General features: G+C 72.0%; 215 protein-coding genes and 5 tRNA genes. 57 read left to right on the top strand and 163 right to left on the bottom strand.

Annotated features, from left to right (window positions below; translation table 11 throughout):
* Positions 1-118: 118 nt before the first annotated feature.
* Together ACIQIB_RS01035 and ACIQIB_RS01040 are read right to left on the bottom strand one after the other, a co-directional pair.
* Positions 119-823, bottom strand: coding sequence for a sigma-70 family RNA polymerase sigma factor (locus ACIQIB_RS01035; RefSeq protein ID WP_363605541.1), 705 nt, complete (start codon positions 821-823; stop codon positions 119-121).
* A gap of 338 nt (positions 824-1,161) precedes the next feature.
* Positions 1,162-1,773 (bottom strand): response regulator transcription factor, encoded by a 612-nt coding sequence (locus ACIQIB_RS01040; RefSeq protein WP_014136228.1) that lies wholly within the window; start codon positions 1,771-1,773, stop codon positions 1,162-1,164.
* A gap of 559 nt (positions 1,774-2,332) precedes the next feature.
* Here ACIQIB_RS01040 and ACIQIB_RS01045 point away from each other — a divergent pair.
* The gene (locus ACIQIB_RS01045) at positions 2,333-2,659 is read left to right on the top strand and encodes a WhiB family transcriptional regulator (RefSeq protein WP_363605540.1); all 327 of its coding nucleotides are present in this window, start codon (positions 2,333-2,335) and stop codon (positions 2,657-2,659) included.
* A gap of 77 nt (positions 2,660-2,736) precedes the next feature.
* On the opposite strand, the gene ACIQIB_RS01050 is transcribed toward ACIQIB_RS01045, so the two are convergent.
* The 3 genes from ACIQIB_RS01050 to groES form a co-directional block, all read right to left on the bottom strand.
* Positions 2,737-3,744, bottom strand: coding sequence for a LysR family transcriptional regulator (locus tag ACIQIB_RS01050; RefSeq protein ID WP_400756151.1), 1,008 nt, complete (start codon positions 3,742-3,744; stop codon positions 2,737-2,739).
* Positions 3,745-3,885: 141 nt separating this feature from the next.
* Positions 3,886-5,517 (bottom strand): chaperonin GroEL, encoded by a 1,632-nt coding sequence (gene groL, locus ACIQIB_RS01055; protein WP_363605537.1) that lies wholly within the window; start codon positions 5,515-5,517, stop codon positions 3,886-3,888.
* Between the two features lie 134 nt (positions 5,518-5,651).
* Entirely contained in the window at positions 5,652-5,957 is a 306-nt protein-coding gene (groES, locus tag ACIQIB_RS01060) for a co-chaperone GroES (protein ID WP_014136232.1), read from the bottom strand.
* A 279-nt stretch (positions 5,958-6,236) separates the two neighbouring features.
* On the opposite strand from groES, the gene ACIQIB_RS01065 reads away from it, so the two are divergent.
* The gene (locus tag ACIQIB_RS01065) at positions 6,237-7,439 is read left to right on the top strand and encodes a methyltransferase domain-containing protein (RefSeq protein ID WP_400756153.1); all 1,203 of its coding nucleotides are present in this window, start codon (positions 6,237-6,239) and stop codon (positions 7,437-7,439) included.
* On the opposite strand, the gene ACIQIB_RS01070 is transcribed toward ACIQIB_RS01065, so the two are convergent.
* The 5 genes from ACIQIB_RS01070 to tsaB all read right to left on the bottom strand — a co-directional run bounded on the left by ACIQIB_RS01070 (position 7,421) and on the right by tsaB (position 10,935).
* A complete protein-coding gene (locus tag ACIQIB_RS01070) occupies positions 7,421-8,335 on the bottom strand; it encodes a polysaccharide deacetylase family protein (RefSeq protein WP_400756154.1) in 915 nt (304 codons plus the stop codon). The two genes, ACIQIB_RS01065 and ACIQIB_RS01070, sit on opposite strands and share 19 nt — an antisense overlap.
* A 75-nt stretch (positions 8,336-8,410) precedes the next feature.
* Positions 8,411-8,677: a hypothetical protein gene (locus tag ACIQIB_RS01075; protein WP_400653061.1), complete on the bottom strand. Its 267-nt coding sequence runs from the start codon at positions 8,675-8,677 to the stop codon at positions 8,411-8,413.
* The gene (gene tsaD / locus ACIQIB_RS01080; RefSeq protein ID WP_363605533.1) at positions 8,674-9,777 is read right to left on the bottom strand and encodes a tRNA (adenosine(37)-N6)-threonylcarbamoyltransferase complex transferase subunit TsaD; all 1,104 of its coding nucleotides are present in this window, start codon (positions 9,775-9,777) and stop codon (positions 8,674-8,676) included. The genes ACIQIB_RS01075 and tsaD overlap by 4 nt, the downstream gene beginning before the upstream one ends.
* Entirely contained in the window at positions 9,770-10,255 is a 486-nt protein-coding gene (gene rimI / locus ACIQIB_RS01085) for a ribosomal protein S18-alanine N-acetyltransferase (RefSeq protein WP_363605795.1), read from the bottom strand. The genes tsaD and rimI overlap by 8 nt, the downstream gene beginning before the upstream one ends.
* A gap of 23 nt (positions 10,256-10,278) precedes the next feature.
* Positions 10,279-10,935, bottom strand: a complete 657-nt coding sequence (gene tsaB / locus ACIQIB_RS01090; RefSeq protein WP_400756155.1) for a tRNA (adenosine(37)-N6)-threonylcarbamoyltransferase complex dimerization subunit type 1 TsaB — start codon at positions 10,933-10,935, stop codon at positions 10,279-10,281.
* 172 nt (positions 10,936-11,107) lie between these two features.
* Between tsaB and ACIQIB_RS01095 the strand changes: the two genes are divergently transcribed.
* A complete protein-coding gene (locus ACIQIB_RS01095; protein ID WP_400756307.1) occupies positions 11,108-11,680 on the top strand; it encodes a hypothetical protein in 573 nt (190 codons plus the stop codon).
* A 10-nt stretch (positions 11,681-11,690) separates the two neighbouring features.
* Here the strand turns inward: ACIQIB_RS01095 and ACIQIB_RS01100 are convergent, their stop codons facing one another.
* The 6 genes from ACIQIB_RS01100 to glmS form a co-directional block, all read right to left on the bottom strand.
* On the bottom strand, positions 11,691-11,894 hold the full coding sequence (locus tag ACIQIB_RS01100; protein ID WP_363605531.1) for a hypothetical protein: 204 nt from the start codon (positions 11,892-11,894) through the stop codon (positions 11,691-11,693).
* A gap of 112 nt (positions 11,895-12,006) precedes the next feature.
* A complete protein-coding gene (tsaE, locus tag ACIQIB_RS01105; RefSeq protein WP_363605529.1) occupies positions 12,007-12,504 on the bottom strand; it encodes a tRNA (adenosine(37)-N6)-threonylcarbamoyltransferase complex ATPase subunit type 1 TsaE in 498 nt (165 codons plus the stop codon).
* A gap of 142 nt (positions 12,505-12,646) precedes the next feature.
* Positions 12,647-13,879 carry an alpha/beta hydrolase gene (locus ACIQIB_RS01110; protein WP_363605528.1) on the bottom strand — a complete coding sequence of 411 codons (1,233 nt, stop codon included), beginning with the start codon at positions 13,877-13,879 and terminating at the stop codon, positions 12,647-12,649.
* Positions 13,876-15,072 (bottom strand): alanine racemase, encoded by a 1,197-nt coding sequence (gene alr, locus ACIQIB_RS01115; protein WP_400659887.1) that lies wholly within the window; start codon positions 15,070-15,072, stop codon positions 13,876-13,878. Before alr ends, ACIQIB_RS01110 begins: the two co-directional genes overlap by 4 nt.
* Before the next feature lie 119 nt (positions 15,073-15,191).
* Positions 15,192-16,700 (bottom strand): NAD(P)H-hydrate dehydratase, encoded by a 1,509-nt coding sequence (locus ACIQIB_RS01120; RefSeq protein ID WP_400756157.1) that lies wholly within the window; start codon positions 16,698-16,700, stop codon positions 15,192-15,194.
* Positions 16,701-16,876: 176 nt separating this feature from the next.
* Positions 16,877-18,733, bottom strand: a complete 1,857-nt coding sequence (glmS, locus tag ACIQIB_RS01125; RefSeq protein WP_363605523.1) for a glutamine--fructose-6-phosphate transaminase (isomerizing) — start codon at positions 18,731-18,733, stop codon at positions 16,877-16,879.
* A gap of 99 nt (positions 18,734-18,832) precedes the next feature.
* On the opposite strand from glmS, the gene coaA reads away from it, so the two are divergent.
* Positions 18,833-19,828 carry a type I pantothenate kinase gene (coaA, locus tag ACIQIB_RS01130; protein ID WP_363605522.1) on the top strand — a complete coding sequence of 332 codons (996 nt, stop codon included), beginning with the start codon at positions 18,833-18,835 and terminating at the stop codon, positions 19,826-19,828.
* 72 nt (positions 19,829-19,900) lie between these two features.
* Here coaA and glmM read toward each other — a convergent pair whose 3' ends face one another.
* The 41 genes from glmM to rfbB form a co-directional block, all read right to left on the bottom strand.
* Positions 19,901-21,265, bottom strand: coding sequence for a phosphoglucosamine mutase (gene glmM, locus ACIQIB_RS01135; RefSeq protein WP_400659894.1), 1,365 nt, complete (start codon positions 21,263-21,265; stop codon positions 19,901-19,903).
* 165 nt (positions 21,266-21,430) lie between these two features.
* Entirely contained in the window at positions 21,431-21,934 is a 504-nt protein-coding gene (gene rpsI, locus ACIQIB_RS01140; RefSeq protein WP_093861727.1) for a 30S ribosomal protein S9, read from the bottom strand.
* A 46-nt stretch (positions 21,935-21,980) separates the two neighbouring features.
* A complete protein-coding gene (gene rplM / locus ACIQIB_RS01145) occupies positions 21,981-22,424 on the bottom strand; it encodes a 50S ribosomal protein L13 (RefSeq protein ID WP_363605520.1) in 444 nt (147 codons plus the stop codon).
* A gap of 211 nt (positions 22,425-22,635) precedes the next feature.
* A complete protein-coding gene (locus ACIQIB_RS01150) occupies positions 22,636-24,294 on the bottom strand; it encodes an ATP-binding cassette domain-containing protein (protein ID WP_363605519.1) in 1,659 nt (552 codons plus the stop codon).
* Between the two features lie 40 nt (positions 24,295-24,334).
* Positions 24,335-25,246: a tRNA pseudouridine(38-40) synthase TruA gene (gene truA, locus ACIQIB_RS01155; protein ID WP_400659898.1), complete on the bottom strand. Its 912-nt coding sequence runs from the start codon at positions 25,244-25,246 to the stop codon at positions 24,335-24,337.
* A 77-nt stretch (positions 25,247-25,323) separates the two neighbouring features.
* Entirely contained in the window at positions 25,324-25,812 is a 489-nt protein-coding gene (gene rplQ / locus ACIQIB_RS01160) for a 50S ribosomal protein L17 (RefSeq protein WP_363605516.1), read from the bottom strand.
* Between the two features lie 124 nt (positions 25,813-25,936).
* Entirely contained in the window at positions 25,937-26,959 is a 1,023-nt protein-coding gene (locus ACIQIB_RS01165; RefSeq protein ID WP_030055844.1) for a DNA-directed RNA polymerase subunit alpha, read from the bottom strand.
* A 131-nt stretch (positions 26,960-27,090) separates the two neighbouring features.
* Positions 27,091-27,498 (bottom strand): 30S ribosomal protein S11, encoded by a 408-nt coding sequence (gene rpsK / locus ACIQIB_RS01170; RefSeq protein ID WP_030232513.1) that lies wholly within the window; start codon positions 27,496-27,498, stop codon positions 27,091-27,093.
* Positions 27,499-27,570: 72 nt separating this feature from the next.
* Entirely contained in the window at positions 27,571-27,951 is a 381-nt protein-coding gene (gene rpsM, locus ACIQIB_RS01175; RefSeq protein ID WP_030232510.1) for a 30S ribosomal protein S13, read from the bottom strand.
* A gap of 176 nt (positions 27,952-28,127) precedes the next feature.
* Positions 28,128-28,241: a 50S ribosomal protein L36 gene (rpmJ, locus tag ACIQIB_RS01180; protein ID WP_003956441.1), complete on the bottom strand. Its 114-nt coding sequence runs from the start codon at positions 28,239-28,241 to the stop codon at positions 28,128-28,130.
* Positions 28,242-28,274: 33 nt separating this feature from the next.
* Positions 28,275-28,496: a translation initiation factor IF-1 gene (gene infA / locus ACIQIB_RS01185; protein WP_014047798.1), complete on the bottom strand. Its 222-nt coding sequence runs from the start codon at positions 28,494-28,496 to the stop codon at positions 28,275-28,277.
* Between the two features lie 179 nt (positions 28,497-28,675).
* Positions 28,676-29,101 carry a large conductance mechanosensitive channel protein MscL gene (mscL, locus tag ACIQIB_RS01190; RefSeq protein ID WP_363605514.1) on the bottom strand — a complete coding sequence of 142 codons (426 nt, stop codon included), beginning with the start codon at positions 29,099-29,101 and terminating at the stop codon, positions 28,676-28,678.
* A 117-nt stretch (positions 29,102-29,218) separates the two neighbouring features.
* Positions 29,219-30,058: a type I methionyl aminopeptidase gene (gene map, locus ACIQIB_RS01195; RefSeq protein WP_363605513.1), complete on the bottom strand. Its 840-nt coding sequence runs from the start codon at positions 30,056-30,058 to the stop codon at positions 29,219-29,221.
* 148 nt (positions 30,059-30,206) lie between these two features.
* Positions 30,207-30,860 (bottom strand): adenylate kinase, encoded by a 654-nt coding sequence (locus ACIQIB_RS01200; protein WP_363605511.1) that lies wholly within the window; start codon positions 30,858-30,860, stop codon positions 30,207-30,209.
* Positions 30,860-32,170 carry a preprotein translocase subunit SecY gene (secY, locus tag ACIQIB_RS01205; protein WP_400756159.1) on the bottom strand — a complete coding sequence of 437 codons (1,311 nt, stop codon included), beginning with the start codon at positions 32,168-32,170 and terminating at the stop codon, positions 30,860-30,862. The genes ACIQIB_RS01200 and secY overlap by 1 nt, the downstream gene beginning before the upstream one ends.
* Before the next feature lie 318 nt (positions 32,171-32,488).
* Positions 32,489-32,941, bottom strand: coding sequence for a 50S ribosomal protein L15 (gene rplO / locus ACIQIB_RS01210; protein WP_400659908.1), 453 nt, complete (start codon positions 32,939-32,941; stop codon positions 32,489-32,491).
* A 2-nt stretch (positions 32,942-32,943) separates the two neighbouring features.
* Positions 32,944-33,126: a 50S ribosomal protein L30 gene (gene rpmD / locus ACIQIB_RS01215; RefSeq protein WP_030251557.1), complete on the bottom strand. Its 183-nt coding sequence runs from the start codon at positions 33,124-33,126 to the stop codon at positions 32,944-32,946.
* Positions 33,126-33,749 (bottom strand): 30S ribosomal protein S5, encoded by a 624-nt coding sequence (rpsE, locus tag ACIQIB_RS01220; RefSeq protein ID WP_030055834.1) that lies wholly within the window; start codon positions 33,747-33,749, stop codon positions 33,126-33,128. Before rpsE ends, rpmD begins: the two co-directional genes overlap by 1 nt.
* Positions 33,750-33,797: 48 nt before the next feature.
* Complete coding sequence (gene rplR, locus ACIQIB_RS01225; protein WP_209414075.1) at positions 33,798-34,181, bottom strand: 50S ribosomal protein L18; 384 nt, start codon at positions 34,179-34,181, stop codon at positions 33,798-33,800.
* Positions 34,182-34,184: 3 nt separating this feature from the next.
* Complete coding sequence (gene rplF / locus ACIQIB_RS01230; protein WP_363605506.1) at positions 34,185-34,724, bottom strand: 50S ribosomal protein L6; 540 nt, start codon at positions 34,722-34,724, stop codon at positions 34,185-34,187.
* A 22-nt stretch (positions 34,725-34,746) separates the two neighbouring features.
* Positions 34,747-35,154 (bottom strand): 30S ribosomal protein S8, encoded by a 408-nt coding sequence (rpsH, locus tag ACIQIB_RS01235; RefSeq protein WP_350503566.1) that lies wholly within the window; start codon positions 35,152-35,154, stop codon positions 34,747-34,749.
* Positions 35,155-35,423: 269 nt separating this feature from the next.
* Complete coding sequence (locus ACIQIB_RS01240) at positions 35,424-35,609, bottom strand: type Z 30S ribosomal protein S14 (protein ID WP_030393303.1); 186 nt, start codon at positions 35,607-35,609, stop codon at positions 35,424-35,426.
* Between the two features lie 4 nt (positions 35,610-35,613).
* A complete protein-coding gene (rplE, locus tag ACIQIB_RS01245) occupies positions 35,614-36,183 on the bottom strand; it encodes a 50S ribosomal protein L5 (protein WP_238862989.1) in 570 nt (189 codons plus the stop codon).
* Positions 36,183-36,494, bottom strand: coding sequence for a 50S ribosomal protein L24 (gene rplX / locus ACIQIB_RS01250; RefSeq protein WP_030055828.1), 312 nt, complete (start codon positions 36,492-36,494; stop codon positions 36,183-36,185). The genes rplE and rplX overlap by 1 nt, the downstream gene beginning before the upstream one ends.
* 15 nt (positions 36,495-36,509) lie before the next feature.
* The gene (gene rplN / locus ACIQIB_RS01255) at positions 36,510-36,881 is read right to left on the bottom strand and encodes a 50S ribosomal protein L14 (protein ID WP_030393301.1); all 372 of its coding nucleotides are present in this window, start codon (positions 36,879-36,881) and stop codon (positions 36,510-36,512) included.
* A 102-nt stretch (positions 36,882-36,983) separates the two neighbouring features.
* On the bottom strand, positions 36,984-37,256 hold the full coding sequence (gene rpsQ / locus ACIQIB_RS01260; protein WP_030055826.1) for a 30S ribosomal protein S17: 273 nt from the start codon (positions 37,254-37,256) through the stop codon (positions 36,984-36,986).
* Entirely contained in the window at positions 37,256-37,480 is a 225-nt protein-coding gene (rpmC, locus tag ACIQIB_RS01265; protein WP_063348970.1) for a 50S ribosomal protein L29, read from the bottom strand. Before rpmC ends, rpsQ begins: the two co-directional genes overlap by 1 nt.
* Entirely contained in the window at positions 37,480-37,899 is a 420-nt protein-coding gene (gene rplP, locus ACIQIB_RS01270) for a 50S ribosomal protein L16 (protein ID WP_030055824.1), read from the bottom strand. The genes rpmC and rplP overlap by 1 nt, the downstream gene beginning before the upstream one ends.
* A 5-nt stretch (positions 37,900-37,904) precedes the next feature.
* A complete protein-coding gene (gene rpsC, locus ACIQIB_RS01275; RefSeq protein WP_188306763.1) occupies positions 37,905-38,729 on the bottom strand; it encodes a 30S ribosomal protein S3 in 825 nt (274 codons plus the stop codon).
* Positions 38,729-39,076, bottom strand: a complete 348-nt coding sequence (gene rplV, locus ACIQIB_RS01280; protein ID WP_030055822.1) for a 50S ribosomal protein L22 — start codon at positions 39,074-39,076, stop codon at positions 38,729-38,731. The genes rpsC and rplV overlap by 1 nt, the downstream gene beginning before the upstream one ends.
* 50 nt (positions 39,077-39,126) lie before the next feature.
* Positions 39,127-39,408, bottom strand: coding sequence for a 30S ribosomal protein S19 (rpsS, locus tag ACIQIB_RS01285; RefSeq protein ID WP_030055821.1), 282 nt, complete (start codon positions 39,406-39,408; stop codon positions 39,127-39,129).
* An 11-nt stretch (positions 39,409-39,419) separates the two neighbouring features.
* Positions 39,420-40,256 (bottom strand): 50S ribosomal protein L2, encoded by an 837-nt coding sequence (rplB, locus tag ACIQIB_RS01290; protein WP_329885382.1) that lies wholly within the window; start codon positions 40,254-40,256, stop codon positions 39,420-39,422.
* Between the two features lie 45 nt (positions 40,257-40,301).
* Positions 40,302-40,619 (bottom strand): 50S ribosomal protein L23, encoded by a 318-nt coding sequence (gene rplW, locus ACIQIB_RS01295; RefSeq protein ID WP_030280768.1) that lies wholly within the window; start codon positions 40,617-40,619, stop codon positions 40,302-40,304.
* Positions 40,619-41,296: a 50S ribosomal protein L4 gene (gene rplD, locus ACIQIB_RS01300; protein ID WP_363605504.1), complete on the bottom strand. Its 678-nt coding sequence runs from the start codon at positions 41,294-41,296 to the stop codon at positions 40,619-40,621. Before rplD ends, rplW begins: the two co-directional genes overlap by 1 nt.
* Positions 41,297-41,300: 4 nt before the next feature.
* Positions 41,301-41,948, bottom strand: a complete 648-nt coding sequence (rplC, locus tag ACIQIB_RS01305) for a 50S ribosomal protein L3 (protein ID WP_360184161.1) — start codon at positions 41,946-41,948, stop codon at positions 41,301-41,303.
* Positions 41,949-41,962: 14 nt separating this feature from the next.
* A complete protein-coding gene (gene rpsJ / locus ACIQIB_RS01310; protein ID WP_012785157.1) occupies positions 41,963-42,271 on the bottom strand; it encodes a 30S ribosomal protein S10 in 309 nt (102 codons plus the stop codon).
* Between the two features lie 495 nt (positions 42,272-42,766).
* Positions 42,767-44,575 (bottom strand): hypothetical protein, encoded by a 1,809-nt coding sequence (locus tag ACIQIB_RS01315; protein WP_400756160.1) that lies wholly within the window; start codon positions 44,573-44,575, stop codon positions 42,767-42,769.
* A 212-nt stretch (positions 44,576-44,787) separates the two neighbouring features.
* Positions 44,788-45,564: a glycosyltransferase family 2 protein gene (locus tag ACIQIB_RS01320; RefSeq protein WP_400756162.1), complete on the bottom strand. Its 777-nt coding sequence runs from the start codon at positions 45,562-45,564 to the stop codon at positions 44,788-44,790.
* Positions 45,561-45,962 carry a DUF2304 family protein gene (locus ACIQIB_RS01325; RefSeq protein WP_400654542.1) on the bottom strand — a complete coding sequence of 134 codons (402 nt, stop codon included), beginning with the start codon at positions 45,960-45,962 and terminating at the stop codon, positions 45,561-45,563. Before ACIQIB_RS01325 ends, ACIQIB_RS01320 begins: the two co-directional genes overlap by 4 nt.
* Positions 45,963-46,072: 110 nt before the next feature.
* A complete protein-coding gene (locus tag ACIQIB_RS01330) occupies positions 46,073-47,389 on the bottom strand; it encodes a hypothetical protein (RefSeq protein WP_400654540.1) in 1,317 nt (438 codons plus the stop codon).
* Entirely contained in the window at positions 47,386-48,360 is a 975-nt protein-coding gene (rfbB, locus tag ACIQIB_RS01335) for a dTDP-glucose 4,6-dehydratase (protein WP_363605812.1), read from the bottom strand. The genes ACIQIB_RS01330 and rfbB overlap by 4 nt, the downstream gene beginning before the upstream one ends.
* An 82-nt stretch (positions 48,361-48,442) precedes the next feature.
* Here rfbB and rfbA point away from each other — a divergent pair, with 82 nt between their 5' ends.
* The 5 genes from rfbA (at position 48,443) to ACIQIB_RS01360 (ending at position 53,329) form a co-directional block, all read left to right on the top strand.
* Positions 48,443-49,318 carry a glucose-1-phosphate thymidylyltransferase RfbA gene (gene rfbA, locus ACIQIB_RS01340; protein WP_400654537.1) on the top strand — a complete coding sequence of 292 codons (876 nt, stop codon included), beginning with the start codon at positions 48,443-48,445 and terminating at the stop codon, positions 49,316-49,318.
* Positions 49,315-49,914, top strand: coding sequence for a dTDP-4-dehydrorhamnose 3,5-epimerase family protein (locus tag ACIQIB_RS01345; protein ID WP_400654535.1), 600 nt, complete (start codon positions 49,315-49,317; stop codon positions 49,912-49,914). The genes rfbA and ACIQIB_RS01345 overlap by 4 nt, the downstream gene beginning before the upstream one ends.
* Positions 49,915-50,069: 155 nt before the next feature.
* Positions 50,070-50,972, top strand: a complete 903-nt coding sequence (locus ACIQIB_RS01350) for a glycosyltransferase (protein WP_363605816.1) — start codon at positions 50,070-50,072, stop codon at positions 50,970-50,972.
* 27 nt (positions 50,973-50,999) lie between these two features.
* Positions 51,000-51,956, top strand: a complete 957-nt coding sequence (locus tag ACIQIB_RS01355; RefSeq protein ID WP_400756163.1) for an NAD-dependent epimerase/dehydratase family protein — start codon at positions 51,000-51,002, stop codon at positions 51,954-51,956.
* 98 nt (positions 51,957-52,054) lie between these two features.
* Positions 52,055-53,329: an acyltransferase family protein gene (locus ACIQIB_RS01360; protein WP_400756164.1), complete on the top strand. Its 1,275-nt coding sequence runs from the start codon at positions 52,055-52,057 to the stop codon at positions 53,327-53,329.
* Between the two features lie 107 nt (positions 53,330-53,436).
* Here ACIQIB_RS01360 and ACIQIB_RS01365 read toward each other — a convergent pair whose 3' ends face one another.
* The 8 genes from ACIQIB_RS01365 to ACIQIB_RS01400 form a co-directional block, all read right to left on the bottom strand.
* Positions 53,437-53,901: a GtrA family protein gene (locus ACIQIB_RS01365; protein WP_363605822.1), complete on the bottom strand. Its 465-nt coding sequence runs from the start codon at positions 53,899-53,901 to the stop codon at positions 53,437-53,439.
* Positions 53,902-53,934: 33 nt separating this feature from the next.
* On the bottom strand, positions 53,935-56,337 hold the full coding sequence (locus tag ACIQIB_RS01370) for a hypothetical protein (RefSeq protein WP_400756165.1): 2,403 nt from the start codon (positions 56,335-56,337) through the stop codon (positions 53,935-53,937).
* A 96-nt stretch (positions 56,338-56,433) separates the two neighbouring features.
* A complete protein-coding gene (locus ACIQIB_RS01375) occupies positions 56,434-57,450 on the bottom strand; it encodes a glycosyltransferase family 2 protein (protein ID WP_363605825.1) in 1,017 nt (338 codons plus the stop codon).
* A gap of 292 nt (positions 57,451-57,742) precedes the next feature.
* Positions 57,743-58,936 (bottom strand): elongation factor Tu, encoded by a 1,194-nt coding sequence (gene tuf, locus ACIQIB_RS01380; RefSeq protein WP_363605826.1) that lies wholly within the window; start codon positions 58,934-58,936, stop codon positions 57,743-57,745.
* A gap of 197 nt (positions 58,937-59,133) precedes the next feature.
* Positions 59,134-61,239, bottom strand: coding sequence for an elongation factor G (gene fusA / locus ACIQIB_RS01385; protein ID WP_363605827.1), 2,106 nt, complete (start codon positions 61,237-61,239; stop codon positions 59,134-59,136).
* 39 nt (positions 61,240-61,278) lie between these two features.
* Complete coding sequence (gene rpsG / locus ACIQIB_RS01390) at positions 61,279-61,749, bottom strand: 30S ribosomal protein S7 (protein WP_030055803.1); 471 nt, start codon at positions 61,747-61,749, stop codon at positions 61,279-61,281.
* A gap of 2 nt (positions 61,750-61,751) precedes the next feature.
* Positions 61,752-62,123, bottom strand: a complete 372-nt coding sequence (gene rpsL, locus ACIQIB_RS01395; RefSeq protein ID WP_014144289.1) for a 30S ribosomal protein S12 — start codon at positions 62,121-62,123, stop codon at positions 61,752-61,754.
* Between the two features lie 427 nt (positions 62,124-62,550).
* Positions 62,551-63,147 (bottom strand): DUF1707 and DUF4190 domain-containing protein, encoded by a 597-nt coding sequence (locus ACIQIB_RS01400; protein WP_400756166.1) that lies wholly within the window; start codon positions 63,145-63,147, stop codon positions 62,551-62,553.
* Positions 63,148-63,405: 258 nt separating this feature from the next.
* Here ACIQIB_RS01400 and ACIQIB_RS01405 point away from each other — a divergent pair, with 258 nt between their 5' ends.
* From ACIQIB_RS01405 to ACIQIB_RS01420, 4 genes are all read left to right on the top strand, one after another.
* A complete protein-coding gene (locus ACIQIB_RS01405) occupies positions 63,406-64,212 on the top strand; it encodes an ABC transporter ATP-binding protein (RefSeq protein ID WP_363605830.1) in 807 nt (268 codons plus the stop codon).
* Positions 64,209-65,858 carry a transporter gene (locus ACIQIB_RS01410; protein ID WP_363605831.1) on the top strand — a complete coding sequence of 550 codons (1,650 nt, stop codon included), beginning with the start codon at positions 64,209-64,211 and terminating at the stop codon, positions 65,856-65,858. The genes ACIQIB_RS01405 and ACIQIB_RS01410 overlap by 4 nt, the downstream gene beginning before the upstream one ends.
* A gap of 123 nt (positions 65,859-65,981) precedes the next feature.
* Positions 65,982-67,283 carry a DUF2786 domain-containing protein gene (locus tag ACIQIB_RS01415; protein WP_400756167.1) on the top strand — a complete coding sequence of 434 codons (1,302 nt, stop codon included), beginning with the start codon at positions 65,982-65,984 and terminating at the stop codon, positions 67,281-67,283.
* Between the two features lie 55 nt (positions 67,284-67,338).
* Positions 67,339-68,439 carry an ADP-ribosylglycohydrolase family protein gene (locus tag ACIQIB_RS01420; protein ID WP_363605833.1) on the top strand — a complete coding sequence of 367 codons (1,101 nt, stop codon included), beginning with the start codon at positions 67,339-67,341 and terminating at the stop codon, positions 68,437-68,439.
* Between the two features lie 12 nt (positions 68,440-68,451).
* Here the strand turns inward: ACIQIB_RS01420 and ACIQIB_RS01425 are convergent, their stop codons facing one another.
* From ACIQIB_RS01425 to ACIQIB_RS01440, 4 genes are all read right to left on the bottom strand, one after another.
* Positions 68,452-69,825 carry a serpin family protein gene (locus tag ACIQIB_RS01425; RefSeq protein WP_400756169.1) on the bottom strand — a complete coding sequence of 458 codons (1,374 nt, stop codon included), beginning with the start codon at positions 69,823-69,825 and terminating at the stop codon, positions 68,452-68,454.
* Between the two features lie 104 nt (positions 69,826-69,929).
* On the bottom strand, positions 69,930-71,144 hold the full coding sequence (locus tag ACIQIB_RS01430) for a cytochrome P450 (RefSeq protein WP_400756170.1): 1,215 nt from the start codon (positions 71,142-71,144) through the stop codon (positions 69,930-69,932).
* An 81-nt stretch (positions 71,145-71,225) separates the two neighbouring features.
* Positions 71,226-71,966 carry an SIR2 family NAD-dependent protein deacylase gene (locus tag ACIQIB_RS01435; protein ID WP_400756172.1) on the bottom strand — a complete coding sequence of 247 codons (741 nt, stop codon included), beginning with the start codon at positions 71,964-71,966 and terminating at the stop codon, positions 71,226-71,228.
* 298 nt (positions 71,967-72,264) lie between these two features.
* Positions 72,265-72,338: transfer RNA gene (locus tag ACIQIB_RS01440), tRNA-Met, on the bottom strand.
* Positions 72,339-72,539: 201 nt separating this feature from the next.
* Here ACIQIB_RS01440 and ACIQIB_RS01445 point away from each other — a divergent pair.
* The 6 genes from ACIQIB_RS01445 to ACIQIB_RS01470 all read left to right on the top strand — a co-directional run bounded on the left by ACIQIB_RS01445 (position 72,540) and on the right by ACIQIB_RS01470 (position 79,338).
* Positions 72,540-73,280, top strand: coding sequence for a Crp/Fnr family transcriptional regulator (locus ACIQIB_RS01445; RefSeq protein ID WP_400756174.1), 741 nt, complete (start codon positions 72,540-72,542; stop codon positions 73,278-73,280).
* Positions 73,281-73,391: 111 nt separating this feature from the next.
* Positions 73,392-74,240, top strand: a complete 849-nt coding sequence (locus ACIQIB_RS01450; protein WP_400756175.1) for a hypothetical protein — start codon at positions 73,392-73,394, stop codon at positions 74,238-74,240.
* Positions 74,237-76,537 carry a hypothetical protein gene (locus tag ACIQIB_RS01455; RefSeq protein ID WP_400756177.1) on the top strand — a complete coding sequence of 767 codons (2,301 nt, stop codon included), beginning with the start codon at positions 74,237-74,239 and terminating at the stop codon, positions 76,535-76,537. Before ACIQIB_RS01450 ends, ACIQIB_RS01455 begins: the two co-directional genes overlap by 4 nt.
* Before the next feature lie 28 nt (positions 76,538-76,565).
* Positions 76,566-77,525: a PE-PGRS family protein gene (locus ACIQIB_RS01460; RefSeq protein ID WP_400756178.1), complete on the top strand. Its 960-nt coding sequence runs from the start codon at positions 76,566-76,568 to the stop codon at positions 77,523-77,525.
* A gap of 15 nt (positions 77,526-77,540) precedes the next feature.
* Positions 77,541-78,083 (top strand): Pycsar system effector family protein, encoded by a 543-nt coding sequence (locus ACIQIB_RS01465; RefSeq protein WP_363605844.1) that lies wholly within the window; start codon positions 77,541-77,543, stop codon positions 78,081-78,083.
* An 88-nt stretch (positions 78,084-78,171) separates the two neighbouring features.
* Positions 78,172-79,338 (top strand): M48 family metalloprotease, encoded by a 1,167-nt coding sequence (locus ACIQIB_RS01470; RefSeq protein ID WP_400756179.1) that lies wholly within the window; start codon positions 78,172-78,174, stop codon positions 79,336-79,338.
* A 65-nt stretch (positions 79,339-79,403) separates the two neighbouring features.
* Here the strand turns inward: ACIQIB_RS01470 and ACIQIB_RS01475 are convergent, their stop codons facing one another.
* From ACIQIB_RS01475 to ACIQIB_RS01530, 12 genes are all read right to left on the bottom strand, one after another.
* A complete protein-coding gene (locus ACIQIB_RS01475) occupies positions 79,404-83,297 on the bottom strand; it encodes a DNA-directed RNA polymerase subunit beta' (protein WP_363605846.1) in 3,894 nt (1,297 codons plus the stop codon).
* A gap of 101 nt (positions 83,298-83,398) precedes the next feature.
* Positions 83,399-86,875: a DNA-directed RNA polymerase subunit beta gene (gene rpoB / locus ACIQIB_RS01480; RefSeq protein ID WP_363605848.1), complete on the bottom strand. Its 3,477-nt coding sequence runs from the start codon at positions 86,873-86,875 to the stop codon at positions 83,399-83,401.
* A gap of 731 nt (positions 86,876-87,606) precedes the next feature.
* The gene (gene rplL / locus ACIQIB_RS01485) at positions 87,607-87,987 is read right to left on the bottom strand and encodes a 50S ribosomal protein L7/L12 (RefSeq protein ID WP_363605850.1); all 381 of its coding nucleotides are present in this window, start codon (positions 87,985-87,987) and stop codon (positions 87,607-87,609) included.
* A 114-nt stretch (positions 87,988-88,101) separates the two neighbouring features.
* Positions 88,102-88,665: a 50S ribosomal protein L10 gene (gene rplJ, locus ACIQIB_RS01490; RefSeq protein ID WP_363605851.1), complete on the bottom strand. Its 564-nt coding sequence runs from the start codon at positions 88,663-88,665 to the stop codon at positions 88,102-88,104.
* Between the two features lie 363 nt (positions 88,666-89,028).
* Positions 89,029-89,895: a hypothetical protein gene (locus ACIQIB_RS01495; protein ID WP_400654506.1), complete on the bottom strand. Its 867-nt coding sequence runs from the start codon at positions 89,893-89,895 to the stop codon at positions 89,029-89,031.
* Between the two features lie 52 nt (positions 89,896-89,947).
* Positions 89,948-90,160 carry a hypothetical protein gene (locus tag ACIQIB_RS01500; protein WP_363605855.1) on the bottom strand — a complete coding sequence of 71 codons (213 nt, stop codon included), beginning with the start codon at positions 90,158-90,160 and terminating at the stop codon, positions 89,948-89,950.
* A gap of 107 nt (positions 90,161-90,267) precedes the next feature.
* Positions 90,268-91,062 (bottom strand): hypothetical protein, encoded by a 795-nt coding sequence (locus ACIQIB_RS01505; RefSeq protein WP_363605857.1) that lies wholly within the window; start codon positions 91,060-91,062, stop codon positions 90,268-90,270.
* 197 nt (positions 91,063-91,259) lie between these two features.
* The gene (rplA, locus tag ACIQIB_RS01510) at positions 91,260-91,982 is read right to left on the bottom strand and encodes a 50S ribosomal protein L1 (protein WP_363605858.1); all 723 of its coding nucleotides are present in this window, start codon (positions 91,980-91,982) and stop codon (positions 91,260-91,262) included.
* A 77-nt stretch (positions 91,983-92,059) separates the two neighbouring features.
* Positions 92,060-92,494: a 50S ribosomal protein L11 gene (gene rplK / locus ACIQIB_RS01515; RefSeq protein ID WP_363605859.1), complete on the bottom strand. Its 435-nt coding sequence runs from the start codon at positions 92,492-92,494 to the stop codon at positions 92,060-92,062.
* Between the two features lie 162 nt (positions 92,495-92,656).
* Entirely contained in the window at positions 92,657-93,538 is an 882-nt protein-coding gene (gene nusG, locus ACIQIB_RS01520; RefSeq protein WP_400756182.1) for a transcription termination/antitermination protein NusG, read from the bottom strand.
* A gap of 210 nt (positions 93,539-93,748) precedes the next feature.
* Positions 93,749-94,108: a preprotein translocase subunit SecE gene (gene secE, locus ACIQIB_RS01525; RefSeq protein WP_363605860.1), complete on the bottom strand. Its 360-nt coding sequence runs from the start codon at positions 94,106-94,108 to the stop codon at positions 93,749-93,751.
* 150 nt (positions 94,109-94,258) lie between these two features.
* Positions 94,259-94,331, bottom strand: a tRNA-Trp gene (locus ACIQIB_RS01530).
* A 239-nt stretch (positions 94,332-94,570) separates the two neighbouring features.
* Between ACIQIB_RS01530 and ACIQIB_RS01535 the strand changes: the two genes are divergently transcribed.
* Positions 94,571-95,818 carry a pyridoxal phosphate-dependent aminotransferase gene (locus ACIQIB_RS01535; protein WP_363605861.1) on the top strand — a complete coding sequence of 416 codons (1,248 nt, stop codon included), beginning with the start codon at positions 94,571-94,573 and terminating at the stop codon, positions 95,816-95,818.
* Positions 95,819-95,968: 150 nt separating this feature from the next.
* On the top strand, positions 95,969-97,021 hold the full coding sequence (locus ACIQIB_RS01540; protein WP_363605863.1) for an adenosine deaminase: 1,053 nt from the start codon (positions 95,969-95,971) through the stop codon (positions 97,019-97,021).
* Here ACIQIB_RS01540 and ACIQIB_RS01545 read toward each other — a convergent pair.
* From ACIQIB_RS01545 to ACIQIB_RS01570, 6 genes are all read right to left on the bottom strand, one after another.
* Positions 97,011-98,051, bottom strand: coding sequence for a UDP-N-acetylmuramate dehydrogenase (locus ACIQIB_RS01545; protein ID WP_363605865.1), 1,041 nt, complete (start codon positions 98,049-98,051; stop codon positions 97,011-97,013). The genes ACIQIB_RS01540 and ACIQIB_RS01545 overlap by 11 nt on opposite strands.
* A 54-nt stretch (positions 98,052-98,105) precedes the next feature.
* Entirely contained in the window at positions 98,106-98,528 is a 423-nt protein-coding gene (locus ACIQIB_RS01550; RefSeq protein WP_363605866.1) for a MaoC family dehydratase, read from the bottom strand.
* A gap of 4 nt (positions 98,529-98,532) precedes the next feature.
* A complete protein-coding gene (locus ACIQIB_RS01555; protein WP_363605867.1) occupies positions 98,533-98,991 on the bottom strand; it encodes a MaoC family dehydratase N-terminal domain-containing protein in 459 nt (152 codons plus the stop codon).
* Between the two features lie 154 nt (positions 98,992-99,145).
* Entirely contained in the window at positions 99,146-99,310 is a 165-nt protein-coding gene (rpmG, locus tag ACIQIB_RS01560; RefSeq protein ID WP_006604855.1) for a 50S ribosomal protein L33, read from the bottom strand.
* An 83-nt stretch (positions 99,311-99,393) separates the two neighbouring features.
* Positions 99,394-99,466: transfer RNA gene (locus tag ACIQIB_RS01565), tRNA-Met, on the bottom strand.
* Between the two features lie 43 nt (positions 99,467-99,509).
* Positions 99,510-99,582 (bottom strand) — tRNA-Thr (locus ACIQIB_RS01570).
* Between the two features lie 253 nt (positions 99,583-99,835).
* Here ACIQIB_RS01570 and ACIQIB_RS01575 point away from each other — a divergent pair.
* A complete protein-coding gene (locus ACIQIB_RS01575) occupies positions 99,836-101,107 on the top strand; it encodes a hydrolase (protein ID WP_400756184.1) in 1,272 nt (423 codons plus the stop codon).
* 257 nt (positions 101,108-101,364) lie between these two features.
* On the opposite strand, the gene ACIQIB_RS01580 is transcribed toward ACIQIB_RS01575, so the two are convergent.
* The 8 genes from ACIQIB_RS01580 to ACIQIB_RS01615 form a co-directional block, all read right to left on the bottom strand.
* Positions 101,365-102,039 (bottom strand): response regulator, encoded by a 675-nt coding sequence (locus ACIQIB_RS01580; RefSeq protein WP_363605871.1) that lies wholly within the window; start codon positions 102,037-102,039, stop codon positions 101,365-101,367.
* A gap of 103 nt (positions 102,040-102,142) precedes the next feature.
* The gene (locus ACIQIB_RS01585) at positions 102,143-104,773 is read right to left on the bottom strand and encodes an ATP-binding protein (protein WP_363605873.1); all 2,631 of its coding nucleotides are present in this window, start codon (positions 104,771-104,773) and stop codon (positions 102,143-102,145) included.
* 103 nt (positions 104,774-104,876) lie between these two features.
* Positions 104,877-105,506 (bottom strand): potassium-transporting ATPase subunit KdpC, encoded by a 630-nt coding sequence (gene kdpC / locus ACIQIB_RS01590; RefSeq protein WP_400756186.1) that lies wholly within the window; start codon positions 105,504-105,506, stop codon positions 104,877-104,879.
* A gap of 14 nt (positions 105,507-105,520) precedes the next feature.
* Positions 105,521-107,635: a potassium-transporting ATPase subunit KdpB gene (gene kdpB / locus ACIQIB_RS01595; RefSeq protein ID WP_400756187.1), complete on the bottom strand. Its 2,115-nt coding sequence runs from the start codon at positions 107,633-107,635 to the stop codon at positions 105,521-105,523.
* Complete coding sequence (kdpA, locus tag ACIQIB_RS01600) at positions 107,635-109,296, bottom strand: potassium-transporting ATPase subunit KdpA (RefSeq protein WP_363605878.1); 1,662 nt, start codon at positions 109,294-109,296, stop codon at positions 107,635-107,637. The genes kdpB and kdpA overlap by 1 nt, the downstream gene beginning before the upstream one ends.
* Position 109,297: 1 nt before the next feature.
* On the bottom strand, positions 109,298-109,387 hold the full coding sequence (gene kdpF, locus ACIQIB_RS01605) for a K(+)-transporting ATPase subunit F (RefSeq protein WP_097237446.1): 90 nt from the start codon (positions 109,385-109,387) through the stop codon (positions 109,298-109,300).
* Positions 109,388-109,795: 408 nt separating this feature from the next.
* Positions 109,796-111,790: an APC family permease gene (locus tag ACIQIB_RS01610; RefSeq protein WP_363606049.1), complete on the bottom strand. Its 1,995-nt coding sequence runs from the start codon at positions 111,788-111,790 to the stop codon at positions 109,796-109,798.
* 298 nt (positions 111,791-112,088) lie between these two features.
* Positions 112,089-113,921, bottom strand: coding sequence for an APC family permease (locus ACIQIB_RS01615; RefSeq protein ID WP_400756189.1), 1,833 nt, complete (start codon positions 113,919-113,921; stop codon positions 112,089-112,091).
* A gap of 391 nt (positions 113,922-114,312) precedes the next feature.
* Here ACIQIB_RS01615 and ACIQIB_RS01620 point away from each other — a divergent pair, with 391 nt between their 5' ends.
* Entirely contained in the window at positions 114,313-114,987 is a 675-nt protein-coding gene (locus ACIQIB_RS01620; RefSeq protein WP_400756190.1) for an HAD family hydrolase, read from the top strand.
* 90 nt (positions 114,988-115,077) lie between these two features.
* Here ACIQIB_RS01620 and ACIQIB_RS01625 read toward each other — a convergent pair.
* Positions 115,078-115,159: transfer RNA gene (locus ACIQIB_RS01625), tRNA-Tyr, on the bottom strand.
* A gap of 216 nt (positions 115,160-115,375) precedes the next feature.
* Here ACIQIB_RS01625 and ACIQIB_RS01630 point away from each other — a divergent pair.
* Positions 115,376-115,864, top strand: a complete 489-nt coding sequence (locus ACIQIB_RS01630; RefSeq protein ID WP_363605881.1) for a YajQ family cyclic di-GMP-binding protein — start codon at positions 115,376-115,378, stop codon at positions 115,862-115,864.
* A 62-nt stretch (positions 115,865-115,926) separates the two neighbouring features.
* Here ACIQIB_RS01630 and ACIQIB_RS01635 read toward each other — a convergent pair whose 3' ends face one another.
* Positions 115,927-116,415: a hypothetical protein gene (locus ACIQIB_RS01635; protein ID WP_363605882.1), complete on the bottom strand. Its 489-nt coding sequence runs from the start codon at positions 116,413-116,415 to the stop codon at positions 115,927-115,929.
* A gap of 223 nt (positions 116,416-116,638) precedes the next feature.
* Between ACIQIB_RS01635 and ACIQIB_RS01640 the strand changes: the two genes are divergently transcribed.
* From ACIQIB_RS01640 to mug, 4 genes are all read left to right on the top strand, one after another.
* On the top strand, positions 116,639-117,991 hold the full coding sequence (locus ACIQIB_RS01640; protein WP_400756192.1) for a dipeptidase: 1,353 nt from the start codon (positions 116,639-116,641) through the stop codon (positions 117,989-117,991).
* Positions 117,992-118,169: 178 nt separating this feature from the next.
* Positions 118,170-119,249, top strand: a complete 1,080-nt coding sequence (locus ACIQIB_RS01645; protein WP_400756309.1) for an aminopeptidase P family protein — start codon at positions 118,170-118,172, stop codon at positions 119,247-119,249.
* 102 nt (positions 119,250-119,351) lie between these two features.
* Positions 119,352-120,362 (top strand): phosphatase PAP2 family protein, encoded by a 1,011-nt coding sequence (locus ACIQIB_RS01650; protein ID WP_400756193.1) that lies wholly within the window; start codon positions 119,352-119,354, stop codon positions 120,360-120,362.
* A 159-nt stretch (positions 120,363-120,521) separates the two neighbouring features.
* Positions 120,522-121,064 carry a G/U mismatch-specific DNA glycosylase gene (gene mug, locus ACIQIB_RS01655; protein WP_400756195.1) on the top strand — a complete coding sequence of 181 codons (543 nt, stop codon included), beginning with the start codon at positions 120,522-120,524 and terminating at the stop codon, positions 121,062-121,064.
* Positions 121,065-121,122: 58 nt separating this feature from the next.
* On the opposite strand, the gene ACIQIB_RS01660 is transcribed toward mug, so the two are convergent.
* Both ACIQIB_RS01660 and ACIQIB_RS01665 read right to left on the bottom strand, forming a co-directional pair.
* Positions 121,123-121,812, bottom strand: coding sequence for a response regulator (locus ACIQIB_RS01660; protein ID WP_400756196.1), 690 nt, complete (start codon positions 121,810-121,812; stop codon positions 121,123-121,125).
* The gene (locus ACIQIB_RS01665) at positions 121,791-123,020 is read right to left on the bottom strand and encodes a sensor domain-containing protein (protein ID WP_400654475.1); all 1,230 of its coding nucleotides are present in this window, start codon (positions 123,018-123,020) and stop codon (positions 121,791-121,793) included. Before ACIQIB_RS01665 ends, ACIQIB_RS01660 begins: the two co-directional genes overlap by 22 nt.
* A 277-nt stretch (positions 123,021-123,297) precedes the next feature.
* Between ACIQIB_RS01665 and ACIQIB_RS01670 the strand changes: the two genes are divergently transcribed.
* Positions 123,298-125,208: an FtsX-like permease family protein gene (locus ACIQIB_RS01670; RefSeq protein WP_400756197.1), complete on the top strand. Its 1,911-nt coding sequence runs from the start codon at positions 123,298-123,300 to the stop codon at positions 125,206-125,208.
* 90 nt (positions 125,209-125,298) lie between these two features.
* On the opposite strand, the gene ACIQIB_RS01675 is transcribed toward ACIQIB_RS01670, so the two are convergent.
* Positions 125,299-126,204, bottom strand: a complete 906-nt coding sequence (locus ACIQIB_RS01675) for a LysR family transcriptional regulator (protein WP_400654471.1) — start codon at positions 126,202-126,204, stop codon at positions 125,299-125,301.
* 136 nt (positions 126,205-126,340) lie between these two features.
* On the opposite strand from ACIQIB_RS01675, the gene ACIQIB_RS01680 reads away from it, so the two are divergent.
* Positions 126,341-127,351 (top strand): NADP-dependent oxidoreductase, encoded by a 1,011-nt coding sequence (locus ACIQIB_RS01680; RefSeq protein ID WP_400756199.1) that lies wholly within the window; start codon positions 126,341-126,343, stop codon positions 127,349-127,351.
* Between the two features lie 69 nt (positions 127,352-127,420).
* Here ACIQIB_RS01680 and ACIQIB_RS01685 read toward each other — a convergent pair whose 3' ends face one another.
* On the bottom strand, positions 127,421-128,320 hold the full coding sequence (locus tag ACIQIB_RS01685; RefSeq protein ID WP_400756200.1) for a sigma-70 family RNA polymerase sigma factor: 900 nt from the start codon (positions 128,318-128,320) through the stop codon (positions 127,421-127,423).
* A gap of 76 nt (positions 128,321-128,396) precedes the next feature.
* On the opposite strand from ACIQIB_RS01685, the gene ACIQIB_RS01690 reads away from it, so the two are divergent.
* Positions 128,397-129,095 carry an NAD(P)H-dependent oxidoreductase gene (locus tag ACIQIB_RS01690; RefSeq protein WP_363605899.1) on the top strand — a complete coding sequence of 233 codons (699 nt, stop codon included), beginning with the start codon at positions 128,397-128,399 and terminating at the stop codon, positions 129,093-129,095.
* A 61-nt stretch (positions 129,096-129,156) separates the two neighbouring features.
* Here ACIQIB_RS01690 and ACIQIB_RS01695 read toward each other — a convergent pair whose 3' ends face one another.
* The 12 genes from ACIQIB_RS01695 to ctaD all read right to left on the bottom strand — a co-directional run bounded on the left by ACIQIB_RS01695 (position 129,157) and on the right by ctaD (position 140,923).
* Positions 129,157-130,890 (bottom strand): SpoIIE family protein phosphatase, encoded by a 1,734-nt coding sequence (locus ACIQIB_RS01695; RefSeq protein WP_363605901.1) that lies wholly within the window; start codon positions 130,888-130,890, stop codon positions 129,157-129,159.
* Positions 130,891-130,910: 20 nt separating this feature from the next.
* Positions 130,911-131,120: a hypothetical protein gene (locus ACIQIB_RS01700; RefSeq protein ID WP_400756201.1), complete on the bottom strand. Its 210-nt coding sequence runs from the start codon at positions 131,118-131,120 to the stop codon at positions 130,911-130,913.
* Positions 131,121-131,228: 108 nt separating this feature from the next.
* Complete coding sequence (locus ACIQIB_RS01705) at positions 131,229-131,630, bottom strand: YccF domain-containing protein (protein WP_363605904.1); 402 nt, start codon at positions 131,628-131,630, stop codon at positions 131,229-131,231.
* 134 nt (positions 131,631-131,764) lie between these two features.
* Complete coding sequence (locus tag ACIQIB_RS01710; protein WP_400756202.1) at positions 131,765-132,319, bottom strand: hypothetical protein; 555 nt, start codon at positions 132,317-132,319, stop codon at positions 131,765-131,767.
* Between the two features lie 38 nt (positions 132,320-132,357).
* Positions 132,358-132,831 (bottom strand): hypothetical protein, encoded by a 474-nt coding sequence (locus tag ACIQIB_RS01715; RefSeq protein WP_363605907.1) that lies wholly within the window; start codon positions 132,829-132,831, stop codon positions 132,358-132,360.
* 33 nt (positions 132,832-132,864) lie between these two features.
* The gene (locus tag ACIQIB_RS01720) at positions 132,865-133,653 is read right to left on the bottom strand and encodes a hypothetical protein (protein ID WP_400756203.1); all 789 of its coding nucleotides are present in this window, start codon (positions 133,651-133,653) and stop codon (positions 132,865-132,867) included.
* Positions 133,654-133,722: 69 nt separating this feature from the next.
* Positions 133,723-134,148, bottom strand: coding sequence for a hypothetical protein (locus ACIQIB_RS01725; protein ID WP_400654455.1), 426 nt, complete (start codon positions 134,146-134,148; stop codon positions 133,723-133,725).
* A 41-nt stretch (positions 134,149-134,189) separates the two neighbouring features.
* Positions 134,190-135,746: a hypothetical protein gene (locus ACIQIB_RS01730; protein WP_363605911.1), complete on the bottom strand. Its 1,557-nt coding sequence runs from the start codon at positions 135,744-135,746 to the stop codon at positions 134,190-134,192.
* A gap of 10 nt (positions 135,747-135,756) precedes the next feature.
* Positions 135,757-137,340 carry a pyridoxal phosphate-dependent decarboxylase family protein gene (locus tag ACIQIB_RS01735; RefSeq protein WP_400756204.1) on the bottom strand — a complete coding sequence of 528 codons (1,584 nt, stop codon included), beginning with the start codon at positions 137,338-137,340 and terminating at the stop codon, positions 135,757-135,759.
* 435 nt (positions 137,341-137,775) lie between these two features.
* Positions 137,776-138,726 carry a M56 family metallopeptidase gene (locus tag ACIQIB_RS01740; protein WP_363605913.1) on the bottom strand — a complete coding sequence of 317 codons (951 nt, stop codon included), beginning with the start codon at positions 138,724-138,726 and terminating at the stop codon, positions 137,776-137,778.
* A 3-nt stretch (positions 138,727-138,729) separates the two neighbouring features.
* Positions 138,730-139,155 (bottom strand): BlaI/MecI/CopY family transcriptional regulator, encoded by a 426-nt coding sequence (locus ACIQIB_RS01745; protein ID WP_363605914.1) that lies wholly within the window; start codon positions 139,153-139,155, stop codon positions 138,730-138,732.
* 109 nt (positions 139,156-139,264) lie between these two features.
* Positions 139,265-140,923 carry a cytochrome c oxidase subunit I gene (gene ctaD / locus ACIQIB_RS01750; RefSeq protein ID WP_400756311.1) on the bottom strand — a complete coding sequence of 553 codons (1,659 nt, stop codon included), beginning with the start codon at positions 140,921-140,923 and terminating at the stop codon, positions 139,265-139,267.
* Between the two features lie 275 nt (positions 140,924-141,198).
* On the opposite strand from ctaD, the gene ACIQIB_RS01755 reads away from it, so the two are divergent.
* Entirely contained in the window at positions 141,199-141,669 is a 471-nt protein-coding gene (locus tag ACIQIB_RS01755) for a hypothetical protein (RefSeq protein WP_363605916.1), read from the top strand.
* A gap of 146 nt (positions 141,670-141,815) precedes the next feature.
* Here the strand turns inward: ACIQIB_RS01755 and htpX are convergent, their stop codons facing one another.
* From htpX to ACIQIB_RS01810, 11 genes are all read right to left on the bottom strand, one after another.
* On the bottom strand, positions 141,816-142,679 hold the full coding sequence (gene htpX / locus ACIQIB_RS01760) for a zinc metalloprotease HtpX (RefSeq protein ID WP_363605918.1): 864 nt from the start codon (positions 142,677-142,679) through the stop codon (positions 141,816-141,818).
* A gap of 142 nt (positions 142,680-142,821) precedes the next feature.
* Positions 142,822-144,456 (bottom strand): NADH-quinone oxidoreductase subunit N, encoded by a 1,635-nt coding sequence (locus ACIQIB_RS01765; protein WP_400654446.1) that lies wholly within the window; start codon positions 144,454-144,456, stop codon positions 142,822-142,824.
* A 2-nt stretch (positions 144,457-144,458) separates the two neighbouring features.
* Complete coding sequence (locus ACIQIB_RS01770) at positions 144,459-146,015, bottom strand: NuoM family protein (RefSeq protein ID WP_400756205.1); 1,557 nt, start codon at positions 146,013-146,015, stop codon at positions 144,459-144,461.
* A 56-nt stretch (positions 146,016-146,071) separates the two neighbouring features.
* The gene (locus tag ACIQIB_RS01775; RefSeq protein WP_400756206.1) at positions 146,072-148,108 is read right to left on the bottom strand and encodes an NADH-quinone oxidoreductase subunit L; all 2,037 of its coding nucleotides are present in this window, start codon (positions 148,106-148,108) and stop codon (positions 146,072-146,074) included.
* The gene (gene nuoK / locus ACIQIB_RS01780; protein ID WP_400756207.1) at positions 148,105-148,476 is read right to left on the bottom strand and encodes an NADH-quinone oxidoreductase subunit NuoK; all 372 of its coding nucleotides are present in this window, start codon (positions 148,474-148,476) and stop codon (positions 148,105-148,107) included. The genes ACIQIB_RS01775 and nuoK overlap by 4 nt, the downstream gene beginning before the upstream one ends.
* Positions 148,476-149,183: an NADH-quinone oxidoreductase subunit J gene (locus ACIQIB_RS01785; RefSeq protein ID WP_363605922.1), complete on the bottom strand. Its 708-nt coding sequence runs from the start codon at positions 149,181-149,183 to the stop codon at positions 148,476-148,478. Before ACIQIB_RS01785 ends, nuoK begins: the two co-directional genes overlap by 1 nt.
* Positions 149,180-149,740: a NuoI/complex I 23 kDa subunit family protein gene (locus tag ACIQIB_RS01790; protein ID WP_400756208.1), complete on the bottom strand. Its 561-nt coding sequence runs from the start codon at positions 149,738-149,740 to the stop codon at positions 149,180-149,182. Before ACIQIB_RS01790 ends, ACIQIB_RS01785 begins: the two co-directional genes overlap by 4 nt.
* Entirely contained in the window at positions 149,737-150,690 is a 954-nt protein-coding gene (locus tag ACIQIB_RS01795) for a complex I subunit 1 family protein (protein ID WP_363606055.1), read from the bottom strand. Before ACIQIB_RS01795 ends, ACIQIB_RS01790 begins: the two co-directional genes overlap by 4 nt.
* A 2-nt stretch (positions 150,691-150,692) precedes the next feature.
* Positions 150,693-151,838, bottom strand: coding sequence for an NADH-quinone oxidoreductase subunit C (locus tag ACIQIB_RS01800; RefSeq protein ID WP_400756210.1), 1,146 nt, complete (start codon positions 151,836-151,838; stop codon positions 150,693-150,695).
* Positions 151,835-152,479: an NADH-quinone oxidoreductase subunit B family protein gene (locus ACIQIB_RS01805; protein WP_363605925.1), complete on the bottom strand. Its 645-nt coding sequence runs from the start codon at positions 152,477-152,479 to the stop codon at positions 151,835-151,837. Before ACIQIB_RS01805 ends, ACIQIB_RS01800 begins: the two co-directional genes overlap by 4 nt.
* On the bottom strand, positions 152,470-152,886 hold the full coding sequence (locus ACIQIB_RS01810) for an NADH-quinone oxidoreductase subunit A (RefSeq protein WP_400756212.1): 417 nt from the start codon (positions 152,884-152,886) through the stop codon (positions 152,470-152,472). Before ACIQIB_RS01810 ends, ACIQIB_RS01805 begins: the two co-directional genes overlap by 10 nt.
* A gap of 384 nt (positions 152,887-153,270) precedes the next feature.
* Here ACIQIB_RS01810 and ACIQIB_RS01815 point away from each other — a divergent pair, with 384 nt between their 5' ends.
* Positions 153,271-154,410, top strand: coding sequence for a sensor domain-containing protein (locus tag ACIQIB_RS01815; RefSeq protein ID WP_363606057.1), 1,140 nt, complete (start codon positions 153,271-153,273; stop codon positions 154,408-154,410).
* A gap of 139 nt (positions 154,411-154,549) precedes the next feature.
* Here the strand turns inward: ACIQIB_RS01815 and ACIQIB_RS01820 are convergent, their stop codons facing one another.
* Positions 154,550-155,719: a trypsin-like peptidase domain-containing protein gene (locus ACIQIB_RS01820; RefSeq protein ID WP_363605927.1), complete on the bottom strand. Its 1,170-nt coding sequence runs from the start codon at positions 155,717-155,719 to the stop codon at positions 154,550-154,552.
* A gap of 123 nt (positions 155,720-155,842) precedes the next feature.
* Between ACIQIB_RS01820 and galE the strand changes: the two genes are divergently transcribed.
* On the top strand, positions 155,843-156,829 hold the full coding sequence (galE, locus tag ACIQIB_RS01825; RefSeq protein ID WP_363605928.1) for a UDP-glucose 4-epimerase GalE: 987 nt from the start codon (positions 155,843-155,845) through the stop codon (positions 156,827-156,829).
* A 25-nt stretch (positions 156,830-156,854) separates the two neighbouring features.
* On the opposite strand, the gene ACIQIB_RS01830 is transcribed toward galE, so the two are convergent.
* The gene (locus ACIQIB_RS01830; protein ID WP_400756214.1) at positions 156,855-159,311 is read right to left on the bottom strand and encodes a PQQ-binding-like beta-propeller repeat protein; all 2,457 of its coding nucleotides are present in this window, start codon (positions 159,309-159,311) and stop codon (positions 156,855-156,857) included.
* Positions 159,312-159,758: 447 nt separating this feature from the next.
* Here ACIQIB_RS01830 and ACIQIB_RS01835 point away from each other — a divergent pair, with 447 nt between their 5' ends.
* The gene (locus ACIQIB_RS01835) at positions 159,759-160,406 is read left to right on the top strand and encodes a TetR family transcriptional regulator (protein WP_363605931.1); all 648 of its coding nucleotides are present in this window, start codon (positions 159,759-159,761) and stop codon (positions 160,404-160,406) included.
* A 214-nt stretch (positions 160,407-160,620) separates the two neighbouring features.
* Here the strand turns inward: ACIQIB_RS01835 and ACIQIB_RS01840 are convergent, their stop codons facing one another.
* From ACIQIB_RS01840 to ACIQIB_RS01865, 6 genes are all read right to left on the bottom strand, one after another.
* Entirely contained in the window at positions 160,621-161,565 is a 945-nt protein-coding gene (locus tag ACIQIB_RS01840) for a beta-ketoacyl-ACP synthase III (protein ID WP_363605932.1), read from the bottom strand.
* Between the two features lie 130 nt (positions 161,566-161,695).
* Entirely contained in the window at positions 161,696-162,898 is a 1,203-nt protein-coding gene (locus tag ACIQIB_RS01845) for a L,D-transpeptidase family protein (RefSeq protein WP_400756216.1), read from the bottom strand.
* A gap of 129 nt (positions 162,899-163,027) precedes the next feature.
* On the bottom strand, positions 163,028-164,191 hold the full coding sequence (gene mqnE / locus ACIQIB_RS01850) for an aminofutalosine synthase MqnE (RefSeq protein WP_363605933.1): 1,164 nt from the start codon (positions 164,189-164,191) through the stop codon (positions 163,028-163,030).
* A 51-nt stretch (positions 164,192-164,242) separates the two neighbouring features.
* Complete coding sequence (locus ACIQIB_RS01855) at positions 164,243-165,205, bottom strand: threonine/serine dehydratase (protein ID WP_363605935.1); 963 nt, start codon at positions 165,203-165,205, stop codon at positions 164,243-164,245.
* Positions 165,206-165,210: 5 nt separating this feature from the next.
* A complete protein-coding gene (locus tag ACIQIB_RS01860) occupies positions 165,211-165,672 on the bottom strand; it encodes an Lrp/AsnC family transcriptional regulator (RefSeq protein ID WP_363605937.1) in 462 nt (153 codons plus the stop codon).
* Positions 165,673-165,801: 129 nt separating this feature from the next.
* Positions 165,802-166,461: a UbiX family flavin prenyltransferase gene (locus tag ACIQIB_RS01865; protein ID WP_400756218.1), complete on the bottom strand. Its 660-nt coding sequence runs from the start codon at positions 166,459-166,461 to the stop codon at positions 165,802-165,804.
* 67 nt (positions 166,462-166,528) lie between these two features.
* Between ACIQIB_RS01865 and ACIQIB_RS01870 the strand changes: the two genes are divergently transcribed.
* The 3 genes from ACIQIB_RS01870 (at position 166,529) to ACIQIB_RS01880 (ending at position 168,525) form a co-directional block, all read left to right on the top strand.
* Positions 166,529-167,284, top strand: a complete 756-nt coding sequence (locus ACIQIB_RS01870) for a cyclase family protein (RefSeq protein ID WP_363605941.1) — start codon at positions 166,529-166,531, stop codon at positions 167,282-167,284.
* Positions 167,285-167,352: 68 nt separating this feature from the next.
* Positions 167,353-168,063, top strand: a complete 711-nt coding sequence (locus ACIQIB_RS01875; protein ID WP_363605942.1) for an MOSC domain-containing protein — start codon at positions 167,353-167,355, stop codon at positions 168,061-168,063.
* Positions 168,064-168,282: 219 nt separating this feature from the next.
* A complete protein-coding gene (locus tag ACIQIB_RS01880) occupies positions 168,283-168,525 on the top strand; it encodes a DUF4287 domain-containing protein (RefSeq protein ID WP_363605943.1) in 243 nt (80 codons plus the stop codon).
* Here ACIQIB_RS01880 and mqnP read toward each other — a convergent pair.
* Positions 168,503-169,408: a menaquinone biosynthesis prenyltransferase MqnP gene (gene mqnP, locus ACIQIB_RS01885; protein WP_363605944.1), complete on the bottom strand. Its 906-nt coding sequence runs from the start codon at positions 169,406-169,408 to the stop codon at positions 168,503-168,505. The genes ACIQIB_RS01880 and mqnP overlap by 23 nt on opposite strands.
* Positions 169,405-170,862 (bottom strand): menaquinone biosynthesis decarboxylase, encoded by a 1,458-nt coding sequence (locus ACIQIB_RS01890; protein ID WP_400756219.1) that lies wholly within the window; start codon positions 170,860-170,862, stop codon positions 169,405-169,407. The genes mqnP and ACIQIB_RS01890 overlap by 4 nt, the downstream gene beginning before the upstream one ends.
* Positions 170,863-170,953: 91 nt before the next feature.
* Between ACIQIB_RS01890 and ACIQIB_RS01895 the strand changes: the two genes are divergently transcribed.
* The 4 genes from ACIQIB_RS01895 to ACIQIB_RS01910 all read left to right on the top strand — a co-directional run bounded on the left by ACIQIB_RS01895 (position 170,954) and on the right by ACIQIB_RS01910 (position 174,530).
* Entirely contained in the window at positions 170,954-171,358 is a 405-nt protein-coding gene (locus ACIQIB_RS01895) for a PLD nuclease N-terminal domain-containing protein (protein ID WP_400756220.1), read from the top strand.
* A gap of 438 nt (positions 171,359-171,796) precedes the next feature.
* Positions 171,797-173,398, top strand: coding sequence for an acyl-CoA carboxylase subunit beta (locus ACIQIB_RS01900; protein ID WP_363605948.1), 1,602 nt, complete (start codon positions 171,797-171,799; stop codon positions 173,396-173,398).
* 77 nt (positions 173,399-173,475) lie between these two features.
* A complete protein-coding gene (locus tag ACIQIB_RS01905; RefSeq protein WP_363605950.1) occupies positions 173,476-173,685 on the top strand; it encodes an acyl-CoA carboxylase subunit epsilon in 210 nt (69 codons plus the stop codon).
* Between the two features lie 221 nt (positions 173,686-173,906).
* The gene (locus ACIQIB_RS01910) at positions 173,907-174,530 is read left to right on the top strand and encodes a ScbR family autoregulator-binding transcription factor (protein ID WP_400756222.1); all 624 of its coding nucleotides are present in this window, start codon (positions 173,907-173,909) and stop codon (positions 174,528-174,530) included.
* 84 nt (positions 174,531-174,614) lie between these two features.
* Here ACIQIB_RS01910 and ACIQIB_RS01915 read toward each other — a convergent pair whose 3' ends face one another.
* Positions 174,615-175,238: a ScbR family autoregulator-binding transcription factor gene (locus ACIQIB_RS01915; RefSeq protein WP_400654417.1), complete on the bottom strand. Its 624-nt coding sequence runs from the start codon at positions 175,236-175,238 to the stop codon at positions 174,615-174,617.
* A gap of 350 nt (positions 175,239-175,588) precedes the next feature.
* Here ACIQIB_RS01915 and ACIQIB_RS01920 point away from each other — a divergent pair, with 350 nt between their 5' ends.
* Positions 175,589-176,662 carry a ScbA/BarX family gamma-butyrolactone biosynthesis protein gene (locus tag ACIQIB_RS01920; RefSeq protein ID WP_363605953.1) on the top strand — a complete coding sequence of 358 codons (1,074 nt, stop codon included), beginning with the start codon at positions 175,589-175,591 and terminating at the stop codon, positions 176,660-176,662.
* 20 nt (positions 176,663-176,682) lie between these two features.
* On the opposite strand, the gene ACIQIB_RS01925 is transcribed toward ACIQIB_RS01920, so the two are convergent.
* From ACIQIB_RS01925 to hemL, 7 genes are all read right to left on the bottom strand, one after another.
* The gene (locus tag ACIQIB_RS01925; protein ID WP_363605955.1) at positions 176,683-177,087 is read right to left on the bottom strand and encodes a hypothetical protein; all 405 of its coding nucleotides are present in this window, start codon (positions 177,085-177,087) and stop codon (positions 176,683-176,685) included.
* Between the two features lie 122 nt (positions 177,088-177,209).
* Positions 177,210-178,340, bottom strand: a complete 1,131-nt coding sequence (gene ccsB / locus ACIQIB_RS01930) for a c-type cytochrome biogenesis protein CcsB (RefSeq protein ID WP_363605956.1) — start codon at positions 178,338-178,340, stop codon at positions 177,210-177,212.
* A 3-nt stretch (positions 178,341-178,343) separates the two neighbouring features.
* Positions 178,344-180,128, bottom strand: a complete 1,785-nt coding sequence (locus ACIQIB_RS01935; protein WP_400756223.1) for a cytochrome c biogenesis protein ResB — start codon at positions 180,126-180,128, stop codon at positions 178,344-178,346.
* A gap of 3 nt (positions 180,129-180,131) precedes the next feature.
* A complete protein-coding gene (locus ACIQIB_RS01940; RefSeq protein ID WP_363605959.1) occupies positions 180,132-180,905 on the bottom strand; it encodes a cytochrome c biogenesis protein CcdA in 774 nt (257 codons plus the stop codon).
* The gene (locus ACIQIB_RS01945) at positions 180,902-181,510 is read right to left on the bottom strand and encodes a TlpA disulfide reductase family protein (RefSeq protein WP_363605960.1); all 609 of its coding nucleotides are present in this window, start codon (positions 181,508-181,510) and stop codon (positions 180,902-180,904) included. Before ACIQIB_RS01945 ends, ACIQIB_RS01940 begins: the two co-directional genes overlap by 4 nt.
* A 110-nt stretch (positions 181,511-181,620) precedes the next feature.
* Positions 181,621-182,268, bottom strand: coding sequence for a histidine phosphatase family protein (locus ACIQIB_RS01950; protein WP_363606060.1), 648 nt, complete (start codon positions 182,266-182,268; stop codon positions 181,621-181,623).
* 68 nt (positions 182,269-182,336) lie between these two features.
* Complete coding sequence (gene hemL / locus ACIQIB_RS01955; RefSeq protein ID WP_400756225.1) at positions 182,337-183,665, bottom strand: glutamate-1-semialdehyde 2,1-aminomutase; 1,329 nt, start codon at positions 183,663-183,665, stop codon at positions 182,337-182,339.
* A gap of 290 nt (positions 183,666-183,955) precedes the next feature.
* On the opposite strand from hemL, the gene ACIQIB_RS01960 reads away from it, so the two are divergent.
* Positions 183,956-184,585 (top strand): hypothetical protein, encoded by a 630-nt coding sequence (locus ACIQIB_RS01960; protein ID WP_400756226.1) that lies wholly within the window; start codon positions 183,956-183,958, stop codon positions 184,583-184,585.
* 196 nt (positions 184,586-184,781) lie between these two features.
* Here ACIQIB_RS01960 and ACIQIB_RS01965 read toward each other — a convergent pair whose 3' ends face one another.
* Positions 184,782-185,270, bottom strand: a complete 489-nt coding sequence (locus ACIQIB_RS01965; protein ID WP_400756227.1) for a MarR family winged helix-turn-helix transcriptional regulator — start codon at positions 185,268-185,270, stop codon at positions 184,782-184,784.
* An 88-nt stretch (positions 185,271-185,358) separates the two neighbouring features.
* Positions 185,359-186,636 (bottom strand): hypothetical protein, encoded by a 1,278-nt coding sequence (locus ACIQIB_RS01970; protein ID WP_400756228.1) that lies wholly within the window; start codon positions 186,634-186,636, stop codon positions 185,359-185,361.
* A 170-nt stretch (positions 186,637-186,806) separates the two neighbouring features.
* Between ACIQIB_RS01970 and ACIQIB_RS01975 the strand changes: the two genes are divergently transcribed.
* Entirely contained in the window at positions 186,807-187,397 is a 591-nt protein-coding gene (locus ACIQIB_RS01975; protein WP_400756230.1) for a DUF4291 domain-containing protein, read from the top strand.
* 6 nt (positions 187,398-187,403) lie between these two features.
* Here ACIQIB_RS01975 and ACIQIB_RS01980 read toward each other — a convergent pair whose 3' ends face one another.
* Complete coding sequence (locus tag ACIQIB_RS01980) at positions 187,404-189,089, bottom strand: RICIN domain-containing protein (RefSeq protein ID WP_400756231.1); 1,686 nt, start codon at positions 189,087-189,089, stop codon at positions 187,404-187,406.
* Positions 189,090-189,349: 260 nt separating this feature from the next.
* Positions 189,350-189,589, bottom strand: coding sequence for a chaplin (locus ACIQIB_RS01985; RefSeq protein WP_363605969.1), 240 nt, complete (start codon positions 189,587-189,589; stop codon positions 189,350-189,352).
* 232 nt (positions 189,590-189,821) lie between these two features.
* Between ACIQIB_RS01985 and ACIQIB_RS01990 the strand changes: the two genes are divergently transcribed.
* From ACIQIB_RS01990 to ACIQIB_RS02005, 4 genes are all read left to right on the top strand, one after another.
* The gene (locus ACIQIB_RS01990; RefSeq protein ID WP_400654402.1) at positions 189,822-190,073 is read left to right on the top strand and encodes a chaplin; all 252 of its coding nucleotides are present in this window, start codon (positions 189,822-189,824) and stop codon (positions 190,071-190,073) included.
* A 335-nt stretch (positions 190,074-190,408) separates the two neighbouring features.
* Positions 190,409-190,651 (top strand): chaplin, encoded by a 243-nt coding sequence (locus ACIQIB_RS01995; RefSeq protein WP_363605971.1) that lies wholly within the window; start codon positions 190,409-190,411, stop codon positions 190,649-190,651.
* Positions 190,652-190,762: 111 nt separating this feature from the next.
* Entirely contained in the window at positions 190,763-191,032 is a 270-nt protein-coding gene (locus tag ACIQIB_RS02000) for a chaplin (RefSeq protein ID WP_363605972.1), read from the top strand.
* Positions 191,033-191,151: 119 nt separating this feature from the next.
* Positions 191,152-191,520, top strand: a complete 369-nt coding sequence (locus tag ACIQIB_RS02005) for a hypothetical protein (protein ID WP_400654399.1) — start codon at positions 191,152-191,154, stop codon at positions 191,518-191,520.
* Between the two features lie 105 nt (positions 191,521-191,625).
* Here the strand turns inward: ACIQIB_RS02005 and ACIQIB_RS02010 are convergent, their stop codons facing one another.
* Complete coding sequence (locus tag ACIQIB_RS02010) at positions 191,626-192,282, bottom strand: hypothetical protein (RefSeq protein ID WP_363605975.1); 657 nt, start codon at positions 192,280-192,282, stop codon at positions 191,626-191,628.
* 301 nt (positions 192,283-192,583) lie between these two features.
* On the opposite strand from ACIQIB_RS02010, the gene ACIQIB_RS02015 reads away from it, so the two are divergent.
* From ACIQIB_RS02015 to ACIQIB_RS02025, 3 genes are all read left to right on the top strand, one after another.
* On the top strand, positions 192,584-192,928 hold the full coding sequence (locus tag ACIQIB_RS02015; RefSeq protein ID WP_363605976.1) for a rodlet layer protein: 345 nt from the start codon (positions 192,584-192,586) through the stop codon (positions 192,926-192,928).
* Between the two features lie 75 nt (positions 192,929-193,003).
* The gene (locus tag ACIQIB_RS02020; protein WP_363605977.1) at positions 193,004-193,348 is read left to right on the top strand and encodes a rodlet layer protein; all 345 of its coding nucleotides are present in this window, start codon (positions 193,004-193,006) and stop codon (positions 193,346-193,348) included.
* A 217-nt stretch (positions 193,349-193,565) separates the two neighbouring features.
* The gene (locus ACIQIB_RS02025) at positions 193,566-193,823 is read left to right on the top strand and encodes a hypothetical protein (RefSeq protein ID WP_363605979.1); all 258 of its coding nucleotides are present in this window, start codon (positions 193,566-193,568) and stop codon (positions 193,821-193,823) included.
* A 74-nt stretch (positions 193,824-193,897) separates the two neighbouring features.
* On the opposite strand, the gene hemB is transcribed toward ACIQIB_RS02025, so the two are convergent.
* From hemB to ACIQIB_RS02060, 7 genes are all read right to left on the bottom strand, one after another.
* Positions 193,898-194,878 (bottom strand): porphobilinogen synthase, encoded by a 981-nt coding sequence (gene hemB, locus ACIQIB_RS02030; RefSeq protein ID WP_400756233.1) that lies wholly within the window; start codon positions 194,876-194,878, stop codon positions 193,898-193,900.
* An 82-nt stretch (positions 194,879-194,960) separates the two neighbouring features.
* Positions 194,961-196,628: a uroporphyrinogen-III synthase gene (locus ACIQIB_RS02035; RefSeq protein ID WP_363605982.1), complete on the bottom strand. Its 1,668-nt coding sequence runs from the start codon at positions 196,626-196,628 to the stop codon at positions 194,961-194,963.
* Positions 196,625-197,635: a hydroxymethylbilane synthase gene (hemC, locus tag ACIQIB_RS02040; protein WP_363605983.1), complete on the bottom strand. Its 1,011-nt coding sequence runs from the start codon at positions 197,633-197,635 to the stop codon at positions 196,625-196,627. Before hemC ends, ACIQIB_RS02035 begins: the two co-directional genes overlap by 4 nt.
* Before the next feature lie 41 nt (positions 197,636-197,676).
* Complete coding sequence (locus tag ACIQIB_RS02045) at positions 197,677-199,017, bottom strand: glutamyl-tRNA reductase (RefSeq protein WP_363605985.1); 1,341 nt, start codon at positions 199,015-199,017, stop codon at positions 197,677-197,679.
* A 31-nt stretch (positions 199,018-199,048) separates the two neighbouring features.
* Complete coding sequence (locus tag ACIQIB_RS02050) at positions 199,049-199,936, bottom strand: redox-sensing transcriptional repressor Rex (protein WP_363605987.1); 888 nt, start codon at positions 199,934-199,936, stop codon at positions 199,049-199,051.
* Between the two features lie 101 nt (positions 199,937-200,037).
* Complete coding sequence (locus ACIQIB_RS02055; protein ID WP_363605988.1) at positions 200,038-200,793, bottom strand: 3'-5' exonuclease; 756 nt, start codon at positions 200,791-200,793, stop codon at positions 200,038-200,040.
* Between the two features lie 162 nt (positions 200,794-200,955).
* On the bottom strand, positions 200,956-201,240 hold the full coding sequence (locus ACIQIB_RS02060) for a glutaredoxin family protein (RefSeq protein ID WP_363605990.1): 285 nt from the start codon (positions 201,238-201,240) through the stop codon (positions 200,956-200,958).
* A 130-nt stretch (positions 201,241-201,370) separates the two neighbouring features.
* Here ACIQIB_RS02060 and ACIQIB_RS02065 point away from each other — a divergent pair, with 130 nt between their 5' ends.
* From ACIQIB_RS02065 to ACIQIB_RS02075, 3 genes are all read left to right on the top strand, one after another.
* The gene (locus ACIQIB_RS02065) at positions 201,371-202,444 is read left to right on the top strand and encodes an HAD family hydrolase (protein WP_400756235.1); all 1,074 of its coding nucleotides are present in this window, start codon (positions 201,371-201,373) and stop codon (positions 202,442-202,444) included.
* Between the two features lie 604 nt (positions 202,445-203,048).
* Positions 203,049-203,831, top strand: coding sequence for an ECF subfamily RNA polymerase sigma factor, BldN family (locus ACIQIB_RS02070; protein ID WP_400756312.1), 783 nt, complete (start codon positions 203,049-203,051; stop codon positions 203,829-203,831).
* A gap of 262 nt (positions 203,832-204,093) precedes the next feature.
* Positions 204,094-205,416 (top strand): DUF5667 domain-containing protein, encoded by a 1,323-nt coding sequence (locus tag ACIQIB_RS02075; RefSeq protein ID WP_363605993.1) that lies wholly within the window; start codon positions 204,094-204,096, stop codon positions 205,414-205,416.
* 129 nt (positions 205,417-205,545) lie between these two features.
* Here the strand turns inward: ACIQIB_RS02075 and ACIQIB_RS02080 are convergent, their stop codons facing one another.
* The 8 genes from ACIQIB_RS02080 to proC form a co-directional block, all read right to left on the bottom strand.
* Positions 205,546-206,553 carry a lysophospholipid acyltransferase family protein gene (locus ACIQIB_RS02080; RefSeq protein WP_363605995.1) on the bottom strand — a complete coding sequence of 336 codons (1,008 nt, stop codon included), beginning with the start codon at positions 206,551-206,553 and terminating at the stop codon, positions 205,546-205,548.
* 7 nt (positions 206,554-206,560) lie between these two features.
* Positions 206,561-207,649, bottom strand: coding sequence for an NAD-dependent epimerase/dehydratase family protein (locus tag ACIQIB_RS02085; protein WP_363606062.1), 1,089 nt, complete (start codon positions 207,647-207,649; stop codon positions 206,561-206,563).
* A 149-nt stretch (positions 207,650-207,798) separates the two neighbouring features.
* A complete protein-coding gene (locus ACIQIB_RS02090; RefSeq protein ID WP_003948845.1) occupies positions 207,799-207,897 on the bottom strand; it encodes a 30S ribosomal protein bS22 in 99 nt (32 codons plus the stop codon).
* Positions 207,898-208,086: 189 nt separating this feature from the next.
* On the bottom strand, positions 208,087-208,296 hold the full coding sequence (locus ACIQIB_RS02095) for a helix-turn-helix domain-containing protein (protein ID WP_148644250.1): 210 nt from the start codon (positions 208,294-208,296) through the stop codon (positions 208,087-208,089).
* Between the two features lie 233 nt (positions 208,297-208,529).
* Complete coding sequence (locus ACIQIB_RS02100) at positions 208,530-209,726, bottom strand: acetoin utilization protein AcuC (protein WP_363605997.1); 1,197 nt, start codon at positions 209,724-209,726, stop codon at positions 208,530-208,532.
* 130 nt (positions 209,727-209,856) lie between these two features.
* Positions 209,857-211,044 (bottom strand): MFS transporter, encoded by a 1,188-nt coding sequence (locus ACIQIB_RS02105; protein WP_363605999.1) that lies wholly within the window; start codon positions 211,042-211,044, stop codon positions 209,857-209,859.
* Positions 211,045-211,186: 142 nt separating this feature from the next.
* A complete protein-coding gene (locus ACIQIB_RS02110; RefSeq protein ID WP_400756237.1) occupies positions 211,187-211,837 on the bottom strand; it encodes an HAD family hydrolase in 651 nt (216 codons plus the stop codon).
* A 54-nt stretch (positions 211,838-211,891) separates the two neighbouring features.
* Positions 211,892-212,719, bottom strand: a complete 828-nt coding sequence (proC, locus tag ACIQIB_RS02115) for a pyrroline-5-carboxylate reductase (protein ID WP_363606003.1) — start codon at positions 212,717-212,719, stop codon at positions 211,892-211,894.
* 161 nt (positions 212,720-212,880) lie between these two features.
* Between proC and ACIQIB_RS02120 the strand changes: the two genes are divergently transcribed.
* Together ACIQIB_RS02120 and ACIQIB_RS02125 are read left to right on the top strand one after the other, a co-directional pair.
* Positions 212,881-213,330, top strand: a complete 450-nt coding sequence (locus tag ACIQIB_RS02120) for a hypothetical protein (RefSeq protein WP_363606004.1) — start codon at positions 212,881-212,883, stop codon at positions 213,328-213,330.
* A gap of 113 nt (positions 213,331-213,443) precedes the next feature.
* Positions 213,444-214,796: a hypothetical protein gene (locus ACIQIB_RS02125; protein ID WP_400756239.1), complete on the top strand. Its 1,353-nt coding sequence runs from the start codon at positions 213,444-213,446 to the stop codon at positions 214,794-214,796.
* A 15-nt stretch (positions 214,797-214,811) separates the two neighbouring features.
* On the opposite strand, the gene ACIQIB_RS02130 is transcribed toward ACIQIB_RS02125, so the two are convergent.
* Positions 214,812-215,339, bottom strand: a complete 528-nt coding sequence (locus ACIQIB_RS02130; protein ID WP_400654339.1) for a hypothetical protein — start codon at positions 215,337-215,339, stop codon at positions 214,812-214,814.
* Between the last annotated feature and the right edge of the window lie 120 nt (positions 215,340-215,459).

Below are 215,459 nucleotides of genomic sequence, written 5' to 3' on the forward strand. Positions count from 1 at the left end.
ACGAAACTTTGGCGACCCGCCCAGGCGCCGATACCCCATCGTACTGGCACCGCGAATGTGTCCTCGTGTGCCCTTGACAACACCGGCCGCCCATGAGCCATTCCGCCCCGGGCCAGGATCAGGAGGACTCCTCCGCGAGCGCCCGCAGCCGGCTGAGCGCCCGGTGCTGCGCGACCCGGACGGCGCCGGGCGACATCCCGAGCACCTCGCCGGTCTCCTCCGCCGACAGCCCGGCGGCCACCCGCAACAGCACCAGCTCGCGCTGACGGGCCGGCAGGTTGGAGAGCAGTTCCTTGGCCCAGGCCGCGTCGCTGCTCAGCAGCGCCCGCTCCTCCGGGCCGAGCGCCTCGTCCGGCACCTCGGGCAGGTCGTCCTGCGGGACCACCGTCGAGCCGGGCCCGCGCATCGCGGCCCGCTGCAGATCGGCGATCTTGTGCGCGGCGATGCCGTAGACGAAGGCCTCGAAGGGCCGCCCCTGGTCCCGGTAGCGCGGCAGCGCGCAGAGCACCGCCACGCAGACCTCCTGGGCGACGTCGTCCACATGGTGCCGGGCACCACCCGGCAGCCGGACCAGCCGGCCCCGGCAGTACCGCAGCGCCAGCGGGTGGACATAGGCGAGCAGCGCGTCGATCGCCGGGCCCTCGCCGCGTACGGCGGCCGCGACCAGCTCGCCGACCAGCGGCGAACTCCCGCCGCCGAGCACCGGCGGACGGCCGGGGCCTGCCTCGCCGGGATCCGCGTACGACGCGTCGTGGCCCGCGCCGGAGGGCTCGGCCTCCACCGGGTCCGCCTCGCCGGGAGTACCGGCCACGTCGTCACGCATCGGTCCATGGTGCCTGGTCGAGCGGGAAAACGCGGCACCGCGTCCGGAGTTGTGCACCGGAACGTTATGCGGTGCGGCATCGTACGCCACACCGTCGCGCACCACCGGCCCCTCCTGCACCGTGCCGCCTCCCGCCCCGCCGCCGTCGGTGGTCCTGTCCGTCGCGCTGTCCGCCGAGTGTCCTGCGGCCGTGTGGTTCGCCGCAGTGCCTGTCCGCTGGTCCCCGAGGTGCTCCACTCCTCCATGGTGCAACCTCGGGACCGTAACGTCACACGCCTGTGCGGGGCCTGTCCTGGGAATCGCGAGCAGCGCGCCGCGACCGGCGGGGCCGCCGGTGGTCAGCGGACCAGGCCCCAGCGGAAGCCCAGCGCCACCGCGTGCGCACGGTCCGAGGCGCCGAGCTTCTTGAACAGCCGCCGGGCGTGGGTCTTGACGGTGTCCTCGGAGAGGAAGAGCTCGCGGCCGATCTCGGCATTGCTGCGACCGTGGCTCATACCCTCCAGCACCTGGATCTCACGCGCCGTCAACGTGGGCGCCGCGCCCATGTCGGGGCTGCGCAGCCGGCGCGGGGCGAGCCGCCAGGTCGGGTCGGCGAGGGCCTGGGTGACGGTGGCCCGCAGCTCGGCGCGCGAGGCGTCCTTGTGCAGGTACCCGCGGGCGCCCGCGGCCACCGCGAGGGCGACGCCGTCGAGGTCCTCGGCGACGGTGAGCATGATGATCCGCGCGCCCGGGTCGGCGGACAGCAGCCGGCGGACCGTCTCGACCCCGCCGAGGCCGGGCATCCGGACGTCCATCAGAACGAGATCGGAGCGGTCGGCCACCCAGCGGCGGAGGACCTCCTCCCCGTTCGTCGCGGTGGTGACCCGGTCGACACCGGGTACGGTCGCGACCGCGCGGCGAAGCGCCTCGCGGGCAAGCGGGGAATCGTCGCAAACGAGAACGGAAGTCATGACCGTCGTCCTCCGCAGCTGATCCGCGTCACGTTGAGCCTCCTGGCTGGTACGAATCTCTCCGACACGGCCGGTCGACGACGGACTCCGGGCCGATCGCCGCTACTCCCCGCGATCGTTCCCGACATCCGGCGCCCGCTTGCCGCCTCCGCACTTCCAACGACCGTCACTCGAATGAGTTACGGCTTTCAGAGCCATCTCCACCACTGTACGTGGCCAACCCATTACCGATCAGCCGCATCGCGGTGCACACGCCGCACTTTTGTGCCGCTCGCGCGCGGTCGGCGTACGACCCGCACACGGGTACGGAGTCGCGCGCGCCCGCGGGCCACCCGATTGCCACGTCCGCGCCCGCCGGAGCCCATGCCCTCTTTGCCCTTTTTTATAGCTTTTCTACGGTCATTGACTGTTGTGCCACTCTGTGGGTGACTTGTCCATGGAGTTGCCTTAAGTCATATTTCCAGGTGTCCACACCAGCGCATCGAAGCCTCGCCGCGCCGCACAGCAACACCCCGCTGGGGCCGGCCGGCGGCCGACGAGCCTCTGAAGGGAATGAGCCATGGCAGATTTCTCCCGCCTCCCCGGCCCCAACGCGGACCTCTGGGACTGGCAGCTCTCCGCGGCCTGCCGCGGCGTGGACAGCTCGCTCTTCTTCCACCCCGAGGGCGAGCGCGGGGCCGCGCGCAGTTCGCGCGAGGCCAGCGCCAAGGAGGTCTGCATGCGCTGCCCGGTGCGCACCGAGTGCGCCGCGCACGCGCTGGCGGTCCGCGAGCCGTACGGCGTCTGGGGAGGTCTGACCGAGGACGAGCGCGAGGAGATGATGGGCCGCTCGCGGCACCGTCTGGTAGAGGTACCGCTGGTCGCGCCGACGGGGGTACAGCACTAATCGCAAACCCGCGCCACGCCGTGGAGAAACGTTTCTTCGCGGCGCTTCAGGCCGCTCTGGCGCCGTACGACCCCGGGTCAGCGTCCGCCGGCCGCGCCCGCCAGCCGCTCCAGCATCAGCGCCACGGCCGGCACCTCCGCGAGGTCCGGCAGGGTCAGGGCGACCACCTGCCGCACCGCCGGCGCCCCCGAGGCGGTCCGCACCGGCACCGTGGACACGCCGTCAGGGCGCACCGACTCCAGCGCCAGCCCCGGCAGCACCGCCACCCCGAGCCCGGCCGCCACCAGGCCGACCACCGCCGGGTAGTCGTCGGTCGCGAAGTCGATCCGGGGCTCGAAGCCCGCCCCCGCGCACAGCTCCACCAGATGCCCCCGGCACTGCGGGCAGCCCGCGATCCACTGCTCCGCCGCCAGCTCCGCCAGCTCCACCGGCCCGCCGCCGCGCCCCGCCAGCGGGTGCGCGGCGGGCAGCACGCCGACCATCGGGTCGTCCAGCAGCGGGGTGACCACCAGGTCGGACCAGTCGGTGACGGCGGTGAGCTGCTGCGCCTCCAGGTTCGCCTCCGCCCGCGCCTCGCGCGGCACGCCGTGCGCGGGCGGCGCCGGCAGGGCCGGGGCGGCCCCGGCCGTCTGCGGGTAGCGGAAGGCCAGCGCGATCTCGCACTCCCCGCCGCGCAGCATCGCCAGCGACTCCGGCGGTTCCGCCTCGACCAGCGACACGCGCACCCCCGGATGGCCGTCCCGCAGCCGGGCGACGGCCGGCGGCACCAGGGTGGAGCTCGCGGTCGGGAAGGAGACCAGTCGCACCCGGCCGGCCCGCAGCCCGGCGATCGCCGCGACCTCCTCCTCGGCGGCCGAGAGCCCGGCCAGGATCCCGGTGGCATGCTTGAGCAGCACCCGCCCGGCCTCGCTGAGCTGCATGCCCCGCCCGGACCGGACCACCAGCGGGGTGTCGACGGACTTCTCCAGGGCCTTCATCTGCTGGCTGATGGCAGGCTGCGTACAGCCCAGCTCGCGAGCGGCCGCGGAGAAGGAGCCGGTGCGGGCGACGGCACGCAGAACGCGCAGATGGCGGGCCTCGATCATGACTCAGTTATAAGGCAAACTTTGCTATAAGCAAAATTCATCTGATAGTTGAATCCCGAAGCAGACCGTCGGCCCATACGCCGCAGGCCCGGCCCGCGTCCCCGAGGGGAGCGGACCGGGCCTGCGGTCACTGATCAGACGTCAGTGGGAGTGGCCGTGGCCACCGTGCGAGTGACCGTGACCGGCCTCCTCGTCCTCCTTCTTCTCCACCACGAGGGTCTCGGTGGTGAGCAGCAGGGAGGCGATCGAGGCGGCGTTCTCCAGCGCGGAGCGGGTGACCTTGACCGGGTCGATGACGCCGGCCTTCACCAGGTCGCCGTACTCGCCGGTGGCGGCGTTGTAGCCCTGGCCCGCCTCCAGCTCGGCGACCTTGGAGGTGATGACGTAGCCCTCCAGGCCGGCGTTCTGGGCGATCCAGCGCAGCGGCTCGGCCAGCGCCTTGCGGACGACCGCGACACCGGTCGCCTCGTCGCCCGACAGGCCCAGGCCGTCCTCCAGCACCTTGGCGGCGTGCACCAGGGAGGCGCCACCGCCGGCGACGATGCCCTCCTCGACCGCGGCACGGGTCGCCGAGATGGCGTCCTCCAGGCGGTGCTTGCGCTCCTTCAGCTCCACCTCGGTGGCGGCGCCGACCTTGATGACGCAGACGCCGCCGGCCAGCTTGGCCAGGCGCTCCTGCAGCTTCTCGCGGTCCCAGTCGGAGTCGGTGTTCGCGATCTCGCCCTTGATCTGGGCGACGCGGCCGGCCACGGCCTCGGTGTCACCGGCGCCGTCGACGACGGTGGTCTCGTCCTTGGTGATGGTCACGCGGCGGGCGGTGCCCAGCACGTCCACACCGGCCTGGTCGAGCTTGAGGCCGACCTCCTCGGAGATGACGGTGGCACCGGTCAGGGTGGCCAGGTCGCCGAGGATCGCCTTGCGGCGGTCGCCGAAGCCCGGGGCCTTGACGGCGACCGCGTTGAAGGTGCCGCGGATCTTGTTCACCACGAGGGTCGACAGCGCCTCGCCGTCGACGTCCTCGGCGATGATCAGCAGCGGCTTCGAGGAACCGCCCTGGAGGATCTTCTCCAGCAGCGGCAGCAGCTCCTGGATGGAGGAGATCTTGCCCTGGTTGATCAGGATGTACGGGTCCTCCAGGACCGCCTCCTGCCGCTCCGCGTCGGTGACGAAGTACGGCGACAGGTAGCCCTTGTCGAACTGCATGCCCTCGGTGAAGTCCAGCTCCACGCCGAAGGTGTTCGACTCCTCGACGGTGATGACACCGTCCTTGCCGACCTTGTCGATCGCCTCGGCGATCAGCTCGCCGACCTGGGTGTCCTGCGCGGAGAGGGACGCGACGGCGGCGACGTCGTCCTTGCCCTCGATCTCGCGGGCGATGGAGAGCAGGTGCTCGGAGACGGCGGCGACGGCCTTGTCGATGCCCTTCTTCAGGGCGGCCGGGCCGGCGCCGGCGGCGACGTTGCGCAGACCCTCGTTGACCAGGGCCTGGGCCAGCACGGTGGCGGTGGTGGTGCCGTCACCCGCGACGTCGTTGGTCTTGGTGGCGACCTCCTTGACGAGCTGCGCGCCAAGGTTCTCGTACGGGTCGTCCAGCTCGACCTCACGGGCGATGGTGACACCGTCGTTGGTGATGGTCGGGGCGCCGAACTTCTTGTCGATGACGACGTTGCGGCCCTTGGGGCCGATGGTCACCTTGACGGTGTCGGCCAGCTTGTTCACACCGCGCTCCAGCGAGCGGCGGGCGTCCTCGTCGAACTGCAGGATCTTCGCCATGTTCCCTATTCCCTCGGGGCTGCGGCCGGCCCACCGACCGCTGAAACTACGTGAACCAACAACCACGCCCCGGGCCCCTGTCACTGGGACACGGATCCGGGGCGGGCTGGAACGTCTTGCTTCCCGACGTCGCGTTACTTCTCGATGATGGCGAGAACGTCGCGAGCCGAGAGGACGAGGTACTCCTCGCCCTGGTACTTCACCTCGGTGCCGCCGTACTTCGAGTACAGGACGATGTCGCCGACGGCGACATCGAGCGGCAGACGCTGGCCGTCCTCGAAGCGGCCCGGGCCGACGGCCAGGACGACGCCCTCCTGGGGCTTCTCCTTGGCCGTGTCCGGGATGACCAGGCCGGAGGCCGTGGTGGTCTCGGCGTCGAGCGGCTGGACCACAATGCGGTCCTCGAGCGGCTTGATGGCAACCTTGCTGCTGGTGGTCACGTCCGAGCTCCCCTTCGGAGATTACGGGGTTTTCTAACGGGTAGGGGCGAACCTGCGAGCCTGCCGTCGCGGGGGTCAGACACGCTTCATCGCGTTAGCACTCACCAGGTGGAGAGTGCCAAGGACGACCATAGGGTGCGGTTAGCACTCAGTCAACCAGAGTGCCAACGGCGCGCCCTCGTGTTGCGCGTGGCGCGGTGGGCCCACGGCGCACCGGGGCCTGCGGGCAGGCGGCCGACGACGCGTCGCGCCGGGCCCGGGACCGGGGAGAATGACCGGGTGGAGACCGAGAACCTGCAGCCCCTGCTGACCCCCGAGGGGCAGTCCCTGCTCGCCGAACTGCGTGAGTTCGCGCCCGAGGAGGAGCTGGCCCTGGCCACCCGGCTGCGGCGGGAGCACCCGGCGGAGCTGGTGTCGGCGGCGTTCGGGCAGGCCCGGCTGCGGCAGCGGGCCCGGGCGAAGTTCGGCCCGGACGCCGACCTGATGTACTTCACGCCCAACGGGGTCGAGCAGTCCACCCGGCGCAGCGTCGCCGAGTGGCGGGCGCGGCGCTTCGCCGGGCTGGGCGTGCGCCGGCTGGCCGACCTCTGCTGCGGCATCGGCGGGGACGTCCTGGCGCTGGCCCGGGCCGGGATCGAGGTGCTCGCCGTCGACCGGGACCCGGCGGCCTGTGCCGCCACCGCCGCGAACGCGGCCGCGCTGGGCCTGTCCGACCTGGTGGAGGTGCGCTGCGCGGACGTCGCCGACATCGATGTCACCGGCTACGACGCGGTCTTCACCGACCCGGCCCGCCGGACGTCACGCGGCCGGGTGTTCGACCCGGAGGCGTACGCCCCGCCGCTCTCCTGGGCGATCGAGGCCGGCCGCCGCACCCCGGTCGGCGCGCTGAAGGTCGCGCCGGGCATCCCGCACGAGGCCGTCCCGGCCGACGCCGAGGCCGAGTGGGTCTCCGACCACGGGGACGTCAAGGAGGCGGTGCTCTGGTTCGGCACCGGGGCCGGGCACCCGCACCGCGCCACCCTGCTGCCGCACGGCACCACGCTGACCGGCGGCGACCTGCCCGACCCGCCCGCCGGACCGGTCGGCCGCTACCTGTACGAGCCGGACGGCGCGGTGATCCGCGCCCACCTGGTCGCCGAGGTGGCCGGCCAGGTGGGCGGCCGGCTGATCGACCCGAAGATCGCCTACCTCACCTCGGACCGCCTGGTCGCCACCCCGTACGCGCACGCGTACGAGCTCACCGACGTGCTGCCGTTCCACATCAAGAAGCTGAAGGCGCTGCTGCGCGAACGGGCCGTCGGCACGGTGGTGATCAAGAAGCGCGGGATGGCGATCACCCCCGAGGAGCTGCGCCGGCAGCTGAAGCCGTCCGGGCCGAACAGCGTCACGGTGATCCTCAGCCGCACCGACCGGGGCCCGCTGATGATGCTGGGCCGGCCGGTGACGGCCGGGGCGGCGGCGGATCAGGCCGGGGGCGCCTGAATGTAGTCCTCGAGCCGGGCCACCGCGAAGCCCTGCTCCTGGATGCGGGCCAGCATCTCGCCGAACATCTGCGTCATCGTCTCGCCCTTGAGGTCCTTCGGGCCCCGGAAGTGGGCGAGGACGATGTCGCCGGGCTTCAGCTTCTTGTCCGCCGCCTGGTACTGCATGTCGTGGATCTGCATCGACTCGCGCCAGAGCACGATGGCCCGCGGTCCGCACTGCTGCACCGAGCCGTTCAGCGCCGGGGTGTTGGCGCCGTCCCCGTAGGGTGGGCGGAACAGCAGCGGCGCGGTGCCGTACTGCTGGGTGAGCGCGGACTGGGCGTCGCAGATCTCGGACTTCTGCTTCTCCGGCGGGACCTTGCTCATCTGGGCGTGGTCCACGGTGTGGTTGTGGATGTGGTTGCCGAGCGCCTGGAGCGGCTTGAAGTAGCCGTAGTTGTCCTTGACGATGTCCCGGGTCAGGAACATCGAGACCGGCACCTTGAGGTCGGTCAGCATCTCGACGAACTTCGGGTCCTTCTCGGCGCCGTCGTCGATGGTGATGAAGACGACCTTGTCGGCCGTCTTCACATCGCTGAACACCGGTACGGTGCCGGTCCGTTCGAGTTTGATCGGCTTGTCGGCGGGCGCGGCCGGGGCGGGCGCCAGCGGCTTGAGGTTCCACTTCGCCCAGGCCGCCGGGTCCCCGGCGGCCGGTGGTGCGGCGGGCGTGGTGGCCGCGGCGGCCGCCGGGGTCTGCGCGCCGCCGCCCGAGGGGTGGGCCGCGGTGGACGGTGTGCCGCCGGCCGCCGCCGGCGTACCGCCACCGCTGCTGCCGCACCCGGTGGCGGCGGCCAGCAGCGCCAGCGCCCCCACCGCGTACGTCTTCGTCCTGCTCCGCCCGTACTTCTTCACCGCGCCGCGCTCCCCGGATCCGTCCAGCCGTCTCGCCCTAGAGCACGGTAGCGGCCGGCGCGGCGGTTCCCGTCCTCATGGCTCGACGTGCTCGCTGGTGAAGGACCAGCGGTGCACCGGGCGGCCGAGCAGGCCGGCCGGCGGCTCGGCGAGCGGAACGGGCTCGCCGGTCCACCAGGTGATCAGCAGCACCCGCTCGCCCGGGGCGCTGAACAGCTCGGTGCGGACCAGACCGGCCGCGCCGCGCAGGGCGGGCAGGGCGACGGCGTGCACCCAGGCGGTCAGCTCGGCGGCCCGCCCGTCGGCGGCCCGGGCCTCCCACATCGCGGCGGTGGTGCTCACCGGCCACCGCCGAGGGCCTGGTAGGCCTGGCCGTGGACGTCGCCGTGCCCGGACGCCACCGCCGGTACGTGCGTCTCGGTGACGGGCAGCGAGGAGTCGGCGGAGAGGTCGAAGGCGGACGGCGCGCGGTCCCGCCAGACCATCTCGGCGCCGAGCGCGGCGACCATCGCGCCGTTGTCGGTGCACAGGCCGGGGCGCGGCACCCGCAGCCGGATGCCCGCCTTGTCGCAGCGCTGCTGGGCCATCTCCCGCAGCCGCGAGTTGGCCGCCACCCCGCCGCCGATCATCAGGTGGTCGACGCCGTTGTCCCTGCACGCCTTGACGGCCTTGCGGGTCAGCACGTCGGTGACCGCCTCCTGGAAGGACGCCGCCACGTCGGCGACCGGCACCTCCTCGCCGGCCCGGCGCTTCGCCTCCACCCAGCGGGCGACGGCGGTCTTCAGGCCCGAGAAGGAGAAGTCGTACTCCGGGTCCCTGGGGCCGGTCAGGCCGCGCGGGAAGGCGATCGCCCTGCGGTCCCCCTCGCGGGCGGTGCGGTCCACCACCGGGCCGCCGGGGAAGCCCAGGCCGAGCACCCGGGCGACCTTGTCGAAGGCCTCTCCGGCCGCGTCGTCGATGGTCGCGCCGAGCGGGCGGACGTCGCTGGTGATGTCCTCGCTGAGGAGCAGCGAGGAGTGCCCCCCGGAGACCAGGAGGGCCATCGTGGGCGACGGCAGCCGGCCGTGCTCCAGCTGGTCCACGCAGATGTGCGAGGCGAGGTGGTTGACCCCGTACAGCGGCTTGTCCAGCGCCCAGGCGTAGGCCTTGGCGGCGCTGACGCCGACCAGCAGCGCGCCCGCGAGGCCCGGGCCGGCGGTGACGGCGATCCCGTCCAGGTCGCCCGCCCTGACCCCGGCGGTGTCCAGGGCGCGCTGGATGGTCGGGACCATCGCCTCCAGGTGCGCGCGGCTGGCGATCTCGGGGACGACGCCGCCGAACCGGGCGTGGTCGTTGACGCTGGAGGCGACCGCGTCGGCGAGCAGCGTGGTGCCGCGCACGATGCCGACGCCGGTCTCGTCGCAGGAGGTCTCGATACCGAGGACGAGCGGTTCGTCAGCCATGGCGGGTGTCCTTCACGTCTTTCTGAGGCGCGTCCGTTTGCGGGTCGTCGAGGCGCATCACCAGCGCGTCGACGTTGGCGGGCTGGTAGTAGCCGCGCCGGATGCCGACCGGCTCGAAGCCGAAGCGCTCGTACAGCCGCTGGGCGCGCGGGTTGTCCACCCGCACCTCCAGCAGCAGTTCGGCGCAGCCCCGCCGGGCGGCCTCCTGAATCAGGTCGGTGAGCAGTGCCGCGCCGAGGCCGGCGCCCTGGTGGCGCTCGTCGACGGCGATGGTCTGCACGTCGCCCTCGCCGGCCACCGCCATCAGTCCGGCGTAGCCGACGACGGCGCCGTCGCGGGTGGTGGCGACGGTGTAGTGGCGGGTGCCGCCGGGGTGGGTCTCGGCCAGCTCGGACCAGTACATCCCGGTGGACCAGGCGTCCTCGGGAAAGAGCCGCAGCTCCAGTTCCATCACCGGCGCGATGTCCCACCAGCGCATCCGGCGCAGGGTGGTGTCGCCGTTCACGCCGGGAGCACCGCCTTGTAGCCGGCGGGCACCTGGGCGTCCGGGCGGCGCAGGTAGAGCGGGACGTTGGGGAGCAGCTCGCGCCCGGCGGCCAGCTCGGCGGCGGCGAAGGCGGCGAGCGCGCCGGCCGAGACGTGCTCGGGGCCGTGCGCGCCGGGGAAGGCGTCCGGGTAGAGCAGCGCGCCGGCGCCGACGGCCCGCGGCCGCGGGGTCAGCTCGGCCGGGCGGTCCACGGCGGGCCCCTCGGTCCGGTGGCCCTCGGCGTCGTACGAGGCCCAGTAGACCTCCTTGCGGCGCGCGTCGGTGGCCACCGTGAACGGCTGCCCGGCCAGGCCCTCGGCCCGGGCCTGGTGGGCGATCGCGTCCAGGGTGCAGACGCCGTGCACGGGCAGGCCGAGCGCGTGGCCGAGCGCGGCGGCGGTCACCAGGCCGACCCGCAGGCCGGTGTACGGGCCCGGGCCGACGCCGACCGCGATGCCGGTGAGCCGGTGCTTGTCGACGCCGGCCGCCCGCAGCACCCGGTCGATGGCGGGCAGGAGCAGTTCGCCGTGGCGCCTGGCGTCGACCTGGTCGGTCTCGGCGAGGACGGCCGTGCCGTCGTGGACGGCGGCGGTGACGGCGGGGGTGGCGGTGTCGAACGCGAGCAGCAGCACGGGGTCAAGGTTAGACCGGTCGGCGGCGGTCGGGACGGCCGGACCTGCTCCGCCCGATCGACAGCGCGTTCCGTTTCGGAACACACGTCCGGCACGATGCGGGCTCGCCGGGTGAACCTGGCACGATGGGGCGGACGGTTTTGGACGGCGGTGGGAGCGGCACGTGGCGAAGATGGGTCCTGGAGTGGTGGTCACCGGGCTGACCCTGGGGGCCCTGGCGGTGGTGAGCCTGCTGGCCTTCCAGGCCAACGGTGCGCAGGACCGCGCCGGCGGCGTCCGCCCGAGCGCGAGCACGGCCTCGGTGTCGAACGATCCGGCCGCCCCGGCCACCCCGTCGGCCCCGGCCACCCCGACCGTCCCCACGCTGCCGACGACTTCCGGCAGCGGGCTGCGGGTCGTCTACTCGGCCGGCAGCCACTACGTCTGGCTGGTCGACCCCAAGAAGACCCCCCAGGTGGTGGCCTCCTTCGCGGTCACGCCGGGCTCGGTGGAGCCGACTCCCGGCAGCTACCCCGTCTACAGCAGGACCCCGACCACCACGGGCACGGACGGGCGGCAGATCGAGCACGTGGTGCGCTTCGCCCAGCAGAACGGCGTCGTGTTCGGCTTCAGCGCGGCCGTGGACGGCGCCACGCCGACCACCGACCCGCAGGCCAAGACCGGCGGTATCCGCAGCAGCCGCGAGGACGGCCAGCTGCTCTGGGACTTCGCGCCGCGCGGCACCAAGGTGGTCGTGATCGCCTGAGGCGGCTCGCTCAGGCGGCGCGCGGAGCCTCGGCGGGCACGGCCTCGACCGGCGCCGCCTTCCCGCGCTCGGGCACCGGCGGGGTGGACACCGCCTCCGCGGCCGCGCACGCGGCCAGCAGCGCGCGCATCGGCTCCCCCTGAGCGCGGCGGGCGGACTCTCCGGCTCCGGTGCCGCGCGGCGCGCGCTCCGGGGCGGGGGTGGTGCTCGACATGGCGCCTCCCTAGTTAGGCAGACCTAACCGCAGCACCCATCCCATCACGCCCGGCGCCCCGCCCGCAACACTTTCCCGACAACCTGTCGGGAAGACGCCCCGAAGACACGCCCTAGGCCAGCGCGGCCAGCGCCACCCCGTCCCAGCGCGGGCCGATCCCGGTCAGCACCACCCGGCGCGGGTCCAGGTCGTCCTCGGCCCCGGCGCCGCCGAGGGCGCGCTCGATCCGTACCTCCAGCCGGTCCTCGGACAGCCGCTCGACCTTGCCCTCGCCCCACTCGACCACCACCACCGACTCCGGCAGCGAGACGTCCAGGTCGAGGTCCTCCATCTCGTCCAGGTCCCCGCCGAGGCGGTACGCGTCGACGTGCACCAGTGCCGGACCGCCGACCAGCGACGGGTGCACCCGGGCGATCACGAAGGTGGGCGACGTGACCGCCCCGCGCACCTGGAGCCCCTCCCCCAGCCCTCTGGTCAGCGTGGTCTTCCCCGCCCCCAGTTCGCCGGAGAGCAGCACCAGGTCCCCCGGCCGCAGCAGCGCGGCCAGTTCCCGGCCGAGCCGGCCCATCCGCTCGGGAGTGGGAACGGTGAGAGTCGCGTCCGAGCCCATGCGCGTGAAATGCCCTTCGATCCGTGCGGCGCACCGACCGCCGGCCGCCCCCGCTACGGTGCCACATCCGGGTACCGGCGTGCTCCGGGCGGCGGTCCGTACCGGAGGCGGGGCCCCGGCCCGCCCGGCTCCCGGCGCCGGATCAGAGCAGGTCGCGCACGGACGGCGGCAGCGGCGCGGTGCCGCGGTAGCCGACGGCCCGCCGGAGCAGAGCGGCCAGGCACCGGTCGACGAGCCCGGGGTGTTCCAGCATCACCAGGTGGCCGGCGTCCTCGACCAGGACCAGTTCGGCGCCGGGCAGCTGCTCGGCGATCGCCTCGCTGTGGCCGGGCGGGGTGAGCAGGTCCTTGGTGCCGGCCAGCACCAGCGTGGGGATGTCGCGCAGGGTGGCCAGCGCGGTGGTCTTCTCGTGCGCGCCGAAGACCGGGTAGAACTCGGCGACCACGTCGATCGGGGTGGCGTCCAGCAGCTGTTCGGCGAACCGGACCACGCCCGGGTCGACGTCCTTCCCGCCGAAGGAGAACTTCCGGTAGAGGACGGCGGTGAGGTCCGCGCCCGCCCGCCGGGTCGCCTCCACCAGCCCGACCTGACGGCCGAGCAGCTTCATCACCCCCGGGGCGACCTTCTTGAAGAGCTTGGCGCCGGCCGCGGGCAGGCCGAGGCTGACGGCCTCCCAGTCCCCCGCCAGGGTGCCGACCAGCGCGACCCCGGCGACCCTCCCCCCGCCTTCGGCCGGGGTCACCCCCGTCCGGAACAGCTCCGGGTGCTGGTCGGCCAGCGCCATCACCGTCATGCCGCCCATCGAGTGGCCGACCAGCACCAGCGGCCCGGTCGGCGCGACGGCGTCGAGCACGGCCTTGAGGTCCCCGCCCAGCTCGTCGATGCTGGCGGGCTCGCCGGCCAGGTACGAACGCGAGCGCTCGGATCGGCCATGGCTGCGCTGGTCCCAGAAGACCAGCCGCATGCCCTCGCGCAGCGCGGCCCGCTGGAAGTGCCAGCTGTCCTGGTTGAGGCAGTAGCCGTGGCAGAACACCACGGTCAGCGGCTCCGGCCCGGCCGGCGGAGCATCAGCCCCCGCGGTGTCCTGGGCCGACGGCTCGGGCCAGCCGGTGCCGTCCAGCTCCACGTACAGCTCGGTGCCGTCCGGCGCGGTCACCGTCACCGGACGTCCGCGCAGCGAGCCGTACGGGGCGTTGGCGTCCAGCTCGGCACGGGCCCGGCGGCGGGTCGCCCGGCCGACGGTCAGCCGCTCGATCGCCACCCCGGCGGCGGCGCCGGCCGCGACCACGCCGACCGAGATCCCGATCAGGCCGGCCCGGCTCACCCCGGTCGCCGCCCTGGCCGCGGCCACGACCGGGCCGGCCTCCTCGCTCATGCCGCCGGGCCTTCGGCGACACCGCCGGTGTAGCGGCGCGGCACCCGGGCGCCGAGCCGGGTCACGATCTCGTACGCGATGGTGCCGCAGGCCCGGCCCCAGTCCTCGGCGGTCGGCTCGCCCCGCTCGCCGTTGCCGAACAGCAGCACCTCCTCGCCGATCGCGGGCGTCTCGCCGCCGAGGTCGACGACGAACTGGTCCATCGCCACCCGGCCGGCCACCGTGCGCCACTTGCCCGCGATCTGCACCGGGCCGGTGCCGCTGGCGTGCCGCGGGATGCCGTCGCCGTAGCCGACCGGCACGAGCCCCAGCGTGGTCGGGCCCGGCGTGGTGTAGTGGTGGCCGTAACTGACCCCGTGCCCGCCCGGGACGTGCTTGACCAGCGCCAGCCGGGCCGTCAGCGCCATCACCGGGCGCAGCCCGAAGTCCGCCGGCGAACCGACCTCGGGCACGGGCGACAGCCCGTACATCGCCAGGCCGGTGCGGACCATGTCGTAGTGCGACTGCGGGAGCAGCAGCGTGGCCGGCGAGTTGGCGAGGTGCCGGACCTCGGGGCGCAGCCCGGCGGCCTCGGCGTACGCCAGTGCCTCGCGGTAGGCGTCCAGCTGGATCCGGACGGACGGGTGGCCCGGCTCGTCGGCGGCCGCGAAGTGCGACCAGATGCCGACCACCCTGAGCAGGCCCTCCGCCTCGGCGCGGCGGGCGGCGGCGACCAGCTCGGGCCAGTCGTGCGGCTGGCAGCCGTTGCGGCCCAGGCCGGTGTCGGCCTTCAGGTGCACCCGGGCCGGGACCCCGGTGGCGCGGACGGCGGCCAGCAGCTCGTCGAGCGCCCACCGGCCGCTGACCGAGACGTCCACATCGGCGAGCAGCGCCTCGCGCCAGGGGCCGCCGGGCGTCCAGAGCCAGCACAGGACACGGGCCTGGTCCGGGCCGATACCGGCGGCACGCAGCGCCAGCGCCTCCTGCGGGAGGGCGGTACCGAGCCAGCCGATGCCTGCGGCGACCGCCTCGCGGGCACAGCGGATCGCCCCGTGGCCATAGGCGTCCGCCTTGACCGTGGCCATCACCGCGGCGCTGCCGACGCGCTCGCGCAGCGCGGCGAGGTTGCCGCGCAGGGCGGCCAGATCGATGGTCGCCTCGGCCCGTACGCCGTCGGTGAGAGTGGCCGTGCCGGTCGTTTTCGCAGTTGTCATCAGGGTCAGTCTCCCAGACGTCCCAGGGTCCCCGCCGAACGGCCCGGCGGCGCGGCGGCCCCGGGCCGGTGCTCCGACCGGACCGACCCGGCCGCCCCGCCCTTCCGGACGCCCACGAATCACCACCGGTTCCGCCCCGGCCCGGAGCCCTCGGCGGACTCCCGGACGTCCTGCCAGACGGCCGGCAGGGCGGCGGCCACCTCCAGGGCCGTCACCGGCGCGCCCGGCTCGCCCGCCGCGTGGCGGCCGGCCAGGCCGTGCAGGTACGCGGCCACGGCGGCGGCGTCCAGCACCGGCAGGCCGGCCGCCAGCAGCGAGCCGGCCAGGCCCGCGAGGACGTCGCCGCTGCCGGCCGTGGCCAGCCAGGAGGTCCCGGTCGGGTTGACCCGGGCGGTCCCGCCCGGGTCGGCGACCACCGTGGTGGAGCCCTTCAGCAGCACCGTCGCCCGGTAGGCGGCGGCGAGCCGGCGCGCGGTGGCCAGCCGGGCGCCGGCCAGCTCCGCGGCGCTCGGCGGCGGGGTGCCGTCCACGCCCGCCAGCAGCCGGGCCGCCTCGCCGGTGTGCGGGGTCAGCAGCGTGGGCGCCGTCCGCCCGGCGAGGGCCCGCGGGCCGAGCCGGCCCAGCTCGGTGAGCCCGTCCGCGTCCACCAGCACCGGGACGTCGCTCGCCAGCGCCTCCGCGAGCGCCTGCCGCGCCCCCTCGCCGCCGCCCGGACCGACCACCCAGGCCTGCACCCGCCCGGCCCCGGCCGGGCCGCCGGCGGTGACCAGCGCCTCCGGGAACCGCCGCACCACCTCCTCGGCCGCCGTGCCGACGTACCGCACCGCGCCCGCGCCGCCGCGCAGCGCTCCCGCGACGGCCAGCAGCGCCGCCCCCGGGTAGGTCGCCGACCCGGCGGCCACCCCGACGACGCCCCGGCGGTACTTGTCGCTCTCCGCCTGCGGCAGCGGCAGCAGCTCCGCCACCTCGGTGTGCTGCAGCGCCTCGACCCCCGCCACCGGCAGCTCCAGCCCGATCCCCACCAGGTGCACCACGCCCGCGTACGAGGCCCCCGGGTCGATCAGCAGGCCCGGCTTGTACGTCCCGAAGCAGACCGTGACATCGGCCCGCAGCGCCTCGCCCGCCACCTCGCCGGTGTCGGCGTCCACCCCGCTCGGCAGGTCCACGGCCACCACGAGGCCGGTCCGCGGCGCCCGGGCGTACGGCAGCGCCGGCGGGCGCAGTCCGCCGCGCCCGCCGATGCCGACGATGCCGTCCAGCACCAGGTCCGCGCGCGTGAACCCGGCCAGTCCGGCCTCCTGCTCCGCCACCACCCGTCCGCGTGCGGCCCGCAGCGCCGCCAGCCCGCCCGGGTGGGCGTGCTCCGGCGCGAGCAGCACCGCCGTCACCCGGGCCCCGCGCCGGGCCAGCGCCGCGCCCGCGTACAGGGCGTCACCACCGTTGTCGCCACTGCCCGCCAGCACCACCACCCGGCTGCCGTAGACCCGGCCGCGACGGCGGACCAGCAGCCGCGCGCAGGTGGCGGCGAGGCCGGCGGCGGCCCGCTGCATCAGGGTGCCCCCGGGCAGCCGGGCCATCAGTTCGGCCTCGGCGGCCCGGACCTCTTCGACACGGTGAGCACGGCGCATACGGAATCTCCCAGCGGGTCGGCTGCGGCGAGGACTACCGCCGACGCTACGCCCGCGTCCGGCCCGGGCGACACCTGCCGCGGCCCGCGGTCCGGAGGCTCGCCCCCGGACAGCACGGTGCCCCCGCGGTGGGGCAGAGCCACCGCGGGGGCACCGGACCGGCGAGCGGTTCCCCGCTACTCGACGGTGACCGACTTCGCGAGGTTGCGCGGCTGGTCCACCTCGTGGCCCTTGGCCGTGGCCAGCTCGCAGGCGAAGACCTGCAGCGGCACGGTGGAGACCAGCGGCTGCAGCAGGGTCGGGGTCACCGGGATGCGGATCAGGTGGTCCGCGTACGGGACGACCGCCTCGTCGCCCTCCTCGGCGATCACGATGGTGCGGGCGCCGCGGGCCCGGATCTCCTGGATGTTGGAGACGATCTTGTCGTGCAGGATCGACCGGCCGCGCGGCGACGGCACGACCACCACGACCGGCAGCCCCTCCTCGATCAGCGCGATCGGCCCGTGCTTCAGCTCGCCCGCCGCGAAGCCCTCGGCGTGCATGTACGCCAGCTCCTTCAGCTTGAGCGCGCCCTCCAGGGCCACCGGGAAGCCGACGTGCCGGCCGAGGAACAGCACCGAACGGGCGTCGGCCAGCGAGCGGGCCAGCTCGCGCACCGGCTCCATGGTCTCCAGCACCTGCTCGACCTGCCGGGGCGCGTCACCGAGCTCCTTGATGACGGCGGAGATCTCGTCGCCCCACTTGGTGCCGCGCACCTGGCCGAGGTAGAGCGCGACCAGGTAGCAGGCGACCAGCTGGGTCAGGAACGCCTTGGTGGAGGCGACCGCGACCTCGGGCCCGGCGTGCGTGTACAGCACCGCGTCCGACTCGCGCGGGATGGTGGAGCCGTTGGTGTTGCAGATCGCCAGCACCTTGGCGCCCTGCTCGCGGGCGTGCCGCAGCGCCATCAGGGTGTCCATGGTCTCGCCGGACTGGGAGATCGCGATGACCAGCGTGCCCGGGTCCAGGATCGGGTCCCGGTAGCGGAACTCGGAGGCGACCTCGACCTCGCAGGGGACGCGGGTCCAGTGCTCGATCGCGTACTTGGCGATCATGCCGGCGTGGAAGGCGGTGCCGCAGGCGACGATGACGACCTTGTCGACCGAGCGCAGGTCGGCGTCGGAGATCCGCAGCTCGTCGAGGGTGAGCCGGCCGTCGGTGCCGATCCTGCCGAGGAGGGTGTCGGCGACGGCCTTCGGCTGCTCGGCGATCTCCTTGAGCATGAAGTAGTCGTAGCCGCCCTTCTCGGCGGCCGAGGCGTCCCAGTCGACGTGGTACTCGCGCACGTCGGCCGGGCGGCCGTCGAAGTCGGTCACCGTGACACCGTCCCGGCGCAGCTCGACGACCTGGTCCTGGCCCAGCTCGATCGCCTCGCGGGTGTGCGCGATGAACGCGGCCACGTCCGAGGCGAGGAAGTTCTCGCCCTCGCCGCGCCCGACCACCAGCGGCGAGTTGCGGCGGGCGCCGACCACCACGTCCGGGGCGTCGGCGTGCACGGCCACCAGGGTGAAGGCGCCGTCCAGGCGGCGGCAGACCGTCCGCATGGCCTCGGCCAGGTCGCCGTCGTACACCTCGGCCAGCAGGTGCGCGACGACCTCGGTGTCGGTCTCGGAGCGCAGCGTGTGGCCGCGCTCGGCCAGCTCCGCCCGCAGCTGGGCGAAGTTCTCGATGATGCCGTTGTGGACCACTGCCACCCGGACGGCGTCATCCAGATGGGGGTGGGCGTTGGCGTCCGTCGGGCCGCCGTGGGTGGCCCAGCGGGTGTGGCCGATGCCGGTGGTGCCGCCGGGAAGAGGGGTCTCGGCGAGCGACTTCTCCAGGTTGGCGAGCTTGCCCGCCCGCTTGTCGGTGGCCAGGCTCCACTGCCCGTCGGAGCCCTGTACCTGCACCGCGACACCGGCCGAGTCGTAGCCCCGGTACTCGAGTCGCTGCAGGCCTGCGATTACTACGTCAAGGGCGGGCTGAGAGCCCACGTATCCAACAATTCCGCACATGCGTGCCAGCATAAGGGCGCTCCGGATGCCCTTTTCGCACCGTTCGCCCACAGCGCGTGACCGACACCACAAGCACCGTGAACGCCGCTACGGCCCACAATGGAGCACGTGCTGACCGAACTCTGTACGCGGGGCGCCGCCACGCCCGGCCCTTCGCCGTCCCCCTATGTGGACCTCAGCCGGGCCGAGTGGAGCGCGCTGCGCGAGCGTACGCCGCTGCCGCTGACCGCCGAGGAGGTGGAACGGCTGCGCGGTCTGGGCACCGCCCTCGACCTGGACGAGGTGCGCGACGTCTATCTGCCGCTGTCCCGGCTGCTCAACCTCTACATCCACGCCACGCACGACCTGCGCGGCGCGCTGGGCACGTTCCTGGACACCCCGGACACCGAGCGCACCCGCACCCCGTTCATCATCGGTGTGGCCGGCTCGGTCGCCGTCGGCAAGTCCACCACCGCCCGGCTCCTCCAGGCGCTGCTGGCCCGCTGGCCCGAGCACCCGCGGGTCGAGCTGGTCACCACCGACGGGTTCCTGCTGCCCAACGCGGAGCTGCGCCGGCGCGGTCTGATGGCCCGCAAGGGCTTCCCCGAGTCGTACGACCGCCGGGCGCTGATGCGCTTCGTCGCGGACGTGAAGGCGGGCAAGGAGACGGTCTCCGCCCCGGTCTACTCGCACCTGGTGTACGACATCGTGCCCGACGAGCGGCTCACCGTGGAGCGCCCGGACATCCTGATCGTCGAGGGCCTGAACGTGCTCCAGCCGGCCCTGCCCGGCACCGACGGCCGCACCCGTCTCGCGGTGGCCGACTACTTCGACTTCTCGATCTACGTCGACGCCCGCACCGACGACATCGAGAGCTGGTACCTGGACCGTTTCCGCAAGCTGCGGCAGACCGCCTTCCAGGACCCGAACTCCTACTTCCGCCGCTTCACCGAGGTGCCGGAGGAGGAGGCCATGGAGTACGGCCGCCAGGTCTGGCGCACCATCAACAAGCCCAACCTGCTGGAGAACGTGCTGCCCACCAGGGGCCGGGCCACCCTGATCCTGCAGAAGGGCCAGGACCACAAGGTCCGCCGGGCCCTGCTGCGCAAGCTCTGAGACGGCCGAGGGCCCCCGCCGGAGCGGGGGCCCTCGCCATGTCCTCGGCCCGGGCACGCAGGCCCGGGCACCTCAGCCCAGGTGGGTCAGAACCGCCTCGGCCAGCCGCTCCGCGACGGCCTTGGCCTGCACCTGGTCGGCGGCCTCGACCATCACCCGGACCAGCGGCTCGGTGCCCGACGGACGCAGCAGCACCCGGCCGGTGGCGCCCAGCTCGGCCTCCGCCTCGGCGACGGCCGCGGCCAGCTCGACGCTGGTGTTCACCCGGCTCTTGTCCACGCCCTTGACGTTGATCAGCAGCTGCGGCAGCCGGGTCATCACGGCGGCCAGGTCGGCCAGCGGCTGCTTGGTGGCGGCCAGCCGGGCGCCCAGCATCAGGCCGGTCAGGGTGCCGTCGCCGGTGGTGGCGTGGTCCAGCAGGATGACGTGGCCGGACTGCTCGCCGCCGAGCGCGTAGCCCTTCTCCTTCATCGCCTCCAGCACATAGCGGTCGCCGACCGCCGTCTGCACCAGGTCCACGCCCTCGCGCTCCATCGCCAGCTTGAAGCCCAGGTTGGACATCACGGTGGCGACGGCGGTGTTGCGGCGCAGCGTGCCGGCCTCCTTCATGGCGACGGCCAGGATCGCGATGATCTGGTCGCCGTCCACCTCGTTGCCGTCCGCGTCGGCGGCCAGGCAGCGGTCGGCGTCGCCGTCGAGGGCGATCCCGAGGTCGGCCCGGTACTCCGTCATCGCGGCGCGCAGCTTGGCCAGGTGGGTGGAGCCGACGCCGTCGTTGATGTTGAGGCCGGTGGGCTCCGCCCCCAGGGTGTGGACGACCTCGGCGCCGGCCCGGGCGAAGGCCTCGGGGGCGACGTAGGCCGCCGCGCCGTGCGCGCCGTCGATGACCACCCGGATGCCGTCCAGGCGGTTGGGCAGGACGCCGATCAGGTGGGCGACGTACTTGTCGAAGCCCTCGGTGTACTCGCGGACCCGGCCGACGTCCGCGCCGGTGGGCCGCTTCCACTCCTCGCTGCCCACCGAGTACGTCCGGTAGTGCGCCTCGATGGCGTCCTCGATCCGGTCGTCCAGCTTGTGGCCGCCGCGGGCGAGGAACTTGATGCCGTTGTCCGGCATGGCGTTGTGGCTGGCGGAGAGCATCACGCCGAAGTCCGCGCCGAGCGCACCGGTGAGATAGGCCACCGCCGGGGTGGGCAGGACGCCGACCCGCAGGACGTCGACACCGGCGCTCGCCAGACCGGCGATGACCGCGGACTCCAGGAACTCGCCCGAGGCACGGGGGTCGCGGCCGACCACGGCGACCGGGCGGTGGCCGTCGAAGGCACCCGCCTCACCGAGAACGTGTGCCGCCGCCACCGACAGCCCGAGCGCCAGCTCGGCCGTCAGCCCTTCGTTGGCCACACCGCGTACGCCGTCCGTACCGAAGAGTCGTCCCACTGTCCCGTCCTCCATCGCCGCTGCTGGCAGTCAATCTGATCGAATCCTCGGCCGCAGCACAACAGCCGGGGAGCACGACGCCCCGGAGTACACGGGGTACTCCGGGGCGTGAGAGCGCAACCAGGGGGGCGCACCACCAGGGCGGTACGCACCCCTGGGGCGCAATTAGCGCTTGCTGTACTGCGGCGCCTTGCGGGCCTTCTTCAGACCGGCCTTCTTGCGCTCGACGGCGCGGGCGTCACGCATCAGGAAGCCGGCCTTCTTGAGGGCGGCGCGGTTGTTGTCCACGTCGGCCTCGTTCAGGGCACGGGCCACGCCGAGGCGCAGCGCGTAGGCCTGGCCGGACACGCCGCCACCCGAGATGCGGGCGACGACGTCGTAGCGACCGTCGAGCTCCAGCAGCTTGAAGGGTTCGTTGACGGTCTGCTGGTGCACCTTGTTGGGGAAGTAGTTCTCCAGGGTGCGACCGTTGATCTTCCACTGACCGGTGCCGGGGACGATGCGCACGCGGGCGATCGCCTCCTTGCGACGGCCGAGGCCGGCGCCCGGGACGGCCTCGCCGAAGCGGCCGGCCAGGGACTCGGAGGTGTAGTTCTCCTCGGAGGTGTACTCGCCCTCGACGACGGTCTCGTCGAACTCGACCTCAAGGGTTTCAGTGGTCTCGGCCACGATGTTCCTCAGCTCTTTTCAGTGATGGGGGGCTTGGTGGCCGGAGTTACTGCGCGACCTGGGTGATCTCGAACGGCACCGGCTGCTGGGCAGCGTGGGGGTGCTGGTCGCCCGAGTAGACCTTCAGCTTCGAGAGCATCTGGCGGCCCAGGCTGTTCTTGGGAACCATGCCCTTGATGGCCTTCTCGACGGCCTTCTCCGGGTTCTTGTCCAGGAGGTCGTCGTAACGGACCGAGCGGAGACCGCCCGGGAAACCGCTGTGGCGGTAGGCCAGCTTCTGGGTCTTCTTGTTACCCGACAGGTGCACCTTGTCCGCGTTGATGATGATGACGAAGTCACCAGTGTCAACGTGCGGCGCGTAGATCGCCTTGTGCTTACCCCGGAGGAGGTTGGCGGCCTGGGAGGCCAGGCGGCCGAGCACGACGTCGGTCGCGTCGATGACGTGCCACTGACGCTGGACGTCGCCGGGCTTGGGGCTGTACGTACGCACGGTCGTAGCCTTCGCTTTTCAGTGAGTGAGTCCTGACAGGAGCACCTGAACGAGGGATCAGCCCGGCCCGCCTTGGACGCAATTCAAGGGGGGGACCGCTGGTCGTCGGTCTGGTATCTCCGGCGTACCGACCTCTCACGTGAGATGGAGCGAGCCAATACGCACAACAAGCGACCAGCCTACCGGGCGCGCCGGGGTGGGTCAAAATCCCTCAGCGCTCGCGCTCCACCCTGGTCACGTCCCAGACCGGCTCGGCCGACTCGTAGACCCGGCCGTCCGCGCCGAACACCAGGAAGCGGTCGAAGGTCCGGGCGAACCAGCGGTCGTGCGTCACACAGAGCACCGTGCCGTCGAACGCCTCCAGCCCGGCCTGCAGCGCCTCGGCGCTCTCCAGGTCCAGGTTGTCGGTCGGCTCGTCCAGCAACAGGGCCGTCACCCCGGAGAGTTCGAGCTTGAGAATCATCAGCCGGGCCTGCTGCCCACCGGACAACGACTCGAACTTCTGCTCCTCCTGGCGGTCCAGCTCGTAGCGGCGCAGCGCGCCCATCGCCGCGCCGCGGCTGAGCGCGTGTTCCTCCTCGACGATCGAGCGGACGGTACGGCCGAGCAGTTCCGGGTGGGCGTGGGTCTGCCGGAAGTGGCCGGGCACCACCCGGGCGCCGAGCTTCCACCGACCGGTGTGGGCGACCGTCCCGTCCCCCGCCAGCAGCCGCAGGAAGTGCGACTTGCCGGAGCCGTTGGAGCCGAGCACGCCGATCCGCTCGCCGTAGTAGACCTCCAGGTCGAACGGCTTCATCAGCCCGGTGAGCTCCAGCTGCTCCATGGTGAAGGCGCGCACCCCGGTACGCCCGCCCTTGAGCCGCATGGTGATGCTCTGCTCGCGCGGGGGCTCCTCCGGGCGGCCGGCCTCCTCGAACTTCTTCAGCCTGGTCTGCGCGGCGGCGTAGCGGGTGGCCAGGGCATGGCTGACGGAGGCCGCCTGGCGCAGGGTGACGACCAGCTTCTTGAGCTTGGCGTGCTCCTCGTCCCAGCGCCGGCCGAGCTCCTCGAAGCGCGCGAAGCGGTCCTTGCGGGCGTCGTGGAAGGAGTCGAAGCCGCCGCCGTGCACCCAGACGCTGCTGCCGGCCGCCCCCGACTCGACGCTGATGATCTTCTGTGCGGTCCGGGAGAGCAGCTCGCGGTCGTGCGAGATGTACAGCACGGTCTTGGAGGTGGACCGGATGGCCTCCTCCAGCCAGCGCTTGCCCGGGACGTCCAGGTAGTTGTCCGGCTCGTCCAGCAGCAGCACCTCCTCGGGGCCGCGCAGCAGCGCCTCCAGGACGAGCCGCTTCTGTTCGCCGCCGGAGAGCGTGTTCAGGCCGCGCCACTGGGCCTTGTCGAAGGGCATCCCGAGGGCCGCCATGGTGCAGACGTCCCAGTCTGTCTCGTAGTCGTAGCCGCCGACGTCGGCCCAGTCCGAGAGCGCCTGGGCATAGGCCATCTGCGTCTTCTCGTCGTCCTGGGCGATCATCGCCAGCTCGGCGGCGTCCACAGCGCGGGCGGCGACGGCGATCCGCCCGGGGGCGACGGAGACCAGCAGGTCCCGGACGGAGGCGTCGGCGGGCAGCGCGCCCGGCGTCTCCTTCTGGTCCTCACGGCCGGTGGTGCCGACGAACTGGCGCATCACCCCGAGGCCGCCGCTGATGGTCACCGAGCCGCCGTGCGGCTGGATGTCGCCCGCGATCATGCGCAGCAGGGTGGTCTTGCCGGCCCCGTTGGCACCCACCAGGGCGACCGCGGAACCCTCCCCCACCCGGAAGGACGCGTCGTCGAACAGCACCCGCCCGTCCGGCAGGTAGTACTCAAGGTGCGAAATCTCGACGTGTCCCATGGGGAGATTGTCCCAAGCGGTCGCCCTGGACCAAAACGGATTAACCAACCACCGGCTGTCCGGGCAGCGTCCGCATCCGGCGGGCCGCCCGGTTGCGCTCGGCGAGCTGGTCGTCCGGCGGGTAGCCGACCTCCTCCAGCGTCAGTCCGTACGGCCGGATGACGTTGACGGCGGAGTTGCGGACCCCGCCCGCCAGCACCTCGCCGGGGAACTCCACCGGCCGGTGCCCGTCGCCGACCAGCAGCATCGCGCCGACCAGCGCCCGCACCATGTTGTGGCAGAAGGCGTCGGCCCGGACGGTGGCGACCGCGAGAGAGCCCTCCTGGCTGGCGTAGCCGTCGACCGGGACGCGGTCCCAGCGCAGCTCCAGCAGGGTGCGGATGGTGGTCGCGCCCTCGCGCTTCTTGCAGTACGCCGCGAAGTCGTGCTCGCCCAGCAGCAGCTCGGCGGCCGCGTTCATCAGGTCGAGGTCCAGCGGGCGGTCGTGCCAGAGCACGTGCCCGCGCAGCAGCGGGTCCACCCCGCCGGGGTGGTCGGCGACCCGGTAGGCGTACCGGCGCCAGATCGCCGAGAAGCGGGCGTCGAAGCCGTCCGGCGCCTCGCCCACGCGGTAGATCCGGACGTCCCCCGGCAGCCGCCCGGCCAGCCTGCGCAGCAGCTTCTCGCGGTGCGCGGCCCATAGCTCGGCTGGCAGGTCCACGTGCGCGACCTGGCCGCGGGCGTGCACCCCGGCGTCGGTACGGCCGGCCACGGTAAGCGGGAACAGCTCGGGGCTTCGGGTGACGATCTGCAGCGCGGTCTCGATCTCCTCCTGCACGGTCCTGCGGCCGCCGCGCTGGCGGGCCCAGCCGGAGAACTCCGCGCCGTGGTAGGCGAGATCGAGCCGGACCCGGACGTACCCGTCGGCCGGGCCGTCCTTGACCGGCGGCCGCTCGGCGCAATCGTTGACCACTGCATCACTCCCAGAGATAACGGAACGGGCCCGCTCCCCCACGAATGGGAGAGCGGGCCCGCGACACCCAGAGGGGGTCAGGCCTGCTCGGCCTCGGCCTCGTCGGCCTTGGCGACGTCGACCTTGGTCTCCTCGACCTTGGCGTCGGCCTCCTTGACGGCGCGCTTGGTGGCGGCCTCGGCCTCGCCGACGGCGTTCTGCGCGACGGTCAGCGCCTCGACCAGCTCGATCACGGCCATCGGGGCGTTGTCGCCACGACGGGGACCGATCTTGGTGATACGGGTGTAACCACCCGGGCGGTTCTCGTAGCGCGGCGCGATCTCGGTGAAGAGGGTGTGCAGCACGGCGATGTCGGTGATCGTCTTGCGAACGAGGCGACGGTTGTGGATGTCGCCCTTCTTCGCCTTGGTGATCAGCTTCTCCGCCAGCGGGCGCATCCGACGGGCCTTGGCCTCGGTCGTGGTGATGCGGCCGTACTGGAACAGCTCCCGGCACAGACCGGCGAGCAGCAGCGGCTCGTGGTGCGGGCCGCCGCCGAGGCGGGCACCCTTGGTGGGACGCGGCATGGAATGACTCCTTGAATCTCCGACGGCGGCCGTACCAGGTACCGCCGCGGGCGTACGGACACGGTGTCCGCACGACTTTCATGGTGCCGGGGGCGGCCCCGGGGAACCGCCCCCGTCATCAAACTCAGTACTGCTCGGTCTCCGCGTAACCCGCGTCGTCCAGGTCGTCGGCGCCGAAGGCGTCGGCGGCGGCGGTCGGGTCGAATCCGGGCGGGCTATCCTTGAGGGCCAGGCCCATGCCGGCCAGCTTCGCCTTGACCTCGTCGATCGACTTCGCACCGAAGTTGCGGATGTCGAGCAGGTCGGCCTCGGAGCGGGCGACGAGCTCACCCACGGTGTGGATGCCCTCGCGCTTGAGGCAGTTGTACGACCGAACGGTGAGCTCCAGCTCCTCGATCGGCAGCGCCAGGTCGGCGGCCAGGGCGGCGTCCGTCGGGGACGGGCCCATGTCGATGCCCTCGGCGTCGATGTTCAGCTCGCGGGCGAGACCGAACAGCTCCACCAGGGTCTTGCCGGCCGAGGCCATGGCGTCACGCGGGCGCATGGCGGGCTTGGTCTCGACGTCGACGATCAGCTTGTCGAAGTCGGTCCGCTGCTCGACACGGGTGGCCTCGACCTTGTAGGTGACCTTCAGCACGGGGCTGTAGATCGAGTCGACCGGGATACGGCCGATCTCCTGGCCGGAAGCCTTGTTCTGCACGGCGGAGACGTAGCCGCGACCGCGCTCGACGGTCAGCTCCATCTCCAGCTTGCCCTTGCCGTTCAGCGTGGCGAGGACCAGCTCGGGGTTGTGCACCTCGACACCGGCCGGCGGCGCGATGTCGGCGGCGGTGACCACACCCGGGCCCTGCTTGCGCAGGTACATCACGACCGGCTCGTCGTGCTCCGAGGAGACGACCAGCTGCTTGATGTTGAGGATGAGGTCGGTGACGTCCTCCTTGACGCCCGGCACGGTGGTGAACTCGTGCAGGACGCCGTCGATGCGGATGCTGGTGACAGCGGCACCCGGGATCGACGACAGGAGCGTACGGCGCAGGGAGTTGCCGAGGGTGTAGCCGAAGCCCGGCTCCAGCGGCTCGATCACGAACCGCGAGCGGAACTCGTCGACGACCTCTTCGGTCAGCGAGGGGCGCTGAGCGATGAGCATGTTTTCAGATCCTCCAGTTGACGTCGGCACCCACTATTTGATGCCGAACAGAACCAGCGTACGGGGTCCCGCTCGAAACGAGACCCCGTACGAGGTTGTGAAACAAGACCCGCGTGCCCGAAGGCGCTGCGTCAGACGCGGCGGCGCTTCGGCGGACGGCAGCCGTTGTGCGGGGTGGGGGTGACGTCCTGGATCGAGCCGACCTCCAGGCCGGTGGCCTGGAGCGAACGGATCGCGGTCTCGCGGCCGGAGCCCGGACCCTTCACGAAGACGTCAACCTTGCGCATGCCGTGCTCCTGCGCGCGACGGGCAGCGGCCTCGGCGGCCATCTGCGCGGCGAACGGGGTGGACTTGCGCGAGCCCTTGAAGCCGACGTGGCCGGCGGAGGCCCAGGAGATCACGTTGCCCGCGGGGTCGGTGATCGAAACGATGGTGTTGTTGAACGTGCTCTTGATGTGCGCGTGGCCGTGAGCGACGTTCTTCTTTTCCTTGCGGCGGATCTTCTTCGCGCCGGCAGCCTGACGACCCTTGGGGGGCATAAGTCTGTTCTCCTACTGAGGTGGTCGGTCCGCTGACCCGCGGGCCGGAGGGATGTCCGGTTTGGGGGCGGACTACTTCTTGCCCGGCTTCTTCTTGCCGGCAATCGCGCGACGCGGGCCCTTGCGGGTACGCGCGTTGGTGTGGGTGCGCTGACCGCGGACCGGCAGGCCACGGCGGTGACGCAGACCCTCGTAGCAGCCGATCTCGACCTTGCGGCGGATGTCGGCGGCCACCTCACGGCGGAGGTCACCCTCGACCGTGTAGTTGGCGTCGATGTACTGGCCCAGCTTCACGAGGTCTTCCTCGGAGATGTCGCGAACGCGGACATCCGGGTTGACACCGGTCTCGGCCAGGGTCTGCTGGGCGCGGGTACGGCCGATGCCGTACACGTAGGTAAGGGCGATCTCGATCCGCTTCTCACGGGGGAGATCAACGCCGGCGAGGCGTGCCATTCAAGGCTCCTGTGGTTCTTCAGAGGTCTTGCGTGCTACCTACTCCGACACCTCACGGTGAGGGAGCCCCGGCCTCTGACCGGGGGCGGCAGTCCGCCCGGAAACGGACGGATCGGGTAGCCCGCTTATGACGTTTTCGCGTCGCGCGAAGTACTACGAGAAATGCTGGGGAGAGATCAGCCCTGGCGCTGCTTGTGGCGCAGGTTGTCGCAGATCACCATGACCCGGCCGTGGCGGCGGATCACCTTGCACTTGTCGCAGATCTTCTTGACGCTCGGCTTGACCTTCATGCTTCAGGTTCTCCGGGTCTAGATCTGACGTTCTTACTTGTAGCGGTAGACGATCCGGCCGCGCGTGAGGTCGTAGGGGCTGAGCTCCACGACGACCCGGTCGTCCGGCAGGATGCGGATGTAGTGCATGCGCATCTTGCCGCTGATGTGCGCGAGGACCTTGTGACCGTTCTGCAGCTCGACCCTGAACATCGCGTTCGGAAGAGACTCGATCACGGTGCCCTCGATCTCAATGGCGCCTTGCTTCTTAGCCATGAACTGCGAGATCCACCTTCCGGGACCGGCTACCGTATGCGGCGCGCTCGTGCGAACCTGGGTTCACCCCGACCCGCTAGGGAAGAGGGCGTGCTGAAGCACGCTACGAGTGAGCCGACGGTCCATCGTACGCCAGCGCGTCGGCTGCACCAAAACGGGCCCCCGTCCGGCCGAGGCCGTCACACGACCGAGGCCACCGTCAGCGGCTGGACGTGGGCGGTGCAGGCCGAACAGCGGCTGGCCGCCTGGGGGATCTCGGTCAGGCACTCGGGGCACGGCCGCTTGGGGGTCTTCGGCTTCTTCGGCATGTAGCGGGCGGTGGCCTTGGTCACCGGCAGCACCACACAGAAGTACAGCACCGCGGCGGTCATGAAGAACGCGATCAGCACGTTGAGGAACTGCCCGTACGGGAAGGTGACGCCGGCCACCGTCGCCTTGTACGAGCTGAAGTCGCCGGCGGCACCGACCACCACGCCGACCAGCGGAGTGAGGAACGCCGACACGAAACCGGTCACCACCCCGGTGAACGCGGCGCCGATGACGACACCGACCGCCATGTCGACGACGTTGCCGCGCATCATGAAGTCGCGGAATCCCTTGAGCACTGCTCTCTCCTCGCTCGAAGCCACTGCCAGCCGATAAAAATAGGACAAAAGCCCTGGAGGTCCAAACCTCCAGGGCTCTGATCCCTTGTCAGAAGCGGCAGTTGGCCACCTTAGCGGTTACGCGAGGGGGTCCGGAGCCGCGGTGATGCCCAGCTTCGCCAGCTCGGCCCGGCCGCCGTCGAAGGCCGTCAGCACCAGCGGGCCCTGCTCGGTGACGGCCACCGAGTGCTCCCAGTGCGAGGCCCAGGTGCCGTCGTTGGTGACGACCGTCCAGTCGTCCTCCAGCACGGTGGTGTGCGGGGTGCCCAGGGACACCATCGGCTCGATCGCCAGCACGGTGCCGGGGATCAGCTTGGGACCCTTGCCGCGGCCGCGCTCGACGTAGTTCAGCACGTGCGGCTCCATGTGCATCGCGGTGCCGATGCCGTGGCCGCCGTAGCCCTCGGTGATGCCCCACTTGCCCTTGGGCGGCAGCGGCTGACGGCGGATGTAGCCCTCGATCGCCTTGGAGACGTCGACCAGGCGGTTGCCCTTCTTCATCTGGGCGATGCCGGCCCACATCGAGCCCTCGGTGACCCGGCTCAGCATCTCGACCTCGGGCCGGACCTCGCCGACCGCGACGGTGATCGCGGAGTCGCCGTGCCAGCCGTCCAGGATGGCGCCGCAGTCGATGGAGATGACGTCGCCCTCCTGGAGCACCCGGTCACCGGGGATGCCGTGCACGACCTCGTTGTTCACCGAGGCGCAGATCACCCCGGGGAACCAGAGACCACCGTGGTGGGCCCGGAAGTTCGAGGTGGCACCGTGGTCCGTGATGACCTTGTCCGCGACGTCGTTGAGCTCCTGGGTGGTCACCCCGGGGGCGACCGCCTCGCGACAGGCCTTCAGCGCCTCGGCGACGACCAGCCCGGCCGCTCGCATCTTCGCGATCTGCTCGGAGGTCTTGATCTCCACCATCTGGTCACGCCTTCCTAGGGTTCCCGCCCGGTCCTTGCCGGGCGGCCGTGCACTCGTTCCACCGTACGACGCGGTACGGCCGCGCTGCCCCGGGAGGGCAAGCGCGGCCGTACGTACGTCGATGCTGCGTTCCGCCGTACTCGGCGGGTCAGCTGTCCTGCTTCAGCGCCTCGATCGCGCGCTGGGTGACCTCGTCCACCTTGCCGAGGGCCGGGATCGTCGCCACCAGGCCCTGCTGGGCGTAGTACTCGATGATCGGCTCGGTCTCCGTGTGGTAGACCTCCAGGCGCGTGCGCACCTTCTCCTCGGTGTCGTCCGAGCGCTGGTACAGCTCGCCGCCGCACTCGTCGCAGACGCCCTCGGTCTTCGGCGGGTTGTAGTCCACGTGGAACACGTGGCCGCCGTCCTTGCGGCACAGCCGGCGGCCGGCGATGCGCCGGACCACCTCGTCCTCGGGGACCTCCAGGTCCAGCACACCGTCGAGCTTGATGCCCTGCTCGGCGAGGAACCCGTCGAGCGCCTCGGCCTGGCCCAGGTTGCGCGGGAAGCCGTCGAGCAGGAAGCCGTCGGCGGCGTCCGGCTGGAGCATCCGGTCCTTGGCCATCCCGATGGTGACCTCGTCCGGCACCAGGCGACCCGCGTCCATGTAGCTCTTGGCCTCGAGCCCCAGCGGGGTGCCCTGACCGATGTTGGCGCGGAACAGGTCGCCGGTGGAGATGTGGGGGATGGACAGGGTCTTGGCGAGCAGGTGCGCCTGAGTACCCTTCCCGGCCCCGGGAGGCCCGACGAGGACGATACGCATCAGCGGAGGAACCCTTCGTAATTGCGCTGCTGGAGCTGGCTCTCGATCTGCTTCACAGTTTCGAGTCCGACGCCGACGACGATGAGCACGCTGGTGCCGCCGAACGGGAAGTTTGTCTGCTGTCCGAAGGCGACCAGGGCGATCATCGGGATCAACGCGATCAGGCCCAGGTAGAGCGAACCCGGCCACGTGATACGGGTGAGCACGTAGTTCAGGTACTCGGCCGTCGGGCGGCCGGCCCGGATACCCGGGATGAACCCACCATACTTCTTCATATTGTCGGCAACTTCTTCGGGGTTGAAGGAGATGGCGACGTAGAAGAAGGCGAAGAAGACGATCAGCAGGAAATAGGTGGCCATGTAGACGGGGTGGTCACCCTTGACGAAGTTGGTCCTGATCCACGTCGCCCAGCTGGCCTGGCTGTTGGTCAGCTGGACCACCAGGGCGGGGATGTACAGCAGCGACGAGGCGAAGATGACCGGGATGACACCGGCCTGGTTCACCTTGAGGGGGATGTAGGTCGAGGTGCCGCCGAACGCCCTGCGGCCGATCATCCGCTTCGCGTACTGGACGGGGATCCGGCGCTGGGCCTGCTCCACGAAGATGACCAGCATCACAACGATGACGCCGACCGCGACGACGGAGAGGAACTCCACCCAGCCGTCACCGATGGTGCCGGACTGCTTGATCGCCCACATCGAGCCCGGGAAGCCGGAGGCGATGGAGGTGAAGATCAGGATCGACATGCCGTTGCCGATGCCGCGGTCGGTGATCAGCTCGCCCAGCCACATGATGAACGTGGTGCCGGCGGTCATCGTGATGACCATGACAGCGATCCGGAACACCGACTGGTCCGGGACGATCTGGTTGGCGTAGATGCAGCCCGAGAACAGCGCGCCGCTGGAGGCCGTCGCGACGATGCCGGTGCCCTGGAGCACGGCGAGCGCGATGGTCAGGTAACGCGTGTACTGGGTGATCTTCGCGGTGCCGGCCTGCCCCTCCTTCTTCAGCGCCTCGAGTCGCGGGATCACGACGGTGAGGAGCTGGAGGATGATGCTGGCCGTGATGTACGGCATGATGCCGAGCGCGAAGATCGTCAGCTGAAGGAGCGCGCCACCGCTGAACAGGTTGACGAGCCCGAAGAGGCCGCTGCTCTTGGTGTCTTTCACACACTCGTTGACAGCCTGGAAACTGACCCCGGGTACGGGAATGTGCGAGCCCAGCCGGAACAGCACCATGATGCCCAGCGTGAACAGCAGCTTCTTGCGCAGGTCGGGCGTCTGGAACGCCCGCGCGAACGCACTGAGCACGGTGCCTCCTGCGCCTCCCGCACGTCGTCGGCGGGAGGGTCGGTCCTGAATGGGGAGTTTGCGGTTCGGGCCCCCGTACAGACGGCACAGGCGAGCCTACGCGCAGCCTACAAGGGAACTCCACGGACTCTAACAGTGCGCAGCCACTCGAAAGAAGCGCGAACGGCCCCTCCCCCACTCATGGGGTACGGGATGCCCGGGTTTGCCACACAAAAGAACGAGCCCCGCTCTCCCCTCCCGGGGAGGTGCGGGGCCTGAAACGCACGAGCCCCGTACCTCCCGGAAGGGAGGTACGGGGCTCGTGGGAAGTCAGCGGGCTCAGACGAGCTCGGTGACGGTACCGCCGGCGGCGGTGATCTTCTCGGCGGCCGAGCCGGAGACGGCGTCAACCGTCACCTGCAGGGCGACCGAGATCTCGCCGGTGCCGAGCACCTTGACGAGGGAGTTCTTGCGAACCGCGCCCTTGGCGACCAGACCCTCGACGGTGACCTCGCCACCCTGCGGGTAGAGCTCGGCCAGCTTGTCGAGGTTGACAACCTGGAACGTGATCTTGAACGGGTTCTTGAAGCCCTTCAGCTTCGGCAGGCGCATGTGGAGGGGCATCTGGCCACCCTCGAAGCGCTGCGGAACCTGGTAGCGGGCCTTGGTGCCCTTGGTGCCACGACCGGCGGTCTTACCCTTGGAGCCTTCACCACGACCCACACGGATCTTCTCGGTCTTGGCACCCGGGGCGGGCCGCAGGTTGTGGATCTTGATCGGCTGGTCGGCCATGATCAGTCCACCTCCTCAACCGTCACCAGGTGACGGACCGTCTGGGCCATCCCGCGGATCTCGGGACGGTCCTCCTTGACCACCACGTCGTGCATCCGCTTGAGACCAAGCGAACGCAGGGTGTCACGGTGGTTCTGCTTGCTGCCGATGTACGACTTGGTCTGCGTGATCTTCAGGCGAGCCATCAGGCGCTCACCCCAGCAGCACGCGCCCGCAGCAGAGCGGCGGGAGCCACGTCCTCCAGCGGCAGGCCACGACGGGCGGCGATCTCCTCGGGGCGCACGAGGCCCTTCAGAGCGGCCACCGTGGCGTGCACGATGTTGATCGCGTTGTCCGAGCCGAGCGACTTCGACAGGATGTCGTGAATGCCGGCGCACTCCAGGACGGCACGCACCGGGCCACCGGCGATAACACCGGTACCGGGGGCGGCCGGCTTCAGCAGCACGACGCCGGCGGCCTTCTCGCCCTGGATCGGGTGCGGGATGGTGCCCTGGATACGGGGGACCTTGAAGAAGTTCTTCTTGGCCTCCTCAACACCCTTGGCGATGGCGGCCGGAACCTCCTTCGCCTTCCCGTAGCCGACACCTACGGTGCCGTCACCGTCGCCCACCACGACCAGCGCGGTGAAGCTGAAACGACGACCACCCTTGACAACCTTGGCGACACGGTTGATCGCAACGACGCGCTCGACGTAAGCGGTCTTCTCGACGGCGGGGGCGTTACCCCGGTCGTCACGCTTACGGTCGCGCCGCTCGCCACCGCCGGTGCCGCCGCCGGCGCCGCTACCGCGGCGCTGGGGTCCAGCCATTGGAATTACCTCTCTCGATTACGTCCGTCGACTGAGCCGACGAGCGGCTTAGAAGTCGAGCCCGGCCTCACGGGCGGCATCGGCCAGAGCGGCGATGCGGCCTGCGTACCGGTTGCCCGCGCGGTCGAAGACGACCGACTCGATGCCGGCGGCCTTGGCGCGCTCGGCGACCAGGCTCCCGACCTTCTTGGCCAGCTCGGTCTTGTCGCCCTCGACGCCCTTGATGGACACGTCGAGGGTGGACGCCGACGCCAGGGTGTGACCCTTGGCGTCGTCGATGACCTGGGCGACCATGTGACGGTTCGAGCGCGTCACGACGAGGCGCGGACGCACCTCGGTGCCGACGACGCGCTTGCGAACGCGGATCGCGCGGCGCTTGCGAGCGGCGCTCTTGTAGGCGTTGCCCTTGCCGATCTTGACAGAGACGCTCATCGCTTACTTACCACTCTTTCCGACCTTGCGGCGGATGACCTCGCCCGCGTACTTGACGCCCTTGGCCTTGTACGGGTCGGGCTTGCGCAGCTTGCGGATCTTTGCGGCGACCTCGCCGACCTTCTGCTTGTCGATGCCGTCCACGTGGAACTTGGTGGGCGACTCGACGACGAAGGTGATGCCCTCCGGCGCGGGGACCAGGATGGGGTGGCTGTAGCCGAGCGAGAACTCCATGTCGGAGCCCTTCGCCGCGACGCGGTAACCAACACCGCTGATCTCCAGCGACTTGCGGTAGCCCGCGGTCACGCCGGTGATCATGTTCGCCACCAGCGTGCGGGTCAGGCCGTGCAGGGCCTTCGACTGACGCTCGTCGTTGGGGCGGGTGACGAGCAGCGTGCCGTCCTCGCCCTTGCCGATCTCGATCGGCGCGGCGACAACGTGGGTGAGGGAGCCCTTCGGGCCCTTCACCGAGACCGCCTGGCCATCGATGGTGACGTCCACGCCGGCGGGAACCGGGACGGGCAGCCGTCCAATGCGAGACATTGCTGTACCTCCGTTTCCCGAATTACCAGACGTAGGCGAGAACTTCTCCGCCTACGCCCTTCTTGGCGGCCTGCTTGTCGGTGAGGAGACCGGAAGACGTGGAGATGATCGCCACGCCCAGGCCGCCGAGCACCTTCGGCAGGTTGGTGGACTTTGCGTAGACCCGCAGGCCCGGCTTGCTGATCCGCTTGATGCCAGCGATCGAGCGCTCACGGTTGGGGCCGAACTTGAGCTCGATGGTCAGCTTCTTGCCAACCTCTCCCTCAGCGGGCTCCTCAACCTTGTAGGAGGAGATGTACCCCTCCTGCTGCAGGATCTGGGCGACGTGCGCCTTGATCTTGCTGGCCGGCATCGCCACGGTGTCGTGGTACGCCGAGTTAGCGTTACGCAGACGCGTGAGCATGTCTGCGATGGGGTCGGTCATGGTCATGATGGCCTCAGGCCTCTCTCGCCGTGGTTTCTCCGCGCCAGGTCCCCCTGCCGCACTCCAGAGGAGTGCGGCAGGGGCACAGACGCAGGGGACCTGCGGCGTCGTAAGACTGGGTGCGAGCCCTCCGAAGAGGGTCGACGGCAGCTATGGAGCTCCCGCGACAGGGGGCCCGACCCCACTACCTTACGGGATTCCGCACGTAGCCCCAAAAAGGGGCTCCGTGGGATCGGGCACACCTGCTTCGCTATGGCGTTACCGCGGGGTCCTGACTACCAGGAGCTCTTGGTCACGCCCGGCAGCTCGCCGCGGTGGGCCATCTCACGGAGGCACACACGGCAGAGGCCGAACTTGCGGTACACCGAGTGCGGACGGCCGCAACGCTGGCACCGGGTGTAGGCCCGGACGCCGAACTTCGGCTTCCGCTCGGCCTTCGCGATGAGGGACTTCTTCGCCATTGGCTCACGCCTCCTTGAACGGGAAGCCCAGAGCGCGCAGGAGCGCCCGGCCCTCGTCGTCGGTCTGAGCGGTGGTCACGACGGTGATGTCCATACCGCGCTGACGGTCGACCTTGTCCTGGTCGATCTCGTGGAACATAACCTGCTCGGTCAGACCGAAGGTGTAGTTGCCACGGCCGTCGAACTGCTTGGGGGAGAGACCGCGGAAGTCACGGATACGCGGCAGGGCCAGCGTCACCAGACGGTCCAGGAACTCCCACATGCGGTCACCACGAAGGGTGACGTGGGTGCCGATCGGCTGGCCCTCGCGCAGCTTGAACTGCGCGATGGACTTGCGGGCCTTGGTCACGGCCGGCTTCTGGCCCGTGATCGCGGTCAGGTCGCGGATAGCGCCCTCGATCAGCTTGCTGTCACGGGCGGCCTCGCCGACACCCATGTTGACGACGACCTTGACCAGGCCGGGCGTCAGCATGACGTTCTCGTACGAGAACTGCTCCTGCAGCTGACCCTTGATCTCGGAGTTGTAACGCTCCTTGAGACGGGGGGTCACCTTCTCAACAGTCGTCTCAGACATCAGATGTCCTCACCGGTTCGCTTGGCAACGCGGATCTTGTTGCCCTCGTCATCGAAGCGGTAGCCAACGCGGGTGACGACCTTCTTGCCGTCCTTCTCCACGACCAGCTGGACGTTGGAGACGTGCACCGGGGCCTCGACGGTGACGATGCCACCCTGAGTGCCCGGGCCCGGCTTGGTGTGCTTCTTGACCCGGTTGACACCCTCGACCAGGACCTTGTTCTCGGCGGGCATGGCCTGGATGACCTTGCCCTGCTTGCCGCGGTCCTTGCCGGTGATGACCTGGACCAGGTCACCCTTCTTGATCTTCATGCTGTTCGCCATGGGTTAGAGCACCTCCGGCGCAAGCGAGATGATCTTCATGAACTTCTTGTCGCGCAGCTCGCGGCCCACCGGGCCGAAGATGCGGGTACCGCGGGGGTCACCGTCGGTGTTCTTGAGAACGACAGCGGCGTTCTCGTCGAACCGGATGTACGAGCCGTCGGGACGACGGCGCGACTTCACGGTACGGACGACGACGCACTTGACGACGTCACCCTTCTTCACCGAACCGCCGGGGATCGCGTCCTTGACGGTGGCGACGATGACGTCCCCGATACCGGCGTAGCGGCGACCGGAGCCACCGAGAACGCGGATGCAAAGGATTTCCTTCGCGCCCGTGTTGTCGGCGACACGCAGTCGCGACTCCTGCTGGATCACAGCTTTCTCCTGATCGTCAACGAGAGCTGACGGGCCGGCCGCTGCTCACACCAGCGCCCGCAAGGGGCCTGGTGCACATACGGCCGTACCGCATCAACTTCGTTACTTGGCCTTCTCGAGGATCTCGACGACGCGCCAGCGCTTCGTCGCGGACAGCGGGCGGGTCTCCGCAAGGAGGACCCGGTCGCCGATGCCGCAGGCGTTCGCCTCGTCGTGCGCCTTCAGCTTGTTCGTACGGCGGATGACCTTGCCGTACAGCGCGTGCTTGACGCGGTCCTCGACGGCGACGACGACGGTCTTGTCCATCTTGTCGCTGACGACGAGACCCTCACGGGTCTTGCGGAAACCGCGCGTCTCGTTGGTGTTCTCAGTCATCAGGCGTTCTCCACCGTCTCGATGCCCAGCTCGCGCTCGCGCATCAGGGTGTAGATCCGCGCGATGTCCTTACGGACGAGCTTGAGCCGTCCGTGGTTGTCGAGCTGCCCGGTCGCCGCCTGGAAGCGGAGGTTGAACAGCTCCTCCTTGGCCTCACGGAGCTTGGCAACGAGACCCTCGTTGTCCAGCTCGCGGAGGTCAGCAGCCTTGGTGCCGGCCGACATCAGCTCTCACCTGCCTCGCGCCGGATGATCCGGCACTTCATCGGGAGCTTGTGAGCTGCGCGGGTCAGCGCCTCACGAGCCACCTTCTCGTTGGGGTACGACAGCTCGAACATGACCCGACCCGGGTGCACGTTCGCGATCCACCACTCGGGCGAACCCTTACCGGAACCCATGCGGGTCTCGGCCGGCTTCTTGGTGAGCGGACGGTCCGGGTAGATGTTGATCCAGACCTTGCCGCCACGCTTGATGTGACGGGTGACGGCGATACGAGCGGACTCGATCTGCCGGTTCGTCACGTAGGCCGGGGTGACGGCCTGGATGCCGTACTCGCCGAAGGCGAGCTCGGTGCCACCCTTGGCAGCGCCGCGGCGCTTGGGGTGGTGCTGCTTGCGGTGCTTGACCCGACGGGGGATCAGCATTGGAGTCAGGCCTCCGTTCCGGTGTTCTCGGCAGCCGGAGCCTCGGCGACCGGGGCCGCGGAGGCCTCGGCAGCGGCGGGGCGACGGCCACGGCCACCGCGCTCGCCACCACGGCGCTCGCCACCGCGGGCGGGACGACCACCCTCGGGACGGGCCGGGCGGTTGCCCGAGCGGGCAGCGGCGTTCTCAGCGCGGACCTCGGCGATGTTCTTGACGTCGCCCTTGTAGATCCAGACCTTCACACCGATGCGGCCGAAGGTCGTCTTGGCCTCGAAGAAGCCGTAGTCGACGTTCGCGCGCAGGGTGTGCAGCGGCACACGGCCCTCGCGGTAGAACTCCGAACGGCTCATCTCGGCGCCGCCGAGACGACCGGAGCACTGGACCTTGATGCCCTTGGCGCCGGACTTCATGGTGCCCTGCATCGACTTGCGCATGGCACGGCGGAAGGAGACGCGGGAGGACAGCTGCTCCGCGACGCCCTGAGCCACGAGCTGGGCGTCCAGCTCGGGGTTCTTGACCTCGAGGATGTTCAGCTGGACCTGCTTGCCGGTCAGCTTCTCGAGGTCGCCGCGGATGCGGTCGGCCTCGGTGCCACGGCGACCGATGACGATGCCGGGGCGCGCGGTGTGGATGTCGACGCGGACGCGGTCGCGGGTGCGCTCGATCTCGACCTTGGAGATGCCGGCGCGCTCCATGCCCTTCGTCATCATGCGACGAATGGCAACGTCTTCCTTGACGTAGTCCTTGTACAGCTTGTCGGCGTACCAGCGGGACTTGAAGTCCGTGCTGATGCCGAGGCGGAACCCGTGCGGGTTAACCTTCTGGCCCATTACCGGGTCCCTTCCTTGCTGCTGACGACCACGGTGATGTGGCTGGTCCGCTTGCGGATCCGGTAGGCACGACCCTGCGCACGCGGACGGAACCGCTTCAGGGTCGGGCCCTCGTCAACGTACGCCTCGCTGATGACGAGGTCGTCCACGTTGGAGTGGTTGTAGTTGTGCGCGGCGTTGGCAATGGCGCTGTCGAGCACCTTGCCGACGGGCACGGTGGCGGCCTGCGGAGCGAAACGCAGGACCGCCTGGGCCTCCGTGGCCGGCAGGCCACGGATGAGGTCCACCACGCGGCGGGCCTTCATGGGCGTGACGCGGATGTACCGCGCCTGGGCCCTGGCTTCCATGGTTGTCCCCTTGCTGGTGTAAGTCATTGAGTCGGTAATCTCGCTGGCGACTAGCGACGCTTCGACTTGCGGTCGTCCTTGACGTGACCGCGGAACGTGCGCGTCGGCGCGAACTCGCCGAGCTTGTGGCCGACCATCGACTCGGTGACGAACACCGGGACGTGCTTACGGCCATCGTGCACCGCGATCGTGTGGCCGAGCATGGCCGGGAAGATCACGGAGCGACGGGACCAGGTCTTGATGACGTTCTGGGTACCCGCCTCGTTCTGCGCGTCCACCTTCTTGAGAAGGTGGCCGTCGATGAAGGGGCCCTTCTTGAGACTGCGCGGCATCTGACCTGCTCCTAGCGCTTCTTGTTGGTCTTGCGGCGGCGCACGATGAGAGCGTCCGACGCCTTCTTCGGGCGACGGGTGCGACCCTCCTTCTGGCCCCACGGCGAGACCGGGTGGCGACCACCGGAGGTCTTACCCTCACCACCACCGTGCGGGTGGTCGATCGGGTTCATGGCGACACCACGCACGGTCGGGCGGACGCCCTTCCAGCGCATACGGCCGGCCTTGCCCCAGTTGATGTTCGACTGCTCGGCGTTGCCGACCTCGCCGACGGTCGCGCGGCAGCGCGCGTCGACCAGGCGGATCTCACCGGAGGGCATGCGCAGGTGCGCCATCTTGCCCTCACGCGCCAGCAGCTGAATGCCGGCACCGGCGGAGCGGGCCATCTTGGCACCGCCACCGGGACGCAGCTCCACCGCGTGAATGGTCGTACCGACCGGGATGTTGCGAAGCGGCAGGTTGTTGCCGGGCTTGATGTCGGCGCCGGCGCCGTTCTCGACCCGGTCACCCTGCGCGATGCCGCGCGGAGCGATGATGTAGCGCTTCTCCCCGTCCGCGTAGTGCAGGAGCGCGATGCGCGCGGTGCGGTTCGGGTCGTACTCGATGTGCGCGACCTTGGCCGGCACGCCGTCCTTGTCGTGACGACGGAAGTCGATCACGCGGTAGGCGCGCTTGTGTCCACCACCCTGGTGGCGAACGGTGATCCGACCGGCGTTGTTACGGCCGCCCTTGCTGTGCAGGGGGCGAACCAGCGACTTCTCCGGCGTGGACCGCGTGATCTCTACGAAGTCGGCCACGCTGGAGCCACGACGGCCCGGCGTAGTCGGCTTGTACTTGCGGATGCCCATTTGGCTCTCTCGTCCTCGTCCTTATCGACGATCACGATCCCCTTTTCAGGAGACCGGACCACCGAAGATGTCGATGCGGTTGCCCTCGGCCAGCGTCACGATGGCGCGCTTGGTGTCCTTGCGCTTGCCAAAGCCCGTCTTGGAGCGCTTGCGCTTGCCCTGACGGTTGATCGTGTTGACAGCCTCGACCTTGACCGAGAAGACCGCCTCGACGGCCTGCTTGATCTGGGTCTTGTTGGCGCCCGGCGACACGATGAACGTGTACTTGTTCTCGTCGAGAAGGCTGTAGCTCTTCTCGGAGATGACCGGCTTCACCAGGACGTCACGGGGGTCCGTGAACGTCTTGCTCGTAACGTCGCTCATCAGGCGGCGCTCCCTTCGAGCTCGCCCTCAGCGGCAACGGCCTTGGCGGACGCGGCCGGACCGGCCACGAAACGCTCGAAGGCGGCCTGGGTGAAGACCACATCGTCGGAGACGAGCACGTCGTAGGTGTTCAGCTGACCGGCGTCCAGGATGTGCACGTTCGGCAGGTTGCGAGCGGACTTGAGGCCCAGCTCGTCCGCGCGCTCGACGACCAGAAGGACGTTCTTGCGCTCGGTGATCTTGCCGAACAGACCCTTGGCGGCCTTGGTCGACGGCGCCTCGGTCGCGGTCACGCCGGTGATGACGTGAATCCGCTCGTGACGGGCCCGGTCGGTGAGCGCACCGCGCAGAGCGGCGGCGATCATCTTCTTCGGGGTCCGCTGCGAGTAGTCGCGCGGCACGGGACCGTGCACAACGCCACCGCCGGCGAACTGCGGCGCACGGGTCGAGCCCTGACGGGCGCGGCCGGTGCCCTTCTGGCGGTACGGCTTCTTGCCGCCGCCGCGGACCTCGCCACGAGTCTTGGTCTTGTGGGTGCCCTGACGGGCCGCAGCGAGCTGCGCCACGACGACCTGGTGCATCAGCGGAACGCTGACCTTCGCGTCGAAGATCTCGGCCGGCAGCTCGAGGCTGCCGGTCTTGTCGCCCGAGGGCGACAGGATGTCAATGGTGCTCATATCCTCACAGCCCCTTCGCCGCAGTGCGGACGAGGACGAGGCCGCCGTTCGGGCCCGGGATTGCGCCCTTGATCAGGAGCAGCCCCTTCTCCGCGTCAACGGCATGGATGGTCAGGTTCTGGGTGGTCACGCGCTCGTGGCCCATCCGGCCGGCCATCCGTACGCCCTTGAACACACGACCCGGGGTGGCGCAGCCACCGATCGAGCCGGGCGAGCGGTGCTTGCGCTGCACACCGTGACCGGCGCCGAGGCCCCGGAAGTTGTGGCGCTTCATGACACCGGCGAAGCCCTTGCCCTTGGAGGTGCCGGTCACGTCGACCTTGACACCCGCCTCGAACAGCTCCGCGGTGATCTCCTGGCCCAGCGTGTACTCGGACGCGTCCGAGGTACGCAGCTCGACCAGGTGGCGGCGCGGGGTGACACCGGCCTTGGCGAAGTGGCCCGCGAGGGGCTTGTTCACCTTGCGGGGGTCGATCTCGCCGAAGCCGATCTGGACGGCGTCGTAGCCGGCCGGACTGTCAGCGGTGTGGACCTGGGTCACGACATTGGGCCCAGCCTTGACGACGGTCACCGGAACGATCCGGTTGTTCTCGTCCCAGACCTGGGTCATGCCGAGCTTCTCGCCCAGGATGCCCTTAATCTGCTTAGCCATCTTCGGTGCGCCTCTCAGAGCTTGATCTCGATGTCGACACCAGCCGGCAGGTCGAGACGCATGAGCGAGTCAACCGTCTTCGGCGTGGGGTCGAGGATGTCGATCAGACGCTTGTGAGTACGCATCTCGAAGTGCTCGCGCGAGTCCTTGTACTTGTGCGGCGAGCGGATGACGCAGTACACGTTCTTCTCAGTGGGCAGCGGCACCGGGCCCGCGACCTGCGCACCAGTGCGAATGACGGTCTCGACGATCTTCTTCGCCGAGGAGTCAATCACCTCGTGGTCGTAGGCCTTGAGCCGGATGCGGATCTTCTGTCCCGCCATGGCTACTCAGTAGTCCTTTGTGTCGTCTATTGCTTCTACGGCCGGATTCATCCAGGTGGACTGTGTCCGGTGGTGCCTGTGGGTGGTTACCTCCGACCCACGCGGTCGGGCGTGTCGCACTCCCGCTTGCAAAAAATCCGACACGAGGTTCCCCTCCTGCGGATTTCCCACTGGATCGGTGAGGTCTTGCACCCACCAGGCGCCGGGTCGAGGCCCTGCCCACGCTTCCCGGAAGATTCCCGTACGTCCGCCCCGCAGCTGCCGCGGTGTCGACTTCACACCACTGCGTCCACACACTTCACGTGAACACATGAACGGCCATCACGGGAACGACGAGTACATGGGACTCGCTTCCAGTCCTCCCGGCGGGAGGCGCGCAGCATCGGCACTCAACCGAGCAACTTGGACATACTGCCACACGGAGCAAGCGGAAAGCCAATCGGGGCCGGTGAGGGTCTCCCCCACCGGCCCCGATCGACGGACGGTCCTCCGCGGTCAGCCCTTCGGCGGGCGGCCGCAGACGACGGTGTAGTCCGCGCCGCTGTTGGCACACCAGAGCTTCTTCTCGTCCGGGCCGAAGGTGTACTCGGACAGCTCCATGTTGATCGGGTTGCACGCCTGCTTGCCCTTGTACGGCGAGTACTTCGGGCACTGACCGTTGTCGAGTTGCTGGATGTGCGCCCGCCAGGCGTCCAGACCCATGTCCTCGACGCCGGGGTTGGTGGACGGCATGAAGCGGTTGGCCGACCACGAGCCGCCCATCGTCGCGAACAGGGCGACCGCACAGATCAGACCGGCGGCGAGCTGGGCCAGGGCGCGCGGCGAGATCCGGGCGGCCTTGGCCGGGCTCAGCTCCTCCAGGGTGCCGCGGACCCAGCCGAAGACGCGCTGGTAGGTCAGCATCACACCCAGGACGGCCAGGATGATCAGGCAGTAGAAGATGATCCAGGTGGTGCGCGGGTAGAGCTGGACGGCCTGGTTGTGCTCCATGTGCGAGGCGAACCAGAAGCGCAGCAGCCAGGCACCCGCCAGCACGAAGCCGGCGGTCCTGACCGCGATGTTGCGCAGTCCCAGGCCCACGCCGATCCCGACGCCGAGCAGCAGCAGCACCGCGAAGCCGGTCTGGCCGGCCAGCTCACCGGACTCGGGCCAGTTGTGGTAGGTGAGCCCGCCGGAGCGGTCCGAGGCCCAGCCCAGGACGTACGCCGGGTCGATGTAGGTGTTGATGTACGCGTAGCGGTCCATGGTGGACGCGCCGAGGCGGGCCAGCTGGTACAGCAGGGGCGCGCCGATCACCGCTGCGGTGACGAACATGGCCCCGAGGAAGATCACCGCACGCTTGATCGCGGCGCGGCCACGGCGCCACGGGAACAGCATCAGGCCCAGGATGAACGAGCCGGGCGCCGCCCAGAGGTACCAGCCGGAGTACCAGAGGAACATCACGCCGAACGCGGCGCCGAAGCCGAGCCCGCGCAGCACCGCCGAGCGGGTGGACAGCTCGTCGGCCCGGCGGATCTCCCGGAAGCAGGCGGCCAGCAGCGGCAGCAGCACCAGCATCGAGCCGTGGCTGTACGGCCGGATCGGGTCGAGGAAGACGATCGACGCCGGGACCGCGATGGCCATGGCCCAGAACGGACGCAGCAGCATCCGCCAGGAGAGGTAGGCCATCGGTCCGACCAGCGCGCTGAGCAGCAGTTGGAGGTCCTTCAGCGCGTGGCCCACGCCGGGGATGCCGTTGTGGAAGAGCTTGGCCCAGACGGCCAGCAGGGCCGGGAACAGCGGCGGATAGACGCCTGGGAGGCCCTTGCCGCGCATCATGTCGTTGGCCATGCCCATGAGGTTGCCCGGGTCGCCCTCCTGGCCGCCCAGACCCCACGGGGTGCCGTGCAGCGCGACGGCGATGCCGCCGGCCACCACGCCGGTGCTCAGGCCCGCGAGCGCCGCACAGACCAGCCGCTGGGCGATCTGGTAGTGGCGCAGGGTGCCGCGGTAGGCGAGGAAGAGCAGCACCGCGAGCACCGGGATGCCGAGCATGGCCGCGTACTGCTGGATCTTGGCGAGGCCGCTGACCTGGCCGACCCGGGTGATCGGGTTGACGCTGATGTGCTGGCAGAGCGCCATGAACCCGACGCCCGCGACCACACTGACCACGACCTCCGCCAGCGGGAGGAACCAACGCTTCTCGGTCCACCGGGAGCGGCCGCCCGACCGGGCGGCCGCCAACTCACCGGACGACGCCGTGGTCTTCACTTCTTGTGGTGCCGCGGCGGGGCCACCGACGACGTCCGGGGCCAAATCCGTCATGTCAATTCGCTTCCGTGAAGCGGCAGACTGCCGCAGGTCGGGCCGGCTCGCCGGTGCGAGCGAGGTCAGCGGGCGCCGGCGGGGCGCCCCTTCGTCACAGGGCTGCCCGTCGTACCCGAACGGAACGCCCACGGACGACACGCTAGCAAGACGCCCCGGCGCGCACCGGATCGCTCATCAGGTACGCCCCCGGGGCGGTCGCTCACTGTGGATCAGCTCCGGCCGGCCAGCGCCCGCTGCGGGGCGGCGGCACGGGTGGCGGGCTGGATGGACTTCAGGTGCTTGGGCATCCGGCGGATCATCGCGAGCAGCAGCACCAGGCCGGCGCGGGCCAGGTAGATCGTCGCCTTGATCGGGGAGGCGCTGGGCGTGCCGGTGGTCCGCTCGCGCATCGCCACCGGGACCTGCCGGATGACGAAGCCGCAGCGGGCGGCGCCGACCATGCTCTCGATGGTGTCGCCCAGGTACTCGACCGGGTACCACTGCGAGAAGAACTCGATCATCGGCTTGTTGCAGGCCTTGAAGCCCGAGGTGGTGTCGGTGAGGCGGGTGCCGGTGATCCGCGAGAGCACCACCGACAGCAGCTTCATCGCCCAGCTGCGCGGGCCGCGCACCTTGTAGCTGCCCTGACCGGCGAAGCGGGCGCCGATGACCAGGTCCGCCTCCTGGAGCTTCGCCAGCAGGTCCGGCACGTACGCGGGGTCGTGCTGGCCGTCGGCGTCGCACTGGATGGCCACGTCGTAGTCGTGCAGGTGCGCGTAGCGGTAGCCGAACCGCATGGCGCCGCCGACGCCGAGGTTGTACGGCAGCTGCGCGACCCGGGAGCCGGCCCCGGCGGCGACGGCCGCGGTGTTGTCCACCGAGCCGTCGTCCACCACCAGGGTGTCCACTCCGGGGAGCTTCTCCTGGATTTCGCGGAGGATCTTGGGCAGCCCCTCCGCCTCGTTCCACGCGGGGAGGATGATCAGTACCCGCTTGCCGTCGATCATGCGGTCACCCCGGGGTCGGTCGACTTGCTGCCGTCGTTGTTGCTGCGCGCGATCGGGTAGCCGTGGTGCTCGGCCAGGTGGGCCCGCATCATGGCGACGTCCTCGGCCAGGGTCCTGGTCTCCGCTTCCAGCCGGGACGCCTCCCAGCTGAGGTGCAGGGAGACCAGCAGGACCAGCACGAAGCCCGCGAAGAGGACCAGGCTCACGCCGGACGCGATTCCGAGCCGGCGCGCGGTTGAGTCCAGAATCGTGGGGAAGAATCCGAGCGGCGCCACGACGACGCCGATCGCGAGCCAGATTGCCGCGTACTTCTCCCGGAGTTGCTGTCGGCGCAGCAGCTCCAGGATGTAGACGAGCACCAGCACGCCGGTGATCGAAGTGATGACGGTGAGATGCACGACTGGAAGCGCCTTTCAGCGGCAGTGGCGTGGCCAAGGGTAATCACATATTAAAGGCGTGGCGTGAACGGGCCGCCGCCGCCAGTTGTGCTAGGCCCGAGGACGAAGCGTCACACCTCCGACGTGTGACGCGCCGCCAGCGGTTCCTTCGGCTCCGCCACGGCACCGGCCGGGGCGGCCAGGGAACGGGCCAGCGCCCATAGCATGGCAGCCGCGCTCACACCCGCACCAGCCAGGTAGGCCAGTTCGACGCGGGTGGCGATGTCGCCGGGCACCAGGGTGACGGCCGCCAGGACCAGCGAGCCGGTCAGCCAGGCGAGCAGCTGCCGCTGGTGGCGGCCGAGCGACAGCAGCGCCTGGCCGAACACGGTGGCGAGCATGTAGCAGAGGGTGCCGAGCGACAGCCAGAGGAAGTCGACCGAGCCCAGCACGTCCTGTGCCTTGAAGAAGAGCCGGATCGCCCAGGGGCCGAGGATCACCGTCGGCAGCCCGGCGGCCGTGCACATCAGGACCACGATGCCGCCGGTGCGCAGCAGCACCTTGCGGAACTCCGCGTGGTTGCCGGCCGCCGCGGCGCCCGAGAGCGACGAGACCAGCGAGGCCTGGATCGCGGCGTAGGCGAAGAGCGGCACCCGGGCCAGGACCACCGCGTTCAGCAGGGCGGCGATCAGCGCCTTGGAGGACGGCGAGAGCACGCCGACGCTCACCACCGCGGCGTTGACCATGAGCTGCGCCAGCAGCGTCGAGCCGGTCAGCAGGCCGAGGCCGGTGACGACGTCGCGCCAGACCGGGGCGGGACCGCCGCGCCGGTCGGCGAGGACCGAACGCATCCCGATCGCCGAGGCGGCGAGCGGCGCCACCACCAGGATCAGGCTGAACGCCAGGGCCGAATGGGCGCCGAACAGCGGGATCAGCGCGGCCAGCCCGATCCGCAGCCCGCCGTCGACGCCGAGCTGCAGGCCGTAGGCGCCGAACCTGCCGAGTCCGGCCAGCGCCCCGCGGGCCACCGAGCTGACCGCCAGGCCGACCAGCGCGCCTGCCATGCCGGCCACCAGACCGAGGTCGCCGGAGAAGAAGCGGTCCGCGATCGGCCGGGCGGCGGCCGCGACCGCGGCCAGCACCACGACCAGCACCACGGCGGTGGCCAGCAGCACCCGCCGGATGGCCGGCCCCGGTCCCTGGCCGGCCACGTCGCGGGCGGCGACCAGGCGGGTCAGCTCCAGCTCGACCGGCGAGAACAGCCCGTACCCGACGGACATCACCAGGGTCCAGAGCATCGAGACCCCGGCGACCTGGGTGGTGTCCAGGCTGTGCCCGGCGAGTGCCAGGAAGATGTACGAGGAGACACCGAGGACCACGGTGCCCCCCGCCACGAGCCGCACCCCCGGGGGCAGCGCCCCCAGCAGCTTGGCCACCGGGTTCGTCATCGCAGCGTGGCCTTGGCCTTCAGCGGCTCCCACCAGGCGCGGTTCTCGCGGTACCAGGCGATGGTGGCGGCGAGGCCGTCCTCGAAACGGACCTGCGGGGCGTAGCCGAGCTCCTCGCCGATCTTGGTGATGTCCAGCGAGTAGCGCAGGTCGTGGCCCTTGCGGTCGGCGACCGGCTCGACCATGGACCAGTCGGCGCCGGCGGCCTCCAGCAGCAGGCCGGTCAGCTCCTTGTTGGTGATCTCGGTACCGCCGCCGATGTTGTAGACCTCGCCGGCCCGGCCCTTGCGCATGGCCAGCTCGATGCCGCGGCAGTGGTCGGAGACGTGCAGCCAGTCGCGGATGTTGCCGCCGGTGCCGTACAGCGGCACCTTCCGGCCGTCCAGCAGGTTCGTGGTGAACAGCGGGATGACCTTCTCCGGGAACTGGTAGTGCCCGTAGTTGTTGGAGCAGCGGGTGACCACCACGTCCATGCCGTGGGTGCGGTGGTAGGCCAGCGCCAGCAGGTCCGACCCGGCCTTGGAGGCGGAGTACGGGGAGTTGGGGGCCAGCGGCCACTCCTCGGTCCACGAGCCCTCGGAGATCGAGCCGTACACCTCGTCGGTGGAGACGTGCACGAAGCGGGCGACACCGTGCTTGCGGGCAGAGTCCAGCAGCACCTGGGTGCCCAGGACGTTGGTGACCACGAACGGGCCCGCGCCCTCGATCGACCGGTCGACGTGCGACTCGGCCGCGAAGTGCACGACCACGTCGTGCCCGGGCATCACCTGGTCGACGGCGTCCACGTCGCAGATGTCACCGCGGACGAAGGAGTAGCCGCTGTGACCGGCGACAGGCGCCAGGTTGGCCTCGACGCCCGAGTAGGTGAGCTTGTCGAAGACGGTGATCTGATCCGTTGCGTCGGCGCCGAGCAGCTGCCGGACGAACTCTGAACCGATGAAGCCGGCGCCGCCGGTGACGAGGATGCGCATAGTGCGGGCAGTCTACCGGTGCGCCCCGGGGCCATCGCCCCGGGCCAGCGGGGGGCCCGGCCACTCACATAAGCTGCGGGGCATGCGTGGAATCCTCTTGGCGGGCGGCACCGGGTCACGACTGTGGCCGCTGACCCGAGCAGTCTCGAAGCAGCTTCTGCCGGTCTTCGACAAACCGATGATCTACTACCCGCTGTCGACCCTGGTCATGGCCGGTATCAGCGAGATCCTGATCATTACCACCCCGCAGGACCAGGAGCAGTTCCAGCGCCTGCTCGGCGACGGCTCCCAGTTCGGGCTCAAGCTGGAGTACGCCGCCCAGGAGAAGCCCGAGGGCATCGCGCAGGCCTTCGTGCTCGGCGCCGACTTCATCGGCGAGGAGCCCGTCGCGCTGATCCTGGGCGACAACATCTTCCACGGCAGCGGCCTCGGCACCCGGCTCGCGCAGCGCACCGCCCCGACCGGCGGCATGGTCTTCGCCTACCCGGTGGCCGACCCGACCGCGTACGGCGTGGTGGAGTTCGACGAGAGCGGCCAGGTCATCTCCATCGAGGAGAAGCCGACCCAGCCGAAGTCCCGCTACGCGGTGCCCGGCCTCTACTTCTACGACAACCGCGTGGTCGAGATCGCGGCCGGCCTGAAGCCGAGCGCCCGCGGCGAGCTGGAGATCACCGCCGTCAACGAGGAGTACCTCAAGACCGGCGAACTGCACGTCACCATCCTCGACCGCGGTACCGCCTGGCTCGACACCGGCACGTTCGTCTCGATGGTCCAGGCCTCCGAGTTCGTCCGGGTCATCGAGGAGCGCCAGGGCTTCAAGATCGGCTGCATCGAGGAGGCGGCCTGGCGGGCCGGCCTGATCGACTCCGCGCGGCTGCGCGAGCTGGCCGAGCCGCTGTGCAAGAGCGGCTACGGCGACTACCTGATCGCCCTGCTCGACGAGGAGGGCGACCAGTGAGGTTCCGCGAGCTGTCCATCGCCGGCGCCGTCGAGGTCACCCCGCAGCAGCACGGCGACCCCCGCGGCCTGTTCATGGAGTGGTACCGCTTCGACCGCCTGGAGGAGGCCGTCGGCCACCCGCTGCGGCTCGCCCAGGGCAACCTGTCGGTGTCCGCCAAGGACGTGGTGCGCGGTATCCACTTCGCCGACGTCCCGCCCGGCCAGGCCAAGTACGTCAGCTGCGTCCGCGGCGCCGTGCTCGACGTGATCGTGGACCTGCGGGTCGGCTCCCCCACCTTCGGCCGCTGGGAGTTCGTCCGGCTGGACGACGTGGACCGCAAGTCCGTCTACCTCTCCGAGGGCCTGGGCCACGGTTTCTGCGCGCTGAGCGACGACGCCACGCTGTCGTACGTCTGCTCGGAGACCTACAACCCGACCGGCGAGCACGCGGTGCACCCGCTCGACCCGGACCTCGGGATCGAGTGGCCCACCGACGCCCCGCAGCTGTCCGCCCGGGACGCCGCCGCCCCCTCGCTGGCCGAGGCGCTCGCCACCGGTCTGCTCCCGGACTACGAGAAGTGCCGGGCGTTCACCGAGAGCCTGCGCACCCGCTGAACCGATCCGATGCCCGGGTCCGCGCCCTCCGGCGCCGGCTCGGGCATCGGCGTCCGGCCCCGGCGAGGGCCGTCCGCGGGCTCAGTATGATGGGCCCGCCGCGGGGTCTTCGCCCTGCCTCCGGCCCCGACTCCGACCAGCGGATGTGCCCCACCATGACCACTCTGGAAATCCTGCTTCCGTACTACGGAGACGTCGCGCTGATGCAGGCCGCGGTCCGCAGCGTGCTGGCCCAGAGCGACCCGGACTGGCGGCTGACCGTCGTGGACGACGGCCGGGAGCCGGGCGTCCCGGAGTGGTTCGCGGAGCTCGGCGACCCGCGGGTGCGCTACTTCCGCAACGAGCGGAACCTCGGCGTCACCGGCAACTACCGCAAGTGCCTGGGCATGGCCGAGCACGAGTACCTGGTGTTCATGGGCACCGACGACATCATGCTGCCCGAGTACGTCGCCACCGTCCGGTCGATCCTGGCCCAGTACCCCGGCGTCGCGATGATCCAGCCCGGCGTCGAGGTCATCGACGGCAGCGGGAAGCCGAGCAGCTCGCTCGCCGACGAGGCCAAGCGGCGGATCTACGCACCCCGGCAGCAGGGCCGCGTCCTGATGGGCGGCGAGGACCTCGCGGTCAGCCTGCTCAAGGGCAACTGGCTGTACTTCCCGTCGATCTGCTGGCGCACCGAGGCCGTGAGGACCACCGGCTTCCGCGACAACCTGGAGATCATCCAGGACCTCGCCCTGGTCATCGACCTGCTGCAGGCCGGCGAGCAGATGGTCGTCGACGACGTCCGGGTGTTCCAGTACCGCCGGCACACCGTCAGCATCTCCTCCAAGTCCGCCTTCAGCGGCACCCGCTTCACCGAGGCCCGGCGGTACTTCCTGGACGCCGCCGACCGCCTCGACGCGCACGGCTGGCCGAAGGCCGCGAAGGCGTCCCGGATGCACCTGTCGGCCCGGATCCACGCCCTCACCCTGGTCCCCGGTGCGATGCGCGCCGGTCAGTGGGACGGCGCGAAGACCCTGCTGCGCAACGCCACCAGCACGGCCAGCCGGCCTCGCTGACCCTCCCCACCCCTGGAGTCCCCCGCAATGACCGCACCGCACACGGCCCCGGCCCGGGTGGCCGTCCTCGGCGGCACCGGCTTCATCGGCCGGGTGCTCGGCGCCCGGCTCCTGGAGCACGGCGCCGAGGTCATCAGCCTCGCCCGCAAGGCCCCCGCCGACCCGGCCCCCGGCCGGTTCGTCGCCTTCGACCTCTCCTCCGACGCCGCGGCCGACCTCACCGAGCTGCTCGACCGGGAGCGGATCGACACGGTGGTCAACGCGGCCGGCGGCATGTGGGGCCTGACCGACGAGCAGATGTACCAGGCCAACGTGGTCCTGGTCGACCGGCTGATCGAGGCCGTCTCGGCGATGGCCGCCCCCGCCCGGCTGGTCCACCTCGGCACCGTGCACGAGTACGGCATGGCGCCGATCGGGGTCAGCCAGCGGGAGAGCGACCAGGCCGCCCCGGTGATGGAGTACGGCAGGCTCAAGCTCGCCGCCACCGAGGCCGTGGTCCGCGCCGTCGAGGCCGGCCGGATCGACGCCGTGGTGCTGCGGCTCGGCAACGTGGTCGGCGCCGGCCAGCCCGGCCACAGCCTGCTCGGCGTGATGGCCGCCAAGCTGGACGCCGCCCGGCGGGCCGGCGAGACCGCTCAGCTCTCGCTTCAGCCGCTCACCGCGCAGCGCGACTTCGTCGACCTCACCGACACCCTCGACGCCGTGATCCTGGCCGCCACCGACCGCTCGGCCCCGCCGGTGGTCAACATCGGCACCGGCTCCGCCGCCTCCGCCCGGCTGCTCGTCGAGCTGCTGATCGAGGAGAGCGGGGTGCCCACCGAGATCACCGAGGTGCCCGCGCCGGCCGGCACCGGCCCGGAGACCGAGTGGCAGCGGCTCGACATCACCGTCGCCCGTGAGCGGCTCGGCTGGACCCCCCGGCGCACCCTGCGCCAGGCCGTCTCGGAGCTCTGGCAGGCCCAGGCCGCCACGCCCGCCCCGTAGGCACCCGGCCGGGACCGTACGGTCTCCCCCGCGCTCCGGCCGCCACGCCGCAGTGCCTCTCCCCTCGGGCCAGCCCCGACCCAGTCCTTGAGGAACCCATGAGACCCCGCAGTCTGTTCCACTCCCGGGGCACACTGGCCGAGCTGTTCTCCGGCCGTGCCAACAGCTTCGGCCTGCTGCGTCTGCTGCTGGCCACCTCCGTCGTGGTCTCGCACGTCTACCCGCTCGCGTGGGGGCATCTGGACCCGCTGTGGAAGTTCAGCGGCGAGCAGACCGACCTCGGGAAGATGGCCGTGATCGGCTTCTTCGTGCTCTCCGGGTTCATGATCACGGGCAGCGGCCGACGTTCCACCATCGGCCGCTACAGCTGGCACCGGGCGCTGCGGATCCTGCCCGGCCTCTGGGGCTCGCTGCTGATCTCCACCCTGGTCATCATCCCGCTGCTGTACCGCTGGCAGCACCACACCCTGGAAGGCTTCTGGAGCCACCCCAACGGCCCGAAGACCTACCTGGCCGGCACCTGGAACACCTCACTGACCGGCGGCTGGGACGTCTCGGGCGTGATCGCGGAGGGCGTGCGGCGCGGCACCAACTTCGACGGCAGCGTCAACGGCGCCCTGTGGTCGCTCAAGTACGAGATCCTCTGCTACATAGTCGTCGGGCTGCTGGCGGCCGGCGGGGTCCTGCTGCGGGCCCGCCGCTTCGTGCCGCTGGCCATGGTCGGGCTCTGGATCCTGATCCTCAACGACTGGATCGACGCGCCCGACTGGCGGGGCATCCCCGGCGACATGGGCTCCGGGATGAACGTCCCGTTCCTCGGCTCGATGAGCATCCACTTCATCGTCCATCTGGGCTTCGTCTTCCTGCTCGGCGCCACCTTCCAGCTCTACCGCGAACGTGTCCCGGTGCACGACGGCCTGGCGCTGCTGTCGGCGCTGGCCTTCGCGGCCACCCTGTGCTGGGGCGGGGTCTTCGTGATCGGCTACCCGGCCTTCGCCTACCTGCTCTTCTGGCTCGCGATCAGGCTGCCGCGCCTGTTCCAGAAGATCGGCCGCAAGCGGGACTACTCGTACGGCATCTACATCTACGGCTTCACCGTCGAGCAGGCCCTCGCGATGCTCGGCTACGCCAAGCACGGCAAGCTGGTCTTCCTCGCCTGCGCGCTGGCCGGGACGGTCGTGCTGGCCGCGCTCTCCTGGCACCTGATCGAGGCGCCCGCGATGAAGCTCAAGGACTGGACGCCCGGGCCGGTGCGCAGGCTCAAGGACCGGCGCCGGGACGGTGGTTCACCGGAGTCGTCGAACACGCCGGAGCCGGCCGCCCCGGCGGGCCAGGAGCCGCAGCCGGTCCGGCCGCCGACCGTCTCGGCCTGATGCGGAGGGCTCCGGCTCGCTGACCCCCGGATACGCGAAGAGCGCCCGGTGGCGATTCCCTGGAGGGGATCGCCACCGGGCGCTCGCGGTATCGGCGGGCCGGACGGTCAGTCCTTGAAGACCCAGACCTTCATCAGCAGGAAGCGCACCACGGTCGCCAGGCCGTTCGCCACGACGAGGCCGCCGACCTCCACCACCTTCGAGGCGTGCGGCGCGGCGACGTCCAGCAGGGCCAGCACACCGCTGCTCAGGCCCAGCCCGATCAGGAACGCGACCGCGCCCTGGAGCTGGTGCCGCAGCGCCCCCTCGGACCCGGTGATCCCGAAGGTGAACCGGCGGTTGGCCGCGGTGTTGGCGACCGCGCTCACCGCCAGGGCGATCAGGTTGGCCGCCTGCGGGTTGACGAACTGCCGCGCGACGACGTACAGCCCGAGGTAGAAGAGCGTGCTCAGAACCCCGATGACCAGGAAGGACGGGATCTGGCGCTTGGCCGCGCCGGACGGCCGCGCGGCGGCCGAATCGTCCTGCGCCGTCGCGGCCTGCTTGTCGGTGGAGACCATCTCAATGCCCATGATTCGTCGTCGGATCGGATCGGATCGGTCGGATCAGGCCAGCTCGTACACAGCCACCCGGCCGTTGTCGAACACCTGCTTGGCGAGGTTCCTGAGGAGCGGCGACTCGGCGCCCGCCTTGCGCTGGACCACCAGGTAGCGGACGTGGTGGTCGTTGTGCAGGCGGCTCAGGATGTCGGGCGTGGGCTGGTAGAAGGCCTCCTCGTTGAGCTTGAGCAGCGCCTCGTCCCAGAAGGTGGCCGTGGTCGCCGCCGCACCGCCCGCGGTGGCCATGAGCCGCGGCGCGTACGCCCAGCCCTCGATCAGCACCGAGCGCTCGGAGTAGGCGCCGAGCCAGTGGGAGCGGTAGTTGTCGCAGTACGGACCGTTGACGTAGTCGTCGAACTGCCAGCAGTGGCTGTTGGTGGCCAGCACGTCCGCCGGGTCGCTGTGCGAGCGGATCCACCGGGCCGCGTCGACCTGGGTCGCGGGGAGCACCCAGGTGCCCTCCCAGAGCACCTTCCTGGCCTGCAGCGCGTCCAGGGCCAGCCCGGGGACGCCGACGGCGAGGGTCGCGGTCAGCAGGACGATGCCGCCGCGGCCGCGCAGGGCCGGTACGCCCCGCGAGAGGGCCCACCAGGCGAGCCCGCAGAGCAGCGCGATCCCGGCCAGGGCCGCGGCGGCGACCAGTGCGGGCAGCAGCGGCGTGTACGAGGTCCAGACCTTGGTGTCACCGAACAGCCCGATCGCGTGCTCCGCCCACTGCGCCGAGTAGCGGTAGAGCACGAAGGTCAGCACGGCGATCAGCGTCAGCGCACCGGCCGCGAGCGCGGCCCTGGCGCGGCCCGGGAGCGCGGCCCGGTCGAACGCCTCGCTGTAGCCCCAGGCCGAGAGCAGCACGCCGAACGGCAGCCCGGCGATGGTGAAGTAGCTGGAGTTGAAGCCGTTGACGGCGAGGTACGCGGCCGGTCCGGCCACCGCACCGCCGAGCAGGAACCACTGCACCGGGTCGAGGTTCAACCGGCTGCGCCACAGCAGCGGCACCATCCCGACCACCTTGAGCTGGTGGTTCAGCAGGAAGGCGACCAGGGTCGCGGCGACCACGACGGCCTGTACCGCCGCCGAACGGCTGTGCTGCGGGTCGGCCCAGTACTGCTGGATGTTGCCGAACGGGATGACCTCCAGGCCGTAGCTCTCGAAGTCGAAGATGACGGCCGTCGCGAAGAGCTGCGCGGCTCCCAGCACCGCGCCCAGGCCCACGATCGTCCAGGGGATGCGCCGGGTACCGATCAGGACCATCAGCCCGGCGAAGGCCAGGCCCGCCAGGGTCACCGGGAGCGAGCTGGCCTTGGCCGCGCTGGAGGCCAGCGCGAACAGCCCGGTGAGGACGAAGGCACCCCGGCCGATGGCCGGGACCGCCTGTGCGGCGCCCTCCCGGCTCCGCCGCAGGGCATCGCCGACGACCCCGATCAGCGCGATCAGCAGCGGCTGACTGTACGTCAGCGAAAGGCTCACGAAGGACATCAGCCGCACGGCCGGCGCCCCGAAGGTCCAGCTGCTGACGTTGTTGGGGTAGGCGGCGGTGAACTCGCCGACCGCGAAGACCAGGACGGCCGCCACCGGACCGGCCCACGCCCGGCCGCTGAGCCGCTGGGCGACCACCGCGGTGATCAGGATGCCCAGCGCGCTGAGCGCCGGGACCATCAGCCGCATCTCGATCACCGGCAGGTCGATGTGCCCGACCATGTCGCCCATCGCCATGTGGACGAAGGTGAACCAGTGGTAGTGCAGCGGCTCCCCCGCCGCCTGAGGCAGGGTCAGCGGGAAGTTGTGCTTGGCGTTCCCGGCGAGCGAGAGCAGGTAGGGCAGGTCGCCGTACTGCCGGGTGGTCTCGTCCGTCGGCAGGATCGGGAACTTGGAGAGGAAGACCTGGTAGTAGTACGCCGAGGTGAGCGCCACCGCGCCGGCCACCGCCCAGGACCAGCCCTCCGACTGGCGGCGGTAACCGCTCGGGCGCCAGTGCCGCCGCAGGGCGGGCACCGCGGCGAACGGGACGACCACGAGAAGCGGCCAGGCGATCGCCGCCTGCTGCAGGCCGAGCGGCATCAGCAGCGCCCAGGCACCGAGCTCCAGGACGAGACCGGTGGCCGCGCCGAAGGCGAGGTCCTCGATCAGGGTGTACGGCCGGCGCCGGAGCGCCCGGAACACCAGGGTGCCGGGGAGCAGGACACCCCAGGCCGCGTAGAAGGTGTAGCGGGCGATGTCACCCGCCGAGGTGTCCGCGGCCAGCAGCAGCGCCACCAGGAACAGGTAGGCGGCGGCCGCCGGGGCGAACCGCCGCAGCCTCAGGAGCACCGGGTCCTCGTGCGCACCGGCCGGCGTGGACCGCCCCGGGTCGCCCGGCCGGCTCCCACCGGGTGCCTCCGGCGAGGTTGCCGTTCTGTCGGTGCTGCCCATGGTGTCCATTCTGTTGTCCGGGCTCTGCGTTGGCGCCACGGTCCGCGACGCGACTGCGTCCGCGGCGGTCGGCCACCGCCGCGGACGGACTGTTCGTCAGCCTGCGTACGAGGCGGTGCGGCGGGCCGTCGCGGGGTCGCGCTCGTCCGCCGAGTCGTAGCCCACGAAGTAGGCCGGGCGGGCCTGCGCCGCCGAGTAGATCCGGCCGACGTACTCACCGAGCAGACCCATGCAGACGAGCTGCACGGCGCCGAGGAACAGCATGCCGATGAACAGCGAGGACCAGCCGGGCACGGTCTTGCCCAGCGCGTACTCGACCGTGGTGTAGATGCCCAGGGCGAAGCAGAGCACGAAGCTCAGCAGACCGAGCCAGGTGGCGAGCCGCAGCGGGCTGGCGGAGAAGTTGGTGATGCTGTCGATGGCCAGGCGGACCATCTTGGAGAGCGGGTAGTGGGTGCTGCCGGCCACCCGCTCCTCGCGCACGTAGACGACCTCGCCGCTGGGGAAGCCCAGCCACGGCACCAGCAGGCGGTAGACCGGCTGGTGCTCGGGCAGCGCCTTGAGCGCGTCCACGGCGGCCCGGCTGAGCAGGCGGAAGTCACCGGCCTGGTTGGGCATGTTCTTGCCGACGAGCTTGCGCATCAGCCAGTAGTAGGCGCCGGCCGTACGCCGCTTGAAGAAGGTGTCGGTACCGCGGTCGCCGCGCACGCCGTAGACGATGTCGAGGTTCTGCTCGCGGGCGAGCGAGAGCATCTCGGGGATCTTCTCCGGCGGGTCCTGCAGGTCCGCGTCGATGGAGACGACGTAGTCGCCGAAGGCGCGGTGGATACCGGCGGTGAGCGCGGCCTGGTGCCCGGAGTTGCGCGCGAAGCGGACGATCCGGAACTCCGGCCAGTCCTGGTGGATCTTCTGCATGAGCGCCGGGGTGGCGTCGGTGCTGCCGTCGTCGATGCCGACGACCTCGTAGTCGATCCCCAGCTCGTCCAGGATCGGACGCAGCCGCTGGACGGTCAGGGGCAGCGCCTCCTGCTCGTTGTAGATCGGCATCACGACCGACAACAGCGGCGTCGGCCGGCCGGCCGACGCGTCTTCCTGTGCTGCTGCGTTGAACATCGTTGCTCGCCTGTCCCCATGTATCCGAGAGCGACCGAAGGGGCGCGGACCGGCCGGGACGACCCACCGGCTGGAATCCTTCTCCCTCCGCACCCGGAGGATCGCGGACAGCAGCGAGGGAGAGCCCAATGAGCGGCCAGGATAGCAGCACGATCTGGCCACCCTCCCAACAGGCCCTTTACCTGATGCACGCCGGCCGATCAGGCCCGACACGCCGAAGGGCCCCGCACACCCGGAAGTGTGCGGGGCCCTTCGGCCCGCCTGTGCGGTACAGGCAGGTCTAGAGCATCAATTACTTGATGATCTTGGTGACCTGGCCGGCGCCGACGGTGCGGCCACCCTCACGGATGGCGAACTTCAGGCCCTCCTCCATGGCGATCGGCTGGATCAGCACGACCGTCATGGCGGTGTTGTCGCCCGGCATGACCATCTCGGTGCCCTCGGGGAGGGTCACAACGCCGGTCACGTCCGTGGTACGGAAGTAGAACTGCGGGCGGTAGTTGTTGAAGAACGGGGTGTGACGGCCACCCTCGTCCTTCGACAGGATGTACGACTGGGCCTCGAACTCGGTGTGCGGGGTGACCGAACCGGGCTTGATGATGACCTGGCCGCGCTCGACGTCCTCGCGCTTGATGCCACGGAGGAGCAGACCGACGTTCTCACCGGCCTGGCCCTCGTCGAGCAGCTTGCGGAACATCTCGATGCCGGTGACCGTGGTGGTGGTCTTGGTCTCCTTGATGCCGATGATGTCGACAGTCTCGTTGACCTTGAGGATGCCACGCTCGATACGACCGGTGACGACGGTGCCACGACCGGTGATCGTGAAGACGTCCTCGATCGGCATCAGGAACGGCTGGTCCACGGCGCGGGCCGGGGTCGGGATGGCCTCGTCGACCGCGTGCATCAGGCCGAGGAGCTTCTCGCCCCACTCCTTGTCGCCCTCCAGCGCCTTCAGCGCGGAGACGCGGACGACCGGCAGGTCGTCGCCCGGGAACTCGTACTCGGAGAGCAGCTCACGGACCTCGAGCTCGACGAGCTCCAGGATCTCCTCGTCGTCCACCATGTCGGCCTTGTTCAGGGCGACAACGATGTAGGGGACACCGACCTGGCGGGCCAGGAGCACGTGCTCCTTGGTCTGCGGCATCGGGCCGTCGGTGGCGGCGACGACGAGGATCGCACCGTCCATCTGGGCCGCACCGGTGATCATGTTCTTGATGTAGTCCGCGTGACCGGGGCAGTCGACGTGGGCGTAGTGACGCGCCTCGGTCTGGTACTCGACGTGCGCGATCGAGATGGTGATACCGCGCTGCCGCTCCTCCGGCGCCTTGTCGATCTGGTCGAACGGCGTGAAGGGGTTGATCTCCGGGTACGCGTCGTGCAGCACCTTGGTGATGGCCGCGGTAAGGGTCGTCTTACCGTGGTCGATGTGACCGATGGTGCCGATGTTGACGTGGGGCTTCGTCCGCTCGAACTTCGCCTTCGCCACTGCAGTCCTCCTGAGGACAGTTCTGTACGCCGTGCTGACGTCAGTTGGTCTTTGATCGGGTTGGGTACGGGGTGCCGGTGGGCACCCCATGCCGTCCCGCGGGTGGGGGCCGGAGGCCCCCGGGAGAATCCGACCGGATTCTCCCGGGTTGCCTCCTAATAGCCTAAGGGTTCGCAAACATCCCGAATGTCGGGACGTTACTCGCCCTTGGCCTTGGCGATGATGTCGTCCGCCACGTTCCGCGGAACCTCGGCGTACGAGTCGAACTGCATCGAGTAGCTCGCGCGACCGGAGGTCTTGCTGCGCAGGTCACCGACGTAGCCGAACATCTCGGAGAGAGGCACCAGCGCCGAAACGACGCGGGCACCGTGACGCTCGTCCATGGACCGGATCTGGCCACGGCGAGAGTTGATGTCGCCGATCACATCGCCCATGTAGTCCTCGGGCGTGGTGACCTCGACGGCCATCATCGGCTCCAGGAGGGCCGGACCGGCCTTCTTGGCGCCTTCCTTGAAGGCCATCGAACCGGCGATCTTGAACGCGAGCTCGGAGGAGTCGACGTCGTGCGCGGCACCGTCGAGCAGCGTGACGCGGACACCCTGCAGCGGGTAGCCGGCGAGCACACCGAACTCCATGGCCTCCTGGCAGCCGGCGTCGACCGAGGGGATGTACTCCCTCGGCACGCGGCCACCGGTGACCTTGTTCACGAACTCGTAGCCCTCGCCGGACTCGATCGGCTCGATCGCGATCTGGATCTTCGCGAACTGGCCGGAGCCACCGGTCTGCTTCTTGTGCGTGTAGTCGATACGCTCGACGGCCTTGCGGATCGTCTCGCGGTACGCGACCTGCGGCTTGCCGACGTTGGCCTCGACCTTGAACTCACGGCGCATACGGTCGACCAGCACCTCGAGGTGCAGCTCGCCCATACCCGCGATGATGGTCTGGCCGGTCTCCTCGTCCGTGTTGACCTGGAAGGAGGGGTCCTCCTCCGCGAGACGCTGGATGGCGACACCCAGCTTCTCCTGGTCACCCTTGGACTTGGGCTCGATCGCGACGCGGATGACCGGGGCCGGGAAGTCCATGGACTCCAGGATGACCGGGTTCTTCTCGTCGGACAGCGTCTCACCGGTGGTGGTCTGCTTCAGGCCCATGACGGCGATGATGTCGCCGGCGCCCACCGACTCGATCTCCTCACGCTTGTTCGCGTGCATGCGGTAGATCTTGCCGATGCGCTCCTTCTTGCCCTTGACGGCGTTCAGCACCGAGGTGCCGGACTCCAGGCGGCCCGAGTAAACCCGGACGAAGGTGAGCTTGCCGAGGTGCGGGTCCGACATGATCTTGAACGCGAGCGCGGCGAGCGGCTCGTCGTCCGAGGCCTTGCGGGAGATCTTGACCGTGTCGTCACCGGGCTTGGTGCCCTCGATGGACTCGATGTCCAGCGGCGACGGCAGGTACTTGACGACCGCGTCGAGCAGGGGCTGAACGCCCTTGTTCTTGAACGCGGTACCGCAGAAGATCGGCGTGAAGGCCGACTCCAGGGTGCCCTTGCGGATCGCGGCGTAGAGCAGCTCCTCGGGGACGTCCTCGCCCTCCATGGCGAGCTCCATCACCTCGTCGCTGACGTTCGACACGGTGTCGAGCAGCGCCTCGCGGTACTCGTCGGCCTGCTCCTGCAGCTCGGCCGGGATGTCGACGATGTCGTACATCTCGCCCTTGGCGGCCTCGGCGGACCAGACCAGCGCCTTCATACGGACAAGGTCGACAACGCCCTTGAAGTCCGCCTCGGCACCGATCGGGAGCTGCATCACCAGCGGGGTCGCGCCGAGGCGCTCCACGATGGTGTCGACGCAGAAGAAGAAGTTCGCGCCCGTGCGGTCCAGCTTGTTGATGAAGCAGATGCGCGGGACGCCGTAGCGGTCAGCCTGCCGCCACACGGTCTCGGACTGGGGCTCGACACCGGCGACACCGTCGAACACCGTCACCGCACCGTCGAGGACGCGCAGCGAACGCTCCACCTCGACGGTGAAGTCGACGTGACCCGGGGTGTCGATGATGTTGATGGTGTTGTCGACGTCGTCGACCGTCCAGTGACAGGTCGTCGCGGCCGACGTGATCGTGATGCCGCGCTCCTGCTCCTGCTCCATCCAGTCCATGGTGGCAGCGCCATCGTGGACCTCACCGATCTTGTACGAGACACCGGTGTAGAACAGGATCCGCTCGGTGGTGGTGGTCTTGCCCGCGTCGATGTGCGCCATGATCCCGATGTTGCGGACCCTGGCGAGGTCAAGGGAGGTTGCAGCCATGGTGGCTCGTTCTCTCTCTGTCTAGTGACGGGGTAGGGACTACCAGCGGTAGTGCGCGAAGGCCTTGTTGGACTCGGCCATCTTGTGGGTGTCCTCGCGACGCTTCACGGAAGCGCCCAGGCCGTTGCTGGCGTCGAGGATCTCGTTCATCAGGCGCTCGGTCATGGTCTTCTCGCGACGGGCGCGGGAGTAACCGACCATCCAGCGCAGCGCCAGGGTGCTGGCGCGGCCCGGACGGACCTCGACCGGGACCTGGTAGGTCGCGCCACCGACACGGCGGGACTTGACCTCGAGGGCCGGCTTGACGTTCTCCAGCGCGCGCTTCAGCGTCACGACCGGGTCCGAGCCGGTCTTCTCACGAACGCCCTCGAGGGCGCCGTAGACGATCCGCTCGGCGGTGGAGCGCTTGCCGTGCAGCAGGATCTTGTTGACCAGCTGGGTGACGACCGGGGAGCCGTAAACCGGGTCGATGATGACCGGGCGCTTCGGGGCGGGGCCCTTACGAGGCATTCTTACTTCTCCTTCTTGGCGCCGTAGCGGCTGCGAGCCTGCTTGCGGTTCTTGACACCCTGGGTGTCAAGCGAACCGCGGATGATCTTGTAGCGGACACCAGGAAGGTCCTTCACACGACCACCGCGCACCAGCACGATGGAGTGCTCCTGCAGGTTGTGGCCCTCGCCCGGGATGTAAGCGGTGACCTCGATCCCGCTGGTGAGGCGCACACGGGCGACCTTACGAAGCGCCGAGTTCGGCTTCTTCGGGGTGGTCGTGTACACACGCGTGCAGACCCCGCGACGCTGGGGCGAGCCCTTCAGCGCGGGAGTCTTGTTCTTCTCGACCTTGTCCTGCCGGCCCTTTCGGACCAGCTGCTGGATCGTAGGCACCGTTTCTCCGTTTTCTGTGTGCCAAGGCTTGGTGGAACTAACCTGTGGTGTTCCCTCACACACGGCCCCGTGGTCGACCCACGCGGTCGGGTGTGTTGGGCTTATTCCGACACGGAATCCCATGAGCTGATGTACAGCGACGGCGCTCAACGCGCGGGGCGCTGGAAGGCGCTCCGGCTCGGCGCGGCGACCGGTGTGCATGCACGCACAAGGACCCGGGGACACCCCAGGCACAAGGTCAGAGCGTACCTAGCGCATGGAGCTCGGTCAAAACAAATGCAACGCCGCAGGTCGCGGCCGTCGGCCGGATGTCGCGGGGATGTCCCGCGAGCGGACGTCCGGTGTCGGACCGCCTACCTGCCGCCCTACCACAGTCCGGAGCCCGTCGCCACCGCAGCCGCCTCCCACCGCCCGGGGCGGGGTGCCGTCAGTACGATCCGGAGCCGCCGCCACCGCTGAAGAAGATCCCCGCGAGGAGCAGCAGGGTCCAGCCGGCGACCGAGAGCCATCCCAGCACCAGGCCGGTGACGGCCATGCCGTCGCCCTCCTCCTGCCGGACGGACAGCTGCCTCTTGGCGATGTGCCCGCAGATCACGGCGGGCAGGCCGGTCACCCCCATCGTCGGCAGGGTCAGCACGCCGAGCACCAGGGATGCCACCGCGGCGCCGTTGGTGCGGCGCGGCGGCGGAGGCAGGAAGGTCGGCGGGACCACCGGGGCCGGTGCGCCCATCGGCGTCACCATCGGACCGGACGGGAGATCGGCCACCAGCCGGGCCAGCTCGCCGTAGGTCTGCGCGCCGCTCGCCGCCTCGAAGCGCTGCCCGTACTCGTCCGCGGAGAGCCGGCCCTCGGCGAAGGCGGCCTTCAGCACGTCGATCGTGCGGTCGCGGTCCGTGTGCGCCGCCCGCATCGCCGACTGCGGCGTGGGCGCGGGCTGCCAGGACCCGGCGTACGGCTTGGCCGGCACCTGCGGCGGCCGACCGCCGTACCCGGGGCCCTGCTCGCCCCACGGCTGAACGGCCATCCGCCACCTCCCGACGCCCCGGCGCGCCGCGCGCGCTCACCGACCTTCATAGTGCAGGACGAACGGGGGTCCTGAGTAGTTGCCACTTTTCCCGACGAGCATGTGGCGCGCTCACACCGGTCGGGCGAGGGACCGTCACTTCGGCCTTCATCCGTTCGGCCCAGACCCGCCGAAGATCGCCCACCCGGGCGACAGTCCGCCCGGGCAATGGCAGGCTGGCCTGGACCGCAGCCCTACCACCGAACAGAGAAGGCCGCCATGCAGGCGTCAGCACCGCCGCCGTTCCCCGCCCCCGTGTCCAGCACCCCCGCCGCCGTCAGCATCCGGGGGCTGTGGAAGCGCTTCGGCAGCCAGGCCGCCGTGGCCGGGCTGAGCCTGGAGCTTCCGGCCGGCGCGTTCATCGGGCTGGTCGGCCCGAACGGCGCCGGCAAGACCACCACCCTGTCGATGGTCACCGGCCTGCTCCGGCCCGACCAGGGCACCGTCCTGGTGCACGGCGCCGACGTCTGGGCCGACCCGGTCGCGGTCAAGGCCAGGATCGGCATCCTGCCCGAGGGCCTGCGGATGTTCGAGCGGCTCAGCGGCCGTGAACTGCTCCAGTACAACGGCCGGCTGCGCGGCCTGCCCGGCGCGGAGGTGGACCGCCGCGCCGAGGAGCTGCTCGCCGTCCTGGACCTGGCCGGCGACGCCGACAAGCTGGTCGCCGACTACTCCACCGGCATGCGCAAGAAGATCGGCCTGGCCGCCGCGCTGCTGCACAACCCCGACGTGCTCTTCCTCGACGAGCCCTTCGAGGGCGTCGACCCGGTCTCCGCCCAGACCATCCGCGGCGTGCTCAAGCGGTACGCGGCGGCCGGCTCCACCGTCGTGTTCTCCAGCCACGTCATGGAGCTCGTCGAGCAGCTCTGCGACTGGGTCGCCGTCATCAACGCCGGCCAGGTGATCGCCCAGGGCCCGCTGGACACCGTCCGCGGCGAGCGCAGCCTGCACGAGTCGTTCCTCGCGCTGATCGGCGTACGCGAGGACGACGGGCAGGCCCTCGGCTGGCTCGGGGGCGGGCAGTGAGCGGCGTGGCCGGCGTGACCGGCGGGATACGCGAGGCCCGCACCCCGGTGCCCGACGGGCGCGCGGTGGTCCGCGCCCTCGTCTCGCTCAAGCTCCGGCTGCTCCGCAACGGCCTCCGGCGCAGCCCCGGACGGGCCGCCGTCTACATCATCGGCGCGGTGCTCGGCCTGCTGCTCTCCGCCCTGATCGCGCTGGGCATGGTGCTGCTGAACGGCCACCGCGGCGCCGGCGACGCGGGCGTGATGCTGGTCGGCGCGCTCGCCATCGGCTGGGCCGCGCTGCCGCTCTTCCTGTTCGCCAGCGACGAGAGCGCCGACCCGACCCGGCTCACCATGCTGCCGCTGCGCCCCGGTCCGCTGCTGCGCGGCTCCGTACTGGCCGCGCTGATCGGCCCCGGGCCACTGGTCTCCCTGGTGCTGGTCACCGGCGCGGCCCTGTCCGGCGCGAACGGCGCCGCCTCGGCGGTGGCCGCGGTGGTGGGCGTCCCGCTCGCGGTGGTCAGCCTGGTGACGCTGTCCCGCTCGGTGGCGGCCGGCAACGCCCGGCTGCTCTCCAGCCGGCGCGGCAAGGACTTCGCGATCTTCGGCGGGCTGCTCTTCGCGCTGCTGATCCAGATCGCCAACATCGGCTCCCAGAGCGTCTTCGGCAAGACCGGCGAGCACGGCCTCGACCTCAGCCCGCTGGCGTCGATCGCCTCCGTGCTGCGCTGGGTGCCGCCCGTCGGGGCGGTGGACGCCGCCCGCACCGCCGGCGAGGGGCGGTACGGGCTCGCCGTGCTCCAGCTGGCCTCCACCGCGGTGCTGCTGGCGCTGCTGCTGCGCTGGTGGCGCGGCAGCCTCCAGCAGCTGATGGTCACCGCGGACGCCTCCACCCTGGAGGTGGCGCGCGGCGTACGGGCCTCGCGCGGCTGGGGCTTCCTGCCCGAGGGCCGGACCGGCGCGGTGATGCAGCGTCACCTGCGCTACGCCTGGCGGGAGCCGCGGGCCAAGGCCGCCGTGTTCACCAGCATCGGGATGGCGCTGGTGCTCTGCGTGCTGTCGGTGATCCAGGGCTGGTCGAGCGTCTACCTGGTGGCGATGGCCGGGATGTTCCTCGGCCTGCAGATGCTCAACCTGTTCGGCATGGACGGCTCGGCGTTCTGGATGGTCGCCGCCACCCTGCGCACCCCCGCCGACGCCCGGGACGAGCTGCGCGGGCGGGCGTACGCGGTGCTCTCCTACGCGCTGCCGGTCACCGTGCTGCTCGCGGTGGCGCTGGCCGCCGTCACCGGCGACTGGGCCGGCCTGGCCCCCGCGCTCGGTCTCGCGCTGGCCCTGCTCGGCTGCGGCATCGCGCTGGGCTCCGTCCTGAGCGTGCTGGCGCCGTACACCATGCCCGCCGACAGCAACCCGATGCGCAACGCCGCCCCCGGCCAGGGCGGGCTGGTGATGCTCAACAGCTTCGGCTCGGTGTTCGGTGCGACGCTGCTCTGCCTGCCGGTCACCGGCTACCTCGGCTGGGCCCTGATCACCGACGGCCCCGCCTGGCCGGTCCTGCTGCTCGGGCCGCTCTACGGAGCCCTGGTCGCCGTCCTCGGCATCCGGCTGGCCGCCGGCCGGCTGCTGGAGCGCGGCCCGGAGATCCTCGCCAAGGCCGTCGAGCGCTGAGCCCGTCCCGCTGAAGCGTCCGCCGGAGCGCCCGGTCCCCGCGGTGGGGCCGGGCGCTCCGGCATCATGGGCGGGAGAGCCGGCCCGGTCACGGGACCGGGCGTGACGAGGACGGGACACACCGTGGGCAAGCGCAGGCAGCACGGCGGGGCCGGGGCGAACGGGAGCGCCGGGCCGTTGCTGGACCAGGCGCTGCGGGCGGTGCTGACGGCACCGGAGGACGGGCTGGATCTCGCGCTCGACACCGGGGCCTCGCTGCTGGCCGCCTCGGCCGGGCAGTGGCCGGCGGTGAGCCGGGCGCTGCTGGGCCACGCGGACACGGCGGTCGGGCGGTGCTGGTCGGCCGGGTGGCGCCCGGCGGACCTGACCCGGGTGGTGCGGCGGGAGCTGAAGCCGGTCCATCTGGCGCTCGCGGTGGACCTGATCGCCGCCGAGGGCCGACGCCACCCGGCGGCCGCGCTGGACCGGCGCTGGCAGGAGCAGCTGCGCGAGCTGGAGACCGAGGCCTGGTGGCCGGACGACGAGGCGTACCTCGCCGCCTTCGCCCACCGGCACCGGCTGGACCGCTTCGCGCTGGCCACCGCCGTACTGGAGCTGCTGCGGACCTGGGGCCGGCTGCCGCCGATCGCCCCGGTCGGCCCGGCGCCCGGGCAGGCGCCCCGGGTGGAACACCGGGCGCGGCGCCCGGTGCCGGGCGAGCCGCGGATGCTGTCGCGGATCCGGGCGCTGCTGGCGAAGGCCGAGTCCACCGAGTACCCGGAGGAGGCCGAGGCGCTGACCGCCAAGGCCCAGCAGCTGATCGCCCAGCACAGCATCGACGAGGCGCTGCTGGCCGTCAGCGCCGACCGGGACGCCCCGGCGTCGCTGCGGATCGGCGTGGACAACCCGTACGAGAGCCCGAAGGCGATGCTGCTGGACGCGGTGGCGGCGGCGAACCGGTGCCGGGTGGTGTGGGCGAAGGAGTTCGGCTTCTGCACCATCATCGGCTTCGACGGCGACCTGGACGGCGTCGAACTGCTGTACACCTCGCTGCTGGTGCAGGCCACCGCGGCCATGAACAGGTCGGGCGCCCGCCAGCACCTGGACGGCGCCTCGCGGACCAAGGCGTTCCGGCAGTCCTTCCTGGTGGCGTACGCGGCGCGGATCCGCGAGCGGCTGACCGCCGCCACCGAGCAGGCCACCAGCGCCGCGGCGGCCGGGCGGCACCTGCGCGAGGACGGCACCGAGGAGCAACTGGTGCCCGACGAGCGGCTGCTGCCGGCGCTGGCGGCCCGCTCGGAGGCGGTGGACCAGGAGGTCGGGCGGATGTTCCCGAAGCTGGTCTCGCAGCGGGTGCGGGTGAGCGACGGCGAGGGCTGGGCGGCCGGGCGGGCGGCCGCCGACCGGGCCGCCCTGCACGGCCGGGCCGGGGAGATCCGCGGCTAGGCCGTGGGGCCGGGCCTGATAGAACGGAATCCGTTGCGAACGAGGGGGACCGACGATGACGGAGTCGGGGTACACGGACCGGGTGCGCGGGGCGCTGCTCGGCGGGGCGGTCGGGGATGCTCTCGGCTGGCCGGTGGAGTTCCAGCAGCTCTACCAGATCCGGGAGCGGTACGGCCCGGCCGGAGTGACCGGGCTGCCGGCCGGCGGTCGGGTCGCCGAGGTCACCGACGACACCCAGATGACGCTGTTCACCGCCGAGGGGCTGATCCGCGGCTTCGTCCGGGGCTGGACGGGCGGCGGCGGCTCGGTGCCGGAGGCCGTCCACGGTGCCTACCGGCGCTGGCTGCTGACGCAGCAGCAGGACGCGCCCGACCCCGGTCCACTCCCCCGCCCGTACGACGGCTGGCTGCTGCGCGAGCCGTTCCTGTACGCGCGGCGGGCCCCGGGCAACGCCTGCCTGAGCGGGGTGTCGCAGTACCCGGAGTTCCCGGCGCCGGTCGCGTTCGGGCAGCCGGGGCCGGTCAACGCGCACTCCAAGGGGTGCGGCACGGTGATGCGCTCGGCGCCGTTCGGGCTGGCCCGGCTGGGCGTCGAGCAGTCCTTCGGACTGGCCGCCCAGTGCGCGCAGCTCACCCACGGGCACCCGACCGGCTATCTGGCGGCGGGCGCCTTCGCGGCGCTGGTCGAGCGGCTGGCGGACGGGGTCGAGCCGTGGACGGCGGTCGGGCGGACCATCGAGCAGACCGGCACCTGGCCGGGCGCCGAGGAGACGGTCCGGGCGCTGCACCGGGCGGTGCGGGTGGCCGAGGAGGGTGAGCCGTCGGCGGACGCGGTGGAGCGGGTCGGACTCGGCTGGATCGCCGAGGAGTGCCTGGCCATCGCGGTGTACTGCCTGCTGGCCGCGGCCTCCGGGCCGGACCGGGCCCGGGCGGCGCTGCTGCTGTCGGTGAACCACTCCGGGGACAGCGACTCGACCGGCGCGGTCTGCGGCAACCTGGTCGGCGCGGCGTACGGCGCCTCGGCCCTGCCGGCGGAGTGGACCGAGGCGGTCGAGGGCCGGGAGACGCTGCTGCGGGTCGCCGACGACCTGGTGGTGCTGTTCGGCAGCCGGGAGCCGGCCCACCCGGCGCTCGGCGGGCGCTACCCGGCCGGGTGAGCCGGCGCCCGGTCACCCGGCCTGCGGGTCGGTGACCTGGCCGAGGAAGAGCGGCCGGCCGGTCGTGGTGTCCCGGACCAGGAACAGGAACGGCCGGTCGATGTGCAGCTCGACGGCCTGCCGCGGGGCCTGCGCGGCCGTTGCCACCACGCCCACGCCGCTGCCCGCGGCGGCCACCGTGCCCTCCTCGTCCACCTGGACGGTGGCCTTCTGCACCACCGTGCCGACCCTCAGCGACTCGTGCGCCCCCGGCCCGGTGAGGCCGCTGAGGTCGGCCGCGTCGAAGGCCGCCGCCACGCCGAGCGCGCGCAGCGCGGGCACCAGGTCGTCGGCGGTGTCGAAGCGGAAGCGCGGCAGGGTCAGATCGACCGGCCGTTCGGCGAGCGCGCCGAGGATCGTGTCGAGCTGGGCCTGGTCCAGACCCTTGGCGAAGGCCGCGAAGCCGCCCTGCGCCGGCACCACCAGATCCATCGCCAACCCGCCGTCCTCATAGGGGAGTTCGACGGCCTGCCAGGGTTCCCCGAGGATGCCGCCGGAGCCCTCGGCATAGCGGAAGGTGCCGGTCTGGCCCATCGTGCCGACGTTCGGCGCGGAGCCGTCCAGCCGGTGGAACGGCCGGTCGGAGGTGTGCGCGGCCTTGAACGGCGAGGCCCACTTCGCCTTGAGGTAGAGCGCGTCGGTGAGCGCCAGCCTGGTGTCCGAGGTGATCGCGCCCTTCCCGAAGAGGTCCTTGATCCGCCCCTCGGTCGCCTTCTCCACGGCCGCGTTGACGGTCCTGCGGGAGCCGTCCGGGTCCTTGGCGAAGTCGGTGGTGTGGACGCCGGTGTCGAAGGCGGCGGCGAGGGTGCGCAGGTAGTCCTGGCCGAGCGGGAAGCCCTGCTGGGCCCAGAGCGCGTCGGACTGGCGCAGGGTCAGGCCGTCGGTCGGCGGGACACGGCGGTTGAGGGCGCCGGTGGCGAGCGCGTACTGCTCCGGGGCGAGGTCGGTGTGCAGGGCCCTGGCGAGTTCGTCGGCGGTGGCGCCGCGGGCGCCGGGCAGCAGCATGGCGAGCGCGGTGGCCAGGCCGGACGGGGAGAGCACGAGGTTGCGGCCGGCCTGGTCGGGGGCCGCGGTGAGGGTGTGCAGAAGGTCCAGGCCGAAGGCGCTGGTGGCGGTGGCGGTGGCGGCGACCCGGGCGGGGTCGACGGGCGCCGGGGTCTCGGGCGCCGAGACCCGGACGACCACGGGGTCGGCGGCGCCGGTGCTGCCGCAGCCGGTGAGCAGCGACGCGGCGAGCGCGGCGGTGAGCAGCAGCGCCGCCGGGCCGCGGGAGCTGCGGGCGGCGGGCGGGCGGCCGTCGCGGTGGAGACGGCGGTGGCTGCGATTGCGGCTGGTGCGGCTCGTCATGGCGGTTCGACGCGGCACCGGCCCGAGCGGTTCCGCCACGCCCTTTCCGGCGGCCCGGACCTCGGTCGGCCCGGGTCTCCCGGCGGCCCGGGCCTCTCTGGGCCTCAGACCTCGACCAGCAGTTCCTCCAGCCCGCGGATCACATAACCCGGGCGCCACTCGGGCTCGCGGACCAGCCGCAGGCCCGGCGCCCGGCGCAGCAGCGCGCCGTACGACTCGGTGAGCTCAAGTCTGGCAAGGGGAGCGCCCAGACAGAAGTGGATTCCGGCGCCGAAGGTGATGTGCGGGTTGTCGGCGCGGCCGAGGTCGAGCCGGTCGGGGTCGGCGAAACGCTCCGGGTCGCGGTTGGCGGAGCCGAAGAGCAGCGCGATCTCGGAGCCGCGCGGGATGGTCACCCCGCGCACCTCGATGTCCTCCAGCACCCAGCGCTCGAACATCTGCAGCGGGGTGTCCCAGCGCATCAGCTCCTCGACGGCGGTGGGCAGCAGTTCGTCCACCGAGCCGCGCAGCCGGGCGAGTTCGTCCGGGTTGCGGAAGAGCGCCCACCAGCCGTTGCCGGTGGTGTTGACGGTCGCCTCGTGGCCGGCGTTGAGGAGGAGCACGCAGGTGGAGATCATCTCCTGCTCGCTGAGCGCGTCCGAGCCCTCCTGGGCCTGGATCAGCGCGCTGATCAGGTCGGAGCCGGGGGCGGTCCGGCGCTCGCGGATCAGGGTCCGCAGGTAGTCGGAGAACTCGATGCTCGCCGTGACGGCCCGGCGGGCGGCCTCCTCGGTGGGGTTGAGTTCGAACATGCCGGTGATGTCGGCGGACCACGGCCGCAGCAGGTGCCGGTCGGACGCCGGCACGCCCAGCATCTCGGCGATCACCGCGACCGGCAGCGGCTCGGCGACGGCGCTGATCAGGTCCCCGCCGCCGGCCGCGAGCAGCCCGTCCACCAGCTCCCCCGCCAGCCGCTGGACGGTCGGCCGCAGCCCCTCGACCATGCGCGGGGTGAACGCCTTGGACACCAGCCGGCGGATCCGGGTGTGGTCCGGGGCCTCCAGGTCGAGCAGCCCGTGGTCGTTGAGGGTGTGGAACGGCTCGTGCGCCGGGTCGGGCACGGGCCGGCCGAACTCCTCGTGGGTGAACCGGTGGGTGTACGTGCGCCCGAGCCGCCGGTCCCGCAGCAGCGCGCTGACATCCTCGAAGCGCGACACCAGCCACTGCCCGGTCGGCTCGTAGTACGTCACCGGTGCCTGCTCGCGCAGCTCGGCGTACGCGTCGTACGGATGGGCCACGAACGCCGCCGACCAGGGGTCGAACTTCGCCGTCGTCGTCATTGCTCGATCACTCCAGGCTGTGAGGGGAAGCCGGAAGGATTATCGTACGCATGCGGCCGGTTCGCCCCGGGGCCCACCCGGTCAGACCGATCCGGCCAGCAGCCGCCGGACCAGCGCCGGGAGGGCGATGGAGATCGGCTCACGGACCACCTCGGCGGCGGCCTCGTCGAACGGGGTCGGCTCGCCGTTGACCACGATCAGACGGGCGCCGGACTCGACGGCGATCTGCGGGAGGGCGGCCACCGGGTAGACCTGGAGGCTGGTGCCGACCGCGACGAAGAGGTCGCAGGCCCTGGCGATGGCGTCGGCCTGCTGGAGCACCACCGGATCCAGGGCCTCGCCGAACATCACCGTGCGGGGCTTGAGCACCCCGCCGCACTCCTGGCAGGCGGGATCCGGCTCGCCCGCCGCGACCCGCTCCAGCGCCTCGGCCATCGACCCGTGGACCCCGCAACGCACACACTGCACCTCCCGTGCGGTGCCGTGCAGTTCGAGCACCTTGCGGGCGGGCAGACCGGCCCGCTGGTGCAGGCCGTCGACGTTCTGGGTGAGCACCCGCACCGGCAGGCCGCCGCGCTCCAGCTCGACCAGCGCCCGGTGGCCGGCGTTGGGCTCGGCGGCGAGCGCGCCCGCGTCCCGGCGCATCAGCCAGGCCCGCCGGCGCACCTGCGGATCGGTCAGGTAGGGGCCGATGGTGACCAGTTCCTGGGCGGCCGGGTCGCGCTGCCAGAGGCCGTTCGGACCGCGGTAGTCGGGGATGCCGGAGCCGGTGGAGATGCCGGCACCGGTGAGCACGGCGATCAGCGGGCGCTTCGCGTTCATGCCCCGGACGGTACGGGCACCCGCGCCGCGGCCGCCACCGGAAATCCGGATGCGCCGCGTCAACTCCCGTCGCACACCGGCCCGTCAGCGCCTTCCCGGGGTGAGGGTGCCGCGGCTGGAGAACGGGCCTCGCTCAGGAAAGGAGGAAATGTGTGCCCGGGAAAACCCCGGCGCCATCCGCGCCCGTTCCGAAACGGCTTCGGAAGCCGAGAGCGAGTTGGGACCGCAGACACCGCCCCACCCGCCCGGAAATGCCGAAGGGCCCGGAGGCGAAATGCCTCCGGGCCCTTCAGTGCAGTAGCGGGGACAGGATTTGAACCTGCGACCTCTGGGTTATGAGCCCAGCGAGCTACCGAGCTGCTCCACCCCGCGTCGGTAAACCCGACTCTACGCCACTTCGGCCGGGAAACCGAATCGGTTTCCCCGGGCCCCTCGGGCCGCACCGGGCAGCCGGGCGAAACACCGCCGGACGGGGGCGATTTACGCCATTCACCGACGAGCCGGCCCGGTAGCGAGTAGCTTGTTTGACCGCGCTCAACCTGCCGAAGCGAGATCACGTCGGGGGCTTCAGCCATGGTCAACACGCCTGCCAGCGTGGCCGTTCAGCAGTCCGACGGCCACCGGCCCGGATCGGGGCGGAGCCTCGACGACCGGGTGCCCTTCCTCGCCCGGCTGGAACAGGCCGAGCGGACCGCTCTGCTCTCCCTGGGCCGGCGGCTCCGGTACCCGCCCCGGTCCACCGTGATCAGGCAGGAGGAGCCGTCCGACCACGTGCTGCTCATCCTGCACGGGTGGCTCAAGGTCACCGCGGCGGCGCCCAACGGCTACGAGGCGCTGCTCGCGCTGCGCGGCCCCGGCGACATCGTCGGCGAGTCCGCCGCCCTCAGCGGGCGGCCCCGCGCCGCCACGGTGACCACCCTGGAGCCGGTGGAGGCGGTGGCGGTCGACCGGACCACGTTCACCGCCCACCTGCAGCGGGCCCCGGCAACGGCCCTCCAGTTGCTGGCGCTCTCCACCGACCGCCTCCGCACCGCGGACCGCCGGCGGCTGGCCTTCGCCTCGCTCAGCGTGAGTGAGCGGCTTTCGGACCTGCTGCTGGAGCTGGCCCGCACCCACGGGAGCCCGACCGACGAAGGCATTCTCATCACCGTCCCGCTCAGCCAACAGGAGCTGGCCGGCTCGGTCGGAGCCTCCCGGGAGGCCGTCGCCCGGCTGCTCAGGTCGCTACGCGACCGGGGGGTGGTGATCACCCGTCGCCGCTCCCTCGTCATCGCCCGGCCCGACGTCCTCCGGCGCAGCGGCCAATTCGGCTGACCGACGGGCGGGTTCTGTGCACACGGTCACAGAGCGAGTACGTCATCCGCCCTCACGCCGAACGGCGGTGTCCCCGCAGGCTGGTGCCCGAGGACAACCCGAGAGGCAACCATGACCGAGTCGGTGAACCGCACCATCCTGCTGTTCGACATCGAGAAGTTCGGCAGGCGCGACGATGTCGAACAGGCCTTCATGCGCCGCATGCTCTACTCCGTGCTGCACGAGACCCTTCGGAGCGCGGGGGTCGAGCCGACCGAGCAGCGCCTGGAGGACCGCGGGGACGCGGTGATGGTGCTGATCAGCCCCACCGTGCCGAAGGCGCGGCTGCTGCGGGCCCTGCTCACCGAGACGCCCGCCCTGCTGCGGAGCAACAACCGGCTGGCGGCCGCCAGCGCCCGGGTACGGCTGCGGACCGTGCTGGCCGCCGGTGAGGTCGCGGTGCAGGAACTGGGCGGCGCCCTCGGCGGCGCGGTCGGCTGGGATCTCAACCAGGCGTTCCGGCTGCTGGACTCCGACGCCTTGCGGGAGGCGCTCGCGCTCGGCGACGGCCAGAGCGTGCTCTGCGTGTCCGACACGGTGTACCAGGGAATCGTCCGGCACGGCCACCACGGCGTTCCCGCCGGGGAGTTCCGCCGGATCACCACCGAGGGCAAGGAGGGTCCGCTCACCGCCTGGCTGCACGGGAACCGGGCGGGGGCCGCCCTCGCCTCCGCAACCGGCCGGGAGCCCAGCCCCGCCGAGCCCGCCCCCGCCGAGCCCGCCCCCGCCGAATCCAGCCCTGCCGAGCCCGCCCCCGCCGAGCGCACCGCCGGCCGGGCGGCGGCCGGCGGCATCCAGTTCCTCGGCGGAGCCCCCTCCTTCGGCGGCAGCCTGGTCGCCGGCGACCAGCACATCGTCTCCGGCGGACAGGTGCACGGCGATGTGAACATCGGCACTCCCCGCCCCGACGGTGACCGATGACCGCCGCCCAGCCGGCGGGCGAAGCCCCCCAGCCGGCCGCCGCCTCCGCCGACCAAGAGCCGGCCCAGCCCGCCGAGGAGCAGCCGGAACCGCAGGAAGCCCCGCCCGAGCAGCCGCAGAACGCCTGGGAGGCCGCCCAGGAACTGCTGGAGCACGCGCCGGAGAGCTTCACCGGCCAGGGCTACTTCTTCACCGGCGGGACACCGCACTTCGGTGGCGGCCTGGTCGGCGGCGACCAGCACACCGTGTCCGGCGGGCAGGTGCACGGTGACGTCGTCACCGGCCAGAAGACGACGATCTACCAGATCGGCGCTCGGATCGGCGCCGCCTTCGGCACCCCCCTGCACGGTTCCGGCGAGGTACCCGCCCCCGAACTGGACGCCCTGGAAAGCGTCTTCCAGGACGGCCCGGTGTTCCCGGCGGCCCTCGACATGCTGCGCGAAGCCCGGGTCCTGGTCCTGGCAGGCCGGAGCGACAGCGGCCGCCGGTCGGCCGCTCTGATGCTGCTCCACCGGCTGGGCGCCCGCCGGATCCGCAGCCTCGACCCCGACGTCTCGCCCTCGTCCCTGCTCACCGGCGTCGAACGGGCCGACGGGTATCTGCTGGCCGACTACACCACGCCGCGCAGCCGGCCGTTCCGCCCGCACCACCTGCTCCGGCTGCGGGAGTACCTGGACAGGGAGAAGAGCTATCTGGTGATCACCGTCGCCAGGTCCGCGTCCTTCCGGGAGCTGGCACCGCTCGACTGGGAGCCCCCTGCCCAGGAGGACGTCCTGGCAGCCCACCTGCGTGGCCTGCTGGCCGGCGCGCCGGCCGAGCGGATCACCGGGCTCCTCTCCCTGCCGCCGGTCCTGGAGTTCCTCGCCAAGACCCGTCCGATCAGGGAACTCGCCGAGTTCGCCGCGCCGTTGGCCGGCTGCGCCACCGAGGCCGACGACCAGCCCGGCCTCGCCGAGTTCGGCCAGGGGGTGGTCCAGGAACAGGTCGGCCGCTGGTTCGGGGACCCTGACCTCCCGCTCCGCGAGAAGGCGTTCCTGCTCTCACTGGCCGTCTTCGACCACGCCCCGTACGCGCTCACCGCGGAACTCTCCGACCAACTGTTCCGCCGGCTCGAAGCCATCGACGCACCGGGGCGGAAGGAGGGCATCCCGCCGTTCGGCAATTCGATCGAGGAGCGGCTGGCGCTGGCCAGGGCCGAGCTGACCGAGGAGAACGAGCAGACCCCCTGGGGCCCGGTGCCCCAGCGGATGGCCTCCTTCGCGGACCACCGGACCTCGCACACCCTGCTGCGCGAGACCTGGATCAGCCACCCCTCCGCCCGGCCCGCCATCCTCGGCTGGCTCAACGCGCTGGCCACCGACCCGCGGCCGCTGGTCCGGACCCGGGTGGCCTCCGCCGCGGCCCTGCTCGCCTCCGTCGACCTCTCCTCGGCCATGGGCCGACTGCTCGGGCCCTGGTCCGAGTCGAAGGACTTCCGGCTCTGTCTGCAGGCGGCCAACACCCTCGCGCTCGCCTACTACGCGGGCACGGCGGCCGTCCCGCGCATCCTGCACGACTGGTGCCAGGACGACAACGCGCGCCGCCGCTGGAGCGCCATCCGCGGCTACGCGCTGCTCGGCCACCTCCTGCCGACCCAGGCCCTGGAGGCGTTCGCCCTCGCCGCCGACCGGCTGACGGAGGACGAACTCACCGAACTCGCCGAGGAGGTGAAGCTCGGGGACCGGCCCCAGCCGTCCGAACACCCCACCGGGTACCAGGCGCTGGGCCTGGTCGAGGCGGCCGAGCTGCTCATCCTCTCCCCCGCCGGCCCCGAGGCCCTCGCCGCGCTGGTCCGGTGGCTGTCCGGCCCCCCTCAGCTGCGGCAGCTGGCACTCGCCGTCTTCCTGACCGCCGCCCAGCGCACCGAGGGTGAGCAGGACCCGGCCGGGCGGCCCCTGCTGCTCGGCTGGTACGCCGAGAGCCACCGGCCCGAACCGGGCGAGGCGGTGGAAGTCACCACCCTTCCGGGCCAGGACGGACCGGCGGCGGTCCGGACACTGCTGACCGTCCTGTGGCGGACCGCGCTCGCCGACCGGAGCTACGGCCCGGCCGCCCTGCGGGTCCTGCGCGGCTGGCTGTTCAGCGCCCTCCCGCTGCCCGAGGTCGAGGCCGAACTCGCCGACCTGCTCGCCGCACTCACCGTCACCGACCGCGACCGGCTGCGGCTCAGCCACCTCCTCCGGACCACTCGCGACGGCCTCGGCACCGACGGCACCGGCGCCGTGGACCGTCTGCTGCTCAACCTCAGCCCGCACTGATCCGCCCTCGACCCAGGAGCACCAGCGCATGCCGGAGCACCACCGACCCCACGCCGCGGCGGGCCACGCCACCCCGCTGACCGACCCCGTCCTGACCGTCCGCCCGCTGGGCAGGTCGGTCGGCCTGACCCGGCGGCTGGCCACCCAGGCCGACAGCGCACTGGTCCTCTCCACCGCCAAGGGCGGCTACCAGGTCTACCTCCCGCCGCATCGCCCCGGCCTCACCGATCTGGTCGGCCGCGCCTACCAGGCGGCGTACGAGGTGGATCTCGCCGTCCACCACCTCCGTCTCACCGAGCGGCTCCCCGGCCAGGACGACGTCGGCGCCTTCGAGGCCGTCGTCGACGTCGACTGGCAGGTGTCGGCCGCCGAACGCGTCGTCATGAGCCGGATCCGCGACGTCCCGGCCCTGCTCGCCCCCCGGATCCGGCAGCGGATGCGCGTCACCGCCCGCACGCTCGCCACCGACCTCAGCGGCGAGGCCGAACTGGCCGTCCAGCGGGCGCTCGACGAGCAGCCGCTCGCCGACGCGGAGGGGCTCCGGGTGACCTGCGCCGTCCGGCTGGACCTCGACCCGGCCGCCCAGGCCCAGAAGGAACTGCTCCGCAGCTACCACTTCAGCCGGCAGGCCCACCCGCTCGCCCTGCGCCAGGTCCAGGAGGAGAACGAGATCCTCGCCGCGAAGTCGAAGTTCTACCAGTACCACCTGGAAGAGGGCGGGGTGGCCGCCTGGGCCCTCCAGCTCGCCCAGCACCCGGACGACCTGCCGCGGGCGCTCGAACACCTCCGCGGTGAGCAACAGGACCTGGTCCGCAACCAGATCCATCTGGTCGAAAAGCTGCTGGGCCAGGGCACCTTCGAGCAGTTCCAGCTGGAGGACTCCTCCCGGGCCGCGCTGGAGGCGATCACCGCCATCCTCCGCCAGGCTCCCGGCTCCGGCGTCACCCCGGAGCTGGGCACCGGACCGGCCGCTCCGTACCCGAACTGACCTGTGGAGCCGACCATGCCCACCGCCCCCACACCGTCCCCCGCGCCGTCCCCCACTCCGCCTCCGACCGCCGGTTCGGCCGGCGGGACCGCGCTGCTCGCCGAGTTGCGCACCGAGATAGCCCGCGCGGACAGCAAGGCCGCCATCCTGGTCGCCGCCCTCGGCGTGCTGGTCGGAGTCCTGGGAGGCCTGCTCGCCGGCGGCGACTGGCGCCCGGAGCGGCTCGCCGGGCCGGCCGAGGTGCTCCTGATCTCCGGCGCCGCCGGCCTGGCCGCCTCGCTGCTCTCGCTCCTGCTCGCGGTCCTGCCCCGCTACCGGCGGAGCACCTGGTGCCCGGGGCGTCCGCTCGCCTACTTCGGCGACATACGCCGCGCCACCCGGCAGGGCCTGCTGGCCGAAGCCCTCGCCGACACCGAACGGCTCGCCACCGAGGGCGTGCTGACGGCACTCGCCGACACCAGCCTGATCGTCTCCCGGAAGCACCGCTGGGTCCGGACCGGGGTGTTCTCCTTCGGGCTCGGGATGCTGCTGCTGGTCACGGCCCTGCTCATCGGCTGACCCCTCCCGCACGTCCGTCCGCACCGCCGCACCACTCGTCGACCGTGCCCGGCGCCGTTCCCGCGCGCCCATCACCGAGGATCCCGCCATGTCCGAGCCGACCTATCCGGCCGCGCCCCAGCCCGCCCCACCGCAGTGCCCGACGATCCCTCCGCAGTACCCGACGCCGACGGGCGAAAGCCGGCCCGCCCCGACGTACCCGACCGTCCCACCCGTCGCACCGCCGTACCCCACACCCCCGAGGACGGCGCCCCCCGCGCCCCCGAAGACGGCCCCGCAGCCGTCCGCCGACCGGCCGGTCGACCCTGCCGTCGACATCGCACCGCACACCGGCCGGGTCCACCTCGCCGCCCGCCAGCGCGGCGCGGACGCCACCACACTCGGACAGCTGGCCCTCCAGCTCCCGCACTTCCTCTGCAGCCTGGCCACGGTCTGGCTGCTCTCGCTCCTCCTCCCGACCGCCCTCGGCTACCTGGTGATCGCCCTCTGGGTCGCCTCCGGCGCCCTGGTCTTCCACCGCCCCACCGAGCGCCTGCTCGCCCGCTACCTCTTCCATCTGCGGGTCCCGCTCCGCTCCGACCTGGAACGGCTGGAGCCGATCTGGCAGCAGGTCACCATGAAGGCCGGTGTGGACGGCTCCGTCTACGACCTCTGGATCGAGGAGAACCACCAGCTCAACGCCTCGGCGGCGGCCGGACACATCGTCAGCGTCACCCGCTACTCGCTGGAGAAGCTCCCGCCCGCCCAGCTCGCGGGCGTCCTGGCCCACGAACTCGGCCACCACCGCGGCGGTCACGCCTGGGCCACCCTGCTGGGCTACTGGTACTCCCTGCCGGGCCGGCTCACCTGGCTGGCGTTCCGGTTCGCGGCGTCCTTCCTGTTCCACTTCACCGCGTTCTTCTCCGGTCTCGGCGCCCTCGCGGTGGCCATCGCCTGCGGCGCCCTGGCCGTCGCCGCCGCGCTCGTCTTCCCGCCGCTGCTGATGGTCCTGGTCACGCCCTACCTGATCGCGGCGGTCGGCCGGCGCTCCGAGCTCCGGGCCGATCTGCAAGCGGCCGAAGCGGGATTCGCCGACGCCATGCTGGAGGTCCTGCACACCTTCCGGGCCGCGGAGGCGGCGGAGCTCGAAGCCGCCCGGAGGGCCAACGGGGGCCGGCAGGTGCGGCCGGGCCTGGTCGCCCGTCTGCTCTCCACGCACCCCGACCCCCACACCCGGATCCGGCGGCTGGAGGACTGGCGCGCGGCCCGGCGGTGACCGCCCCCGAAACGCCGCAGGGCGGCCACCCCGAATCGGGGTGACCGCCCTGCGGTACGAGACCGTCAGCCCGTGTAGGGGCCGTAGTCGTAGTCGTCCAGCGGAACCGCCTGGCCGGAGCCGGCGCCGAAGGGCGACAGGTCGTAGTCGTCGTAGCCGACGGCCGAGTACATCGCGGCCTTGGCCTCTTCGGTCGGCTCGACCCGGATGTTGCGGTAGCGGGGCAGACCCGTACCGGCCGGGATGAGCTTACCGAGGATGACGTTCTCCTTGAGGCCCAGCAGCGGGTCCGACTTGGCGTGGATCGCCGCGTCGGTGAGGACCCGGGTCGTCTCCTGGAAGGAGGCGGCCGACAGCCAGGACTCGGTGGCCAGCGAGGCCTTGGTGATACCCATCAGCTGCGGACGGCCGGAGGCGGGGTGACCGCCCTCGGAGACCACCCGACGGTTCTCGGTCTCGAAGCGGCCGCGCTCGACGAGCTCGCCCGGGAGCAGCTCGGCGTCGCCCGACTCGATGATCGTCACACGGCGGAGCATCTGCCGGATGATGATCTCGATGTGCTTGTCGTGGATCGACACACCCTGCGAGTTGTAGACCTTCTGGACCTCGGCGACCAGGTGGATCTGGACGGCACGCTGGCCCATGATCCGCAGCACGTCGTGCGGGTTGGTGGCACCCATGGTCAGCTTCTGGCCGACCTCGACCGCCTCGCCCTCGCTGACGAGCAGCTTCACACGCTTGGAGACCGGGTAGGCGATCTCGTCGGTGCCGTCGTCCGGCGTGACGACCAGCTTGCGGGTCTTCTCGGTGTCCTCGATGCGGACCCGGCCCTGGGCCTCCGAGATCGGGGCCACACCCTTGGGGGTACGGGCCTCGAAGAGCTCGACGACACGGGGCAGACCCTGGGTGATGTCGTCACCGGCCACACCACCGGTGTGGAAGGTACGCATGGTCAGCTGGGTACCGGGCTCACCGATGGACTGGGCGGCGATGATGCCGACCGCCTCACCGATGTCGACCAGCTTGCCGGTGGCCAGCGAACGCCCGTAGCACATGGCGCAGGTGCCGACGGCCGACTCACAGGTCAGGATCGAGCGGGTCTTGACCTCGCCGATGCCGTGGCGGATCAGCTCGTCGATCAGCACGTCACCGAGGTCGGTGTTGGCGGTGGCAAGGAGCTTGCCGTCCACCGTGATGTCCTCGGCGAGCATGCGGGCGTAGACGCTGGTCTCGACGTCGTCGGCCTTGCGGAGCACACCGTCGACGCCCACGGAGCCGATCGCCAGCTTCAGGCCGCGCTCGGTGCCGCAGTCCTCCTCGCGAATGATGACGTCCTGGGAGACGTCGACCAGACGACGGGTGAGGTAACCGGAGTCGGCGGTACGCAGAGCGGTGTCGGCCAGACCCTTACGGGCACCGTGGGTGGAGATGAAGTACTCCAGCACGGACAGGCCCTCACGGAACGACGCCTTGATGGGACGGGCGATCGTCTCGTTCTTCGCGTTCGACACCAGACCACGCATACCGGCGATCTGACGCATCTGCATCATGTTTCCACGAGCACCCGAGTCGACCATCATGAAGATGGGGTTCGTCTTCGGGAAGTTCTCGTTCATGGCCTCGGCGACCTCGTTGGTCGCCCGGGTCCAGATGCCGATGAGCTCCTGCTTGCGCTCGTCGTTGGTGATCAGACCGCGCTCGTACTGCTTCTGGATCTTCTCGGCCTGCGCCTCGTAGCCCTCAAGGATCTGGCCCTTGCTCGGCGGGACGACGACGTCGGAGATCGAGACGGTGACACCGGAACGGGTCGACCAGTGGAAGCCGGCCGCCTTCAGGTTGTCCAGGGTCGCCGCGACGACGACCTTCGGGTAGCGCTCGGCCAGGTCGTTGACGATCGCGGAGAGCTGCTTCTTGCCCACCTCGTAGTCGACGAACGGGTAGTCCTCGGGCAGCAGCTCGTTGAAGAGCGCGCGGCCCAGGGTGGTGCTCAGGCGGAAGGACTCGCCCTCGAACCAGGACGACTGGCCGTCCTCGTCCACCGGCGGGGTCCAGCCGCGCGGCGGGACGGTGCCGATCGGCAGACGCAGCTCGATCGGGGCCTGGACGTCCAGCTCACGGGCGTCGAAGGCCATGATCGCCTCGGCGGTCGACGAGAAGGTGCGGCCGGCGCCCTTCACGTTCTCGCGGTCCGAGGTGAGGAAGAACAGACCGAGCACCATGTCCTGGGTCGGCATGGTGACGGGGCGACCGTCGGCCGGCTTCAGGATGTTGTTCGAGGACAGCATCAGGATGCGGGCCTCGGCCTGCGCCTCCGCGGAGAGCGGCAGGTGGACGGCCATCTGGTCGCCGTCGAAGTCCGCGTTGAACGCGGTGCAGACGAGCGGGTGGATCTGGATGGCCTTGCCCTCGACCAGCTGCGGCTCGAAGGCCTGGATGCCGAGGCGGTGCAGGGTGGGCGCACGGTTCAGCAGAACCGGGTGCTCGGCGATGACCTCTTCGAGGACGTCCCACACGACCGGGCGGGCGCGCTCGACCATGCGCTTGGCCGACTTGATGTTCTGCGCGTGGTTCAGGTCGACCAGGCGCTTCATCACGAACGGCTTGAAGAGCTCCAGCGCCATGGCCTTGGGCAGACCGCACTGGTGCAGCTTGAGCTGCGGGCCGACGACGATGACCGAACGGGCCGAGTAGTCGACTCGCTTGCCGAGCAGGTTCTGACGGAAACGACCCTGCTTGCCCTTCAGCATGTCGCTGAGGGACTTCAGCGGGCGGTTGCCCGGGCCGGTGACCGGACGGCCGCGGCGGCCGTTGTCGAACAGCGCGTCGACGGCCTCCTGGAGCATGCGCTTCTCGTTGTTCACGATGATCTCGGGGGCACCGAGGTCGAGCAGGCGCTTCAGGCGGTTGTTGCGGTTGATGACGCGGCGGTACAGGTCGTTCAGGTCGGAGGTCGCGAAGCGGCCACCGTCCAGCTGCACCATCGGACGCAGGTCCGGCGGGATGACCGGGACGCAGTCCAGCACCATGCCGTTGGGCTTGTTGGTGGTCTGCAGGAACGCGGAGACGACCTTGAGGCGCTTCAGCGCACGGGTCTTCTTCTGGCCCTTGCCGGTGCGGATGATCTCGCGCAGACGCTCGGACTCCTCCGCCAGGTCGAAGGTCTCGAGGCGGTCCTTGAGGGCCGCCGCGCCCATCGAGCCGGAGAAGTAGGTGCCGAAGCGGTCGCGCAGCTCGCGGTAGAGCAGCTCGTCGCCCTCGAGGTCCTGGACCTTGAGGTTCTTGAAGCGGGCCCACACCTCGTCGAGGCGGTCGAGCTCGCGCTGCGCGCGGTCGCGCAGCTGCTTCATCTCGCGCTCGGCGCCCTCGCGCACCTTGCGGCGCACGTCGGCCTTGGCGCCCTCGGCCTCCAGCTCGGCCAGGTCGGTCTCGGCCTTCTTGGCACGGGCCTCGAGGTCGGAGTCGCGGCGGTTCTCGATCTGCTGACGCTCGACCGAGACGTGCGCCTCCAGGGACGGGAGGTCGCGCTGACGGCGCTCGTCGTCCACCCAGGTGATCATGTAGGCGGCGAAGTAGATGACCTTCTCGAGGTCCTTCGGCGCCAGGTCGAGCAGGTAGCCCAGACGCGACGGGACACCCTTGAAGTACCAGATGTGGGTGACCGGAGCGGCCAGCTCGATGTGGCCCATCCGCTCACGGCGCACCTTGGCGCGGGTCACCTCGACGCCGCAGCGCTCACAGATGATGCCCTTGAAGCGGACGCGCTTGTACTTACCGCAGTAGCACTCCCAGTCCCGGGTCGGGCCGAAGATCTTCTCGCAGAAGAGGCCGTCCTTTTCGGGCTTCAGGGTGCGGTAGTTGATGGTCTCCGGCTTCTTGACCTCGCCGTGCGACCACTGGCGGATGTCGTCGGCGGTGGCCAGGCCGATGCGGAGCTCGTCGAAGAAGTTGACGTCAAGCACTGGTCGTCAAGCCCTCTTTCGTAAGTCGAGAGTCGTTCATGTGGTCTGAGGGGGGCCTGGGGGCGGGCCGGCTGCTCAGCGGGCAGCCGGCCCAACCTCCGTCAGACCTCTTCGACGCTGCTGGGCTCGCGCCGGGACAGGTCGATGCCGAGCTCCTCGGCGGCGCGGAACACGTCCTCGTCGGAGTCCCGCATCTCGATGGACTGGCCGTCCGAGGACAGCACCTCCACGTTGAGGCAGAGCGACTGCATTTCCTTGATGAGCACCTTGAAGGACTCGGGAATGCCGGGCTCGGGGATGTTCTCGCCCTTGACGATGGCCTCGTAGACCTTCACGCGGCCGAGAACGTCGTCGGACTTGATGGTGAGCAGTTCCTGCAGCGCGTAGGCCGCGCCGTACGCCTCAAGGGCCCACACCTCCATCTCACCGAAGCGCTGACCACCGAACTGCGCCTTACCACCGAGCGGCTGCTGGGTGATCATCGAGTACGGACCGGTCGAACGGGCGTGCAGCTTGTCGTCGACCAGGTGGTGCAGCTTGAGGATGTACATGTAGCCGACCGAGACCGGCATCGGGAACGGCTCGCCGGAGCGGCCGTCGAACAGCCGGGCCTTACCGGTGGAGTTCACCAGGCGCTCACCGTCACGGGTGAGGGTGGTGTTGTCCAGCAGGCCGGTGATCTCGTCCTCGCGGGCGCCGTCGAAGACCGGGGTGGCGAGGTTGGTGCCACCCTCGACGGTGTCGGCGCCGATCGCCTGCAGGCGCTGGGCCCACTCGTCGGCGAGGCCGGAGACGTCCCAGCCCTGCTTGGCGAGCCACCCGAGGTGGATCTCCAGGACCTGTCCCGGGTTCATTCGGGACGGGACACCCAGCGGGTTCAGGATGATGTCGACCGGGGTGCCGTCCTCCAGGAACGGCATGTCCTCGACCGGCAGGATCTTGGAGATGACGCCCTTGTTGCCGTGACGGCCGGCGAGCTTGTCACCGTTGGTGATCTTGCGCTTCTGGGCCACGTAGACGCGGACCAGCTGGTTCACGCCCGGGGGCAGCTCGTCGCCCTCTTCGCGGTCGAAGACGCGGACGCCGATGACCTTGCCGGACTCACCGTGCGGCACCTTGAGCGAGGTGTCGCGGACCTCACGGGCCTTCTCACCGAAGATCGCGCGCAGCAGGCGCTCCTCCGGGGTCAGCTCGGTCTCACCCTTCGGGGTGACCTTGCCGACCAGGATGTCGCCGGTGACGACATCGGCGCCGATGCGGATGATGCCGCGCTCGTCGAGGTCGGCGAGGACCTCCTCGGAGACGTTCGGGATGTCCCGGGTGATCTCCTCGGGGCCCAGCTTGGTGTCACGGGCGTCGACCTCGTGCTCCTCGATGTGGATCGAGGAGAGGACGTCGTCCTGCACGAGGCGCTGCGACAGGATGATCGCGTCCTCGTAGTTGTGACCCTCCCAGGACATGAACGCCACGAGCAGGTTCTTGCCGAGGGCCATCTCGCCCTCGTCGGTGCAGGGACCGTCCGCGAGCACCTGGCCGGACTCGACCCGGGCGCCCTCGTCCACGAGCACCTTCTGGTTGAAGGCGGTGCCCTGGTTGGAGCGGGTGAACTTGGCGGCGCGGTACGTGGTGTACGTGCCGTCGTCGTTGGCCACGGTGACGTAGTCGGCCGAGACCTCCTGGACGACACCCGCCTTCTCGGCCGTGATGACATCGGCGGCGTCGACCGCGCAGCGGTACTCCATGCCGGTGCCGACCAGCGGGGCCTCGCTCTTCAGCAGCGGCACCGCCTGGCGCATCATGTTCGAGCCCATGAGCGCGCGGTTGGCGTCGTCGTGCTCGAGGAACGGGATCATGGCGGTCGCGACCGACACCATCTGGCGCGGCGAGACGTCCATGTAGTCGATCTCGCTGCCCGGGATGTAGTCGATCTCGCCGCCACGGCGGCGGACCAGGACACGCGGCTCGGCGAAGTGCAGGTCCGCGGTCAGCGGGGCGTTCGCCTGGGCGATGACGTAGCGGTCCTCCTCGTCGGCGGTGAGGTAGTCCACCTGCTCGGTGACCACACCGTCGACGACCTTGCGGTACGGGGTCTCGATGAAGCCGAAGGCGTTGACCCGGCCGTACGAGGCCAGCGACCCGATCAGACCGATGTTCGGGCCTTCGGGGGTCTCGATCGGACACATGCGGCCGTAGTGCGAGGGGTGCACGTCACGGACCTCGAAGCCGGCGCGCTCACGGGAGAGACCGCCGGGGCCGAGGGCGGACAGACGGCGCTTGTGGGTCAGGCCCGACAGCGGGTTCGTCTGGTCCATGAACTGCGACAGCTGGCTGGTGCCGAAGAACTCCTTGATGGAGGCGACGACCGGCCGGATGTTGATCAGGGTCTGCGGCGTGATCGCCTCGACGTCCTGGGTGGTCATGCGCTCGCGCACGACGCGCTCCATACGGGCGAGACCCGTACGGACCTGGTTCTGGATGAGCTCGCCGACGTTGCGCAGGCGGCGGTTGCCGAAGTGGTCGATGTCGTCGACCTCGACCACGATGTCGCGGCCGGCGTCGTCACGCCACTCGGTCTCGCCCGCGTGCAGCTTCACCAGGTACTTGATCGCACCGATGATGTCGGGCTCGGTGAGCACGCCGGAGTCCAGCGACTCGGCGTTGCCCAGCTTGCGGTTGACCTTGTAGCGGCCGACCTTCGCGAGGTCGTAGCGCTTCGGGTTGAAGTAGAGGTTCTCGAGCAGCGTCTGCGCGGCCTCACGCGTGGGCGGCTCGCCCGGACGCAGCTTGCGGTAGATGTCCAGCAGCGCGTCGTCCTGGCCCTGGGTGTGGTCCTTCTCCAGGGTGGCGCGCATCGACTCGTACTCGCCGAACTCCTCGAGAATCATCTCGTTGGTCCAGCCGAGAGCCTTGAGCAGCACCGTGACGGACTGCTTGCGCTTGCGGTCGATGCGGACACCGACCATGTCACGCTTGTCGATCTCCATCTCGAGCCAGGCACCACGCGAGGGGATGACCTTGCAGGAGTAGATGTCCTTGTCGGACACCTTGTCCAGGGTGGAGTCGAAGTAGACACCGGGGGAACGGACGAGCTGGGAGACGACGACACGCTCGGTGCCGTTGATCACGAACGTGCCCTTGTGGGTCATGAGCGGGAAGTCGCCCATGAAGACCGTCTGAGACTTGATCTCACCGGTCTCGTTGTTCGTGAACTCGGCCGTGACGAAGAGCGGGGCGGCGAACGTGAAGTCGCGGTCCTTGCACTCGTCAATCGAGTTCTTCGGCGGCTCGAAACGGTGGTCGCGGAAGGTCAGCGACATCGACCCACTGAAGTCCTCGATCGGGGAGATCTCTTCGAAGATCTCCTCCAGACCGGACTTCGTGGGGACGTCCTGACCACTCTCCAGGGCCGCCTCGACCCGGGACTTCCAGGCCGCGTTGCCGAGCAGCCAGTCAAAGCTCTCGGTCTGCAGGGCCAGGAGGTTCGGGACCTCAAGGGGCTCCTTGATCTTCGCGAACGAGACGCGGAGCGGGGCGGTGGATGCGGCGGAATTGTTCGAGGCGTTGCGCGGCGCGGCCAAGAGGGGGGTCCTTCCGAGGGCTCGGAGCTCACTGCGCGCGTACCAGCCGGGCCTGGACGGGTTTGGTGCCGCCTTCCGCCACTGGCCTCCGCCGGGATCGAAATCCCAGGTCAGAGCCGTTTTGCGAAGGCAGTGCCAGACCCCTTCAGGGCAACGCCGACTCCGGGCGACGAGTCACGGAGCAGCTAACAGGCAGCGCAAAGGGACAGTGTAGCCAAACGGCACACTGCTGTCCAGCTCTGATTCGGAGACCGAATCGGAGACTCCTCCCGGTAGCCGGCGGACGCGTACGTCCACCGGGTACTGCACTGGCCCGGACACCGCCGGGCCCCATAACTCACGTGGAGTCACTTCCCGCTGAAGCCGCTGGTTATGCATCCAGCGGCGAACCAACCGGGCGGACTCGCGCCTTGAGAATCGCGCGCCGCGCCTGGTTCGTCAAGGGCCGGCCTCCGGCGCGGACCTCGACCCGTCCATCGGCCGGAAGCCCCCTGGCGTTACAGAAGCCGTGGTGGGGGCCACAGACGATGACAGCGATCACCATACCCGCCCGCACCGACAGTGCCGAGTGGGCTCTCGGCCACACTGGCGGCGGGCCTCCTGGGGGCCCGCTGGGGCCGGGTACGCGAAAAGGCCGGGCCGACCACCCGCAAGGGTGATCGGCCCGGCCTCGGGCCCCCTCAGAGGGGGCTCGGGGGTACTGCCTCCCGGCCGTCAGGGCCGGGAACAAGTCACTTGACGGTGACCTTGGCGCCGGCGGCCTCGAGGGCAGCCTTGGCCTTCTCGGCAACGTCCTTGGCAACCTTCTCCAGGACCTTGGCACCAGCGGTGTCAACGAGGTCCTTGGCCTCCTTCAGGCCGAGGGAGGTCAGGGTGCGCACCTCCTTGATGACCTGGATCTTCTTGTCGCCGGCACCCTCGAGGATGACGTCGAACTCGTCCTGCTCCTCAGCGGCCTCGACCGGGGCGCCCGGGGCAGCGATGCCCACGGCGACCGGGGCGGCAGCGGTGACGTCGAACTTCTCCTCGAAGGCCTTCACGAAGGCGGCGAGCTCGATGAGGGTGAGCTCCTCGAACTGCGCGAGCAGCTCGTCCTGGGACAGCTTCGCCATGATTGGCGTCCTTCCACTAAATCGGCAGGTGGTGCCGTATGTACGGGTTGGGCGGGCACGGGCCCGCAGCGAGGCGGTCAGCCTGCGGCCACGTCCTGGAGGGACATGGTGGTACTACTCCGCGGCCTCGTCCTCGGCGGCGGGAGCCGGCGTACCGGCACCGCCCTGCTCGACCTTGTCGCGAAGCGCGTCCACAGTGCGGACGAGCTTCGAGGGCAGGGCCTGGAAGAGCGCGGCAGCCTGCGACTGCTTGCCCTTCATGGCGCCGGCCAGCTTGGCGAGCAGCACCTCGCGGGACTCGAGGTCCGCGAGCTTCTTGATCTCATCGGCGGTCAGCGCCTTGCCGTCAAGGACACCGCCCTTGATGATGAGAGCGGGGTTCTCCTTGGCGAAGTCACGCAGAGCCTTCGCCGACTCCACCGGGTCACCGGTGACGAAGGCAACAGCCGTCGGACCCGCGAACAGGTCGTCCAGCTCCGTGATCCCGGCCTCGTTGGCAGCGATCTTGGTCAGCGTGTTCTTCACCACGGCGTACTGGGCGTTGTCACCCAGCGAGCGACGCAGGGTCTTAACCTGCTTCACCGTCAGACCGCGGTACTCGGTCAGCACGGCCGCGTTCGAGGCACGGAACTTGTCCGTGATCTCGGCGACGGCGGCAGCCTTGTCGGGCCTTGCCATAGGCTTACGCCTCCTTCCGTGATGTCGAAGTCGGGCCGACCGCGAAAGTCGACCATCTGTGCCTCGGACCGACCGGTCGTACGGAAGGAAAGCTCCTGCGGAAAAGCAGATGAGCCCCGGTGCGCAGGCGCACGGGGCTCAGTTCGACCTCGACAGGTGCACGCGAGACGCGCGAACCCGGAAGTCCAAGCTCCAAACACTCCTGCGCGGGCTGCCTGCGACAAGTCGCAGATCCTTCGGTCCCGTACTCCTCGCGGAGGCACGGCGACAACCAGCGGTCTTTGGCTCCGGTAACAGTAGCCGGACTCCGCCGTCCGGGGCAAATCGGCGCAGGTCGGCCCCTCGGAACGGCCGGCGGCGCGGTCAGCGGGCCAGTGAGGAGACGGTGCGGGTGCCGACGTCCTTGGTGTCCGCCTCGGCGGGGGCCTGCACCGAGAGGGGGCCGGCGAAGTCGGTGTAGAGCACCGAGTCGTCCGCCCGGCCGCTGTCCCCGGTCCCCGTGCGCTCCAGCTTGACCAGCTGGTCCTTGTCGTTCAGCCAGAGGTCCAGGGTCAGCGAGACCGAGCCGCCGGGGGCCAGCGCGGCCCGCAGCCCGTCCCGGCGGGCCTGGCTCAGCTGGGTCTGGGCGGCCGCGTACCGCTCGGCGCTGGTGGTGACCCGGTAGTGCTCCACCGTCGAGTCGTCGAACTTCTCCTCGCCGACGTACTGCGGGTCCGTCCCCTCGGCGGTGGCGGCGGCCAGCGCCTCGACCGGGTTGAGCAGGTCGATCAGCCCCGCGTACGGGATCTCCCGGTGGCCGTCCTGGCCCGGCTCGCCGGAGAACCGCTCCCAGTGCTTCCCGCCCAGCCGGGCCGCGGTGGCGGTGTCGCCGCCCTGGTAGGCCACGGTGTCCACGACGATCAGCTGCTCGGCGTCGGCCGGGGTGGAACGTTTGACCTGGAGGGCGGTCTTCGGCTGCCAGAACAACGGTCCGGAGCCGGCGTCCGCCCCCAGCCGGTAGCTGACCTTGGCCCGGCGGGCGGTCTGCATCGCGAGCTGGGCCGAGAGCAGGACACCGTGCGGCGACCGGTCGGTCGGCTTGGCCGGGCCGGTCGGGGAGGCGCTGGTCGCGGTCGGGGTCGGGGTGCCGGACGGCTCCGGCGAGAGGCCGGAGGCCTGGCCGCACGCCGTCAGACCGCTCGCCAGCAGCACGGCGGCCACCGTGGCCGCCAGTCGCCGCCGCACCACCATTGCCCGACTCCCCTTTCGACCGGCCACCCGTCCCGGCGGCTCCGCTCCCCGCTCACCATGCCACCCGCTCCGCGACCTGCCGCCGCCACCCCCCTCGTACGCGAGCCGGGCGGGCTCGGCCGAAGAGCGCGAGCAGGTCCTTCTCGCCGCCGAGGTCGCCGTCCGTGCCGACCACCCGGATCCCGATCGCCCCGGCCTCCCCCTCGCCCGTCACGTCGGCCGCGGTGACGGCGACGGCGACGGAAGCGAGGCGCGGAGCGCGCATGGGGGGTCCCCCGTGTGATCGAACTCCAAGCTGATTCTCAGCTCATGTGCAGCGGACTCTAACGGATCGCCAGGTCCGCCCGGCCACAACGCGCGGCCCCCGGCGGCTCAGTCCGTCGCGGCCGGTGGCTCCGTACCCGCCCCGGGCTCGGAGACGTCCGTCGTGGTGACCACGGTCGCGCCGGTCCCCTGGGCGGTGGCGCGCAGCCGCAGCAGGCGGTCCCCCGGCGCGACCCAGAAGTCGTAGCCGATCGCCGTGACCCCGCGCTCCCGGTAGTAGGCCAGCACCGCGGCGAGCCGGTCGGCGGTGAGCCCCTGGTCGGCGCCGAAGAAGTCGGTCACCGGAGCGGTGGCCCGGTAGTGCGCCACCGTGCCGCCGGCCAGTTCCTCGCCACCGAGCGAGGTGAACCTGCCGGTCAGCGCCATCGTGTACGCCCGGCCGCCCGGGTTGGCGACCAGCCCGGTCATCCAGCCGCCCGCGTAGCCGCCCGGGCCGGCGCCGGCCGCCGCGCGCGGGTCGAGCGACTCGGCGTCGGCCCGGTCCGCGTGCCTGGCCGGCCCGCCCTGGTACGCGAGGTCGAGCGCGCCGTTCCGGGCGGTCAGCAGGCCGGCGCCCAGCTCGTCGGTGACGGTCAGATCGGCCGTGTCGCGGGCGCCCCAGACCAGCGTGCCGCTCGCGGTGCGCCGCCCGGCCGGGCCCTCCTCGACCACGTCGACCCGCGCGCCGCCGGCGTCGTCCAGCGTCCGGACGGCCGAGAGCAGGACCTGCTTGGGCGGCCGGACGGTGCCCCGCTCGCCGTCGGGGGTGCGGTTCCCCGGCACTCCCATCCCGCTGCACGCCGCCGTGGCGCCGAGCAGCAACAGGGCCGCCACGAGGGCGGCGGGTCGAAGGGCTGGCGGCACGGCAACACTCCGGCGGTCGGCTGATCGATCACATGCGCGGACCGGCCGAGCGTACGACGGACCGCGCACCGGTCGCGCCCCGCCCCGGTCCCGGTCCGGGAACGACGACGGGCCCGCACCCCCGGTGAAAGGGGTACGGGCCCGTCGTACGGACTACTGCTGCGCCCAGGACGCGGCTACCGGTCGGAGCGGGAGGCTCAGAGGGCGGCCGGGTCCTCCTCGACCAGGAGGTTGCGGGTGCGGTTCGGGTCCACCTGGATGCCGGGGCCGATCGTGGTGGAGACCGCGGTCTTCTTGATGTAGCGGCCCTTGGCGGCGGACGGCTTGGCGCGGAGCACCTCGTCCAGCGCGGCGGCGTAGTTCTCAACCAGCTGCTCGTCGGTGAAGGAGACCTTACCGATGATGAAGTGCAGGTTCGAGTGCTTGTCGACGCGGAACTCGATCTTGCCGCCCTTGATCTCGTTCACGGCCTTGGCCACGTCCGGGGTCACGGTGCCGGTCTTCGGGTTCGGCATCAGGCCACGGGGACCGAGCACGCGGCCGAGGCGGCCGACCTTGCCCATGAGGTCCGGGGTGGCGACGACGGCGTCGAAGTCGAGGCGGCCCTTGGCGACCTCGTCGATGAGCTCGTCGGAGCCGACGATGTCGGCGCCCGCAGCACGCGCGGCCTCGGCACGCTCGCCGGTCGCGAAGACCAGGACCCGAGCGGTCTTACCGGTGCCGTGCGGGAGGATCACGGTGCTGCGGACCATCTGGTCGGCCTTGCGCGGGTCGACGCCCAGACGCATGGCGACCTCGACGGTGCCGTCGAACTTGGTGGTGCTGGTCGCCTTGGCGAGGCGGATGGCCTCGAGGGGGGCGTAAAGGCGCTCGCGGTCGACCTGAGCGTCCGCGGCCTTCAGAGCCTTGCTGCGCTTCACTGCTGCTCCTGAATGATGAATGGAGTTGTGGTATCAACGGGCCGCGCTGGCCCTACCACAGGGACGAAAAGAGCTGGTCAGCCCTCGACGGTGATGCCCATCGACCGGGCGGTGCCGGCGATGATCTTCGACGCCGCGTCCAGGTCGTTGGCGTTCAGGTCGGGCATCTTGACCGTGGCGATCTCGCGGACCTGGGCGCTGGTGAGCTTGGCGACCTTGGTCTTGTGCGGCTCGCTGGAGCCCTTGTCGACGCCCGCGGCCTTCAGGATGAGGCGCGCGGCCGGCGGCGTCTTCGTGATGAAGGTGAAGGAACGGTCGTCGTAGACCGTGATCTCCACCGGCACGATCATGCCGCGCTGCGACTCGGTCGCGGCGTTGTAGGCCTTGCAGAACTCCATGATGTTGACGCCGTGCTGGCCCAGCGCGGGGCCGACCGGCGGCGCCGGGTTGGCCGCACCGGCGTTGATCTGGAGCTTGATAAGCCCCGTGACCTTCTTCTTCTTGGGAGGCATTTCTCTCCGGGTCCTTCCGAGAGGTGATTGCTGGCGCGTGCGAGGCCGGGGCGACACCCGGCCGCCTGCACACACATCGGACCAGGCTAACGCGGATGCGCCGCTGGACCAAAACGACTTCGGGGCGGGGCCGAAGCCCCGCCCCGAAGCAGTGGCTTCGTACTAGTTCTTCTGGATCTGGTCGAAGGAGAGCTCGACCGGGGTCTCCCGGCCGAAGATCTCGACCAGGCCCTTGACCTTCTTCGAGTCCGGGTTGATCTCGTTGATGGTCGCCTGCAGGGTCGCGAACGGGCCGTCGGTGACGGTGACCGAGTCGCCGACCTCGAAGTCGAGCACCTGGATCTCGCTGGGCTTGACCGGGGAGGGCTTGCCGGCCTCCTTGGCCGCCTGGCGCTCCACGTCCGGGGCGAGCATCTTGACGACCTCGTCCAGGGTCAGCGGGTACGGGTCGTAGGCGTTGCCGACGAAGCCGGTGACACCGGGGGTGTTCCGCACGACGCCCCAGGACTCGGGGGTGAGGTCCATGCGCACCAGGACGTAGCCGGGGAGCTTGTTCTGGCGGATGGTCTTGCGGTCGCCGTTCTTGATCTGGACGACCTCCTCCTGCGGCACCTCGGCCTGGAAGATGTACTCCTCGACGTTCAGCGAGACCGCGCGCTGCTCCAGGTTCTGCTTCACCCGGTTCTCGTAGCCGGCGTAGGTGTGGATCACGTACCACTCGCCCGGCATGAAGCGCAGGTCCTCGCGGAACTTGGCGACCGGGTCGACCTCGACGGCCGGCTCGGCCTCCTCGTCGGCGGCGGCCTCGTCGGCGTCCTCGGCGGCGGGCTCCTCGTCGGACTCCACGTGCAGCGCGGCCTCCTCGGCGGGCTCGCCGGCCTCGGCCTCGTCGTACGCCTCGGCCTCGTCCTCGTCGCTGTCCGCGGCGTCCACGATCTGCTCGGCGGACTCGGCTTCGACAGCCAGCTCGGCCGCGTCCAGCTCGGCGGCGACATCCGCCTCGCGGACGGTCTCGTCGGCGTCGTACAGGGGGGACTCAGACACGGTGGCTGCTTCTTTCCTGGAGATGGTGAAGGTGGCGCGCTCCGGGATCGACTTCGGCGCGGCTCCGCTCACGCGGGCGCCAGGAGACGTCTCGGAGACTTCAACAGTACCGAGTCAACGGTAGCGGCCTCGTACGTTCGGCGCCGACAGCTCGACCCGGGCCGAGGATCGGCCCGGGTCGGGAAGCTGTTTCACAGGTGGGACGCTCGGTCAGCCGAAGATCCAGAGGCTGAGCTTGGAGAATCCGTAGTCGAGGCCGGCCACGAAGGCCATCACCACGACGACGAACACGACCACGACGGTGGTGTAGTTGACCAGCTCGCTGCGGGTGGGCCAGACGACCTTGCGCAGTTCGGCGATGATCTGGCGGTAGAACAGGGCAAGACGGGCGAACGCGCCCTTCTTGGCCCGCTTGCCGGACTTCTTGTCGCCTGAACGGTCTGCCCGCTTGCGGTCGCGGCGCGAAAGGGCCTTCTCATCGCCCTCGGCGGGCGTGGTCTCGGCAGCGCCGTCGGCACCCTCGGGGTTGCCGCTCTCAGGCGTTGCGGTGGAGCCCGTGGTCTCCGTCACTCGTCCTCACCTGAATCCGGGTCCTGCCGAGCATCACCTGCGTGCCCGACAGGGCACGAGCGGCCGGCTAAAGCGGGTGCTGATCGGTGCCCTCTCCGCATCAAGCCCGCTCGCTCTGTGGAGCGAACGGGCTGAATACGGATCAAGCAGCAGGGCAAGAGGGACTTGAACCCCCAACCGCCGGTTTTGGAGACCGGTGCTCTACCAATTGAGCTATTGCCCTACGGTGCCTCGCGGCTCCGGTAGCGACCACCAACCTACCTCATCTCCCGCCGCTGTCTGTACAGGCAGTGGAAGCTTTGGCTTCTCGGTGGCCGTCGAGCAGTGAGTGTACGTGGTCCGGGGGTGTTTGGTCGAACCTTTTCTTCGAGCCGTCGCAGGTCCGGGCCGCCATGTGGACGAGCGGGTACGCATGGTGAAACCGCCATGCCCGGTCCGTCCCGGTTCTGCGACGATGCAGGCATGAGCGCTTCCACCCCGCAGCCCGACAGTTCCGTCCGTCCCGCCGACCGACGGGTCTCCGCCCGGATCGGCGCCATCGCCGAGTCCGCGACCCTCGCCGTCGACGCCAAGGCCAAGGCCCTCAAGGCGGCCGGCCGTCCGGTGATCGGCTTCGGTGCCGGTGAGCCGGACTTCCCGACCCCGGACTACATCGTCGAGACGGCCGTCGAGGCCTGCCGCGACCCGAGGAACCACCGCTACACCCCGGCCGGCGGCCTGCCGGAGCTGAAGGCCGCGATCGCCGCCAAGACGCTGCGCGACTCCGGCTACGAGGTGGACGCCTCCCAGGTGCTGGTGACCAACGGCGGCAAGCAGGCGATCTACGAGGCGTTCGCCGCGATCCTCGACCCGGGCGACGAGGTCATCATCCCGGCCCCGTACTGGACCACCTACCCGGAGTCGGTGCAGCTGGCCGGCGGTGTGCCGGTGGAGGTCGTGGCCGACGAGACCACCGGCTACAAGGTCTCGGTCGAGCAGTTGGAGGCCGCCCGCACCGAGAACACCAAGGTGGTGCTCTTCGTCTCGCCGTCCAACCCGACCGGCGCGGTGTACACCGAGGCCGAGGCCGAGGCGATCGGCCGCTGGGCGCTGGAGCACGGCCTCTGGGTGCTCACCGACGAGATCTACGAGCACCTGGTCTACGGCGACGCGACGTTCACCTCGCTGCCGGCCCTGCTGCCCGAGCTGGCCGACAAGACCATCGTGGTCAACGGGGTCGCCAAGACCTACGCGATGACCGGCTGGCGGGTGGGCTGGGTGATCGGCCCCAAGGACGTCGTCAAGGCCGCGACCAACCTGCAGTCGCACGCCACCTCGAACGTCTCCAACGTCGCGCAGCGCGCCGCGATCGCCGCCGTCAGCGGCGACCTGACGGCCGTCGAGGAGATGCGCACCGCCTTCGACCGCCGCCGCAAGACCATCGTGCGGATGCTCAACGAGATCGAGGGCGTGCTCTGCCCCGAGCCCGAGGGCGCGTTCTACGCCTACCCGTCCGTCAAGGGCGTGCTGGGCAAGGAGATCCGCGGCAAGCGCCCGCAGACCTCCGGCGAGCTGGCGGCGCTGATCCTGGACGAGGCCGAGGTCGCGGTCGTCCCCGGCGAGGCCTTCGGCACCCCGGGCTACCTGCGGCTGTCCTACGCGCTCGGCGACGCCGACCTGGCCGAGGGCGTGAGCCGGATCCAGAAGCTGCTCGGCGAGGCCCGCGACTGACCCGCGACTGACCCGCGCCGCACCGCCCCCGTCGGCGCCGACCCGGCGCATTGACGGGGCGCATTGAGTGGAACCGCCCCCTTTTCACCCCTTCGGGGGATGCGAAGGGGGCGGTTCCCGTATCCGGGCCCGATACGGCAGTATCGGCGAATGGAACGCCTGCCAAATCCGCGAGACGTCAGGGACCTCCCCAAGGCCCACCTGCACCTGCACTTCACCGGCTCGATGCGCCCCGCCACCCTGCTGGAACTGGCCGACAAACACGGCATCCGGCTGCCGGAGGCGCTCAGCTCCGGCGAGCCGCCCAGACTGCGGGCGACCGACGAACGCGGCTGGTTCCGCTTCCAGCGCCTCTACGACACCGCCCGCTCCGTCCTGCGGGGCGAGGACGACATCCGCCGGCTGGTGCTGGAGACCGCCCAGGACGAGCGGCGGGACGGCTCCCGCTGGCTGGAGATCCAGGTCGACCCGACCTCGTACGCGCCCATGCTCGGCGGGCTGATCCCCGCCCTGGAGCTGATCCTGGACGCCGTGGAGCAGGCCGCCGAGGCCACCGGGGTGGGCATCCGGGTGCTGGTCGCCGCGAACCGGATGAAGTCCCCGATGGACGCCCGGACCCTGGCCAGGCTGGCCGTCCGGTACGCCGACCGGGGCGTGGTCGGCTTCGGCCTCTCCAACGACGAGCGCCGCGGCCTCGCCCGGGACTTCGACCGGGCCTTCGACATCGCCCGCAAGGGCGGTCTGCTGGCCGCCCCGCACGGCGGCGAACTGGCCGGTCCTGAGTCCGTCCGGGACTGCCTGGACGACCTGGGCGCGGGCCGGATCGGTCACGGCGTCCGGGCCGCCGAGGACCCCTGGCTGATGCAGCGGCTGGCGGACCGCCAGATCACCTGCGAGGTCTGCCCGTCCTCCAACGTCTCGCTGGGCGTCTACGAGTTCGCCGAGGACGTCCCGCTGCGCAGGCTGTTCGACGCCGGCGTGCCGCTGGCGCTCGGCGCCGACGACCCGCTGCTGTTCGGCAGCCGGCTGGCCGACCAGTACGCCCTGGCCCGCGACGTGCTCGGCTTCGGCGACGCCGAGCTCGCCGAGCTGGCCCGCCAGTCGGTGCGCGGCTCGCGCGCCCCGGAGAGCGTCCGCAAGGAACTGCTGGCGGACATCGACACCTGGCTGGGGGACGGCACCGGCCCGTGGCCTACAGCCTGACGCCCACCATCACCGGCTCGTTGACCAGCTCGACGCCGAAGGCCGCCCGGACCCCGTCGCGGATCTCCCGGGCCAGCGCCAGCAGGTCGTCGGCGGTGGCGGCGCCGCGGTTGGTCAGGGCCAGGGTGTGCTTGGTGGAGAGGGTGGCCGGGCCGTCGCCGTAGCCCTTGCCGAAGCCGGCCCGGTCGATCAGCCAGGCCGCCGAGGTCTTGGTGCAACCGTCCGGCGCCGGGTAGGCGGGGGCGTTCTCGGTGCCCGGGCGGGTGCGGAAGGACTCGTACTGGGCGGCCGTCAGCACCGGGTTGGTGAAGAAGGAGCCCGCCGACCAGGTGTCGTGGTCGGCCGCGTCCAGCACCATGCCCTTGCCCGAACGCAGCGCCAGCACGGCGTTCCAGGCGACGTCGACGCCGACCCGCTCGCCCTGCTCGACGCCCAGGTGGCGGGCCGTCTCGGCGTAGCGGACGGGGGTGGAGAGGCCGCCGTTGTCCTCCAGCGCGAAGCGCACCCGGAGCACCACGTAGCGGTCCGGGTCGGCCTTGAAGCGGCTGTGCCGGTAGGAGAAGACGCACTCGGCGTTGGAGAGGGTGACCACCTCGCCGGCCCGGCGGTCGTACGCGACCACCTCGGTGACGGACTGCGCCACCTCCTGGCCGTACGCGCCGACGTTCTGCACGGGCGTGGCGCCGGCCGAGCCGGGGATGCCGGCCAGGAACTCGATGCCGGCCAGGCCGTGACCGACGGTGCGGGCCACCGCGTCCTCCCAGACCTCGCCGGCGGCCAGCTCCAGCGTGAGGCCGTCCAGCGCGAAGCCGGTGGTGGCGATCCGCAGCACGGTGCCGGCGAAACCGGCGTCACCGATCACCAGGTTGGAGCCGCCGCCGATGACGAGCAGCGGCTCGCCGGCCGCGTCGGCCTCACGGACGGCGGCCACCACCTCGTCGTCGGTGTGCGCGGACACCAGTCGGCGGGCCGGGCCGCCGAGCCGGAGGGTGGTGAGCGGGGCGAGGGGGGCGTCGAGTTCTACCAGCACGCCCACCAGCGTACGGGGAGGGCGCGGCGCCCCTCTCCCCGTACGCCCCGGGGCTCAGGCCAGCCGGACGACCGCGCGGGACATGCCCAGCACCTTCCGGCCGTCGGCGGTGGCCAGCAGGTCGACCTGGACCCTGCGGTCGTCCAGCAGCTTGGCCACCTTGCCGGTGACCTCGATCACGGCGCCGACGCCGTCGTTGGGCACCGGCACCGGGCGGGTGAACCGCACGCCGTACTCGACCACCGCGGCCGGGTCGCCGACCCAGTCGGTGACCACCCGGATCGCCTCGGCCATGGTGAACATGCCGTGCGCGATGACGTCCGGCAGGCCGACCTCCAGGGCGAACTTCTCGTTCCAGTGGATCGGGTTGAAGTCGCCGGAGGCACCCGCGTACCGCACCAGGGTGGCGCGCGTCACGGGAAAGGACTGCGCGGGCAGCTCGGTGCCGACCGCGACCTCGTCATAGCTGATCGCCATCGCGTTACTCCCCCGCCTCGTCGGCGGCCCGGGCCACCAGGGTCATGATCGACGTCACCACGTGCTCGCCGCTGCCGTCCGTCACCTCGCCACGCACCGTGAGGACGTCGTTGCCGGCGAGCGACTTGATGTTGTCGATGGTCACCGCGACCGAGAGCCGGTCCCCCGCGCGCACCGGCCGGGTGTAGGCGAACTTCTGGTCCCCGTGCACCACCCGGGTGTAGTCCAGGCCCAGCTGCGGGTCCTCGACCACCTGGCCGGCGGCCTGGTAGGTGATCACGAACGGGAAGGTCGGCGGGGCGATCACGTCCGGGTGGCCGAGGGCCCTGGCGGCCTCCGGGTCGCTGTACGCGGGGTTGGCGTCGCCCACGGCGACGGCGAACTCGCGGATCTTCTCCCGGCCGACCTCGTACGGCTCGGTGGGCGGATAGGTCCGCCCGATGAAGGAGGGGTCGAGCGCCATGGGCAACTCCTCAACTGTCCGGTGCCACCGAAGTGGGTCACAGAGAGCGGGTCACGGAAACGGGTGACAAAAAAGACTCCGGACCGCACCCAGTGAGGGATGCGGCCCGGAGTCGAAGACCTGAGTCACACAGGCCCGATGCCCTGCAACAGGGTCAGCGGGTCTCGCGGTGCGCGGTGTGCGAGTTGCAGCGGGGGCAGTGCTTCTTCATCTCAAGACGGTCCGGGTCGTTACGCCGGTTCTTCTTGGTGATGTAGTTCCGCTCCTTGCACTCCACGCAGGCCAGCGTGATCTTCGGGCGGACATCGGTGGCAGCCACGGGAGTGCCTTCCTTGGACAATGAATAAGAACACAACAAGAGTAGCCGACCGGGAGTGCGATCTCCCGACCGACTACGCGGGGTAGCGGTGACCGGACTTGAACCGGTGACACAGCGATTATGAGCCGCTTGCTCTACCAACTGAGCTACACCGCCACAGTGATCCGCAGCACAGCCGTAGCTGACCGCTTTTCACCAGAGCCCCCATGCGGAATCGAACCGCAGACCTTCTCCTTACCATGGAGACGCTCTACCGACTGAGCTATAGGGGCGAACGAGGAAGAGATTACACGTTCCGCGCCCAGAGGTGAAATCCGTATCCCGGCGCGAAGACCGCAGGTCGGCGGGGTGCGCGGATGACCGATCGAAGGCCGGGCGTTCGACCACCCCCCCGGCCGCGCGGCCCGACCCGATACGACTATTGCCCGCCTCCCGTCGCCCCGCGCCCGACCGCCATAGGCTCGTCGCTCATTGATCGGGACGGGCCGGGGTACGAGACGGGCCAGCGCGAGAAGGAGCCGGGCGATGGACAGCGCACCCGCCGACGGGCCTCAGCCGGGACCCGGCCCGGCGGCCAACCCGCTCGGGCACGGCCCCGTCCTGCTGCTCACCGACGCCCGGCTCGCCGACGGCCGGGTGGTGGACGTACGGATCAGCGGCGACCGGATCCAGGCCGTCGGCACCGCCGGCAGCCTCGGACCGCTGCCCGCCCTGCCGGGCACCCCCACGGCCACCACCGGCGCCCGGATCGACCTCAAGGGCTACCTGCTGCTGCCCGCCCCCGCCGAGGCGCACGCCCACTACGACGTCGCCTTCTCCGCCGCGCTGCCCGCTCCGCCGCCGGAGACCCCCACCGACCTCACCCGCCGGGTCACCGAGGCCGCGCTCACCTCGCTCGGCTACGGCGCCACCGCCCAGCGCACCCACGTCCGGATCGGCGACGTGCACGGGCTGCGTCGGCTGGAGGCCGTGCTCACCGCCCGGCAGGCGCTGCGCGGCCTGGCCGAGCTCCAGGCGGTCGCCATGCCCCGGCTGCTCACCGGCCGCGCCGGGGCGGACGGCCGGGCCCAACTGCGCGAAGCCCTCAAGCTGGGCGCCACCGCGGCCGGGGGCTGCCCCGAACTGGACCCGGACCCGACGGGGTACGCCCAGGTGCTGCTGGAGGCCGCCCGGGAGGCGGACTGCCCGGTCGACCTGCACGCCACGGCCGCCGACCCGGCGCGGCTGGCCCGGCTGGCGAGCGCGCTCGCCCCGCTGCGGCCGCGGGTGACGCTCGGCCCGTGCGGCGCGCTGGCGCCGGGCTCCCCTGCGGTGCTGGCCGGTCACGGCATCCGGGTGGTCTGCCTGCCGCAGAACGGCTGCTGCACCGGACTGGAGGGCCGGCCCAGCGGGCTGCGGCCGGGGCTGCTGCGCGAGCTGACGGAGGCCGGGGTGCCGCTCGCGGCGGGCAGCGGTTCGCTGCGCGACGCCGCCAACCCGGTCGGGCGGGCCGATCCGCTGGAGGCCGCGTACCTGCTGGCGGCGAGCGGGGTGCTGGCCCCGGAGGCGGCGTACGACGCGGTGGCGAACCAGGCGCGGGTGGCGCTCGGGCTCCCCCCGGTCCGGGTGGACGCCGGGTTCCCGGCCGAGCTGCTGGCGGTGCGCGGGGACAGCCTGGCGGGGGCGCTCGCGGGCGGTCACAGCCGCCTGGTGGTGCACAGCGGACGGATCGTCAGCCGGACCAGCGCGGTCCGGGAGTTCGCCGACACGGTGGCGCTGGCCCTGCCCCGGCAGTCCGGCGGCACCGGCGGCGGCTGACCGCGGGCCGGGGCCGAAACCGATGGGGGCGCGCGGTGTTGAACCGCGCGCCCCTCCCCCACCTGCTGGCCGCCGATGACGTCGGTGGGCCCCACCGGCGGCGGAGCGGCCCCAGGCATCCCCCACATGGAGCGGGGCCGCTCTCCCACCGCTGACGCTACGCCCACGGACGACCCGTTCCGCCCGCTCTTGACGCCCTCCTGTCGTGCGACTGGCCCCCCTTGACGGACCGTTGACACCGCGGGGCTCCCGTCCGGTCAGGGCTCGTAGCGGTAGCCGATGCCGGGCTCGGTGATCAGATGGCGCGGCCGGGCCGGGTCGCGTTCCAGCTTGCGGCGCAGGCCGGCCAGGTAGACCCGCAGGTAGTTGCCGCGCTCCTCCTGGGCCGGCCCCCAGACCTCGCGCAGGATCCGCCGGCCGGGCACCAGCCGGCCGGGGCTGGCGAGCAGCAGGGCGAGGATGCGCCACTCGGTCGGGGTGAGCCGGACCGGGCCGTCCGGGCCGCTGACGGTGGTGGCGGCGAGGTCCACGGTGTGGTCGCCGATCACCGGTGCGGGCAGGGCGATCCCGCCCGGCGGCCGGCGCAGCACGGCGCGCAGCCGGGCCAGCAGCTCCTCCATCAGGAAGGGCTTGGTGAGGTAGTCGTCGGCGCCGGCGTCGAGGGCGCCGACCTTGTCGGCGGCGCCGGCCCGGCCGGAGAGCACGATGATCGGCACGGCGCTGCGGCTGCGCAGGCTCCGGATCACCTCCATGCCGTCCAGGTCGGGCAGGCCGAGGTCGAGCAGCACGGCGTCGGGCGCGGTGTGCGCGGCCCGGTCGAGGGCCTCCCCGCCGCTGGCCGCCGTCCGGACGGCGTACTGCCGGGCGCTCAGGTTGATCCGCAGGGTGCGCAGCAGCGCGGGTTCGTCGTCGACGATCAGGATCTCGCTCATGCGCGCGCCACTCCCCCGGTCCCGGAGGCCGGAAGGTGCCCCCGTCGCCCGGCGCCCGCCTCGCGGGACAGGCGCGTTTCGGTCATTCGTCGGCTTCGCTCTCTCATACGGGCGCTTCTCCCGGGTGGGCGGCGGGCAGGGTGAGCAGCATGGTGGTGCCGCCACCGGGGGTGTCCTCGACCTCCAGACTGCCGCCCATGGCCTCGGCGAGGCCGCGGGAGAGGGCGAGACCGAGACCGACGCCGGTGGTGTTGTCGGTGTCGCCGAGGCGCTGGAAGGGCAGGAAGACCCGGTCGCGGTCCTCGGGGGCGATGCCGGGGCCGCGGTCGATCACCCGGAGCTCGACCTGGTCCCGGTGGTGGCTGGCGGTGACCAGCACGGGTGCGCCGGGGGCGTTGTGGCGCAGGGCGTTGGTGATGACGTTGGCGAGGACGCGTTCCAGCAGCGGCGGGTCGGCGAGGACGGCGGGCGCGGTGTCCAGGTCGAGCGGCTGGACCGGGGCGTACGGGGCGGGGAGGGTGTCCAGGGCCCGGGGCAGGATCTCGTCGAGGTGGGTCTCGGCGAGGTGCAGGGTGAGCGCGCCCGCCTGGAGGCGGCTCATGTCGAGCAGGTTGTCGACCAGCCGGGTGAGCCTGACCAGGGACTCGTCGGCGGTGGCGAGGAGTTCGGCCTGGTCCTCGGCGGAGAACTCGACGTCGGGGCTGCGCAGCGAGCCGACCGAGGCGAGGGCGGCGGCGAGCGGGGTGCGCAGGTCGTGGCTGACGGCGGCGAGCAGGGCGGTGCGCATCCGGTCGGCGGCCTTGATGGGTTCGACCTCGGCGGCGACGACGGCGAGCCGGTCGCGTTCGAGGGCGGCGGCGACGTGGGCGGCGAAGGCGGTGAGGACGCGCTGGTCGGCGGCGGGCAGCCGGCGGCCGGTGAGGACCAGGACGGCGTCCGCGCCGACCGGGACCTCGGTGGTCTCGCCGGTTCCGGCGCTTCCGGCGCGGTCGGGGGCGGCGGGGGTGTCGGTGTCGGGGGCGCCGTCGGCCGGGGCCTCCCCGTCGCAGCGGGCCAGCACCTCGCCGCCGGCGCGTTCCAGCAGGGCGACGGAGTCCATGCCGAAGGCCGTCCGGGACTTCTCCAGCAGGGCGGGCAGGGCGTCGGCGCCCCGCAGCACGCTGCCGGCGAGGGTGGAGAGGGTCTCGGCCTCGGCGGTGGCCCGGGCGGCGCGGCTGGTGAGCCGGGTCGCGTGGTCGACCACGGTGGAGACGGCGAGCGCGACGGCGGCGAAGACCACCAGCGCGACGATGTTGTTGGTCTCGCCGATGGTCAGGGTGTGCACGGGCGGGATGAAGAAGTAGTTCAGCAGCAGCGAGGCGACCACCGAGGCCAGCAGGGCCGAGGTGGCACCGCCGAGCAGGGCGACGACGACCACGCCGAGCTGGAAGATCAGCGCGTCGGTGGTGAGGTTCACCCGCTCGGGCGCCTGCGAGAGCAGGGCCGTCAGCAGCCAGGGCAGGACGAGCCCGGCGAGGTAGCCGGCGATGGTGCGGCGCCGGGAGTGGCGGCGGCCGAGCGAGGGCAGCCGGCCGCGGCCGGTGAACTCGTGGGTGACCATGTGGACGTCGATGTCCTCGGAGGCGTCCACGGTGGTCTCGCCGATGCCGGGGCCGGTGAGGAAGCGGGTGATCCGGCCGCGGCGGCTGGTGCCCAGGACCAGCTGGGTGGCGTCGTGGGCGCGGGCGAAGGCCAGCAGCGCGGTGGGGATGTCGTCGCCGACGACCACGTGGTAGCTGCCGCCGAGGGTCTCGACCAGCTGCCGCTGCTGGGCGAGTGCGCCGGAGGAGGCGCCGGCCAGGCCGTCGCTGCGGGTGACGTGGACGGCCAGCAGGTCGCCGCCGGCGGTGCGGAGGGAGGGGCGGCGCGGCGCGTCACCGTCGGGGGCGGTGGTGGGCGACGGGCGGGAGATCCGGGCGGCGCGGCGGATCAGGGTCTCGCCCTCGGGGCCGCCGGTGAGGGCGACCACGACGCGTTCGCGGGTCTCCCAGACCCGGTCGATGTTGTGGCTGGCCCGGTAGTCGCGCAGGCCCTCGTCGACCCGCCCGGCCACCCAGAGCAGGGCGAGTTCGCGCAGGGCGGTGAGGTTGCCGACCCGGAAGTAGTTGGAGAGCGCGGCGTCCACCTTCTCCGCCTTGTAGACGTTGCCGTGGGCCATCCGGCGGCGCAGCGCCTGGGGGGCCATGTCGACGAGCTCGATCTGGTCGGCCCGGCGGACCACCTCGTCCGGGACGGTCTCGCGCTGCGGGATGCCGGTGATCTTCTGGACGACGTCGTTCAGCGATTCCAGGTGCTGGATGTTGACGGTGGTGATGACGTCGATCCCGGCGTCCAGCAGTTCCTCGACGTCCTGCCAGCGCTTGGCGTTGCGGCCGCCGGGGATGTTGGTGTGGGCCAGTTCGTCCACGAGGGCCACGGACGGACGGCGGGCGAGGACGGCGTCGAGGTCCATCTCCTCGAAGTCGCTGTCGCGGTAGGAGCGGCTGACCCTCGGCAGCAGCTCCAGGCCGTCCACCAGCGCCTCGGTGTAGCGGCGGCCGTGGCACTCGATGTAGCCGACCACCACGTCCGCGCCGCGTTCCCGTCTGCGCCGGGCCTCGTCCAGCATCCGGTAGGTCTTGCCCACACCGGGGGCGGAGCCGAGGTACACCCTCAGCCGGCCTCGGCGGGAGCCGGGGGTGAGGTCGCGGGCCATGGGCGCTCTTTCGTACGAGGGAGGGTACGGCGGCGGCCGACCCCGGCCGGGGGCTGCTGCCCCGGCCCGGGTCGGCCTGTTCAGGGATTTTTCGGACGGATCGTCACTTCTGCTCCGACAGCGCGGTGTTGAGCAGTACGACGTTCACGCCCTCCTGTCCGAGGAAGCCGAGCGAGCGCCCCTCGGTGTACTTCTCGACCAGCCTGCGCACGGTCTCCTCGGGCAGGTCGCGGGCCTTGGCGACCCGGGCGACCTGCTCCTTCGCGTAGGCGACGGAGATCTGCGGGTCGAGGCCGGAGCCGGAGGCGGTGACCGCGTCCACCGGCACGCTCGCCGGGTCGACGCCGTCGAACGCGGCGACGGCCGCACGGCGGTCCTCGACGGTCTTCAGCAGGTCCTCGCTGTTCGGGCCGAGGTTGGAGGCGCCGGAGCTCTTCGGGTCGTAGCCGCCGGCGGAGGGCCGCGGCTGGAACCACTTCGGGTCCGGCCTGGCCTCCTCCTTCTCGTCGTCCGGGTTCTGCTTGGGGAGGTTGTAGCTCTGGCCGAGCAGGCTGGAACCGACCTCCTTGCCGTCGAGCTCCACGATCGAGCCGTTGGCCTTGTCGTCGAGCACCAGCTGGCTGATCCCGGTGATCAGCAGGGGGTAGGCGAGACCGAGGATCACCGTCATCACCAGCAGCATCCGCAGCGCGGTGAAGTGCGTGCGCACGGTGGTGGGCAGGGGCTTGGACATCAGGTGCTCCTTTCTCAGCTCAGGCCGGGGACGAACTGGACGACCAGGTCGATCAGTTTGATCCCGGCGAAGGGGACGATCAGACCGCCGAAGCCGTACAGCCCGAGGTTGCGGCGCAGCAGGGAGCCGGCGTCGGACGGGCGGTAGCGGACGCCGCGCAGGGCGAGCGGGATGAGGCCGATGATGACCAGGGCGTTGAAGATGATCGCCGAGGTGATCGCGGACTGCGGGCTGTGCAGGTGCATGATGTTGAGCTTGTCGAGGCCCGGGTAGACCGCCGCGAACATCGCCGGGATGATCGCGAAGTACTTCGCGACGTCGTTGGCGATGGAGAAGGTGGTCAGCGCGCCGCGGGTGATCAGCAACTGCTTGCCGATCTCGACGATCTCGATCAGCTTGGTGGGGTTGGAGTCCAGGTCGACCATGTTCCCGGCCTCCTTGGCCGCCATGGTCCCGGTGTTCATCGCGACACCGACGTCGGCCTGGGCGAGGGCGGGGGCGTCGTTGGTGCCGTCCCCGGTCATCGCGACCAGCTTGCCGCCGGCCTGCTCCTTCTTGATGAGGGCCATCTTGTCCTCGGGGGTGGCCTCGGCGAGGAAGTCGTCCACGCCGGCCTCCTCCGCGATCGCCCTGGCGGTCAGCGGGTTGTCGCCGGTGATCATGATGGTCTTGATGCCCATCCGGCGCAGCTCGTCGAAGCGCTCCCGCATGCCCTCCTTGACCACGTCCTTGAGGTGGATGACACCCAGGACGCGGGCGGGGGCGGAGCCCACCCTGTCGGCGACCACGAGCGGCGTGCCGCCGGCCGCGGAGATCCCGTCGACCAGCGCGGAGACCTCGCCGCCGACCGAACCGCCCTGCTCGGTCACCCAGTTGGTGACCGCGGCGGCCGCGCCCTTGCGGACCTGGTGGACGGCCTCGGCCTCGTCCAGGTCGACGCCGGACATCCGGGTCTGGGCCGTGAAGGGCACCCAGGTGGCGTGGGTCAACTCGCCCTGGGCGCGGGCCCGCAGGCCGTACCCGGTCTTGGCGAGGACCACGATCGAGCGGCCCTCCGGGGTCTCGTCGGCGAGCGACGACAGCTGCGCGGCACCGGCCAGTTCCTCCGTGCCCACGCCGGGGGCCGGCAGGAACTCGGCGGCCTGGCGGTTGCCGAGGGTGATGGTGCCGGTCTTGTCGAGCAGCAGGGTGTTGACGTCCCCGGCCGCCTCGACGGCCCGGCCGGACATCGCCAGCACGTTGCGCTGCACCAGCCGGTCCATGCCGGCGATGCCGATCGCGGAGAGCAGCGCGCCGATGGTGGTCGGGATGAGCGCCACGATCAGGGCGACCAGCACGATCATCGACTGCGGGGCGCCCGCGTAGGTGGCCATCGGCTGGAGCGTGACGACCGCGATCAGGAAGACGATGGTCAGCGAGGCCAGCAGGATGTTGAGCGCGATCTCGTTCGGCGTCTTCTGCCGGGCGGCGCCCTCGACCAGGGCGATCATCCGGTCGATGAAGGTCTTGCCCGGCTCGGAGGAGATCTTCACCACGATCCGGTCGGAGAGCACCCTGGTGCCGCCGGTCACCGCGGAGCGGTCACCGCCCGACTCGCGGATCACCGGCGCGGACTCTCCGGTGATCGCCGACTCGTCCACGGACGCGACGCCCTCGACCACGTCACCGTCGCCGGGGATGATCTGCCCGGCCTCGACCACCACGTGGTCGCCGAGCGCCAGCGCGGTGCCGGAGACCTCCTCCTCGGCCCGCGAGGCCGGCCAGTCGGTCAGCCGCCGGGCCATGGTGTCGGTCCTGGTCCTGCGCAGGGTGTCCGCCTGCGCCTTGCCGCGGCCCTCGGCGACGGCCTCGGCCAGGTTGGCGAAGACGGTGGTCAGCCAGAGCCAGACGGTGATGGACCAGGCGAACACGGACGGGTCGGCGATCGCGGCGACGGTGGTGACCACCGAGCCGACCTCGACCACGAACATGACCGGGTTCCTGACCATCACCCGGGGGTCCAGCTTCTTCACCGCGTCCGGCAGGGAGGCGGCTATCAGCCTGGGGTCGAGGAGGCCGTTGGAGACTCTGTGCGGCGCCGCGCTCTCCGTCTTCTCGAGCGGTGCGGGGGTGAGCGTAGGGGTGGACATCAGGAGAGACCTTCCGCGATCGGCCCGAGAGCGAGGGCCGGGAAGTAGGTGAGACCGACGACGATCAGGACGACGCCCGACAGCAGGCCCACGAAGAGCGGCTTGTGGGTGGGCAGGGTGCCCGGAGTGGCGGGAACCGGCTGCTGCCGCGCGAGCGAGCCCGCCAGCGCCAGCACGAAGACCATCGGCAGGAAGCGGCCGAACACCATCGCCAGACCGATCGCGGTGTCGTACCAGTCGGTGTTGACCGTGATGCCCGCGAACGCCGAGCCGTTGTTGTTGGCACCCGAGGTGAACGCGTACAGCACCTCGGAGAAGCCGTGGGCGCCCGAGTTGAGCATCCCGGCGCGCTCGCCCGGCAGCGACATCGCCAGGCCCGTGCCGACCAGCACGATCGTCGGCGTGGTCAGGATGTACAGCGAGGCGAACTTCATCTCGCGGCCGCCGAGCTTCTTGCCCAGGTACTCCGGCGTCCGGCCGACCATCAGACCGGCCACGAAGACCGCGACGACCGCCAGGATCAGCATGCCGTACAGGCCGGAGCCGGTACCGCCGGGCGCGATCTCACCCAGCATCATGTTGAACATCGCGATCCCGCCGCCGAACGGCGAGTACGAGTCGTGGAAGGAGTTCACCGCGCCGGTCGAGGTCAGCGTGGTGGAGGCGGCGAACAGGCTGGAGGCCGCGATACCGAACCGCTGCTCCTTGCCCTCCATCGCCCCGCCGGCGGCCTGCATCGCGCTGCCGGAGTGCTGCGTCTCGGAGAAGGTGATCAGCGCGGCCGAGGCCACCCAGAACAGGCCCATCACGGCGAGGATCGCGTAGCCCTGACGGTTGTCCCCGACCATCCGGCCGAAGGCGCGGGGCAGCGCGAACGGGATCAGCAGGATGAGGAAGATCTCCACCAGGTTGCTGAACCCGGTCGGGTTCTCGAACGGGTGCGCCGAGTTGGCGTTGTAGAAGCCGCCGCCGTTGGTGCCGAGCAGCTTGATGACCTCCTGCGAGGCCACCGGACCGCCCGGGACCGACTGCGGGTCGCCGGCCAGCGTGGCGACCTCGTGGAAGCCGTGGAAGTTCTGCACCACGCCGTTGGCGACCAGCACCAGCGCGAAGACGATCGCGATCGGCAGCAGCAGGCGCAGCGTGATCCGGGTGAGGTCCACCCAGAAGTTGCCGACCCGGTCGGTGCGGTTGCGGGTGAAGCCCCGGATCAGCGTGGCGACGATCGCGATGCCGACGGCCGAGGAGACGAAGTTCTGCACCGCCAGGCCGGCCATCTGGGCCACGTGGCCCATCGCGGACTCACCGCCGTAGGACTGCCAGTTGGTGTTGGCCACGAAGGAGATCGCGGTGTTCCAGGCCTGGTGACCCTCCATCTGCGGCACGCCGAGGCTCAGCAGCAGATATCCCTGAAGGCGGATCAGCCCGTACAGGAAGAGGACCGAGACGGCCGAGAAGGCCAGCACCGAACGGAGGTAGACCGGCCAGCGCTGGTCGGCGTCGCCGTCCACGCCGATGACCTTGTACAGGCCGCGCTCGACTCCGAGGTGCCTGGGAGTGGTGAGGATTCTGGCGATGTAGTCGCCGAGGGGGCGGTAGCACAGGGCCAGCGCGCCCACCAGGGCGAGGGCCTGCAGCCAGCCCGCGAGGGTGGAACCCATGTCAGAACTTCTCCGGGTAGATCAGCGCCACGACGAGGTAGCCGACGAGGGCGACGGCGACGATGAGACCTGCGATGTTCTCGGCGCTCACAGCTTCTCCACCCCCCGTGCGATCAGGGCGATGACGGCGAACACGGCGACCGTGACACCGACGTAGATGAGATCGGACATGGGCTCCACCACAGTGGTTCGGAGACGGCCGCGGCCGGGCCCGGAGGCACCGCACGGCACCGGCGGAAGACCGGCTGAAGCAGCAAACCAGCCGGTTGAGGGGCGCTACGGTTCCCTGACGCCCTCCATACGGGCGGATACGCGACGTTGACGCGACCTTGACGCCCGCGTCACCGGGCCGAGACCGGCCGTGTGCGGAAACGTTTCGGGCCCCGGACAGCGATGCTGTCCGGGGCCCGTTCCGGTCGGTCGTGCCGGGGTCGCCCGGGCACGTCTCCGGGTGCCGTGCGGGCGTTCTCCGGTGCCGGCAGGCGTTCCTGGGTGCCGCTCAGGAGTTCTCGGGCGCCGGCAGCTTCTCGTGCTCCGACCGCCCCACCGGCTCACCGCGCCGCACCGCGCCCGGGGCCCGGCGGGACGGGTGGTACGCCTTGCTGGAGGAGGTCAGCTGCCAGGGCACGCTGATCACCATCACGCCCGGGGTGAACAGCAGCCGGCTCTTCAGCCAGAGCGCCGACTGGTTGTGCAGCAGGTGCTCCCACCAGTGCCCGACCACGTACTCGGGGATGAACACCGCGACCGCGTCCCGGGGGCTGGTCCGGCGGTACTCGCGCACATACGCCACCACCGGCTTGGTGATCTCCCGGTACGGCGAGTCCAGCACCTTCAGCGGCACCTGGACGTCGAGCTCCCGCCACTGCCGCTCCAGTTCACCGGTGGCCTCCTGCTCGACCGCGACGGTCAGCGCCTCCAGCGAGTCCGGCCGGAACGCCTGCGCGTAGCCGAGCGCCCGCAGGGTGGGCTTGTGCAGCTTGGAGACCAGCACGATCCCGTGCACGCTGGACGGCCGCACCGACTCGGCGTGCGGGTCGTCCACCGCCAACTCCTCGGCCACACCGTCGTAGTGCCGCCGGATGCCGCGCATCATCACCCAGAGCACGACCGCCGCGACCACGGCCAGCCAGGCGCCCTGGGTGAACTTGGTCAGCAGCACGATGACCAGCACCAGGGCGGTGGTGACCGCGCCGAAGGCGTTGATCACCCGGGAACGCTGGGCCGGGCCGCGGACGCCCGGCTCGGTCTCGGTGCGCAGGACGCGGTTCCAGTGCTTCACCATGCCGATCTGGGACAGCGTGAAGGAGGTGAAGACGCCCAGGATGTAGAGGTGGATCAGGCTGGTGACGTCCGCGTCGTACAGCCAGAGCAGCCCGCCGGCCACCACCGCGAGGGCGATGATGCCGTTGGAGAACGCCAGCCGGTCGCCGCGGGTGTGCATCTGCCGGGGCAGATAGCGGTGCTCGGCCAGGATCGAGGCCAGCAGCGGGAAGCCGTTGAAGGCGGTGTTGGCCGCCAGGATCAGCACCAGCGCGGTGACGGCCTGGACGAAGTAGAAGAGCACGGAGTGGTCGCCGCCGAAGATCGCGGCCGCCAGCTGGGCGATCACGGTCTGCTGCGGGGCGGTGTGGCAGTCGCCGGGGAACCCGGTCAACTGGCAGGCGTCGTCCGTGATGTGGACCTTGGAGATCAGTGCCAGCGCGGTGATGCCGACGAACATGACCACGGCCGTGGTGCCCATCACGGCCATCGTGGTGGCGGCGTTCCTCGACTTCGGCGCCCGGAAGGCCGGCACGCCGTTGGAGATCGCCTCCACACCGGTCAGCGCGGTACAGCCGGACGCGAACGCCCGCAGGCCCAGCATCAGCAGGCCCAGCCCGGCCAGGGTGTCCTTGCCGTCCACCGGCAGGACCCCGTACGAGGCGCTGGACGCCACCGGCGCGTGGCCGAACGCGACCCGGATCAGACCGGTGACCACCATCAGCAGCATGCCGCCGATGAAGAGGTACGTCGGCGCCGCGAAGGCCTTGCCGGACTCCCGGACACCGCGCAGGTTCATCGCCGCGAGCAGCGCGACGAAGCCGACCGCCAGCTCCACCCGGTGGTCCGCGAGCGCGGGCAGCGCCGAGATGATGTTGTCCACCCCGGAGGCCACCGACACCGCGACCGTCATCACGTAGTCGACCAGCAGCGAAGCGGCCACCACCAGGCCGGAGTTGGCCCCCAGGTTGCGGGACACCACCTCGTAGGAGCCGCCGCCGCTGGGGTAGGCGTGCACGACCTGGCGGTACGACATCACCACGACCGCCATCAGCGCGACCACACCGGCCGCGACCCACGGGGTCAGGTAGAGGAACGCGGTGCCACCGACGGTGAGCACCAGCAGGATCTCCTGGGTCGCGTAGGCGACCGAGGAGAGCGGGTCGGAGGCGAAGATCGGCAGCGCCAGCCGCTTGGGGAGCAGCGTCTCGCCCAGCTCCTCGCTGCGCATGGCCTTGCCGATCACTAGACGCTTGAGCGCCTGGGGCACGTTGAACACATGGGCGAGCGTAAGGGCCGAAAACAGCCTGACAATGGGCCCCGAAGGCGTGCCGAAAAGGCCCGGCACGCCGATCGGGAGGAGTGTTCCCGCAGGTCGGAGCCGCTATGAGCACGCACCTGCCGGGCGTATCAACGGCGTTAAGCCCCCCCGTTAAGACATCGTCAAGATATGACGATCCGATAGGACATTTAGCCACATATAGGGCAATTTGCCCGCGCCGCGACCGCGGCGCACGGCCCGCCCAGGCCTACATCCGCATCCGGAGCCGGCAGACCACGGCATCGGTGTGGCGGCGCAGCGCCCGGTCGATCACCGCCCCGCGCCGGTTCTGCAGCGCCCGCTGCCAGGGGCGGGCCGGCTCGACCTCGGGGATGAGGACGGTGAGCCGGTCGTACGCGCGCTCGGCGCCGAGCCGGTTGACGAAGGCGGCGATCGGCGGGCCGAGCCGGCGGTGGCCGTCCGGGATCTCCACCAGGGGCACGCCCGGCCGCCACAGCTCCCAGTCCCGGCGCAGCGCCTCGGCCTCCGCCGGGTCGTGCACCACGGTGACCGCCAGGACCTCGTCGCCGAGCGAGAGCGCCGCGCTCAGCCCGTCCCTGGTCAGCCGGGTGATCGCGGTGACCGGGACGACGACCAGGCTGCGCCGGCGGGTGACGGCGCCGGGCACCCGCCCCAGCTCCAGCGCCTCGCCGATCCGCGCGTAGCCGCGGTGGACCGCCTCGAAGAGCAGGACGAGCAGCGGCAGCGCCAGGCAGATGCCCCAGGCGCCCTCGGTGAACTTCGTCCCGGTGACGACCACCGCCGCGACGCCGGTGAGCAACGCGCCGAAACCGTTCAGCGCCGCCCTGGCCCGCCAGCCCCGCTGCCGCCGGACGCACCAGTGCCTGACCATGCCGACCTGGCAGACGGTGAAGCCGACGAAGACCCCGATCGCGAACAGCGGCACCAGGCTGTTGACGTCCCCGCCGGAGCCGACCAGCAGCGCCGCGGAGACCAGGGCGAGGAAGAGCACGCCGTGACGGTGCACCTGGCGGTCGGCGCGCAGCGCGAAGACGTGCGGCAGGTGGTTGTCGCGGGCGAGCAGGTGCAGCAGCACGGGCAGGCCGCCGAAGGAGGTGTTGGCGGCCAGGCCCAGCAGGATCACGGTGGCGAACTGGACCAGGTAGAAGCCGGCGCCGTGGCCGAGCGAGGCGTCGGCGAGCTGGGCGAGCACGGTGACGCCCTCCACCGGCTGGAGGTGGAAGCGGCCGATCAGCACGGCCAGTCCGATCAGCATCACGCCGAGCAGCGCGCCGAGCGCGACCTCGGTGCGCTGCGCCCGCTTCACGCCCGGCGTGCGGAAGGACGGGACGGCGTTCGCCACCGCCTCCACCCCGGTCAGCGCCGAGCAGCCCGCCGCGAACGCCTTGAGCAGCAGCAGCGCGCCGACCGCGGTCGCGTTGCCGGCCAGCGCCGAGGCGTGCCCGGTGGCCGCCTCGGTGCTCACCGGGGCGTCCCGGAACAGGCCGACCACGATGATCGCCAGGATGGACAGCACGAAGACGGCCGTCGGCGCCATGAACCAGCGGGCCGACTCGGCGATCCCCCGCAGGTTGACGGCGGTGACCAGGGCGAGCACGCCCAGGCAGAGCCAGACCCAGTGGCCGTACAGGCCCGGCACGGCCGAGGTCAGCGCGGCCACCCCCGCGGTCACCGAGACCGCCACGTTCAGGATGTAGTCGATCACCAGGGAGGCGGCGGCGGTCAGCGCGGTCCGTCGGCCCAGATGCTCCCTGGTCACCGCGTACGAGCCGCCGCCGTCCGGGAAGGCCGCGATCACCTGGCGGTAGGAGGCCACCAGCACCGCCAGCAGCACGGCGATCGCCGCCGTCACGGGGAGCGTGAAGCCGAGCCCGTACGCCCCGGCCGCGGCCAGGACCAGGACGATCGACTCGGGCCCGTACGCGACGGAGGCCATCGCGTCCAGGGAGAGCGCGGCCAGGCCGCCGAGGGCGCTGAGGCGGTGCCGGTCACCGGCCGCGCCGGTATCCGGGGGCTCGGGCTCCGCGGCGACGGCCGGGGTGGTGGTGGCGCTGGACATCGGGCAGGACCTCCGCAGTCGGGTGCTGCTCCGATCCTGCGGGCCGGGTGCCGCCCCGCTCCCCTGCCCCTACGCGTTCCTGACGCCTCGACGTGTGCCTTTGACGATCCGTTGACGCCATGCGGCGGCCGGCCCCGGGGGGCGTGGACGGGGCGGGTGGGCCGATGTCCCGGCGGGCGCCGGTTGGGAAGACGATCAGCACTGTCGGAGGACTCCCGGCGCGCACCTGAGCACGCCCGGGACTTCTCAGCGGGGAGGCTGAACGGCCCACCCCACCCCTGAGGACACTCTGCTGCCTGCCAGGAGTAATTGCAAGTAATGCGCAATAGTGCGCCCGCCCGCCGATGCCAGGAATTCTCGCTCTCCGCCCCCGCCGCACTACGCTCCGCACATGGATCGCCCCGCCCGCCCCTCGCGTCCCCTTCTCCTCATCGACCTCGACCACACCCTGGTCGAACGCGACGGCCCCGCCGATGCCTGGACCCGCGGATTCTGCGCCACCCACGGCATCCCCGCCGACGCCGCCCCCGCCGTCTTCGAGCTCTACCGCGCCGACCGCTCCCCCGCCGGATTCACCCGGATCGCCGCCCGCTACGGACTGCCCGACTCCGGCGCAGCCCTCTGGGAGGAGCACGTCACCCGCGAGGCCGCCCGCACCCACCTGCTCCCCGGCGTCCCCGACGCCCTCGCCGCCCTGCGCGACGCCGGCTGGACCATCGCCGTCGTCACCAACGGCTCCACCGGCATCCAGCGCGCCAAGCTCGCCCGCACCGGCCTGCTCCCCCACGTCGACGCCGTCTGCGTCTCCGAGGAGGCCGGCGCCCGCAAACCCGCCCCCGCGATCTTCCACCTCGCCGCCGCCCGCCTCGGCCGCACCCTCACCCCCGACGACTGGATGGTCGGCAACAACCCCGCCACCGACCTCCGGGGCGCCCACGCCACCGGCCTCCGCTCGATCTGGATCACCCCCACCCCACCCCCGCCGCTCCCCGCGGACCACCCCGCCCCCACCCACACCGCTCCCGACACCCCGGCCGCGGCGGCCCTCCTCCTCGGCTCCCCCTGACGCCCCGTCGCCCCTGCGCCCCTGCGCCCGGGCACGACAAAACGGCCCCTGATCCACGTTTCCGCAGATCAGGGGCCGTTCTCTATCCGGTGGCTGGTGTAGGGTTCGAACCTACGTAGGCTATGCCGGCAGATTTACAGTCTGCTCCCTTTGGCCGCTCGGGCAACCAGCCAGGATGTTCGTCTCGCGGGGCGCTGCCCCGTTCGACTGGATAAACCATACCCGATGCCGGGGGGTGGTTCGCCACCCCTTTGGCCATCGGAGGATCAAGAAACGCGGCGCGGCGGGCCCGGGCGGGGGCGGGGTGGCGCTGGATAGGCTGGGGCGGCGGGCGCCCGGTGGGGCGGGCCGTGTCAGTGAAGCCAGAACATCAAGGAGACCAACACCCATGGCCGACTCCAGTTTCGACATCGTCTCGAAGGTCGAGTGGCAGGAGGTCGACAACGCGATCAACCAGACCTCCCGTGAGATCGCCACCCGCTTCGACTTCAAGAACGTCGGCGCCGAGATCAGCCGCTCCGGCGAGAAGATCGAGATGAAGGCCAACGGCGAGGAGCGCGTGAAGGCCGTCCTGGACGTGCTGCAGAGCAAGTTCATCAAGCGCGGCCTGTCGCTGAAGGCTCTGGACGCCGGGGAGCCGCAGCTCTCCGGCAAGGAGTACAAGATCTTCGTGAACGTGAAGGAGGGCATCACCCAGGACGATGCCAAGAAGATCGCGAAGATCATTCGCGACGAGGGCCCGAAGGGCGTGAAGGCCCAGGTCCAGGGTGACGAACTGCGCGTGACCTCGAAGAGCCGCGACGACCTGCAGGCCGTGCAGGCGCTGCTCAAGGGCAAGGACCTGGACTTCGCGATCCAGTACGTGAACTACCGCTGACCCCGCGGGCGCGGCCCCGGTCCTGAGCCTCCTCGGGGCCGGGGCTTTCCGTGTCGGGAGGCTCAGTCGGCCGGGGCCCAGCCCCCGGTGCTGCGGTGGGCGGGCAGGCCGACCGCCTCGAACTCGTCGAAGTGGTCGCCGTCCACGCGGGCGCCGATCCGGCGCAGGGCCTGGGATATCGGGCTGCCCTCGGGCGGGAAGCGTTCGGACTCGGCCTTGGTGAGCGGGCCGAGCTCCAGCCGCCCGTCCGCCCAGACGGCGGCGCGCTGGGTGCCGGTGCCGCCGAAGTAGTCGGCCTCGACGCAGGCGATCGGGCCGGCCTTGGACCAGGCGGCGAGCCGGCGCTCGAAGCCCTCCGGGAACCACTCGAACCCGGACGCGCGGCCGGATGCCCCGTCGCCGCCCAGGCGGAGCGCGGCCAGGAAGGCGGGCGTGGCCGGGATCAGCGCCAGCCCCTGGGCCAGCGGGGCGAGACGGGCGGCCGGGACCTCCGCGGCCGCCACCCTGAGCAGCTCCAACGGGCCGATCAACGCCTGAAGTTCGTATGGCATTCAGTCATCCTGGCTCAACCCGCCGACGATCGGCCCGATATTTACGATTCCGTGCCTCGAAGGGAATCAGCCCGAGAGGACCGGGCCCCGTCCGCCCGCACCTCCGCCGCTCCGCTCCGGCCCCCGGTCACCCGTGCGGCGCACGCCGCGTGCGGCGGCCTCGGCAACCGGGTGAACTGGCCGGGTACGGCCTGTCCCGGGCCGTACCCGAGGAGCCGTACCCATGACCGACGAACTCGCCCGCCGGATCGCCGCTCTGATACCCCGGGCCAAGGCCGACCTGGCCGAGCTGGTTGCCATCCCCTCCGTCGCGGACCCCCGCCAGTACCCGCCCGAGAAGTGCCGCGAGGCCGCCGAGTGGGTCGCCGCCGCGTTCACCGAGGCCGGACTGCGCGACGTCCACCTGGAGGAGACCCCGGACGGCAGCCACGCCGTGATCGGCCACCGCCCGCCCCCGCCCGGCGCCCCGACCGTCCTGCTCTACTGCCACTACGACGTCCAGCCCCCGCTCGACGCCGCCGCCTGGACCTCCCCGCCGTTCGAACTCACCGAGCGCGACGGCCGCTGGTACGGGCGCGGCAGCGCCGACTGCAAGGGGAACATCGTCATGCACCTCACCGCGCTGCGGGCGCTCGGCGACGATCTCCCGGTGGGCGTCAAACTCGTCGCCGAGGGTTCGGAGGAACAGGGCACCGGCGGCCTGGAGGCGTATCTGCCCCCGCACGCGGGCGAGTTGCACGCCGACGCCCTGCTGGTCTGCGACACCGGCAACGCCGCCGTCGGCGTGCCCACCGCCACCACCTCGCTGCGCGGGGTCACCACCGTACTGGTCACCGTCTCGACACTCGGCGGCGACGTGCACTCCGGGATGTTCGGCGGCCCCGCCCCGGACGCGCTGGCCGCGCTGATCCGGATGCTCGACTCGCTGCGCGACGCCGACGGCGGCACCCGGGTCGACGGGCTGGACTGCCGGGGCACCTGGGCCGGCGTCGGCTACGACGAGCAGCGGTTCCGTACCGACGCGGGCGTGCTGGACGGCGTCCGGCTGACCGGCGGCGGCACGGTCGCCGACCGGCTCTGGGCCCGGCCCGCCGTCACCGTGCTCGGCATCGACTGTCCGCCGGTGGTCGGCTCGGCCGCCGCGATCCCGGCCACCGCCCGGGCCCGGGTCAGCCTGCGGGTGCCGCCCGGCACCGAGGCGTTCCCCGCCCAGGAGGCGCTCATCGCCCACCTGCGGGCCGCCGCACCCTGGGGCGTCCGGGTGGAGATCGAGCGGGAGAGCGCGGGATCGCCGTTCCGGGCCGCCACCGGCGGGCCCGCGTACGCCGCGCTCGACCGGGCCGTGCGGGAGGTCTACGGCACGGCGCTGTCCTTCCTGGGGCAGGGCGGCTCCATCCCGCTCTGTGACGTCCTCGCCCGGACCTACCCCGAGGCGGAGATCATCCTGATGGGGGTGGAGGAGCCGCGCTGCCTCATCCACGCGCCCAACGAGAGCGTCGACCCCGGCGAGATCGAGCACATGGCCCATGTGGAGGCGCTGTTCCTCCGGAACTACGCGGACTCCGCGCGACCGTGACGGCGACCGCCCGGGCCGCGCCCGGGCACCGGAACGCCCCTCACCCACCCGGCCGAACCACCGCCACCGGGCCCGTGACAAGCCGTCAGCACCGGAACCCGGCAGCACACCGTCGACACAAGGAAGGCGGGAGACACCCGTGCCACGACCGTTCACCACCGAGGACTACACCGCCCGGATGACCCGGGCCACCGCCGAGGCGGCCGCCGCCGGACTCACCGGTCTGGTCGTCGCCCCCGGCCCCGACCTGCTCTACCTCTGCGGCTACCAGCCCACCGCCATCACCGAGCGGCTGACCGCCCTCCTCCTCACCGCCGGGCGCGAACCCGCCCTGATCGTCCCCAAGCTGGAGCGCCCCGACGCCGAGAAGGCGGCCGGCGCCCCCGCCCTGCGGCTGGTCGACTGGACCGACGGCGAGGACCCGTACACCGCCGCCGTCCCGCTGCTCGACCCCGCCGGGCGGTACGGCATCTCCGACAACGCCTGGGCCATGCACCTGCTCGGCCTCCAGGCCGCCCTGCCCGGCACCGGCTTCTCCTCCCTCACCGAGGCGCTGCCGATGCTGCGGGCGGTCAAGGACGGCGACGAGCTGGAGCGCCTGGCCGCGGCCGGCGGCGCCGCCGACGCCGCCTACCGGGGCATCCTGGAGGTGACGTTCGCCGGCCGCCGGGAGACCGACGTGGCCGCCGACCTCAGCGCGCTGCTGATCCAGTACGGGCACAGCCAGGTCGACTTCACCGTGGTCGGCTCCGGCCCCAACGGCGCCAACCCGCACCACGAGGCCGGCGACCGGGTCATCCGGCCCGGGGACACCGTCGTCCTGGACTTCGGCGGCCTCAAGGACGGCTACGGCTCCGACACCACCAGGACCGTCCACGTCGGCACGGACGTGCCGGACGAGGTGCGGAAGGTGCACGACATCGTCCGGCTGGCACAGCAGACCGCCTTCGAGGCCGTCCGGCCCGGGGTCAGCTGCCAGGAGATCGACCGGATCGCCCGACGGGTGATCATCGAGGCCGGGTACGGCGAGTACTTCATCCACCGCACCGGCCACGGCATCGGCATCACCACGCACGAGCCCCCGTACCTGATCGAGGGCGAGGAGCGGCCGCTCGTCCCCGGCATGTGCTTCTCGATCGAGCCCGGCGTCTACCTGCCCGGCCGGTTCGGGGTGCGGATCGAGGACATCGTCACCGTCACCGAGCACGGCGGGCGGCGGTTCAACAACACGCCGCACGAGTTGGGCATCGTCTCGTAACGGGCGCGCCCGGCCGGGCCGTTCCGCTGTCTGAGTCTTTGCTGAACGACAGGCCGTATACGTAAAGAGTTCTCCAAGAATGCCTTGCTAGCTTCAATCGGTATGACCAAAATGCTCCGCCCGGCGCCGCCCCCACCCGCGCGCGCCGGGCGGCTGCGTCCGGTGACCCAGCCCCGTGCGCACACCACCGCACTGGCCCGGCTGCGGCTACTGGCGTGGCCGCTCTATTTCCTCGCCCTCTTCTGGTACCTGCGCACGTACGGCATGCCGTACGCCAATGACGTGGTCTTCTGCTGGCTGATCGGCGCGCTGCTCGCGGCCGCCGTGCACAGCGGCCACGGGCGGCGCGGCTTCCTGCTGGTGCTGCGCGACTGGGTGCCCGTCATGGCCGTGGTCTGGGTGTACTCGCTGCTGCGCGGCTACGGCGCGCACACCCCGTGGGCCCCGCACTGGCGGCCGCAGTTGCGCGCCGACGAGCTGCTCGGCCTCGGGGAGACCTGGACCGTCCGGCTGCAGCACGCGCTGTACACCCCCGGCTCGCCGCACTGGTACGACTACGCGGCCGTCACCGTCTACATGTCGCACTTCTTCATGATCTTCGTGATCCTGGCGGTGCTCTGGCGGCGCCGCCACGACCGCTTCCGGCACCTGCTCACCTGCTACCTCGCGCTGACCTTCGCCGGCTTCGCGACGTACATCCTCTATCCGGCCGACCCGCCGTGGCTCACCGGGCAGGAGGGGAACATGCCGGAGCTCACCCGGGTGGTCTCCGACGTGCTGACCGAGAGCGGGCTGCCGCGCGCGGGGTCGATCTTCGAGAACGGCAGCCAGTTCGCCAACGACGTCGCCGCGATGCCCTCGCTGCACTCCGCCTACCCGGCGATGCTGCTGTTCTTCTTCTGGCCGACGGCCGCGCGGTGGCTGCGGGTGCTGCTCGTCGCGTACCCGCTCGCGATGGCGTTCACCCTGGTGTACGGGGCGGAGCACTTCATCGTCGACATCTTCGCCGGCTGGGCGTACGCGGCGGCGGTGGTGTTCGGCCTGCGGTGGCTGCGGGAACGGCGGGCCGGGACCGGACGGCTCACCCTGGCCGCCGGAGAGGCCACCGGGTGACAGCGGCGGCCCGGTGGCAGGGGCGCCCGGGATGAACGGGGCGCCTCCGGGCCGGCCGGGCCGGGCGGGCAGACTGGACGGATGCGGAAACCCACGAAGCCGGCACAGCCCGTCGCGGAGCCGGTTCAGCCGGTTCAGCCGGTTCAGCCGGTTCAGCCGGTGAAGCCCACCGCGGAGCAGTTGCTCGCCGCCCGGGACACCACCATCCCGGACGTCGCCGGGCCCGGGCTGCGGGTGCTGTTCTGCGGCATCAACCCCGGTCTCTGGTCCGGCGCCACCGGCCACCACTTCGCCCGCCCGGGCAACCGGTTCTGGCCCGCCCTGCACCGCTCCGGCTTCACCCCGCGCCAGTTCCGCCCGGACGAACAGGGCGAGCTGCTCGGCCTCGGCCTCGGCATCACCAACGTCGCCCCGCGCGCCACCGCCAAGGCGGACGAGCTCACCGCCGACGAACTGCGCGCGGGCGGCGCCGCGTTGACCGACCGGGTGCTGCGGCTGCGCCCCCGCGCCCTGGCCGTCCTCGGCATCGGCGCGTACCGGACCGGCTTCGGCCGCCGCGGGGCGGCGGTCGGCCGCCAGCCGGAGGGCATCGGCGACACCGAGGTCTGGGTGCTGCCCAACCCGAGCGGCCTCAACGCCCACTACACCCTGGACACACTGGCCGAGGAGTTCCGCCGGCTGCGGGAGGCGCTGGAGCGGTGAGCGGTGAGCGGCGCCGCGGTGAGGCACCGCATGGCGGGCGCCGGGCGGTGACAGCGGCTCAGGCGCGCAGGAACTCCAGCACCGCCAGCACCCGGCGGTGCGTCTCCTCGGCCGGTGGCAGGTCCAGCTTCATCAGGATGTTGCCGATGTGCTTGCTCACCGCGGCCTCCGACACCACCAGTTCGCGGCAGATCGCCGTGTTGGACCGGCCCTCGGCCATCAGCGCCAGCACCTCGCGTTCGCGCGGGGTCAGCCGGCCCAGTGGATCCCGCCGACGCCGCAGCAGCTGCCGCACCACCTCCGGGTCGACCACCGTGCCACCGGCCGCCACCGTGCCGACCGCGGACACGAACTCCTCGATCTGGCCGATCCGGTCCTTCAGCAGGTAGCCCACGCCCGAACCGTCCCCGGAGTCCAGCAGCTCCGCGGCGTAGGAGCGCTGCACGTACTGGCTGAGGACCAGGACGGGCAGTCGCGGGCGTCGCTCGCGCAGGGCGACGGCGGCGCGCAGGCCCTCGTCGGTCTGGCCCGGTGGCATCCGGACATCGGTGATGACGATGTCCGGCTCGTGCTCGGCGACGGCCGTACGCAGGGCCTCGGCGTCGCCGACGGCGGCGGCCACCCGGTGGCCGAAGCGGTCCAGCAGACCGATCAGGCCCTCGCGCAGCAGGACACCGTCCTCGGCGAGGACCACGCGCAGTCCGGCCGGTCGGGGCCGGGGCCGGTCTACGGCTTGATCTGGGTACAAGGGATCTCCACACGCAACAGGGTCGGTCCGCCGGGCGGGCTGCTCACCGTCAGTGTGCCGTCCACCACCGCGACCCGGTCGGCCAGCCCGGTGAGACCGGTGCCGCCCGCCGGGTCCGCGCCACCGCGACCGTCGTCCGCCACCTCGATGGTCAACAACCCTCCGGTGTAACGCCCGTGGATCCGGGCGGCGCGCGCACCGCTGTGCTTGGCCACGTTGGCGAGCGCCTCGGAGACGGCGAAGTAACCCGCCGACTCGACCGGCGGCGGCAGCCGGCCGGGCAGGTCGAAGCCGACCTCCACCGGGACGGGTGAGCGGTCGGCGGCATCCGCACAGGCGTCCGGCAGGCCCCGGTCGGTGAGCACCTGCGGATGGATGCCGTTGATCAACTCCCTTATCTCGGCGAGCACTTCGCCGGCCGCCAGCTGCGCCTCGGCGAGCCGGTCGGCCAGCGGTCCGCCCGGCGGCGCGTCCAGCCGGGCCAGCCCGAGGGCCATCGTCAGCGCCACCAGGCGCTGCTGGGCGCCGTCGTGCAGATCGCGTTCGATCCGGCGGCGCTCCGCCTCGAAGGCGTCCACCAACCGGGCCCGGGAGCTGACGAGTTCACCGATCCGCCGCTCCTGCCCGCCCTGGCCGAGCACCAGCCGGACGAGCGCGGCCCGGCCGACGGCCACCGCCGTCAGCGGGTAGGCCGGCAACGGGAGCAGCAGCAGGCCGCCCAGTCCCAACAGGGCGGCCAGGAGCGGGGAATGGACCTGGAACAGCTTCAGCACGTTCACCTGCTCACCGTCCAGCAGCAGCAACGGCAGGGCGGCGAGCAGACAACCCGGCACCGCCAGCGCGCAGCCGGCGACGACCAGATCGACCGGCCACAGCACGAACGCGGCGAGCACCGCGAAGCCCAGCTCCCGCCAGGTCGCCTGCTCGCGGTAGCGCAGCCGCAGCCACGCGGGCAGTCCGGGGCGGCTCGGCACGAGATGCGGGCCGGGCACCGGCGTGCTGTCCAGCAGCCTCAACAGCCGCCGCTCCCACGCCGCGTACGGCACCCCGACCAGCGCCAGCGCCGCCAGCAGCGGCAGCCCGATCAGCAGCACCGCCAGCAGCCCGGCAGCGGTCGCCGCCACCAGCAGCCCGGCGCAGAGCAGCAGCCCGGCCGTCCCGCTCGCCAGCAGGTAGGCCGCCGCCCGCCAGGGATTCACCGCCGCCATGAACTCCGGCCGGGGCAGCGCTCCCCACGCCCCGGGCCCACGACCACCGCCGTCCATCGCCCCGCCTTCCCCCCTGTGTCCGCGCCGGCGCCCGCTCCCGTGCGGGTGCGGGTGCGGGTGCCCGTGCCGGTTCGGGTCCGGCTCCGGCCCGCCGCCTCGTTCGGGCCGACGCCCACCCTAGGCACCCACCGGGACCGCGTCGGTAGGGCCCGCCCCACCCCACGGAGTAGACCCTGGCCCGCTGACCGGCCGTGCCCGCCGACGGTTGGCTGGCGGCATGGGAATGGTACGGATCGCGATCACCTCGCTGAAGACCCGCTGGACGTCGCTCGTCGGAGCGTTCGTGGCCCTCGCGCTCGGGGTCGCGATGACGGCGGTGATGCTGCTGGGGCTCGCCACCGCCGTCGGCGCACCCGGCGGGGAGGCGCTGGTCTCGCTGGTGGCGGCGCTCGGCACGGCGGGCGGGGTGAGTGCCTTCGTCTCGGCGTTCGTCGTCGCGTCCACCTTCTCCTACGCCGTCGCCCAACGCCGCCGCGAGTTCGGCCTGCTCCGGCTGGCCGGCGCGACCCGGGCGCAGGTCCGGCGGAGCGTTCTCACCGAAGCGCTCCTCCTCGGCGCGGCCGCCTCCGCCGCGGGCTGCGCGCTCGGACGGCTCGCCGCGCCGGGCCTGGTGCGATGGCTGGTGGAGGCCGGCATGGCGCCGCCCGGCTTCGTACCGGGCCAGCAGGCCTGGCCGCTGCACGCCGCGTTCTGGTCCGGTCTGCTCGTCACCCTGTCCGGGGTGGCGGTGGCGGCCCGCCGCGCCGGCCGGGCCGGCCCCCTGGACGCCCTGCGGGTGGCCGACCTCGACACCGGCGTGATGACCGCGGGCCGGTGGCTCTGGGGCCTCGGGCTGCTGCTGACCGCCGCCGTGCTGACCGGAACGGCGCTCGTCACCGACCCCGCCGACCTCCTGCACCGCAAGACCTACACCACCCAGCCGATGCTGCTGATCAGCGCCTGCGGGCTGCTCGCCCCGGTCCTCGCCCGCCCGGTGATCCGCGCCCTCACCTGGCTCCCGGCCCGGCTGACCCGGTACACCGGCCGGCTGGTCCGGGAGAACGCCACGGCGGCCCTGCGCCGCAGCGGGGCGATCGCCGCGCCGGTGCTGATCGCGGTGGCCCTGACCGGTTCGCTGGCCGGGGCGCTGGACACGGTGAGCGCCGCCCGGACGGCCGAGGCCGACGCGCGGACCGCCGCCGATCTCGTGGTCGTCCCCGGCACGACGGCGACCCCGGCCCCGACCCTGGCTGCGCTCACCGAGGCGCTGCGCGCCGTCCCCGGCGTCACCGTCTCCCCGTCGGGGCCCACCACGCTCGCCCTGATCGAGCCGGACGGCATCGCCGTCGGGTCCGAGGCCCGGACGGCCGATCCGGCCGGGCTGGCGGCGGTCGCACGGCTGCCCGTGACGGCCGGCTCGGTGACCGCTCTGGACGACGACGGCATCGTGCTGCCCGCCGGGTGGGGGCGGACGACGGTCGGCGAGCCGGTGCCGGTGATCCGGGCGGACGGCAGCCGGACGACGCTGCGGGTGGCCGCCGTCCTGCGCGACGGCCTCGGCGACAACGGCCTCTATGTGACCGCCCGCAACGCCCCGGGCGCACGGGTCGACCGGATCGAGGTCCGGTTCGCCCCCGGCACCGACCGGGCCGCCGCCACCACGCGGGTACGGGCCGCCGCCGGGCCGTCCGGCGCGACGGTCCGCACCCGGGACGACTGGCTCGCCGCCACCGCACCCGCCACCGGCCGGATCGCCTGGCTGCGCACCGTCCTGGTCCTCGGCCTCGCCCTGGTGTACACCGGCCTCGCGCTCGCCAACACCGTCGTCATGGCCACCGCCGACCGGCGCCGGGAGCTCGCCCTGTGGCGGCTGGCGGGCGCCACCCGGGCCCAGGTGGTGCGGCTGGCGACGGCCGAGTCGGCGCTGGTGGCGGCGGTCGGCGCGGTGCTGGGCTGCGCGGTGGCCGCCGTCCAGCTGGCCGCCATGCGAACCGGGTTGGCGCTGCTCGGGGTGCCGGCGCCGTGGGTGGTGCCGTGGCGGCCGGTCGGGCTGGTGGCCGGGGTGTGCCTCCTGGTCGCGGTGCCCTGCGCCGCGTCGGCGGCCGCCTGGGCGCTACGCCACCGACCGGTCTCGGCGGTCGTGCGCTGACGAAGACGACGGGCGGGCGGGTGTCGGGCAAGCGGGCGTCGGGCGAGCGGGCATCGGCGGGCGGCTCGGCTGCCTGACGGCCCTCATGTGTCAGACCCGCTCCAACCCCTCCGGCAGGGCGAGCGCCCGCAGTTCGCGGATCAGCGCCCGGACGGGCGCCGTACCGGCCAGTTCGGGCGTGGTGACGTACCCGACGAACCGGGTCGGCGGCCGCGGACCGAGGCCGGTGACGGCCAGGCCGTCCGGGGCGCCGAGCAGGGCCGTCCGGGGCATGATCGCCATGCCGAGGCCCTGGGAGACCAGCGAGACGGCGACCGAGTCGTCCTCGACGTCGATGGTCGCGGGCGGGATCCAGTCCTGTCGGTCCCACCAGTCGCGGGTGTAGGAGCCGCAGTTCTCGTCCCAGTCGACCAGCGGCAGCCCGCGCGGCGCCGGATGGCCCTGCGGGTGCACCAGCGCGTACGACTCCTCGAAGAGCCGCACCGCCAGCAGACCGGGGACGGGCGGCGGGGCGGAGTCGTCGAGTGTGGCGAGCCCGAGGTCGGCGCGGCCGTCGGCGACCTCGCCGGCCGCGCCGCGGCCGAGCTCGCGGACGATCCGGACCTGCGGCGTCAGCCCGGGGTGGCGGGCGGTGAGCCGGGCCAGGACGGGCGGCAGCAGGTGGGCCGCGACGCTGCGGAAGGCCACGATCCGCAGCGGCCCGGTCACCTCCCCGGCCGCGTCCCCGGCCCCGGCGCCGCGCACCTCCGGTCCCATCACCTCCAGCAGCCGCAGGATCCGGCGGGCGTACGTGACGGCCCGCGCGCCGGCGTCCGTGGCGCGGGCGCCGTGGCGTCCGCGGTCGAAGAGCACCGCACCGAGCTTCCGTTCGCAGGAGCGCACGGCGTGCGAGACGGCGGACTGGGTCATCCCCAGGCGCGCGGCCGCCGCCGTGAAGCCCTGTTCCTGCTCGACGGCGACCAGGATGCGCAGTTCGTGCGGGGCGAGATCGCTCATGCGCCGAATCTACCGGCATCCATCAATGCTGCTCATGGAACCCGGCCTTCCATCGACGCCGGCCCCTGCCCGGGACCCGGCCGCCTTCCTACGGTGATCACGTCCGCCGCGCCCGCCACCACCCCCGGAGCACCCGATGTCCCGCCCCATCGCCCGCGTCGTCCACCAGGTCGCCCGCCCGTCGGGCCCGCCCACCGCCGACGACTTCGCCTTCCTCGACGAGACCGTCCCCGCGCTCACCGCGGGCGAGGCGCTCGTCGAGAACATCCACCAGTCCGTCGACCCGTACATGCGCGAGGAGATGGAGGAGGGCGGCTGGGAGCTCAACGCCCCGCTGGAGGGCCGCACCCTCGGCCGGGTGGTCGAGTCCCGCACCCCCGCCCTGCCGGTCGGCGAACTGGTGTTCCACCGCAGGGCCTGGCGCACCCACTCGGTGGTCACCGCGGCCGAGGCCACCCCGCTGCCCGCCTTCGAGGGCGTCCCGCTCACCGCCCACCTCGGCGCCCTCGGCGGCACCGGGCTGTCCGCCTGGGTCGGCCTGACCAGGGTCGCCCGGCTCCAGCCCGGCGAGACGATCTTCATCTCGGCGGCCGCCGGCGGCGTCGGCACCGCCGCCGGCCGGCTCGCCCGCCTGCTCGGCGCCGGCCGGATCATCGGCAGCACCGGCTCCGCCGCCAAGGCCCGGCACCTCACCGAACACCTCGGCTTCGACGCCGCGTTCGACTACCACGACGCCCCGATCGCCGACCGGCTCCGCGAGGCGGCCCCCGACGGCCTCGACGTCTACCTGGACAACGCCGGCGGCGACCACCTCGAAGGCGCGATCACCGCGCTGCGCGAGCACGGCCGGATCGCCTGGTGCGGCGCCGTCGCCCAGTACAACCACCTACGGCAGCCGCCGGCCGCGCCCCGCAACCTCTTCGACGTGGTCGGCAAGAGCCTGCGGCTGGAGGGCTTCCTGGTCCGCAACCACCTGGACGCCAGGCCGGAGCTGTACGACTTCCTCGTCCCGCATCTGCGCTCCGGCGCCGTCGTGCCGGACGAGACCGTCGTGCGGGGCTTCGAGCACGTGGTGGACGCCTTCCTCGGCATGCTCCGGGGCGCCAACACCGGCAAGATGATCGTCCAGATCGCCGAGGCGCCCTGACCTGACCTGACCGGGCCGGTCAGGGCAGGACAGGACAGGACAGGGCAAGTCAGGACACGGCCCCGGCGGTCACCCGTCCGGCAGCAGGGCCAGGTCCAGCCGGGCGATCCGCTCCGGATCGGCGATCACCTCGTACGCCGCGACCCGCCCCCGCTCCACCGTCACCAGCAGGACCAGCCGCAGCCGCCCGCCCGGCGCGACCACCACCCCCACGTCCCCGTTCACCAGGGCGGGCGCCGCGAACCGCGCCCGCCGCCCGAACACCAGCGTCTCCCCCGCGACGACCAGGGCGCCACGCGCCACCGCCGCCCGCCCGGCGGGCAGCGCGGCCGGATCGGCCCGGCGGACCACGTCCGGCGCCAGCACCGCGAGCAGCGCGTCGAGGTCGCCGCCGCGCGAGGCGGCCAGGAAGGCCTCCACCACCTCGCGGTGCCCGGCCAGTTCCGCCGCCGGCACCGCGGCCGGGCCCCGCACCCGCTGCCGGGCCCGGCTGGCGAGCTTCTTGGCGGCCACCGTGGTGCGCCCGACGATGGGCGCGATCTGTTCGAAGGGCACCGCGAAGCCGTCGTGCAGCACGAAGGCGACGCGCTCCGCGGGCCCGAGCCGGTCCAGCACCACGAGCAGGGCCCGGCCGACCTCCTCGGCCAGCAGCGCCGCCTCCTCGGGACCACCGTCCTCGCCGGCCCCGTCCGGCAGCCGCTCCCCCGTCGGCTCCTCCCGCCGTACCGCCCGTGCCCGCAGCAGGTCGAGGCAGATCCGGGAGACGACGGTGGTCAGCCAGCCGGGCAGGTTCTCGACCGCCGCCGCGTCCGCCCGGCCGAGCCGCAGCCAGGCCTCCTGCACGGCGTCCTCCGCCTCCGCCGCCGAGCCCAGCATCCGGTGCGCGACGGCCCGCAGCCGGCCGCGCTCGCCCTCGAACCGCGCCGCCAGTTCCTCGCACCCGTCCGCCGGTTCCTCGCGTCCGTCCATCGGTCACCTTTCCTCGGGCCACCCCGTCACGGAGATGACGATCCACCCACCACCGAGGTGACGAGGAGAGACCCCGATGACCACCACCACCCTGCTGCACCTGGATTCAAGCGCAGACCTCCCGGGCGAATCGGTCAGCCGTGACCTGACCGCCCGCTTCGCGCACGCCTGGCGGGCCCGGCACGGCGCGTCCGGCTACCGCTACCGGGACCTCGCCGCCGACCAGGTGCCCCTCCTGGGCCCCGCCTACGCCCCCCTCGGCCGCCGGGCCGAGCGCCGCGGCGTGCTGTCGCCCGCCGAGGTGTCCGCGCTGGCCGAGGGCCCGGACGAGCGGCGCGAATGGGCCCTCACCCAGCCGCTGATCGCCGAACTGCTGGCAGCGGACACCGTGCTGCTGGGCGTGCCGATGTACAACTTCACCGTTCCCGCCGCGCTGAAGGCCTGGATCGACCGGGTCAGCTTCCCCGGCGCGTACACCGATCCCGCCACCGGCCGGAGCCTCCTGGACGGTACCCGCGTCGTGGTGGTCACCGCCTGCGGCGGCGGCTACGGCCCGGGCACCCCTCGTGAGGCCTTCGACTTCCAGACCCCCTACCTGCGCGCCTACTTCACCAATCTCGGCGTCCCCGACAGCGCACTGCACTTCGTCCACGCCGAACTCACCCGGGCCGACGACATCCCCGCCCTGGCCGGCCTCCAGCCGCTCGCCGCCGCCTCCCTGGCCGCCGCCCGCTCCGCCGTGGCGGACCTGGCGGCCGCCTCCCTGACCGGCTGACCGGCCCGCTGACCGACCGCCCCGGCCGTGGCGGTCGGTCGGGCCGCGCCCGGGCCGACCCTCAGGCCGACGGCAGCCGCAGCGCGAGGAGGGCCGTGTCGTCGGTGCTGCCGGACGGCACGCTCCGGAGGATCCCGTCGCAGAACTTCCCCAGCGGACGCCCCGCCAGGCCCGCGCCGAGCTCTCGGAGCCGTTCCAGACCGGCCCCGAGATCGGCGCCCGGCACCTCGACCAGGCCGTCGGTGAAGAGCAGCAGCGTCGAGCCGGGCGGCAGCCGCTCGACCCCGTCCCGGCGCCCGGAGTCACCTCCCGCCCCGAGGAGCAGGCCCTGTCCCGCCTCCAGGTAGCGCGCGCCGTCACCGGGCGCCCCGCCACCGGCCGGGCCGGCCGCCGCTACCAGCAGCGGCGGCGGATGTCCCGCGCTGGTCCAGCGCAGCAGCCAGGGCCCGCCCGCCGGGCCCTCGACATACGCGAGGACCATGGTGGCCATCGGGACGTCCGTGAGACCGGCCATGGCGTCGTCGAGCCGCGCGACCACGGCGGCGGGCGGCTCGCCCCGGTCCCAGGCCAGCGCCCGGAGGATGTTCCGCAACTGCGCCATGCGGGCGGCGGCCTGCAGATCGTGGCCGATGACATCGCCGATCACCAGCGCGGTCGTCCCGTCCTTCAGCAGGAAGGCGTCGTACCAGTCGCCGCCGACCCGCGACCCCGCCGGAGCGGGCTGGTACCGGGCGGCCAGCCGCAGGTCCCGGCCCTGCGGCAGGTCGGTGAGCAGGTGGTGCTGCATGGCCGTGGCGATGTCGCGCTGCTCCCCGAACAGCCGGGCGTTGTCGATCGCCACGCCCGCCCGGTGGCCGATGTCGGCGAGCAGGGCGAGCTCGCGGGCGGTGAACGGCCGGTCGCGAACGGTCCGGACCGCCGTCATCGCGCCGGTGATCTCGCGGGCGCTGGTCAGCGGGACGACGGCCGCCGAGGTCGCCCCGAGCGCGCGCAGGAAGCCGGCCTGTACGGCGGCGAGCGGGTCGTCCGGCAGCCGGGCCATCTCCCGGGCGTCGATCACCACGGGCTCCGCACCGTGCAGGACGCGGGCCAGCGCCGACCGGAACTCCGAGGTGGGCGGGGGGAGCGGTCCCCGCCACGCCTCCAGCGCGGTGGCCCGGCCCTTCGGTCCCAGCACGGCGACCCGGCGGACGTCGCCCTCGGCGGTCCGCAGGTCGACGGCCACCCAGTCGGCCAGCTGGGGCACGAGCAGCGGGCCCAGCCGGTCCAGCGCCTCCTCGATGTCGAGCGTCTCCGACAGCACCTCGGTGACCTCGCCGACCAGGGTCAGCCGCTCGGCCAGGTCCTCCAGCAGGTCCACCCGGCCCGCCTCCCGCCCGACCGGCGCGCTGCTTCCGGCGATATCGGCGAACAGCACGGCCAGCCCCAGAACGCGCCCGTCCCGGGCCACCGGCGCCGCCGACCACCGCACCGGCAGTACCTTCCCGTCCCCGGTCAGAAAGGTGTCGCTCTCCCCCCACGCCGGCCGGCCGTGCTCGGCGACCGCCAGCAGGACGCACAGCTCGCGCGGGATCTCCGTGCCGCCCGGCCCCCGGTGCAGCAGCTCGTGGGCGTCCTCCCCGGCCATCGCCGCCGCCCGGCGGCCCAGCAGTTCCTCGGCCCTCGGGTTGGCGGCCAGGATCCGCCCGCCAGGGTCCAGCACGAGCAGGCCGGCCGAGAGCCCGGTGAACACCGAGCCCAGCAGCCGGGGGTCCACCCCCGGCGTGCCGCCACTCCTCTCGGAACCGCCCGCCATCACGTCACCTCCGGCTCCGGCTACAGCTGCTGCTCCGGGCTGGAGGTGGCGGCCGCTCCCCGGCCGTCGGTCACCAGGGCGTACGCGTGCGCCAGCTCGACCAGGGCACGATGGTGCTGCCCCGGGTACCCGCCCAGCGCGTGGACCTCGTCGGTGATCGCCCGCAGCAGCTCGACCCGCGCTTCGGCCTCGGCCGACCGCTCCGCGTCCGGCGGCTCGTTCGGCTCCATCGCATCTCCTCACGCCACCGCCCGGCGCCCGGACGTCGAACCCCCCGTGCCCTCCATGCTGCGGCCCCCGGCGCCACCCCGCACCCCCGGCCGGACGGCCGGCCGGGTTCAGCGCCCGCCGAACCGCTCGTCCGTGGCGACGACCTCGCGGCCCAGCGGCATCAGCGAGATCGGGATCATCTTCAGGTTGGCCCAGCCGAACGGGATCCCGATGACCGACAGGAACAGCGGGATGCTGGTGATCAGGTGCCCGATCGCCAGCCACCACCCGGCGAACACCAGCCAGATGACGTTCCCGACGCAGGACGGCGCGCCCGCGCCCGGCTTCTCCACGGTGGTGCGGCCGAACGGCCAGATCACATAGCCGGCGATGCGGAACGACGCGATGCCGAACGGAATGGTGATGATCAGGACGCAGCAGATGATGCCGGCGACGACATAGCCGATGGCCATCCAGATGCCGCAGAAGATCAGCCAGAGCACGTTCAGGACGAAATCGATCACCTTCATACTGCCCAGCCTCCCACGGACGGTCTCCCCCGGGTGGCCTATACCCGTTCCGGTGGGTCCCCACCGGCTCCGGAACGCCGCGACGGCCCGCCGGGGGCAGACCGGCGGGCCGTCGTGGAGGGCGTGGGCGGGGGTCAGACCGCGAGGACCCGCAGGGCGGGGTGGTCGACCGTGTTCAGGTAGAGCTTCTCCTTGGTGTGCTCCTGCTCCAGCTCGACGACCAGCCGGTACCGGTAGAGGCCCGGCTTGGCGGTGCTGAGCACGGTGCCCGCCCAGTAGTAGTAGACGGGGGTGAACTTGTCGCGCATGCGGTCGGGCATGCCGTAGATCTTCAGCTCGGTGAAGATCTTCCGCTCCGCGACGTCCTCCTCGTCACCGGCCTCGGTGTCCAGGAAGACGATGTTGTTGATCTTCGGCATGGGCGGCCAGGTGCCGTCCAGCCGCTTCTCCATGTCGATCGGGCGGATGATCCAGTTCAGGACCTGGCCCTGCTTGCAGACCGTCTCCAGGTGCGACGTGCCCTGGCCGGAACCGCCGACGCTGTTGTCCATCATGTACATCGCGTCGGCGAGCGAGCCGGTGGCGGCCGCCCGCTCCATGTTGACCAGGGTGACGACGTTGAGCTGGACCGAGTTCAGCTGGCCCGGATTCTGCTTCTCCTCAACGCTGTTGAGCTTCGCGCTCGTCAACGTTCCTCCTTCGGTGTGGAGTTGGGTGCGAAAGTGGTCTAGCCGACCAGGGCCGGCGACAGCGCGGCGGTGATCGGCGCGTCCCGGGTGCCCAGCTTGAACTTCAGCCGGTACGGGACCACGCCGCCGGCGTCCTTCTTCACCGTCGCGGTCCAGTAGGCGACGTCGGTGCCGGGGTACACCTTGCGCTCCGGCTCGCAGATGTCCGGGTCGATCACGATGTCGTCGATGGCGACGAACGCCTCGCACTCCAGCGCCAGGACGTTCCAGAGCAGCTGGTCGCCGGCCTTGACCTTGGTACGCAGCTCCTCGGTGCCGAACCCGGTCGAGCCGCCGGCCTTGTTGGTGTCGTACAGGTAGAGATGGCCGCTGGTGCTGCGGGACGCCAGGGCGCCCACGCAGTCCACGACGGCGGTGATCGAGATCGGCCGCTGCGAACCGGCCTTGCGCGGGGCCTGCTTGGCCTTGCCGCCGCCGGTGCTGCTACCGCTGTTGCTCGCGGGGGTGGTCATCTGCTCTCCTCCTCGTTCGTCGACGGTGGCGGATCAGGCGGGGGCGCCGAGCGGGATGGGGAGGTAGCCCATGCCCGTCCCGGTGAAGGCGTTGCGCCGCGGCTCGGTGACGATCTTGAGCCGGGAGTCGAAGCTGAGGTTCACCGGCTCCCAGACCCAGTCCTCGCCCTTCCGCACCAGGTCGTGGAGCTGGATCTTCATCGTGTAGCGGTAGGTGCCGGGCCGGGAGGTGTCGATCGTCGCGGACCAGTACCAGCCGTCCGTCACCAGGTCCGGCGAGCCGTACTCGGCCGGGTAGATGATCTTCTGGTCCACCGCCTCCCCGATGATGTCGGTGATCACCGGGGAGGGGTAGCTGTGCGCGGACGTCCCGCCGTCGGCGACCAGCTGGCCGGTCACGTCCAGCATCTTCTGGCCGGAGAGGCCGCGGGTGCCGGCCGTGGTGCGTACCCGCTTGCCGGCGGTGCGCCGGATCCGGCCGAGATCGGCCGCGCTGACCGTGCCCGATCCGTCGGCCAGCGCCGCCAGTTCCGTCAGCGCCTGCTGGTCGGCCTGCCGCGCCCGGTCGGCCTGGTAGCCGCGCGGGACCGTCGGCGGGATCGAACCGAGGCTGTACGGGAGCCAGTTGAGCACCTGCTCGCTCGCCTGCGAGCCGTCCTGCCAGTAGGAGCCGTTGATGATGGTCACCAGGTCGCCGGTGCCCTCGCCCTCGGAGCCGTGCAGCTTCATGTTGTCGAACAGGTAGGTGTTGTCCCGCAGCGTCCGGGCCGCCAGCGCGTTGCCGACGTCCACCAGCACGATGACCGCTAGCTGTTGGGGCATGAGCCCGCCTTTCTCGTTGTCGTTCGGGGGAGTTCCGTCAGATCCGCGTGCCGTGGACGGCGCGTGCCGTCAGATGCACATCAGCGCGGGCGAGTCGATGTGCAGCACGCTGTGCGGGCCCTCGTACATCTGCAGTTCGAGGCGGTACCGGTACGGCACCCCGGGGGTCATGTACGGCGGCACCACGCCGGTCCAGACGTCGAGGTCGAGCTTCTCGCCCTCCTCGGTGAAGTCCTCCGGGTCCGGCTCCGCGCCGTGGCCCGCCCCGAGGAAGGTGATGCTCCTGATGTCGACCGGCGTCTGGAGGTCCACCGCGAGCGCGGACCACTGGATCACCTGGCCGGGGGCGACGACGGTGCACAGCTCGGGCGTGCCCTGGCCGGTGCTCTGGAACGATCCGTCGTCCACCAGGGTGAGGTTCCCGTCGAGCAGCGTGCCGGCCGAGAGCGCCCCGATGACGTCCACCACCACGGCGATGTTGACCTGCGGCTTCATAACACTCCTGTCCTCTACGGTTGTTCGGTGTCGGGTCCGCGCTAGCCGCGGTCCCGGACCAGCGGCACCTTGCCCACGCTCGTCCGCTCGATCTCGGTCGAGGACCGGGGCACGAAGGTGAGCAGGAACCGGTAGCCGGTCTTCTCGATCGACGCCGGATTCGCCTCGCCCTGGTTGAACAGGGACAGGGCGCGCGGCAGGGCGTTGACGAAGACGCGCTGCAGCCCGTACGGCCCGAGCCCGGTGTCCGCCCGGTAGGTCAGGCCGGGCACGTCGTCCACCGAGGCGAGCAGCGTGATGGTCCTGCTCTCCCGGTGGTTCACGAACTGGATCTCGTGCGCCACCTCGTCCAGGTCGACCGTCCCGGCCCGCCGCAGCTCGTCCCGGAGGGCCTCGTAGGCGCGCCGGGCGGAGTACTGGCTGTCGTTCAGGTGCAGGATGTCCCCGGTCCGGCCGGCGAACTCGAACTGCTCGGCCTTCAGCCCGGGCCCGTCCAGCCGCGGCCGGCGGATCATCCGGTCGCCGAGCTTGAGCCGCAGCAGCGGCGCCTCGTGGGCGTGCAGCCGGGTGACGACCAGCTCGCCCTCCTCGCCCTCGGCGACCCAGCGGCCGTGCTCGTCCACGATCTCCACCAGGTGCAGACCGGGGACCGCGGCCAGGAAGGGCGACTCCTCCCGCAGCTGGAGGCCGATGGTCTCGGCCTGGGTGGCGGCGAAGTAGCTGAGGATCGCCAGGTTCGGGTACATCGCCTGCAGTTCGGCCCGCTTGCGCTGCGGCAGCACCCCGCTGCCGTACAGCGCGACCCGGAAGCTCTCCTTGGCCTCCCGGCTCATCCCGGCGCCGAGTTCACCGAGGATCGCGATGCCCGCGGTGATGCCCATCAGCGCCTTGGGGCCTGGGTAGGAGAACATGTGCTCCAGGACCGGGGCGGTCACCGGGCCGGCGCCGATGTAGTTGATGCCGGGCACGTTGGCCAGCACCCCGCCGACCATGGTGCCGCTGCTCCACATCTGGTAGTCGGCCAGCGTGGTGTAGAGCCACTTGGGATCGGTGCCGCCCAGGTACTCGTCGAGCTGGTACGTGCCCATGAAGTGGCCGGCCACCTCGTAGGTGTCGCGCAGCTCCCGCAGCGAGTAGACGGTCTCCAGCGGGCGGCCGCTGGTGGTGCCGCCGCTGGCCACGATCTCGAAGCCGCCCGCCGCGATCGGCACCACCATGCCGGGGCGGCCGTCCATGAAGAAGTCGCGCTGGACGTCCTTGTCGGAGAGCGGGACGCGCTGCCAGTCCTCGTACGTCGCGGGGGCGCCGGCGATGCCACCACCGGCCAGCCGCTCGCGCCAGAGCGGGTTGAGCAGCGCGGTGTTGACCATCTGCTGCAGCCGGCGCAGCACCAGCGCGTCCTGCACCTCGTGCGGGAGCTCGCTGTACGGGGCGTGGCAGGCCCGCTCGGCCTCGCGCATCCGGCTGAGGAAGGTGGGGAGCTTGCCGACCGCGTCGACCGAGTCCGGCTTCAGCTCCCAGTCGGGGATCAGCCGGACCGCCAGCTCGGCGGCGTCGACGGTCGGCGTCCGGGTCTGCGGAACGCTCACTGGGCTCATCGTCGAATTCCTATTCACTGTCGCTGCTGTGGTCGCGGTGGCGCAGGCCGTATCCGGCCCGCCTGATCTCGCCGAGCAGCATCCGGAAATGCTCGGTGGTGGTCCGGTGGTTCATCATGACCACCCGCAGGGCGGCCACCCCGTCGATGTCGACCTTGGAGATGAAGAAATTGCCCTGGATTTTGAGCCGGTTCCGGATATCCAGCTGGAGGCGGTGCACCTCGTTCTCGCCGAGGCCGTCCGGCAGGTGCCGGAAGCAGAGGATGTTCGCCTCCGGCCGGTGCACGGGTTCGAAGTCCGGCTCGTCCACCAGAATGCGGTGGATATCCTCGGTCAGCTGGCAGAGGTATTCGATCTTCTCCGCGAAAAGGGCCCGCCCGTGGATGCTCCAGAGCGCCCACAGCGGCATGATCATCGGGCGCTTGGTGCACTCGAAGTTCTTGTCCCCGCTGTCCAGCGCCGTGTAGATGTCCGGCTGCTCGTCGAAAACGTAGCTGGCCTGCTGGCGGAATGCCCCGAGACTGTCCCGTTTGTCCCGGTAGAACAGCAGGGTGCAGGGCGCCGGGACGAACATCATCTTGTGCGCGTCCCAGGTCAGCGAATCCGCCTTCTCGATTCCGCCGAGCTTTCCCCGGAGTTTGTCGGAGACTAGCAGGCTGGCGCCGTGGGCACCGTCCACGTGCAGCCAGATGCCCTTCTCCCGGGCGAGGTCGGCGAGCCCGTCGATCGGGTCGAAGGCGCCCACCGCGGTGGTGCCGGCCGAGGCGACCAGGCAGAACACCTCCAGCCCGCGCCGCTCGGCCTCGGCCAGCGCCGCGCGCGCCCGGTCCAGGCAGATCCGCTGGTCGGCGCCGAGGGGCAGGCGGACGAGCTGCTCGTCGCCGATCCCCATCACCCCGGCCGCCCGCGAGACGCTGTAGTGCACGTCCGCGCCGACCGCGATGGCGGGCCGGGGCCGCCCGGCGAGCGCGCCGCCGCCCTGTGACCAGTAGTCCGGGAAGTGCTTGTTCCGCGCCGCCAGCAGCGCGGTGAGATTGGCCAGGGAGCCCCCGGAGGTCGTCACCATGGCGAAGCTGTCCGGTTCCCACCCGATGAACCGGTTGAGCTCCTCCGCCATGATGCGTTCCGCCACATTGGGCAGCTGGCCCGCCTCGTAGAACGAGGACGGCTGATTGACCACCGAACTCACGAAATCGACGACCCCGGCGAGCGGGATCACCCCCGAGAACTGCCGCCCCATGGCCCCGGGAGAATGGACCTGGATTCCGGTCCGGACATAGAGGTCGACGATTGCCGACAACCGCTCCTCGTCGAAGGCGGCGATCCGGTCCCGTTCCGGGGTCATCAGCCCGCGGGCCGTCTTGGTCAGGATTTCGGGATCGGTGAGTTCGAGCCCTCGGATCGCCACGTCGGCCAGGTGCTTTTCCAGCCGGCTGGCCACCGATTCGGTACTGGCCCGGAACAGCCGGGCATCGAACACCTCGGCCAGGGTGCCGGCCCACAGGGTGGTGGCCGCGATCGGGGCGGTGCGTAACTGACGCCTGGTGTCACGTTGCTGGATAACGGGGGCCGACTCTGCTCGGGCTTCCGCCACGGGATGTCTCCCAAGAATTCCGCTGACCGGCCTGCGGTCAACTCGGCATACGTGATTGGTCCTTACTTCGCGTCAAGATTGTCGACACCCCGGCGGCCTGTCCAGCCCCGTCACCCCTAGGAGTGATAAGTTCAGATCACAAATCGATAGTTAAGAAAATATGACTATCGATCGGCCGGTCGGCCGGTTTTTTCGGACCCGCAGACCGGCCCGGAACGGCGGCTTCTCCACGGAAGGCACGCCCTCACCAAGGGAGGAATCGATTCCGCACAGCCCGGCACCGGCGTGCAAAACGCCGCGCACGCCCTCATATGCAGCCGGGCGCCCCCTTGGGCGCCATGCATACGAACCCCTGCCTCAATAGAACAGGAAGGAACAAACGTTCGATCGACGGCCGCCGACCAGGCCAGGGCCGGCCCCGAGGGCACGGCGGGCCTACAGCGGCGTAACGGCCTTCAGCACCAGCAGCAGCGCGACCGCCGCGTTGAGCGCGCAGAGCGCCGACGCCGCGGTACCCACCGCGGCGACCATCGCGGCCAGCCCCGCCCGGGTGTGCGCCGGCGGCCAGTTCCGCGTGGACGGCACCGGGCCGAGCAGCGCGGCCACCCGGCGCGGCACCGGGCCGGGAACGGGCGCCGGGGCGGCGAAGGCCGCGAACCCGGGGGTCGGCGCCTGGCGCGAGACCAGCGCCGCCCGCGCCACCGCGCGCGCCGTGATCCGCCGGTCCCCCACCGCCTGGGCCGACTCCTCGTCCGCCCAGCGCTCCGCACTGAACGCCACCGCCTGCCGCAACGGCCGCAGGAACGGGTTGACGCTGCCCGCCAGCTGAGTGGTCAGCAGATAGCGGTGGTGCCGGTGGACGAGGTGCGCCCGCTCGTGCGCGAGCAGCGCCTCCCGCTCGTCCTCGGCCAGCCCGGCCAGCATGCCCGTCGACACCACCACCCGCCCGGGCGACCCGGGCAGCGCGTACGCGTACGGGCTCTCGTCCGGCAGCACCGCGAGATCGTCGGCCGGCCCGGCCGGCAGCCCGTCCAGCGCCCGCCGCGCCCGGGCCCGCACCCGCAGATGCCGCACGACCGTCCGCAGGCAGGCCCCGGTCACCACGACCAGCAGGCAGATCGCCGCCGTGCCGACCGTCTCGTGGTACGGCAGCGCCGCCCGCACCTCCGGGTCGGACCAGCTGTCCGGCAGCGGGTTGCCCGGGATCTGCGCCGTGCCCACCACGCCGATCAGGCCGAGGCAGAGCGCACTGCACACCGCCATCACCGCGCTGATCACGGTCAGCAGGCGGGTCGCGGCCCGCGGATGCAGATGCTGCTCGGTGAGACGGGCGATCGGCACCGCCGTCAGCGGCAGGATGAGCGGGAGGAAGACGAAGAAGCCCACGGGTCAGCTCTCACGGTCGGCCACTGCCGGATCGGCGGACGCGGTGTCGAGCAGCGCCCGCAGCAACTCCTCGTCGTGCGGCAGCAGAGCACTGACGAAGCTGGCCAGCACGGCGTCCCGGTCGGCCTCGCCGTCGAGCATCCGGCGCATCCGCAGCGCGGCCAGACCCGCCGCGTCGGAGGACGCCTGCCACAGGTACGAACGGCCCGAACGCGTCCGGGAGACGGCCTTCTTGGCGTGCAGCCGGGACAGGATGGTCATCACGGTGGTGTACGCCAGGTCGCCGTCCAGCCGCTCCTGCACCCACCCCGCCGTGGCCGGTCCCGGCGCTCGCTGGAGCACCGCCAGGACCTGGGCCTCCAGCTCGCCCTGGCCGCGCCGCCGGGCACGCGGATCCCCGGCCGCCTGGCCGTGTCTCTCCTCTGCCATGACGGCCACTCCCTCCGGATGGTGCGCCCCGCGGCCGGCGGGACACGCTGTCATCCTAACGAGCGGCCCGGGGCGGCAGCGCGGCCCGGCAGCGCGGCGGCCCGGCCGGTCAGCGCAGCGGTTCGCGCGCGTTCTCCCGCCGGTCGAGCGCGGCGATCCCGGGGTGGTGCAGGTCGAAGGCCGGGGACTCGGAGCGGATCCGCGGCAGGGTGACGAAGTTGTGCCGCGGCGGCGGGCAGGAGGTGGCCCACTCCAGCGAGCGGCCGTAGCCCCACGGGTCGTCCACGGTGACCTTCTCGCCGTACCGCGCGGTGTGCCAGACGTTGTAGAGGAACGGCAGCGTGGAGATCCCCAGCAGGAAGGATCCGATGCTGGAGACGGTGTTCAGGGTGGTGAAACCGTCGGCGGCCAGGTAGTCGGCGTAGCGGCGGGGCATGCCCTCGGCGCCGAGCCAGTGCTGCACCAGGAAGGTGGAGTGGAAGCCGACGAAGAGCGTCCAGAAGTGGATCCGCCCGAGCCGTTCGTCCAGCATCCTGCCGGTGAACTTGGGCCACCAGAAGTGGAAGCCGGCGAACATCGCGAAGACGACGGTGCCGAAGACCACGTAGTGGAAGTGGGCGACGACGAAGTACGAGTCCGAGACGTGGAAGTCGATCGGCGGGGCCGCCAGCAGAACGCCCGTCAGACCGCCGAAGAGGAAGGTGACCAGGAAGCCGACCGTCCAGAGCATCGGCGTCTCGAAGCTCAGCGAGCCCCGCCACATGGTGCCGATCCAGTTGAAGAACTTCACCCCGGTCGGCACCGCGATCAGCATCGTCATGATCGAGAAGAACGGCAGCAGCACCTGCCCGGTGACGAACATGTGGTGCGCCCAGACCGTGACCGACAGCCCGGTGATGGTGATGGTCGCCCCGATCAGGCCGGGGTAGCCGAAGACGGGTTTGCGGCTGAAGACCGGGATCACCTCGGTCACGATGCCGAAGAACGGCAGCGCGATGATGTACACCTCCGGGTGGCCGAAGAACCAGAACAGGTGCTGCCAGAGCAGCGCCCCGCCGTTGGCCGCGTCGAACACGTGCGCCCCGAACTTGCGGTCCGCCTCCAGGCAGAGCAGCGCCGCCGCCAGCACCGGGAAGGCGAACAGCACCAGCACCGCCGTCAGCAGGATGTTCCAGACGAAGATCGGCATCCGGAACAGCGTCATCCCGGGGGCCCGGAAGCAGACGACGGTGGTGATGAAGTTGACCGAGCCCAGGATGGTGCCGAAACCGGAGAACGCCAGCCCCATGATCCACAGGTCCGCGCCGATGCCGGGGCTGTGCTCGGCTCCGTTCAGCGGCGCGTAGGCGAACCAGCCGAAGTCGGCCGCGCCGTCGGGGGTCAGGAATCCCGCCATGACGATCAGCGAGCCGAACAGGTAGAGCCAGTAGGCGAGCGCGTTCAGCCGGGGGAAGGCCACGTCGGGCGCGCCGATCTGGAGCGGCATGATCCAGTTGGCGAAGCCGGCGAACAGCGGCGTCGCGAACATCAGCAGCATGATCGTGCCGTGCATGGTGAACAGCTGGTTGAACTGCTCGTTGGAGAGCAGCTGGAGCCCCGGCCGGGCCAGCTCGATCCGCATCAGCATCGCCATCACCCCGCCGGCCAGGAAGAACAGGAACGCGGTGGTGATGTAGAGGGTGCCGATGCGCTTGTGGTCGGTGGTGGTCAGCCAGCCCACCAGGGCCTGGCCGCGGCGGCGCCGCCGGACGGAGAGCCAGCGGTCCAGCCGGGGAGCGTGCGACGGGTGCGGGGCCTGCTCCACGACGTCCTGCGGCAGAAGAGTCACGCACCGCGCCTTCCGTGCTCGGGGCCGGACCGGGCCCGGACAGTGGTCGGACAACCACTACCAGTCGCCGCCGGTGGGCGTCCGGGGCACGCACGACGCGTCACCCGAACAGGCGCGGCCCGGTTGCCGGCCGCCCGGGCCCGGCAGACGGTCGAAGTCCGAATGTCCGTTCGGCTTTTGGAGGAGCACATGTCCGTTCGGCCCTGGAGGAGCAGATGAACAGCGCTTCGGGCACCCCGCCGGCCGGCCCCGAGCAGCCACAGCCCTGGCGCGCCGGGTCCGGCGCCCCGCCCGGGCAGCGGTTCAGCGACTGGGCCCCCGGCCTGGTGATGTTCGCGGGTGTCCTGATGCTGCTGAACGGCTTCATGGAGGTGCTGCGGGGCATCATGGCGGTCTCGAACGACGAGCTGTTCATCGCCACCCCGCGGTACGTGTTCCGGTTCGATCTCACCGGATGGGGCTGGATCGAGATCGTCGTCGGCGCGCTGGTCGCGGTGGTCGGTCTCTTCGTCCTCCGGGGAGCCGCCTGGGCCCGGTACGCCGGTATCGTCCTCACCGTGCTGAGCGCCGCCGAGAGCTTCCTGTCCATGCCGTACTACCCGCTCTGGTCGCTCGTCGTGATCGCGCTCGACGTCTTCATCATCTGGGCGCTCTGCGTCTACCGCCCGGAGCAGGCCGCGCACTGACCGCGCTCCGCGCCACCCGGCACCACAGGCCCGTCCACGCGCCCGTACCCCCGCTCAGGTACGGGCGCGCTGCGTGACCGGCTGACCCGGGCCGCGCCAGGGCCGACACAGGGCTGCCAGGGCCACCCGGGCCGCGAGCCGGCGGCTCAGCCGCGGTGGCCCGCCATCCGCTCCAGCCGGGCGATGCGCTCGGCCATCGGGGGGTGGGTGGAGAACAGCTTGGCGCCGGCCTCGCCGGGCCGGAACGGGCTGGCGATCATCATGTGGCTGGCGGTCTGGAGCTGGGGCTCCGGCGGCAGCGGCAGCTGCCTGGTCCCGATCTCCAGCTTGCGCAGGGCGCTCGCCAGGGCGAGCGGGTCACCGGTGATCCGGGCGCCGTCGGCGTCGGCCTGGTACTCGCGGGAGCGGCTGACGGCCAGCTGGATCAGCGAGGCCGCGAGCGGGCCGAGGATCATGATCGCGAGCATCCCGAACAGCCCCGGGCCGTCGTCGTCCTCGCTGCGGCCGAAGGGGATCAGCCAGGCGAAGTTCACCAGGAACATCACCACCGAGGCGAGCGCCCCGGCGACCGAGGAGATCAGGATGTCCCGGTTGTAGACGTGGCTCAGCTCGTGCCCCAGCACGCCCCGCAGCTCGCGTTCGTCCAGCAGCTGCAGGATGCCGTCGGTGCAGCAGACGGCGGCGTTGCGCGGGTTGCGGCCGGTGGCGAAGGCGTTCGGGGCCGGGGTCGGCGAGATGTAGAGCCGGGGCATCGGCTGGCGGGCCGAGGTGGAGAGCTCGCGGACGATCCGGTACAGCTGCGGCGCCTCGATCTCGCTCACCGGGCGGGCCCGCATCGCGCGCAGGGCGAGCTTGTCGCTGTTCCAGTAGGCGTAGGCGTTGGTCCCGAGGGCGACCAGCAGGGCGATCACCAGACCCGTACGGCCGAAGAAGCTGCCGATCACCAGGATCAGCGCCGAGAGGCCACCGAGCAGTGCGGCGGTCCTCAGTCCGTTGTGCCGGCGGTGCACGGCAGGCCCTCCAATGGTGCGCGGTGGGGAAGCCCTTTCTGCCTCGTCCCTCTGCCCGCTCAACGGGTGGGGCCGTCGGCCTTGTTCCCTTGTGACCACCGCGACACCCGGTCGCCGGATCCCCCGCACCGCCGGCCGGGGCTCAGAACAGCGTGCCGCCGGCCACCTGGAGGACCAGCTGCGGAGCCACCGAGAGCACCACGGCGGCCGAGGCGGTGAGGCCGAGGGTGGCGGCCAGCGAGGCGGGCAGCCGTGGCTCGGGGGCCGTTACCGCCGCCTTCCCGCCGTCCGCCGCCGGCGCGAAGAGCCGCGCCGTCCAGAGCAGGTAGTAGTACAGGGCGATGACCACATTGACGGCCATCACCACGGCCAGCCAGCCCAGCCCGGAGTCGACGGCGGCGCGGAACACCACCACCTTGCCGAACAGACCGACCACGCCCGGCGGCAGCCCGGCCAGGCAGAGCAGGAAGAAGGCGAGCGCCAGAGCCGTCCAGCGGCGCCGGGCGAACAGGCCGCGGAAGTCGTCGACCCTGGTCCCGGCCCGGCGGCCGACGGCGGCGACCACACCGAAGGCGCCCAGGTTCACCACGCCGTAGATCAGCGCGTACGCGGCGGTGGCGCCGAGCGGGTCGGTCCCGGTGGGCGCGTAGCCGGCGGCGGCCAGCGGCACCAGCAGATAGCCGGCCTGGCCGACGGAGGACCAGGCGAGCAGCCGCACCGCGCTGTACGAGGTGTCGAAGCGCTGGCGCAGCGCGCCCACGTTGCCGACCGTCATGGTGACGGCGGCCAGCACCGCGAGCGCCAGACCCCAGGTGTGCGCGTACGGGCGGAAGGCGATCGTGGTGACCAGCGCCAGACCGGCCAGGCCCGCCGCCTTTCCGACCACCGAGAGGTAGCCGGCCACCGGCAGCGGGGCACCGGTGTAGGTGTCGGGCACCCAGAAGTGGAACGGGGCGGCGGCGACCTTGAAGGCGAAGCCGACCAGGGTGAGCACCGCACCGGCCTCGGCCAGCGGCTTGAGCTGTCCGGGGACGCCGTCCAGGCCGTGGCCGATCAGCGCGAGGTGCAGGCTGCCGCTGGCGGCGTAGACGAAGCCGACGCCCAGCAGCATCACGGCGGTCGCGGTGACGGAGGAGAGGAAGAACTTCAGCGCGGCCTCGGCACCCCGGCCGTCGCGGCGCAGCGCGACCAGCGCGAAGGCCGGCAGCGAGGCCACCTCCAGGGCGACCACCAGGGTGGCGAGGTCACGGGCGGCGGGCAGCAGGGCGGCACCGGTGGCGCTGGAGAGCAGCAGGAACCAGTACTCGCCGCGGGGCAGCCCCGCGGCGGAGCCGCCGCCCGGCGCCTCCTCGTCCACGGTGTGCATCGACAGCAGCGCGGCGATCAGCGCGCCGCCGAGCGCCAGCAGCTGGAAGACCAGGGCGAAGTGGTCGGCCACGTACGAGCAGCCGGCGTTCTGGGCGTCGGTGCCGGTGTCCCGGACGCAGAAGGTGCCCCGGGGCCCGCCGCCGGTCAGCGGGAGGAGGGAGACGAGCGCGAGGGCGAGTCCGGCCGCGGTGAGCCGGCCGAGCAGCTTCTTGTGGCGCGCGGGCAGGAAGAGGTCGGTGACCAGCACGGCGAGGGCGGCCACGGCGGCGATCAGCGGGGGCGCGATCGCCACCCAGTCCACGGACTGGATCAGGCTGCCCGGGTTGGCTACGGCGAGGGAGGTCACAGTGGGCTGCCCCGTGGAGTGAGGTCCGAGTGCGAGCTGGGCTCCGAGCGCGGTGCCGAGCATGATCAGCCACCCCCGAGGAGGTGCTTGACGGCGGGATCGGAGAGACCGAGCAGGAGCGCGGGCCAGAGGCCGGCGAGCAGGGTGAGGGCGGCCAGCGGCGTCCAGCTGACGGCCTCGTACGGGCGCAGATCGGCGAGCTCCGGCACCGGGGCGGGCTGCTTCGGGTCGCCCATGCAGACGCGCTTGACCACGATCAGCAGGTACGCGGCGGTGAGGAGGGTGCCGAGACCGGCCAGGACCATGTAGGTGACGAAGGCGGGGCGCGACAGGCCCTCGGCCGGATCGAACGCGCCGAACATCGCGAGCAGCTCGCCCCAGAAGCCGGCCAGCCCGGGCAGGCCGAGGCTGGCGACGGCCGCGAAGGCGAGCAGCGCGCCGATCCGCGGCGCCCGCCCGTAGAGGGCGGCGCCGGTGGAGCCGGCGAGGGTGTCGAGGTCCGCCGTGCCGTAGCGGTCCTTCAGCGCGCCCACCACGAAGAACAGCAGGCCGGTGATCAGGCCGTGGGCGATGTTGGCGAACAGGGCACCGTTGACGCCCACCGGGGTGAGGGAGGCGATGCCCAGCAGCACGAAGCCCATGTGGCCGACGGAGGAGTAGGCGATCAGGCGCTTGAGGTCGCCCTTGGCTCCGGACCGGGCGAGCGCGAGGCAGACCAGCGAGCCGTAGACGATGCCGACGGCGGCGAACGCGCCCAGGTAGGGGGCGAGCGTCGCGGTGCCGTCGGGGACGACCGGGAGGAGGACGCGGACCAGACCGTAGGTGCCCATCTTCAGCAGCACACCGGCGAGCAGCACGGAGCCGACGGTCGGGGCCGCCGTGTGCGCGTCCGGGAGCCAGCTGTGCAGCGGCCAGGCGGGGGCCTTGACCGCGAGCCCGATCATGATCGCCAGTGCGGCGATCACCTGGGTGGTGTGGCTCAGGCCGCTGCCGTGGGCGGCGGCCAGGGCCTGCATGTCGAAGGTGCCCGCCTTGCTGCCGACCAGCAGGAAGCCGAGCAGCATCACGGCCGAGCCGAGCAGCGTGTACAGGATGAACCGGTTGGCGGCCGGCACCTTCGCCCCGCTCCCCCAGCGGGCGATCAGGAAGTACATCGGGATCAGCACGATCTCGAAGGCCAGGAAGAAGAGCACGAGGTCCAGCACCGCGAAGGTGGCGAGCATGCCGGTTTCGAGGAGGAGGAAGAGCCCGGTGAAGGCCCGGGCGGAGGGCACGTGTTCCCCGCTCGGCAGCCGCCGCTCCGAGTACAGCGCGCAGAGGAAGGTGAGCAGCGAGGTCAGCACGATCAGCGGCAGCGAGACGCCGTCCACACCGAGGTGGAAGCGCACACCGATGGCCGGGATCCAGGACACGTCGGTGGTGGCCTGCATCCGGGCGGGCTCGTCGTGGTCGAAACCGGCCGCCAGGATGACGGTGAGGACGAGGACGGCACCGGTGAGGACGGTGTTCAGCCGCAGCGCGCGCCGGTCGGCGACGGCCGGGTCGGTGCCGAACACCGGCGCCAGGGTGAGGGCCGCACCGAGCAGCGGCAGTGCCAGGAGGGCGATGAGGACTGCGTTCATCGGTGGCTCCTACGGGCTGCGGTCGGCTGGACGGGGTGGGTCGGCTGGGGCATGCGCTACACCGCCACCAGGACGGCCAGCAGCACGACGCCGGCGAGCAGCGCGCTGAGGTAGGTCTGCGCGTTGCCGGTCTGCGCCAGCCGGACGGCCCGGCCGAGCAGGTTGGCGCCGAGCCCGCCGCTGCGGACGTACGTCTCGACGACCTCGCGGTCGAGGAAGCGGACGAGCCGCGCGGCGGCGGTCACCGGGCGGACGAACAGCGTGCTGTAGAGGCGGTCGACGCCGAAGCCGTGCCGGGCCGGGCCGAACAGCGGGCCGAGCAGGGTGCGCCCGGGGTCGGCGACGATCACCTCGGCGGCCGGGGCACCGGCCTGCCCGGGCACCCGGCCCTCGGCGGCGCGGGCCGGCCGGCCCGCGCCGAGCCGTGCGGTCGCCGACCGCCAGGCCCCGTACGCCAGCAGCACGCCCACCAGGGCGAGGCCGGTGCCGGTCACCGCGGTGACCGCCGACGGCCGCAGCGAGCCGCCGTCCAGCAGCGCGGGCAGCCAGTCGGAGCGCAGGCCGGCGACGCCGAAGCCCATGGTCGGGACGGCGAGCACCCAGAGCGGCCAGCGCATCGCGGGCGGCTCGGCGGTGGCCGGGTCGGCCTCGTCCACCTCGGGCGAGTACGGCGCGTCCGCCTCCGGCCCGGCGGCCGCGGCGGGAGCGGCAGCACCGGCGGCGGCCGCCGGGCCGTGGAACGCCACCAGGAACAGCCGGGTCGCGTACGCGGCGGTGATCAGCGCGGTGAGCCCGGCCGAGATCAGCACGATCCAGCCGGCCGTCTGCGGCACGGCCGAGGCCGGGCCGAGGCCGTTGGTCAGCGCCTCGCCGTTGGCGGCGTGCTCGGCCGCGGTCAGCACCGCCTCCTTGCTGAAGAAGCCGGAGAACGGCGGCAGCCCGACCAGGGCGACCAGCGCGATGCCCATCGTCCAGTAGGCGTCCGGGACGCGCCTGCGCAGCCCCGGCATCCGGGACATCGCGGAGATCGAGTTGGTGTGCGCGGCGTGGATCACCACACCGGCGGCCAGGAACAGCAGCGCCTTGAACGCGCCGTGGCTGACCAGGTGGAAGACGGACGCCTCGCGGTCGCCACTGGCCAGCGCGCCGGCCATGTAGCCGAGCTGGCCGACGGTCGAGTAGGCGAGCACCCGTTTGAGGTCGTCCTGGGCGAGCGCGCAGAGCGCCGAGCCGATCATCGTCACGGCGGCCATCACCGCGAGCACGACCAGCGCCGCGCCCGAGAGCAGGAAGACCGGCAGCAGCCGGGCGACCAGGTAGATGCCGGCCGCGACCATGGTGGCGGCGTGGATCAGCGCGGAGACCGGCGTCGGGCCGGCCATCGCGTCCGGGAGCCAGGTGTGCAGCGGGAACTGCGCGCTCTTGCCGGCCACACCGGCGAGCAGCAGCAGCGCGATCAGCGTCGGGTGGCCGAGCCGCCCGTCGGTGGCCGCGGTCAGCACGTCGGGGATCCGGAAGCTTCCGGCGTCGGCGCCGAGCAGGAAGATGCCGAACAGGAACGGCACGTCGCCGAGCTTGGTGACCAGGAAGGCCTTCAGCGAGGCCGAACGGGCGTCGGCGGTCTCCCAGTGGTGGCCGATCAGGAAGTACGAGCAGATGCCCATGACCTCCCAGCCGACCAGCAGCACGATCAGGTCGCCCGAGTAGACGACCAGGAACATCGCCGCCGTGAACAGCGAGACCAGCGCCGCGTAGGACGGGTAGCGCGGGTCGTCCTTGAGGTAGGCGGTCGAGTAGACCTGCACACAGGTGGCGACCAGGCCGACCAGGACGGAGATCAGCGAGCTGAAGCCGTCCAGGTGGATACCGAGCGCGATGTCGGGGCCGCCGGTCGGGGTGAGCCGGGTGGCGGCGTCAAGCGTCTGGCCGGTGCCGAGCTGGAGCGCGACGACCAGGGCCAGCACGGCCGAGACCGCGACCGGCACGATCGCCAGCGGCCGGGCCAGGCCCGGGGCGCGCCGGCCGGTGGCCAGGGTGGCCGCGGCGCCGAGCGCGGGCAGGGCGGGGACGAGGGCGGGCAGGGCGAGGTTCATACGGCGGCCTGGCCCTTCAGCGCCTCGGCGCCGGCGGGCGCCCCCTCGGCGGTGGACTCGGACGGGTCGCCGAGCGCGGTGACCCTGTCGATGTCCGCGGTGCCCCGGGCCCGGAACAGCAGCAGGACGATGGCGAGCCCGAGACCGATCTCGGCGGCGGCGATGGTGATGGTGAACAGGGTGAGCGCCTGGCCGGCGTGGAGTGAGTCGCGCAGCCAGGCGTCGAAGGCGACGAGGTTGAGGTTGACGGCGTTGAGCATCAGCTCGACCGACATCAGCACCAGGACGACGTTGCGCCGGGCGAGCACGCCGTACACGCCGACGCTGAACAGCAGCGCGGCGAGGACGACGGGGTAGGCGAGATGCATCAGCCCTCCTGCGGCGGGGTCGTCGAGGCGGGACCGGCCGGCGCCCCGGGCGTACCGGCGGCCTTCGCCGCGGCGGCGGCGACGGTCACGTTGGACCCCACCGGCCGCCCGGCCCGCAGTCGGCCGGCCCGGGGCGGCGGCACCCGCCGCCCGGCCCCGCGCGACAGCACGATCGCCCCGACCAGCGCCGCCAGCAGCAGCACCGAGAGCGCCTCGAAGGGCAGTACCCAGGTCCGGAACAGGCTCGCGCCCGTCACGGCCGCCGAGCCGCCGCCCGCACCGAGGTCGATCCAGGAGGTCCGGAAGGCGTCCACGACCAGCGTCACCAGGGTGCCGGCCGAAGCCAGCGCCACCACCAGGGCCACCCACCGGTTGCCCGAGTCGGCGTCCGGCGAGCGCCCGATCGGCGCCTTGGTGAGCATCAGCCCGAACAGCACCAGCACGACCACCGAGCCGAGGTAGATCAGCACCTGCACCCAGGCGATGAACTCGGCGGTGAGCAGCAGGAACTCCACCGCCAGCCCGCCGAGCGCGACGACCAGCCAGAGCGCGGCGTGCACCAGCTGCCTGGTGGTGACGGCGACCACGGCCGAGCCGAGCACGGCGATGCCGACCAGCAGGAAGACGATCTCCACCCCGGTCGGGGAGAGGAAGGACCGGGCGGCCGGATCCAGCGGCCCGGTCGCGGCGAGCAGCAGCGGGCTCATTCCGCGGCACCTTCCTCGTCCGAAGCCGCGGCGGCAGCGGCGGCGGCCAGCTTGTCCGCCGCCTTGCGCGCGGTGGCGATCTCCTTGGGCTCCTCGGCCGCCGGGTCCAGCGCCGGTGGCGCCGGGACGGTCCACATCCACTCGCGGAGCCTGTCCCGCTCATGGGTCAGTTCCAGGATGTCGGTCTCCGCGTACTCGAACTCGGGCGACCAGAACAACGCGTCGAACGGGCAGACCTCGATGCAGATCCCGCAGTACATGCAGAGCGAGAAGTCGATGGCGAACCGGTCCAGCACATTGCGGGTGCGGGCGCGGGCGTTCGGGTCGGCGGCCGGCAGCGTCTCCTTGTGGGAGTCGATGTAGATGCACCAGTCCGGGCACTCCCGGGCGCAGAGCATGCAGACCGTGCAGTTCTCCTCCAGCAGCGCGATCACGCCGCGCGAGCGCGGCGGCAGCGCGGGCTGCACCTCGGGGTACTGCGCGGTGACGCTCTTCTTCGTCATCGTCCGCAGAGTGACGGCCAGGCCCTTGGCCAGGCCGGCGCCGGGGAAGCTCATGAGATCGCCACCTTGATGATGCCGGTGAGGGCGAGCTGGACGAGGGCGAGCGGGATCAGCACGAGCCACGCGAAGCGCATCAGCTGGTCCTCGCGCAGCCGCGGGAAGGTGACCCGCAGCCAGATCACCACGAAGGCCAGCGCGAAGGTCTTCAGGATCGTCCACAGCCAGCCGAGCTGGTCCGGCAGCGGGCCGTGCCAGCCGCCCAGGAACAGCACCGCGGTCAGCGCGGACACCACCAGGATGCCCACGTACTCGGAGAGCAGGAACAGCGCGAAGCGCAGGCCGGTGTACTCGGTGTACGCGCCGAAGATGATCTCCGAGTCGGCGACCGGCATGTCGAACGGCGGGCGCTGGAGCTCCGCGAGGCCGGCCGTGAAGAACACGAACGCGCCGATGATCTGCCACGGGATCCAGTACCACTGCCAGGCGTCCATGATCCCGGGCAGCGACAGCGTCCCGGCGGCCATCGCGACGGAGGCGGCGGCGAGCACCATCGGCAGCTCGTACGACATCAGCTGCGCGGCCGTGCGTAGGCCGCCGAGCAGGGAGAACTTGTTCGCCGAGGCCCAGCCGGCCATCAGCTTGCCGAGCACGCCGACGCCGAGCACGGCGAGGACGAAGAACAGGCCGGCGTCCACCGCCTGGCCGACGAAGCCGTCCGGGCCCACCGGGATCGCGAGCAGCACGAACAGGTACGGCAGCAGCGAGACGGCGGGCGCCAGCTGGAAGATCCGGCGGTCCGCCCCGGCCGGGACGATGTCCTCCTTCTGCGCGAACTTCACGCCGTCGGCGACGAGCTGCGCCCAGCCGTGGAAGCCGCCGGCGTACATCGGGCCGAGGCGGCCCTGCATGTGCGCCATCACCTTGTGCTCGGTCTGGCCGATGACCAGGGGGAGGGTGAGGAAGACGACGAGCGTGGCGACGCAGCGCAGCAACGTGTCGAGCAGGTTCACGCGCTGTCTCCGTCCTGGTCGGCCGGTGCGGCCGGCTTCTCGCTCCCGGTCCCGGGCTGCTCCGCGCCGTCCGGTTCCGCCGCGCTCCCGGGCTCGTCGTGCGCGGGCACCGGCGAGTGCCAGGGCGCGTCGGCGGACCGGGTACGGGCGGGCGCCGACCGCTCCGGCTTCGGCTCGGCGTCCTCGGCGGGCTCAGCGGGCGCGGCAGCCTCGGCGGGCTCAGCGGGCTCAGCGGGCTCAGCGGGCGCAACGGGCTCAGCGGATGCGGCAGGCCCGGCGGCCTCGGCGGCCTGGCTGACCGACCCCTCGCCGACGGTCCTGGTCCGCCTCGGACGATCCGCCCGCACCGGCGCGGCACCCTCGGCCGCGGGCGTGCCCTCGGCGGCACCCTCGCCGCCCTGGCTGACCGACCCCTCGCCGACAGTCCTGGTCCGCCTCGGACGATCCGCCCGCACCGGCGCGGCACCCTCGGCACCGGCCGCACCAGCACCGGCCGCCGCACCGGCCGCGGCCCGCGGCGTACGCGCCGCCCCCGCCGCCCGCGCGCCACGCGCGGGCCGCTCGGCGACCGGCGGCAGGGTGCCCTTGAGCGGCCCCCACTCGTTCGGGTCCGGCACACCGGCCGGCTGCATCTTGCGTCGCGCCGGCCCGTCGCCGTGGTCGGACTCGCCCGGCTCCTTGGCACCCGGCCAGGCCTTGGCGACCCGGGCCGCGAGGACGAACTCCTTGCGCAGCGGGTACCCCTCGAAGCCGTCCGGCAGCAGCAGGGTGGCCAGGTAGGGGTGCCCGGGGAAGTCGATGCCGAACATCTCGTGGGTCTCGCGCTCGTGCCAGGCGGCACCGGCGTACACCGCCACGGCGGTCGGCAGCGCGGCCTTGTCACGCGGTACCCGGGTGCGCAGCACCAGGTGGCGCACGCCGGGGGCTTCCGGGGCGGCCAGGTGCGCGACCACGGAGAAGCCCTCGGCCAGCTCGTCGACGGCGCTCAGCCAGTCGAAGAAGGCCAGGCCCAGCCCGTCCCGGGCGGCGGTCAGCGCCTCGATCCAGTGCTCGGCGGGCACGTCGACGGTGATCAGCCCGTATGCCTCGGCGCCGGTGGCCCACTCGCCGACCGACGCCGCGTACTGCTCGGCGGTGCTCATGAGGCCCCTCCCTCGGGTGCCGGGCCGGCCACCAGCGGACGCCGCAGCGCCGCGGCGGGCGCGGCGTAGCGGGCGGGCAGCGATTCGGCGGCGATCTTCTCCTGGAGCTTGAGGATGCCCTGGAGCAGCGCCTCCGGCCGGGGCGGGCAGCCGGGTACGTAGACGTCGACCGGGATGATCTGGTCCACGCCCTTGGTGACGGAGTAGGAGTCCCAGTACGGGCCACCGGAGTTGGAGCAGGCGCCGAAGGAGATGACGTACTTCGGCTCGGGCATCTGCTCGTAGAGGCGCTTGACGGCGGGCGCCATCTTGTCCGTCACCGTCCCCGAGACGATCATCAGATCGGCCTGGCGCGGCCCGGGCGCGAACGGAATGACACCCATCCGGATGAAGTCGTGCTTGGCCATGGACGCGGCGATGAACTCGATCGCGCAGCAGGCCAGGCCGAAGTTGAAGCACCAGAGGCTGTAGCGGCGGCCCCAGTTGAGCACGACCTTGACCGGGTCCGGCGCGAGCCTGGCCAGCGGGCCGATACCGTGCGGCTCGACCGCGGCGCCGGGGCGCGACGGGTCCGGGAGGCCCAGCGGGACGGGGCCGCCGGCGGCGCCGTGCCCGTGCGAGTGGTTGTGCGTCACGTCCATTCCAGAACGCCCTTCTTCCAGGCGTAAAGCAGCCCGACCGCGAGGAAGCCGATGAAGACGAACATCTCGATCAGCGTCCCGGCGCCGTACCCGTCGGCGGCGAAGACGGTCGCCCACGGGAACAGGTAGATCGCGTCGACCGCGAAGATCACGTACAGGAAGGCGTAGACGTAGTAGCGGACCTGCGTGTGCGCCCAGTCCTCCCCCACCGGGTCCACGCCGCACTCGTAGGCGAGGAGCTTCTCCGGCGAGTACACCACCGGCCGCAGCAGCCGGTTGGCGGTGAACGCCACGGCGACGAAGAGCACGCCGACGACGGCGAGCAGGCCCATCGCGGCATACGCGTCGAAGTAGCCGCTGCCGACCGCCGGGTCGGCCGCGACGGCAGCCGCCTGCTGCCCCTCCATGCCTTCGCCTCCACATCGGCCGTGAAAACCGCCCTACAAGGCAGTTCTACGACGTTTCTTTACACAGTCATAACCATCGCCAATGCGTGAGTCTAAGTGCACGGCTCCCCACCCCCGCACCCCGCCCGATCCGCAAGACGGCCGGTGGACAACCCGTGGACACCCCGGCGCCGCACGGCGGTCTCCCCCGAAGGTGGGGTTAACCCCCGCCCGGGGAGACGTATCACCCCCATGGCCACGCCCCGCCCCCTCCGGGGAAGCTTGGACCACCAGCTCGATCAAGAGGGACGGTAGATCCAGATGAAGCCTCTGCACCGCCGCGCCGCGGATGCCATCAGAGAGCAGGACGCGCGCATCGGACGTGCCCCGCTGTACGGCGCGCGGATGTGGAAGCAGGCCGGGCAGCTGATGTTCAACCTGCCGCTCGGCATCATGGGGTTCGTCTTCACCTTCGCGATGCTGAGCATCGGGCTGGCGCTGTCGATCACGGTGGTCGGCCTGCCGCTGCTGGCCGCCGGGCTGGCCGGCTGCCGGGGCCTGGGCGCGTTCGCCCGGCGCCGGGCCCGGTCCGCGTACGACTCCGGCGTGACCGAGCCGGAGCCGGTGCGCCGGACCAGGCCGGGTGCCATGGGCTACGCGGTCGCCCACCTGACCGACGCGCTGAGCTGGCGCTCGGCCCTGTACAACATCCTGCTGCTGCCCTGGGGCGTGCTGAGCTTCACGGTGACACTGATCTGTGTGATCGTCGGCTGGCCGGTCCTGCCGTGGGTGGTCCGCTTCCAGGCCGCGGTGGACCGGATGCTGGTGGAGCTCCTGCTCTACCCCGGCGCGCTGTCCGAGCGGGTGCGCGAGCTGGAGGACGACCGCGGCACGGTGGTCGACACCGCCGCCGCCGACCTGCGCCGGATCGAGCGCGATCTGCACGACGGCGCCCAGGCCCGGCTGGTGGCGCTGGCGATGGATCTGGGCCTGGCGAAGGAGCGGCTGAAGGAGACCGAGACGCCCGACGACGTGGCCGCCGCCGCCAGAATGGTCGACAACGCGCACGGCGAGGTGAAGCTCGCCCTGCAGGAACTGCGCGACCTGGCCCGGGGCATCCACCCGGCGGTGCTCACCGACCGCGGCCTGGACGCGGCGCTCTCCGCGGTGGCCGCCCGCTGCACCGTGCCGGGCGGGGTGCGGGTGCAGGTCGAGCTGAAGGGCGACGACGGCGCCGTGGAGCGCCCGGACTCGGCGGTCGAGGGCATCGCCTACTTCACCGTCAGCGAGCTGCTGACCAATGTCTCCAAGCACTCCGGTGCCCGCACCGCCACGGTCGACGCCTGGCGGGCCGGTGACCAGCTGATGCTGCTGGTCCAGGACGACGGCAAGGGCGGGGCCGCCGCCTACCCGGGCAGCGGCCTGGCCGGTCTGGCCGAGCGGGTCCGCGCGGTCGACGGGGTGTTCCTGGTGGAGAGCCCGGACGGCGGCCCGACCACGGTGACCATCGAGCTCCCCTGGCGGACCCGCACCGCCCGCCGCTGACTCCGGGCGGCGCGAGCCCGCCGGTACGCCGAGAGCCGGGACCTCGTCGAGGCAGTGACGAGGTCCCGGCTCCTTCCGCCCGTACGGCGGCCGGCCCGCGCGGCCCTTGCGCGGCTGCGGGCCGGCCGCCGTACGGGGCCTACGGGGTGGCCAGGGTGCCCAGGGTGACGTCGGCGGTCCTGCTCTGGCCGTCCCGGACGTAGGTGACGGTGACCTTGCTGCCCGGGGTGAGCGAGGCCAGCGCGGTGGTGAGCGAGTTCAGCGAGTCGACCGGGGTGTCGTCGATCTTGGTGATCACATCCCCGACCTGGAGGCCCGCCGCGGCGGCCGGGCCGCCGGAGGTGACCGCCACGATCGCGGCACCCGCCGGGCGGAACTTCTGGTCGAAGAAGGTCCGCGCGGTGATGCCCAGCGCGGCCCGGCCGGAGTTGGTGACCTTGCCGTCCTTGATCAGCTGGTCCGCGATGCTGGTGATGGTGGACGCCGGGATGGCGAAGCCGATACCGGGCGCGGCGGCGCCGTTGGCCTCGGGCTCGGTGGCGGCGAGCGTGTTGATGCCGATCACCTGGCTGTCCAGGTTGACCAGCGCACCGCCGCTGTTGCCCGGGTTGATCGCGGCCGAGGTCTGCACCATGTTGCCGATGGTGGCGCCCGGAGAGGCCCCCTCGTTGGGCTCGGAGACGGTCCGGCCGGTGGCCGAGACGATGCCCTGGGTGACGCTGCTGGAGAGCCCGAGCGGGCTGCCCATGGCGAGGGTGATCTGGCCCAGCTCGACCTTGGTGGAGTCCCCGAAGGTGGCCGGTTTGAGATCCTTCGGCGGGCTGGACAGCTTGATCACCGCGAGGTCGGAGTCGGGGTAGCTGGCGACCAGGCTGGCGTCGAGGGCCTTGGTGCTGTTGGCCAGGGTGACGGCGAAGGTGCCGGCGGTGCCGACCACATGGGCGTTGGTGACGATGTCGCCCTTGTCGTCGTAGACGATGCCGGAGCCGAGGCCGTTGGCGGTGGTGATCTGCACCACCGAGGGCAGGACGTCGGCGATCACCTTCTGGTACGCGTTCTGGAGCTGGTTGCCGTTCGCCACGGACGACGCCGAGGCGGACGCCGGGGCCGAACCGGTCGCCGGGGCGGCCGACGAGGAGGAGGACGATCCGCTGCTGCATCCGGCCACCACCAGTGCCGCCAGCGCGGCGGCCACCCCGGGGACGACCAGGCGGGCGGTGAGCGGCACGCGCCCGGCCGGGCGCGGCCGGACCGGGAACGGGCGGGTGGCTTCCTTCTTGCGGTTCACCTTGGCTGCCTCCGATTCCATCGCCACACGGGGGTCACCCGGATCGCAGGTTTCCCACTACAGAGATCTTTGTCAGCATTTCACCGATATGCCCGAATCTGAGGCCCGACTCGCCCGGCACCCGGGCGCCTTAGGATCGGGGCCATGACTTGGTTGATCACCGGTGGCGCCGGATACATCGGCAGGCACGTGGTGCACCAGCTCGTGGCGGCCGGCGAGCGGGTGGCCGTGCTGGACGACCTCAGTACCGGTGACCCCACCCGGCTGCCGCCGGGCGTCGCCCTGGTCGAGGGCTCCACACTGGACCGGGCCGCCCTGGACGCGGCGATCCGCGCGCACGACGTGCGGGGCGTCCTGCACTTCGCCGCGAAGAAGAGGGTCGGCGAGTCGGTCGAGCGGCCGTTCTTCTACTACCGGGAGAACCTGACCGGCCTGCAGAACGTGCTGGAGGCGGTCGCCGAGGCGGGCGTACGGCGCTTCCTCTTCTCCTCCTCCGCCGCCGTCTACGGCATGCCGGACACCGAGCTGGTCACCGAGTCCGCGCCCTGCGCGCCGATGAACCCGTACGGCGAGACCAAGCTGGCCGGCGAGTGGCTGGCCGCGGCCGCCGGCCGGGCCCACGGCATCTCCACCGCCTCCCTGCGCTACTTCAACGTGGCGGGCGCGGCCTCGCCCGAGCTGTCCGACGAGGGCGTGTTCAACCTGATCCCGATGGTCTTCGAACGGCTCACGGCCGGCCGGGCCCCGCAGATCTTCGGTGCCGACTACCCGACCCCCGACGGCACCTGCGTCCGGGACTTCATCCACGTCTCCGACATCGCCTCGGCCCATGTGGCGGCCGCCCGGCGGCTCGCCGCCGACCCGCCCGGCGAGACCTCGCTGGTCCTCAACATCGGCCGCGGCGAGGGCGTCAGCGTCAAGGAGATGCTGGACGTGATCGGCCGGGTCACCGGCTACGACGCCACCGGCGAGATCGCCCCGCGCCGGCCGGGCGACCCGGCCCGGGTGGTGGCCTCCGCCGAGCTGATCCGCCGCGAGCTGGGCTGGAGCGCCAGGTACGGCGTCGAGGAGATGGTCGCCTCGGCCTGGGAGGGCTGGTGCGCCCGCCACCCGCGGGCCCGCCGGCGGTAGCCCCGCCCGCAGGCCCGCCCGCCCGTCAGTGCGGTGGCACCGCCGTGCCGTAGAAGGCGTCCAGCGCGTAGACGCAGCGGTCCTTGCTGCCGACGAACACCCGCCCGCCGACCGCCACCGGTGAGCCGGTCAGCTCGCCCTTGGTCCCCAGCTCCCAGCGCAGCTGACCGCTCGCCAGGTCCAGGGTGTGCAGCGAGTGGTCCCGGCTGCCGAGGTGGACCAGGCCGTCGGCGACCGCCGGGGAACCGACGATCTCGCCCCGCGCGGTGTAGCGCCAGCGCTCCCGGCCGGTGGCCGCCTCGAAGGCGTACAGCACCTCGCCGCTGGCCAGCAGTGCCAGGCCGTCGCCGACCACCACCGGCTCGGCGCCCTGCCGGTTGCCGGTGACCCCGCGCCAGCGGTCCCGGCCGGTGGCCGCGTCCAGCGCGTACACCGTGCCGAGGTAGTCGGCGACGTACACCGCGTCCGCGTCCAGCGCCGGCGGGGTGAACAGCACCACCGGGGCCTCGAAGCGCCAGCGCTCGGCGCCGGTCGCCGCGTCCAGCGCGTACACCCGGGTACCGGCCGTCACGTACAGCACCCCGGCCCGCTCGGCCGGGCGGGAGGGCACGTCCTCGCCGACCGGGAAGGACCAGCGCAGGCCCGCGCCGCGCGGGTCCACGCAGCGCAGCCGCCCGCCGCCGTAGTAGTACGCGGCACCCGCCACCAGGGCCGGCCCCGACTGCGGGTTCTCGTAGTTCTGCTGGGCGTCGTCGGCACGCCACAGCTCGGCGCCGCCGGCCGCCGAGCGCAGCCGCACCCCGCCGCCCCGGATGCCGCAGCAGAGCACGCCGTCGGCGGCGTCCAGCGAGTACACCCAGCCGTCCAGCGAGCTGCGCCAGCGCTCGGTGCCGTCCGCCACGTCCACCGTGTACAGGTGCGGGCCGTCGGCCGCGTGCACCCGGCCGGCGTCCACCGCGAGCGCCCAGGCCACGTCCAGGGTCTTGTAGCGGCGCTGACCGGACGCGATGTCGAGGGCGTGCACCTCGAGGCTGGAGACGAAGAGGGTGCCGCCGGCGACCACCGGGGTGCCCCAGACGTCGCTGGACATCCGGAACCGCCAGGGCCGCCAGCGGGCGGCCGGCACCGGCGGCGGGGTGATCCGGCGGACCCAGTCGGTCTCGGCGGGCGCGTCGCCCGGCCCGGTCTGCTCGGCGCGCGGCCCCGGGCCTATCCGTACCGAGGCACCGGACAGCCGCACCTCGGCGACGTCCTCCGCGGCACCGGGGGCGCGGTGGCGGCGGCGGGCGGAGATCTTCTCGGTGGCGGCCTCGGCGTCCGCCCCCCGGTGGACCGGCGCGGCGTGCACCGGCCCGGCCGCGAGCGGGGCGTGCGGCCCGCCGGGGTGCCGGGTGCCCGGGCCGTCCTGGCCGGGGCGCTCCAGCGACACCGGCCGCTGCGGCGGGTACCCGTACGTCGGGACGGCCTGCGGCGGCTCGGCCGGGCGCAGCGGCGCGGTGCCCGGCGGTACGGCGCCCTGCGGTACGGCGCCCTGCGGCGGGACACCCTGCGGCGGGACGGCCGGCGCGGAAGCGGACGCCGACGGCACCTGACGGCGGCTGCGCTTGCGCTCGATCAGCTCCAGCGCGTTGGGAGGCAGCCAGTCGCCCGCCTCGCCGGAGGCGTCGTCCCGGGAGAACAGGTGCGGGGCCAGTTCGGCCTGGATCTGCGCCGGGGTCGGCCGGTGCTCGGGCGACGGCCGCATGCAGGCGCGCACCAGGTCCACCAGCTCGGCCGGCAGGCCGGAGAGGTCGGGCTGGTCGCGCAGCAGCTGGAAGACCGTCTCGACCGGGTTGCCGCCCCGGTAGGGCGGGTGTCCGGTGGCGCAGAACACCAGCAGCGAACCGAGCGAGAAGACGTCGCTGGCACCCCTGACACTGCGGCTGTCGCGGGCCTGCTCGGGCGACATGTACGCCGGGGTGCCGACGGCGACGTTGGTCATGGTGAGCCGGGTGTGCGAGACACCGGCGGCGATGCCGAAGTCGATCACCCGCGGACCGTCCTCGACCACCAGTACGTTGGAGGGCTTGAGGTCGCGGTGGATCAGCCCGACGGCGTGGATGGACTGCAGCGCCTCGGCGATGCCCGCGATCAGCCAGCGCACCGCGCCCACCGGCAGCGGCCCGCACTCGCCGACCAGGTCCTCCAGGGACGGCGCCGGGACGTACGCGGTGGCCAGCCAGGGCACCCGGGCGTCGGCGTCGGCGTCCACCACGGCCGCGGTGTAGAAGCCGCCGACGGTCTTGGCGGCCGCGATCTCCCGGGCGAAGCGGACCCGGAACAGCTCGTCCTCGGCCAGCTCGCCCCGGACGGTCTTGATGGCCACCCGCCGGCCGGACGCGGAGCGCGCCAGGTAGACCAGCCCCATCCCGCCCGCGCCGAGCCGCCCCAGCACCTCGAAGGGCCCGATCCGCCTCGGATCGTGCGCCGTCAGCTGGTCCACTCGCTGCCACCTCCCCGTCTTCCGCACCCGCCGCGGGGTGCCGGACCCGATTCTCCAATGCCGCCCGGGTCATCTCCAACCTCCCCCGCTCTGATCCGGCCCGGGAGCGGCCGTCGGCCGGCGGCCGCTCACCGTCCGGTCAGCGCCTCCGGAACGGCCGGATTCTGACGCCCGCTCCGGCTGCGGCTTGCGTGCGACACGCCCGGAACTTTTTCGCGGGCCACGTCACACCCGGCCCGCGATCGTCACGCTCTGTCACTCGATCACCCCTCAGCGGACTCGCCGTCACGCTGTGGGGTCATAAGCACACGGGGGGGCTTCAACAGGGCCTCCGGGGGGTGATGAATATCCGTCCAAAGCGCTTCACGCCCCCTATACCAACCCCCGGGCGGAGTAATAGTCGCATCACCGAATCGCGCCAAGATCGTGCCACGGTAAGCTGACGGCATGACAGGACAAGTTCGCACCGTCGACGGTCGCGTCGCCGGGCGACGCGGACAGGAGACGCGGCAGAAGCTGCTCGACTGCCTCCGCGAGATGCTCAGCACGTCGCCCTATCGGGACGTCAAGGTCATCGACGTCGCCCGTATGGCGGGTACCTCCCCCGCGACCTTCTACCAGTACTTCCCGGATGTCGAGGGCGCTGTCCTCGAAATCGCCGAGGAAATGGCCAAGGACGCCGACACCCTCAAAGAGCTGGTGGCCGGAAAGTCCTGGGCAGGGAAGTCCGGCTCGGCCACTTCGGAAGAACTGGTCGACGGATTCCTCGCCTTCTGGCGCAAGAACGACGCCATTCTCCGAGTGGTCACGCTCGGTGCCGCCGAAGGGGACAAGCGGTTCTTCAAGATCCGCATGACGGTCCTCAACGCGGTCGCCAAGCCGCTCACGGAGGCCATCAAGGAACTCCAGGCGAAGAACCAGGCGGACAAGTCGCTCGACGCGGCCGCCGTCGCCGGATCCCTGGTCTCGCTGCTCGCCTCGGCGGCCGAGCACCAGAAGGCCTTCACCTCCTGGGGCGTCAAGGTCAAGGACCTCAAGCCCAGCCTCGCTCCCCTGGTGTACCTGGGTGTCACCGGCAAGAAGCCGCCCAAGTAGACCGATCCGCCTACCCACCCATCCGCTCCGCGCGCAGCCCCGGCCTCCTGTCCGGGGAACGGCGGACGGCGGCCGTGTCCTCGGGGGAGGTCCGCCGACGTACCGCAGCGCGCCAGACATGCCGGTGGGCGGGCGCCCCTCACAAGGGGTGCCCGCCCACCGGCATGTGTGCGTCCGTGGCCGTAAAGGGCCCTCCAGGGCTCTCTAGGGCTCTCTAGGGGCAGCGCACGACCTGCCCGGCGTACGCCAGGCCGCCGCCGAAGCCGAAGAGCAGCACCGGGTCGCCGGGCGACAGCTCGCCGCGCTCGACCAGCTTGGAGAAGGCCAGCGGGATGGACGCGGCCGAGGTGTTGCCGGACTCCACCACGTCCCGGGCGACCACCGCGTCGGGGGCGCCGAGCTTGGCGGCGATCGCGTCGATGATCCGGAGATTGGCCTGGTGCGGCACGAAGCCCTTGAGCTCGGACGGGTCGATACCGGCCTGCTCGCAGGTGCGGCGGGCCAGCGGGGCGATCTGGGTGGTGGCCCAGCGGAACACCGACTGGCCCTGCTGGCTGATCACCGGGTCCCAGCCGGTGATCACCACGGCATCGCTCTTCTCCGGCTCCGAACCCCACACCACCGGGCCGATACCGGGCTCGGCGCCCTCCTCCTGGGCCTCCACGACCGCGGCGCCGGCGCCGTCACCGAAGATCACACAGGTGGTCCGGTCGGTCCAGTCGATGGTGTCCGACATCCGCTCGGCACCGATCACCAGCGCGAGCCGCGCCGCGCCGGCCCGGATCGCGTGGTCGGCGGTGGCCAGCGCGTACGAGAAGCCCGAGCAGACCGTGTTGATGTCGTAGGCGGCCGGGGCGCGCACACCGAGGCGGGCGGCGACGGCGGCAGCGGTGTTGGGGCTGCGCTCGACCGCGGTACAGGTGGCGACCACGATCAGGTCGACGTCGGAGGCCGACCGGCCGCTCTTGGCCAGCGCCTTCTGGGCCGCCTCGGTGGCGAGGTCGACCAGGGTCTCGCCCTCGGCGATGTGCCGGGTCCGGATCCCCACCCGGCTGCGGATCCACTCGTCATCGGTGTCGACCAGCACCGCCAGGTCGTCGTTGCTGAGGACCTTCGGGGGCTGGTAGTGGCCGAGTGCCACAATGCGCGAACCGCTCATGCTGCCACTCAACCGGGTTACCCGCTGGTCCGCGGGGCGCGACCGGCTACAGGATCCGCCCCCGGAACCTGTAGGAGGCCAACAAGGACCGTTGGGGGGACTGGGGCCACGTCCCCCGGCCGGGAGCGGGTCAGACGGCCAGCGAGGCCGCGTCACCCATCACGATCACCGGACGGGCCGCCGGATCGAGGGTGCGCAGCAGCTCGGCCATCTTGTCCTCGGGGACGGAGACGCAGCCGTGGGTGGGGCCGCCGTGGTCGACGTGGATCCAGATCCCGCCGCCCTTGGTGGAGCCGCTGGGACGGCGCGGGTCGAGCGGCGAGTTGCCGGGCACCCGGTTGTAGTTGATCGCGACGACGTAGTCGAAGGAGCCGGCCAGCGGCTCGCCGGCGAAGCCCCGCCCGGAGACCACGAAGTTGGGGTCCTTGTCGTACGGGAGCCTGCTGCCCGGGTCGGCGTTGCGACCGCCCGCGTCGGTGAGCGAGAAGACGCCGATCGGGCTGCGCAGGTCGCCCTCGTTGTGGTCGGTGGTCCAGCCCTTGTTGGCGTTGTGGCCCTGCCAGCTCTCGCCGGCCAGCCAGCGGCCCTCGGGGGTGCGGGTCCAGAGCGTCACGGTGGTCTTGTTGGCGTCCCGGCCCTGGCCGGAGGCGAGCACGACCTGGGTGGTCTCGGCGGGTATCCGGGCCGTGAAGGTGGCACCGACGCCGGGTATCGCGGCGACCGAGCCGTCCGTCCGGGCCTCGCTGCGGGTGACGGCCGGTGCCCCGGTGTGCCGGTCGGCGGCGGGCTGGGCGCCGGGGACGGCGGCCGGGGAGGGCTGGTCGGGGGCGGCGACGCCGTCGGGGCCGGGGCCGTCGGCGCTGGTCACGCCGGGCTGGGCGGAGTCCTGGCCGACGGTGTACCAGCCGGCGGCGGCCGCGAGCAGCAGCGCGGTACCGGCGGTCACGGCCCGGCCGTGGCGCTTCTTCTTGGGCTTGCGCCGGTGGCCGCGGGCCGCCCTGGGCTCCACCGGCACGGCGGCGGGCGCGGTGTCCGCGACCGGTCCGGCCTGTCCGGGTACCGTGCCGGCCTCGGTGTGGACGGGCTCGGTGTGGACGGGCTCGGTGTGGACGGGCTCGAACGGCTGGTCGTACGCCTCGTAGTCCTCGTGGGCCGGGTACGCGTCGTAGGCCCCGGCCGTGTGGACACCGTACTCACCGGCCGGCCGGGGCGTGCCGTGGTCCGGGTGGACCGGCTGCCGGTACACCCCGGAGAACTGCTGCGGCGCCCCGTACGCCGGCTCGGGCATCGGCTCGTACGGGGGGTACGCGGTGGCGCGATGAGAACCGGACATGCGGCCGATCCTGCCAAACGAGGGGGCCGATAGGAAACCCGGGGCGCTGTACGAGCCCGGTGAAGAAAACGCCTCCCGAGCCCGGTGCGGGGCTCGGGAGGCGGAGAACCGCTGGTCAGAGGCGGATCGTCAGAGGCGCATCGCCTGCGGGGTCTCGCGACGCGTCAGGTCGGGGCCGTCGTACTCGCGGATGATCTCGTAGCGGGTGTTGCGCTCCACCGGGCGGAAGCCGGCGTCCCGGATCAGGTCGAGCAGGTCGTCGCGGCCGAGCTTGTTCGGGGTGCCGAAGTTGTCCGCGTCGTGGGTGATCTTGTACTCGACCACCGAGCCGTCCATGTCGTCCGCGCCGTGGCTGAGCGCCAGCTGGGCGGTGGTGACGCCGTGCATCACCCAGAAGACCTTGACGTGCGGGACGTTGTCGAAGAGCAGCCGGGAGACCGCGAAGGTCTTGAGCGCCTCGGCGCCGGTCGCCATCTCGGTCCGGGCCATCAGCTTGTTGCGCACGACGCCGTCCTTGGAGTCGTGGAAGTCGTGCTGGTAACGGAGCGGGATGAAGACCTGGAAGCCGCCGGTCTCGTCCTGGAGCTCGCGCAGCCGCAGCACGTGGTCCACCCGGTGGCGGGGCTCCTCGATGTGCCCGTACAGCATGGTGGCGGGCGTCTTGAGGCCCTTGCTGTGGGCGAGGCGGTGGATCCGCGACCAGTCCTCCCAGTGGGTGTCGTGGTCGACGATGTGCTGGCGGACCTCCCAGTCGAAGATCTCCGCGCCGCCGCCGGTCAGCGACTCCAGACCGGCGTCGATCAGCTCGTCCATGATCTCGTCGGCGGGCAGGCCGCTGATCTTCTCGAACCAGTGGATCTCGGTGGCGGTGAAGGCCTTCAGCGAGACGTTCGGCAGGGCCGCCTTCAGCTCCCGCAGCGAGCGCGGGTAGTAGCGCCACGGCAGGGTCGGGTGCAGGCCGTTCACGATGTGCAGCTCGGTGAGGGAGTCGACCTCCATCGCCTTGGCCAGCCGGACGGCCTCCTCGATGCGCATCGTGTACGCGTCCTTCTCACCCGGCTTGCGCTGGAACGAGCAGTACGCGCAGGACGCGTTGCACACGTTGGTCATGTTGAGGTGGCGGTTGACGTTGAAGTGGACGACGTCGCCGTTCTTCCGCGTCCGCACGTGGTGGGCCAGCCCGCCCAGCCAGGCCAGGTCGTCGCTCTCGTAGAGCGCGATCCCGTCCTCGCGGGTCAGCCGCTCACCCGCGTAGACCTTCGCCTCCAGCTCGCGCTTGAGCCCTGCGTCCATGCGGTGCCCCGCCTCCTCCGACTTCGATTCCTTGCCGGAACGAGCGTACGCCTATGCCGACAGCAGCTCGGCGAGCAGTACCGGTTCGATGTTGCCACCGCTGACCACGGCCGCCACCATTCGTCCGCCGACGGCGTCGGCGCGGTGGAAGTACGCGGCCGGGGCGACGGCTCCGGACGGCTCGGCGACCAGCCGGCCGCGCCGGGCCAGCAGGGCGACGGTGGCGCGGATCTCGTCCTCGGTGACGGTGACGATGTCGTCCACGTACGCGGTGAGGTGTTCGAACGGCAGCTCCCCGACCGAGGGGGTGCGCAGGCCGTCCGCGATGGTCCGGTAGGTGTCGGCGACCGGCCAGCTGAGCCGTCGGCCGGCCCGGAAGCTGGCCTGGGCGTCGGCGGCCAGCTCCGGCTCGACCCCGACGATCCGGACGCCCGGGCGGGTGAGCTTGAGCGCGGCCGCCGTCCCGGAGATCAGGCCGCCGCCGCTGACCGGCACCAGCACGGTGTCCAGCTCGGCCGGGGCGTCCTCGGCGATCTCCAGGCCGACCGTGCCCTGGCCCGCGATGATGAACGGGTCGTCGTACGGCGGCACCCAGACGTAGCCGTGCCGCTCGGCCAGTTCGGCGGGCACCGTGTCGCGTTCCTCGGGCGACACCAGGACCACCTCGGCGCCGAACGAGCGGGTGCCGTCGACCTTGACGGCGGGCGAGGTGTCCGGCATGACGATCACGGCCTTGATCCCGAGCAGCCCCGCCGCGTACGCCACCGCCTGCGCGTGGTTGCCGCTGGACTGGGCGACCACGCCGCGGGCCCGTTCGTCCCCGGTGAGCGCGGCGAGGCGGTTGTAGGCGCCCCGGGCCTTGAAGGCGCCGGTCGGCTGGAGGTTCTCCGGCTTGAGCCAGAGCCGGCGCTCGCCGTCGCCCGCCCAGGGGGCGGGGACCAGCGGGGTGCGCACCGCCACCCCCGCGATCCGCCGCTGGGCCGCGCGCAGCTCCTCCAGGCCGACCAGTGCCATCGCCGTTACTCTCCTTCGACCAGGGGGAGTTCGCTCACCCGGTTCTCCCACTTGGTGGAGAGTACGACGGTGGTGCGGGTACGGGCCACGCCCTTCGTCCCGGAGATCCGCTTCACCACCGACTCCAGGCCCTCCACGTCGGGGACCCGGACCTTGAGCATGTACGAGTCGTCCCCGGCGATGAACCAGCAGTCCTCGACCTCGCCGAGGTCCTTCAGCCGGTGCGCGACGTCCTCGTGGTCGGCCGCGTCGGTGAGTTGAAGGCCGATCAGGGCCGTGACGCCGAAACCGAGCGAGGCCGGGTTGACCGTCGCGCGGTAGCCGGTGATGACACCGGCCTGTTCCAGCCGGTTGATCCGGTCCGTCACGCTCGGGCCGGAGAGGCCCACCAGTCGGCCCAGCTCGGCGTAGGACGCACGGCCGTTCTCCCGGAGCGCCTGAATGAGCTGTCTGTCCACCGTGTCCATATACCGTCCGCGTCCTTCCGAACCTCGCCAGACCCACAGATCATTATCCGGATTCCAAGGCGCTATGCGCGGACCAACCCGGATATCGCAGAGAACATACTCTCCCGTCACCGGGCTCCCCACTCCCCCTCACGCGTCGCGGCCGTCCCGGCGGGCCGCAGCGCCCAACTCGCCCTCCCAGCGGAGGTACAGCGAGTGCGGCACGCCGACGGCGTCCAGCACCCGGCCGGCGACGAAGTCGACCAGCTCACGGACGGTGGAGCCGCCGGCGTAGAAGCCCGGCGAGGCGGGGAGCACGACGGCGCCCTGCGCGTCCAGTTCCACCAGATGCTTCAGCGTCACCCCGTTGAGCGGCGTCTCCCGGACGCACACCACCAGCGGGCGGCGCTCCTTCAGGGTGACGCTGGCGACCCGCTGCAGCAGGTCCTTGCTCAGCCCGAGCGCGATCCCGGCCACCGCCCCGGTGGTCGCGGGGACGACCAGCATGCCCTTGGCCGGGTACGAGCCGCTGGACGGGCCGGCCGCGAAGTCCCCGGCCGGCCAGTAGCGGACGTCGTCGAGGTCGTCCGTGCCCAGCCACCGCGCGAGGTCCTCGCGCCAGTGCGCGTCGCGGAAGGAGATGCCGGTCTCGTCCAGGATGGTGAGCCGGGCCGCGCGGCTGACCACCAGGTCCACCGCCTCCCCGGCGGCGAGCAGCGCCCGGATCACGGAGGCGGCGTACGGCGTCCCGGACGCGCCCGAGACCCCGACCACCCATGGCTGACGCACCGGCTGTTTCGCTGTTCCCATGGCCCATTTCTATACGGCCCCACCCGGAGCGGCTCCATCCGGACACGGCCCTGCGAGGATGGGCGCCATGGCAGCGACCCTCGTCGACCTCACCCATCAGGTGACCACCGCGATGCCGGTCTACCCCGGCGATCCGGCGGTCGCCCTGGAGCCCGCCCTCACCACCGCCACCGCCGGGGTGAACGTGCTGGCCCTGCACCTCGGCTCGCAGTCCGGTACCCATGTGGACGCGCCGTACCACGTGGACGTCACCTGGCCCACCCTGGACGGCCTGCCGCTGGAGCTGTTCACCGGCCCGGCGGTGGTCGCCGACCTGCGCGGCCTGCCGCCCCGGACACCGGTGACGCCCGAGCTGCTCGGCCCCGCGCTGGAGCGGGCCGCGGCCGCCGGAGAGGGTGTCGTGCTGCTGCTGGCCACCGGCTGGGCCCGGCACTGGGGCACCGACGCCTACCTCGCCCATCCGCACCTGACCGCGGCGGCCGCCGAGGCGATCGTCGCCGCCGGGGTACGGACGGTCGGCCTAGACGCGCTCAGCGTGGACCCCACCCCCGATCCGGGCCCCGGCGACCCGGCGGTGGCCGCCCTGCTCGCCGACCTCACCGACGAGCACGACCGGACGGCGGGCGCCGAGGAGCCGACCCTGGCCGCCCACCGGGTGCTGCTCGGGGCACCCGGCGGCGGTGTGATCGCCGAGAACCTGACCGATCTGCGGGCGCTGCTGGACGCCCAGGAGGCCGGCCGGCCGGTGGAGATCTCGCTGTTCCCGCTCCGGCTGGTGGCCGCCGACGGCGCGCCGGTGCGGGCGGTGGCCCGGCTCGGGTGAGCGGGCGCGGCCGGAACGGGCACCTTGGTCTAGACCATCCCCGTCGGGCGCCGCTACGCTTTCCGGCCATGGCAGAGATCATCGGAGTGATCGAGCGGCTCTGGCGCTACCCCGTGAAGTCCACCGGCGGCGAGCGGCTCGACTCCGTCGAGGTGGACGAGCGCGGCCTGGCCGGCGACCGTCTCTACGCCGTGCGCGACAGCGCCGGCAAACTCGGCTCCGGCAAGAACACCCGGCGCTTCCGCCGGATGGACGGCCTGCTCCGCCTCTCCTCCCGGCTCGGGCACCGGCTCGACGGCCCCGAGCTGTTCGACCCGCTCGGCCGGCCGGTCGCCGACACCACCGCCTTCCTCCGCGCCTACCTGCAACGCCCGGACGTCGAGCTCGCCCGCGAGGACGCCGTCTCCCACTTCGACCAGCTCCCGGTCAGCGTGCTCACCACCGCCACCCTGGACTGGGTACGGGAGGCCGTCCCGTACGCCGTGGTCGACGAACGGCGCTTCCGCCCCAACATCCTGTTGCGCACCCCGCCCGGCACCCCGCCGTTCGTCGAGGACGCCTGGTTCGGCCGCGAGGGCCGCGGCGGCTCGGGCGTCCGGCTCGGCTTCGTCCGCAGCAGCGAGCGCTGCGTCATGACCACCGCCGCCCAGCCCGGCCTCCCGCACGCCCCGGAGATCCTCAAGGCCATCGCCCAGGCCCACGACAACCGCCTCGACGCCCTCGCCGAGGTCGCCTCCCCCGGCCGCCTCAGCGTGGGCGACGCCCTGTCACTCGACTGACGGCGGCCCGCCGCAGGACGGTGGGGTCGTCGCCCCGCAGCGCGCTGCCGATCCGGTCGGCCCGCCAGTCGGCGGCCACCTCGGATCCGCCCATTCGCGCGTTCCCCTCACTCCGGGATCGGCCTGTGACCTGAATCACCCTCACCGGACCGATGAGTTCCCGCCCGGCCGCCGGTCCAACTGACAACAGTCGTACGAACCGATGGGACACCGATCGACATGACCGAAGCCGTGAAGGGCCCCGCCAGCTACTTCCCCTCGATCGAGAAGAAGTACGGCCGTCCGATCGCGGAGTGGAAGGACCTGATCCACTCCTCGCCCCTGACCAGGCACATGGAGCTGGTCTCCTGGCTCAAGGCCGTGCACGGCCTGGGCCACGGCCATGCCAACGCCCTGGTCGCGCACACCCTCGCCGAGGGGAGCGGCGGCCAGGGCGCGGTCACCCGCCCAGGCCGCGGATGACCAGGTCCACCAGGGCGAAGAAGAACAGCGAGATGCCGACGAAGCCGTTCGTCTGGAAGAACGCCCGGTTCAGCCGCGACAGGTCGTTCGGCTTCACGATGGTGTGCTCGTAGACGAACGCTCCCGCGACGACCACCAGGCCGAGCCAGAACGCCGGGCCCGCGTGGGTCAGCACCGCGAACCAGACGAGCAGCGCCGTCGTGATCACGTGGCAGACCCGCGCGCCCCGGATCGCCGCCGGGACGCCGAAGCGGGCCGGGACGGAACGGACGTTGCCGGCCCGGTCGGAGGCGACGTCCTGGCAGGCGTAGATCAGGTCGAAGCCGCCGATCCAGATGCCGACGGCGAGGCCGAGCACCACCGCGTCCCAGGACCAGCTGCCGGTCACCGCGAGCCAGGCGCCGACCGGCCCCATCGCCTGGGCGAGGCCGAGGATGGCCTGCGGGAAGTCGGTGAACCGCTTGCCGTAGGGGTAGACGACCATCGGGACGACCGCGACCGGGGCGAGCGCCAGGCAGAGCGGGTTGAGCAGGGCGGCCGCGCCGAGGAAGACGACCAGCGCGACCGCCGAGCCGACGTACGCGGTCTTCAGCGACACCGCGCCGGTGACCAGTTCGCGGCCGGCCGTGCGCGGGTTCCGGGCGTCTATCTCGCGGTCGATGATCCGGTTGGCGGCCATCGCGAAGGTCCGCAGGCCGACCATGCAGACGGTGACGACGAACAGCTCGCCCCAGTGCACCCGCCGGTCGGCGAGGAACATCGCGGTCAGCGCGGCGATGTAGGCGAAGGGCAGCGCGAAGACCGAGTGCTCGATCATCACCAGGCGCAGGAACGCCTTGACCTTGCCCGGCGGGACCTCGGGGAGGGCGGCAGCCGTGCTCACAGCCCGTACTCCTTCCAGCGGCGGTCGATCAGGGCGGCGGTGGCCGGGTCGGAGCTGACCATCTCCGGCCAGCCGCCGTCCCGGGTGTAGCCCTCCTCCGGCAGCTTGCGGGTCGCGTCGATGCCCGCCTTGCCGCCCCAGAACTGCTGGTAGGAGGCGTGGTCGAGATGGTCGACCGGGCCTTCGACCACGGTGAGGTCCCGGCTGTAGTCGACGTTGCCGAAGGCCCGCCAGGCCACTTCCTGGTAGTCGTGCACATCACAGTCGGAGTCCACCACGATGATCAGCTTGGTCAGCGACATCATGTGGGCGCCCCAGATCGCGTGCATCGTCTTCTGGGCGTGCTTGGGGTACTTCTTGTCGATCGAGACGATCACGCAGTTGTGGAAGCCGCCTGCCTCGGGCAGGTCGTAGTCGACGATGTCCGGGATGATGATCTTCAGCAGCGGCAGGAAGAAGCGCTCGGTGAACTTGCCCAGCGGCCCGTCCTCGGTCGGCGGGCGGCCGACCACGATGGACTGCAGGATCGGCCGGCGGCGCATCGTCACACAGTCGATCGTCAGGGCCGGGAACGGCTCCTGCGGGGTGTAGAAGCCGGTGTGGTCGCCGAACGGGCCCTCGGGCAGCATCTCGCCGGGCTCCAGCCAGCCCTCCAGCACCACCTCGGCGTCGGCCGGGACCTGCAGCGGAACGGTCTTGCAGTCGACCATCTTCACCCGCTCGCCCGCGACGAAGCCCGCGAACAGGTACTCGTCGATGTCGCCCGGCAGCGGCGCGGTGGCCGCGTAGGTGACGGCCGGCGGGCAGCCGAAGGCGATCGCGACCGGCAGCCGCTCACCGCGCCTGGCGGCCACCGCGTAGTGGTTGCGGCTGTCCTTGTGGATCTGCCAGTGCATGCCGATGGTGCGCCGGTCGTGCCGCTGGAGCCGGTAGAGGCCGAGGTTGCGGATGCCGGTGTCCGGGTCCTTGGTGTGGGTCAGGCCCAGGTTGAAGAAGGAGCCGCCGTCCAGCGGCCAGGTGAACAGCGCGGGCAGCTCGTCCAGGTTGACGTCGTCGCCGGTGAGCACGACCTCCTGGACCGCGGCCTCGCCCGGCTTGACCTTCCGCGGCGGCACATGGGCCATCGAGGCGAGCTTGCCGAAGGCGTCCCGGAACCCGGTGAAGCCGTGCGGCAGCTCGGGCTTCAGCAGACCGGCGATCTTCTCGGAGATGTCCTCCGGGCCCTTGAGGCCGAGCGCCTTGGCGAGCCGGCGCTCGGTGCCGAAGACGTTCATCGCCAGCGGCATCGAGGAGCCCTTGACGTTTTCGAACAGCAGCGCGGGGCCCTTGGCCTTCTGCACCCGGTCGACGATCTCGCCGATCTCCAGGTGGGGGTCCACCTCGGCCTTGATGCGCTTGAGGTCGCCTTCGCGGTCGAGGGCCCGCAGAAACGAGCGGAGATCGTCGTATGCCATGCCAGCCAGTATCCGCCACCCGATAGCCTGGCCCGGTCAAGGGCCCCTGAGAAGTCCCGCCCAACCGCCGTCGCCGGGGGAGATCGCCGCCGTGCTGAGGATTCTGACCTTCGTGCTCCCGCTCGCCCTCTGGGTGTGGGCCTTCATCGACTGCCTGACCACCCCCGAGGACGAGGTGAAACACCTGCCCAAGGTGGTCTGGGTCATCATCGTGCTGCTCTTCCCGCTGGTCGGCTCCATCGCCTGGCTGGTGGCCGGAAAGCGGCGCGACGGACTACGGACGGCGACGGCCGGGTCCACCGCCGGCTACCCGGAGTACGACCGCCCGCGCGGCGGCCGCCCGCTCGCGCCGGACGACGACCCGGAGTTCCTGGCGTCGTTGAAGAAGGACAACAAGCAGCACGAGGACATGCTCAAGCAGTGGGAGGCGGATCTGCGCCGCCGCGAGGAGGAGCTGCGGGGCAAGGACGAGCCGGAAGACGGCCGCAAGAGCTGAGGCGACTCCCTCAAACAGCCCACCCGGGAACATGCGGGTGGGCTGCGGTGTTTTTGGCGCATCCCTACGACTGCCGGGCGGCAGATCGCTTCCCGCCACCATGCCCCGATCGGCTTTATCAGGCCTTGAGCAATCCTCCAAAACGGTCCGCTACCGTAGTGATTGACAGCCCTGACCTGCATGTTTCTTCATGCTCAGATCATCCGATGACCATCTTGGCGACAACCCCCGGTATTCGAACAGACACCGAGCGCACAGGACGGAGCGGCTCGGTTTCTGTCCAGCCCTGACATCTAAACGGACGCGACCTTGTACGGAATCGACGCCGAAACCAGCGTGCGGCCCCTCGTACAGTCATAAGTGAAGAAGTGATTCGCAGCCGGGGGCACAGCAGACGTTGGCTGTCGGACAGTTCCCTCACCCTTGGAGTGGTTCGAGATGACGGTTGTGCATGAGGCGCCGATCGGTGACGAGGTCCCCGAGATCCCGGCCGACGCCCACGGGCGGGTCGCCGAGCTGCACGAACTGCGCAACCAGGTCCGCCAGGGCCCGGGCGAGAAGGCCACCGCGGCCCAGCACGCCAAGGGCAAGCTGACCGCCCGCGAGCGCATCGACCTGCTGCTCGACGAGGGCTCCTTCCACGAGGTCGAGCAGCTGCGCCGGCACCGCGCCACCGGCTTCGGCCTGGAGGCCAAGAAGCCACACACCGACGGCGTCATCGTCGGCTGGGGCACCGTGCACGGCCGGACGGTCTTCACCTACGCGCACGACTTCCGGATCTTCGGCGGAGCGCTGGGCGAGGCCCACGCGCAGAAGATCCACAAGATCATGGACATGGCCATCGCGGCCGGCGCACCCCTGGTCTCGCTGAACGACGGCGCCGGCGCCCGTATCCAGGAGGGCGTCACCGCCCTCGCCGGCTACGGCGGCATCTTCCAGCGCAACACCAAGGCCTCCGGCGTCATCCCGCAGATCTCCGTGATGCTCGGCCCCTGCGCCGGCGGCGCCGCCTACTCCCCGGCCCTGACCGACTTCGTCTTCATGGTCCGCGAGACCTCCCAGATGTTCATCACGGGCCCCGACGTCGTGCAGGCCGTCACCGGCGAGAAGATCACCCAGAACGGCCTCGGCGGCGCCGACGTCCACTCCTCCACCTCCGGCGTCTCGCACTTCGCCTACGACGACGAGCAGTCCTGCATCGAGGAGGTCCGTTACCTCCTCTCGCTGCTCCCCCAGAACAACCGCGAGATGCCCCCGCCGGTCGCCGGCGACGACCCCGTGGACCGCCGCAACGACGTCCTGCTCGACCTCGTGCCCGCCGACGGAAACCGCCCGTACGACATGCGCAAGGTCATCGAGGAGATCGTCGACCACGGCGAGTACCTGGAGGTCCACGAGCGCTGGGCCACCAACGTGCTGTGCGTCCTCACCCGGATCGACGGCCACGTCACCGGCATCATCGCCAACCAGCCGCAGTCGCTGGCCGGCGTGCTCGACATCAACGCCAGCGAGAAGGCCGCCCGCTTCGTGCAGATGTGCGACGCCTTCAACATCCCGCTGGTCACCATGCTCGACGTCCCCGGCTTCCTGCCCGGCGTCGACCAGGAGCACGACGGCATCATCCGCCACGGCGCCAAGCTGCTCTACGCCTACTGCAACGCCACCGTGCCGCGCATCCAGCTGATCCTGCGCAAGGCCTACGGCGGCGCCTACATCGTCATGGACTCCCGCTCCATCGGCGCGGACCTGTCCTACGCCTGGCCCACCAACGAGATCGCCGTCATGGGCGCCGAGGGCGCGGCCAACGTCATCTTCCGCCGTGACATCAACGGTGCCGAGGACCCGGACGCGACCCGCGCCCAGAAGATCAAGGAATACAAGAGCGAGCTGATGCACCCGTACTACGCGGCCGAACGCGGCCTCGTGGACGACGTCATCGACCCCGCCGAGACGCGTCAGGTCCTCGCCTCGGCACTGGCCATGCTCCGCACCAAGCACGCCGATCTGCCCAGCCGCAAGCACGGCAACCCGCCGATGTAGCACCGCGCACCTCGCTGACGCGACACCAGGCGCCACCCCACACCACACCACGCAGCCACCGGGGGAGAAACCAGATCATGACCGCTTCCGCCGAACCTCTCGTCCGTATCGTCCGCGGCTCGCTCGACGCCGAGGAACTCGCCGCCCTGACCGCCGTGCTGATGGCCCGTGCCGCCGCCCAGCAGGCCGCGGCCGCCGTCGCGCCGGTCGAGCCGATCGCCAGCTGGCAGCGCCTGGAGCGCCGCCCGGCGTACTACTCCCCGGTCAGCTGGCAGCAGGCCGCCTGAGCCGCGGACCCCGGACCCGTTCCGGCGGCCGGCCACCCCACCCGGGTGGCCGGCCGTCGGCGTTCCGGCCCGCGCCGGCCCGGCCTCCCGCCGCCGCGCACGCACGATCGGGCCCCGGGCGGCTCGGTAGAATACCTACTGGACGGTATGCGGCCCGCAGCGCCGTCGGCCCCCATAGGATCGGCCGCTGCCGAGGACCAGAACTATCCAGGGAGGCTGCGATGGCCAGGCAGGCCCGTGCGCTGGCGACCCGCCAGGCGGTACTCCTCGCGGCGGCCGAGGTGTTCGACGAACGCGGCTACGCCGCCGCCACCATGTCCGAGATCCTGGAGCGGGCCGGCGTCACCAAGGGCGCCCTGTACTTCCACTTCCGCTCCAAGGAGGAGCTGGCACTCGCCGTCATCGAGGGGCAGGGCGCCTGGCTCTCCACCTGGCGGCCGACCTCCGACAGCCCCGTCCAGACGCTGATCGACCTCGGCTACGCCTTCGCCCACGCCCTGCTGGACGATCCCATGGTGCGCGGCAGCATCCGGCTGACCATCGAGCACGGCAGCTTCACCCAGCCGCAGGCCGACACCTACCAGGGCTGGTCGGACGTGACCCGTGGGCTGCTGGAACGCGCCCGGGAGGCGGGCGACCTGCACCCGGGCCTGGACGTGGCGGCCGCGGCCGGGGTGATCACGGGCGCGGTCACCGGAATCCAGCTCAGCTCGCAGGTGCTGACCGGCCGCCAGGACCTGGTCCAGCGGATGGCCGACCTGTGGACGCTGATCCTGCCGGGGCTGGTCCAGCCGCACGCGCTCGCCCGGCTGAGCGTCGCCGAGCGGGTGCCGGGGCGTTCCTGAGCCGCCCACGGGCAGGCCTTGAGCGGTTCCTGAACGGCCCGTCGGCGGTTCCGTACACCCCCCGCACCGGCCGGGCGGACCGGGTCAGGTGCGGTACGCGGCGCAGCGCTCCCCCGGCACCAGGGCCGGCAGGGCCGCGGCCCAGAGGCCGCGCACCGCCTCCGGTCCCAGCCGGTCCGCGTCCTCGGCGGAGAGCAGCACCAGGCCGGCCGCCAGGGTGGTGAGCAGCTCGGCGGCCTGCCGACGGTCCACTCCGGGGCGCAGCTCACCGGTCGCCTCGGCCCGGTCCAGCAGCCGCCGGACCACGGCGGTCAGGCTGCGCCAGGTGGCCGCGGTGCCGGCCGGCCCACCGCCCCGGCGGGCCTCCTGGCCGCCCTGGCCGAGCTGGACACCGGCCCGCACCACCACGTCCTCGCGCAGCAGGCGGGCCAGCTCGTGCGAGAAGTCGATCAGGCCCTGGAGGGCGGGGCCGCCGCAGCGCAGCGCCCGGAGCGCGGCGGAGCCGATCTCGCGCCCGGCCGCCGCGCGGACGCCGTCGGCGAGCGCCTGCTTGGAGACGAAGTGGAAGTAGAGCGCGCCCTTGCTGACGCCGGCCCGGCGGCTGATGTCGACCAGGCTGGCCGCCTCGAAGCCCGCGTCCGCGAAGGTGTCCGCCGCGGCGAGCAGGACGGCCTGCCTGGTCCGCCCCGCACGTTCCTGCTTGACCACTGGGCCCCTCCGGCCTCCGCCCGCGCGAGATCCCGGCTCGCGCGGCTGCTGTCAGGGCGCCGTCGTCGGTGGTGCGACGCCTCGCATGCGGACGGCACGGCCCGAAACCGCATGGTTGGTATCTAATCTACCGCCTCGGCGGCCCCCACCGTCCAGCGGGTGCCGACCCCCGCCCGAGGTCCGCCACCACCCGCCCGGACATTCCCGCAGACCAGCGGCCGGGTACCGTGATCACGCCGGGCGTCCGGCAGGGGCGACCCCGCACGTGGAGTACAAACCGGGTGGTCTGTATGTTTTCTCTGGGCCGCCCGCCGTGGCCGGTCGACCGACACCCGGAAGTGGGGCCAGTCATGCCATTGATCGAAGAACCGGGCGCCCATGGTCCGTATCCGCACTTCGGCCCCGGCTACGACTTCCACGAGCGGACCGTCTCCCGCCACCTGGTGCACCGGTCCTCGGTGTCCGAGGTGTTCATCACCGGCTGGCAGGCCACCGGCCCGTACGACTTCCTGCTCGGCGCCCAGTGGCCCCGGCTGCACGGCTTCTACCGGCTGCCCGGCGACCGGCACCACGACCCGGTACTGATGGCCGAGACCGTCCGCCAGGCCGGACTGCTGATCGGCCACGCCGGCTTCGGCGTCCCGCGCGGCCACCACTTCGCGATGGACGAACTCTGCTACGCGCTCGGCCCGGCCGGCCTCGACGGCCTCGCCGTCACTGCCGGGCCCGCCTCGCTGATGCTCCGGGTGGCCTGCCAGGACGTCCGGATGCGGCACGGCCGGCTGGCCTCGCTGCGGGTGCACGCCGAGATCGAGCGGGACGGCCGCCCGGTCGGCCACGGCTCCGGCCAGCTGCGGGTGATCTCCCCCGCCTCGTACACCCGGCTCCGCGGGTCCGGACGACGGACCGCCACGCCGGTGCGGCCTGGCACGCCCACCGCGCCCGGGCTGGTAGGCCGCGAGCAGGCCGCCGACGTGGTGCTCAGCCCGTCCCCGCTGCCCGGCAGCTGGCTGCTGCGCACCGACGCCGGCCACCCGGTGCTGTTCGACCACACGCTGGACCACGTGCCCGGCATGCTCGTGCTGGAGGCCGCCCGGCAGGCCGCCCAGCGGCTGCGGCACCCCGAGCCGGTGGTGCCGGTCGAGCTGGTCTCGTCGTTCAGTCGTTTCATCGAGCTGGACCGGCCCTGCCTGGTCCGGGCCGTCCGCGAGCGCGGGCAGGGCGGCCAGGACGGGCAGGGCGGGCGCCGGGTGCCGGTGCGGGTGCTGCTGGTGCAGGACGGCCGGACAGCGGCCGAGTGCCGGCTGCTCACCGAGCCGGCCGGCGCACCGGCCGGCGGGCCGGACCGGCGGGACGCCTTCGACGCCTTCGGGGACGCCCCCGCCGGGCCCGGCCGCGGCCCGGGCCTGCCGCTCGCCGGCTGACCCGGTGACCGCGGCCGGGGTCAGGCCGCGACCAGCGCGGACGGCCGCCCCGCGTGCATCACGCTGAGGTTGGCGGCCAGCCGGCTCGGGTCCTGGGCCAGCCAGAGCCGCAGCGCGGCGCCCAGCATGGCACTGGCCGACCCGATCCGCACCTCGGTCACCTGCGCGATCCGGGCCGCCCCCGGCACCAGCAGGTCGGCGAGCGGCGTCGGCAGCCAGACCGTCAGCGCGCAGGGCGCCGGAGCCGTGAGGGCCCCCAGCAGCCGGTAGGCGTCCGTGTGCGAGCTGAGCGTGGGAATGATGTCCAGCAGGCCGTCGGCCACGACCTCCGAGACATCGCTGCGGTGCCCCTGGGCAAGCCGGCGGAGCAGCATTCGCTCGGCGGCGGTGATTCGGACGGTCAGCATGACCTCGTCGCACTCCATTGCGCGATTTCCTCCTCGTTCCTCCCCGTGCCGGCACCGGTGGCCGGCACGAACTACCCCCGTCGCACCTCGGCCCGGCTTCCGTTCTTCGGAGCGCCGGGCCGGTGGGTGGTCTTTCCTGGTCAGATCCCGGCGTACGAGTGCTTTCCGGTGACGAAGATGTTCACCCCGTAGTAGTTGAACAGGTAGCAGGCGAAGGCCAGGACCGCCAGGTAGGCGGCCTTGCGCCCCTTCCACCCGGCGGTGGCCCGGGCGTGCAGGTAGCACGCGTAGGCGACCCAGGTGATGAACGACCAGGTCTCCTTCGGGTCCCACTCCCAGTACTTGCCCCAGGCCGCCTCGGCCCAGATCGCGCCCGCGATGATGGTGAAGGTCCAGAGCGGGAAGACCATCGCGTTGATCCGGTACGAGAACTTGTCCAGCGACGACGCGGCGGGCAGCCGGCGCCAGATGGACGCCGAGGTGCCGAGCGGGCCGGTGGTGAGACCGGCGGCCATGCGCTTGTCGAAGGAGTCCTTGCCCAGGTACAGCAGGGTGCCGATGAAGGCCGCGTACATGGCGCCGCCGCAGACGATCGCGGTCGAGACGTGGATCGCCAGCCAGTACGAGTGCAGGGCCGGAACGAGCTGCTCGGATTCGGTGTACAGCACCGAGACGGCGATACCGAGGGTGAGCACGACGGCCAGGGTGACCGGCAGGCCGAGCCAGCGGGCCTTCTTCCTGGCGGCCAGCAGCCCGAGGTAGGCGACCGTCATGGAGAGCGCGAAGGCGCAGGAGAACTCGTACATGTTGCCCCACGGCCAGCGGGACACCGAGAGGCCGCGGGTGAGCACGCCACCCGCGTGCAGCAGCGCGCCGAGGACCGTGAGCGAGACGGCGATGCGGCCGGAGAGGTCCGCCTTCTCGCTGTTGCCGGCGGCGCCCGGGCCGTCCTGCTCCTCCTCGCCGCGACCGCTGGTGACCACCGTCGCGCCCTCGCCCGCCAGGGCGGTACGGGTCAGCGTGGTGGTACCGCCGCCGGCCGAGGCGACCGTGACGGTGACCTTCTTGGCGGCCTTGGCCCTGGCCTCGGCCACGGTCTCGGCCAGGCCGCCCGCCTGCTCGACCGAGCGGACGGCGACGGCACCCTTGCTGCCGAAGGTCCACTCGAACATGTAGCAGAACATGGCGATCAGGTAGACGGCCATGGCCGAATAGATCAGCTTGTTGGAGAGGTCGGCCAGGCTTGGGTCGACCGCCGAGGCGAGGTGCACCGTCTACTCCTTGGAGTTCTGGTCGGCAGGGACAGCGGGGTCCGAGGGCGCGTCCGGGGCGGCTGCGGGCTCCCCCTCCGCCTCGGGGTCATCGGTCGCGGGGGCGTCGTCCGGCGCGTCGTCCGTGGGATCGTCGTCCGGGTCGTCCGACGCGGGCGCGTCGTCCTGGAGGTCCACCGCGAGTTCGGCCAGCTCCTCGGCGATCTTCGCCGACTCGCTGCGGGCCAGCCCGGCCAGCTCGACCAGGGTGCCGCCGCCGGGCAGGGCCACGGCCCGCACCCAGATCCGGCGGCGCTGCACGAACAGCGAGCCGATCAGGCCGAGGATCGCCAGCACACCGCCGGCCAGGGCGACCGAGTTGCCCGGACGGTGCGAGACGCTGAAGCTGGCCCACTCCTTGTAGCCGTCGAAGGTGACGGTGCCGTAGCCGTCCGGCAGGGTCCAGCCCTGACCGGGCTTGAGCCGGGCCTTGGCGGGCTCGCCCTCCTGCTGGAGCTGCTTCAGGTTCTTGGTGTTGAGCTGGTAGACGTTCTGCGGCAGACCGGAGTCGGTGCCGAGGTCGCCCGCGAAGGCGTTGAGCACCAGCGCCGGGTCCGCGTCGCCCGGGAAGAGCGAGCGCGGACCGGTGTTCTTGTCGAAGGCCACCGGGGCGGTCGGCAGGAAGAAGCCGGAGAAGCCCAGCTGGGTCTTCTCGCCGTCCTTCTCGCCGTAGTCGGAGACCTTGATGACACCGGTGGAGGTCAGGTTGGCGTCCTGCGGCAGGAACGGCGTGGCGCCGGTGTAGACCACCTCGCCGGCCGCGTTCTTCACGGTGATCACCGGGGCGTAGCCGTGGCCGATCAGATAGACCTTGCTGTCGCCGATCTCCAGCGGGTGGTTGACCTCGATCTTGCCCTGGGTCAGCTTCGACGCGTCGCTGCCCTCGTAGTACTCGACGTTCGCGGTGAACTGCCGGGCGCTGCCGATCTGGTCGCCGCTCGTCTGGAAGCGGGCGGTGAAGCCGTTCAGCTTGAGGTAGAACGGGTCGATGTCGTCGGTGGTGTAGAACGGGGAGCCGGTGAAGTCGTCCAGCTGGGTGATGGTGTTGGCGTAACCCTCGCCGGCGACCATCAGCTTGCCACCGGTGCCGCTGGCCAGGCTCGCCCAGGCGAAACCGCCCAGCAGCGCGAAGAGCGACAGGTGGAAGACCAGGTTGCCGACCTCGCGCAGGTACCCCTTCTCGGCGGCCACCGAGCCACCCGCCAGGCCGGCGCGGAAGCGGCGCTTGCGGAGCAGCCGGTGCGCGGCGGCGTTCACCGTCCCGGCGTCCGCCTCGGTGCGCCAGGCCGCGTAGACCGGCATCCGGGTCAGGACGCGGGGGGCGGCGGGCGGCTGGGCCCGCAGCACGCCGACGAACTGCCAGGTGCGCGGGACGATGCAGCCGGCCAGCGAGACGAACAGCAGGATGTAGATCGCCGAGAACCAGACCGAGCTGTAGACGTCGAACAGCTGGAGCTTCTCGTAGACCGGTGCGACCGTGGTGTGCTGAGCCTTCCAGGCCTCGACCTTGAACTGGTTCTGGCCGTTCTGCGGGATCAGCGAACCCGGGATGGCGGCCAGCGAGAGCAGGAAGAGCAGGATCAGCGCGACCCGCATCGAGGTCAGCTGGCGCCACATCCAGCGCAGCCAGCCGAGTACCCCGATTCCGGTCGGGCCGTCCGACTCGACCGGGGCGGTGGTCAGCCGCTCGGCGGCGTCCTCCGTACTGGGCGAGGACACCTGCTCGGTATCGGTCGCGGTCTTGCTCACGGGTCAGATTCCGATCTGGAAGTCGCCGAACTGGGTCTGCAGGTCGTTCACCATCGAGTCCCAGACGCCGGTGACGAGCAGCAGACCGACCGCGACGAGCATGCCGCCGCCGATCCGCATGACGAGCGGGTAGTGCCGCTTGACCCAGCCGAAGGCGCCCAGCGCCCGGCGGAAGGCCACCGCGGCCACGATGAACGGTACGCCGAGGCCCATGCAGTAGAAGAACATCAGCAGGGCGCCGCGCTGGGCGTCGGCCTGGTTGAGCGCCAGGTTCGTCACGGCCCCCAGGGTCGGCCCCATGCACGGCGTCCAGCCGACCCCGAAGACCACGCCGAGCAGCGGCGCGCCGAGCAGACCGATCACCGGACGGCGGTGCGAGCGCACCTCGCGCATGCTCAGGCCGGGCACCAGCCCCATGAAGGCCAGCCCCATGACGATCGTCACCACGCCGAGCACCCTGTTGATGACCTGCTGGTGCTCCTTCAGCGTGTCACCGAACTGGCCGAACAGCGCCCCGCCGGAGACGAAGACCGCGGTGAAGCCCAGGATGAACAGCAGGGCCCCGAGCAGCATCCGGCCGCGCCTGGTCCCGCGCGCGTCCGCGAGGTCGGCGGCGGAGAATCCGGTCACGTACGAGAGGTAGCCGGGGACGAGCGGCAGCACGCAGGGCGAGAAGAACGAGACCAGGCCCGCCAGCAGCGCGATCGGCGCGGCCACCAGCAGCGCTCCGCTCTGGATGGTCCCGATGTTGTCGGCGAGCTGCAGCGACGCGCTCACCGCTTCGGCTCCGCGACCACCGGCTGCAGCATCGACTCCAGGGCGTCGTCGGTCTGGCCGCCGACGGCCCGGGCGGCGAGCCCGCCGTCGCGGTCGACCACGATGGTGGTCGGAATGGACTGCGAGTTGAGGCTGCCCTTGGGGAACTTGAGCAACTGGGCCCCGGCGGGGTCGTAGATGCTCGGGAAGGTGACGCCCTTCTCCTGTTCGAAGCGGATGGCGTTGGAGACATCGCTGTCCCGGGTGTTGATGCCGAGGAACTGGACGTCCTGGTCCTTGTACTTCTGCCAGACCCGTTCCAGGTCGTCCGCCTCGCTCCGGCACGGACCGCACCAGGAGCCCCAGACGTTGAGGACGACGACCTTGCCGCGGTAGTCGGAGAGCTTGGTCGGGGTGCCCTCCAGCGTGTTGCCGGAGATGTCCGGCGCGTCCTGGCGGTGGCCGAGCGCGGCCTTGGAGATGTTGGTCCCCTTGGCCGTCACGAAGCCGACCTGGCCGTCACCGCCGGCCGACGAACCCGACGAGGAACAGCCGGTGAGGACGAGCGCGGCGGCGGCCGCGGTGGCGGAGGCCGCGGCGGCGAGACGGGGACGGGGGCGCGTCATGCCAGACATGTGAAAAGTTTCGCATGGAGGCCCGGGCAGGTTCGGGGGGGTCCGACATTCCGTGTCGAACCCCCTCTGACCTGCACCTGGACCAGACCATTCGGTGGCGGTCAGGCCCCGAAGCTCTTACCCACCGGCTTGTCCTTGCCGCCCTTGCCGATCAGGTGCGCGGGCAGCAGGTCGCGGGCCGGCTCGCGGTAGCCGACCGAGACGATCCTGTCGCCCTCGAAGGTGAAGCTGGTCAGCGAGGCCAGCGAGCACTGGCGGCGGCGCGGGTCGTGCCAGAGCCGGCGGCGCTCCACGAAGGAGCGGACGATCCAGACCGGCAGCTGGTGGCTGACGCAGACCGCCTCGTGCCCGCGCGCGGCGTCCCGGGCGGCGCCCAGCGCGCCCATCATCCGCACCACCTGGTCGAGGTAGGGCTCGCCCCAGGACGGCTTGAACGGGTTGGTCAGGTACTTCCAGTAGGCCGGGTTCCGCAGCGAGCCGTCACCCACCCCGAAGGTCTTGCCCTCGAAGATGTTGCCCGCCTCGATCAGCCGCTCGTCCACCGCGATGTCCAGGCCGTGCGACTTGGCGATCGGCTCGGCGGTCTCCTGCGCCCGCTCCAGCGGGGACGCCACCACATGGGTGATGTCCCGGCCGGCCAGGTCCTCGGCGACCCGGTCGGCCATCTGCCGGCCGAGCTCGGACAGGTGGTAGCCCGGCAGGCGGCCGTACAGGATGCCCTCCGGGTTGTGCACCTCACCGTGCCGCATCAGATGGACGACGGTGATCTCTTTGGCGCTCACTTCTGGGTTCTCCTGGGCTTCGTGGGGTGTACGGGCTAGGCCGTGGCCTCGGCGGCGGCGCGGGCGGCCGCCGGCAGGGCGGCGGCGATCCGCTCGATCGCCCGCTCGTCGTGGGCCGCCGAGACGAACCAGGATTCGAAGGCGGACGGCGGCAGGTAGACGCCCTGGGCGAGCATCGCGTGGAAGAAGGCGGTGAAACGGTACGCCTGCTGGGTCTTCGCCTCGTCGTAGTCGGTGACGGCGGCCTCGGTGAAGAACACCGAGAACATGTTCCCGGCGGTCTGCAGCCGGTGTGCCACGCCCTCCTTGGCCAGCGCGTCGGACACCAGGGTGGAGACCTCGGCGGCGACCCGGTCCACCGTGGCGTACACCTCGTCGGTGCAGCCGCGCAGCTGGGCCAGGCCGGCGGCGGTGGCGACCGGGTTCCCGGAGAGGGTGCCCGCCTGGTAGACCGGGCCGACCGGGGCCAGGTGCGCCATCACGTCCTCCCGGCCGCCGAAGGCCGCCGCCGGGAAGCCGCCGCCCATCACCTTGCCGAAGGTCAGCAGGTCCGGCGCCCAGCCCTCGTTCGCCGCCTCCAGGCCGTACCAGCCGGCCCTGGAGACGCGGAAGCCGGTCATCACCTCGTCCGAGATGAACAGCGCGCCGTTCTCCCGGCAGAGCCGGGCCAGACCGCCGTTGAAGCCGGGCAGCGGCGGGACGACGCCCATGTTGCCGGGCGAGGCCTCGGTGATCACGCAGGCGATCTCGCCCGGGTGCGCCTTGAACGCCTGCTCGACGGCGGCCAGGTCGTTGTAGGGCAGCACGATGGTGTCCCCGGCCTGGGCGCCGGTGACGCCCGGGGTGTCCGGCAGACCGAAGGTCGCGACCCCGGAACCGGCGGCGGCCAGCAGCGCGTCCACATGGCCGTGGTAGCAGCCGGCGAACTTCACGACCTTGGCCCGGCCGGTGAAGCCGCGGGCCAGCCGGATCGCCGACATGGTGGCCTCGGTGCCGGAGGAGACCAGGCGGACCTGCTCGACCGGGGCGATCCGGGCGACGATCTCCTCGGCCAGCTCGACCTCGCCCTGACCGGGCGTGCCGAAGGAGGTGCCGCGCGAGACGGCCCGCTGGACGGCGTCGATCACCGCGGGGTGCGCGTGGCCGAGGATCATCGGGCCCCACGAGCACACCAGGTCGACGTACTCGCGGCCGTCGGCGTCGGTGAGGTAGGGGCCGGTGCCGGACACCATGAAGCGCGGCGTACCGCCGACCGCGCGGAAGGCGCGCACCGGCGAGTTGACGCCGCCGGGCGTGACGATCGAGGCGCGGTCGAAGAGCGACTGGGACTGGGGTGCTTCGTAGGGGTAGCTCACAGAAGACATGGTCTCAAATCGTGTCCTTCACCTCTGCATGTCGGACCTCATCATCTGGAACGATGATCCGGGTGCCGAAGTCTGTACGGTTATCCGTATGACGGGGCCCTGGCTGCTCCCACTGCACGGACCAGTCAGACTATGTACTCCGAGTGTGCAGACACTCCGGGGTGTGCAGGGGTGAGTGCAGGACTGCCGCGTACCGCGACTGGGTACGGCGGCGCATGACGGGTAAGGAGCACGTCCGGAGGGACGCCGGACGTGCGGGGGTCTGTCGATTCCGGCGAATTCCGGTGAGGATGGTCCGAGTGTCCGAGGCGCAGGACGGCTACGACGAGGCGGCGGGTGGCTCCCGCAGGCGCGCCGAGGCCGCACGCGGGGGTACGGGAGCGGGTACGGGTCGCGGCGGTCGCGGCGGCGAGAGGCGGGGTGAGGGACGCGTGGGGGTGACATACAAGTACTTCGGCGCACCCGACCGGGCCACCGCCGCCAGAGTCCCCACCGCGCTGGGCCCTGGCGGGCTGGGCCTGGACGCGGGCGAACTCGGCTCGCTGGGGCGGCTCGGCGACCTGATGGAGACCAGCGGCTCCCCCAACGGCCACCTCTCCACCAAGATCAAGCCGGAGACCATGAGCGCCATGGTCCTCACCGGCATCCAGGGCGTGCCGCTGCACCAGGTCCCGCCGCTGGAACTGGTCGTGCTGCACCCCGACTACGCGGTCGTCCAGCTCCCCCAGAACGTCGTCGAGCCGCTGCGCAAGGCCGACGAGACCGAACTCGGCGCCGCCGCCTTCATCTGGTCCACCGTGCCCGACCGCCGGGGCCCGCGCGACGCCTTCGTGATCTACAGCATGCTGCACGAGTGGCAGGACTTCGCCAACCGGCTGCACGAGGCCGGGCACCAGCTGTACTGCCTGGTCTGGCCGTGACCCCGGGGCCGGCTGCTTTCTGATCGACCGACAGCAGCGTTTCCCCAAGGGCCCGAAGGGACCGCCGGCCAGGGTCGGGGCCCGGCGACGGAGACTTTCCTGCGGCCGATCACGGTGACAGCGGCGTCCGGAGTGACCGTCAGCAAGCCCGTGCAGAGCACCGCCGGAGCGAGTGGGAGCCGCCGGGCCGCCGCCCTCAGCCCCGGGGGCGGCGGGCCCTGCGCACCACGCGTTCACTCTCCACCGGCTCCGCCAGCGGGCCGTCCACCAGCCGCGACAGGGCCGAGACGAAGAACTCCCGCTCGGGCTCGGGCAGCGACTCCAGCACCTCCCGGTGCACCCGGTCGGCGATCGCGGTGCCCTGTGCGACGGCGTGCCCGCCCGCCTCGGTCACCGAGATGATCCGGGCCCGGCGGTCGGTGGCGGACGGACGGCGCTCGGCCAGGCCCGCCTTCTCCAGTTCGTCGACGGTGACGACCATGGTGGTCTTGTCGAGGTCGGCCAGTTCGGCCAGCTGGATCTGGGTGCGCTCGACCTCCTGCGCGTGGAAGAGCACGCAGTAGGCGCGCGGGGTGATCCCGAGCTCGGTGAAGGCCGCCGCCATCCGGGTCGCCAGGACGTGGCTGGCGTGATCCAGCAGTCCGGAGATGTCGCGGATCTGGCGCACGGGCGGGATCGTCGTCATACGTCCGAGCGTAGCAAGGCCGTCTGCTGGCGGATGATCCCGTTGACCAACTAAACGCGGGGCGCCGACACGGGCGGGGCTGTCGGGCCTACGGGATGCCGAGCTCGAACAGCGCGTACCCGGCGTACCAGCCGGCCGCGATCACCGGCATCGCGAACAGGCCCACCAGCGTGGACAGCCGCAGCCGGCGCAGCGCGATCGCCAGGCCGATGAAGAGCGGGAAGGCCGGCAGCAGATACCGCGAGATGTTGCCGAAGATCTGGTTGCTGCTCAGCGCGGTGAAGACGGTCAGCGCCGTGTAGACCACCAGCACCAGCGGCGGCCGGGTGCGCAGCAGCAGCACCAGCAGCCCGGGCAGGGCCATCAGCAGGGCGATCGCGATCAGGTCGGGGGCCGGATTGGACTGCCAGAAGGTCCAGTGCCCGGTGATCACGTCCAGCGCGCTCCGGAAAGTGGAGGCGCCCCAGTCGAAGTAGCGGTTCCAGGCGCCGCGCTGGAGCTTGAAGTAGCCGCCCCAGTCGTCCATCCGGTAGCCGACCCAGGCCACGTACCAGAGCAGGCCCCAGGGGGTGATCAGCATCGCGGTCAGGGGGCGCGCGATGCCGTCGGTGCGCCGGATGAGTGCCACCAGCGCCGCGATCGAGACGGCCGCGATCAGGGCGGCGGCGGTCGGCCGGTTGAGGCCGGCCACCAGGGCGAGCAGGCCCGCGGTCAGCCAGCGCCGCGTCATCACGCAGTAGCAGGCCCAGGCGGAGAGCGCGACGAACAACGAGTCCGAGTAGACCGCCCACTCGACGCCCGAACCGGGGAACAGCCCCCAGACCACCGCCGCGATCACGCCCGCCCTGAAGCCGCCCAGCCGCTCGGCGATCGCGAAGATCCCGGCCGCCGCGAAGAAGGAGGCCAGCACCGACACCACGATGCCGGAGCCGTACGGGCCGAGGCCGGTGACCGCCCCCACCAGGTTCATCAGCCACGGGTAGAGCGGGAAGAAGGCCGCCGAGTTCTCGTAGTAGGTGGCGAGCGGATAGCCCTCCAGCCGGATCAGCTGCGGGTCGTAGCCGAACTCGGCGATCCGCTGGTACCAGACGCCGTCCCAGGTACCGAGCACGTCCCAGGGCTGGGCACCGCCGCCGCGGCCCGGGTCCTTCTTGAGGTAGTCCCCGGTGTGCGACAGCAGCAGCATGAAGACGGTCAGCCCGGTGGCCTTCACCACCGCGTACGCGCCGAGCGCGGGCGCGAAGCGGTCCACCAGGGCGGCGAACCCACCCCGGCCGGGCTCCACCGCCTCGTCCTCCCCCCCGAGCGGGCGCGACGACGTGCCGGACTCGGTGCTCGACGATTCGGTGCTCGATGCCGTGCTCATCAGCTCTGGACTCCCCGCCCCCGCTCGTGACCGACGCTGCTACGAACACAGCGACGCCGGCCGAGCCTACGGCACCACGCCAGGGACGCCGGCGGCAGCCGCCCCCGAGCGGCCGGTCCACGGCGAAAACCGGTGGCGCGCGCTGCGGCGGTACGCGGACGATCCAGGGTATGCCCGACGAAATCCCTCCCGTCCGTCAGATCCGCGCGGCCCACACCGCCGGTACCGTCACCGTGTACCAGGCCTTCGGCCCGGAGATCGCCGGCCCGGCCGCCGCGGACGGGCGCTTCCCGGCCGCGTTCAAGCGGGACCGGATGACCTGGGTCAAGCCGTCGTTCCTCTGGCTGATGCACCGCAGCGACTGGGCCCGCGGTGCCGGCCAGGAACGGGTGCTGGCACTGGAGATCAGCCGGGCCGGCTTCGACTGGGCGCTCGGACAGGGGGTGTTGAGCGCGTACACCGGCCGGGTGCACGCGTCGAAGGACGACTGGAAGCGGGAGCTGCGACGCAGTCCGGTCCGGGTGCAGTGGGATCCGGAGCGGGACGTGCGACTGCGGCCGCTGGCCTGGCGGGCGGTCCAGATCGGGCTGCGCGGTGAGGCGGTGCGGCGGTACGCGGACGAGTGGATCAGCCGGATCACGGATGTCACGGCGCTGGCCGAAGAGGTGCGGCGAACCGGGGACAGCGCGTTGCTGCCGGTGGAGCTTCCGTACCCGCTGGACGCCTCCGCCGCCGCCCGGTTGGGGGCGGCGGCGGGGTAGCACCGGTCAGCCGTGCAGGTAGACGATGCCGAGCTTGGTGAGCTGCCAGAGCTGGCCGGCCGCACCGGTGTCGGCGGCGAGCTCGACCAGCGGGTTGCCCTTGGCGTCGAGGTCGCCGCTCGCGGTGACGACCTTGCTCCGGTCCTGCGAGTCGGCCAGCTTGTAGAGGCCGTCGCCGGCCGGCTCGAAGACCCAGCGCTGGTTGCCGCCGCCGTTGCAGCGCCACTGTTCCAGCCGGGTGCCGGGGGCGGTGGAACCACCGGTGGCGTCCAGGCACATGTCCCGGTTGCCGCTGAAGTCGAGTTCGTAGCCGCCGCCCTGCTCGGCCTCCAGGACGAAGGACTGGTTGAGGCCGCCGGTGGCCGGATAGGTGATCGCGTTCCGGCCGTTGGTGGCGTCGCCGTAGGTGCCGCCACCGGAGAGGTCGAGCACCCGGCCCGTGGCGGGGCTGGTCAGCTGGTACCAGGCGCCGTCCTCGGGCCCGTCGCCGAACGGCCTGCCGGGGGTGAGCGGTTCGATCGACGTGGTGTTCTGCTGGTTGAGGGTGCAGTAGGCCTGCTGCTGGCCCGGCCGGGCGTAGAACTGGCCGAGGCAGCCGCCCTCGCCGCGGTAACCGGCCACCCTCAGGTGGTACGACTGGCGAACCATGTTCATGCAGAGACCGGGGATGCCGATCTGCTGGTCGCAGCCGTTGCGGACCCACTCGGACAGATTGATGACGTCCCCGTTGGTGTACTCGTACGGGGAACTGGTCCACTCCGCGCAGACCTCGTGGCCGAAGGCGACCCGCCGCTGGTCCAGGTACCGGACGCCGGGCACCTGTTCGGCCGCGCCGCGCAGGGTGTCACTGAAGACCGGGACCACCCAGTTGTGCCCCCAGGCGAGGTCCTCGGGGAAGGCCGGGCAACCGTCGGCGACCTTGCCGAGGTAGTCGTTGCGGCGGATGTCGGGGGTGATCGGGTTGAAGTACGACTGGTAGACCAGCTGGTAGGAGGAGTCGGCGTAGCCGGCCGCCCGCATGGTCTGCCGGATGTTCCGCAGCGCGGCGACCACCTTGGGCTGGACCTTCCCGGCCCGCTGGGCGATCTCGTCGCTGCCGACGGTGTCGCGGCAGCCCTGGTCCTTGGGGATCGGGAAGTACTGCGCGAGGCAGTGCATCATGATCCCGCTGAAGTCGAAGTCGTCGTTGGCGCCGATCGTGACGACGACCATTTTGACGTCGTACCGGCCCGCCACCTCGGCGAGTTGGACGTCCTGCTTGCGCTCGCCGAAGTCGCCGCTGCCCGGCCCGGTGATCTTCGCCAGCTCGGGGTCGCTGACCAGGTCGCCGGTCTGGGCGCCGGAACAGGCGAGGTCGACGGGGGTGACGCCGGGGATGCCGGTGACGAAGATCTCCGACCTGGGGTGCCGGTGGCAGTAGTTGGTGGGGGTGTCGGTCTCCGGGAAGTAGCCGTCGCCGGTGTCGGTACCGGCGCCCTCCCCGGAGATGGCGCTGTCGCCGAGGGCGACGATCGCGGCCGGGCGGGCGGGGCCGGCCGCCGGGGCGGCCGGGCCGGGGTCGGCGAGGGCGGCGGGGGCTCCGGCCAGGCCGAGGGTGGCGATGAGGGCGCCCGCCGCGAGCAGCGCGCCGTACGGGGAGCGGCGCGCGGCCGTCCGACCTCGCCGCGCACCTGCCGATCGTGACCTGATCACACGCGACTCCTTGCGGGGTGGGGCCGCCCGGCCGGGGGCGCCGGACGGTTCGGAGCAAAGGAAGGTGAGCAGGTCTCACATTCTAGGTACTGACAAGTAACGCAACAAGGCTTCGGACAGCGCCGGGAGTTGACGCCACCGCGGGCCCGGGCGGACCAGGAGGACCGACATCCGGGGCCCGGAAAAGCGGAGAGCCGCCGCCCCGCGCCCCAGGAGGGAAGCGCGCGGCGACGGCTCACGCCGGCCGAACCGGGCGTGGATCAGCCAGCGTTGACGCAGTGGTTGCCGAACGCGGGGTTCAGCAGACCGACGATGTCGATGGTGTTGCCGCACGCGTTGATCGGGATGTGCACCGGGACCTGGATCTGGTTGCCGGAGATGACGCCGGGGGAGCCGGCGGCGACACCCTCGGCGCCGGAGCTGGCCACCGCGGAGCCGGCACCGGCCGCCACGATGCCTACCACGGCGGCACCGACGGCGGCCGTCTTCTTGATGCTCATAGGAGCCTCCTGACTATTCGACAGATATGCACGGGGAGTGCGACATCTCCAACGACACCCGCCCGGCCCGGTTGCTACGACGCGCCCACTGTCACCCGACCGGCTCAACGGGCCGGGGCGGCCAGGCATTTGGGTGATCACCGGAGCCGACCGTTTCCCGCCGGGCGCTGCCTCGTTCTCCCTGGCGGAACACACTCCACCCAGGCCCCTCTCACGAATCGAGATACCGCACATGCGCAAGCTCGCCCACGGCGTCCTCGGCACCGCGGCCACCGCCGCCCTGCTGGCCGCCGGCGCCGGCGCCGCCTCGGCCCACCACCTCCACGGCGCCTCCGCCGAGGGTGTCGCGGCCGGCTCGCCCGGGGTGATCTCGGGCAACCAGATCCAGGTGCCGGTACACGTCCCGATCAACCTGTGCGGCAACAGCATCGACATCATCGGCCTGCTCAACCCGGCGTTCGGCAACCACTGCGTCAACGCCTGACCCGTCCGGGGGACGCCGCCCGGCTCCACCGTCGCGAGGCCCGACGACTCCCGGGAGATCCGCGGCCGTCCGCCGCCCGCGTTCCGCGCGGAGCGGCGGACGCTCCGGAATTCCTCCTGGTCGCGCCTTCGCGCGAAACAATCCCGGCCGTGCGGGAATTGTTCGCGAGACACGGAAACGAGGCGGCCGCGGAACGTCCGAGCCACGGACGGAACACGCCGCTCTGCGCCGCCGGAGTGACAATCACGGAAAATCCAGAAGCCATCGGGCGATGATTTCACTTTCGCCCGGATCCCGACATTCCCAACCCGTCGGGCAGAAAACGGAGGAAAGACATGCGCAACATCAAGAAGGCCGCCGTCCTGTCCCTCGCCACCGCCGGCCTGGTCGTCGGCGCGGCCGGCGGCGCGTTCGCCAGCTCCGGTGCCGAGGGCGTCGCCGCCGGCTCCCCCGGTGTGCTCTCCGGCAACCAGATCCAGATCCCGGTGCACGTCCCGATCAACCTGTGCGGCAACAGCATCGACATCATCGGCCTGCTGAACCCGGCGTTCGGCAACCACTGCGCCAACGTCGGCTGAACCCCGCGGTCGCCGTAGCGGCGACCGCCGGTTCACCGAGCCCGGGCCGCACCCCGCGACCTGCGGGGTGCGGCCCGCTCCACCCGTGTGTGATCGAGGAGATCTACCCCCATGCAGAACGTGAAGAAGGCCGCCGTCCTGACCGCCGCCGCTGCCGGCCTGGCGCTGGGCGCGGCGGGCTCCGCCGTCGCCAGCTCCGGTGCCGAGGGCGTCGCCGCCGGCTCCCCCGGCGTCGTCTCCGGCAACCAGATCCAGGTGCCGGTGCACGTGCCGGTCAACCTGTGCGGCAACTCCATCAACATCATCGGCCTGCTGAACCCGGCGTTCGGCAACCACTGCGCCAACGTCGAGGCGCCCCCGGTGCACGAGGACGACTGCTGATCTCCGATCGGCACGCGTTCCGCCGTCCTGCCCCCCGACCAGCCGGCCGGGGGGCAGTTCGGCATCCCCGGGCGCACCCCGGCCGCCCGGGAACCCGATCCCCCGAAGGGTGATTCCGCATGATCTCGATCTCGAAGAAGAGCGGGGCCGGCCTCGCCGCCGCCCTGGGCGCCGCCATGCTGCTCGGCGCGGGCACCGCGCACGCGGCGCCCGAAGGCGGTGCCAACCTCCAGCGCACCGACGTCGGCCAGGCGCTCGGCGGTGCGACCACCGGCCTCGGCTACGGCGTCGCACCGCTCAAGGACCTGCGGGTGGACCCGTGGGCGCAGTCCTCGGCCGACGTGCTGAACAACGGCGCGACCGTCCAGCCGGAGAACTCCGGCCTGGCGCCGGTCAGCACCACCACGCTGACCGGCCCGCTGAGCGCCGGCGGCGGACCGCGGGACCTGCCGGCCGTCGGCGCGCTGCTCGGGCTGCTGCCGGGCTGATCCCGCGCCCCGGGCTCCCGGCCGCCCGCACACAGCCGAGAGCCCGGTGCCCCGTCCGTCCGGAGGGGGCACCGGGCTCTCGTCGGCCCGGGGCCGGGTGAGGCCTCAGAGCTGGGTGAGGCCGGTGACGCCGGACTGCTGCACCACGCCGGTGGTGGTGGCGGTGGTGGTCTCGGCCAGGTTCCCCACCGAGTCGGTGACCGAGATCCGCTCGTCCTCGTTGCCGAGGCTGGCCTTGGCGCCGGGGACGGCCTGCACCGTGCCGGTGATCAGTCGCGGGTCGATCTCGCCCACCTTGAGCCGGCCGTCGGCGAGCTGGCCGGTGCCGTCCTGGACGAGGGCGAGCGGCCGGCCCAGCCCGACGCCGGGGGTGTCGGCGTGCAACGGCGCGGCCGGGGCCTCCAGCAGCAGCTCGCCGAGCGCGGCGCCCCGGTCGACCAGCGGCAGCGGCAGATCGGCCTTGGCGGTGGGGCCGACCTTGCCGGTGCCGAGCGCGGGCAGGATCCGCTCCGGGACCAGCGCGTCGCCGGTGGTGTGCCCGGGCACCGGCGGCATCACCAGGGAGGCCGGGATACCGCCGGAGATCCGGCTGCCCAGCGGGGTGAGCGGCAGGTCGAGCGGGACCTGCTGGGTGGCCAGCTGGTCCTCCAGGGCTCCGACCTGGTCGGGGTTGACCGCAGCGGCGGACGCCGCCCCCTGGGAGGCGAGCACGCCCGCACCGACCGCCAGCAGCATCGCGCCGGCCCGCTTGGAGAACTTCATGCTTTTCACCGTTCTGCCTGTCCGTACTGGAGATCTCTGTGGCACGGCTGCGCGGGCGCAGCCGAAAGCAATCTGCCTCAACGAGACAACCGGAGCACGGATTGCGGCGATTAGCCTGTTCGGCTTAATAATCAGACCGGAAACCCTCGCCCGTCGCGCCTCCCGGACTCTTTTCCAAAATCCCCGTAACCTTCCGTGCCGTCGTTCTTTGATCTGAATGTCAGTGACCGCAGACCGGGCCTGAGCGTTGTACGCGTTGTACGCACGGAATCCAAAAAGCATTTCAGAGAGGGATCTCCCCATGATCCAGAAGTCCTTCGCCGCCGCCGGGCTCGCCGCGGCCGCGCTGGCCGTGACCGCGGCGCCGGCCTCGGCCATCGGCGACGCGGACGGCGCCGCCGGGTCCTTCCAGGGCAACGGTGGCACCAACTTCACCGGCACCGTCGGCGACAACAGCCCGAACTTCCACTTCCTGGACAACGCGAACGTCTGCCTCCCCGAGATCCACAACATCGCGGTCGGCGTTCTCGGGGTGGCCGTCCCGGTCGAGGTCCCGATCGCCAACAGCGGCGGCAAGCAGTACTGCACCCAGGGTCAGGGCACCCAGAGCAAGGGTGACGGTGGCATCTCCCACCTGATCGGCTGACCTGCCGCCCACCCGCACCACCCCTGAACCACCCTTCGAATCGCTCCCCGATTCACCCTCGAGAGGAAACCGGAAATGATCAAGAAGTCCCTCGCCGCCGCCGGCCTGGCCGCCGCCGCCATCGCGATGTCCGCCGGCTCGGCTTCCGCCATCGCGGACGCGGACGGCTCGGCCGTCTCGGTCCAGGGCAACGGCGGCACCAACCACACCGGCACCGCCGGCAACAACAGCCCGAACTTCCACACCCTGGACAACCCGAACGTCTGCCTGCCGGAGGTCCACAACATCGCGGTCGCCGTCATCGGCGTCGCGGTGCCGGTCGAGGTGCCGATCCTGAACAGCACCCCGAAGCAGATCTGCAACGTCGGCCAGAACACCCAGTCCTCGGGCGACTCGGGTGTCTCGCACCTGATCGGCTGATTCGGGGCATGGCGCGGCCGGAGGGCCCGGGGAGGTCTCCCCGGGCCCTCCGGGCTGTACGGACCGGTCACCCGGACGGGCCGCCGCTCCCGCGTGCGGGCCGGGCGGGTGACAGGCCGTCGGCCCGGCGCGTGGGGCGCCGGGCCGACGGGAGCGGGTGATCACGTGTCAGTGACAGGGCGCTCCGGGAGAGCGTTCCGACAGAGAGGGCAGATCCATGAAGAGCAAGCTGGGCAAGGCCGCGCTGACCGCCTTCGGCGCGCTGGCGCTCGCGGGTGTCGCCACCCCGGCGTTCGCGCACGTCGGCCTCGCGGGCGGCGGCGAGTTCGTCGCCTCGGCGCACCCCGTGTTCGCCGCCGGTGAGTGGTGGGGCCTCGCGCACACCACCCACATCCACACCGGCGCCCAGGGCTGGGGCGCCGCCACCTCCACCGACGCGCTCGGCGGCGTGGAGGGCTTCGCCCACGTCGGCTGACGTACGGGTGTACGACGAAGGCCGGGCCCGGTGAGGGGCCCGGCCTTCGTCGTACTGGCTCGTACGGCGGTGGGCTACTTGAGCAGCGCGGCGGCCTCGACCGCCCAGTAGGTGAGGATCTGCTCGGCCCCGGCGCGGCGGATCGAGGTCAGCGTCTCCATGATCATCCGCTCCCGGTCGATCCAGCCGTTCTCCGCGGCGGCCTCGACCATCGCGTACTCGCCGGAGACCTGGTACGCCGCCACCGGCACCGGCGAGGCGTCGGCGACCTGCCGCAGGACGTCCAGGTAGGCCATCGCGGGCTTGACCATCACCAGGTCGGCGCCCTCCGCGACGTCCTGCGCCAGCTCCCGCAGCGACTCCCGGGCGTTCGCCGGGTCCTGCTGGTAGGTCTTGCGGTCGCCCTTCAGCGAGGAACCGACCGCCTCCCGGAACGGGCCGTAGAACGCCGAGGCGTACTTGGCGGTGTAGGCGAGGATGCCCACGTCCTGGTGCCCCGCGCCGTCCAGCGCCTCGCGGACCACCGCGATCTGACCGTCCATCATCCCGGACGGACCGACCAGGTGGACGCCCGCGTCCGCCTGCACCCGGGCCATCTCGGCGTAGCGCTCCAGCGTCGCGTCGTTGTCCACGCTGCCGTCGGCGGCCAGCACCCCGCAGTGGCCGTGGTCGGTGTACTCGTCCAGGCAGAGGTCGGACATGACCACCAGGGCGTCGCCGACCTCGGCGACCACGTCCCGGATCGCCTGCTGCAGGATGCCGTCCGGGTTGGTGCCCTCGCTGCCGACCGCGTCCTGCACCTCGGGCACGCCGAACAGCATGAGGCCACCCAGGCCCGCCTCGGCCGCTTCGACGGCGGCCTTGCGCAGGGTGTCGCGGGTGTGCTGGACCACGCCCGGCATCGACGACACCGGGACCGGCTCGCTGACGCCCTCACGGACGAACAGCGGCAGGATCAGCTCCGCCGGGTGCAGCCGGGTCTCGGCGACCAGCCGGCGCATCGCCGGGGTCGAACGCAGCCGGCGGGGGCGGACGTACGGGAATTCAGCGGACACGGCTTCTCTCTCCGAACGGTTGTGCAGCGCCGGGGGCGGCGGGTCGGCCGCCCCCGGGACGAGTATGTCGAACAGCAGGGCCTCAGCGGGCCTTGCGGCGCGAACCGGGGCGGCGCTCGCTGGGCCGGTAGACCGGCTCACCGGCGGCGGTCGCGGTGTCGCGGCGCCTGGCCCCGAAGTCCGCCAGCGCCTGGGCCAGGGCGGCCGCCGACGGCGCCGGGGCCATCACGTCGACCCGCAGGCCGTGCTCCTCGGCGGTCTTGGCGGTGGCCGGGCCGATACAGGCGATGACCGTCACGTTGTGCGGCTTGCCGGCGATGCCGACCAGGTTGCGCACGGTCGAGGACGAGGTGAAGAGCACCGCGTCGAAGCCGCCGCCCTTGATCGCCTCACGGGTCTCGGCCGGCGGCGGCGAGGCGCGGACCGTCCGGTACGCCGTCACGTCGTCGACCTCCCAGCCCAGCTCGACCAGGCCGGCCACCAGGGTCTCGGTGGCGATGTCGGCGCGCGGCAGCAGCACCCGGTCGATCGGGTCGAACACCGGGTCGTACGGCGGCCAGTCCTCCAGCAGCCCGGCCGCGGACTGCTCACCGCTCGGCACCAGGTCCGGCTTCACACCGAAGTCCACCAGGGCCTGCGCGGTGGTCTCGCCGACCGCCGCGACCTTGATCCCGGCGAACGCCCGGGCGTCCAGGCCGTACTCCTCGAACTTCTCCCGGACGGCCCGGACCGCGTTCACCGAGGTGAAGGCGATCCACTCGTAGCGGCCGGTGACCAGGCCCTTGATCGCCCGCTCCATCTGCTGCGGGGTACGCGGCGGCTCGACCGCGATGGTCGGCACCTCCTGCGGTACCGCACCGTACGAGCGCAGCTGCTCGGAGAGGCCGGTGGCCTGCTCCTTGGTGCGCGGCACCAGCACGTTCCAGCCGAACAGCGGCTTGGTCTCGAACCAGGAGTGCGAGGAGCGGTGCGCGACCTGCTCGCCCACCACGGCTATCACCGAGGTCGCCGGGTCCACCGGGGCGGAGACCGGCGAGGGCAGCACCCGGGCCGCCTTCAGGTCGGCCGCGATGGTGGCCAGGGTCGCGGTGAAGGTGCGCTGGCGGGTGGTGGTGCCGGAGAGCGTCGCGCTGAGCGCGGACTCCGGCTTGCGGCCGTTGGAGACCAGCGCGTTGGCGGTGGCCGGCAGCTGCCCCAGGGTGGTGCGCACCACCAGGGTGGTCTCCGGCGCGCCCAGGTCCACCGGGCTGCCGGCGAGCAGCGCGGGACCGTCCACGAACCGGACGTCGGTGCCGCTGCCGCCGCGCAGCGGGACGCCGGCGTAGGCCGGCACGCCGACCGACTGGGCGACGCCCGGGATCACCTCGAACGGGATCCCGTCGCCCGCGCAGCTGAGCATCTCCTCGGCCGCGCAGCCGTCCAGGCCGGGGTCGCCGTCCACGGTGCGGACCACGTGCCGGCCGGAGCGGACGGCCTCGGCGACCAGCTTGGCCAGGTCGAACCCGGCCCCCTCCGCGCCCGGGGTGTGCACCTGCACACCGGCCGGACAGTGACTGCGCACGGCGGCGGCGGTCAGCGGATCGGCGACCAGGACGTCGGCCGAGGCGAGCACCTCGACCGCGCGCAGCGTCAGCAGGCCCGGGTCCCCGGGGCCCGCGCCCAGGAAGGTGCACCGGCCGGCGGCGGACGACCCGCCCGCGAAGGGGCTGTCGGCCGGGAACGGGGTGTCGGTGGCGGTGGTGGGGCTCATCGGGCTCGCTCCCCCATCAGGGCGGCCGCGCCCGCGTCGAGCAGCCGGGCGGCGAGGGCGCGGCCGAGGGCCGCCGCCTGCTGCTCGGCGGTCTCGTCGAGGACGATCGGACCGTGGGCGGACATCTTCAGCAGGGAGGTGCCGTCGACGGTGCCGACCACGCCCTCCAGCCGCAGTTCGGATCGGTGACCCCAGGTGGCCAGCGCGGCGACCGGCGCGGAGCAGCCGGCCTCCAGGGTGGCCAGCAGGGCGCGCTCGGCGGCCACCGCGACCCGGGTGGGGGTGTGGTCGAGGGCGGCCAGCGCGGCGGTCAGCCCGGTGTTGGCGGTGGTGCACTCGACGGCGAGCGCGCCCTGGCCGGGGGCCGGGATCATCAGTTCGGGGTCGAGGTGACCGCTGATCTCGGCGCTGCGGCCGAGCCGGTTGAGGCCGGCCGTGGCCAGCACCACGGCGTCCAGCTCGCCGGAGGTGACGAAGCCGATCCGGGTGTCGACGTTGCCGCGGATCGCGACCGTCTCCAGCGCGGCGCCACGGGCTCGCGCCCAGGCGTTCAGCTGCGCCATCCGGCGCGGCGAGCCGGTGCCGATCCGGGCGGTGCGCCCGGCGCCGGCCAGCTTCTCCACCAGTTCGTCCAGGGCCAGGCCCTCGTGCGACACCAGGGCGTCACGGACGTCCTCGCGCTCGGGGACGGCGGCCAGCACCAGGCCCGTGGGCTCGGCGGTGGGCAGGTCCTTCAGCGAGTGCACGGCGAAGTCGATCCGGCCCTCCAGCAGCGCGTCGCGCAGCGCGGAGACGAACACGCCGGTGCCGCCGATCTGCGCCAGCGCCTCCCGGGAGGTGTCGCCGTAGGTGGTGATCTCCACCAGCTCGACGGGGCGCCCGGTGACCCGGGTCACCTCGCGGGCGACCATGCCCGACTGGGCCATGGCGAGCGCGCTGCGCCGGGTGCCGAGCCGCAGCGCTGCGGTCGCGGGCCGGGCCTGGTCGGTGAGCGGTTGACCATTCATGAGGTGATCGTCCCGGTGGTACTCGTGGGATGGCTGACGGTTCATCTGGTGCCCCCGCCGGAAGGCTGGGGCAGACCGCCGACGGGCGTGCCCGACACGGCGTGCACGGCCGCCGGGTCGAGGTCGAACAGCTCGCGCAGCGCGTCCGCGTAGGAGGCGCCGCCGGGCTCGGCGGCAAGCTGCTTCACCCGAACGGTCGGGGCGTGCAGCAGCTTGTCGACGACGCGGCGAACGGTCTGGGTGATCTCGGCGCGGGAGCGCTCGTCGAGACCGGGCAGTCGGGAGTCCAGGCGGCCCAGCTCGGCGGCGACCACCTCGGAGGCCATCGCCCGCAGCGCGACCACGGTCGGCGCGATCCGGGCGGCCCGCTGAGCCGCGCCGAAGGCGGTGACCTCGTCGGCCACGATGCCGGAGACGGCGTCCACGTCCCCGGCGCCGGGGGTGGCGGCGTGGGCGTGCGAGAGGCTCTCCAGGTCGACCAGCAGGGCGCCGGGCAGCTCGTGCACGCCGTGGTGGACGTCGCGGGGCATGGCGAGGTCGAGGAAGGCCAGCGGGGCGTCGCCGCCCCGGGCGGCGACGGCGGTGGCGACGTCCTCGGCACTGATCACCACGCCGGCCGCGCCGGTGCAGGAGATCACCAGGTCGACGTCGGCCAGCGCCTCGGGCACCTTGGCCAGCTCGATGGTGCGGGCCACGTCGGCGCCGAGGATCTCGACCAGCCGCTCGGCGCGCTCGGGCGTCCGGTTGGCGATCAGCAGATCGGTGACGCCGGAGCGGACCAGGGTGGCGGCGGCCAGCGAGCTCATCGAGCCGGCGCCGACCACCAGGGCCCGCTTGCCCGCGATCTCGCCCGCGCCGGCCGCGACCTGCTCCAGCCCGAAGGTCACCAGCGACTGGCCGGCCTTGTCGATGCCGGTCTCGCTGTGCGCCCGCTTGCCGACCCGCAGGGCCTGCTGGAACAGCTCGTTCAGGCCGCGCCCGGCGGTGTGCTCGTCCTGGGCCTTGGCCAGGGCGTCGCGCAGCTGGCCGAGGATCTGGCCCTCGCCGACCACCATCGAGTCCAGGCCGCAGGCCACCGCGAAGAGGTGGTGGACGGCGCGGTCCTCGTAGTGGACGTAGAGGTGGGAGGTCAGCTCCTCCAGGTCCACCCCGCTGTGGTGGGCGAGCAGCAGCGACAGCTCGGCGACACCGGCGTGGAACTTGTCCACGTCGGCGTAGAGCTCGATCCGGTTGCAGGTGTTCAGCAGCGCGGCCTCGGCGACGGTCGCGGTGGCCGCCGCGTCGTGCAGCAGCCGGGTCGGGACGTCACCGGTCAGGGCGGCGCGCTCCAGCACGCCGACCGGGGCGGTGCGATGGCTCAGTCCTACGACAAGAAGACTCATGCCCGCCCCCTGGTGCCATGGTTCTCGGTGCTCACGCCGGCATCACCGCGGAGAGATCGCCCTCGCCGGGCTTGCCCTTGGCCGGCTCGGTCCCGTCCTTGGCCGGCTCGACGGCCACCCGGCCCTTGCCGCTGCCGCCCGCGGCGCGGCGCAGCTTGGCGGCGGCCGCCCGGACCGGTCCGGGGGCGCGGTCGAGCACGGACTCGGCGCGGTCCGGCTCCTCGCCGGCCTTGCGCTGCTCGTGGAAGGCCAGGATCTGCAGCTCGATGGAGAGGTCCACCTTGCGCACGTCCACGCCGTCCGGCACGGTCAGCACGGTCGGGGCGAAGTTCAGGATGCTGGTGACGCCGGCCTCGACCAGGCGGTCGCAGACCTGCTGGGCGGCGCCGGGCGGGGTGGTGATGACACCGATGGAGACGTGCTGGCTCTCCACGATCTCCTCCAGCTCGTCCATGTGGCGCACCGGCAGACCGGCCGCGCTGCTGCCGACCACGGCCGGATCGGCGTCCAGCAGGGCCGCCACCCGGAAGCCGCGGGAGGCGAAGCCGCCGTAGTTGGCGAGCGCGTGGCCGAGGTTCCCGATGCCGACGATGACGACCGGCCAGTCCTGCGTCAGGCCCAGCTCGCGGGAGATCTGGTAGACGAGGTACTCGACGTCGTAGCCGACCCCACGGGTCCCGTACGAGCCGAGGTAGGAGAAGTCCTTGCGCAGCTTCGCGGAGTTGACGCCCGCGGCGGCCGCCAGCTCCTCGGAGGAGACGGTCGGCACGGAGCGCTCGGAGAGCGCGGTGAGCGCCCGCAGATAGAGGGGCAGGCGCGCGACGGTCGCCTCCGGGATGCCCCGGGCACGCGAGGGTCGGCGCGCGGCGCCCTGGTCGGGCGTCTGCGAACTGCTCTGTGGTGATCGGCCGATTGCCACGGTGCTCCTGTGGGTGAAGCTGGGCTTTGGCAGCCAGGCTATGCGTTTGTGAACGTGTGCACAAAGATGGTGTCCGTTTTGTCCCCGCACAGTGATGCGCATCACGCCGTCGACCCCATAGCACCGCTCTCTGTCGGCACCACCGCCGGGGGCCGTGCGCCCGGTGTCCGCAGGCCGTACGGAGCCTCCCTGCGGACCAGCGGGACGGGGGCCCCGGACTGCCGCGAACGCGCCCGGCCCAGCCTCGGCCACGGCACCCGGGCCGCCTCGCCCAGCGGCGCGGCCCACTCCTCGGGCGGGCAGGACGGAACGCCCGCGCAGTGCCGCAGCAGCTCGGCGGTGGCCCGGGCGTCGCCCAGCGCGGTGTGCGCCGCGAACCCGCCGAGGCCCGCCGCCTCGGCGCAGGCGGCCAGGCCGAAACCGCGGGCCTGGGGCAGGTGGGCGCGGGCCAGCCGCATGGTGCAGAGCAGCGGGACGGGCGGCAGCGGCACCCCGATCCGGGCGAACTCGCGACCCAGGAAGGCGTGGTCGCAGGTGACGTGATGGCCGACCAGCACCCGGCCGGCCAGCAGCTCCAGCAGCCTCGGCGCGATCTCCCGGAACCGGGGGGCGCCCTCGACGTCGGCCTGGGCTATCCGGTGCACATGGGTCGGGCCGACCGGGCCGAGCGGATCGAGCAGGGTGCAGAACTCGGTCTCCGGGCGCAGCGCCGCGTCCAGCAGCACCACCGCGACCTCGACCACCCGGTGCCGCCACGGGCTGCGGCCGGTCGCCTCCACGTCCACCACCGCGAACCCGCCGGCCGCCCCGGCCGCCTCCGGACGGACGGGCATCCCTGGGGTCGGGCCGGGAAGCATGACGGCACTCCTGGTGTGCTCAGCCCCCCATGGCCGCGGACGCGTTCGATCGTAAGCCGACGAACGGGGCCGTTCCCCGGCCGGTCGCGGGTTTCTTCACAACGATTCGGCGAACCGCCCCCGCCGGTCGGCGGGGGCGGCGCGGGGCGGGACCCCCGGGGCTCAGGCGCCCAGCGCGGCGCGCAGCCGGCGCTCGTCGACCCGCCAGAAGTCGTGCTGGCGGCCGTCGATCAGGGTCACCGGGATCTGCTCCCAGTAGCGGCGGTACAGCTCCTCGTCCTGCGTGATGTCCTTCTCCTCGAACGTCGCGCCCAGCTCGCCCGTCACCCGGACGATCACCTCCCGGGCGTCGTCGCAGAGATGGCAGCCCGGCTTGCCGACCAGGGTCACGGTACGGTCGGCCGGCTTCGGGCTCGGGGTCTTGTCACGTCGCAGCAGTGGGCTCACCAGGCCATTGTGCGCCCGCCTTACACCCGGCCGGGCCGGACGTCCGGCCGGGCCGGGGCCGCCCGCCGTTCACCGCGCGGGCACGCCGCCGTCACGGCCGCTCCCGACCCGGCTGGCTATGCTCGATGCCATGGCCGTGCTCCGAAGGCTCCTCCAGACAAGGCGTCCCACCAGCGCGCGGACCGCCCTGGCGGGCGAGGCCGCGGCCGAGGCGGCGGAGGCCGCGCTGCGCGCCGAACCGGGCCCGGGGCCGACCGCCGGAGCCCCGGCCGCCGAGTCCGCCGGTGCCACCGGGACCGCCGAGCCCATCGGGGCCGTCAAGGACATCGGGACCACCGAGTCCGCCGGGACCGCCGGGACCGCGCCCGCGGCCGACAGGCCGGCCAGGGCCCCCAAGGCGCCCGCCGAGAACCACACCCCCGAGCGGGACGACCCGCGCGCCGCCGCCTTCTTCGACTGCGACAACACCATCCTGCGCGGCGCGGCGATCTTCTACCTCGGCGTCGGCCTCTACCGGCGCGGCTTCCTCACCCGGCGCGACATCGCCCGGTTCGCCTGGCAGCAGGCCTGGTTCCGGCTGCACGGCACCGAGGACCCGGACCACATGGCCGACGCCCAGCACACCGCACTCGGCCTGGTGGCCGGAAAGCGGACGGCCGACCTCGAAGCCATCTGCGAGGAGGTCTTCGAGGAGGTCATCGCCGACAAGATCTGGCCGGGCACCCGCGCCCTGGTCCAGATGCACCTGGACGCCGGCCAGCGGGTCTGGCTGGTCACCGCCGCCCCGCTGGAGGTGGCCCGGGTCATCGCCCGCCGGCTCGGCATGACGGGCGCGCTCGGCACCGTCGCCGAGGCCAGGGACGGCCTCTACACCGGACGTCTGGTCGGGGATCTGCTGCACGGGCCCGCCAAGGCGGCCGCCGTCCGCGCACTGGCCCGCCGGGAGCGGCTCGACCTCGGCCGCTGCGCCGCGTACAGCGACTCGGCCAACGACATCCCGATGCTCTCGCTGGTCGGCCACCCGTACGTGGTGAACCCGGACGGCGCGCTGCGCCGGCACGCCCGGGCGCAGGGCTGGCGGGTGCGGGACTTCCGGACCGGGCGCAAGGCCGCCCGGATCGGCCTGCCGGCGGCGGCCGCGCTCGGCGTGATCGCGGGCGCGGCCGCCGCCGGGGTCGCACTGCACCGCCGGCACCGCGTCTGAACCGCCGGCGCCGCTGCCGAACCTTCCGGCAGCGCGGCCGGGACGAGGCGTCCCCGGGCGGGTGACCGGACGTCAACCAGCCCCCTGACCAGGCCCCTCGTACGGGCGAACTCCCCCGTGCCACCGCTCCGCCCGGATCTCCTGCGCACATCTGATCGCCACCGATCACTTTCGATCGTTCATCAGACGGGGAAAGTCGAGGGTTGCCGAGGCCCGAGGCAGGGAAACCGCCTTCCCGGCCCCCAAACTTGTCACCCAGCGCATCTGTTCGGTCACGTTGAGCCGGATGAACGATGACACGTTCGGTCGACATCAGTCAGATATGCACACTGCGCGGATCTCAAACGACCACTTCGACCACACGGTGTAGCTGTCATTGCACAAAGCGTTATTCTCTCCTGGATGCACGTCACCCACGCGCCCCTTTTGCCGGGCGGCGCGGGCGTGCTCTCCGCGCAGGCGGAGGTGATCCGTCCACAGTTCTGCCTCTGGGAGTCCCGTGTACCCACCCGTCCGGAACGACGCGCCTGCACCCTCCCGCCCGTCGCCCGCGCCCCTGCGCTCCCGCACCGGCCTCCGCGGCCGCCCGGCCTCCGCCCGGCAGATCTCCACCGGCCTGGAGCTGCTGCGCAGCCTGCTCCGCAGCCGGCTCCCCGCCCCGGCCCAACTCGTGAGCGCCGGAGCCTCGTTCGGCCCCGGCCGGCCGCACCCCGGCGGCCTCGCGCTGCGCACCACCGCCGCCGGTTCCGCCGGCGCCGGCTCACGCGGACGGACCGGCGCCACCGGCACCGGCGGCCGCAGCCGGGCCAGGACCGCCCCGAGCCCCGGCTACGAGACCGAGCACAACCCGATCATGGAGCTGGTCGAACGGGCCCAGGCCGGCGAGAGCGATGCCTTCGGCCGCCTCTACGACCACTACGCGGACACCGTCTACCGCTACATCTACTACCGGGTCGGCAGCCGGGCCACCGCCGAGGACCTCACCAGCGAGACCTTCCTGCGCGCGCTGCGCCGGATCGGCACCTTCACCTGGCAGGGCCGGGACTTCGGCGCCTGGCTGGTGACCATCGCCCGCAACCTGGTGGCCGACCACTTCAAGTCCAGCCGGTTCCGGCTGGAGGTCACCACCGGGGAGATGCTCGACTCCAACGAGTGCGAACGCAGCCCGGAGGACTCGGTACTGGAGTCGCTCTCCAACGCGGCCCTGCTGGACGCGGTGCACCGGCTCAACCCGCAGCAGCAGGAGTGCGTCACGCTCCGGTTCCTGCAAGGGCTCTCGGTGGCGGAGACGGCCCGGATCATGGGCAAGAACGAGGGCGCCATCAAGACCCTCCAGTACCGCGCGGTGCGGACGCTCGCCCGCCTGCTGCCGCCCGACGCGCGGTGAGCGGGCCGGTGACCGGGGAGATACCCGCCGGACCGCCACCGTCACCGCCGACGCCGCTCCGACACGTGCGGGTGAACGCCCCGGCCGGTGATCGGCGGCGCGTAACCGACCGCCCGCACCGCTCGTTGGCCAGCGTGCAAGCCTCCACCAGGCGTACGGTCAAGTCGAATTGCGACCTCTCACCCGATGGAGTGGCTTTGGCCCGCCGGGACAACCGCCCGGCAGGCCGGAGTGTCGACAACGACGAAGGGAGGTGTGGCTCGTGACGGCAAACGTGCTGGAGCACCGGCGGGCGAAGGCCTTCGCCGAGGCGCTGGAGGCCCACCGGGCAGAGCAACGCGGCGCCGCCGGTACCGAATCGGCCAACACCGCTTCCACCGGTGCCGGTTCGGCCATGACGGCCACGACGGCCGCGATGGCCGAGCTGGTCGGCATGACCGACGCACTCGGCGCGCTACCCGGACCGGAGCTGGACCGGCAGGTCAGGACGGTCCAACGCGCCCAGCTGATGGCCGCGTTCGAGCAGGCCTTCGCGGGCGGCCCGGGCGCCACCGTGCCCCGGCAGCGCAGGCACCGGTCGCTCCGGACCGCTCCGCGCGGCCGCTGGAGCCGCCGGTTCGCGATCGGCGGACTGGTCGCCGGGCTCGCCGTCGGCAGCCTCGCGGGCGCCGCCACCGCCAGTACCAACGCCCTCCCCGGCGACACGCTGTACGGCATGAAGCGCGGCCTCGAAGGGCTCCGGCTGAACTTCGCGGGCTCCGACAGCGAGCGCGGCGAGCTGCTGCTCGACCACGCCGCCACCCGGCTCGGCGAGGCCAAGAGCCTGGTCGGCCACACCGACCCGGCGGGCGCGCTCAGCCCGGGCACGGTCGAGCAGGTCCGGCGCGCGCTGGACGACATGCACGCCGACGCCCTCAAGGGCCGCGAGCTGCTGCGTTCGGTCTACCGCAGCAACGGCTCGCTGGACCCGATGCGCGCCCTGGCCGGGTTCGCCCAGGGCGAGGACGGCCGCTGGGCGGAGCTGCAGAGCAGGCTGCCGGTGCAGCTGACCCCGCAGGCACACCTGGTGGACCAGCTCTTCGACGACATAAGCGAGGACGTCGCGCCCCTGCGTCTGACCCAGCCGCCCGCCAAGAGCGGCAGCGGCCCGGCGGGCACCGGGGCGGGCGGCGCGAGCGGCGCGGCCTCCGGCACCACCTCCGCCGACACCCCGGCGGGCGGCGGCAACGCCGCACCCGGTGCCGGGCCGGCCCAGGGCGGCGCGGCCGCCGCCAACGGTGGCGGCAGGCCCGGCAGCACCGAGCGGGCCCCGTCCACCGGGTCGGGCCTGCCCGGCATCGGCAACGGCGGCGCGGTGCCGAGCGGCGTGCCGAGCAGCGCCGCGGACGCCGTCGGCGGGCTGGTCGACAACCTCACCAGCGGGCTCACCGGCGTCAAGCCCTCGCCGAGCGCCGACCCGGTGCCCGACCAGGCCCCGCGGCCGTCCGGCCCGCCCAGCGCCGGTGCCGGTGCCACGCCGCAGGGCGTCGAGGTGCCGCCGCTGGTCCCCGGCCTGCTGCCCGGGCTGCGGATCCTCGGCGGCTGACCCGGCCGTACGGACCCGGGTGAGGGCCCGGCGGGTTCGCCGGGCCCTCACCCGGGCACCGTTCCGGAAGGCCGGCGGGGCGCCCTGTGGTTCGGAAGCCGTGGTTCGGAAGCCGTGGCCGGCCGTGGCTCAGAAGAAGACCGACCGCCGCTGCACCAGCAGCTTGTAGAGCGTGTGCTGGATGGTCTCCCGTACCTCGTCGGCCAGGTCGAAGACCAGCATCGGGTCGTCCGCCGCCTCCGCCGGGTGCCCGTCGGTGGCGATCGGTTCACCGAACTCGATCGTCCACTTGGTCGGCAGCGGCACCGCGCCGAGCGGCCCCAGCCACGGGAAGGTCGGCGTGACCGGCACGTACGGCAGGCCCAGCAGCCGGGCCAGCGTCTTGAGGTTGCCGATCATCGGGTAGGTCTCCTCCGCCCCGACGATCGCGCACGGCACGATCGGCACCCCCGCCCGCAGCGCCGAGGCGACGAACCCGCCGCGCCCGAACCGCTGCAGCTTGTACCGCTCGGAGAACGGCTTGCCGATGCCCTTGAAGCCCTCCGGCCAGACTCCGACCACCTCGCCGCGCTCCAGCAGCGCCTGGGCGTCCTCGTTGCAGGCCAGCGTGTGACCGGCCTTGCGGGCCAGCTCGTTGACGCCGGGCAGGACGAAGACCAGGTCGGCGGCGAGCATCCGCAGGTGCCGGTGGTGCGGGTGGTGGTCGTGGATGGCCACCTGGGTCATCAGCGCGTCCAGCGGGATCGTCCCGGAGTGGTTGGCGACGATCAGCGCGCCGCCCTCGGCCGGGATGTTCTCGATCCCGCGCACCTCGACCCGGAAGTACTTCTCGGCGAGCGGGCGCAGCAGCGAGAGCAGCACCTCCTCGGTGAGCTCCCGGTCGAAGCCGAACTCGTCCACCTCGTAGTCGCCGGTGATCCGGCGGCGCAGGAAGGCCAGGCGGTCGGCGGCCCGGCCCTCCCAGCCCTTGCCGAACAGGCGGGTGGCGGCCGGGCCGAGCCGCCCGGCCAGCGCCCCGCCGACGGCGTCGGCGAGCTGGTCGGCCAGGCCCGGGTGGCCGGGGTCGCTCCAGCTGGGCGCGGACTCGATCGGGATGACCTTGGCCCCGTCCCTCGCGTTCTCGGCTGCGGCACTCATCGCGGGTTCAGCTCCTGGGTCGGTGGGGAGGAACGGCCGGGCGGCGCTCCGACCCGAGCAGGGCGGCCAGCCGGTCGGTGACGGCGGTGAGCCGTTCGGGTGGCAGCAGGCCGGCGGACTGCGCGGCGGCGAAGTCGGCGAAGGCCTCCGGGGTGGTGAAGCCGGGCCGGTAGCCGAAGGTCTCGCGCAACCGGGTGGTGTCCACCACCCGGCCGTGGGTCAGCAGCCGCAGCTGCTCGGGCGAGAAGTCGACCATCCTGGTCTGCCGGGCCACTGCCGCCACCCAGCTGATCGCGGGCAGCAGCAGCGGCAGGGTCGGCCGGCCGAGCCTGCGGGCGCACTGGGAGAGCAGCAGCACGCCCTCCCCCGCCACGTTGAAGGTCCCGGTGTTGACGGTGCCGGGCTCGGCGGCGACGGCCGCCCGGCAGAGCACCTCGACCGCGTCGTCCTCGTGGACGAACTGCAGCCGGGGGTCGTAGCCGAGGACGATGGGCAGCACCGGCAGGGCGAAGTACTCGCTGAGCGGGGTGTCCGCGCCGGGGCCGACGATGTTGGCGAACCGCAGCACGGTCACCGCGACGTCCGGGCGGCGCCGGGCGAAGCCGCGGACGTAGCCCTCGACCTCCGCCGCGTCCTTGGCGAAGCCGCCGCCGGGCAGGTTCTTGGGCTGCGTCCGCTCGGTGAACACCGCCGGGTCGCGCGGGGTGGAGCCGTACACGCCGGTGGTGGACTTCACCACCAGGCGGCGCACGCCGGACGCCTTCTGGCAGGCACCGAGCAGTTGCATGGTGCCGATGACGTTGGACTCCTTGACCGAGGAGCGGTTGGTCGAGCCCAGACCGGTGGCGCTGACGCTGAGGTGGACGACGGTGTCGACCCGGTGCTCGGCGATCACCCGGGCCACCGCCGGCCGGCGCAGGTCGAGCTGGTGGAAGCGGTACGGGGCGGCGGGCCCGTCCGGTTCCGCGACGGCGTGCCGGGGCGGCTGCACGTCCACGCCGACCACCAGGTCCACCCCGGGCCGGCGGCGGATCTCGGCGGCGAAGCGGGCGCCGAGATGGCGTGCCACGCCGGTGACGAGCACGACCATGCCCACGGTGCTGCACCCCATTCCTCGCCCTGAGCGACTTGCGTGCACCGTACCGCGCCGCCGTGTCGGGCCGTGAAATGACACCGCCCGCCCAGGCCACAAGGGTCTGGACGGGCGGTGGAAGCGCCGGGCGCGCAGGGCGCGGCCGGGGGCGCTTACTTCTTGTTGCGACGCTGCACGCGGGTCCGCTTCAGAAGCTTGCGGTGCTTCTTCTTGGCCATACGCTTGCGACGCTTCTTGATGACAGAGCCCACGGAACAACCCTCGCTCACTGAGACTCGCGCCCGTGAGAGACGGAGTCCATACGACTGACGGACGGCCTAGCCTACCTTCCGCGCGCCCTGGGTCGTAATCGTGCTCCCCGGAACCGGGAAACACCCGGAGAATCCCCGGCGAACGGGCCCGGGGTCCGCAGGCTGCGGACCCCGCCCCGCCGCCCGGCCCTACGCGCTCTCGAGCCGCACGTAGGACTCCTTGAGGTACTCGTGCACCGCCTGCTGGGGCACCCGGAAGGACCGTCCGACCCGGATGGCCGGCAGTTCTCCGCTGTGCACCAACCGGTACACCGTCATCTTGGACACCCGCATGACCGCGGCCACCTCCGCCACGGTCAGGAAGACAACTTCCTGCAGGGGGCGTTCGCCGGAACTCATGACCATCACCCGACCCTTACCCGTGTGCAAGGCACCGGCTTCCCCTCCGGTGACTCCACCGGCACACGTGTATCCCCAGAGTAGTTATGGGTGGTACCAGTGGGAAGAGGGGGAAGCCCAGTCCTCGTACGGTGAGAGATAGGCCTGTTGCAGTACGTAGTCGCTCAGCGGTCTGTAGCAGTGGGCATGCGCACGCCCCCGGACACGGGGCTGCCGGTCCGGGGCCTCCGGGCTCAGGGCAGCAGGCCGTGGTAGGGCAGGACGGCCCGGCGGGTGGCGAGGATCGCCTGGTCCAGCCGGTCGGCCGGATCGTAGCCGGTGTCGAAGTCCCGCCAGACGGGCCTGGCCCCGTCGGTCATCCGCAGCGGGGCCGGGCGGCGGGTGCGCCGGTAGACCTCGGCGCGCCAGGCCTCCGGGGTCTCGGTGGCCGGGTCGACGGGCCGTCCGGCGGCGGTGGCGACCAGGTGGGTCCAGGTCCGCGGGACGACGTCCACCACGGCGTAGCCGCCTCCGCCGGTGGCGATCCAGCGGCCGCCGGCGTGCCGGTGGGCCAGGTCGTGCAGTTCCTCGGCGATCAGCCGCTGGGCGTCCACGGTGACGGCGAAGTGGGCGAGCGGGTCCTCCAGGTGGGTGTCCGCGCCGTGCTGGGTGACCAGGACCTGCGGGCGGAACGCGGCCAGCAGTTCGGGCACCAGGGCGTGGAAGGCGCGCAGCCAGCCGGTGTCGCCGGTGCCGGCCGGCAGCGGCAGGTTCGCGGCGGAGCCGGGGGCGTCGGGGCCTCCGGTCTCGGTGGCCCAGCCGGTCTGCGGGAAGAGCGTGGCGGGGTGCTCGTGCAGCGAGACGGTGAGCACCCGCGGGTCGTTCCAGAACGCCTGCTGGACGCCGTCACCGTGGTGGACGTCCACGTCGACGTAGGCGACCCGCTCGGCGCCGAGTTCGAGCAGCCGGGCGATGGCGAGCGCCGGGTCGTTGTAGATGCAGAAACCGGAGGCCCGGCCGGGCATGGCGTGGTGCAGCCCGCCGGCGAAGTTGACGGCGTGCGGGGTCTCGCCGCGCCAGACGGCCTCGGCGGCGGCCACGGACTGGCCGGCGATCAGCGCGGAGGCGGAGTGCACGGCGGGGAAGGCCCAGTTGTCGTCGGTGCCGAGCCCGTGCCGGGCGTCCTGCTCCTCGGGGTGGGCGGCGGCGTGCTTGACCGCCGCGACGTACTCGCGGGTGTGCACCAGGCGCAGGGTGGACTCGCCGGCCGGCGGCGCGGCCCGGACCGTCACCCCGGGGCCGCTGCTCAGCCCGAGGGATTCCACGAGGCGCATGGTGAGCGCCAGCCGGGTCGGGTCCATCGGGTGGCCGGGGCCGAAGTCGTAGGCGGTGACGGCCTCGTCCCAGAAGAGGTGCAGGCCGCAGGGGGTGTCACGCTCGGCTTCGGGCATGGCCTCCACCGTAGCGGGTGGCTCCGCTCCGGCGGCCGCCAGGGCGCGCCGGTTCCGGGCCGCTCCGGCCGTCCGCCCCGGCCGTGGGTGCCGGCCGTCCGCTCGGGCGGTTCGCTCGGGCGGTTCGCGCTCAGGCCACCGCGGGCCGGGCGACCGGGGCGGGGGCGAAGCGGCCGGCGAGCGGGAGGACGGCGAGCACCAGCAGCATCGGGGCGAGCAGTGCCCAGCGGTAGGAGCTCGCGCCCGCGATCGCCCCGACCAGTGGTGAACCGACCAGGAAACCCACGTAGTTGAAGAGGTTGAGCCGGGCCACGGCGGCGTCCGAGTCGGCCGGGAAGAGCCGTCCGCCGGCCGCGAAGACCTGGGGGATGATCGCGCAGATTCCGAAGCCGAGCACGGTGAAGCCGGCGATGCCCGCCCCGGCACCGGGCGCCGCGGCGGCCACCGCGAAGCCGAGCGCGGCCAGCGCGGCGCCGCCGCGGACCACGGGGACGGCGCCCCAGCGCTGCACCGCGCGGTCACCCAGGGCCCGGCCGAGCAGCATCGCCACCATGTAGCCGAGGTAGGAGAGCTTGGCGACGTCCTTCGGGCTGCCGAGGCCGTCGGTGAGGTACTTGACGCTGTAGTTGGAGACCGAGGCGTCCGCGATGTACGCGAAGGCCATCGCCAGGCAGAGCGGCAGCAGTGGCCGCCACGGTACGGACCGGGCGGCGGCCTCGGCGGCCTCCCGGACGGCGTCGCCCAGTTCGGCGGGCCCGGCGAAGCGGGTGCCGGCGAGGACGGCGAGCGGGGCGATCACCGCGGCGGCCGAGCCGAACAGCACCGGCAGGCCGAGGTCGTAGCGTGAGCCGAGGCCCGCGACGGCGGCGCCGAGGATGCCGCCGAGGCTGAACGCGGCGTGGAAGCCGAGCATGACCGAGCGCCCGTAACGGCGCTGGAGGCCCACCCCGAGCATGTTCATACTGGCGTCCAGCGCACCGACCAGAAGCCCGAACGCGCCGAGGGCCAGGGCGAGTTGCCAGAGCGTGCCGCCGAGCCCGGCGCCCGCCAGGCTGAGGCAGACGGCGGGCTGGACGACCCGCAGCACAGCCCGGGCCCCGGTACGCCGCACCAGCCATTCGGAGCCGATCGAGCCCACCCCGGCCAGGATCGGCACGGCCGCCAGGAAGACCGGCAGCAGGGCGTCGCTCAGCCCGTACCGGTCCTGGATCTCGGGGATACAGGTGACCAGCAGGGCGAAGGTGACGCCCTGGAGCAGGAAACTCGCGGCGAGCGCGGCTCTGCCCGCGCGCAGCCGAGGAGGGATCACGGTACTCATGCCAACCTCGCTACTGGCCGGTACAACGATGTTGGCGAGAGCGTAGGCGGTGGCGCGCGATCGCGGGAGGGGTCGCGCAGCAGTTCTGCGAACAGCCGTTCCGTGCGGCTGTTCCGCGGCGGCCCTCCCCGGCCGGGCGGGCTCAGAGCAGCGCCGGGACCTCCGCCAGATCGGCGATCAGCCCGGTGGCACCGGCGGCGGTCAGCTTCGCCGGGTCGGTGAGCGCGGTGTACCCGTACACGTCCATACCGGCGGCCCGGGCGGCCAGCACGCCGTTGACGCTGTCCTCCAGGACCAGGCAGCGGCCCGGCTCGACGCCGAGGGTGCGGGCGGCGTGCAGGAAGAGGTCGGGCGCGGGCTTGCCGACGCCGACGTCCTGGGCGCTGAAGATCCGCTCCTCGACGAAGTTCCCGCGCAGGCCGGCGACGTCGAGCGCGGTCCGGATCCACTCGTGGTGCGCCGAGGAGGCCAGGCAGTAGGGCACGGAACGCTGCTGCAACTCCTTCAGCAGACGCTCCGCGCCCCGGACGGCGGCGAGTTCGGCGCCGAACGCGGCGAACACCCGGGCGTGGAACAGGTCGTCGAAGCCGTCCGGCAGCTTCGCCCCGTCGAACCGCTCGGCGATCACGTCGTGGACCCGGTGGGCGGCGGTGCCCATGAAGTCCCGGTACGACTCCTCGACGGTGGTCGGGTAGCCGAGTTCGGTCAGGTACTCGGCCAGCAGCCGGTTGGAGAGCGGCTCGCTGTCCACCAGGACACCGTCGTTGTCGAAAATCACCAAGTCGTAGGACATGCCGTCGAGCCTACTGGGCCCCGCCTCCGGGCCCGCCGGGCCTTGCGTCCGGGCCTACTTGCCGCCGGAGGCCAGCTCCCGGGAACGGTCCCTGGCCGCCTCCAGGGCGCCCAGCAGGGCCGCCCGTACACCGTGGTTCTCCAGCTCGCGGATGGCGGCGATGGTGGTACCGGCCGGCGAGGTGACGGCCTCGCGCAGCTTCACCGGGTGCTCGCCGGAGTCCCGCAGCATCACCGAGGCGCCGATCGCCGACTGCACGATCAGGTCGTGCGCCACCTGCCGGGGCAGGCCGAGCAGGATGCCCGCGTCCGTCATCGCCTCGACCAGGAAGTAGAAGTACGCCGGGCCCGAACCGGAGAGCGCGGTCGCCGCGTCCTGCTGGGACTCGGGCAGCCGCACCGCCTTGCCGACCGAGCGGAAGATCTCCTCCGCCCGCTCCAGGTGCGCCTCGGTGGCGTGCGAGCCGCCGGAGATCACGCTCATGCCCTCGTCCACCAGGACGGGCGTGTTGGGCATCACCCGGACCACCGGGGTGCCGGCCGCCAGCCGCGCCTCGAACCAGGCGGTGGGGACGCCGGCCGCCGCCGAGATCACCAGCCGGTCGGGGCTGACGTGCGGCGCCAGCTCCTCCAGCAGGGTGCCCATGTCCTGCGGCTTCACCGCGAGGATCAGGGTGTCGGCGAGCTTGGCGGCCTCGGCGTTGGTCGCGGTGCCGACGCCGTACTTCCCGGCCAGCTCGGCCGCGCGCTCCGGGCGGCGGGCCGTCACCAGCACGTCCGCCGGGTCCTTGCCGGCCCTCAGCAGACCGGAGAGCAGGGCCTCGCCGATCTTGCCGGTGCCCAGGAAGGCGATCTTCTGTCCGTGTGCTCCGCTGCTGGCCATGGCCGCTCCTTACCTCCGGTACTGCGGCCATCCTCGCACCGCGACCGGGCCGGCGGCGGGAGCGTCCACCCAGCGGTCGGACTGCCGCCCGCCACGCCCTAGGGAGAAACTCGGGGTTCTCCCCTATGGCCCCGGGCCGTGTGCGGGCGCACCGTGGAGGTATGGCACACGAAGAGATGTCCCGACGTGAGAACCGGCAACTCGCCGTCGCCGCCGCGACGGTGGGACCGTGGCGGACGGCCGCGGGAGTCGGTGCGGTGGTGGGGGCGACGGCCCTGGGGATCGATGCGATCACCGGTGACTGGTCGCTGAGCATGCTGGCCGGACCGGCCGGCTGGGCGCTGTTCTTCTTCTTCCTGGTCGGCACGGTGGGCGGCCAGCTGCGCCGCGACACCGGCGACCGGCGGCTGCGCCGGTGGGCGGCCGAGCACCCGTGGCAGTCGGCGCTGCCAGCGGCCGGCGGACTGCTGGTGCTGAACATGCTGGCGCAGACGTTCCTCGGCGACGCCGGCCTGTTCGGCGCGTTCTTCCTCTCGCTGCTGCCGGCCGGCGTCCTGCTCGCCGTGGCGGGCGTGGTGGGTTCGGTGAAGCAGGCCCGGGGCAAGGGCTGACGCCGTTTCCGGAACGGCGGAAACAGGGGCGATCTCCGCACATCGCGCACGCGTTCACCACCTGGTGTGCCCCCGATCAGCGAATCGTCACACCCCGTCGGCATACTGGCGCGATGCCGATAGCCGAAGATCCAGAACCGCGCCCGTCCGAGGGCCGGGAGCCGGGCGGGTCCGACCCGTCCGAGGCGGGCGGGAAGGACCCGTTCGCGGACCTCGTTCTCGACGAGGAGTTCGTCAAGGGCGCCACCGTGAAGGAGCAGTCCGGCCGGACCCGGATGCTCACCGCCCGCTGGCGCCACACCCCGCCGGTCGACCCGGGCGGCCGCCGCTCGGTGAACGACGGCCCCTCGAAGGGCAAGCGGTTCGGCCGCGGGCCCCGGCGGCCCGACGCCTTCGGCAACCCGGGCCCGCGCCGCCGCCTGGAGTGGCGGGCGCCGCTGTACGTGGTGCTGACCATCGCGGTGCTGCTCGCCGCGCTCAACATCGACGGGCTGCGGAGCTGGTACTCCGAGCACTACGGTGACGCCGGCACCCCCGGCCCGTCCGCCGTCGCGCCGGCGCCCACCGTCGCCCCGGAGACCGCCCGGCCGACCGCCGCCCCGCCGTCGGCGGCCGAGCAGCAGCCGACCGTCGACCACCCGTGGGCCGGCTCCCCGGCCGAGGGCTGGCCGAGCGGGGCGGAGGCCTTCGTGCTGCCCGCGGCGCAGGCCACCGGGGTCTTCGGCGCCGAGGAGGTGGCCGGCCAGCTCCAGCTGGTCAAGGACTACCTGACGGCCGCCAACCTGGACCCGAAGGTGACCGCGGGCGGCCGCCCCGAGGCGGCACTGGCCCTGCTGGACCGCGGCGACCGGGACAGCGCCGAGGCGGCGCTCGCCAAGCCGTCCGAGGAGCGGAACGCCATCTCCTACTTCAGCCGCTTCAACCCGGCCGAGGCGATCCCCGTGACCGACGTGGTCAAGGTGCAGGGCCGGACGACGTTCGAGAGCGACGGCGAGAAGGGCGTGCTGGTGCACACCGACTACACCTTCGTCTACGCGATCCGCCCCGGGCCCGAGGCGGCCAAGCAGGCCCTCCCCGGGAAGCCGTCCACCAGGCCGTCCACGACGGGCGAGCCCGCGCCCGGCCTGCCGAGCGGCCCCGGAGTGGCCAAGCCGGTGGCGCTGACCAGCGTGAACGGCGATGTCCCCGGCGACACCTGGACCGCCAGGACCATCGTGCGGCGGATCACGGACTTCCGCTTCTACGACCCGGCCAGGTACCAGTCCAACCCGAAGAAGATCAACCTGCGGCGGTACGACTCCGAGTCCGGCAACAGCGCCTGCAACGTCCACGACGGCTACTACCACCCGCAGTTCGACCAGTTCGCCCAGCCGGACCCGGAGCGGACCGGGCCGAGCCTGGACCCGTACGACCGCAGCAAGGACATCGACGGCGAGCGGGAGTGCGGCTCGGTCAGCCGCAGCTGACCGGTCCGGCCGCGCTCAGCGCCTGCGCTTGCCCCGGCCCGGCGCCTTGGTGTCGGGCCGGCCGCCGCGGGTCGCCTGCCGGCGCTCGTACTGGGCGACGGCCCGCTCGTACCCGGCCCGCCGGACGGCCTCGCCGGGGGCCTCGATGAGGCTGCGGACGAAGTAGGCGAGGAGCGCGCCGACCCCGCCGATGAGCCAGACCACGCCGAGCGACTTGTCCTCGGCCATCCAGCCGCTCAGCTGGTCCCTGCCCTCGCTGAGCAGCTTCCAGGTGCGCAGACCGGCCATCAGCGAGCAGACCGCGATGGCCGCGACCAGCAGCCCGTTCACGAAGCCGCCACCGGAGGAGAGCCGGACGCCCTCGACGCCGAAGCGCAGCACGAAGGCTCCGGCCAGCGCGGCCAGCAGGGCGCCGATCGGCACGACGACCCGGCGCAGCCGGTAGTCGGCGCCCCGGTCGACCCAGCTGGTGCCGAACCAGCGGATCGGTTCCGGCTCGGGGGCGCCGGCGGGCTTGGGGGCGGGGGCGGGGTCCTGGGTCACAGGTCCGATTATCACCCGGTGTCGCGGGAACGCGGAGGGGTGGGGCCCCCCGGGGGGGCCGCCCCCCCCCCCCCGCGCGGGGCCCCCCCCCCCCGCGCCCCCCCCCCGCCCCCCCCCATA

Origin of the sequence: Kitasatospora sp. NPDC092286, assembly GCF_044755565.1 — a bacterium.
In the GTDB taxonomy this organism is placed as follows: Bacteria; Actinomycetota; Actinomycetes; order Streptomycetales; family Streptomycetaceae; genus Kitasatospora.

Excerpts from the sequence above, each read along its gene's own strand:
- rpsG (WP_030055803.1), bottom strand. The coding sequence starts at position 61,749 with ATGCCTCGTAAGGGCCCCGCCCCGAAGCGCCCGGTCATCATCGACCCG.
- nuoK (WP_400756207.1), bottom strand. The coding sequence starts at position 148,476 with ATGCATCTCGCCTACCCCGTCGTCCTCGCCGCGCTGCTGTTCAGCGTC.
- ACIQIB_RS01460 (WP_400756178.1), top strand. The coding sequence starts at position 76,566 with ATGCCGGAGCACCACCGACCCCACGCCGCGGCGGGCCACGCCACCCCG.
- ACIQIB_RS01875 (WP_363605942.1), top strand. The coding sequence starts at position 167,353 with ATGGCAGAGATCATCGGAGTGATCGAGCGGCTCTGGCGCTACCCCGTG.
- ACIQIB_RS02005 (WP_400654399.1), top strand. The coding sequence starts at position 191,152 with ATGATCTCGATCTCGAAGAAGAGCGGGGCCGGCCTCGCCGCCGCCCTG.
- ACIQIB_RS01705 (WP_363605904.1), bottom strand. The coding sequence starts at position 131,630 with ATGAAGGTGATCGATTTCGTCCTGAACGTGCTCTGGCTGATCTTCTGC.
- infA (WP_014047798.1), bottom strand. The coding sequence starts at position 28,496 with ATGGCTAAGAAGCAAGGCGCCATTGAGATCGAGGGCACCGTGATCGAG.
- groL (WP_363605537.1), bottom strand. The coding sequence starts at position 5,517 with ATGGCGAAGATCCTGCAGTTCGACGAGGACGCCCGCCGCTCGCTGGAG.
- ACIQIB_RS01805 (WP_363605925.1), bottom strand. The coding sequence starts at position 152,479 with ATGGACGTGACGCACAACCACTCGCACGGGCACGGCGCCGCCGGCGGC.
- galE (WP_363605928.1), top strand. The coding sequence starts at position 155,843 with ATGACTTGGTTGATCACCGGTGGCGCCGGATACATCGGCAGGCACGTG.
- ACIQIB_RS01555 (WP_363605867.1), bottom strand. The coding sequence starts at position 98,991 with ATGGCGCTCGACCCCTCCTTCATCGGGCGGACCTATCCGCCCACCGAG.
- ACIQIB_RS01200 (WP_363605511.1), bottom strand. The coding sequence starts at position 30,860 with ATGCGTATCGTCCTCGTCGGGCCTCCCGGGGCCGGGAAGGGTACTCAG.
- ACIQIB_RS01050 (WP_400756151.1), bottom strand. The coding sequence starts at position 3,744 with ATGATCGAGGCCCGCCATCTGCGCGTTCTGCGTGCCGTCGCCCGCACC.
- ACIQIB_RS01355 (WP_400756163.1), top strand. The coding sequence starts at position 51,000 with ATGACCGCACCGCACACGGCCCCGGCCCGGGTGGCCGTCCTCGGCGGC.
- ACIQIB_RS01450 (WP_400756175.1), top strand. The coding sequence starts at position 73,392 with ATGACCGAGTCGGTGAACCGCACCATCCTGCTGTTCGACATCGAGAAG.
- ACIQIB_RS01425 (WP_400756169.1), bottom strand. The coding sequence starts at position 69,825 with ATGACGAGCCGCACCAGCCGCAATCGCAGCCACCGCCGTCTCCACCGC.
- ACIQIB_RS02025 (WP_363605979.1), top strand. The coding sequence starts at position 193,566 with ATGAAGAGCAAGCTGGGCAAGGCCGCGCTGACCGCCTTCGGCGCGCTG.
- rpsK (WP_030232513.1), bottom strand. The coding sequence starts at position 27,498 with ATGCCCCCCAAGGGTCGTCAGGCTGCCGGCGCGAAGAAGATCCGCCGC.
- rpmJ (WP_003956441.1), bottom strand. The coding sequence starts at position 28,241 with ATGAAGGTCAAGCCGAGCGTCAAGAAGATCTGCGACAAGTGCAAGGTG.
- ACIQIB_RS01800 (WP_400756210.1), bottom strand. The coding sequence starts at position 151,838 with ATGAGCACCGCCGAGCAGTACGCGGCGTCGGTCGGCGAGTGGGCCACC.
- ACIQIB_RS01835 (WP_363605931.1), top strand. The coding sequence starts at position 159,759 with ATGACAGGACAAGTTCGCACCGTCGACGGTCGCGTCGCCGGGCGACGC.
- alr (WP_400659887.1), bottom strand. The coding sequence starts at position 15,072 with ATGACAACTGCGAAAACGACCGGCACGGCCACTCTCACCGACGGCGTA.
- ACIQIB_RS01575 (WP_400756184.1), top strand. The coding sequence starts at position 99,836 with ATGGACAGCGCACCCGCCGACGGGCCTCAGCCGGGACCCGGCCCGGCG.
- ACIQIB_RS01890 (WP_400756219.1), bottom strand. The coding sequence starts at position 170,862 with ATGGCATACGACGATCTCCGCTCGTTTCTGCGGGCCCTCGACCGCGAA.
- rpsH (WP_350503566.1), bottom strand. The coding sequence starts at position 35,154 with ATGACCATGACCGACCCCATCGCAGACATGCTCACGCGTCTGCGTAAC.
- ACIQIB_RS01375 (WP_363605825.1), bottom strand. The coding sequence starts at position 57,450 with ATGTTCAACGCAGCAGCACAGGAAGACGCGTCGGCCGGCCGGCCGACG.
- fusA (WP_363605827.1), bottom strand. The coding sequence starts at position 61,239 with ATGGCTGCAACCTCCCTTGACCTCGCCAGGGTCCGCAACATCGGGATC.
- ACIQIB_RS01035 (WP_363605541.1), bottom strand. The coding sequence starts at position 823 with ATGCGTGACGACGTGGCCGGTACTCCCGGCGAGGCGGACCCGGTGGAG.
- ACIQIB_RS01095 (WP_400756307.1), top strand. The coding sequence starts at position 11,108 with ATGGGTCCTGGAGTGGTGGTCACCGGGCTGACCCTGGGGGCCCTGGCG.
- ACIQIB_RS01685 (WP_400756200.1), bottom strand. The coding sequence starts at position 128,320 with ATGGACGGACGCGAGGAACCGGCGGACGGGTGCGAGGAACTGGCGGCG.
- rpsJ (WP_012785157.1), bottom strand. The coding sequence starts at position 42,271 with ATGGCGGGACAGAAGATCCGCATCCGGCTCAAGGCCTACGACCACGAG.
- ACIQIB_RS01610 (WP_363606049.1), bottom strand. The coding sequence starts at position 111,790 with ATGCGCAGCGAGGAGCTGGGCGAGACGCTGCTCCCCAAGCGGCTGGCG.
- ACIQIB_RS01945 (WP_363605960.1), bottom strand. The coding sequence starts at position 181,510 with ATGACGCGCCCCCGTCCCCGTCTCGCCGCCGCGGCCTCCGCCACCGCG.
- ACIQIB_RS01870 (WP_363605941.1), top strand. The coding sequence starts at position 166,529 with ATGGCAGCGACCCTCGTCGACCTCACCCATCAGGTGACCACCGCGATG.
- ACIQIB_RS02100 (WP_363605997.1), bottom strand. The coding sequence starts at position 209,726 with ATGCCCGAAGCCGAGCGTGACACCCCCTGCGGCCTGCACCTCTTCTGG.
- ACIQIB_RS01765 (WP_400654446.1), bottom strand. The coding sequence starts at position 144,456 with ATGCTCGGCACCGCGCTCGGAGCCCAGCTCGCACTCGGACCTCACTCC.
- ACIQIB_RS01690 (WP_363605899.1), top strand. The coding sequence starts at position 128,397 with ATGACCACCACCACCCTGCTGCACCTGGATTCAAGCGCAGACCTCCCG.
- ACIQIB_RS01925 (WP_363605955.1), bottom strand. The coding sequence starts at position 177,087 with ATGGAGTGCGACGAGGTCATGCTGACCGTCCGAATCACCGCCGCCGAG.
- ACIQIB_RS01320 (WP_400756162.1), bottom strand. The coding sequence starts at position 45,564 with ATGATCGACGGCAAGCGGGTACTGATCATCCTCCCCGCGTGGAACGAG.
- rplX (WP_030055828.1), bottom strand. The coding sequence starts at position 36,494 with ATGAAGATCAAGAAGGGTGACCTGGTCCAGGTCATCACCGGCAAGGAC.
- ACIQIB_RS02055 (WP_363605988.1), bottom strand. The coding sequence starts at position 200,793 with ATGCTTCCCGGCCCGACCCCAGGGATGCCCGTCCGTCCGGAGGCGGCC.
- ACIQIB_RS01725 (WP_400654455.1), bottom strand. The coding sequence starts at position 134,148 with ATGAAGCCGCAGGTCAACATCGCCGTGGTGGTGGACGTCATCGGGGCG.
- ACIQIB_RS01645 (WP_400756309.1), top strand. The coding sequence starts at position 118,170 with ATGACCCGGGCCACCGCCGAGGCGGCCGCCGCCGGACTCACCGGTCTG.
- rplP (WP_030055824.1), bottom strand. The coding sequence starts at position 37,899 with ATGCTGATCCCCCGTCGGGTCAAGCACCGCAAGCAGCACCACCCCAAG.
- ACIQIB_RS01670 (WP_400756197.1), top strand. The coding sequence starts at position 123,298 with ATGGGAATGGTACGGATCGCGATCACCTCGCTGAAGACCCGCTGGACG.
- ACIQIB_RS01420 (WP_363605833.1), top strand. The coding sequence starts at position 67,339 with ATGACGGAGTCGGGGTACACGGACCGGGTGCGCGGGGCGCTGCTCGGC.
- ACIQIB_RS01465 (WP_363605844.1), top strand. The coding sequence starts at position 77,541 with ATGCCCACCGCCCCCACACCGTCCCCCGCGCCGTCCCCCACTCCGCCT.
- rpsC (WP_188306763.1), bottom strand. The coding sequence starts at position 38,729 with ATGGGCCAGAAGGTTAACCCGCACGGGTTCCGCCTCGGCATCAGCACG.
- ACIQIB_RS01550 (WP_363605866.1), bottom strand. The coding sequence starts at position 98,528 with ATGGCGATCAGCTATGACGAGGTCGCGGTCGGCACCGAGCTGCCCGCG.
- ACIQIB_RS01620 (WP_400756190.1), top strand. The coding sequence starts at position 114,313 with ATGGATCGCCCCGCCCGCCCCTCGCGTCCCCTTCTCCTCATCGACCTC.
- ACIQIB_RS01680 (WP_400756199.1), top strand. The coding sequence starts at position 126,341 with ATGTCCCGCCCCATCGCCCGCGTCGTCCACCAGGTCGCCCGCCCGTCG.
- ACIQIB_RS01970 (WP_400756228.1), bottom strand. The coding sequence starts at position 186,636 with ATGAGCACGGCATCGAGCACCGAATCGTCGAGCACCGAGTCCGGCACG.
- ACIQIB_RS01455 (WP_400756177.1), top strand. The coding sequence starts at position 74,237 with ATGACCGCCGCCCAGCCGGCGGGCGAAGCCCCCCAGCCGGCCGCCGCC.
- ACIQIB_RS02015 (WP_363605976.1), top strand. The coding sequence starts at position 192,584 with ATGATCCAGAAGTCCTTCGCCGCCGCCGGGCTCGCCGCGGCCGCGCTG.
- ACIQIB_RS01910 (WP_400756222.1), top strand. The coding sequence starts at position 173,907 with ATGGCCAGGCAGGCCCGTGCGCTGGCGACCCGCCAGGCGGTACTCCTC.
- hemL (WP_400756225.1), bottom strand. The coding sequence starts at position 183,665 with ATGTCTTCTGTGAGCTACCCCTACGAAGCACCCCAGTCCCAGTCGCTC.
- ACIQIB_RS01675 (WP_400654471.1), bottom strand. The coding sequence starts at position 126,204 with ATGAGCGATCTCGCCCCGCACGAACTGCGCATCCTGGTCGCCGTCGAG.
- ACIQIB_RS01990 (WP_400654402.1), top strand. The coding sequence starts at position 189,822 with ATGCGCAAGCTCGCCCACGGCGTCCTCGGCACCGCGGCCACCGCCGCC.
- hemC (WP_363605983.1), bottom strand. The coding sequence starts at position 197,635 with ATGAATGGTCAACCGCTCACCGACCAGGCCCGGCCCGCGACCGCAGCG.
- rplB (WP_329885382.1), bottom strand. The coding sequence starts at position 40,256 with ATGGGCATCCGCAAGTACAAGCCGACTACGCCGGGCCGTCGTGGCTCC.
- ACIQIB_RS01430 (WP_400756170.1), bottom strand. The coding sequence starts at position 71,144 with ATGACGACGACGGCGAAGTTCGACCCCTGGTCGGCGGCGTTCGTGGCC.
- ACIQIB_RS01695 (WP_363605901.1), bottom strand. The coding sequence starts at position 130,890 with ATGGCGGGCGGTTCCGAGAGGAGTGGCGGCACGCCGGGGGTGGACCCC.
- rplV (WP_030055822.1), bottom strand. The coding sequence starts at position 39,076 with ATGGAAGCCAGGGCCCAGGCGCGGTACATCCGCGTCACGCCCATGAAG.
- ACIQIB_RS01950 (WP_363606060.1), bottom strand. The coding sequence starts at position 182,268 with ATGCGGCACGGTGAGGTGCACAACCCGGAGGGCATCCTGTACGGCCGC.
- ACIQIB_RS01865 (WP_400756218.1), bottom strand. The coding sequence starts at position 166,461 with ATGGGAACAGCGAAACAGCCGGTGCGTCAGCCATGGGTGGTCGGGGTC.
- ACIQIB_RS01370 (WP_400756165.1), bottom strand. The coding sequence starts at position 56,337 with ATGGGCAGCACCGACAGAACGGCAACCTCGCCGGAGGCACCCGGTGGG.
- ACIQIB_RS01975 (WP_400756230.1), top strand. The coding sequence starts at position 186,807 with ATGCCCGACGAAATCCCTCCCGTCCGTCAGATCCGCGCGGCCCACACC.
- ACIQIB_RS01120 (WP_400756157.1), bottom strand. The coding sequence starts at position 16,700 with ATGCGCCGTGCTCACCGTGTCGAAGAGGTCCGGGCCGCCGAGGCCGAA.
- ACIQIB_RS01330 (WP_400654540.1), bottom strand. The coding sequence starts at position 47,389 with ATGACGAACCCGGTGGCCAAGCTGCTGGGGGCGCTGCCCCCGGGGGTG.
- rplR (WP_209414075.1), bottom strand. The coding sequence starts at position 34,181 with ATGAGCGTCTCTGTCAAGATCGGCAAGGGCAACGCCTACAAGAGCGCC.
- ACIQIB_RS01985 (WP_363605969.1), bottom strand. The coding sequence starts at position 189,589 with ATGAGCATCAAGAAGACGGCCGCCGTCGGTGCCGCCGTGGTAGGCATC.
- tsaD (WP_363605533.1), bottom strand. The coding sequence starts at position 9,777 with ATGGCTGACGAACCGCTCGTCCTCGGTATCGAGACCTCCTGCGACGAG.
- tsaE (WP_363605529.1), bottom strand. The coding sequence starts at position 12,504 with ATGGGCTCGGACGCGACTCTCACCGTTCCCACTCCCGAGCGGATGGGC.
- rimI (WP_363605795.1), bottom strand. The coding sequence starts at position 10,255 with ATGCGCTGGTGGGACATCGCGCCGGTGATGGAACTGGAGCTGCGGCTC.
- ACIQIB_RS01365 (WP_363605822.1), bottom strand. The coding sequence starts at position 53,901 with ATGGGCATTGAGATGGTCTCCACCGACAAGCAGGCCGCGACGGCGCAG.
- ACIQIB_RS01445 (WP_400756174.1), top strand. The coding sequence starts at position 72,540 with ATGGTCAACACGCCTGCCAGCGTGGCCGTTCAGCAGTCCGACGGCCAC.
- ACIQIB_RS01905 (WP_363605950.1), top strand. The coding sequence starts at position 173,476 with ATGACCGCTTCCGCCGAACCTCTCGTCCGTATCGTCCGCGGCTCGCTC.
- ACIQIB_RS01700 (WP_400756201.1), bottom strand. The coding sequence starts at position 131,120 with ATGGAGCCGAACGAGCCGCCGGACGCGGAGCGGTCGGCCGAGGCCGAA.
- ACIQIB_RS01855 (WP_363605935.1), bottom strand. The coding sequence starts at position 165,205 with ATGGCACTGGTCGGCCTGGAGGAGCTGCGCGCGGCCCAGCGGCGGATC.
- kdpA (WP_363605878.1), bottom strand. The coding sequence starts at position 109,296 with ATGGGTTCCACCCTCGCGGGCTGGCTGCAGGCCCTCGCCCTGGTGGGC.
- ACIQIB_RS01150 (WP_363605519.1), bottom strand. The coding sequence starts at position 24,294 with ATGGGACACGTCGAGATTTCGCACCTTGAGTACTACCTGCCGGACGGG.
- ACIQIB_RS01820 (WP_363605927.1), bottom strand. The coding sequence starts at position 155,719 with ATGGAATCGGAGGCAGCCAAGGTGAACCGCAAGAAGGAAGCCACCCGC.
- rplQ (WP_363605516.1), bottom strand. The coding sequence starts at position 25,812 with ATGCCGCGTCCCACCAAGGGTGCCCGCCTCGGCGGCGGCCCGCACCAC.
- ACIQIB_RS01315 (WP_400756160.1), bottom strand. The coding sequence starts at position 44,575 with ATGACGGATTTGGCCCCGGACGTCGTCGGTGGCCCCGCCGCGGCACCA.
- ACIQIB_RS01715 (WP_363605907.1), bottom strand. The coding sequence starts at position 132,831 with ATGACCACCCCCGCGAGCAACAGCGGTAGCAGCACCGGCGGCGGCAAG.
- ACIQIB_RS02000 (WP_363605972.1), top strand. The coding sequence starts at position 190,763 with ATGCAGAACGTGAAGAAGGCCGCCGTCCTGACCGCCGCCGCTGCCGGC.
- rpmD (WP_030251557.1), bottom strand. The coding sequence starts at position 33,126 with ATGGCTCGCCTGAAGATCACGCAGACCAAGTCGTACATCGGCAGCAAG.
- ACIQIB_RS01755 (WP_363605916.1), top strand. The coding sequence starts at position 141,199 with ATGAACAGCGCTTCGGGCACCCCGCCGGCCGGCCCCGAGCAGCCACAG.
- ACIQIB_RS01775 (WP_400756206.1), bottom strand. The coding sequence starts at position 148,108 with ATGAACCTCGCCCTGCCCGCCCTCGTCCCCGCCCTGCCCGCGCTCGGC.
- rplK (WP_363605859.1), bottom strand. The coding sequence starts at position 92,494 with ATGCCTCCCAAGAAGAAGAAGGTCACGGGGCTTATCAAGCTCCAGATC.
- ACIQIB_RS02125 (WP_400756239.1), top strand. The coding sequence starts at position 213,444 with ATGCCGATAGCCGAAGATCCAGAACCGCGCCCGTCCGAGGGCCGGGAG.
- ACIQIB_RS01840 (WP_363605932.1), bottom strand. The coding sequence starts at position 161,565 with ATGAGCGGTTCGCGCATTGTGGCACTCGGCCACTACCAGCCCCCGAAG.
- ACIQIB_RS01790 (WP_400756208.1), bottom strand. The coding sequence starts at position 149,740 with ATGAGCTTCCCCGGCGCCGGCCTGGCCAAGGGCCTGGCCGTCACTCTG.
- rplJ (WP_363605851.1), bottom strand. The coding sequence starts at position 88,665 with ATGGCAAGGCCCGACAAGGCTGCCGCCGTCGCCGAGATCACGGACAAG.
- rplF (WP_363605506.1), bottom strand. The coding sequence starts at position 34,724 with ATGTCTCGCATTGGACGGCTGCCCGTCCCGGTTCCCGCCGGCGTGGAC.
- ACIQIB_RS01400 (WP_400756166.1), bottom strand. The coding sequence starts at position 63,147 with ATGGCCGTTCAGCCGTGGGGCGAGCAGGGCCCCGGGTACGGCGGTCGG.
- ACIQIB_RS01745 (WP_363605914.1), bottom strand. The coding sequence starts at position 139,155 with ATGGCAGAGGAGAGACACGGCCAGGCGGCCGGGGATCCGCGTGCCCGG.
- coaA (WP_363605522.1), top strand. The coding sequence starts at position 18,833 with ATGGAGCACGTGCTGACCGAACTCTGTACGCGGGGCGCCGCCACGCCC.
- proC (WP_363606003.1), bottom strand. The coding sequence starts at position 212,719 with ATGGCCAGCAGCGGAGCACACGGACAGAAGATCGCCTTCCTGGGCACC.
- rplE (WP_238862989.1), bottom strand. The coding sequence starts at position 36,183 with ATGTCTGAGACGACTGTTGAGAAGGTGACCCCCCGTCTCAAGGAGCGT.
- ACIQIB_RS01100 (WP_363605531.1), bottom strand. The coding sequence starts at position 11,894 with ATGTCGAGCACCACCCCCGCCCCGGAGCGCGCGCCGCGCGGCACCGGA.
- ACIQIB_RS01730 (WP_363605911.1), bottom strand. The coding sequence starts at position 135,746 with ATGAGCCCAGTGAGCGTTCCGCAGACCCGGACGCCGACCGTCGACGCC.
- ACIQIB_RS01815 (WP_363606057.1), top strand. The coding sequence starts at position 153,271 with ATGTGGAAGCAGGCCGGGCAGCTGATGTTCAACCTGCCGCTCGGCATC.
- ACIQIB_RS01720 (WP_400756203.1), bottom strand. The coding sequence starts at position 133,653 with ATGCCCCAACAGCTAGCGGTCATCGTGCTGGTGGACGTCGGCAACGCG.
- rpmC (WP_063348970.1), bottom strand. The coding sequence starts at position 37,480 with ATGTCGGCCGGCACCAAGGCTGCTGACCTCCGCGAGCTGGACAACGAG.
- ACIQIB_RS01650 (WP_400756193.1), top strand. The coding sequence starts at position 119,352 with ATGACCAAAATGCTCCGCCCGGCGCCGCCCCCACCCGCGCGCGCCGGG.
- ACIQIB_RS01860 (WP_363605937.1), bottom strand. The coding sequence starts at position 165,672 with ATGGACACGGTGGACAGACAGCTCATTCAGGCGCTCCGGGAGAACGGC.
- ACIQIB_RS01920 (WP_363605953.1), top strand. The coding sequence starts at position 175,589 with ATGCCATTGATCGAAGAACCGGGCGCCCATGGTCCGTATCCGCACTTC.
- ACIQIB_RS02080 (WP_363605995.1), bottom strand. The coding sequence starts at position 206,553 with ATGAGTGCCGCAGCCGAGAACGCGAGGGACGGGGCCAAGGTCATCCCG.
- rplC (WP_360184161.1), bottom strand. The coding sequence starts at position 41,948 with ATGGCTAAGCAGATTAAGGGCATCCTGGGCGAGAAGCTCGGCATGACC.
- ACIQIB_RS01470 (WP_400756179.1), top strand. The coding sequence starts at position 78,172 with ATGTCCGAGCCGACCTATCCGGCCGCGCCCCAGCCCGCCCCACCGCAG.
- ACIQIB_RS01040 (WP_014136228.1), bottom strand. The coding sequence starts at position 1,773 with ATGACTTCCGTTCTCGTTTGCGACGATTCCCCGCTTGCCCGCGAGGCG.
- ACIQIB_RS01810 (WP_400756212.1), bottom strand. The coding sequence starts at position 152,886 with ATGGAGGGGCAGCAGGCGGCTGCCGTCGCGGCCGACCCGGCGGTCGGC.
- glmS (WP_363605523.1), bottom strand. The coding sequence starts at position 18,733 with ATGTGCGGAATTGTTGGATACGTGGGCTCTCAGCCCGCCCTTGACGTA.
- ACIQIB_RS01580 (WP_363605871.1), bottom strand. The coding sequence starts at position 102,039 with ATGAGCGAGATCCTGATCGTCGACGACGAACCCGCGCTGCTGCGCACC.
- ACIQIB_RS01635 (WP_363605882.1), bottom strand. The coding sequence starts at position 116,415 with ATGCCATACGAACTTCAGGCGTTGATCGGCCCGTTGGAGCTGCTCAGG.
- ACIQIB_RS02045 (WP_363605985.1), bottom strand. The coding sequence starts at position 199,017 with ATGAGTCTTCTTGTCGTAGGACTGAGCCATCGCACCGCCCCGGTCGGC.
- ACIQIB_RS02020 (WP_363605977.1), top strand. The coding sequence starts at position 193,004 with ATGATCAAGAAGTCCCTCGCCGCCGCCGGCCTGGCCGCCGCCGCCATC.
- ACIQIB_RS01350 (WP_363605816.1), top strand. The coding sequence starts at position 50,070 with ATGACCACTCTGGAAATCCTGCTTCCGTACTACGGAGACGTCGCGCTG.
- ACIQIB_RS01965 (WP_400756227.1), bottom strand. The coding sequence starts at position 185,270 with ATGACGACGATCCCGCCCGTGCGCCAGATCCGCGACATCTCCGGACTG.
- ACIQIB_RS02065 (WP_400756235.1), top strand. The coding sequence starts at position 201,371 with ATGGCCGTGCTCCGAAGGCTCCTCCAGACAAGGCGTCCCACCAGCGCG.
- ACIQIB_RS01165 (WP_030055844.1), bottom strand. The coding sequence starts at position 26,959 with ATGCTCATCGCTCAGCGCCCCTCGCTGACCGAAGAGGTCGTCGACGAG.
- rplW (WP_030280768.1), bottom strand. The coding sequence starts at position 40,619 with ATGAGCGACGTTACGAGCAAGACGTTCACGGACCCCCGTGACGTCCTG.
- ACIQIB_RS01240 (WP_030393303.1), bottom strand. The coding sequence starts at position 35,609 with ATGGCGAAGAAGTCCCTCATCGCGAAGGCCGAGCGGAAGCCGAAGTTC.
- ACIQIB_RS01770 (WP_400756205.1), bottom strand. The coding sequence starts at position 146,015 with ATGAACGCAGTCCTCATCGCCCTCCTGGCACTGCCGCTGCTCGGTGCG.
- ACIQIB_RS02110 (WP_400756237.1), bottom strand. The coding sequence starts at position 211,837 with ATGTCCTACGACTTGGTGATTTTCGACAACGACGGTGTCCTGGTGGAC.
- rpsQ (WP_030055826.1), bottom strand. The coding sequence starts at position 37,256 with ATGACTGAGAACACCAACGAGACGCGCGGTTTCCGCAAGACCCGTGAG.
- rpsS (WP_030055821.1), bottom strand. The coding sequence starts at position 39,408 with ATGCCGCGCAGTCTCAAGAAGGGCCCCTTCATCGACGGCCACCTTCTC.
- ACIQIB_RS01405 (WP_363605830.1), top strand. The coding sequence starts at position 63,406 with ATGCAGGCGTCAGCACCGCCGCCGTTCCCCGCCCCCGTGTCCAGCACC.
- rpsM (WP_030232510.1), bottom strand. The coding sequence starts at position 27,951 with ATGGCACGCCTCGCCGGCGTTGATCTCCCCCGTGAGAAGCGGATCGAG.
- ACIQIB_RS02105 (WP_363605999.1), bottom strand. The coding sequence starts at position 211,044 with ATGAGTACCGTGATCCCTCCTCGGCTGCGCGCGGGCAGAGCCGCGCTC.
- ACIQIB_RS01995 (WP_363605971.1), top strand. The coding sequence starts at position 190,409 with ATGCGCAACATCAAGAAGGCCGCCGTCCTGTCCCTCGCCACCGCCGGC.
- rplL (WP_363605850.1), bottom strand. The coding sequence starts at position 87,987 with ATGGCGAAGCTGTCCCAGGACGAGCTGCTCGCGCAGTTCGAGGAGCTC.
- ACIQIB_RS01435 (WP_400756172.1), bottom strand. The coding sequence starts at position 71,966 with ATGAACGCGAAGCGCCCGCTGATCGCCGTGCTCACCGGTGCCGGCATC.
- kdpC (WP_400756186.1), bottom strand. The coding sequence starts at position 105,506 with ATGTCCAAGCCCCTGCCCACCACCGTGCGCACGCACTTCACCGCGCTG.
- ACIQIB_RS01640 (WP_400756192.1), top strand. The coding sequence starts at position 116,639 with ATGACCGACGAACTCGCCCGCCGGATCGCCGCTCTGATACCCCGGGCC.
- ACIQIB_RS02095 (WP_148644250.1), bottom strand. The coding sequence starts at position 208,296 with ATGAGTTCCGGCGAACGCCCCCTGCAGGAAGTTGTCTTCCTGACCGTG.
- rplD (WP_363605504.1), bottom strand. The coding sequence starts at position 41,296 with ATGAGCACCATTGACATCCTGTCGCCCTCGGGCGACAAGACCGGCAGC.
- rpsE (WP_030055834.1), bottom strand. The coding sequence starts at position 33,749 with ATGGCTGGACCCCAGCGCCGCGGTAGCGGCGCCGGCGGCGGCACCGGC.
- ACIQIB_RS01900 (WP_363605948.1), top strand. The coding sequence starts at position 171,797 with ATGACGGTTGTGCATGAGGCGCCGATCGGTGACGAGGTCCCCGAGATC.
- ACIQIB_RS01665 (WP_400654475.1), bottom strand. The coding sequence starts at position 123,020 with ATGGCGGCGGTGAATCCCTGGCGGGCGGCGGCCTACCTGCTGGCGAGC.
- mqnE (WP_363605933.1), bottom strand. The coding sequence starts at position 164,191 with ATGGACGCAGGGCTCAAGCGCGAGCTGGAGGCGAAGGTCTACGCGGGT.
- ACIQIB_RS02120 (WP_363606004.1), top strand. The coding sequence starts at position 212,881 with ATGGCACACGAAGAGATGTCCCGACGTGAGAACCGGCAACTCGCCGTC.
- rfbA (WP_400654537.1), top strand. The coding sequence starts at position 48,443 with ATGCGTGGAATCCTCTTGGCGGGCGGCACCGGGTCACGACTGTGGCCG.
- ACIQIB_RS01845 (WP_400756216.1), bottom strand. The coding sequence starts at position 162,898 with ATGTCCGGTTCTCATCGCGCCACCGCGTACCCCCCGTACGAGCCGATG.
- ACIQIB_RS01110 (WP_363605528.1), bottom strand. The coding sequence starts at position 13,879 with ATGAGCGAGGAGGCCGGCCCGGTCGTGGCCGCGGCCAGGGCGGCGACC.
- map (WP_363605513.1), bottom strand. The coding sequence starts at position 30,058 with ATGGTGGAGATCAAGACCTCCGAGCAGATCGCGAAGATGCGAGCGGCC.
- ACIQIB_RS01630 (WP_363605881.1), top strand. The coding sequence starts at position 115,376 with ATGGCCGACTCCAGTTTCGACATCGTCTCGAAGGTCGAGTGGCAGGAG.
- ACIQIB_RS01495 (WP_400654506.1), bottom strand. The coding sequence starts at position 89,895 with ATGGTGGTGCGGCGGCGACTGGCGGCCACGGTGGCCGCCGTGCTGCTG.
- kdpB (WP_400756187.1), bottom strand. The coding sequence starts at position 107,635 with ATGTCCACCCCTACGCTCACCCCCGCACCGCTCGAGAAGACGGAGAGC.
- rfbB (WP_363605812.1), bottom strand. The coding sequence starts at position 48,360 with ATGCGCATCCTCGTCACCGGCGGCGCCGGCTTCATCGGTTCAGAGTTC.
- ACIQIB_RS01615 (WP_400756189.1), bottom strand. The coding sequence starts at position 113,921 with ATGTCCAGCGCCACCACCACCCCGGCCGTCGCCGCGGAGCCCGAGCCC.
- ACIQIB_RS02010 (WP_363605975.1), bottom strand. The coding sequence starts at position 192,282 with ATGAAGTTCTCCAAGCGGGCCGGCGCGATGCTGCTGGCGGTCGGTGCG.
- ACIQIB_RS01535 (WP_363605861.1), top strand. The coding sequence starts at position 94,571 with ATGAGCGCTTCCACCCCGCAGCCCGACAGTTCCGTCCGTCCCGCCGAC.
- ACIQIB_RS01360 (WP_400756164.1), top strand. The coding sequence starts at position 52,055 with ATGAGACCCCGCAGTCTGTTCCACTCCCGGGGCACACTGGCCGAGCTG.
- ACIQIB_RS01585 (WP_363605873.1), bottom strand. The coding sequence starts at position 104,773 with ATGGCCCGCGACCTCACCCCCGGCTCCCGCCGAGGCCGGCTGAGGGTG.
- ACIQIB_RS01540 (WP_363605863.1), top strand. The coding sequence starts at position 95,969 with ATGGAACGCCTGCCAAATCCGCGAGACGTCAGGGACCTCCCCAAGGCC.
- rplO (WP_400659908.1), bottom strand. The coding sequence starts at position 32,941 with ATGGCCGACCAGCCGATCAAGATCCACAACCTGCGGCCCGCCCCGGGT.
- ACIQIB_RS01785 (WP_363605922.1), bottom strand. The coding sequence starts at position 149,183 with ATGAGCCCGCTGCTGCTCGCCGCGACCGGGCCGCTGGATCCGGCCGCC.
- ACIQIB_RS01960 (WP_400756226.1), top strand. The coding sequence starts at position 183,956 with ATGGTCCGAGTGTCCGAGGCGCAGGACGGCTACGACGAGGCGGCGGGT.
- ACIQIB_RS01500 (WP_363605855.1), bottom strand. The coding sequence starts at position 90,160 with ATGCGCGCTCCGCGCCTCGCTTCCGTCGCCGTCGCCGTCACCGCGGCC.
- ACIQIB_RS01880 (WP_363605943.1), top strand. The coding sequence starts at position 168,283 with ATGACCGAAGCCGTGAAGGGCCCCGCCAGCTACTTCCCCTCGATCGAG.
- ACIQIB_RS02035 (WP_363605982.1), bottom strand. The coding sequence starts at position 196,628 with ATGAGCCCCACCACCGCCACCGACACCCCGTTCCCGGCCGACAGCCCC.
- ACIQIB_RS01045 (WP_363605540.1), top strand. The coding sequence starts at position 2,333 with ATGGCAGATTTCTCCCGCCTCCCCGGCCCCAACGCGGACCTCTGGGAC.